The sequence below is a fragment of the Oxalobacteraceae bacterium OTU3CAMAD1 genome (genome assembly GCA_024123915.1).
GTDB lineage: Bacteria > Pseudomonadota > Gammaproteobacteria > Burkholderiales > Burkholderiaceae_D > Rugamonas.
Map to the genome: position 1 here is coordinate 2649619 of CP099650.1, position 230686 is coordinate 2880304.

Below are 230686 nucleotides of genomic sequence, written 5' to 3' on the forward strand. Positions count from 1 at the left end.
TGGAATCTGGCCGCGGCCAAGGGCTCGGTCAACGCCGCCGAGCAGCGCTCGGCCGTGGTCAAGCACATGACGCAGGAACAGCTCGAGGAAGGGCAAGCGTTGTCGGCCGCCTGGAAGCCGAACACGCCGCTGCCAACCAAATCGCGCACCGGGGGAGGGTAGGCCACGGCGGTCTGAAACCGCCGGAAACACGTAGGGCGGATTAGCGTAGCGTAATCCGCCAATGCTTGCGTCTCGACGGCGCATGCATTGGCGGATTACGGCGTTCCGCCGAATCCGCCCTACGTGGTTTAGATTTGGCTTAGTGTGGCGGGCATTGGCGTGACCGCTAGTTTCCCACGCTCTGCGCCGCCGGGGCGTCTCGCGTACAATCGCCGTTTTGTCCGGAGATGCCCATGCGCGCGATTGAAATTACCCAGCCCGGCCCGGCCGATGTGCTGAAACTGTGCGAACGCCCGATGCCTGTCGTGAAGGCGGGCGAGGTGCTGATCAAGGTCCATGCCGCCGGCGTCAACCGTCCGGACGTGTTCCAGCGTATGGGTAATTACGCGCCGCCACCGGGCGCTTCCGATCTGCCGGGCCTGGAAGTGGCCGGCGAGATCGTCGACGGCGACCTCGATTACACCACCCTCGATATCGGCGACCAGGTTTGCGCGCTGGTGCAGGGCGGCGGCTACGCCGAATACGTCGTGGCGCCCGTGGCGCAGTGCCTGCCCATCCCGAAGGGCTGGAGCATGCTGGAAGCGGCTTCGATTCCGGAGAACTATTTCACCGTGTGGAGCAACGTGTTCGACCGCGCCCACTTGAGCGCCGGCGAGACCTTGCTGGTGCAGGGCGGCACCTCCGGCATTGGCGTGGCGGCGATCCAGCTGGCGTCGGCCATGGGGCACCGCGTGTTCGCCACCGCCGGCAGCGATGATAAGACCGCCGCCTGCGTCAAGCTGGGCGCCGAACGCGGCATCAATTACAAGACCGGGGATTTCGTCGAGGTCGTAAAATCGCTGACCAACGACCGTGGCGTCGATGTGATCCTGGACATGGTCGGCGGCGATTACGTGCCGCGCGAGATCTCCTGCCTGGCCGACGACGGCCGCATCGCGCTGATCGCCACCCTGGGCGGCGGCAAGGCCACGGTCGACCTGGGCCAGGTGCTGCGCCGGCGCCTGACGATCACCGGCTCGACCCTGCGTCCGCGCTCGGTCGAGTTCAAGGGCGCGATCGCCAAGAACCTGCTGAAAAAGGTGTGGCCGATCATGGCGGCGGGAAAAATCAAGCCGGTGATCCATACGGTGTTTCCGCTGGAGCAGGCTGCCGCCGCGCATGCGCTAATGGAGAGCAGCAGCCATGTCGGCAAGATAATGTTGCAGGTAATTTAAGGGTTTGACGTGGTATTTCCGCCATTTTCGCCGGCGCCGCGCCGCCGGCTGGTTTGACCCGCCCCCGCCCTCGCGTTAAAATAGCGGGTTATTGAATTTTAGGCTACTATGCGTCGCAAACTCGTCATCGGCAATTGGAAAATGAACGGCAATCGCGCCGCCAACACGGCATTGTTGTCCGGCGTCGTCGCCGGCCTCAAGGACGATGGCGTTCTGCGCGCCGATTGCGCGGTCTGCGTGCCGGCCCCTTACCTGGCCCAGTGCCAGTCCGAGCTGCAAGGCACTCCGGTCGCCTGGGGTGGACAGGACCTGTCGGTTCACGCCAGCGGCGCCTATACTGGTGAAGTGGCGGCCGGCATGCTGGTCGATTTCGCATCCACCTACGTGCTGTGCGGCCATTCCGAGCGCCGCGCCTACCACAACGAAAGCAGTGAACTGGTGGCGCAGAAGGCCCTGGCCGCGCTGGCCGCAGGCCTGACGCCGGTTATCTGCTTCGGCGAGACGCTGGAACAGCGCGAAGCGGGCACCACCGAGTCGGTCATCTGCGGCCAGCTGCAGGCGGCGCTGGATGTGATTCCGGCGGCCGATCTGACCAAGGTCGTGCTGGCGTATGAGCCGGTCTGGGCGATCGGCACCGGCAAGACCGCCACGCCGCAAATCGCCCAAGACGCGCACCGTTTCCTGCGCGCGCGCCTGGAGCAAAGAAACGCCGAGGCGGCGGCCAAGGTACAGATCCTGTATGGCGGCAGCATGAAGCCCGAGAACGCGAAAGAATTGATGGCGCAGCCCGATATCGATGGCGGCCTGATTGGCGGCGCCGCATTGAAGGCGGTGGATTTCCTCGGAATCATCCACGCTGTATAAGTGTTGTGTAACTGCCGCATTGGAAATCAGGCGGTAATGACGCGATGGTAAAAAAACCTGTTGGCAGCATATAAACAGGTGTGAAACAAAACGATACAAAACTATTTAATCTTTGAATGGAATAACATGAGCAGCTTCTTCAACCTGGTAGTCATCGTGCAAGTCGTTTCGGCCATCGCCATTATCGGCCTGGTCTTGCTGCAGCACGGCAAAGGCGCCGACATGGGCGCGGCTTTCGGCTCGGGCGCTTCGGGCAGCCTGTTCGGCGCGACCGGTTCGTCGAACTTCATGTCGAAGTCGACCGGCGTCGCCGCCGCGATCTTCTTCAGCGCGACCCTGGCGCTGGCCTACATCTCGGCCCAAGGCCACAGCACGGTCAGCGGCGGCGTGATGGACAAAGCGCTGCCAGCGGCGCCAGCCCCGGCACCAGCCACCGGCGCGGCGGCGATCCCGACCGCTCCAGCGACCGCGCCGGCAGCTCCCGCCGCACCTGCTCCAGCCGCTCCGGCGCCGGCAGGTCCTGCAGGATCGATCCCAAAGTAATATAATTACAGCCTGAATGGCGCGGCGCACCATCGGCCGCGCGACATCTGCCACTTGTTTTGGCAGAAGTTACGGTAGTTTTAGAAGTGACCTCCGGTTGCCCCGTCCGGAAAATCAAACGGGTGATCAAAGAAGTAAAGATTTATCGTTTTTCTCCTTGTTTTACCGCAATACGCATTAACAACAGCGTGAAAACAAAGTAGAATAGCGGCCTTATGCCGACGTGGTGAAATTGGTAGACACGCTATCTTGAGGGGGTAGTGGCGAAAGCTGTACGAGTTCGAGTCTCGTCGTCGGCACCAGAAATATATAGAGGCCAGCAAGGGAGTAGTGTGTACCTGAGCTGGCTTTTTTACGAGGATGTGTCGTTCGATCCTGGTCTAAGTTGTACGATTGGGGCGAACGTTAAGAGAGCACCGCAGAACACCGCAAGTCCTCGCAGTCCCTAACCGATCGTTCAATTTAAGCTCATCAATCGTGAACCTCGAAAATTATCTCCCCGTTCTGTTGTTTATCCTCGTCGGTCTCGGCGTAGGGATCCTTCCCCAGGTCTTGGGCCACGTACTCGGTCCGAACAAGCCTGACGCGGCAAAACTCTCCCCGTATGAATGCGGCTTCGAAGCGTTCGAAGACGCGCGCATGAAATTCGACGTGCGTTACTACCTCGTCGCTATCCTCTTTATTTTGTTCGATCTGGAAACGGCATTCTTCTTCCCATGGGGCGTCTCCGTGCGCGAACTGGGCTGGAACGGGTTCCTCGTGATGATGAGCTTCATCGCTGAATTCGTCGTCGGTTTTTGGTATATCTGGAAGAAAGGTGCCCTTGATTGGGAATAAGCCATGGCTATTGAAGGCGTATTAAACGAAGGTTTCATCACCACCTCGGCCGACAAGCTGATCAACTGGGCGCGTACGGGTTCGATGTTCCCGATGACGTTCGGTCTGGCTTGCTGCGCGGTCGAAATGATGCACGTGGGCGCTGCCCGTTACGACATGGACCGCTTCGGCGTGGTGTTCCGTCCATCGCCACGTCAATCCGACGTGATGATCGTGGCCGGCACGCTGTGCAACAAGATGGCGCCGGCACTGCGCAAGGTCTACGACCAGATGCCGGAACCGCGCTGGGTCATCTCGATGGGCTCGTGCGCCAACGGCGGCGGCTACTACCACTACTCGTACTCCGTGGTGCGCGGTTGCGACCGCATCGTGCCGGTGGACGTCTACGTGCCGGGCTGTCCGCCAACGGCCGAGGCCCTGCTGTACGGCATCATGCAGCTGCAAAACAAGATCAAGCGCACCAACACGATCGCACGCTAAACGAGGCCGCTTCAGAAGATGACTACACAATTAGAACAACTGCAAACCGCCCTCGGCACCGCCCTGGGCGATCGCGTTAGTATCGCCGTCGCGCTGGGCGAGGTGACGATCACCGTTAAAGCGGCCGAGTATTACGGCGTGATGCAAACGCTGCGTGACGACAAGTCGCTCGGCTTCGAACAACTGATCGACCTGGCCGGCGTGGACTACCTGAACTACGGCGACGGCGCCTGGGACGGCCTGCGTTTCGCGGTCGTCGTGCACCTGCTGTCGATCCAGCACAACTGGCGCGTGCGCGTGCGCGCGTTCTGCGCCGACGACGAAATGCCGCTGCTGCCGTCGCTGGTGCCGCTGTGGCGCGCCGTCAACTGGTACGAGCGCGAAGCGTTCGACATGTTCGGCATCCTGTTCGAAGGCCACAACGACTTGCGCCGCATCCTCACCGACTACGGCTTCATCGGCCATCCGTTCCGCAAGGACTTCCCGGTGTCGGGCTATGTCGAAATGCGCTACGACCCCGAGCAGAAGCGCGTGATCTATCAGCCGGTCACCATCGAGCCGCGTGAAAACGTGCCGCGCGTGATCCGCGAAGAAAATTACGGGAAGTAAAAAATGGCTGAAATTAAGAACTACACCCTGAACTTCGGTCCGCAGCACCCGGCCGCGCACGGCGTTTTGCGCCTGGTGCTGGAGCTGGACGGCGAAGTGATCCAGCGCGCCGACCCGCACATCGGCCTGCTGCACCGTGGCACCGAGAAGCTGGCGGAGCAGAAGACCTACCTGCAGTCGGTGCCGTACATGGACCGTCTGGATTACGTCTCGATGATGTGCAACGAGCACGCCTACGTGATGGCGATCGAGAAGCTGCTGGGCCTTGAAGTTCCGCTGCGCGCGCAATACATCCGCGTGATGTTCGACGAGATCACCCGCATCCTGAACCACCTGATGTGGCTGGGCGCGCACGCGCTCGACGTCGGCGCGATGGGCCCGTTCCTGTACGCGTTCCGCGACCGCGAAGACCTGTTCGACTGCTACGAAGCGGTGTCGGGCGCGCGCATGCACGCGGCCTACTACCGTCCGGGCGGCGTGTACCGCGACCTGCCGGATTCGATGCCGCAGCACAAGCCGTCGATCATCCGTTCGGACAAGGCCATCGCCGACCTGAACGAGAACCGCCAGGGCTCGCTGCTGGACTTCATCGAAGACTTCACCCGCCGTTTCCCGACCTATGTCGACGAATACGAAACGCTGCTGACCGACAACCGTATCTGGAAACAGCGTACGGTCGGCATCGGCGTGGTCGCGCCGGAAGACGCGCTGGCGATGGGCTTCACCGGCGCCATGCTGCGCGGTTCGGGCATCCAGTGGGATCTGCGCAAGCACCAGCCGTACGAAGTGTACGACCTGATGGACTTCGACATTCCGATCGGCACCAACGGCGACTGCTACGACCGCTACCTGGTCCGCGTCGAGGAATTGCGCCAGTCGAACAAGATCATCAAACAGTGCGTAGAATGGCTGCGCAATAATCCAGGTCCGGTCATCACCAGCAATCATAAAGTCGCGCCTCCGGGCCGCGTCGACATGAAGACCAACATGGAATCGCTGATTCACCACTTCAAGCTGTTCACCGAGGGCTTCCACGTGCCGCCGGGCGAAGCGTACAGCGCGGTGGAGCATCCGAAGGGCGAGTTCGGCATCTATCTGCTGTCGGACGGCGCCAACAAGCCATACCGTATGAAGCTGCGCGCCCCCGATTACGCCCACCTGCAGGCGCTCGACGAAATGGCGCGTGGACACATGATTGCCGACGCCGTGACCATCATCGGTACGCAAGACATCGTGTTCGGCAGTATTGACCGCTAAAAGGTAAAAGTATGTTGTTATCAGAGCAGTGCTTAAAAAAAATCGATCGCGAGTTGGCCAAGTACCCGGCCGACCAGCGCCAGTCGGCCGTGATGGCCTCGCTGGCCCACGCCCAGGTTGAACTGGGCTGGATCTCGCCCGAAACCATGCAGGAACTGGCCGACTACATCCAGATGCCGGCGATCGCCGTGCAGGAAGTGGCCACTTTCTACAATATGTACAACCTGAAGCCGGTCGGCACGCACAAGATCACCGTGTGCACCAACCTGCCATGCGCGCTGTCGGGCGGGGAGCGCGCCGCGCACCACCTGAAGCAAAAGCTGGGCATCGACTACCGCGACACCACCGCCGACGGCAAGTTCACGTTGATGGAAGGCGAGTGCATGGGCGCCTGCGGCGACGCGCCGGTCATGCTGGTGAATAACCATCGCATGTGCAGCTTCATGTCGAACGACAAAATCGACGGTCTCGTCGAGGAACTAAGCGGGAACACTACGAAATGACGTCACTCCACAATCGTCACATCGACCCTGTCATTCTGGCCGGCCTGGACGGCAAAAACTGGCACCTGGAAGATTACGTCAAGCGCGGCGGCTACAGCGCCCTGCGCAAGATCCTCGAAGAGAAAATCACCCCGGAACAAATCATCGCCGACCTCAAAGCGTCGTCGTTGCGCGGCCGTGGCGGCGCGGGTTTCCCTACCGGCCTGAAGTGGAGCTTCATGCCGCGTCAGTTCCCGGGCCAAAAATACTTGGTGTGTAACTCGGACGAAGGCGAACCCGGCACTTTCAAGGACCGCGACATCATGCGTTACAACCCGCATGCATTGATCGAGGGCATGGCCATCGGCGCCTACGCCATGGGGATTACCGTGGGCTACAACTACATCCACGGCGAGATCTTCGAAGTCTATACGCAGTTCGAGGACGCGCTGGAAGAGGCGCGCGCCGCCGGCTTCCTGGGTGACAAGATCATGGGCAGCGAGTTCAGCTTCCAGCTGCACGCGCACCACGGCTATGGCGCCTACATCTGCGGCGAAGAAACCGCGCTGCTGGAGTCGCTCGAAGGCAAGAAGGGCCAGCCGCGCTTCAAGCCGCCTTTCCCGGCCTCGTTCGGCCTGTACGGCAAGCCGACCACCATCAACAACACCGAGACCTTCGCCGCGGTCCCGTTCATTCTGAACATGGGCCCGGAAAAGTACCTCGGCATGGGTCGTCCGAACAACGGCGGTTCGAAGATCTTCTCGATCTCGGGTGACGTTGAACTGCCGGGCAACTACGAAGTCCCGCTGGGCACGCCGTTCGCCAAACTGCTGGAACTGGCAGGCGGCATGCGCGGCGGCAAAAAGATCAAGGCCGTCATTCCTGGCGGCTCGTCGGCGCCGGTCGTGCGTGGCGAACTGATGATGAACACCGACCTGGACTACGACTCGATCGCCAAGGCCGGTTCGATGCTCGGTTCGGGCGCGGTCATCGTCATGGACGAGACCCGTTGCATGGTCAAGGCGATGGAACGCCTGGCGTACTTCTACTTTGAAGAGTCGTGCGGCCAGTGTACCCCTTGCCGCGAAGGCACCGGCTGGATGTACCGCATGATCCACCGCATCGAAAACGGCCAGGGCCGTCCGTCGGATCTGGACGTGCTGAACTCGATCTGCGACAACATCCAGGGCCGCACCATTTGCGCGCTGGGCGACGCGGCGGCCATGCCGATGCGCGCGTTCATCAAGCAATTCCGCGAAGAATTTGAATATCACGTCGAGCACAAGCATTGCTTAGTGCCCGCTTACATCTAAGCTGCGTCAGGTAACGATCACCATGGTTGAAATCGAAATAGACGGCAAAAAAGTCGAAGTCCCTGCTGGTAGCATGGTGATGGACGCCGCCAACAAATTGGGAACCTACATTCCGCACTTCTGCTATCACAAGAAATTGTCGATCGCCGCGAACTGCCGTATGTGTCTCGTCGAAGTGGAGAAGGCGCCTAAGCCTTTGCCAGCATGCGCTACGCCGGTCTCGGCCGGCATGATCGTGCGCTCCGCGTCGGACAAGGCCGTGCAGGCACAGAAGTCCGTGATGGAATTCCTGCTGATTAACCACCCACTCGACTGCCCGATCTGTGATCAGGGCGGCGAATGCCAGTTGCAGGATCTGGCTGTCGGCTACGGCAAGGGCGATTCGCGCTACGAAGAAGACAAGCGCGTCGTCGTGCCGAAGGACGCCGGTCCGCTGGTCTCGATGCAAGAGATGGCGCGCTGCATCCAGTGCACCCGCTGCGTGCGTTTCGGCCAGGAAGTGGCCGGCGTGATGGAGCTGGGCATGATCGGCCGTGGCGAGCACTCGGAAATCACCGCGTTCGTCGGCCAGACCGTCAACTCGGAAATGTCGGGCAACATGATCGACCTGTGCCCGGTCGGCGCGCTGACGTCGAAGCCGTTCCGCTACAGCGCCCGTTCGTGGGAACTGTCGCGCCGCAAATCGGTGTCGATGCACGACGGCCTGGGTTCGAACCTGATCGTTCAGGTCAAGAACGGCAAGGTCATGCGCGTGCTGCCGCTGGAGAACGATGCCGTCAACGAGTGCTGGATCTCGGACAAGGACCGCTTCGCCTACGAAGGCTTGAACACCAACGACCGTCTGACCCAGCCGATGCTGAAGCAGGGCGGCGAGTGGAAAGAGGTGAGCTGGCAGACCGCGCTGGAATACGTCGCGCACGGCCTCAAGAACATCAAGCACGAACACGGTGACAAGGCGCTGGCTTCGCTGGCGACGCCGCATTCGACGCTGGAAGAACTGCACCTGCTGCAAAAGCTGACCCGCGCCATGGGCTCGGACAGTGTCGACACGCGTCTGCGCCACAGCGATTTCTCGCTGGGCGACGTGACCCCTTGGCTGGGCATGAGCATCACCGAATTCGGCGCGTTGAACCGCGCCTTCGTGATCGGCTCCTTCCTGCGCAAGGATCACCCGCTGCTGGCGACCCGCCTGCGTTCTTCGGTGAAAAACGGCGCCAAGCTGTCGATCCTGAACGCGACCGACGACGACCTGCTGATGAAAGTGGCGAACAAGATGATCGCCGCGCCGTCGGAGTGGTTGTCCGCGCTGTCGCAAGTGGTGGTGGCTGTCGCCAAGGCCAAGGAAGTGTCGGCGCCGGCCGGCTTCGAAGGCATCGAGGCGTCGGACGCCGCGACCGCGATCGCCGCGTCGCTGGTCTCCGGTGAAAATAAGGGCGTCTTCCTGGGTAACGCGGCAACGCAGCACCCGCAAGCCGCCGCGCTGCACGCCGCCGCGCAATGGATCGCCGAACAGACCGGCGCCAAACTGGGCTACCTGACCGAAGCCGCCAACACCGTTGGCGCCTACCTGGTCAACGCCAACGGCGCCAAGGCTCCAGCCTTCACCGAACCTAAGCAAGCTTACATCCTGCTGAACGTCGAGCCGGAACTGGACGCCTACAATCCGCAAGCCGCCGTCGCCGCGCTGAAAAAAGCCGAGATGGTCGTCGTCATGTCCGCCTACAAGCATGGCATGGACTACGCCGACGTGCTGCTGCCGGTGTCGCCGTTCAGCGAAACCTCGGGCACCTTCGTCAACTGCGAAGGCCGTCCGCAAAGCTTCAACGGCACCGTCAAGCCGCTGCTGGAAACCCGCCCTGCGTGGAAAGTGCTGCGCGTGCTGGGTAACATCCTCGGCCTGGCCGGTTTCGACTACGACACCTCGGAAGCGATCCGCGACGAAGTCGTTGGCGCCGGCGACTTCTCGGCAAAGCTGAACAACATCAGCAAGCAGACCGTCGTGGCGTCCAACTTCGCCGGTTCGATCGAGACCACCGGTACCGAACGTATCGCCGACGTGCCGATCTACTTTGCCGACGCCGTTGTGCGCCGCGCCGAGTCGCTGCAGAAGATGGCCGATTCGGCTGCGCCTAAAGCGCACCTGTCGACCGCACTGGCGCAGCAGCTGGGCGTCGCCGCCGGCGACACCGTCAAGGTCACGCAAGGTTCGGGCAGCGCCATCCTGGTCGCCGCCGTCGATGCAAGCCTGCCAGCGAACGCCGTGCGCGTCGCAGCGGCCCATCCATCGACCGCCGCACTGGGTGGCATGTTCGGTCCTATCACCGTTGAAAAAGCAGGGGAGGGTAAATAATGGCTCTGCCTGAATTCGTCACTACATTGTATGACCTGGGCGCCACCAGCCCGATCGCGCCGGTATGGCCGATCGTCTGGACGATGATCAAGATCGTCCTGGTGCTGCTGCCGCTGATGGGCCTTGTCGCCTACCTGACCTTGTGGGAACGTAAGTTCATCGGCTGGATTCAAATCCGCGTCGGTCCGAACCGCGTTGGTCCGATGGGCCTGCTGCAGCCGATCGCCGATGCGCTCAAGCTGCTGTTCAAAGAGATCATCATGCCGGCCAAGGCCAACCCGGGCCTGTTCGTCATCGGTCCGATCATGACCATCATGCCGGCGCTGGCCGCATGGTCGGTGGTGCCATTCGGTCCGGAAGCGGTGCTGGCCAACGTCAACGCCGCCTTGCTGCTGCTGATGGCGATCACCTCGATGGAAGTCTACGGCATCATCATCGCCGGCTGGGCTTCGAACTCGAAGTACTCGTTCATGGGCGCGATGCGCGCCTCGGCGCAGATGATTTCCTACGAAATCCCGATGGGCTTCGTATTCGTCGTGATTCTGATGGTATCGGGCTCGCTGAACTTCGGCGACATCGTCGCCATGCAGCAGCGCGGCATGATGGCCGACCATGGCCTGAACATCCTGTCGTGGAACTGGCTGCCGTTGCTGCCGCTGTTCGTCGTCTACCTGACCTCCGGCCTGGCCGAAGCAAACCGCCATCCGTTCGACGTGGTCGAGGGCGAGTCCGAGATCGTCGCCGGTCACATGGTCGAGTACTCGGGCATGGCCTACGCCATGTTCATGCTGGCCGAATACGCCAACATGATCCTGATCGCGACCATCGGTTCGATCATGTTCCTGGGCGGCTGGTCCGCACCGTTCGCCTTCCTCGAATTCTGGGGCGGTTTCGGCGGCTTCTTCTGGCTGTTCGCCAAGGCGTTCTTCCTGGTGTCGGTCTTCATCTGGGTGCGCGGTACCTTCCCACGCTACCGTTATGACCAGATCATGCGTCTGGGCTGGAAAGTGTTCATTCCTCTGACGCTGGTGTACCTGGTGTTCGTGGCCGGCTGGATGCAGACATCCTGGAATATCTGGAAGTAAGGACAAGAGAAAATGGAACGATTAAAAGACTTCTTCGGCAGCTTCATGCTGGCCGAATTGATCAAAGGGATGGCGCTGACGGGCAAGTACATGTTCTCGCGCAAAATCACCGTGCAGTACCCGGAAGAGAAGACGCCGATGTCGCCGCGCTTCCGCGGCCTGCACGCGCTGCGCCGCTATCCAAACGGCGAAGAGCGCTGCATCGCCTGCAAACTGTGCGAAGCGGTGTGCCCGGCGATGGCCATCACCATCGAATCGGAACAGCGTGACGACGGTTCGCGCCGCACCACGCGTTACGACATCGATCTGACCAAGTGCATCTTCTGCGGTTTCTGCGAAGAGTCCTGCCCGGTCGATTCGATCGTCGAGACGCACGTGCTGGAGTACCACGGCGAGAAGCGCGGTGATTTGTACTACACCAAAGAGATGCTGCTGGCCGTTGGCGATCGTTATGAAAACCAGATCGCCGAAGCCCGCGCAGCGGACGCTCCTTACCGCTGACGACAGGCGGGCCATGGTGAAGTTTGCCGGTCCGCCGCACAGTGGTGCCGATAATAAAACTGTACGTCTCTTGGGTTAGTTATGGAATTTAAAACTGCTTTGTTCTACGCCTTCTCAGCCATCATGGTATTGGCTGCGACGCGCGTTATCACGGCCCGCAATCCGGTGCACGCAGCGCTGTTCCTGGTGTTGGCGTTCTTCTCGGCCGCCGGCATCTGGATGCTGCTCGAAGCCGAGTTCCTGGCCATCGTGCTGGTGCTGGTCTACGTCGGCGCCGTCATGGTGCTGTTCCTGTTCGTGGTCATGATGCTCGACATCGACACCGACAAGATGCGCGAAAACTTCTGGGGCTACCTGCCGATCGCGTCGTTCGTCGGCGTCATCATCGTGCTGGAAATGGCCGCCGTGCTGTGGCGCTCCTTCCTGTCGTTCGACCAGCAGGCCGTCAGCGCCGGCAACATCGGCGGCACCAAGGAACTCGGTATCCTGATCTTCACCAAATATGTCTACGGCTTTGAAATCGCAGCGGCGATCCTGCTGGTCGCGATTGTCGCGGCAGTGGCGCTGACCCTGCGCAAGCGTAAGGACACCAAACATTTCGACCCGGCAGACGCTGTCCGCGTCAAGCGCAACGACCGTCTGAAGATCGTCAAGATCGACCCGGTCCGTCCACGCGTGGACGTGGCGCCTGCCGCCGGTTCGGCCGAAGTAAAGGAGACCCCATGACTTTATCGCTAGCTCACTACCTCGTTCTTGGCGCGATTCTGTTCGCGATCTCGATCGTGGGTATTTTCTTGAATCGCAAGAACATCATTATTCTGCTGATGGCCATCGAATTGATGCTGCTGGCGGTGAACATGAACTTCATCGCGTTCTCCCACTATCTGGGCGACGCGGCCGGGCAGATCTTCGTTTTCTTCATCCTGACCGTGGCGGCTGCCGAATCGGCAATCGGCCTCGCGATTCTGGTGGTGATGTTCCGTAACCTGGACACCATCAATGTGGAAGACCTGGATAGCCTTAAGGGTTAATCCCGCGGCTTTAGTTCTAATCTCGAAAAATAACGATTAAGGTTCATCATGGCGGGTACTCTTCTTAACCCTAACCTCCTGCTAGCCGTACCTCTGGCGCCGCTGGCCGGCGCTGCGGTGGCGGGTTTGTTAGGAACCAAATTCTTTGGCAACGTTGTGGGTCGCAAGACTTCGCACACCGCGACCATCCTCGGCGTGCTGGTCGCGCTGATCCTGTCGGTGATGACGCTGAACGACGTGCTTAATGGCGCGACCTTCAACGGCACCATCTACCACTGGATGACGGTGGCGGGCGTGAAGTTCGAAGTCGGCTTCCAGATCGATTCGCTGTCGGCGATGATGATGTGCGTGGTGACCTTCGTGTCGCTGATGGTGCACATCTACACCATCGGCTACATGGCGGAAGACGAGGGCTATAACCGCTTCTTCGCCTACATCTCGCTGTTCACGTTCTCGATGCTGATGCTGGTCATGGCCAACAACTTCCTGCAGCTGTTCTTCGGCTGGGAAGCGGTGGGCCTGGTCTCGTACCTGCTGATCGGCTTCTGGTACACCCGCCCAACGGCGATCGTGGCCAACATGAAGGCGTTCCTGGTCAACCGCGTCGGCGACTTCGGCTTCATCCTCGGTATCGGCCTGCTGCTGGCCTACGCCGGCACCATGAACTACCAGGAAGTCTTCGCCAAGAAGGAAGCGCTGGCCGCCTTGACCCTGCCGGGCACCGACTGGATGCTGCTGACCGTCGCCTGTATCTGCCTGTTCATCGGCGCGATGGGTAAATCGGCGCAGTTCCCGCTGCACGTCTGGCTGCCTGACTCGATGGAAGGCCCAACCCCGATCTCGGCTCTGATCCACGCCGCGACGATGGTTACCGCCGGTATCTTCATGGTGTCGCGCATGTCGCCGCTGTTCGAACTGTCGGACACCGCGCTGTCGTTCATCCTGGTCATCGGCTCGATCACCGCGCTGTTCATGGGCTTCCTGGGCATCATCCAGAACGACATCAAGCGCGTGGTCGCTTACTCGACGCTGTCGCAGCTGGGCTACATGACCGTGGCACTGGGTTCGTCGGCGTACTCGGTGGCCGTGTTCCACCTGATGACGCACGCGTTCTTCAAGGCGCTGCTGTTCCTTGGCGCCGGTTCGGTCATCATCGGTATGCACCACGACCAGGACATCCGCAACATGGGTGGCCTGCGCAAGTACATGCCGATCACCTGGATCACGTCCTTGCTCGGTTCCCTGGCGCTGATCGGTACCCCGTTCTTCTCCGGCTTCTACTCGAAGGATTCGATCATCGAAGCGGTGCACGAGACCCACATCTGGGGTTCGGGCTTCGCCAACTTCGCCGTGCTGGCAGGTGTGTTCGTGACCGCGTTCTACTCGTTCCGCATGTACTTCCTGGTCTTCCACGGTAAGGAGCGTTTCGGCCAGGCCCACGCCCATGGTCACCACGATGCGCACCACGCCCACGATGCGCATGCTCCTAAAGCCGCTCATGGCGCCGATCCGGCCGCACATGGTCACGATTCGGACGCGCACCACGAAGAGGAAGAAGACGACCACGCGCACCACGGCCTGGAGCCAGGTCAGAAGCCGCATGAATCGCCATTCGTGGTCTGGTTCCCGCTGGTGATGCTGGCCATCCCTTCGGTGCTGATCGGCTACCTGACGATCCAGCCTATGCTGCACGGCGACTTCTTCAAGGGCGTCATCTTCACCGGTGAAAACCATGAAGCGATGAAGATCCTGGGCGAAGAGTTCCACGGTCCTATGGCCATGGCGATCCACTCGTTGACAACCCTGCCACTGTGGCTAGCGATTGCCGGCGTGGCGACGGCGTACTACTGCTACATGATCAATCCACGCGTACCTGCATGGTTCTTCGCCAAGTTCAAGGCGATCCACACGCTGTTGGACAACAAGTACTACATGGACAAGTTCAACGAGGTGGTGTTCGCCGGTGGCGCGCGCCTGCTGGGTAACGGCCTGTGGAACGTCGGCGACAAGACCCTGATCGACGGCCTGCTGGTCAACGGCAGCGCCAAGGTCGTGAACTGGATCTCGAAGCTGACGCGTTTGGGGCAGACGGGTTACATCTACCACTACGCTTTCGTCATGATCCTGGGCATTCTGGGGTTCCTGGTCTACTTCCTGCCGTTTTGGCACGCTTAATTAGCTGATACGCAAAGAGATAACGATAACCATGATGCAGTCAACTATATCTACCTTACCTCCGTACCTGAGCCTGGCGATCTGGCTTCCGATTGTCTTCGGCCTGATCGTCCTGGCCGTCGGCCGTGACACCAACGCGGCGCTGGTCCGCGTCGGTTCGCTGATCGGCGCGATCGTCAGCTTCGCCGCGACCATCCCGCTGATCACCAATTTCGACAACGCCGCCCACGGCATGCAGTTCGTCGAGAAGTCGCCCTGGATCGAGACGTTCAACATCTACTACTCGCTGGGCATCGACGGCCTGTCGCTGTGGTTCGTGCCGCTGACGGCATTCATCACCGTGATCGTCGTGATCTCGGCCTGGCAGGTGATCCAGAAGCGCGTCGCGCAATACATGGGCGCCTTCCTGATCCTGTCCGGCCTGATGATCGGCGTGTTCTGCGCGATGGACGGCCTGCTGTTCTACTTCTTCTTCGAAGCGACCCTGATCCCGATGTACATCATCATCGGCGTGTGGGGTGGTGAGAACCGCGTGTACGCGTCGTTCAAGTTCTTCCTCTACACCTTCTTCGGCTCCTTGCTGACCTTGGTCGCGATCATCTACCTGTACCGCGTCACGGGCACCTTCGACATCCTGACCTGGCACCTGACGCCGTTGACGATGAAAGAGCAGATCTTCATCTTCATCGCCTTCTTCATGGCCTTCGCCGTCAAGGTTCCGATGTTCCCGGTCCACACCTGGCTGCCTGACGTCCACGTCGAAGCGCCAACCGGCGGTTCCGCCGTGCTGGCCGCGATCATGCTGAAACTGGGCGCCTATGGCTTCCTCCGCTTTTCGCTGCCGATCACCCCGGACGCGTCGCACTACCTGTCGGGCTTCGTGATTACCCTGTCGCTGATCGCCGTGATCTACGTCGGCCTGGTCGCACTGGTACAGAAGGACATGAAAAAGCTGGTCGCCTACTCGTCGATCGCGCACATGGGCTTCGTCACCCTGGGCTTCTTCATCTTCAACGCCATCGGCGTGCAGGGCGCGATCGTACAAATGATCTCGCACGGCTTCATCTCCGGCGCGATGTTCCTGTGTATCGGCGTGCTGTATGACCAGGCGCACTCGCGTCAAATCGCCGACTACGGTGGTGTCGTCAACAAGATGCCGAAGTTCGCCGCGCTGTTCATCTTCTTCTCGATGGCTAACTGCGGTCTGCCTGCGACTTCCGGCTTCGTCGGCGAGTTCATGGTGATCCTGGGCGCCGTGCAGTACAACTTCTGGATCGGTTTGCTGGCCGCGACCGCGCTGATCTTCGGTGCAGCCTACTCGCTGTGGATGGCCAAGCGCGTCATCTTCGGTAAAGTGACCAACCACCATGTGGCCGCGCTGGTCGACGTCAATGGCCGCGAGTTCTTCATGCTGGGTGTCCTGGCGATCGCGGTGCTGGTCATGGGTCTGTACCCGGCGCCATTCACCGACACGATGCAAACCTCGGTCGCCGACCTGCTGACGCATGTCGCAAAAAGCAAGCTGCCTTAAGAAAAACGGAAACGCATAAATGACTACACCTATTCCACAAGAGGCGTTCAATCTCGCACCGGCGTATGCCGAGGTGACGTTGATCATTGGCGCCTCGCTACTCCTGCTGGTGGACATGTTCCTGTCCGAGTCCAAGCGGTCGATCACTTACGTGCTGTCGCTGGCGATCCTGGCCGTTTTGGCCGGCATCACCTTCGCCGACTTCAGCGCCGGCACCACCGCGTACACCTTCCACGGCATGTACGTCAACGATCCGATGGCGAACCTGCTCAAGCTGGCCACGTACGTGGCCGTGGCGCTGACCTTGGTGTATTCGCGCCAGTACGTCACGCAGCGCGGCATGATGAGCGGTAACCTGGGCGGCGAGTTCTACGTCCTGGCGCTGTTCGCGATGCTGGGCCAGATGGTGATGATCTCGGGTTCGAACTTCCTGACGATCTACCTGGGCGTCGAACTGATGTCGCTGTCGCTGTACGCGCTGGTCGCGCTGCGCCGCGATAACCACAAGGCCACCGAAGCGGCGATGAAGTACTTCATCCTCGGCGCGCTGGCATCGGGTTTCCTGTTGTACGGTATCTCGATGCTGTACGGCGCCACCGGCACCCTGGAAATCAGCAAAGTGGCCGCCGCCGTCGCAGCGGGCACCATCAAGCCGACCATCCTGGTGTTCGGTATCGTGTTCCTGGTGGCTGGTCTGGCGTTCAAACTGGGCGCCGTGCCGTTCCACATGTGGGTACCGGACGTCTACGAAGGTTCGCCGACCGCGGTGACCCTGCTGCTGGGCGGCGCGCCGAAGATCGCCACCTTCGCGATCTGCATCCGCCTGCTGGTGGAAGGCCTGCTGCCGATGGCGTTCGACTGGCAGCAGATGCTGATGGTCCTGGCCGTGCTGTCGCTGGCGATCGGTAACCTGACCGCTATCGCACAGACGAACCTGAAGCGTATGCTGGCTTATTCGACCATCGCGCAAATCGGCTTCGTGCTGCTTGGCCTGCTGGCTGGCGTGGTCGGCACCACCGACCGCACCGGCATCGCCGCCGCTTACAGCTCGTCGATGTACTACATCCTGACTTACGTGCTGACCACCGTCGGCAGCTTCGGCCTGTTGATGCTGTTGTCGCGTTCCGGTTTCGAAGCCGAAAACCTGAACGACTTCAAAGGCCTGAGCAAGCGCAGTGGCTGGTTCGCGGTCGTCATGACGATTTTGATGTTCTCGCTGGCCGGCGTGCCGCCGATGATGGGCTTTGCCGCCAAGTTCTCGGTGCTGAGCGCCGTACTGGGTACGGGCCAGATCTGGCTGACCGTGGTCGCGGTGATGTTCTCGCTGATCGGCGCGTTCTACTACCTGCGCATCGTTAAACTGATGTGGTTCGACGAGCCGACCGACACCGCGCCGATCGTCGCCCACGGCGACATGAAGTTTGTCCTGAGCCTGAACGGCCTGGCCATCGTGCTACTGGGCGTTCTGCCAGGCCCGCTGCTGGCGATGTGCCTGAAGGCGATGCAAGCGACCCTCGCCACTTGATGGATGTTTCCGTCGCAAGCTGGTTGGTGATCGCGATAGCCATCGCGGCCGCCAACCTGCCTTTTTTCAACGACAAAGTACTGGCCGTTGTTCCAGCCACGTGGGGGCGCAAGCCGCTGATCGTGCGCCTGGTCGAAATGGTCGCGCTGTACTTTGTCGTTGGCTTCCTCGGCTTCGCCCTGGAAGGCCGCATCGGCACCCGCTTCCCCCAGACCTGGGAGTTCTACGCGATCTCCGGCTGTCTGTTCCTCGTTTTCGGCTTCCCCGGATTCATCGCGCGCTACCTGCGCAAGCATCGCGACTGATACACTAGCGGCTTCAATCAAGGAGCCGACATGTCGAAACTGACAGAAACCCGCATCGACGGTGCATTGGTCTACGACGGCCATTTCCTCAAAGTCCAACGCGACACCATAGAACTCCCCGACGGCAAACGTACCGGCCGTGAATACATCCTGCATCCCGGCGCGGTGGTGATCCTGCCGCTGCTCGACGACGGCAAGGTGCTGCTCGAGCGTCAGTACCGCTACCCGCTGCACGACGTGTTCATCGAATTCCCGGCCGGGAAAATCGATCCGGGCGAAGACCCGCTGGCCAGCGCCAAACGCGAGCTGGAAGAAGAAACCGGCTACACCGCCACCGACTGGCAGTTCGTCAGCAAGATCCACAACGCCATCGCCTATTCGGACGAGCATCTGGACCTGTACCTGGCGCGCGGTTTGACCCTGGGCGAGCAAAAGCTGGACGACGGCGAGTTCCTCGAACTGTTCACCGCCACCATCGACGAACTGCTGCAATGGGTGCGCGAAGGTAAAGTCACCGACGTCAAAACCATCATCGGCGCGTTCTGGCTCGACAAGCTGCGCGCGGGCGACTGGAAGCTGGACTGACGTTATGAAGCCGGCGGCGCTGATCTTGTTGTTTGGCGTCGCCAGCGCCGGGGCTGACGTGACCCGGGCGGCTGAACGTACGCCGTTCCAGATCCGCTGCGAGGATACGATCAGCAAAACTATTTCGGTGCTGTCGACGAAGAGCAATGGCTTCACGATCAACAACCAGCTGCCTTACCGCGCGCTGACCTTGAAGACCGGCAGCATCGACGGCCGCAGCGAGACCCTGGGTCTGACCGTCACGCGGGCGCAGTATGCCGCCACGATGGGCGGGCCGATTTTGCAGGACAAGGTGAGCGGCTATGAATGCGTTGCGCCGCGTGTAGAGATCAAGTTGAACTACTCGCCTGTGTTGATTTACGTCGGCAACGAGTTCGTGCCGGGCAGTTGCGGCTACAAGACGATCCTGGAGCACGAGCAGCGCCACCTCAAAGCGTATATGGACAATCTGGCGCGGGTCGAAAAGGTGGTGCGCGATGCGCTGAACCGCCGCTTCGAAGGCAAGCCTTTGTACGCGCCGTCCGGCACCGCGCAATCGGCGCTGCAGCACGAGATCAACAGCCAGTGGATGCCGTTTATTCAGGCCGAATTCGACAAAGGCAAGGCGGAGCAGGCTAAAATCGACACCCCCGCCGAATATGCGCGTTTGGCCAACACCTGTAACGGCGAGATCCGGGAAATCGTCCAGCGCAGGCGCAGAAGATAAAGAAGATGACAGCACATACTGATACACCGCGCTACTTTGCGCTGCTGCCCGCCGCCGGCGTCGGCGCGCGCATGGCGGCCGACGGACCCAAACAATACCTGACGGTCGGCGGCAAGCCGATGCTGCGCCACGCCGTCGACGCTTTCCGCGCCAGCGATCTGGTGGCGCACACTTACGTCGTGGTCAGCGCGGCGGACGGCCAGATCGACGCCGTGCTGCCGCCGGACCTCGATGGCGTGACGGTGCTGCGCTGTGGCGGCGCCACCCGCATGGACTCGGTGCTCAACGCCTTGCGCGCGTTGGACGGCGTCGTCACCGACGCGGACCTGGTCATGGTGCACGACGCCGCGCGTCCCGGCCTGACGCCGGCCTTGATCGCCAAGCTGATTGAGGGCGTGGGCGACTACGCAGCCGGCGGGCTGCTGGCGCTGCCGGTGGTCGACACGGTCAAGCGCAAGGTGAACGCCGATGTCGCCACGGTGCCGCGCGACGGTCTGTGGCTGGCGCAGACGCCGCAGATGTTCAGCTACGCGCTGCTGCTGCGGGCGTTGGGCGGCGCGCCGGACGCCAACGCCATCACCGACGACGCCAGCGCCGTCGAGATGTTGGGCATGTCGCCACGGCTGATCGAAGGCCACCCACGAAATTTGAAAGTCACGCTGCCGGCCGATATCCGCATCGCCGAGATGTATCTGGCAGCCGACGAATAACCAAGGAATCTATATGAACAAACTCCCGTTCCGCATCGGCCAAGGCTACGACTGCCATGCTTTGGTGGAAGGCCGCAAGCTGATCATCGGCGGCGTCGACATCCCGCACCACGTCGGCCTGCTGGGCCATTCGGACGCCGACGTGCTGCTGCACGCGATCACCGATTCGATCCTGGGCGCGGCCGCGCTGGGCGACATCGGCAAGCATTTTCCGGATACGGACGTGCAGTTCAAGGGCGCCGATTCGCGCACCTTGCTGAAGGAAGCCGCGCGCCGCGTGGTGGCTACCGGCTACAGCATCGGCAACGTCGATTGCACCATCATCGCCCAGCGTCCGAAGATGGCGCCGCATATCCAGTCCATGCGCGCGAACATCGCCGAAGACCTTGGCCTGGACATCAGCCAGGTCAACGTCAAGGCCAAGACCAACGAGAAGCTGGGTTATCTGGGCCGGGAAGAGGGCATCGCGGCCGAAGCGATCGCGATGTTGATTGCCGCATAAGCATGCCGGGTTAGCGCGCCAGCAGCCCCGCAATGGCCTCGTCCAGTGTGACGACGCCCTTGCGCGGCGTTCCTTCAAAGGCGATCCAGCCTTCGTTGAACCCGTCCAGCATCCGCATGCGTGGAACGGGATTCTTCATACCTTGAGAAACGAATAGCTCTGCCCACGTATCGCGCGGCACTGCATGCGCTTTGACGTCGGTGCCAAGCAACCTGGCGAAGCTTGCCGCGATATCGGCTGGGCTGATGTGCCCCGGACCTTCCAGCTCCACCACGCGCAGCCCGCTCCAGGTTTGCCGCAGCAGCTCTTGCGCCACCCTCGAGATATCCGCGCAGGCGACCATCGGCACGGGGCGGTCGAGCGGTTGCAGGAAACTGGCAATGTATCCGCTCGCACGGGCGGACGCCACGTCCCACAGGCTGTTCTCGATAAACCATGCCGCCCGCAGGAAGGCGACGGGCAAATCCAGCGTGCCCAATTCCTGTTCCAGGATGCCCAATTGGTTGAGCAGGTTAGGACGTGTGGACTGCGCGCCGATGGTCGATAGCGCGACCACGCGGCCCGGACGCGCCGCCGCCAGCGCCGCGCGCAGTGCCGCGATACTGCGCCGCGCCTCAGGGTAGCCGTCGGACGGATCGAAGGTCGGCGGCAGCAGTACGAATACCGCTTCCGCGCCGGTGAAGGCTTGCGTCAGCGCAGCAGCGTCATTGACGTCGGCCAGCGCCACTTCAGCGCCGCGCGCAGCCCAGGCTTCGCCTTTGGCCGCGTCGCGCACCACGGCGCGCAATGGCAACCCCGCAGCCAACAGTCGATGGCCCAGCGCCGAGCCGACCTGTCCCGTGATACCGGTGATTGCATACATGGTGTTCTCCTTTGAAAATCGATAAGGAGAATTTTGATGCAAACCGGCCCATATTCCGATAGCATGGGATGCATATCATTAATGACCAAACAGCATATATGGCTTTTGACGAACGGGTGGTGAACGGCATGCGGGTGCTGGCCGCGATCGTGGACAGCGGCAGTTTTGTGCGCGCGGGCGAGGCGCTCGAGATGTCGCAATCGGGCGTGAGCCGTGCCATTGCGCGGCTGGAGTCGCGTCTCAATATCCGGCTGTTTGACCGCACCACGCGCAAGGTCTCGCTCACCGATGAGGGGCGCCGCTTCTACGCGCAGATCGGCCCATTGCTGGAGGGACTGGAGGAGGCGGTGGTGTCGGCGGGAGAAGGGGCGGTGGCCGTGCGCGGCAAGCTGCGGGTGAACGCCGATCCGCTGTTGGCGCGCCTGCTGCTTGGCCCGAGGCTGGGCGCTTTTTTAAAGCGGCACCCGGAGCTTGAACTGGACCTTTACGCCCGTGACCAGATCGGCGACATGGTCGGCGACGGCGTCGACCTGGCCATTCGACTCGGCCAGCCTCAGACCTCGTCACTGATCGCCCGCAAGCTGATGGACACGCGCGTGCTCACCGTCGCCACGCCTGCCTATCTGCGCAAGCATGGCGTGCCGAAGAAGCCGTCGGATTTGGAGAGCGCGGACCATACCTGTATCCACTTCCGCAATCCGGCCACGGGCAGGCCTTTTGATTGGGAGTTTCATCGTGGAGGTAAAGTCACCCGTGTGCAGCCGCATAGCCAGGTCACCCTCAACGACGCCGGCACCATGGAGAGTGTGCTGCTGTCAGGCTACGGCCTGGCGCAGGTCATCGATATCGCCGTGGAGCCGCTGCTGCGCTCCGGCGCGCTGACGCCAGTGCTCACGGCGTGGCCGGATGAACGTTTTCCGCTGTACGCGCTGTATCCATCGCGCCAGCATCCGCCGGCCAAGACGCGGGCGTTTCTGGAGTTCTTTCAGTCGCTGTTAGCGTGATGCAGGCAAGGGCAGCGGGGCCGCTTATTTTGACAACGACGCGAGGCGGGCTTCGGCGTCCATGGCCTTACTGATGTCTTCGTAAAACATCGTCGCCTCGGTTTCTAAAACTGACTTAGCGGCAGACTGCGATACCGTAGGGAAATCGGCAAGAAAGTCTTCCATTGTTTTACCGGCTAAAAGGTAGTCAAACATTCGCTTGATGGGCACCAGCGTTCCTCTGAAGACAGGCATGCCACCCATGATGTGCCGGTCTATTTGGACCTCCGGAACCTGAGTTCGCATGAAAGCTAGTACTTCGGGATCGACGGGGTCGAGCGGCGACGTGCGCAGAGGTAGCACCCGACCGTGTATCCGATGAACGCCGTTGGCATAAAATCCGGACTCTAGTGGTGGCGAGTCCTCGTCATATTCGATCTCGTCATCGCCAGGAATAGGCATGACATTGCCCCAACTGTCATTTCTGTCCCAATAGTCCACGTCGTTCGCGTCGGGTTGCTCGTCTAAAAGAGATGATTCGTACTTCATCGTCGTCCTCAGTGTAGGTGGTCATGTTCAGTGTAGTAGCTTGAGGATATCCTTCAAGCGGCACTGAATAAAAAAGCCGGGCTGCCAGGACGTCTCGCGACATCCTGCGCCCGGCTCTCTCATCGGTCCTTCGATCAGATCAATGGTGTGTGCTTATTGTCATACCTGTGGAAAACGATCTGCTACCATGGCGGTTTTTCAGCAAGGATGACCATGGCGCGCGATATTTATGCTTACCGGCAGGTGGCGGTGCACTCGGTGCAGCGCGGGGGCGTAGTCGAGATTCATCCGGTGCCGGGACAGGCGTTTTCACCCGAGCTGGCGGTGCAGTGTTCGCGGCGGATGAGCGATACGTCCTTGTATCCGCTGGGTACTTGTTTTCTGCTGGACGCCAAGTTGACCGACCGTCAGGGGGGCACGCCTTATCTTTTCGCTTGGCACGGTGATGACATCAAGGTGTTGTCGGCCAAGGAGACCAAGGCCTTTTTGGCTGAGTTCAGGCGCGGCAGGATTTAGGTGGGAATGCATGCGCCGCCGGCGGCGCATGCATGGCGGATTACGCGCTGCGCGCTAATCCGCCCTACGTGTTTCCTCATTTTCGCGGCGGTCTGTGGTCAGTGCACGGCGTGCAGTTTGCCTGACGGTTTGCCGTCGTCCTCGCCCCATTTGGCGATGACCGCCGCCATCGCGACGGCGAACACGCCGCCCACCACCATCGCGCTTGAGACGCCCAGATGATCGACCGCCACGCCGCCGACCAGAGCGCCGCTGGCCAGCGAGATCTGCGCGGTGGCGACGAACACCGCGCCGCCGCTTTCCATCGCATCGGGTGCGGCGCGGAACATCCAGGTTTGTACCGAGATCGGCATCATGCCGAAGGCCAGGCCCCAGATCACGATCAGCGCCGTTGCGCCCAGCAGCGAGGTGCCGATCAACGGCAACGCCGCCGCCGACAAACCCATGACCACGCCGGTGACGATCATCGACATGCGCACACTGCGCGCCACCGTCCAGCCGCCGATCAGGTTGCCGACGAAGCCGGCCGCGCCGTAGGTCAGCAAGAGCGCGCTGATGGTGGTCGCGTTCAGGTCGACCACTTGGCTCAGGAACGGCGTGACATAGGTATAGGCGGCGAATTGGCCGATGAAGATCAACAAGGTGGCCAGCATGCCGAGCCGCGCCTTTTTCACGCGCAGCAGCGCCGGCAGTTGCGCGAAGGTCAGGGACTGGGTCGTCGGCAGGCGTGGCAGCAGCCACATTTGCGTCAGCAGCACCAGCACGGCGACCGCGCCGGCAGCGTGGAAGGCCACGCGCCAGCCGACCAGTTCGCCGATCAGCGCGCCGGCCGGCACGCCGGCCACGGTGCCGAGCGAAATGCCGGCGAAGATGATCGAGGTCGCCCGCGTCGCATACTCGGGCGGGACCAGCCGGTTGCCCAGCGCGCCGCCGATGGCCCAGAAGCCGCCGACGCCGATACCCAGCAGCGCGCGGCCGATCAGGATCACGATGAACGAATCGGACAGCGCCACCATCAGATTGGAAATGATCAGGGTGGCCGTCAGCCCCCAGATCACATAGCGGCGGTCGGTCTTGCCGACGCCGATGGTGACCAGGATGGCGGCAAAGGCGGCCACAATGCCGGGGATGGTGACCATCATGCCGGCCATGCCTTCGGTCACTTTCAGTTCGGCGGCGATGGACGGCAGCAGGCCGACCGGCAGGAATTCGGTCGTGACGAGCGCAAACGAGCCGACGGCGACGGAAAGCACGGCCAGCCAGGCGGCGCGGGTTGGGGCGGTGGCGGGCGGCAACGACGCCGACGCCTCGCCAGCAGGCGGCAAAGCCTGTGCGGTGGAGGTAGATTGCATGGAATAGTCCTAGGTAGAAGTAAAAATGCTTGAGTTTTTTACTGATCGGTTCATAATGACGGCTGGAGATAACGTTGTCAACATAATTTTTAACCGATCGGTATGAAAGAATCTAATGCAGCAGCCCGCAAGACGGGCCGTCCGCGCACGTTCGATGCTGAAACGGCGCTGGACAAAGCGATGAAGGTGTTCTGGGAGAAGGGTTACGAGGGGAGCTCGCTGCCGGAACTGACCGAGGCCATGGGCATGAACCGGCCCAGTTTGTACGCCGTGTTCGGCAACAAGGAGAACCTGTTCCGCCTGGCGCTGGACCGGTATGGGGCCACGCACGATCCGCTGTTTAACGCGGCGTTGAAGGAGCCGACCGCGCGCGCCGTGGTCGAGCATTACTTGCGCGGTAACGCCGATGCGCAGACCGAGACCGACAAGCCGCATGGCTGTCTGGTGATTAACGGCGCGCTGGCGTGCAGCGACGATGCGCTGCCTATTCGTAATTCATTGATCGAGCGGAGGGCGGCGAGCGAGGAAAAGCTGCGCGAGCGTTTCGAGCGGGCCAAGGTGGATGGCGATTTGCCGGCCGACAGCTGCTCGGGGCAGATGGCGCGCTATGTGGTGACGGTGTCGAACGGCATGGCTGTGCAGGCCGCCGCCGGCGCCACGCGCGAGCAGTTGCAGGGCGTGGTCGATCAGGTGTTGCGCGGGTGGCCGTGATGCTGTTTTTTAACCCGCACGGCAGCACACAGGGGTCGTACCCCGTGGGGTACGACCCCGCCTTACCGGGTTACTGATTGGCTCATTCGGCGCCCGTGTCGTCGTCGTCATCATCCGTTTCGTCAACGCCGTCCTTGACGCCGCGCGCCCGCGCGGCATCGGTGTCGGCCTTGAGCTTGGCGGCGTTGCCCATGAATTGGTCGACGCTGCGGTCGCCGCTGCGCTTGACTTCCGGCGGCAACAATACGGACATATACAGCTCGTCCGACAAGCGGCCAGTGCCTTGCAGGTTGGCCATCAACATCAGTCCGGCGCCGACCAGCATCATGATCGTGGCGGTGGTGGCGAACTGCCGCGTCAGATGCGGCTTGATCGTCTTCAAGTGGAAGAACAGCATGCCGCAGACGATCGCCAGGCTGACCAGGTTGCCATAGCGCGTGAACCCTTCGGCCGACCATGCATAGGCGATGGTGCTGCTGGCCGCGCGCCAGATGCCCACCGCCGCCAAGCCACAACCCAATATAAACAGGTGCCGCCCCATGCGCGCATGGCTGCCGAACAGGCGGTTGGCCAGCGCCCATACGCCGCTCCACAGCAGCCCTGCCGCCAGGCTGGACGCCAACACCAGCAGGTAACGGATCAGCGCGAACGGCTCGACATCGGACAGCCACGTCTCCAGGCAACTGAAGACGGCGATCAGCACCAAGCCGATGGTGGCCGGCGTCGCGCCTTCCCAGCCGTGCATGGTGGTGTCGGCGATTTCGGCCGGCACCGGGAAGTCGGCCGCGCGGATGCGCAAGCGGGTGTGGCCGAGACGCACGACCGTGTCGCCGCCCAGCACGACTTCGGTCTGGCGCTTGCCGCGCGCGTAGGTGCCGTTCTTGCTGCCGAGGTCGCGCAGCACCAGCTTTTCCTGGGCGTCGTCCAGATTGACGATGGCGTGCGCGGCGGCGCTGTGGGCGTCGTCGAGGATGATGTCGTTGTCGTAGCTCCGGCCGAGGCGGATCGGCAAGGTGTCGGCCTTGTGTCGGTGCAGCACGTCCCCGTTGCGGGCGAGGATTTCGACGAAGTAGGGGGCCATCATTGCACGCCTCCCGTGGCCGGCTTGGCCGGTGGCTGGGCGGGGATCGGCGCCTTGTCGGCGGCTCCCCTTGCAGGCGTGGGCGTGGTCGATGGCTTGCCCGCCGATTTACCGGCCGGAGCGCGCACCGGGAGCGTCGCGCCAGCCGGCGCCAGCGACAGCGATTCGAGGAACACGCGCGACAGGCGCATGCCGTTGTCATACGAAACGCCGCGTGCATCGAGCCGGCTTTGCAGGCTCATCAACCCTTGATCGGTGGTTGCCGTCAGCAGCGCGAAGTCGTACAGGCCGGCGAACTTGCGGTAGGCGCGCACGCACAGCACGGCGCGCAGCGGCAGGTTTTTATTCTTGACGAAGTCTTCGGTGCAGTTGGGGCCGGTCAAACGGGTGTCCTTGTTGCTGCCGAAGTGCTCGTTCTTGAACGAGGCGCTGGCCAGTTGCGCGAAGCGCAGCTTGTCGAGGCCGGTGCCGCGAATGAACTGGTGGCGGATGCTGAGCTGTCCCGTTTGCAGCGAACCGCTGACGAAGATCGCCGACTCCATCGCGCAACTGGCGTCATCGACCGTGAACGGCTTGTCGGCCTTGACGTTGGAGCGGCCCCAGCAGCGCATCTGCTCGGACTCGCGCACCGGCACCTGATACGGTCCCATCGGCTTCAAACTAAGCGGACTCGACAGCAATTGGTCGACCATTGCGCGCTGGTGGCTCAGCAACTGCCCGGCCACCACGGACGTGAAATCGGCCGGCGCCTTGGCTTGTTGTTCGACCTTGCGCAGCAGGTCCTGGGCGAAGCGGGCCGGCACCAGGAAGCTGACCAGCTCGCCATCGAGGCGCTTGGAGACGTTGACGCCGGCCACCGAGCCGTCGACCGTCACGCTGGGACCGCCGCTCATGCCGGAATTGATCGGGCCGGTAAACATCAGCTGGTCGTAGAAGCTGCGCGCGATGACGCCGTTGTAGGCGCCCTCGGAAATGGCGAAGCCCAGGTCGAGCGGATTGCCCATCGAGTACAGATACTGGCCTTGCGTCAGGCGCGCCAGCTGGTCGGGCATCTTGAAGAAGCCGGTGCCGTTGCGGTTGACGCGCAGCACCGCCAGATCGTGCAGCACGTCGACCGCCAGCAGTTCCACATTGCCGCGCTGGCCGCTGGTGTCGACCCATTCGCCGACGTAGGTGTCCGGATCGAGCGCGAACTGCGACACCACGTGGTAATTGGTGACGACCAGGTTGCTCGTGCCGATCAAAAAGCCGGAACCCACCGACGACTGCGTACGGCCGCTTTTCAGCAGCGAACGCACCTGCAGGATGTCGTTCTTGGCCGACGCATATAAATGCTGGGCCGCGCTCGACGGCGGGGGCAGCGGCGCGGTATCGGCGGCTGCCGCGCCAGCGGCGGACGGGTCGGCCGGCTCGGGCGAGGCGGGTGAGGTGGGCGGGACCGGCTGCGCAGCCTGCGGCTGCGCAGCCTGCGGCTGCTTGCCCTTGGCAGGCGCGGTGACGGTCGTCGTGGTGGTTGCCGTCGTGGTCGCGGCGGTCGCGGTGGTGGTCGCCGCTGCGGTGGCCGCGTTGGCGGCGGCAGCCAGTGTCGGCGCGGCGGGGTTTGCGGTGGTGGAGGCGGCCAGCGCGCCAGCGCAGGCCCCGGTCAAGGCGATGGTTGTGGCAAGCGCGGTGAATTTCATGCAGTCCTTAGACTTATTCTATCGTCAACCTCAGAGCGCGCCATCTTCCACGGCGGCGGGCGTCAGAGGCGTCATCATATGGCCCAGCTTGGCAGCTTTGGTGTTCAGATAGTGCTGGTTGAACGCATTGCGGTTGACGAGCAGCGGCACGCGCTCGGCCACTTCGATGCCAAGTTTAGTCATGGCATCAATCTTACGCGGATTATTGGTCATCAGGCGCAGGCTTTTAACGTCGAACTGGGCCAGCATCGGCTTGACCAGCCCGTAGGTGCGCTGGTCCGGTTTAAAGCCCAGCTGCTCGTTGGCCTGGACCGTGTCGGCGCCGGCCTCTTGCAGGCGATAGGCGCGGATTTTGTTGATCAGGCCGATACCACGGCCTTCCTGGCGCAGGTACAGCAGCACGCCACGGCCTTCGGCGGCGATCTTCTTGAGCGCGCCTTCCAACTGGGCGCCGCAATCGCAACGTTGTGAGAACAGCACGTCGCCGGTCAGGCACTCGGAGTGCACGCGCGCCAGCACCGGCTCGCCGTCGCCGATATCGCCCAGCACCATGGCCAGATGTTCCTTGCCGGTGGCTTTTTCGACAAAGGCGTGCAAGGTGAACTGTGCCCAGGGCGTCGGCAGGGCGCACGAAGTCATGTAGTCCAATTCGTCTTTTGCCGGTGTTTCCGCGCTCTGCAACATAGCTATGCTCTTCAAATATTGATGATGTAATAAAGTAAAAAAGGCGCGCCGGGCTGTTCGAACAGACCCGGCGCGCCCTTCATCATACCAAAACTGGCGGAAAATTATTTTAGGCCAGCCTTTCCCATGGGAAGGGTTTGTTTGCTTGCTTAGTTTGGCAAATCAAACACCAGCACTTCGGCATCGGTCGCCTGTTCCAGGGTGACCAAGTTTTCCTCGGTGATCTTCGCCGCGTCGCCGCCTTTGAGCGCGGTACCGTTGACGGTCACGTCGCCCCGGATCACATGGACGTAGGCGATACGGCCATTGCCCAACTCATGCTTCAGGCTGTCGCCGGCAGCCATGATCGTCGCATAGATCGATGCGTCCTGATGCACCAGCACCGAGCCTTCGCGGCCGTCGTTCGAAGCGATCAGGCGCAGTTGGCCTTGTTTGCTCTCCGGCGTGAAGTGCTTTTCCTCGTAGCTTGGAGGAATGCCGACCTGGCCGGGCTGGATCCAGATCTGCAGGAAGTGCACCTGATCCTTTTGCGAACCGTTGAACTCGCTGTGACGCACGCCGGTGCCGGCGCTCATGCGTTGAACGTCGCCGTAGTGCAGCACCGAACCGGTACCCATGCTGTCTTTATGTTCCAGCGCGCCGCTCAACACGTAGGAGATGATCTCCATGTCGCGGTGGCCGTGGGTGCCGAAACCCTGGCCGGCTTCGACCTGGTCTTCGTTGATCACCAGCAGCGGGCCGAAACCGACGTGTTTTGGATCGTGATAGCTGCCGAACGAGAAGCTGTGGCGGGAATTCAACCAGCCGTGATTTGCCAGACCGCGTTCTTCACTTTTACGAATTTGCAACATGATGAGCTCCGTTTCTTCGATTGTTTTCAAGGTTGTGTTCAGCTGATGTGCGATAATTTTGAAAGCTTCTTTGTTATCGCCGCATCCATGAATCACAGTATAGACCCCGGATTCCGGATTAAAAAACGGAAAATTTACCCCTCTACTATCGAAAAAATCGAATGCTCAGATTAAGCCTCGAAGCGCTGCAAATTGTCGACGCCATCGACCGTCGCGGATCGTTCTCGGCCGCCGGCAAGGAATTGCACCGCGTACCGTCGACCATCTCCTATACCGTCGGCAAACTGGAGGACGACCTGGGCGTCCAGGTGTTCGAGCGCAACGGCCCGCGCGTGGTCCTGACCGCGGCCGGCGTTGAGCTGTTGAAGGAGGGGCGCTACCTGCTCAAGGCGGCGCAGGACCTGGAGCACCGGGTGCGGCGCGTGGCGTCCGGCTGGGAGACAGAACTGGCGGTGGGCATGGATTCGATGTTCTCGCCATGTATGTTCCTGGAAGATATCAACGCCTTCTACGAGGTCGCCCAGCAAACCCGGCTGCGGGTGGTGAAGGAGACGCTGTCCGGCGCCTGGGAGGCGCTACTGGACCGCCGCGCCGACCTGCTGGTGGGCGTGGCCGGGGACGGTCCGGCGGGGGGCGGCTATGTCTCCGAGCCGATCGGCAAGGTGGAGTTCGTCTTCGCGGTGGCGCCGTCGCACCCGCTGGCCGCCGTCGAAGGCCGGCTCGACCGCGTGCATTTACAGCAATACCGGGCCGTCAGCGTCGCCGATTCGGCGCGCCAGCTGGCGCCGCGTACCGTCGGCCTGCTGCTGGGGCAGGATACGTTGACCGTGCCGGACATGAAAACCAAGCTGCAGTTCCAGCTGGCCGGAACCGGCTTCGGCTTCCTGCCGGAGCCGTGCGCGCGCGCCGCCATCGACGCCGGCTTGCTGGTGGAAAAGCAGGTCGGGGAGCCGAAGCCGGCCGAAACCTTCTACCTGGCCTGGCGCAGCGGCGAGCATGGCGCCGCGCTGAACTGGTGGATCGCCCGCATGCGCCAGCCGGGTCTGTTCGAGCGCTTGTTGCGCCATTTGCCCCACCACACGCAGTCCGTTTGACGCAGAACAGGAAACCCACAGGCGAAAGCTTCACCCGGCTTGACAATGTTGACCGAGGCCAACTGTTTCGGAGTACCATAGCAGCATAACTGACTGTTTTTGCTGGATCATTTATGACCGCCCTGATTGCCATCCCGCCTGTTTTCCTGCACCCGCTGGTCGACCGCAACGGTCATCCCGGCGCGCTGCTGTTTGACGCCGGCGTTCTCGACCAGCCCGACCAGTCCGATCAGCCCCCCGCGCTGCCGGACGCCATCGTCGCGGTGCTGCGCGACGTGGCGGGCGGCAGCATGAGTTGCTACTACCGCGCCGGCCTGACCGACGCCCTCGGCCAATTGCTGGACCAGGCGGGCTGGAAAAAAATGCCCCCCGAGAAGCTGCACCGCGCCGATGCCGAGCTGGTGAGCACCCTGCCGTCCACCGTGGCGTGGGTCGAGGGCGAATGGTTCCTGGCGCCGCCGTCCAAGCCGGTGGGCAGCCAGGTCGCCTCGCGCGCGCTGGCGCTGCAACTGGTGCAACTGGTGTCGGCCGACGCCGACACCCACGAGATCGAAGCGCTGCTGCGCCAGGATCCGACCTTGTCGTATCACCTGCTGCGGCTGGTCAACTCGCTGGGCATGGGCGCCGGCCGCCGCGTCACCAGTTTTTCGCAGGCGATCCTGATCCTGGGCCGTTCGCAACTGCGGCGCTGGCTCAACCTGATGCTGTTTTCGTCGCGCGAGGGCGACCAGCGCTCGCCGATGCTGCTCGCGCGCGTGGCGGTGCGGGCGCGGGCGATGGAATTGCTGTCGCGGGACGCGGGCCTGGGCAAGGCGCAGCAGGAGCAAGCGTTCATGGTGGGCATGTTCTCGCTGCTGGGCGTGCTGTTCGGCTTGTCGCTGCCGGAGGTGCTCAAGCCGTTGACGATGAGCGAGGCCGTGCAACAGGCGCTGCTGGCGCACGAGGGCGAGCTCGGCGAGCTGCTCGGCGTGGTGGAGGCGGCCGAACGCGACGATCACGCAGCGCTGGCCGAGCGCCTGCAAGCGCTGCAGATCGACACGGACAATTTCAACCAGGTCGCCGCCGAAGCGTATCTGTGGATGCAGACGGTGGCGTCCGGCAAGGCGGGTAAAACCCATGCTTGACGCGATCGAGCGTTGTCTGGCGCTGAGTCAGCGGGCCCGCAGCGAGCAGGGCGAGGCGCTGGCGCTCACGCTGGCCAGCCTCGACGCCGCGCTGGCCGAGGCGCGCGCGGCGATGGCGCCGTCGGTCGACGCCGACGACCACGCGGTGCTGGAGCTGGACCTGACCGGTTACCTGACGGCCTGGAGTCCCGGCGCGGCGCAAATGTTCGGCTATGCCGCTGACGAGGCGCTGGGCCAGCACGTGTTGTTCCTGTACGCCGAGGACGATGACGACGGCAACATCGCCGAACTGGGTTTCGAGAGCGGCGGCGAACCCGGCGGCGAGGCCGGCGCCACCGCCGAAGTGCGGCGCCGCAAGAAAGACGGCGAGATCATCTGGGTCAAAATGCACATCTTCCTGCGCCATGACGATAGCGGCGAGCCGGTCGGCATGCTGGTCAGGCTGTCGCGGGTGGGCGAGGCGCTGTCGGCGGCCGACAAGATCAACCTGCACGCGCGCATCATCGAGGACAGCGACCAGGGCGTGCTGATCACCGACGGCCACGAACGCATCGTGTCGATCAATTCCTCGTTTACCCGCATCACCGGCTATACGCCGGAGGAATCGATCGGCAAGACGCCGGACCTGCTGCGCTCCGGCGTGCACGACGCCGAGTTCCGCGCCAAGGTGCGCGCGGCGATGCAGGGCGCGGGACCGTGGCGCGGCGAGATTATCGGCAAACGCAAGAACGGCGAGCTGTTCCCGCAATCGGTGACGATCAGCGTGGTGCGCGACGGGCGCGGCAAGATCAGCCATACGTTCTCGCTGTTCTCCGACATCAGCGAGCACAAGGACGCGCAGGCGCGCATGCAGCGCATGGCCAACTACGATCCGCTGACCGGCCTGCCCAATCTGTGCCTGCTGACGCAGCTGGTCGGCCAAGCGCTGACCGAGAACCGCCGCTCGCAAGAGCACGGCGCGATGCTGGTGGTCGAGATCACCCGCGTCGGCGCCATCAGCGACACGCTCGGCAGCGACATCGGCAATGAGCTGCTGTGCGAGATCGGCCGCATGTTCCGGTCCGTGCTGCGCGAGGCCGACGTGCTGGCGCGGCTCGACGGCCACAAGTTCGCCGTCGCGCTGCTGCACATCGAAAAACGCGAACACGCCGCCATCGTCGCGCAAAAGCTGCTGTCCGCGCTGACGGCGCCGATCCAGATCGCCGCCCACAGCCTGCAGGTGGGCGCGCACATCGGCATCACCGTCTACACCGAGGACGCCACCGATGTGCCGACCTTGATCCGTTACGCCGACGTCGCCATGAACAAGGCGGCGCAGAATATCGAGGCCGACTTCCTGTTCTACAGCGAGGAGATGAACCAGCGCGCCAAGGAGCATTTGCGGCTCGAGAGCGAGCTGCGCCAGGCGCTCATCAACGACGAGCTGCTGCTGTACTACCAGCCGAAGGTGAGCCTGCGCAGCGGCCGCATTGTCGGCGCCGAGGCGCTGCTGCGCTGGCGCCATCCGGTGCGCGGACTGGTCTCGCCGGGCGTGTTCATTCCCGTGGCCGAGGAGACCGGGCTGATACTCGACCTCGGCACCTGGGTGCTGGAGCAGGCCTGCCGCCAGATCAGCGAATGGCGCGAGGACAACCTGATCATGCCGCCGGTGGCGGTCAACCTGTCGGCGCGGCAGTTCGACAGCCAGCTGCCGCAGCGCATCGCGGCGGTGCTGGAGCGTTACGGCGTGCAGCCGGACCAGATCAATCTGGAAATCACCGAGAGCCTGCTGGTGCGCGGCACCGACAACGTCATCGCCATCATGAACGAGCTGGTGGCGATGGGCATGTCGCTGGCGCTGGACGACTTCGGCACCGGCTATTCCAGCCTGGCCTACTTGAAGAAATTCCCGATCAGCACCCTGAAGATCGACCGCTCGTTCGTGGTCGGTTTGCCGTATGAAGAAAACGATTGCGCCATCGCGCGCGCGATAGTGACGATGGCGCAGCAATTGCGCCAGGAGATCGTCGCCGAGGGCGTGGAAACCGTCGAGCAGATGAGTTTCCTGCGCGAGCTGGGTTGCGACCAGTTGCAGGGCTACCTGTTCAGCCAGCCGGTGCCGGCGGTGGAATTCGCCGCGATGTTGCGCGAAGGCAAGCGCTTGGCGTTCGGCACGCGGGTCTAGGCCACTGTCGCGCACCTGAGACAAGGCGAGTTGGCGCGTTTTCAATAAAGGTGCCAAAATCGGACTGCTATTTTGGCAAGCTGGCTCACTCGATATTTTTCAGGAGACTTCTATGCAAAAACGTACATTTCTGATGCGCGCCACCGCCGCCATCGCTTTCGCCGGCCTGGCCCTGGGCGGATGCACCACCACCACCACCGACGCCAAGTCCGATCCGGCCGCCGTCAAGACGGAGATCGAACGCGGCTCCTATGACACCCTGGAGCGGCTGTACAAGGAGGTCAAGGGCTCGCGCGAGCTGGTGCGCAAGGCGAACGGCGTGCTGGTCTTCCCGCGCGTGCTGGCGGCGGGGTTGGTGGTGGGTGGCGAATATGGGCGCGGCGTGCTGCGCACGGGTGGCCAGACGGCCGACTATTACAGCATGACGTCGGTGTCGGTGGGTTTCCAGGCCGGCGCGCAGTCGAAGGCGGTGGTGATGCTGTTCATGACCCGGGAAGCGCTGGATAAATTCCGCAATAGCAAAGGCTGGACGGCGGGTGTGGATGGCTCGGTGGCGCTGCTCAAGGTGGGCGCCAACGGCGAGATCGACACCACCACCGCGACCGGCCCGGTGCAGGCGCTGGTGCTGACCAACGCCGGGTTGATGGCCAACCTGAGTCTGGAAGGCACCAAGGTCACCAAGCTGGCGCTGTAGGGCGGATTAGGCGGAACGCCGTAATCGGCCATGTATGCGCCGTCGATGACGCATGCATGGCCGATTACGCTTCGCTAATCCGCCCTACGTGTTTTAGACGACATTTCAAATGACGCTAAAAGTGCTGGCCTGCCGAGCCCGTACCGGCTACGCTTGCGGTTTTCATGATCACGAGGAACACGATGAGCCGTAACATCCTGGACGAAGCCCACATCCATCCCGCCATCCGCGCACCCATCAGCGACTACCGCCGCGACCTCGTCGCCGAAGTCCAGGCCGCCATCGCCGCCAACAGCGTCGTCGTGGTCGGCATGGGACTCAATCCCTTCCCGCGCAAAGCCCGCCAGATCCTCGACGCCAACGGCACGCCCTATAAATACCTCAGCTACGGCAACTACTTCTCCGAATGGCGCCCGCGCACGGCGTTAAAGATGTGGACCGGCTGGCCGACCTTCCCGATGATCTTCGTCAAGGGCGTGCTGATCGGCGGCGCCACCGACCTGCAACGTCTCATCAAGAGCGGCGAGTTCGCGACCATGGTGGCTTGATGCTGAGCTTGCCGCTACGCCTGCAGCCCGGCGACGACGTGCGCGGCGCGGTGGTCGCCGCCTTGCTGGCCAGCGGCCACCAGGCCGGCTTCGTGCTGCAAGGCATCGGCAGCCTGAGCGTCGCGCAATTGCGCTATGCCGGACAGCCGCACGCGACGGCGCTGCACGGCGATCTGGAAATCCTGACCTTGTCCGGCTCGATCGCGCCGGACGGCGCCCATCTGCACATGTCGGTGTCCGACGCGCGCGGGCAGGTGCTTGGCGGCCATGTGGCGCCCGGCTGCGTGGTGCGTACCACCGCCGAACTGCTGTTGGCCTTGCTGCCGGAGCGGCGTTTCACGCGCGAATTCGACCCGCTCACCGGCTACCCGGAACTGAAGATCAGTCCGGATCGACCTCGTCGTTGATCTTCTCGGTCAACGCCCGCAGCTGCTCCGGCACCGCGTCCAGATGGTAGCGCACGGTGTGGGCGTGCTGGCCCTCGTCGACCTCCAGGTCGTACTGGAAGTCCCAGGACTTCGGCTGGCTCTTGACCAGCTTGTCCGGCAATGCGAAAAAGTCGCAAGACTGCACCAGCTGCTGCAGTTGCTCGGCCTGTTCATGCGGCAGCTGCGCCAGATCGATGGTGCGCGTCTGCGCGCCGGCCGGTCCGGCGAAGCCGCCTGTACATCGCAATGTCATACGCATCGTGCTTCCTTTCAAATCACGCCGACCAGCTTCCACGCGGCCTGCACCGCGTGCTGTTCCTTCGAATCGGCCCCGTACAACAGTTCGGCGGACTGCATCGTCGCCCTGGCCATGTCGGAGAAGGTGGCGTTGGACGTCAGCAGGGACAGCGACTTGTACCAGATCGGCCCGGCCTTGTCCCAGGAATTGCCCTTGAGCGCGATGCAGGTCGCGTAGAAGGCGTGGTTGGGAATGCCCGAGTTGGTATGGACGTCGCCGTCTTCGATATAGCCGGCCATCGTCTTGGGTTGGTCATCGCCGGACCACGTAAGTTCCTTGTTGCCCGGATCGGCCATCGAACGCAAGGCCTTGCCGACGGTCGGCCCCATGATGCCGGCGCCGATCAGCCAGTCGGCCTGGGCGCTGCTCTGCTTGAGCTTCCACTGCTTGACCATGCAGCCGAACACGTCGGAGATGGACTCGTTGAGCGCGCCGCTCTGGTCGTCGTAGACCAAGCCGCCGGGCACGGCGTTCTGCGTCAGGCCGTGGGTCAGTTCGTGGGCGATGACGTCGATGGCGGTGGTAAAACCCATGAACAGTTTGCCGTCGCCGTCGCCGTAGACCATTTGCTGGCCGTTCCAAAAAGCGTTGTTGAAATTCTTCTGATAGTGGACGGTCGAGTCGAGCCGCACACCCTTGTCGTCGATCGAATTACGCTTCAACACCTCGAACAAAAAATCGTAGGTGACGCCGGCGCCGTCGTAGGCCTGATTGGCGGTCGCGTCGTTGCCGGCCTTGGCGCCTTCGCCGCGCACCAGCTTGCCGGGCAGGGTGGTCTTGTTCTTGGCGTCGTAGACGGTGCGGCGTTTCTCGCCGGTGGCGGTGATGCCGAAGGCCGTCGTCGGCGGCGAGACCGACCGCTGGCCGCGCAAATGTGCCGACAGCTCGGCCTGGTCCAAGAGCACGCAACGTTCGTGTTCATCGCTCGTCTCGTCGGCCAGCAGGCGCAGCATTTTCGATGAGATGATGAAACAGGTGCAGCGATATTGGTTGGGCGCCATGGTGTTCTCCTCTGTTAGCGATAAGTGACTTTATACACGGAATCTAAATTGTCCGATGTCACCTATTGCAAACTGTGAGGCGATAATTTCATCGCCGCAGCGGATCGAGCAGGGCGCGCAAATCGTTGTGGTCGAGCTCGTACATCAATGCGATCAATGCCCCCAGTTCGCCGGACGGAAAACCCTCGCGCGCGAACCAGCCGAGGTAATGGCCGGGCAAGTCGGCGATCTTGCGCCCCTTATATTTACCGTAAGGCATTTCACGCGTCAGCAGCAGGGCGAGCTTTTCTGAATTCATGGAGGATAGTGTGGATAGTTCAGGCCCGCCATCATAAATCACGCATCTGCCTTACAATGTTTTTTTCGACTACAGGCGGCCCCGCCCACACTTCATGGCTCATCTTCATCCTACCGGCTGGCAAGAGATGGCCGTCACCGGCACCGCCGCCCGCGAGATCGAGACGCTGACCTATCTCGAATCCACCCTCGCCAGCGCTGCCTATCGCATCTATCACGGCGTCCATTGGACCAACGTCGAAAACGGCTTCTCGGCATATGGCGAGATCGATTTCATTATCGTTGCGCCGAATGGGAGAATGCTGTTGATCGAGCAGAAGTCCGGCTTTCTCAACGAAACGAAGGATGGGCTGGTACGCAACTACGAGGGCAAGCCGCGCAAGGTGGCCAACCATATCATGCGTTCGATCAAGGGCTTGACCGAACGCTTCGGCAGCGAGCTGTCCATCGATTACCTGCTGTACTGCCCCGACTACACCGTGCGCAACGCGAATCTGGCGGGCATCGATCCGCGCCACATCATCGACGCCACCAGCAAGGACCGCCTGGCGCAGGTGATCCGCGAAATCCTGCCCATCACCGATCCCAAGCCCGGCGAGCAATTCGACAAGGTCACGCGCTTCCTCGGCAACATGCTGAGCCTGCGCCCGGATCCCAGCTCGATGATCGGCAACGCCGCGCAGATGGTCGCGCGGCTATCCGGCGGCCTGGCGACCTGGGCGCGGCGGCTGGAATTTACACCGTTCCGCCTGCACGTGGTGGGCACGGCCGGCAGCGGCAAGACCCAGCTGGCGCTGGCCGAATATTCCGCCGCCATCGATGCCGGCCTGTCGCCGCTGTACGTTTGCTACAACCGGCCGCTGGCCGACCATATCGAACGCCTGGTGCCGCCCGGTGGCAAGGTCGCCAGTTTCCACATGCTCAGCGACGCCTTCATGCGCGCGCAGGACCAGGTGCCCGAGTACGGCGCGCCCGGCGTGTGGGAAGAGATCGAGGCGAAGATGACCGTCTCGCCGCTGCCAGAGGAGTGGCGTTACGACGTGGTGATCGTCGACGAGGGCCAGGATTTTTCGCCGGCCTGGCGCGACATCCTGCTGCGCATGCTCAAGGACGACGGCCGGGCGATCTGGCTCGAGGACCCGAACCAAAACCTGTATGGCCGCGCGATGGTGCCGCTGCCGGGCTGGGTCACGCTGCATTCGAACACCAACTACCGCAGCCCGCGCCAGATCGTCGACATGCTCGCCTCGATCGGCGCGACCGCCTCGCCGGTGGAGGCGGGCAGCCCGTTCAAGGGCGCCGATATCGAGGAGTTGATGTACCCGGAAGGCGATACCGAGGCGATGCTGACGCAAACCCGCAAGGCCGTCACCTTGTGCCTGGGCGCGGGCTTCGCGCGCCAGGACATCGCCATCGCCTCGTTTCGCGGAAGAGAGAAGTCGGCCATCCTCAACCTGGACAAGCTGAGCGACGCCCATACCTTGAAGTCGTTCACCGGCGTGTATGACCTGTTCGGCAACCCAGAGTACCGGGAAGGCGGCTTGCTGGCCGAGTCGGTGTACCGCTTCAAGGGCCAATCGGCGCCGGCGGTGATTTTTACCGAAATCGATTTCGCCGAGATCGATGACCGCGTGCTGCGCAAGCTGTTCGTGGGCATGACGCGCGCCAGGCTGAAGCTGGTGCTGGTCCTCAGCGAGCGCGCCGAACAGCAGTTGCTCGACCGGATGTGAGCACGACCCGCGCTCAAGCGGAGCGCGGCCGCGCCGGATTGCCCATCACCGTCACGCCCGGCGCCACGTCGCGCGTGACCACGCTGCCGGCGCCGATCAGCGCGTCGTCGCCGATGGTTACGCCCGGCATGATCAGCGCGCCCGCGCCTATCCACACATTGCGGCCGATGCGGATCGGACGCCCAAACTCCAGCCCTTGCGCCCGCAGCGCCGGATCGCGCGGGTGGTCGGCGGTGAGGATTTGCACGCCGGGACCGATCTGCGTCATGTCGCCGATCTCGACCTGCACCACGTCCAGGATCACGCAGTTAAAGTTCAAGAACACACCGTTGCCGACCTTGATGTTGTAACCGTAGTCGAAATGGAAGGGCGGGCGGATAACCACGCCTTCGCCGACGCCGCCGAGGCGCTCGACCAGCAGTTGACGGTGCTGGTCTGGGGTCAAGCCGACGCTGCGGTTGTAGCGTTCCATCCAGTCGCGCGCGGCCGCTTGATCGGCCTGAATCTCGGCGTCGGCGGCGTTGTAGAACTCCCCTGTCAGCATTTTCTGTTTTTGCGTTTGTTCCAATTTGATGTCCTTTATGCATAAACATGCATGAACGTGCACTAACGTGGATTGGAAAGATACGCCGATCCCATCGATAATGCAACGGGTTTACGCACGATCGGAGTTTTGCAAGGCGACGATTGTCGATTGTTTGTGCACGTTTGTGCGTGTTATCATGGCGCATGAATGCTATCCTTCCCCTTGAACGCCGCGCCGTCATCGCCCAGCGTCTTGCCGACGGCCAAACGGTCTCCGCCGCATTGCTGGCGGCCGAATTCGCCGTCTCCGAGGACGCCGTGCGGCGCGACCTGAGGGCGCTGGCGGCCGAAGGGCTGTGCCAGCGCATCTACGGCGGCGCCATGCCGACCTCGGCGGCGTCACAACCCATCGCCGTCAGAAAACAAACCGCGCAGCGTCAGAAAGCAGCATTGGCGCGCGCGGCTGCCGCCACGATCGAGCCAGGACAACTGATTTTTCTCGACTGCGGCAGCACCAACCTGCTCATCCCCGAGTTTCTAAAAGACGGCCTGGACTTGACCGTGGCCACCAATTCCATCGACATCGCCGCCGCCGTGCTCAAGCGCACAGATTTGCGGCTGATCCTGGTCGGCGGCGTGGTCGCGCCGGCGCTGGGCGGCAGCGTCGACGCCGCCGCCATCGCCACGGTGTCGGGCATGAATATCGACCGGTTGTTCCTCGGCGCGTGCGCGGTCGCCGCGCCGACCGGCGTCAGCGCCTTCGACCCGGCCGACGCGCAGTTCAAGCGGGCGCTGGTCGCCGCCAGCGCCCGTATCACGGTGCTGGCCACCAACGAAAAGCTGGGCACGAACGCGCCGTTCCGCGTGGCGCACATCAACGGCATCAGCAGTTTCATTCTCGAGCATGACGTGAGCGACGCCGCGCTCCAGCCGCTGCTGGAAGCGGACGCCGTTGTATCCAAGGCCGCGCCGTGGGAAGCGGCGTGAATCGCTCGCCTCAATGACTTCCGGCACGCGGGGCCGGGCTGGGGTGTATATTGGCGGCGATTTGAATTACTTGTCGCTGGATAACCCCTATGTCTGCTGTCACGCTGTTTTGCCTGGTTTTCGCCTATTTCGCCTTGCTGCTGGTGGTTGCCTGGCGCACCTCCCGCAACGCCACCAACGACAGCTTCTTCATCGGTAACAAAAGCAGCAACTGGATGCTGGTCGCGTTCGGCATGGTCGGCACCACCCTGAGCGGCGTCACCTTCGTCAGCGTGCCGGGCGCGGTCGGTCGCGACGGCTTCGGCTATCTGCAAGTGATCCTTGGCTACGTGCTCGGCTACATCGCCGTCGCCTACATCCTGCTGCCGCTGTACTACCGCCTCAAGCTGACCTCGATCTACCACTACCTCGATGTCCGGCTTGGCCAGCGCTCCTACCAGAGCGGCGCCGCGTTTTTCATCCTGTCGCGCACCTTGAGCGCGTCCGCGCGGCTCTACCTGGTCGTCAACATCCTGCAAATCACCATCCTCGACAACATGGGCGTACCGTTCTGGCTGACCACCTTGGTGATCCTGGGCATGATCTTGCTCTACACCTACGAGGGCGGCGTCAAGACCATCGTCTGGACCGATACCTTGCAAACCACCGGCATGGTGCTGGGACTGGTGATCTGCGTCGGCTGGCTGCTGCACGACATGAACCTGAGCTTGCCCGAAAGCCTGGCCCGCATGCAGGCGCAGGGCCTGACGAACGTGGTCACCACCTCGGTCGACAGTCCCGCCTATTTCTGGAAGCAGGTGCTGGCCGGCTTCTTCATCGTGCTGGCGATGACCGGCATGGACCAGGAGATCATGCAGAAGAATATCTCCGTCAAGACCTTGCGCGACTCGCAAAAGAACATGCTGATGCTGACGGTGATCCTGTCGGCAGTGCTGGTGCTGTTCATGTTCCTCGGCGGCCTGCTGTACCTGTATGCGCCGACGGTGGGCCTGACGGCCAGCGGCGACAAGATCTTCCCGGCGGTGGTGATGGGCCACATGCCGGCGGCGCTGCAGCTGATCTTCTTCATTGGCCTGGTCTCGGCGCTGTTCCCCAGCGCGGACGGCGCGATGACGGCGCTGACGTCGACCTTCTGCATCGACATTCTTGGCGTGCAGCGCCGCACCGATCTGACCGAGGCGTCCAAGGTACGATTGCGTCATCGCGTCCATCTCGGCTTCTGCGCGCTGTTCCTGCTGCTGGTGCTGATGTTCAAATGGATAGACAATGCCAGCATGGTGGGGCTTGTGCTCAAGCTGACCGGCTATACCTATGGCCCGTTGCTCGGCCTGTTCGCCTTTGGGATTTTGACGCGCCGCGCGGTGCGCGACCGCTGGGTGCCGCTGGTGGCGCTGGCCGGTCCCGCGCTCTGTTATGTCGTCGACGTCAATCAAAAATTACTATTTGGTAACTATCGTTTGGGCTTGGAATTGCTTATCATGAACGGTTTGCTGGTGTTTGGGGGCTTGCTCCTTATTTCGGTACCGGGACAGCGCAGGCCGCATGCAGTATGATCTTGTAAATTACGCAATCACTTGGAGTATCAATGGCCCGATCACCGTTTTCCTACATTCGTAGCGGCTTCGCTTTCTTCTGGCGGGCGCTCGACGCCGGCCGCCGAACGATCCTGAACCTGTTGTTCCTGGCGTTGCTGATCGCGCTGGGTTATGCCATCTTCGGCGGCGGCTTCAAACCGCTGCAGCCGAAGACCACCCTGGTGCTGGAACTGAAGGGCCAATTGGTCGAACAGTCCAGCGTCAGCGCGCGCGAGGCGCTGGTCACCAGCGCGCGCGGCGGCGAAACGCTGAAGATGATCCAGCTGCGCGACGTGCTGGCGGTGCTCGACACGGCCGCCAAGGACCCATCGATCGGCGCCGCCGTGCTGCTGACCGACGAAATGGAGGGCGGCGGCCAAGCCATGCTGCGCGAAGTGGCGGCGGCGCTGGACCGCTTCAAGGCGTCCGGCAAGCCGGTGGTGGCCTGGGGTTCCAGCTACGACCAGCGCCAGTATCTGCTGGCCTCCCACGCCAACGAGGTGTATATGCACCCGATGGGCATGGTGCTGATGGAGGGCTTCGGCCGCTATCGCAACTACTACCGCGACGCCCTCGATAAAGTCGGCGTGACGGTCAACCTGCTGCGCGTGGGCACCTACAAGAGCTTCGGCGAGCCGTATGTCGCCAACGGTCCGTCGCAGGCGGCCAGCGAAGCGGAATCGTATCTGAACAACGCGCTGTGGACGTCTTACACCAACGACGTCGAGAAGGCGCGCAAGCTGCCGCAGGGTCAGATCATGAAGACCATCAACGACCTGCCGGCCCAGGTGGTCGCGGTCAATGGCGACCTGGCCAAGCTGTCGCTGTCGGCCAAGCTGGTCGACGGCCTGAAAACCCGCGATGAAATCCGCCAGATGATGATCAAGCGCGGCGCGCTGGACCTGGAAGGCAAGAGCTTCCGCCAGGTCGGCTTCGACGAATACCTGGCGCGCGCGCCGCACAAGCTGACCGGCGACGCCGTCGGCGTGATCGTGGCACAGGGCGAGATCAGCGACGGCACCGCCGGTCCGGGTTCCATCGGCGGCGATTCGACCTCCAAACTGATACGCGCCGCGCGCGAGGACAACGGCATCAAGGCCATCGTGCTGCGTGTCGATTCGCCCGGCGGCAGCGCCTTCGCCTCGGAGTTGATCCGCCGCGAGCTGGAACTGACGCGCGCCGCCGGCAAGCCGGTGGTGGTCTCGATGGGTAACGTGGCCGCTTCCGGCGGTTACTGGATGTCGATGGCGTCCGACGAGGTGATCGCCGATCCGAACACGATCACCGGCTCGATCGGCGTGTTCGCGATCCTGCCGACCGCCGACAAGGTGATCGATAAACTGGGCATCCACACCGCCGGCCAGCCGACCACCTGGCTGGGCGACGCCGGCAATCCATTGCGTCCGCTCGATCCGCGCTTCGCGCAGGTCATCCAGGGCAGCATCAACCACATCTACGCCGAGTTCACGACCCGCGCGGCCAAGGCGCGCAAGACGACGCCGGAGAAAATCGACGCGGTGGCGCAGGGCCGTGTATGGACCGGCGCCCAGGCCAAGGAACGTGGGTTGGTCGATACGCTGGGCAGCTACAACGATGCGTTGAAGTCGGCCGCCAAGCGCGCCAGCCTTGGCGGGGATTTCCGCGTGGTGTATATCGAGCGCGAAACCAGCAAGTTCGATCGCATTGTCGATATGCTGGGCGGTTCGGCGGCGCAGGCGGTGGCCAAGGCCATCAGCCAGCAGGTGAACCTGGGCGTGGCCGCCAGCACCGGTTTGCCGCCAAGCGCGGCAAACGGCATCGCCAAGGATTTGGGTTGGTTGTCGGAGCTGACGGCGTCGCGCAAGCCGTTCACCGCGATCACGCATTGCCTGTGCGAGTCGCCGTAAGTATCGAGTCGAGCCGTTCGGAAGACACGTAGGGCGGATTAGGCGGAACGCCGTAATCGGCCATGCATGCGCCGCGTTGACGCATGCATGGCCGATTACGCTACGCTAATCCGCCCTACGTGTTTCCGGTGGTTCGTTGGTTTCCATGGTGTTTTACGCGGCGCCTGACATCAACGGCAACGTGATCTCAAAACTGCTGCGGCCATCGTCCATCAACACGCAACGCGCCTCGCCGCCATGGCGACGCGCGATCTGCCGCACCAACGCCAATCCCAATCCCGCGCCACTGTTGTCCCGCGTATTGCGACGGCGATAAAACGGCTCGAACACTCGCTCGAATTCCGCCTCCGGCACGCCCGGTCCGTCATCCCACACCGTCAGCCTGGCCGTGCCGCCGTCATTGGCGATGCTCACGTTCGCCGGCGGCTTGCCGTGCCGGTGCGCGTTCTCCAGCAAATTGCGCAACAAACGCCTTAGCAGGCGTGGATCGCCCTGCATCACGGCCGATTCACCATCGAGCACCGCTTCGTCGTAACGCGCACATTCCTCCGCCGCCAGCGCCAGCAGGTCGATTTCCTCCAAGGTGGTGTCGTCGACCACGGCCCCCAGCCGGCTGGCTAGCAGGATCTCGTCCAGCAGCTCATTGAGTTCGGCGATATCTTGTTCCAGGCCGGCGCGGCGCTTGGCGTCGACGCCGTCCTTGATCAACTCCAGCGCCAGGCGGATGCGCGCCAGCGGCGTGCGCAACTCGTGCGAGGCGTTGGCCAGCAGCGTCTTGTGCGCGCCGACCAGTTGCTCGATCTGGTCGGCGGCGCGGTTGAAGCTCAGCGCCAGCCGCGCCACCTCGTCTTTGCCCTCGACCTGCACGCGCGCCTTCAGGTCGCCCGCGCCCAGCAAGTCGACGCCGTGCTGCAGGCGCTCGAGCCGCTTGGTCAGCCCGCGCACCAGGGGAAAGGCGGCGATGCCCAGTCCCACCGCCAGCAGCATCAGCGCGTTGTTTAACATCGCCTTGGGCCGGGCGAAGCCCAGCGGCTCGCTCGACAGCAGCTTGCGTCCGTCGGGCAGCCGCACAAACGATTCGGGAGGCGGGCCGGTGATGCCGCGCTGGCGCCAGTGGCGCGACGGGATCTGGTCGCCGACCACCGCCAGCGTCTTCCAGTCGCGGGTATAGAGCGTCATGTGCGCGTTCAGGCCCCGGGCCACGTTCTCCAGCGCCGCCTGTTGTTCCTCGCGCGGCGCGTCCGGCGGCGCCAGCACGTTCTGCATCACGCGCGACAGCGTCACGTTGGAGCGTTCCAGCGGCCCGCCGCTGCGGCTCCACACCTGCATCACGGCCAGCGAAAACAGCAGCAGGATGACCAGTATCGCGGCATAGAAGCGGAAATACAGGCGTGGCAGGCCAATACGTATGCCGAAATTCGGGCGCTTCATCAATCCTGCACCTTGGCGAACAGGTAGCCGGCGCCGCGCACGGTGATGATGCGGCGCGGCTTTTTAGGGTCGTCCTCGACGGCGGCGCGGATGCGCGACATGTGGACGTCGATGGAGCGGTCGAACGCTTCGATCGGCTCGCCCTTGAGCAGTTCCATCAGGCTGTCGCGCGAGAGCACGCGGCCGGCGTGGCGCGCCAGCACCAGCAGCAGGTCGAACTGGTAGGCGGTCAGCTCGCAGGGCACGCCGTCGATCCTGGCGGAATGCGAATCGGGATCGATCTCCAGCCGGCCGAAGCGCAGGAATTCGCCGCGCGCGAGCTCTCCCGCGCCCCGGCGCGCGCTGTCGAGATGCCCCAGGTCGACGCGCCGGCGCAGGATGGCGCGCAGGCGCGCCAGCAGCTCGCGCGGCTCGAAAGGCTTGGGCAGGTAGTCGTCGGCGCCCATTTCCAGGCCGACGATGCGGTCGATGGCGTCGCCGCGCGCGGTCAGCATCAGCACCGGCACGTCCGAGACGGCGCGCGCCTGGCGGCAGACCTCCAGGCCGTCCATGTCGGGCAGCATCAGGTCGAGCACCACGGCGTCGACCTCCCCGGTGGCGATGTGGCCGACGGCCGTGCGGCCATTGGGCGCGTGCGTGACGCGGAAGCCGGATTGGCTCAGGTATTCGGTGAGCATCTCGGCCAGGCGGGGATCGTCCTCCACCAGTAGTATGCGGTCGTTTGTCGTATTCATGCGGTTCATTCTACGGACAGGCGCGCGGCTTCACAAGGACGTGCGGCGGCCGCCCGGTTGCGGGATTCAAAGGGGCAGTCTGACGTTAACGCGTGTCGCTGGAATGTCAAATCCGTAAAGAAATGTAAAGCAGGATTAACGCCCCGTGGGGAAACGCGGTGTTTTGTAGCGAGTTTGTAACCCGAGGTTGCGGGCCACTGACAGGGCAGGGTGCATATGCTAGAGTCCTCGCATCAAACGCCATGGTGTTTTTGCCATGGACACGCAAGCCTATAAAAGGATAACAATGGATTCGCAAGCCAAGCCCACTCAGAACGTCAACCCACCGAAGCGCAGCCGCCGCAGCAAGGTCGTCGGCGGCGTGATCGCTGTCGCCGCGATGGCGGGACTGGGTGGGCTGGCATGGTATCTGACGCACCAGCCGGCGGCGCCGGCGGGTGGGCCTGGCGGCGCCCCGGGTGCGGCCGGTCCCGGAGGCCCGGGCGGTCCCGGAGCCGGCGGCGGGCGGCGCGGCGCGCCGGCGACCACCGTTGGCGTGGCGACGGCGGAGAAGGCCGACATCCCGGTGACCCTGGAGGCGCTGGGCACCGTGACGGCCGCCGCCACCACCACGGTGCGCCCGCAGGTATCGGGCATTTTGCAGAAGGTGCTGTTCAAGGAAGGCCAGATGGTCAAGGCCGGCCAGGTGCTGGCGCAAATCGATCCGCGCCAGTTCGAAATGGCGTTGCTGCAGGCCAGCGGCCAGCGCCAGCGCGACGACGCCCAGCTGGAAAACGCCAAATTGACCTTGCAGCGCTATCAAACGCTGCTCAAGCAGGACTCGATCGCCCGCCAGGACGTCGACACGCAGGCGGCGCTGGTCAAGCAGCTCGAAGGCACGGTCATGACCGACCGCGCCGCCGAGGGCACGGCCAAGCTCAATCTGGGCTACACCAAGGTGATTGCGCCGATCACGGGCCGGGTGGGCCTGCGCGTGGTCGATATCGGTAACCTGGTCGGCTCCGGCGACGCCACCGGCATCGCCGTGATCACCCAGCTGTCGCCGATCGACGTGGAATTCTCGATCCCGCAGGACAGCGTGCCGGGCGTGATGCAGCGCGTGAACGACGGCGTGGCCTTGCCCGCGCTGGCGCTGGACCGCACCCGCACCAATATCCTCGACAGCGGCAAGTTTGCGGCGATGGACAACCAGGTCGATACGCAGACCGGCACCGTCAAGGCCAAGGCGCGCTTCGACAACGCCAAGTTCACGCTGTTCCCGAGCCAGTTCGTCAACGTGCGCCTGGAACTGCGCACCATCAAGGACGCGGTCATGGTGCCGGTGAACGCGGTGCGCCATGGCACCAAGGGCGATTTCGTCTGGGTGCTCAAGGCCGACAAGACCGTCACCATGCGCAGCATCACGCGCGGCGAGGCTACCGTCGAGAAGGTGCAGATCGCGACCGGCCTGCAGGCCGGCGAGCAGGTGATCACCGAGGGCGCGGACCGCCTCAAGGAAGGCGCCAAGGTGACCTTGCCGGGCGCCGGCCCTGGTGCGGGCGGACACCGGTCCCACGGCGCCGCCGGCGCGCCCGCCGCCGACGGTACTCCGGCCCCGGCCCACGAGCGTCGCCACCGCAAAGAACAGGGCGCGGCACAATAATGAGTCCATCCGCTCCATTTATCCAGCGGCCGGTAGCGACATCGCTGCTGATGCTGGCGATCGTGCTGGCCGGCCTGGTCGGCTTCAAGTTCCTGCCGCTGTCGGCGCTGCCTCAGGTCGATTTTCCGACCATCCAGGTGCAAACGCTGTATCCCGGCGGCAGTCCCGAGGTGATGGGACAGACCGTGACGGCGCCGCTGGAACGCCAATTCGGCCAGATGGCAGGCCTGCAGCGCATGAGTTCCACCAGCGCCGCCGGCGTCTCCATCATCACGCTGCAATTCGGCTTGTCGCAGACCCTCGAGGTGGCGGAGCAGGAAGTGCAGGCCGCGATCAACGCCGGCTCCTCGCTGCTGCCGACCGACTTGCCGGCACCGCCGATCTACGCCAAGGTCAATCCGGCCGACGCGCCGGTGCTGACCCTGGCGATCACCTCCGACACGATGCCGTTGACCGAGGTGCAGAACATCGTCAACACGCGCCTGGCGCTGAAGATCAGCCAGGTCTCCGGCGTCGGCCTGGTCACGCTGAGCGGCGGCCAGCGTCCGGCGGTGCGGATACAGGCCGACACCAACGCGCTGGCGTCCTACGGCCTTGGCCTGGACACGCTGCGCACGGCGATCACCGCCGCCAACGCCAACGGCGCCAAGGGCAGCTTCGACGGCCCGACCCGCGCCTACACCATCAACGCCAACGACCAACTGGTGGCGGCCAAGGACTACCAGAACCTGATCCTGGCCTACAAGAACGGCGCCCCGGTGCGCCTGTCCGACGTGGCGCAGGTGGTCGACAGCGCGGAAAACGTGGAGCTGGGCGCGTGGTCCGGCAACAAGCAGGCCATCATCCTCAACGTGCAGCGCCAGCCGGGCGCCAACGTCATCGCCACGGTCGACGCGATCAAGGCCCGCCTGCCGGAGCTGGAGGCGGGCCTGCCCGGCGCCATGAAACTGGAGGTGCTGAGCGACCGCACCACCGGCATCCGCGCCTCGGTCACACACGTGGGCATGGAGCTGGTGCTGGCGGTGCTGCTGGTGGTGCTGGTGATCTTCGCCTTCCTGCACAGCATACGCGCCACCGTGATCGCCAGCCTGTCGGTGCCGATCTCGCTGATCGGCACCTGCGGCATCATGTATCTGCTCGGGTTCAGCCTTAACAACCTGTCGCTGATGGCGCTGACCATCGCCACCGGCTTCGTGGTCGACGACGCCATCGTCATGATCGAAAACATCGCCCGCTACATCGAGGAGGGCGAGACGCCGATGGCCGCCTCGCTCAAAGGCGCTAAACAGATCGGCTTCACCATCATCTCGCTGACGGTGTCGCTGATCGCGGTGCTGATTCCGCTGCTGTTCATGGGCGACGTGGTGGGGCGCTTGTTCCGCGAGTTCGCGATGGCGCTGGCGATCACCATCCTGATCTCCGCCGTGGTGTCGCTCACCCTGGTGCCGATGATGTCGGCCCGCTGGCTCAAGAACCACGCCGAGGAGAAGCCGAGCCGCTTCGCCGTGCGCTTCCAGCAGTTCTTCGACTGGGTGGTCGGCCACTACGACCGCGCGCTGATCTGGGTGCTTAAACACAGCGGCCTGACCCTGCTGGTGGCGCTGGCCACCTTGCTGCTGACGGTGCTGCTGTATATCGTGATTCCGAAAGGCCTGTTCCCCACGCAGGACACCGGCCAGTTGCAGGCGCGCCTGGAGACCGGCAAGGCCGTCTCCTACGCCAAGATGGCGGACTTGCAGCAGCAGGCCGCGCGCCTGGTGCTGGAGGACCCGGATGTGGCCACGCTCAGTTCCGTGGTCGGCGTCGACGCGGCCAACAACACCATGCTCCATACCGGCAGCATGCTGATCAACCTCAAACGCGAGCGCACCGGCAGCCAGCAGGAGACCATGGACCGCCTGCGCAACCGCGTGGCGACGATCCCTGGCCTGACCTTGTATCTGCAGCCGACCCAGGATCTGACCATCGACGCCGAGACCGGGCCGACCCAGTTCCGCGTGTCGATCGAAGGCGCGGACAACGCCTCCGTCAACGAATGGGCCACCAAGCTCGCGGAACAGATGCGCACCAAGAAGGAGCTGCGCAACGTCGTCTCCGACGTTGGCGCCAGCGCCAACGCCGCCTACATCACGGTCGACCGGGACACCGCCTCGCGCCTGTCGGTCACCGCCGCCTCGATCGACGACGCGCTGTACAGCGCCTTCGGCCAGCGCATCGTCTCGACCATCTTCACCGAGACCAACCAGTACCGCGTGATCCTGGAGGCGAAAAGCGACGACATCACCACGCCGCAGGACTTGGGCAACCTGCAACTGCGCACCGGTTCCGGCAAGTCCACGCCGCTGTCGGCGATCGCCAGCATCAGCGAGCGCCCGGCGCCGCTGCAGGTGACACACGTGGCGCAGTATCCGGCCACCACCCTGGGCTTCGATACCGCCCCCGACGTCTCCCTCGGCACGGCGGTCGACAGCATCAAGCAGGCCGCCGCCGAGATCAAGTTCCCGCCGTCGGTGACCTTGACCTTCCTCGGCGCGTCCGGCGCCTACCAAGCCTCGTTGTCCAACCAACTGTGGCTGATCCTGGCGGCGGTGGTCTGCGTCTACATCGTGCTGGGCGTGCTGTATGAAAGCTATGTGCACCCGCTGACGATCCTGTCGACGTTGCCGTCGGCCGGCGTCGGCGCCTTGCTGGCGCTGTGGATCAGCGGCCAGGATCTGGGCGTGATCGGCATCATCGGCATCATTCTGCTGATCGGCATCGTCAAGAAGAACGCCATCATGATGATCGACTTCGCCATCGACGCCGAGCGCGAAGGCGGCATGCCGCCGCGCGAGGCGATCCACCAGGCCGCGCTGCTGCGCTTCCGTCCGATCCTGATGACGACCCTGGCGGCGCTGTTCGCCGCCGTGCCGTTGATGCTGGGCTGGGGCGAGGGCGCCGAACTGCGCCGCCCATTGGGCCTGGCGATCTTCGGTGGCCTGATCGTCAGCCAGCTTTTGACCTTGTTCACCACGCCGGTTATTTACCTGGGCTTCGACAGCCTGGCGCGCCGCTTCGGCGGCGGCAAGCCGAATGCGCCGGCATCGAAACCCTCGTCCACCGTGGCCGAAGGTGGTGCGCCGTGAACCTGTCGTCGCCATTCGTCAAGCGGCCGATCGCCACCGTCCTGCTGACGGTCGGCATCGCGCTGGCCGGCATCGGCGCGTTCTTCGTGCTGCCGGTGGCGCCTTTGCCGCAGGTCGATTTCCCCATCATCACGGTCAACGCCAACCTGCCGGGCGCCAGCCCGTCGACGATGGCCAGCAGCGTCTCGACGCCGCTCGAGCGCCACCTGGGTGTGATCGCCGGCGTCAACGAAATGACGTCCAGTTCCAGCACCAGCTCCGCCAATATCACCTTGCAGTTCGATTTGAACCGCAACGTCGACTCGGTGGCGCGCGAGGTGCAGGCGGCGATCAACGCAAGCCGCGTCGACCTGCCGGCCACCTTGCGCAGCAATCCCACCTACCGCAAGGCCAACACCTCCGGCTCGCCGGTGATGATCCTGGCGCTGACGTCCAGATCGCGCACGCCGGGGCAGATCTACGACGCCGTTTCCAACACCGTGCTACAGCGCCTGTCGCAGGTGACCGGCGTGGGCGACGTGGAACTGGGTGGCGGTTCGCTGCCGGCGGTGCGCGTCGAGCTCAATCCGTATGCGCTGAACCAGTACGGCCTGTCGATGGAGGATGTGCGCGCGGCGATCCAGGCCGCCAACGCCAACCGTCCGCGCGGCGCCGTGCAGGGGCACGGCCGCCGCCTTCAGATCTATACCGAGTCGGCCAACGCCAGCGGCGGGCGCAACGCCAGGGACTACCAGGACCTGGTGGTCGGTTGGCGCGACGCCACCGCGATCCGGCTGAAGGACGTGGCGGAGGTGGTCGACGGCGTCGAGGACGTGAACAATCTTGGCCTGTTCAACGGCCAGCCGGCGATTGTCGTCCTGATCCGGCCGCAAGCCGGCGCCAACGTGATCGAAACGGTCGACAGCGTGCGCGCGCAACTGCCCGCGCTGCAGGCGCAGATGCCGCCCGACGTCAACGTCGCCATCGCCAGCGACAGCACCAATTCGATCCGCTCGTCGCTGCACGAGATCGAGGTCACCCTGATCATTTCGATCTTGCTGGTGGTGCTGGTGGTGAGCGTCTTCCTGCGCAACCTGCGCGCGACCATCGTGCCGGCGGTGGCGACGGTGGTGTCGCTGCTGGGCACCTTCGGCGTGATGTACCTGCTCGGCTTCAGCCTGAACAACCTGTCGCTGATGGCGCTGACCGTGGCCACCGGCTTTGTCGTCGACGACGCCATCGTGGTGCTGGAAAACACCCAGCGCCACATCGAGGCCGGCATGGACCGCCTGTCGGCGGCGCTGCTTGGCGCGCGCGAGGTGGGCTTCACGGTGCTGTCGATCAGCCTCTCGCTAATCGCCGTGTTCATTCCATTGCTGTTCATGGGCGGCCAGTTCGGCGCGCTGTTCAAGGAGTTCGCCATCACCTTGTCGGCGGCGGTGATGATTTCGCTGGTGATCTCGCTGACCACGACGCCGATGATGTGCGCCTGGCTGCTCAAGCCGGACCAGCATGGCAAGCCTCCCGGCCGCGTCGCGCGCTTCTTCGAGGCCGGCTTCGACAAGATACTCAAGGGTTATGAGCATAGCCTGGACTGGGCGCTGTCGAGCGTCTGGCTGGTGATGCTGAGCCTCGTGTTCGTGATCGGCCTGAATGTCTATCTGTTCGCGGCCATTCCCAAGGGCGGTTTTCCGCAGCAGGACACGGGCCAGATCAGCGGCGGCATCCGCGCCGACCAGAGCATCTCGTTCCAGGCCATGCAAGGAAAACTGCGCCAGCTGGTCAACATCATCAAGGACGATCCCGATGTCGCCACGGTGGTGGGCTTCACCGGCGGGCGGCGCGCCGGCGGCGGCTTCATGTTCGTCAACCTGAAGCCGGCCAACGAGCGCTCCGTCGCGGGCAACGCCGTGATCGCGCGCCTGCGGCCCAAGCTGGCGAAGGTGACGGGCGTTAGCCTGTTCCTCAGTCCCGTGCAGGACTTGCGCTCGGGCGGGCGTTCGGCCAACGCCAACAACCAGTACACGCTCAAAAGCGACAACGAGGCCGATTTGAAGAAGTGGGCCACGCGTCTGGCGGACGCGATGAAGGCCAGGAAGTCGATGGTCGATGTCGATAGCGACCAGGCGGAAAACGGTGTCGAAACCTTCGTCACCATCGACAAGCAAAGCGCCTCGCGGCTCGGCGTGTCGGCCAAGGATATCGACAACGCCTTGTACAACAGCTTCGGCCAGCGCCAGGTGGCGACCATCTACGGTGAGGTGAACCAGTATCACGTGATCATGGAGGTGGCGCGCGAGTACAGCAGGAGTCCGGAGGCGTTGAAGGACGTCTATGTGCCGTCGAAAGGCCTGCCGGCGCCCACCGCCAGCAACCCTAGCGGCGCGCCGACGGCCACCACGACGGCCTCCACGACCGCCGCGACGGCAAGTACCGGCACCACCAGCACCGCCAGCACGGCCACCGCCGCCAACGTCGCCGCGCCTGCGGTCAGGGACGCGTCGTCCGGCTCCGCGCTGAGCACCTCGGCCACCACCATGGTGCCGTTGTCGGCGATGGCCAAGTTCGCGGAAAGCTCGACGGCGACGTCGATCAACCACCAGGACGGGGAGCTGGCGACAACCATCGCCTTCAACCTGGCCGACGGCTTCAGCCTGTCCGACGCTTCCGCCGACATCGCGGCGGCCGAGGCGGAGATCGGCCTGCCGAACAATGTACGTGGCAGCTTCGCCGGCGCCGCCAAGACGGCGCAGGACAGTAACAAGTCGCTGCCGCTGCTGATCCTGGCGGCCATCGTGGTGATCTACATCGTGCTGGGCATCCTGTACGAAAGCCTGGTCCATCCGGTGACGGTGCTCACCACCTTGCCGTCTGCTGGTGTGGGGGCGGTGCTGGCGCTGCTGATCTTCAAGATGGAGTTCTCGACGATCGCCTTGATCGGCATCTTCCTGTTGATCGGCATCGTCAAGAAGAACGCCATCCTGATCATCGACTTTGCGCTGGAGGCGGAACGCTCGCGCGGCCTGTCGCCGCTCGAAGCGGTGCGCGAAGCCTGCCTGCTGCGCTTCCGTCCCATCCTGATGACGACCCTTGCCGCGGCCCTGGGCGCGCTGCCGCTGGCGATCGGCTTCGGCGAGGGCTCGGAGCTGCGCCGGCCGCTGGGCGTGGCCATCATCGGTGGCCTGATCGCCAGCCAGTTGCTGACCCTTTTGACCACGCCGGTGGTCTACATCCTGATGGACAAGCTGCGCCGCCGCAGTCCGTCCGAACAACAATTGAGCAAAATTCACAGCGATCCGTCGCCGAGCACACCATGAGCACACACGCAACAACCATCCTTCGCCAGACGCCGCGCCATCTTGTGATCGCGCTTGCCGTGCTGGCGGCGCTGGCCACCGCCGGTTGCGCCGTCGGCCCGGCCTACAAGCTGCCGGAGACGCCGTCGCCGGCGGCCTTCAAGGAAACCGCCACCGATGCCGAGAAGGCCGCCGCCGGATGGACCGTCGCCGCGCCGTCCGACATGCTCGAACGCGGGCCGTGGTGGCAGCTGTTCGGCGACCCGCTGTTGAACCAGCTTGCCGACAGCATCGAGGTCTCGAACCAGAACGTGGCCCTGGCCGCCGCCAACTACGCGCAGGCGAGGGCGCTGGTCGGCGAGCAGCGCGCCGCGCTGTTCCCTGCGGTCGATTTGAACGGCAGCGCCAACCGCTCCGGTGGCGGCAACACGCAGACCGCCAGCCAGTACCGCGCCAACATCGGCGCCAGCTGGGAGCCGGATATCTGGGGCAGGCTGCGCGCCGGCACCAACAGCGCCCAGGCCAGCCTGCAGGCCAGCGCCGCCGACCTGGCGGCCGCCCGCCTGTCCGCGCAGGGCGAACTGGCCACCAACTACTTCCTGCTGCGCCAGGCCGACGCCGAAAAGGCGCTGCTCGACGCCACCACCGAAGGCTACGAGCGCGTGCTGCAGATCACGCAGAACCGCTTCGACGCCGGCGTCACCACCAGGTCGGACCTGCTGCAGGCGCAAACCCAGTTGGCCAACGCCCGCATCGACCAGGTCTCGCTGGTGCAGCAGCGCGCCACGCTGGAACACGCGATCGCGGTCCTGCTGGGCAAGGCCGCCAGCGACTTCGCGCTGGCGCCGGCGCCGTGGAACGTGACGGTGCCGGATGTGCCGGCCGGCGTGCCTTCGACCTTGCTGCAACGCCGTCCTGACATCGCCTCGGCCGAACGCTCGGTGGCCGCCGCCAACGAGCAAATTGGCATTGCGCGCGCCGCCTATTTCCCGAGCCTGAACCTGACCGGTTCCTACGGCTTCGGTTCGAACGCGGCCTCTGGCCTGTTCAACGCCTCCAACAGCCTGTGGTCGCTGGGACTGTCGGCGGCGCAGACGCTGTTCGACGCCGGCGCCACCAGGGCCCGCGTGGCTGGCGCCGAGGCCTCGCGCGACGCCGCCATCGCCCGCTACCGCCAGACGGTGCTGACCGCGTTCGCCGACGTCGAGAACCAGCTGTCGGCCACCAGGGCGCTGGCGCAGCAGCAGGACCTGCGCAGGATCGCCTCCGAGGCGGCCGACCAGGTCGAGGCGCAGATGCTGAACCGCTACCGCGCCGGCCAGGTTGGCTACACCGATGTAGTGACCGCCCAGACCACGGCGCTGAACGCGCGCCGCGCGCTGGTGCAATCGCAGGCCGACCGCCAGACCACGGCGATCGCGTTGATCCAGTCGCTGGGCGGCGGCTGGCATGCCGCAAGCGACTAGGGTGCGCACGCGCGGGGCGCCCGCTTGGTTTTTGGGCGCGACCTTTGTATAATCATCTGGCAAGATGTAGACAAAAACCACATTCCCTGCTTCCCTTGTTGCGCAGCAGGCGGCGTGGCCCGACGGTTGGTTTTAATGCCACGATGACGAAACGCCCGCTTTCCAACACTATTGCCCCACCTGCCGCCGCCGACGGCGCGCCGGCGCGTTCGTCCGCCGCGCCGATACCGGTGCCGGTGGTGGGCATCGGCGCCTCGGCCGGCGGCTTCGATCCGATTTGCGAATTCCTCGTGGCGGTGCCTTCCTCCAGCGGCCTGGCCTATGTCGTCGTGCAGCACCTCGACCCGGTCCACAAAGGCATGCTGCCGGAATTGCTGCAGCGGGTGACGCCGATGAAGGTGACGGAGGTGACCGACGGTATGCCGGTCGAAGCGGACCATGTCTACGTGATTCCGCCCGACCGCGACCTCGGTTTCGAAGGCGGCCGGTTCGCGGTGCTGCCGCCGGTGGGGCAACGCGGCTTTCGCTTGCCAATCGATAGCTTCTTCCGCGCGCTGGCCGAGCATGGCCGCGAGCGCGCGATCGGCATCGTACTTTCCGGTATGGGCGTGGACGGCACCCATGGCCTGGCGGCGATCCGCGACAACGGCGGCCTGACCATGGCGCAGCCGCCGGGGGCGGCGCGCTTCGATCCGATGCCGCTCAGCGCCATCGACGCCGAGGTGATCGACATCGTCGCGCCGCCGTCCGAGATGCCGGCGCATATCGCCGAGTGGCGCGGCGGCCATGAAGGCGGCTTGCCGGCGCAGGCGCTGGCGCAGCGCGAGGCGCTGCAGCAGTTGTTCCAGTTGCTGCTCAAGCAGACCGGCGCCAATTTCTCCGACTATAAACTGAGCACCGTCATGCGCCGCATCGAGCGTCGCATGAAGCTGCGCCAGTGCGCCGCGTTAAGCGACTACGTCGGCTACATGGCCGCCAACCCGGCCGAGATCGAGCTGCTGTTCAAGGAACTGCTGATCGGCGTGACCAATTTCTTCCGCGATCCCAAGGTGTGGGAATACCTGATGGCGAGCGCATTGCCGCAACTGCTGGCGGAGCATCCCGACGGTGCCGCCTTCAAGGCCTGGGTGCCCGCCTGTTCGACCGGGCAGGAGGCCTATTCGCTGGCGATTGCCTTCAACGAGGTGCTCGAGCAGTTGCGGCCCACGGCACGCTACACGCTGCAGATCTTCGCCACCGACCTTGACGAAGACGCCATCGACCGCGCGCGCCAGGGCGTCTTCAACGCCGCCATCGAGGCCGACGTCTCGAGTGAACTGCTACAACGCTATTTCATGCCGGCCGAGAAGGGCGGCTATCGTATCCGCAAGGACGTGCGCAACACGATCATCTTCGCGCGCCAGAACATCATTTCCGATCCGCCGTTCACCAAGCTCGATATCCTGTGCTGCCGCAACCTGCTGATTTACTTTACCGCCAAGCTGCAGGAGCAACTGATCCCGCTGTTCCACTACGCGCTCAAGACCGGCGGCCTGCTGATGCTGGGCAGCGCCGACACGCCCGGCCATTTCAATGAACTGTTCGCGCCGATGACCGGCGCCGGCCGCATTTACCGGCGGCTGGACGCGTCCATCCACCGCGTGGCCAATTACTTCCCCACGCGCGTTAGCAGCGTGTCGATTCCTTCCGTCAGCGAGCCCATCAATCCATCCATGAACGGTAATCTCCAAACCCAGGTCGAGCAGCTGCTGCTTAAAAAGCACGCGCCGGCCGCCGTGCTACTCAACGTCCATGGCGACATCCTGTACATCCATGGCCGCACCGGCGCCTACCTGGAACCGGCCGCCGGCAAGGCCAACTGGAACATCCACGCGATGGCGCGCGACAGCCTGCGCCACGAGCTGGCCGACCTGCTCAAGCGCGCCTCGCAGACCGACGGCATGATCGCCGTGCGCGGCCTGATACAGCGCGACGCGGCGGGCAAACCGTCGCAGGCGCTGGACCTGACCGCCGAAGCGATGCCGGAATCGGGACCGTTGTCGGGTACCTTGATGCTGACCTTCGCCACCTTGCCGCTGCCGCCGGAGCGGCGCCGTTCGCGCTCGGCCAACCCGCAGGTGCTGGAGCTGGAGCAGCAGCTGGCGCAGGCGCGCCTGGAGATCCAGGCGGTGCGCGACGAGATGCAGGCCTCGCGCGAGGAGTTGAAGTCGGCCAACGAGGAGCTGCAGTCGACCAATGAGGAACTGCAATCGACCAACGAGGAGCTGACCACCTCCAAGGAGGAGATGCAGTCGCTGAACGAGGAGCTGTACACCGTCAACGCCGAGCTGCAATCGAAGGTGGACGATCTGTCGCTGGTCAACGGCGACATGAAAAATCTGCTCAACAGCACCGACGTGGCGACCATTTTCCTCGACTCCAGGCTGCGCATCCGCCGCTTCACCGACCAGACCACGCAGATCTACAAGCTGATACCGAGCGACGCGCAACGGCCTTTGGGCGACATCGTCAACGATTTGCTGTATCCGGAGCTGGAGGCCGACGCGCAGGAGGTGCTGCGCACGCTGGTGTTCTGCGAAAAGCAGATCCCCACGCGCAGCGGCGGCTGGTACACGGTGCGCATCATGCCTTACCGGACCGTGGAGAACGTGATTGATGGCGTGGTGGTCACGTTCATCAACATCACCGAATCGAAACTGCTGGAGGCGCAGCTGCGGTCCATGCAAAAAGAAGGTCCGGGACCGGCATGAACAAGCGGCAGCGCCCCGAACTCGATCCCGACCGGCTACGCTATGTGGCCGAGCAGGCGGTCGCTGCGCTGGCCAAGACCGGCCGCCCGCCGCCCGCCGACGCCGACAGCGAGACGCTGAAGCGCTGGCACGAACTGCAGGTGAGCCAGATCGAGCTCGATATGCAGAATGTGGCGTTGGCCGAGGTGCAGACCGAGCGCGATCTGGCCGAGGCGGCGCGCGAGCACTACGCGGCGTTGTACGACCAGGCGCCGGCCGGTTATCTGTCGCTCGATCCCGAGGGCCGCATCACGCGCGCCAACCACGCCGCCGGCGATTTGCTGGGCTGCCGCCGCGAAGAACTGCGAGGCCGGTCGTTCGAGCAGTTCGTGGCGCCGCAGGCGCAGGCCGGCCTGCGCCGGTTCCTGGCCGAGCTGCTGGTGAGCGGGCAGCGCGCGGTGCTGGAGGTGCCGCTGTTCGCCGCGTTGCGCGGCGGCGCGCAGCGCCAGGTGCACATCGAGGCCAATCTCGATGCCGCCGCCCGCAAGTGCCGCATGATCCTCACCGACATCGGCAGCGCCGACGCGCGCGAGGCCGCGCGGCGGCGCGCCTTCCAGGTGATCGACGGCATGGGCGAGGGCGTGATGGTGTGCGACTTCGAAAAGCGCATCGTCTCCGTCAATCCCGCCTTCACCACCTTGACCGGCTATCCGGTGGAGGAGGCACTGGGCCGCGATCCGCGCTTTCTCGGTCGCCCCGGTGCCCATCCGGTGGGCTTCCACGCCGAGGCGATGCGCTGCCTGTGCAGCTACGGCAGATGGCAGGGCGAGGTGTTCAACCGCCGGCGCGACGGCGTGCCCTACGTCGCGGCGATGTCGCTGACGGTGATCCGCGACGAGGACGGTGGAATCACCCATTTCATCGGCGTGTTCTCCGACATCACGGCGCGCCAGCGGGCCGACGCCGACCTGCTGAAACTGTCGCGCCAGCTCGATGCGCGGGTGGCGGCGCGCACCGCCGAGCTGACCGAGGCGAACCGCCTGCTGATGCTGGAGGTGGCCGAGCGCAAACGCACCGAGGCCGCGCTGCACGAATCGCGCGACCAGCTGCGCAAACTGGCCGAGCACCTGGAGACGGTCAAGGAGGATGAGCGCAAGCGCATCGCCCGCGACATCCATGACGAACTGGGACAAAACCTGCTGGCGCTGCGCATCGACATCTCGATGCTCAGCGCCCGCACCGGCGAGCGGCACGCGCGCCTGCACCAGCGCGTCAACGGGGTGCTGGACAATATCGACACGACCATCCGCAGCGTGCGCGGCATCATGAACGAACTGCGCCCGGCGGTGCTGGACCTGGGCCTGCAGGCGGCGATGGAATGGCAGGCCGCCGAATTCCGCAAACGCAGCGGCATGACGTGCGCCCTGGCCCTGCCCGGGGAGGCGACCTTCGCGACGATCACGTCGGAGATGGCGATCGTGCTGTTCCGCGGCATGCAGGAGGCGCTGAGCAATGTGCGCCGCCACGCGCACGCCAGCCATGTCGACATCGTGCTGGCGGTGCGCGGCGGGCGCCTGGTCTTCCGCGTGGCCGACAACGGCATCGGCATCGCGCCCCACCAGCGCGGCAAGAGCGAGTCCTTCGGCTTGATCGGCATGGCGCAGCGCGTGGCGGCGCTGGGCGGCAGTTTCGAGGTCGGCCAATATGTGCCGGGCGGCGGCTGCACCTTGACTCTGGGCTTCGACCTGCCGGACGAAAACGGCGCCGACTAGCGGCGCAGCTTAGCTGCCGGATGCGCAAAAAGCATTTTCAGCCATCCGCATAAGGAATATACTGCCGCTGGAACTCAACCAGGGGCTTTATCTTGTTAAAATATCTAGTGCTGCCGGCCGCTATCCTCGGCGCGGCGGCGGCTCACGCCGACGAAGGGCAGTGGCAGCCATACCAATTGCCGCAGCTGAAATCCGAACTACAACGCATCGGCATCACCATCCCGGCCGAAAAGCTGGCCGACCTGTCCAAGCATCCGATGAGCGCCATTGTCGCGCTGCCCGGCTGCTCGGCGTCGTTCGTGTCCGACGCCGGCCTGGTGGTCACCAACCACCACTGCGCCTATGGCGCCATCCAGCGCAACGCGACGCCGGAGCACAACTACATCGTCGACGGCTTCCTGGCCAAGACCCGCGCGCAGGAGCTGCCGGGCGGCCCGAATGCGCTGGTGTATGTGACCGACAAGGTGGAAAACGTCACCGCCCGCGTGCTTAAGGACGTGACGTCGTCGATGAGCGGCAAGCAGCGCCACGACGCGGTGGAAAAAGCCGTCAAGGCGCTGATCGCCGAATGCGAAACCGACAAGAGCTACCGCTGCTCGGTGCCGGCCTTCCATCGGGGGCTGGAATACTACCGCATCCGCCAGATGATGATACGCGACGTGCGCCTGGTCTACGCGCCGCCGGACATGATCGGCAATTACGGCGGCGACGTCGATAACTACGAATGGCCGCGCCATACCGGCGACTTCGCCTTCCTGCGCGCCTACGTGGGCAAGGACGGCCGTCCGGCCGATCCGTCGCCGGACAACGTGCCGTATCGATCGAAGGACTTCCTGGTGCTGTCGGCCGAGGGGCTGAAGAGCGGCGATCCGGTGCTGCTGGCCGGTTATCCGGGCCGCACCAGCCGTTACAAGCTGCCGTCGGAAATCCGCGCCGCGCGCGACGTCGGCTATCCGGCCCGCGTGACCGAAATCCAGGCCGATCTGGACGTCATCGCCGCCGCCACCAAGGGCAGCCCGGCGGCGGAAGTGCGCTACGCCAGCGTCGCCAAGAGCCTGAACAACGTGATGAAGAAATCGCAGGGCCTGATGGACGGCTTCGCGCGCAAGGACATCGCCGCCGTCAAGGACGTGCAGGACGCGGAGTTCCGCGCCTGGTACGCCGCGCAGAAGGATGTATCGAAAACGCTGCTGTCCGAACTGGACGCGGTGATCGCCGCCGATATCGCGTTAAGCGACGAGGAATTCGGCTACGGCGTCGCCACCACCGGCGATCTGCTGAAAAGCGCCAATACGCTGCATCGCCTGGCGCTCGAAAGCGCGAAGCCGGACGCCGAGCGCGAAACCGGTTTCCAGCAGCGCGACGCCACCTTCATCAAGGCGCGTTTGAACCGCCTGGAGCAGTCGTATGTGGCCGGGGTGGACCAGGCGCGTTTCGTGGCGTCGCTGCGGCGCTACGCCAAGCTGCCCAAGTCCATGCACGTGGCGGGGCTTGATCCGCTGCTGCCAGCGCCCGAGGCGGTGCCGGCGATGTATGCGAAGACGCGGCTGGGCGACACCGCCACGCGGCTGGCGTGGATCGGCAAGGACGCCGCCGCCGTCAAGGCGTCGGATGACGCTTTCATGCAACTGGCGGCGAAGCTGGACGCCACGGCGCAGTCGCTCAAGGAGCGCCGCAAGGAACTGGACGGCAATCTGGAGCGCGTGATCCCGCGCTACATGGAGGCTGTCATCGCGTGGAAGAAATCGCAGGGCAAGCCGGTGTACCCGGACGCCAATGGCACCTTGCGCGTGACCTACGGCACCGTGGCGCCGTATTCGCCGCGCGACGGCATCAGCAAAGGCCCGTTCACCACCGTCGAGGGCATCGTTGAAAAGCATACCGGCAAGGACCCGTTCAACGCGCCGCAAAAGCAGCTCGACGCCATCAAGGCCAAGCGCTATGGGCGGTTCAAGGACGCCATCCTCGGCACCGTGCCGGTCGACTTCCTGAGCAGCGCCGATACCACCGGCGGCAACTCCGGCTCGGCGGTGATGAACCGCAGAGGCGAGTTGATCGGCCTGAACTTCGATTCGACCTACGAGTCGATCACGAAGGACTGGTACTTCGATCCCGCCATCACCCGCGCTATCCATCTGGACATCCGGTATATGCTGTGGGTGATGAGCGAGGTCGATCATGCCGACAATGTGCTCGAAGAGATGACCATTAAATATCCGGCGAAAAAATAATGCACGAATTATCAGTTCTATTGGGGTACCTGAATATGCCGCTGCATCTGGCGGTATTCGCCACGACCCCGTTGGAACTGGTGTCGTTCATTCTGGCGGTGTCCACGGTGTGGCTCAACATCCGCCAGAGCCATTGGGCATGGCTGTTCGCCATCATCTCGTCGGCCACCTACGGCCTGGTTTTCTATGGTTCGCGGCTATACGGCGACATGGGGCTGCAACTGGTGTTCATCACCGTTTCGTTCTATGGCTGGTACCAGTGGCTGCACGGGGACGATCGCCACGAACGGCTGGCGGTCACCGCGCTCGACGCGCGCGGCCGCTGGATCGCGGTGGCGGCGTGGCTGGCCGGCTTTGTGCTGCTGGCGTGGTTCCTCAAGACCTATACCGATACCGACGTGCCGCGCTCCGATGGTTTCCTGACCGCCGGCAGCTTGGTCGGACAGTTGCTGCTGTCGCGTAAAAAGATCGAGAACTGGCATGTCTGGATCGTTGTCGATGTGCTGTATGTCGGGCTTTATTTGCACAAGCATTTGATGCTGACGGCGATTTTGTACGCGGTCTTCGTCGGCATGGCGGTGGTCGGCCTGCGCACTTGGCAGCAGTCGGCCGGCATGGGGACGGGCGGCGGCGGGGGCGAAGGCGATGAAACCGGCGGCCGCAGGCTGGTGCTGGAATGACATCGGCCGCGTTGCCGCTTAGGGTGGCGATATTGGGGCCGGCTTCCTCCGGCAAGACAACGCTGGCCGCCGCGCTGGCGGAGCGCTATCGGACAGTGTGGGTGCCGGAGTATTTGCGTGAATTCGTCGATGTGGAGGGGCGGGTGCCGGTGGCGTTGGACCAGTTCAATATCGCCAGTACGCAGCGCCGGCGTGAGGACGCGGCGGCGCAGGGCGCCGGCGCCTATTTGTTCTGCGACACGGCGCCGTTGATGACGGCGATCTACAGCCGTCATTATTTCGGTGGTATTGATGATCGGTTGGCGCGGCTGGCCGACGGACATCAGCGCGACTATGCGCTGACCTTGGTGACCGCGCCGGATATTCCTTGGGTCGCCGATGGCTTGCAGCGCGAGTGCGAAGAAGTCAGCGTTGTCATCAACCGTCTGTTGATGGAGGAGTTGAGGACGCGCCGGATACCGTATGTGCTGGTATCGGGCGATCCGGAGCAGCGGTTGGCGCAGGTGGAGCGGTTGTTAGCCAAGGCCACGTGATCGAGCGCGCGCCGTTGGCGGCTCGTGGCGGATTACGCTGCGCTAATCCGCCCTACGTGTAACTGTGGCTATTCCCGACGAGCAGCCACGGTGACACGTAGGGCGGATTAGGCGGAACGCCGTAATCGGCCATCGCCGATCCGCCTGCGCATTTCGCGTTACAGGTCGAACTGCGCCGACACCCGGAACGTGCGCGACGCCCCCGGCATCAAATACCCGCCCAGATCCTGCGTCACATCGCGCCAGTAGAACTTGTCCAGCGCGTTGTTCACGCTGGCGCGCAAGGTCGTCGATACACCGCCGATGCGCGTGGCGTACGAAGCCCCCAAATTCAGCACATGGTAGCTCGGCACGAACACCTGGTTCTCCGGATCGAACGCCTTCTTGCCCGAGTACTGCCAGTTCGCGTTCAATTTCAAGCCTTCGACCTGCGGCACCGAGTAATTCGCATACACCGACGATTTGAACGCGGCGACGTTGGTCACGCGCTTGCCGTCCATGCTGGCCACGCCGGTATCGCTTTGCCTGGTATTGAGCGCGGTGGCCGAAACGCCCACCGTCAGCTCGCGCGTGGCGCGGCCGTTCAACGCCATTTCCAGGCCTCGGTGCTGGGCTTTGCCGTTGCGGACGAAGACATTCTGCGCGTCGGTGTATTCCAGGCCCTTGCGGATCTCGAACAGCGCGACGGTGGCGCTCAGGTCGGGGCGGATGTCGGCTTTGACGCCCACTTCCACCTGCTTGGACTTGGACGGCGCGAGCGCGCGGCCCTCGTTCACGGTCTGGATCGGCGCGATGCCGCCATGCTCCAGGCCTTGCGCGTACGAGGTGTAGAGCGACACGTTGGGCCGCAGGCTGTAGACCAGCGCCACATTCGGCAGCCAGAAACCGGCATCGGTATCGGCGTCCGGCAAATCGTCGTTCCGCTCGGTGCGTTTGAGCTGCACATAGCGCGCGCCGGCGTGCAGCTTGAGCTGCGCGTTCAGGCTGACGATGTCCTGCGCGAACAGGGCGCGTTCGTCGCTGTGGCGGCGCTCCGACACCGGGCCGCTGGTGCCTGGCACGGGCGCCACGACGACCGGATGGTAGATATTGCTGACGCCCGAATAGTCGTACAGGTAATCGCCCCATTTCTCGCTGTTTTTGTAGAACGACGCGCCGCCCGTGAATTCATGCGCCAGCGCGCCGGTGGCGAAGCGGCCCTGCACCAGCGCCTGCACCGTCAGCGGCGACTTCTTCTCGCCCAGGCTGATGTAGTTGTAGACGTCGTAGTCGCCGTTGCCGCAGTAGCCGGGATACAGGTTTTGCTCGCCGCAGCCGTAAGGGAAGGCGGTGTAGTCGTCGCGTTTGAAATGGTGCTGGTTGGCGCTGATCGTCGTGCTCCAGTCGGGCGAGAACTTGTATTCGAAGCGCGCGCCGATGTTGCTGGTGGTGGTTTCCACCGGACGGCTCCACGGCTGATCGTTGAGCATCGTGTCGGCGTCGACGACCGGCAAGGTCGTATTATTCAGCAGCTGGAAGCCCGGCGCGGTCAGTTGGGATTTACGCTGGTAGTCGGCGTCGATCTGCAGCAGGGCCTGCGGCGAGATGCGCCAGTCGAAGGCGGCGGAGACGAACTTGCGGTTGCCGTCCGCGCCCTTGATGTAGGAGCGCAGGCGCTCGCCGGCGACGTTGACGCGGTAACCGAAACGGTTGTCCTCGAAACGTCCGCCGACATCGACCGCGCCGTACAAGGTGCCGCGCTCGCGCGCTTCCAGCACGACCGAGCGTATGGGTGTGTCGGTCGGGCTCTTGGTGACGTAGTTGACGATGCCGCCCGGCGCGGAAACGCCGGCTTGCAGGCCGGACAGACCCTTGAGCACTTCCAGGCGCTCTTTGTTCTCCAGCGGGATCTGGGTGTCGCCCGGGATCGCCATGCCGTCCTTGCGGTAGCTCGAGGCGTTGTCGAGCTTGAAGCCGCGGATCGAGAACTGCTCGGCGTAGCCGACGGCGTTGTACGAGTCGCTCAGGCTGGCGTCGAATTTGGCCGCGTCGGTGGTCGAGCGGATTTGCAGGTCCAGCATCTGCTGCGATGTCAGCACGCTGACCGAGGCCGGCGTCGACAGCAGCGGCGAGTTGCTGAAGCCGGCGACCGAGGCGGTGTTGGCGCGGAACTTCGTGGCGCTGACGATGACTTCCGGCATGGCCTGCTCGACGGCGGCCTCGACTGCGGAGTCGGCGGCCACGGTGGTGTCGGCGGCGACGGCGGCGCCGGAAAATGCGTGGAACACCGCCAGGGCGATGACGGAAACTGCGAAATTAGGTGTGGACATGTCTGCTCTCTACTTGTTCTCGGCTGGAAGCGGCGAGGAGAGCTATCAAAGAAGGGGAGAACTACTTTGCGCTTTCCTTCGCTGGCATTATCCAGATCAGGTACGAAGGGTATCTCTCACCCGGAACAAAATGCCCAGGACCCCTAGCGAGCCGGCAGTGTATCACACCAGGCACAGTGGCCGGCGCGCGCGCGATGGCGTGCGACACAATTTACGCCGCGACGATACACTTCGGGTTTGCGCCGCACGGCGCCAACGAAGCAGTCACAGCATATGTGGAGGCGACGGTATGTCCTGTTCTTCAGTGCATTTCGGCGCCACTTTGCTGGTTCGTGCTAGCGAAAGGAGTGGAATGAGGCAGTCGTATCATGAAGGAAGCTGGTTTGCGGTGCCGTTGCTCGATGGTGGCTACGGCTGGGGCTTGGTCGCGCGTTTGTCGCCTGGCAGCAAGATCATGCTGGCCTATCTGTTCGGGCCCAAGCTCGACAGGTTGCCGTCGATCGACGAACTCAACACGCTGCAGCCGCAGGACGCCGTCAAGGTGCTGCGCGTGGGCGACATGGCGCTGGCCAGCGGTCACTGGCGCGTGCTGGGCGAGGCCGTCGACTGGAATCCCGCGCTGTGGCCGATGCCGCAGTTCCTGCGCCGCGCCGACGCGTTGAAGCGGGCCTGGCGCGTGACGTATTCCGACAACGATCCAAGCCGTTCCGAACGGGAAGAATCAGTGCCCTACGATACGCCGGGCCTGGAGGCCGATTCGCTGTACGGCTACGGTTCGACCGAGTTGCTGCTGACCAAGCTTCTGGAGTCGCGCGAGCACCCGATCAACCGCGGTTGACCGGGCGCAGCGCCATCACCGTGTGGCCGGCGTGGTGCGCATGACCGTGCGTTGCGACGTGCCATCGCCCATCACCACGACCAGCCTGCCGTTGACGACAACCATGCCGGGGACGTCGAACGGATTGCTCGCGCGCTCTACCTCCGGCTGCCACGTCTGCAAATCGGTGGTGGAATAAGTCACGCCGCCGTAGCCGTCGCTCGGATTGACAAACAAGCGATCGTTCATCACCGCGCATTGCGTCGAGCGGACCGGGAAGTTGCCCGGGTAGGTTTTGCGCGCGGTCCAGTTTTGCCCATCGGGAGAGGTCATGACCGTGTCGCCGATCACGAGGAGGCTGCCGCGCCAGTTCACCGCGCACGTTGGACGCCCCATGGCTGCAGGCAGGCGGGACAGTTGCCGCCAGTGGATGCCATCGTCGGACGATTTCCAGATGTCGGTCAAGGCGACGTCGTCCTTTTTACCCCCCATCACGTACAGGTCGGCGCCGAGCTTCAACATCACATGCTGCGCGCGCGGCGAAAATTCGGCAGCGGGCGTTTGTTGTTGCCAGCGGCTGCCGTTGAATTTCCACACCGCGTTGGTGTAAGGGAAGCCGGTGGTCGCGTTGTCTCGGCCGCCGCTCATGTAGAGCGTGGCGCCGTCCCCGCCCAGCGCGTGGCCGAACGTTGGTACGGTTCTGCCGTCAGCGGGCAATTTCTCCCAGGTGCTGCCATCCGAGGTGGATAGCCACGTGCTGGGTCCGTCGAAGTATTCGATCGAGGGGACCACCAACGTGTTGCCGAGATTTCCCAGGCCCAGGCCTCCGCTGAACGGCCCCTCGGTGGCCGCCTCCCAGTACCCATAGTGCAGGTCGCTCTGCGCGAGCACGGTGATCTTGTAAGGCAGTTGCCACGGCGAGCCTTCCACCGGACGTTGGCATACCGTTGGTGCGTCGTAGCACAGCTTGAGCTCGAAGGCGCCGGTGTGCAGTCCGGGTGTCAAGCCGGCCCTGGTTTGCAGCCGCGCCCAGTAATTGGCCGGTGGACTGGAGGACAAGGTCACGTTCGCATCGACCACGCCAGTCTTGTCGGTGATGACGCCGTTGATGACGTCGCTGAACGTCTTGCTGGAAAGGGCGTTGATCGTAAAGTTGGTGGTTTGTCCGGGAAACACCACAACCTCGCTCACCGCAGGCGAGAAGGTCAGCCAGGCACCGTTGCCGTTGGATCCGGCTCCGGCCTGGCCGTCTTTGCTACTGCTTCCGCCACCACCACCACCACCACCGCCGCAACCGGCCAGTGCAAGTGCAAGAATGCAGGCTAGCGGGGCGGCCGTGCGCGCGTTTTTCAAATCTGCCAAGTTACTGCTCCATCATTTTTTAAAGTCCACTATTATACTGTAGGGCAATAAGCGATGGTTTTCTGGTAATGCCGCGCCGGCAGCAACACGTGGAGGAAGGGGGGGGGGCGTCCGGCGATCAATTTTGGCAGCTGACGTTCCAGGCCGTGTATTCGCCACGGTGCTTGCGCACCGCGACCGTGGCGGTAGTGTCGCGGTCGCTTTCAAACACCAGCCCGAACATCACCGGCGCGCCGGCCGTCGCGGCCGCCGGTTTCAGCGCGGCCAGCCGGAAGGTGAGGGCGCGCTGCCGCGCGCAGCCGGAGTTGCCGGCGAACAGCAGACGCGCGCGTATCAGCAGCTCGCGGTGCTGCCTCAGCAAGGCCGCCGCATCGGCCGGCGGCACGGCCTGATCCATCAATACCGTATATCTGGCCGCCTGGCAGGGAATGCCCGGTTGCGCCAGCCACACATACCATTGCGGCGCCTCGGCGGCGTCGGTCCAGCGTTCGCCCGCAGGTTTGGCCGCATCGTAGATAAAGCTGGAGCGGATTTGCCTGCACAGATCCGGCGCCGAGCGGCGCGGCGCGGAGTCGACGCGGGCGATCACTTGCCATGGCTTGCCGCGCTGGCGTTCGATCTCGAACGAGGGCGCGAACAGCGGAGTGGCGCCCCACGGCCGCTGCGGCTGCGCCGCATTGCGGGCGCGGAAAAAGTCGTCGAAGGAGTCCCGTTCCTGCGCCGTCGGCGCGCGTTGTTCGATGCGCGGCTTGCCGGCTTTGTCGGGAGCGGCGCCGGCGCCCAGCGCGGTCAGCGACAGCGCGCACGAAATAACGAAGCGCCGCATCATACCGCCTTCATCGCGATCTGGATCACCAGGCCGCCGCCTACGCGGTTGCTCAAGGTCAGCTCGGCGCCGTGGCGCAGCAGCACGCGGTCGACGATGGCCAGCCCCAGTCCGGCGCCGTTGGCCTGGCCGCGCGCGGCGTCGAGCCGCGTGAAGGGCTTGAGCAGCTGTTCGATCTGGTCGTCCGGCACGCCGCAGCCATGGTCCCCCACCTCGATGACGACGCGCCTGGAGGCGCCCACGCCTTTCACGGCGCACTTGATGTCGATCTCGGTGACGTCGGTGTCCGGCGTTTTGCCGTAGCGGCGGGCGTTTTCGACCAGGTTGTTGAGCACCCGTTTCAGGTCGGTGCCGTTGCCCATCACCTGGGCGTCGGCGGCGATGTCGGCGGTCACGCGCACGTCCTGCAGCCGCTCCGCTTCGTGCGCGGTGTCGGCCAGCAGTTCGCTGACGTCGACGTTGGTGAAGCTCGACGCCTCGGTCGGTTTGGCGTAGTCGAGGAACTGGCCGATGATGGCGTCCATCTGGCCGATGTCGGACTGGATGCCTTCGCGCGCCTCGTTCGACAGATTGGCCATTTCCACTTCGAGCTGCATGCGCGCCAGCGGCGTGCGCAGGTCGTGCGAGATGCCGGCCAGGATCACGGCGCGGTCGGATTCGACTTGCCGAAGTTGGTCGACCATCTGGTTGAAGCTGCGGTTGGCCTCCATGATTTCGGCCGGGCCGCTTTCCGGCAGCGGGTCCGGCCGCTTGCCCTGGGCGAAGGCGCGGGTGGCCTTGGTCAGGCGGCGCAGCGGCAGGTTGATCAGGCTGGAGATGAAGGCCGCGCCGAGCAGCGAGACGACCGACACCACGCTGGCCCAGCCCAGCCACTGGATGCCCGTCAGGCCGCGTATGCGTTCGCGTTCGAGCATCAGCCAGTATCGGTCGTCGTCGATCTTGAAGCTGACCCAGAAGCCGGAGACGCCATTGACTTTGGCCGAGAAGCGCGTGTCCGCGCCCAGCTTGGCCTTGACCAGTTTTTGGATGTCCGGCATCAGCGCGTTCTTCGGCGGCGGCTCGACCTTGTCGTCTTCCTCCAGCGGGAACACGCGGATGCCCTCGTTCGACACCAGGTCGAACAGCAGCTCGCGCCGCAGTTCGGGCGCGGAGTGGGTGAGGGCGGCGTGGGTGATGGTGACGACAGAGATCACCTGCGCGGAGATCTGCTGCACCTGCGGCTCATGCTGCACCACGCTGATCATGCCGACCCACGCGGTCATGCTGGTCGTCGTCAAGGCGCCGAGCAGGAAGAAGGTGCGCCAGAAAAGGCCGCTTTTCATGCTGGCCAGCCGAAAAGCGAAACGGAACTTCGAAAGAGACTTCATGCGCATCTTCGCGGTTGTCGCGACTTAGCGCGGCTGCCCCTCCGGGATGAACACGTAGCCCAGGCCCCAGACGGTCTGGATGTACAGCGGGCTCGATGGATCGGGCTCGATCAGTTTGCGCAGGCGCGAGATCTGCACATCCAGGCTGCGGTCGAACACTTCGTATTCGCGGCCGCGCGCCAGTTCCATCAGCTTCTCGCGCGACAGCGGCTGGCGCGCGTGGCGGGCGAATACTTTTAGTACCGAAAATTCGCCGGTGGTCAGCGGCACCGTCTCGCCGTTTTTCTTCAGCGTGCGCGTGCCGAGGTCCAGCACGAACTGGCCGAATTCGAACGATTGCGGCGTCTCCGACGGCGCGCCCGGAATCTCGTCCGGCCCCCGGCGGCGCAGCACGGCGCCGATGCGGGCCACCAGCTCGCGCGGGTTGAACGGCTTGGGCAGGTAGTCGTCGGCGCCCATTTCGAGGCCGACGATGCGGTCCACATCCTCGCCTTTGGCGGTCAGCATGATGATCGGCGTCTGGTCGCCGGCGCCGCGCAGGCGGCGGCAGATCGACAGGCCGTCCTCGCCGGGCAGCATCAAGTCCAGCACCAACAGGTCGTAGCGCTCGCGCAGCCACAGCTTGTTCATGGCGGTCGCGCTTTCGGCGGTGAAGACGTTGAAGCCTTGTTCGGTCAAGTAGCGCCGCAGCAGATCGCGCAGACGAACGTCGTCGTCCACAACCATGATCTTGGCCTGGTGGCCGTGCTGGTTGGCGGAGTTGTTGCCGGATTCAGTCGTTGTACTGGTCATTTGCTCTGTCAGAATTGTCTTATTGATGTCGCTATGGTAACGTCATATCCGTTTTGCGAAAACGTCTATGACGACCCATTACAAAGTGTTACAAACTTTACCCAATTGGTCTTACCCCCTCGGTTAAAGCATCATACACTTCAAGCACGGATTCAGCTTTTTAGGAACATCATGTTCATCGATCACAAAAAAATACACGCGGCAGCAAGCGCATCTTTTTGCGTTCGATCCACCATGGGTGCGCTATTGCTGTGTTGCGGTTTGCTGGGGGGCGGGCATGCCTATGCCGAGCCCGGCGATGGGCCGCGCCGCGAGGATGGCCGGCCCCCGGCCGTGCAGCAGAACCAGCGCCAGGCCGATCCGCGCCAGGCCGACCAGCAGCGCCAGGTCGACCAGCGCAACAGCTACGAGGCCCGTGCTGAAGAGCAACGCCGCGCGATGCAGGAGGCCAGCCGCAACGCCGAGATGAACCGCCGCGTCGGCCGTTTGACGCCGGACGAACGTCGCGATCTGCGCCGCCAGATCAACGAAGTCGGTCAGGATATCTACGCCAATCCGCCACGCCGCTAAGCGCCGGCCGGGACTGTCCCGGCCACGCCTGTTCCACTTTCGCCTTCGCCTGATTGCTTCCCTTTTTTCGCGTTCCGGGCCCGATTCGGGCCCGTTTGACGCGCGAAATATCAAATCGTTATTGATCTGTGACAATAACATCACGGTTGTAGAGTTTTTACCACGAATATCGCTTTCTTTTTCTTTGTCTGTGTGTAATATTAATTAATTGCACGCAATGCCCTTCGGCCGCGTGACGCCTGGAGGAAAATCGTGGTTCAAGACGTTGCTCCCGCAGCGCCCCTTCCCGTTGGCGAGCCATCGGCTCCCGACGCCGGCCTGCCTATCGGTTTGGTCCGGAGAACCGACGGCATTTATATCGATGTCGGCCTGCCGCAGCCGGCGCTGATCGCCGCGATCAACCAGGTGTTCCGCGCCGGCTTCTATCTGGCGGGCCTCAATTATCCGTTGATGATCAAGGCGCTGTACGGCGTCGGCCCCGATCTGGGCGCGGTTCAGGCGGCGCGCCTGTGCGACGACGTGCGCCTGATCGACCCGCTGCGCGTTCCGCTGTACAAAAATCCCAAGATGGGACACGGCTACGCCGAATACTACTTCGAGCCGCTGTATCTGGACGAGGAGGTCCTCCCCGACGGCACCGTGATCCCGGAGCGCCAGACCCGCCTGGACGTGGACGAATTCGTCGCCGACATGTGGGGCAAGGGCATACAGTTCGGTATCGACGTAGCGGCGGTGGCGTCGGCGATGGCGGCCTCCAAGCCGGACCGCATCACCTTCGCCACCGATCTGGAGCCCGAGCCGGGACAGAACGCGACCGTGATGGAGGTGTCGTCCGACCTGCACCGCAGCGACGCGCCCAAGGCGCGCGCCGACGGCCGCATCGATCTGCAAAGTTTTCAGAACCGCTTCCCGCAGATCAAGGCGAATGCCAGGCTGCTGAAAAAAGTGCCGGCCGTGCCCGGGCAGCCAGGCTTCGACCTGTCCGGACGCATGACGGCGCCGGAGCCGCCGCAGGACCTGACCTTGCGCTTCTATGCCGGCGACGGCACCGAGGCGCAAACCCTGGAAGACGGCGAATACCTGGTGTCCACGCGCGAGGGTTTCCTGAGCGTGGACTCGAAGTCCAACCGCATTTCCATCACCGACAAAATCGTCAGCACGGAAGGCGTGAGCGGGCGCACCACGGGCAACCTGCAGTTGGCGGGCGCCTACGAGGAATACGGCGACGTGCAGGAACAGCGCGACGTCACCGGCGGCGACATCACGGTGCACGGCAATGTCTACGGAAATATCCATTCGCGCGGCGGCGTCGTGGTGCTGGACCAGAACCTGGTCAGCGGCAGCGTGCAAAACGCGCTGGGATCGATCAGCATCGCCGGCGTGGCGTCGAATTCGGTGATCCACACCAGCGGCGGCGCGATCACGATAGGGCGCGCCGAGAATTGCGTCATTTCCGGCAGCAGCGTCAAGATCGAGGAAGCCTCCAATTGCGAGATCATCGCCGACGAGGTGCTGATCTCGGTGGCCGAGGGCTGCGCGGTGGCCGGCCGCAACGTGGAAATCGAGAGTGCCGGCCCACGCCGCCGCACCGAGATGATCATCCACGTGCTGGTGCGCGACGTGAAGCGGTTCGACGAGGAGATCGCCGAACTCGATCTGCGCCTGGCCGATTTCGCGCAGACCATCCTCACCGCGGAGCAGGAAGGCGCACGCATCTCCGCGCTGCCCGATGTGCGCCGCTATCTGGCGCTGGCGGTCAAACTGCGCACCCAGGAATTGACCCTGACGCCCGAGCAGGGCCAATTCCTGCGCAAGATCGCCGGCGCCGTGGCGACCGAGATCCAGTCGATCGAGCAGTTGAAGAAGGAGATCCAGGCTGTCCAGACGCAGCAAACGCTGTTGCGGGACCGGCTGGCGCGGGTGATCGAGCAGAAGGTGGCTGCGGCCGGCGTGGCGCGTTGCGGCCTGCACATGGTCAGCGGCGAGACCACAGTGCGCACCATGCCTTTCCCGGCCGACGGTGCGTCGTTGACGCTGTTGCCGCCCAAGGAGATCAAGCAGCGCCTGCGCGGCACGCCGAACGGCGGCGAGATGCTGTTTTGCGACAGCGCCGGATCGCTCGATTGGCACCTCGACCCGCGCGCGTAGATATCGACCAACCAGGCCGACTAGCCGGCCGTTTTGCGCGCAGACGCTTTGCAGCCCGACAACGCGCGCGCACAATGCCATGCGTTCATGCTAATCTACAAATAACATTAAAAAAGTGAAGGAGCGCCGGCTCCGACGTACATCTTCGTGGGGACTACCGTGTCAGACGACGCAACGACGCTGGAACAAACTGCGGACGGGGATTTGCCCGCGGCGATCGTCAAGCGCGATGACGGCGTTTATTTCGATGCCGAGGCGACGGCGGTATCATGCGTCGCGGCGGTCAGCCAGGTTTTCCTCGGCGGCGCCTACTTCGCGGGCCTCGACTACGCCGTCTTCACCAGAATGCTGTATAACTGCGGTCCCGAGCTGCCCGCCAACCTGGCCGGCAAGCCGCTCTTGCGCTTCGCCGACAGCATCGAGCCGTTTCACTCCGTGCGCCGCGCCCTGTACAAGACCGTCAAGATCATCGGCGGCGAGGCCGAATACTATTTCGAGCCGGTGTTCTTCGAGGTCCCCGACCTGCCGCCGCAACCGGCGCGGTTGAAGTTCGACGAATTCGTCGCCGACATGTGGGGCAAGGGCATACGCTTCGGGATCGACGCGCCGGCCGTGCGCGACGTGATCGTCACCGGGCGTCTGGCGCGCATCATCGTCGCGCGCCGCCTCAACGTCGTGCCGGGGCGCGACGCTACCATCGTGGAAGTGTCGCGCGACATCCACCGCAGCAACGCGCCGCGCGAGACGCCGGACGGCAAGCTCGATCTGCAGACCTTCCAGAATCGCTTCCCGCAGGTTAAACCCAACGTCAAGCTGCTGCGCAAGGTGCCGCGCACGCCTGGGGTGCGCGGCTTCGAGTTGTCCGGCGTGGTGCTGGAGCCGCCGGTGCCGCGCGATATCGAGCTGACCTCCGTGGCCGGCGCCGGGACGGTGATCGAAAACCTGCGCGATGGCGAGTACCTGGTGTCGGCGGTCGAGGGCTTCCTGAGCGTGGAGCCGGGCAGCAAGCGCATCTCGATCGGCCCGAAGATCATCAGCCGGGAAGGGGTGAGCGCGCGCACCACCGGCAACCTGCAGCTGACCGGCGAGTACGAGGAATTCGGCGACGTGCAGGACCAGCGTTCGGTCGACGGCGGCAACATCACCATCCACGGCAACGTCTTCGGCAATATCAGCTCGCGCGGCGGCGACATCGTCCTGGGCCGCAACCTGATGGGCGGCACCGCCATCAACGCCGAAGGGGCGATCCGCGTGAAGGGCGTGGCCTCCGGCGCCGTGCTGCAGACCAAACGGGGCGAGGTGGCGCTGGCGCGGGCCGAGAGCTGCATCATCTCCGGCACGCGGGTGGTGATCGGCGAGGCAAGCAACTGCGAGATCATGGCCGACGAGGTGATCATCAAGGTGGCCGAGGGCTGCGCGATCGCCGCCCGCAAGATCGAGATCATCCACGCCGGCCCGCGCAAGCAAAGCGAGATGCTGCTTTACACGCTGGTGCCGGACATGACGAAGTTCGACAGGAAAATCGCCGAGCTGCTGCCCAAGGTGTCGCAGGCGCTGCGCGACGCGGAGCAGCGCAAGGCGGAAATGGACGCCATCACCGGCCAGCCGGAGGTGCGCAATTATCTGAACCTGGCGACCCGGGTGCGCAAGCGCGAGGTGATACTGACCACGGAGCAGGAACCCTTGTTCCACAAGATGGCGACGGCGGTGGGGCCGTCGCTGCGCGCGGTCGCCAAGATCTCGCTGGCGATCAAGGCGGCGCAAGTGCAGCAGGAGCAGGCGCAGGAAGAGGTCAACCAGGTGGAACGCGACAAGCACGCGTTGAAGAACGGTTCGCGCTGCACCGTCCACATGCTGACCGGCGACGTGCTGGCGCGGACGATGAGTTTCGTGCCGGACGGCCCGCCGCCCTACGACCGCCCGGCGAAGGAACTGAAAGCCAAAGTGCGCGGCGCCGACGCCGGCATGACAAAAATCTTCTCCGGCCACACAGGCCCGATCAACTGGTCGCTCGCTGGAGACTCCTAACCCCGCCGCAACACCGCGACCAGCTCCCGCACATGCAGGGGCAACGCCGCATGATCGCGCACGCAGATCAGCAGCTTGCGATCGGCCCAATCGTCATTCAACGCCACCACCCGCAGCGCCTCCAGGTCCGAGCTGCGCCGCGCCGCCGTCTCCGGCAATATCGCCACGCCGGCGCCGCTGGCGACCATCCGGCAAACCGCCTCGAAGCTGCGCAACCTGATCTTGCAATGCATCTGGCGTCCCAGCCGCGACGCCTGCTCGGCCGCGTACTGCTGCAAAGCGCTGTCGCCCGCCAAACCGATGAAATCCTGGTCCAGCGCATCGGCGAACAGCACGCCGCGCCGCTTGCCGATGCGCTGCGCCAGCGGATGTTTGCGCGCCATCACCAGCACCAATGGATCGTCACGGAACGGCAAGGTTTGCAGCGCCGCGCTGTCCACCGCATCGGTGACGATACCGACATCGGCGGCGCCGTCGGTGACGGCCCGCACGATGTCGCGGCTAAGCCGTTCCTCCAGATCGATGCTCAGTTGCGGGTGGCTGGCCAGGAAGCCGGCCAGCGCCTCCGGCAGGAATTCGGTCATCGCCGAGGTGTTACAGAGCAGGCGCACCTGCCTTTTCAGGCCGGAGCCGAATTGGGCCAGGTCCGCGCGCATGTCGTCCAGCTGGCGGGCGATGGCGCGGGCGTGATGGAGCAGCGCGCGTCCCGCCTCGGTGGGCTCGGCGCCGCGCCGTCCGCGCTCCAGCAGCGCCAGGTTCAAGCCTTCCTCCATCCCATGTATGCGGGCACTGGCCGAGGGCAGCGACAGGTGCGCCAGCTTGGCGCCGGCGGTGATGCTGCCGCTTTCGGCGATATGGACGAATAATTTGAGGTCGATCAGGTCGAAGCGCATGGTTCAGCCTACGGATAATGTGAAGTCAGGCTAAGTATATTCCACATTCCCAGGCAAGCTCCCGGAGTGCAGAATAGCCCCCATGAATACATCGACACTTTTTATCGCATTGGTTTTTGTGCTTGCTGGCCTGGTGAAAGGCGTCACAGGAATGGGCCTGCCGACGGTGGCGATGGCGTTGCTGACATTGACCTTGCCACCGTTGGAAGCGGCGGCGCTGCTGATCGTGCCTTCGGCTGTGACGAATGTATGGCAGCTGGCCAAGGGGCCGGCGCTGTACCCGCTCTGGCTGCGCCTGCGGACCTTGCTGGCGGCCGTCTGCGTGGGTACGGCGGCGGGAGGGTGGCTGCTGTCGCCGCCGCCCCAGGACGATTTCATCGTTTCCGGCGCAGCGGGCATGTCCAGCGGCGCCTGGGCGTCGGTGGTGCTCGGGCTGGCGTTGGCGGCCTACGGCGCGCTGGGTTTGAGCGGCTGGCGCGGACGCGTGGCGCCGCGCGCGGAGCCGTGGGCCGGGCCGTTGGCCGGCGCCGCCACCGGTGTGCTGGCTGGCATAACGGGAGTGTTCGTCATGCCGGTCGCTCCCTATCTGCAAGCGCTCAATCTGGAGAAGGATGATCTGGTGCAGGCGCTGGGACTGGCCTTCACCGTCTCGACCTTGGCGCTGGCCGTGGTGTTGACCTGCCGGGGAAACTGGCAGGCGTCGGCCGCCGGCGGATCGGTGTTGGCGCTGCTGCCCGCCGGCGCGGGCATGATGCTGGGGCAGTGGCTGCGCGGCCGCATGCCGGCGGCCATGTTTCGGCGTTGCTTTTTTATTAGCCTGCTGGCGCTGGGCGCGCATCAGTGCCTGCGCGTCGCCATTGGGTGACGCAATAGGGCGACGCTATAGGGTGACTTTGCCGCGCAGCTGTTTGCGCTCGCCGTCCTTGGTTTTCCCATCCAGCCTGCGGCGCTGCGAGCCGCGCGTCGGCTTGGTGGCGCGCCGCACGGTGGGCAGCACAGCGATGCTGTCGACCAGTTCCTGAAGGCGCCGCAGGGCGTCCTCCTTGTTGGCCTCCTGGCTGCGCGACTGCTGCGCCTTCAATACCACCACGCCCTCCTTGGTGATGCGGCTGTCGCGCATGGCCAGCAAACGCTCCTTGATATGCTCGGGCAGCGAGGACGCTACGATATTAAAACGCAGGTGCACCGCGCTGGAGACCTTGTTGACGTTTTGTCCCCCCGGTCCCTGCGCGCGGATCGCACTGAGCTCCACGTCATTCATATCTATTAAGTTCGTCATTGGGTTGGTCGCGCTCTTTGTCGCATTGTAGCAAACGGCTGTCGGCCGCCGGGCTAACGTTGATGCCAATCAATCCCGCACCAGAAGCGCGCGGTTAGGATGATTCATGCCTGTTACCGCACGTCAATAGACGAAAGGATGATCATGATTCTCTCGAAGATGCAAGCCCTGAATGCCAACGCCGCCGCGCGCCCGACCGACACTGGAGCGCAACAGTATCTCGTGTTCCGGCTCGGCGGCCTGGATTATGCGCTGGACTTCAGCAAGGTGCAGGAACTGCGTCCGCTGAAGGAGCTGGAACGCTTCGCCTCGGACGGCGAGATTATCAGCGGGGTGGCGGTGTCGCGCGGCGTGATCATGCCGATCGTCGACATGCGCATCGCCTTCGGTCCGCGTCCCCCGGCGCACGACCCGCTGACGGATGTGATCATCCTCAAGCTGTCGACCTGCGTGATGGGGATGGTGGTCGATGGCGTGACCGATATCGTTTCGCTGACGCTCGACGAGCTGCTGCCGATACCCGGCGCGGGCGCCGGGACCGCGCCGCCGGTGGATTACCTGCTGGGCCTCGGAGAGGTCGACGGGCGCCGGCTAATCGTGGTCGACATCGACAGGCTGATGTCGATCCGCAAAGTGCCGGTCGGCGCCCGCCAGGCCGCCTGAGCGCCCGGGCGGGCGGGCTTGATCAGGCCAGCGCTTCGAGCTGCTCCTGCAATTCCAGCCATTCCGCTTCCAGCTGGCCCAGATCTTTGGTGAAGAAGCTTTGATCGGCCAGCAGCTGTTTCAGCTTGGCCTTGTTCGCCGCTTCGTAGATCGAAGACTCGCCCAACTTGGCATCCACCTCGGCTTTTTGCGCGCTGCGCTTGGCGATTTGATCGTCCAGGCGCTTGATCTTTTGCTCCAGCGGCTTGCGCAGCGCAGCCAGGCGCTGACGGTCTTCGGCCTGCTGGCGCTTCTGGTCCTTGCTGGCCGCCGGCGCTGCTGCCGCCGTTGGCGCGGCGACCGGCGAGACCACCGGGAAGTCCGTCTTGTTGGCCTTGCCGGCGGCGGGCAGCACGTCGGTGCCTTTCCCCAGCTTGGTCTTGAACAGCCAATCCTTGTAGTCGTCCAAATCGCCGTCGAACGGTTGCAGCTTGCCGTCGGCGACGATGATGAATTCGTCGGTGGTGGCGCGCAGCAGGTGGCGATCGTGGGATACCACGACCAGGGTGCCTTCGAACTGCGCCAGCGCTTCGGTCAGCGCCTCGCGGGTTTCCAGATCCAGGTGATTGGTCGGTTCATCGAGCAGCAGCAGGTTGGGGCGCTGCCACACGATCAGCGCTAGCGCCAGGCGGGCCTTCTCGCCGCCGGAGAACGGCGCGATCGAGCTGGTGACCATGGTGCCCGGGAAGTTGAAGCCACCCAGGAAGTTGCGCAGTTCCTGTTCGCGCACGGTCGGGGCGATCTTCGCCAGGTGCCACAGCGGCGATTCGTCGTGGCGCAGCATCTCCACCTGGTGCTGGGCGAAGTAGCCGATGTTCAGACCCTTGCCGATGGTGGCGTCGCCGGTCAGCGGCGCCAGTTCTCCGGCGATGGTCTTGATCAAGGTCGATTTGCCGGCGCCGTTCACGCCCAGCAGGCCGATACGCTGGCCGATTTGCAGCGAGAACTTGATGTTGTTGACGATGGTCTTGTGCGTGATGTCGCCGGTCGCTTCGTCTTCGATCTTGTAGCCGGCGTTGACGTCTTCCATCACCAGCAGCGGATTCGGAGCGCTCAGCGGCTCGCGGAACTCGAACGAGAATTCGGCGGCGGCGCGCAGCGGCGCCAGTTCTTCCATCTTGGCCAGCGCCTTCATTCGGCTCTGCGCCTGGCGGGCCTTGGAGGCCTGCGCCTTGAAGCGGTTGACGAACGACTCCAGGTGGGCGCGCTTGCGCTGCTGCTTTTCCAGCGCGCCGGCGGCCAGGATCATCTGCGCCGCGCGCTGACGTTCGAATGACGAGTAGTTGCCCGAGTAGCGTTTCAGTTTGCGCTCGTCGATGTGCACCACCACGTTGACCACTTCGTCGAGGAAGTCGCGATCGTGGGAGATGATCAGCAGGGTGCCTGCATAGCGCTTTAGCCAGTCTTCCAGCCAGATGATCGCGTCCAGGTCCAAGTGGTTGGTCGGTTCATCGAGCAGCAGCAGGTCGGAAGGGCACATCAGCGCCTGCGCCAGATTCAGACGCATGCGCCAGCCGCCGGAGAAGCTGGCCACCGGCTGCTGCATCTGGTCGAGCGTGAAGCCCAGGCCGAGCAGCAGTTGTTCGCCGCGCGATTGCACGGTGTAGGCGTCGGCGTCTGCCAGCGCGCTGTAGATTTCGCCGATGGCGATACCGTTGTCCGACGATTCGGGCTCCGACTCCAGGCGTGCCAATTCCGCTTCCAGCTTGCGCAGGGTGACGTCGCCGTCGATGGCGTAATCGAGGGCCGCGCGGTCCAGCGGCGGCGTTTCCTGCGCCACGTAAGCGACGCGCCATTTGGCCGGGAAGTCGATTTCGCCCTGGTCCGGGTGCAGCTCGCCGCGCATCATCGCGAACAGGCTCGATTTGCCGGCGCCATTGGCGCCGATCAGGCCAATCTTGTCGCCCGGGTTCAGTGTGACATCGACTTGTTCCAACAGCGGCTTGGTGCCGCGCATCAGACTTACTTGTATAAAGCGGATCATCTTGTTCTTCTACGTTTGAACCCCGGCTAACCGGGGTCGTACCCCGTACGGGGTACGACCCCACGCGGGCGGGGTACGGGTTTGGTTTACAGTTTGAGCTGGTCGGCGGTCAGCAGGAAGACCATGTCGTCGCCGGCGCTGGTGGTGAGCCACGTCAGGCCCAGGTGGCCGAAGGCCGCTTCGGCGAATTCACGTTCGTTGCCGATTTCGACGATCAGGATGCCATCGTCGGTCAGGCGTTCGGCGGCGCCGGCCACGATCTTGCGCACCAGGTCCATGCCGTCGCTGCCGCCGTCGAGGGCGATTTGCGGTTCGGCCAGGTATTCCTTCGGCAGCTTGGACATCGAGCCCGAATTGACGTACGGCGGATTGGTGATAATCAGGTCGTACTTCTTATCCGGCACATTGGTGTACAGGTCCGACTGGATCAGCGTCAAACGGTCTTCCAGCTTGTAAGTGGCGACGTTTTTCTTCGCCACTTCCAGCGCGTCGGCCGAAATATCGACCGCGTCGACTTGGGCGTCGGGGAAGGCGTCGGCCAGCATGATGGCCAGGCAGCCGGAGCCCGTGCACAGTTCCAAGATGTTGGCGATGTTGTCCGGCTGGTTGACCCACGGCGCGAAGTAGTCGGGGATCAGTTCCGCGATGAAGGAGCGCGGCACGATGGTGCGCTCGTCGACGTAGAAGCTGTAAGTGCCCAGCCACGCCTCGTTGGTGATGTAGGCGGCCGGCACGCGGTCGACGGTGCGGCGGTCGATCACCGCCAGCACCGACGCGACTTCCTCTGGCAGCAGGCGCGCGTCCAGGAACGGTTCCAGCTTGTCCAGCGGGAGCTTGAGCGTATGCAGGATCAGGTAGGCCGCTTCGTCGAAGGCCTCGACGCTGCCGTGGCCGAAAAACAGCTGGGCGGCGTTGAAGCGGGTGACGGCGTAGCGCAACAGGTCGCGCGGCGTGGTGAAAGGAGTCGTGTTCATGGTTATCTCGGTATAACGGTAATCGGTTCGCGCACGCCGCGCGGGCAGCCGGCCGGTGAATCAGGCCAGCAGGTTTTCCAGTGTACGGCGATAGATATTCTTCAGCGGATCGACAAAACGCAGCTCGATATGCTCGTCGATCTTGTGGATACTTGCGTTGGGAGGCCCGAATTCTATCACTTGGGGGCAGATCTGAGCGATAAAGCGTCCATCCGAGGTGCCGCCGGTGGTCGACAGTTCGGTGTCCACGCCGGTTTCCGACTTGATCGCAGCCGACAACGCGTCGCTCAGGGTGCCGCGCGGGGTCAGGAACGGCAGGCCGCTCAGCGCCCATTTCAGGTCGTAGTGCAGATCGTGCTTGTCGAGGATCGCGTGCACGCGGCGCTTCAGTTCCTCGTGGGTGCTGGCGGTCGAGAAGCGGAAGTTGAAGTCGATGACCATTTCGCCGGGGATGACGTTGTTGGCGCCCGTGCCTCCGTTGATGTTGGACATTTGCCAGGACGTCGGCAGATAGTATTCGTTACCGTTGTCCCAGACCTCGGCCACCAGCTCGGCCAGCGCCGGCGCGGCCAGGTGGATTGGATTCTTGGCCAGCTGCGGGTAGGCGATGTGGCCTTGCACGCCTTTGATCGTCAATTTGCCCGACAGCGAACCACGGCGGCCGTTCTTGATCACGTCGCCCAGGGTTTCATCGGAGGTCGGCTCGCCGACGATGCAGTAGTCCAGCGTTTCGCCGCGTTCCTTGAGCATATTGCAGACGATGACCGTGCCGTCGGTGGCCGGGCCTTCCTCGTCGCTGGTGATCAGGAAGGCGATCGAGCCTTTGTGGTCGGCGTGGGCGGCGACGAACTCCTCGCAGGCGACGACGAAGGCGGCGATCGAGGTTTTCATGTCCGCCGCGCCGCGTCCATACAGCTTGCCGTCGCGGTGGGTCGGGGTGAAGGGCTGCGAGCGCCATTGCTCGACCGGGCCTGTCGGCACCACGTCGGTGTGGCCGGCGAATACCAGCAGCGGCGCGGTCGTGCCCTTGCGCGCCCACAGATTGGTCACGCCGTTCGATTCGATCACCTCGCAGACAAAACCCAGCGGCGACAGCAGGTCGATCAGGTGCTGCTGGCAGCCCTTGTCGTCAGGGGTGACAGAGGAGAGGGCGATCAGTTTTTCGGTCAGCGCCAGGGTCTTGGAAGGTGTCATGGTCAAGGTAAGGTGAAGATCAGAGATTGAAAATTTGTTTGTACTGGGCGTCGGAGAAGCTGACGGCGAAGGTGCCGTCCTTGTCGAGTACCGGGCGCTTGATCACGGAGGGGTTCTCCAGCATCAGCGCGATGGCCGATTCGTCATCGACGATGGACGCCTTGCGCTCGTCGGACAGGGCGCGCCAAGTGGTGCCTTTTTTATTCACCAGCACATCGCGCGACAGGTGTTTGAGCCAGCCGGCGACGATTTCGCGGGTCAGTCCCTGCTTCTTGAAGTCGTGGAAGGTGAACTCCTGCTGCTGGTCGGCCAGCCATACGCGGGCTTTTTTGACGGTGTCGCAGTTGGGGATGCCGTAAAGGGTGGTTTTCATGTGCGTGCGGTGTCGGGCGAAAGGCCGACAGAATACCATGGGGCGCAGGAGGAGGGTACGCGCTGGGGCCATGCGCACGGCACGCTGGTATAACAATTTGATATTGCTACTTATCGAATTGGCATTGGTAGTCCCCTAATCCGCTGCCTACTATGGATCGGTTGTCGTACAACTACCAGGAGCCGTGGGATGGAATTGCCGAACAAGCCGACCAAAGAACAGATCCGTCAGTATATGAGCGAGCGATTGACGCAACAGTGCTCGCCGCCGTCGACCGGGGATATCCGCCGGCAGCTTGGTTGGGGTTTGGTGCCGTCCACCGAGGAGGATCGTCCGCCATCGGACCCCAGGCCGCTCCGCTGACCGGAGCATCCCGGTCAGGTATTGAGCGTGAACTCGGTGAAGGACGCTTCGTCGGGAGGCGTCTTGGCCTCCGGTTCGGCCTTGGCGGCTTTGCTGTCGGGGCCATTATTCAATAGCCACAGCAGGTTGGTGGCGGAATCGGCGTTGGCCAGCGCCTCCTCCTGGCTGATCGAACCATCCTGCACCAGCTTTAGCAAGGCCAGTTCGAACGACTGCGAGCCAGGCGACAGGCTTTTCTCCATCGCTTCCTTGATCTGGCCGATGTCGCCTTTTTCGATCAGGTCCGAGATGTAGCGGGTATTGACCATCACTTCCACCGCCGCCGTGCGCGTGCCGCCGTTGATCGAGCGGACCAGCCGCTGCGAGACGATCGCCTTGACCGTCGAGGACAGGTCCTGCAGCAGCGCCGCGCGGTTCTCGATCGGGTAGAAACTGATAATACGGTTTAGCGCGTTATAGCTGTTGTTGGCGTGCAGGGTGGCCAGCACCAGGTGGCCCGACTGCGCGTAGGCCAGCGCCGCCGCCATGGTCTCCTTGTCGCGGATCTCGCCGATCAGGATGCAGTCAGGCGCCTGGCGCATCGAATTGCGCAGCGCCGTGGCGAAATCCTTGGCGTCGCTGCCGATCTCGCGCTGGTTGACGATCGACTTTTTATTCTTGAACAGGTACTCGATCGGGTCTTCCAGGGTCAGGATGTGGCCCGAGCGCAGCTCGTTGCGGTAGTCCAGCATCGAGGCGATGGTGGTCGACTTGCCGGAGCCGGTCGAGCCGACCAGCAGCAGCAGGCCGCGCTTTTCCATGATCAGGTCCGACAGCACCGGCGGCAGCCCCAGATCGGCCAATACGGGGATCGAGGCGGGGACGAAGCGGAACACGGCGGAGATGGTGCCGCGCTGCTTGAAGGCGGACAGGCGGAAGCGGCCCAGGTTCGCCACCGACACGCCCATATTGAGCTCATTGGTGGCGGCCAGTTCTTCCATCTGCGCCGGGGAGGCGATTTCGGCCAGCATGGACTCGATGTTGCCCGGTTCGAGCTTCTGCTGGTTGATGGGAATGAGGTTGCCGTTGATTTTGATGTGCACCGGCGAATTCACCGCGAAGAACATGTCCGACGCGTTTTTTTCCTTCATCAGCTGGAACAGGCGATCCATGGCCATGATGCGCTCCTTAAAAACGTAGGGCGGATTAGCGTAGCGTAATCGGCCATGAGCCGCCGACGGTACTTGACGGATTACGCTACGCTAATCCGCCCTACGTGGATCAACATTGGACTTGCTGTTACTGGTTAGATACCGCGCAGCAGTTCGTTGATGCCGGTCTTGGCGCGGGTTTTGGCGTCCACGCGCTTGACGATGACGGCGCAGTACAGCGAGTATTTGCCGTCTTCCGATGGCAGGTTGCCCGAGACGACCACCGAACCGGCCGGCACGCGGCCGTAGGTCACTTCGCCGGTGGCGCGGTCGTAGATCTTGGTCGACTGGCCGATGTACACGCCCATCGAGATCACCGAGTTCTCTTCGACGATCACGCCTTCGACGATTTCCGAACGGGCGCCGATGAAGCAGTTGTCTTCGATGATGGTCGGATTGGCTTGCATCGGTTCCAGCACGCCGCCGATGCCGACGCCGCCGGACAGGTGGACGTTCTTGCCGATTTGCGCGCACGAACCGACGGTGGCCCAGGTGTCGACCATCGCGCCTTCATCGACGTAGGCGCCGATGTTGACGTAGGAAGGCATCAGCACCACGTTCTTGGCGATGAAGGAGCCGCGGCGCGCGACGGCAGGCGGCACCACGCGGAAGCCGCCCTTGGCGAAATCTTCAGGCGTGTAGTTGGCGAACTTGGTCGGGACCTTGTCGTAGAACTGCATGGTGCCGTCGGACGGCAGGACCACGTTGTTCTCAAGGCGGAAGGACAGCAGCACGGCTTTCTTGACCCACTGGTTGACAACCCAGTCGCCGCTGGTTTTTTCGGCCACGCGGATGGTGCCGGCGTCGAGGCCCGCGATCACGTGCGAGACGGCGTCACGCAGTTCGGCGGCGCCGTTGGCCGGGTTGATATTGGCGCGGTCTTCCCATGCCTGGTCGATGATTTGCTGGAGTTGTTGGGTCATGATTTGCTCAATTATGTGGTGATTATTTGTTGATGGACTTGCAGAATTGGACGATGCGCTGGGCGGCTTCCAGACCTTCCTCCGTCTCGGCGACGAGCGCCATGCGGATGCGGTTGCGGCCCGGATTGGCGCCATGCGCGTCGCGCGCCAGATAGCTGCCCGGCAGTACCGTGACATTATATTCGGCGTACAGGCGCTGCGCGAATTCGGTGTCCGACAGGCCGGTGCGGCTGACGTCCGCCCACAGGTAGAAGCCGGCGTCCGGCAGTTCCACCGTCAGCACCTCTTGCAGCAGCGGCGTGATGGCGTTGAATTTCGCGCGGTATTTTTCGCGGTTCTGTTCGACGTGGGTTTCGTCGTTCCAGGCCGCGACCGAGGCAGCTTGCACGGAAGGGCTCATGGCTCCGCCGTGATAGGTGCGGTACAACAGGAATTTTTTGAGCACCTCGGCGTCGCCGGCCACAAAGCCCGAGCGCATGCCCGGCACGTTGGAGCGCTTCGACAGGCTGCTGAACACCACCAGGCGCGCATATGGCTTCTCGACCGTCGACAGGCCCAGCGTGTGGGCCGCTTCCAGCGCGCCCAAGGGCGCCTGGTCGCCGTGGAAGATCTCGGAGTAGCACTCGTCGGCGGCGATGATGAAGTTATAGCGCTCGGACAGGGCGAACAGGTTCTCCCAGTCGGTCAGCGTCAGCACGGCGCCGGTCGGATTACCCGGGGAGCACAGGAACAGCAGCGAGACGCGTTCCCAGACCGAGGTCGGGATGCTGTCGTAGTCGCAGCCGAAATTGCGGGCCGGGTCGGAGTTGACGAAGTAAGGCTCGGCGCCGGCCAGGTAGGCGGCGCCTTCGTAGATCTGGTAAAACGGGTTGGGACATACCACCAGCGACTTGGCCGCGGGATCGATCACCGTCTGGGCCAGCGCGAACAGCGCCTCGCGCGAGCCGTTCACCGGCAGCACCTGGGTGGCCGGATTGAGCGCCGGCAGGCCGTAGCGGCGCTCCAGCCAGCCGGCGATGGCGCCACGCAGCGCTTCCGAGCCGACGGTGGTCGGGTAGTTGGCCAGGCCGTCGATGTTGTCGATCAGCGCCTGCTGGATGAATGCCGGCGTAGGATGTTTGGGTTCGCCCATGCCAAGGCTGATCGCCTTGTGGCTTGGGCTGGCGCTTACCTGCGCAAACAACTGGCGCAGCTTTTCGAACGGATAGGGTTGCAGCTTTTCGAGATGTGGATTCACGTGGCGGACCGGATGCGGATCGTTGAAAAAGGAACGGCGTAGGTCAGGCATTATAGCGCCTATGGCGTATAGGGGGCATTCGCCGTCTGGACGCTTTGTCATGAATGCTAAACCGCTAACATGGCGGGATTGATAATCATGCGATACTCGGCGCATATTTGGCAAGTTAGAGGATGAATCATGGAGCTATCGGCGGTGGAGCGGGACGAGATGGCGCTCGGCACGGGCGTCAGCAGGCGCGTGATGGCCGCGAGGCTGATCACGGGATTGCTACAGGGCGTGCTGCTGTATTGGCTATACCGCGCCGGCAAGGATGGCGTGTGGCCGGCCACGGCGCCGTATTTGGCAGTGCCGTTGATGATGCTGGCGCTGTTCCTGCCGGTGCTGCTGGTGTCCAGCATCGGCCATATGCCCGCCCGTAAGACTGCAGCCTGGCTGGCGACGGCGTCGCTGGTCATTCTGGCGATGGCGCTGCATGACGCCTGGCGGGGGCACCACGGTTACCCGATCTTCGACAATTGGGCGGAGCGGCGCGTCTATTCACCGTCGCAGATCCTGGCGCTTTGCAGCGTTCCGTTCTTCTTCATCGCCCAGTCCCTGGTGCTGTCCGGCGTCCATGACCGGCGCCGGGTGGCCAGCTACGGCACCTATTTCGAAATCGCGTGGAAGCTCGGTGTGCAGCTGCTGTTTTCGGCGTTCTTCGTCGGCGCGCTGTTCATGGTGCTGTTCATGGGGAGTGCACTGTTCAAACTGATCAAGCTGAACTTCCTGGAAGAGCTGCTCAGGGAAGCATGGTTCAATGTGCCGGTGGTCTTCACCGCTTTTTCCTGCGCCATGCATATCACCGACGTGCGGCCGGCCATCGTGCGCGGCATCCGCACGCTGTTGCTGGTGCTGATGTCGTGGATCTTGCCGGTGGCGGCGATCATCGTGACCGGTTTCCTATGCAGCCTGCCGTTCACCGGCCTGCAGGCGCTGTGGGAGACGCGGCACGCCACGTCCGTGCTCCTGGCGGCGGTGGTGGTGCTGGTGGTGCTGATCAACGCCGCGTTCCAGAACGGCGAGGCGGTGGCCGGCGTCCAGACGATTGTGCGACTGAGCACCCGCGCCTCCTGCATCCTGATCTTTCCGCTGACCGCGATCGGCATCTACGCGCTCGGGCTGCGGGTGGCGCAGTACGGCTGGACCACCGACCGCATCATCGCGGCCGCCTGTCTGCTGGTGGCCAGCTGCTACGCGATCGGCTACGCGTGGGCGGCGTATCAATACGACACCTGGCTACGTCCCCTCGCTCCGGTCAACGTCACGGCCGCATTCTTGGTGATCGCGGTGATGCTGGCGCTGTTTACGCCGATCGCCGACCCCGCGCGCATCTCGGTCAATAGCCAGATGGCGCGGCTGGAAAGCGGCAAGACCGCGCCCGGCCAGTTCGATTTCCGCTATTTGCGGTTCGAGGGAGGGCGTTATGGCAGGGAAGCCCTGGAGCGACTCAAGCAGCGGTCGGGCGGATCCGATGCGGCAATGGTGCGCGCGGAGGCGGCGCGGGTGCTGGCATTTGCAGACCATGAGCGTTGGTCATCATTGAAGCCCCCGGGCGTGACAATCGACGTCGAGGGCCAGGTCACAGCATGGCCCGCAGGCGCCAAGCTGCCGGCGAGCTTTGTGTCACAAAAATGGCAGGACGTCGCCGACGAGCGCAAGCCGGATTGCCTGGGTAGCAAAAACAGCAAATGCGATGGCTTTGTGATCGACCTCACCGGCGACGGCCTCGATGACGTCCTGCTGATCAACAGCAGCAGCGGGAACAACGCGCTAATGGCTCAGGATGCCGAAGGAAAATGGGGATCGGTAGGTTCCATCAGCTACAAAATCTCGCGCTGCCAGCCGCTGATTGAAAAGCTCAAGAGCGGTGACTTCAGGGTGATCGCACCCAAAATGCGTGAACTCGAAATTGGTGGCCAGCGGGTGGGAGTGAACATGGAGCCGGTGCTGCCCGACGGTGGCTGCAGACCAGTTAAATAGTCTGCCAAGCGCCCTACGGTTGGTGCCACACCTGCTGCGCCACCCGCATCATATTGCGACCCATGACCAGCGCGGTCTCCTGGTCGCTCATGCCGATTTTGCGCAGGGCGGCGGCCAGTTCGCGCCAGACTTCCGGCGGCGTGAAGGCCGGCGGTTTGTCGGCGCGGTAGCCGGCCGACGCCGGCCACCAGTGGCCCGGGTCGAAATCGCCCGGCGGCGTGTCGTCCAGGCCCGGCTGCTGGAAGCAGATATCGAGGCCGATGCCGACGTGCTGCACGCCCACCAGGTCCGCGATATAGGCGACGTGCCGCGCGACGTCGTCCGCGCCCGGCTTGTCGACGCCGACGAACCACGACAAACCCGATACGCAGACCACGCCGTTGGTGTCGGCGCAGGCGCGGATTTGTTCGTCGGTGACGTTGCGTCCATGCGGGACCAGGGCGTATGCATTGGTATGGCTGAAAATCACAGGCTTGGACGACGCGGCCATGATATCCAGGCTGCACATGCGGCCCGTGTGGGAGCAGTCCATCAAAATGCCGGCGTCGTTGATGGCGGCCACCATGCTGTGTCCAAGCGGCGTCAGGCCGCGCGGCAGGTCGTGGCAGCCGTCTGCCACGCTGTTATTGCGGTTGTAGGCCAGGTGGATCTGGCGCACGCCAAGCTCCGCATAGAGGGCCACCATCTCCGGCTGGTCGAGCAGCGGCATGGCGCCTTCCAGGTCGAAGGTGATGGCCATGCGGCCGTCGGCGGCGGCCTTGATGATGTCGTCCACGCTGGAGACCAGCGTATAGCGTTCGGGTTCGGCGGCGATGGTGGCGCGGTAGCCGGCGATCACGGACATGACCTGCGACACCGGATTCATATCGGCGCCCACGTTCAGCGAGACGTAGTTCACGCCGGCCGCGTGCAGCTTGCGCACGGGCGTGAAGTCGGCGTGCGGGTGCTGCGGAAGGCAAACGTGGGCGTCCCAGTTGATCATGGCGGTTTCTTTGTCGAAAAGGCCACTCTACCCGACAATGGCGTGCCATGCCAAGGGATGGCGCTCCCGCATGCTTTATACTGTCGGCCAATTCACACGCTTACTTCATAGGCCAACATGTCATTTGCTTCGCTGGGCCTTGCTCCCTCCCTGATCAACGCTGTCACCGAAATCGGCTATCTGGAGCCGACGGCGATCCAGAGCGCCGCCATTCCCGCCATTTTGCGCGGCGAGGATGTACTGGGCGCGGCGCAGACGGGTTCCGGCAAGACCGCCGCCTTCGCGCTCCCGCTGCTGCAGGCGTTGCTGGACAATCGCAGCGGTCCGCGCCAGCTGCATGGCCTGATCCTGGTGCCGACCCGCGAGCTGGCGGCGCAGGTGGGCGAATCGGTGCGCAAGCTGGCGTCGCACCTGTCGATGCAGGTCAAGGTGTCGATCGTGTTCGGCGGCGTGTCAATCAATCCGCAGATGATGGCATTGCGTGGCGGCGCCGACATCGTCATCGCCACCCCGGGGCGTCTGCTGGACCTGATCGACCATAATGCGCTGAAGATATCGCGCACCGCGATGCTGGTGCTGGACGAGGCGGACCGCCTGCTGGACCTGGGCTTTAGCGAAGAACTGAGCCGGATACTGGAGCTGCTGCCCAAGCAGCGCCAGAACCTGTTCTTCTCGGCGACGTTCCCGCCGGCGGTGCAGGCGCTGGCCGACAGCATGCTGCAGCAGCCGACCCGGATCGAGGTGCTGTCCGAGCCGCTGAGCAAACCCGATATCGACCAGCGCGCGATCATGGTCGACGTGCCGCGCCGCACCATGCTGCTCAAGCATCTGATCCAGGAGCAAAAGTGGAGCAGGGTGCTGGTGTTTGTCGCCACCAAGTACGCCGCGGAGCATGTGGCCGACAAGTTGAATCGCAACGGCATCCGGGCCGGGGCCTTCCATGGAGAATTCAGCCAGGGCGCGCGCACCGAGGTGCTGGGCGATTTCAAGGCCAGCCGCCTGCAGGTGCTGGTGGCGACCGACGTCGCCGCGCGCGGCATCGACATCGCGCGCCTGCCGGCAGTGGTCAATTACGATTTGCCGCGTTCCGCCGTCGACTATACCCACCGCATCGGCCGCACCGGCCGCGCCGGCGAGAGCGGCGTGGCGATCAGCTTCGTCAGCGCCGAGACGGAACAGCATTTCCGGCTGATCGAGAAGCGCCAGGATATTTTGCTGCCGCGCGAGCGCATCGCCGGTTTCGAGCCGGTGGAGACGCTGCCGCCGCCAGCGGCCGATTCGGTCACCGATACCGTCAACGGCGGCATCAAGGGCAAGCGCAAGAGCAAGAAGGACAAGCTGCGCGAAGCGGCAGCCCGTGAAGGTGGCGAAACCGCCGAAGAATAATCCGTTCGAAAATCGCCTAACCGCCTGTGCGTTTGGGGTTGTGGCCCTGTTTTTTCAGCGCTTCCATCACCAGATCGCAGTGATCGCCCTGGATCTCGATCACGCCGTCCTTGACGGTGCCGCCGGAGCCGCAGGCGCCGCGCAGCTGTTTTCCTACCAATGCCAGCGCCATAGCGTCGAGCGCCAATCCCTTGACCAGGGTGACGGTCTTGCCGCCACGGCCCTTGGATTCACGCGATACCTTGACGTTGCCGTCGCCCGCAGGCTTGGCCTTGGCGGCCGTTTTGCAGACGCAATCGGCAAGCGGTTTGCCGCAATCCGGACAGATGCGGCCCGTCTCTGTCGAATAAACGAGGCGGGTGCTCATGGCTTGTCCTCCAGCAGTCGCGGCATCAGGATGTTGAAGAAGCGTTTTTGGTCGGACGCCAGGCAGACCGCCGCATTCGGCTTGCCCGCTTCCTCGCGGGTGTAGCCGTCGTCGCTGACGACGATGCGCAGCGGCGTGGTGGGGCAGGTGGCGGGATCGATCAGCCACGTCACGGGCACCACGTCGAACAACGACGGCATGTTGCTCGACCATGGCTGGTAGGCGTCGATCCACTGGTGGTACATCAGCGCCAGCGCGTCGGTGACGGGCGAGCCGTGGCCGAGCAGGGCGTTGCGCTCGACTTCATCGAGGCGTATCTGGGTCGAGTCGAGCGGCATCATCACGATCGGCACGCCGGACGTGAACAGCTTTTGCGCGCCGCCGATATCGGAGGCGATGTTGTACTCCTTGTCCGCAGGCCGCGATGGCACGTACTGCGATTTGCGGTAGCCGGCGCGCACCGAGCCGCCCATCATCGCCACCTGTTTCAGCTTGCCGAAGGTGGCGGGGTCGCGCTCGATCGCGGCGCCAACGTTGGTCAGCGGCCCCAGGGCCAGCAGCGTGATTTGGCCCGGTTGGCGTTTGATCTGGTCCAACAGGAAGTCCACCGCCGGCACCTTGGCCGGCAGCTTGCCGCGCCGGGCGTAGCGCGCCTGCGTGAACGGCTGCGGATTGCCTGTGCTGGCGATGCCCTGTGCGACGGGGATGCCGCTGTGGCCCGTCTCGCGCAGCATGCGCTCCAGCAGTTGCGCGCGCAGCGCGGTGTCGCCCCAGGCGGTGGTGATGCCGACGATTTCGATCTCCGCGCTTTGCAGCAGCAGCGCCAACGCGAAGGTATCGTCGATGTCGTCGCCGATGTCCATATCGACGACGACCTTGATTTTTTCGGCGGAATGGGCCGGTGGCGCCAGCATGGCGCAAGACAGCGCGAGTATTGAGAGCAGGCCGCGCAGCGGCCGGGATAGTGAGTAAGTCATTCGTCGTTAAATTTTATTGGTGACCAGGTCGATGCGGCGTTTGATGCGCTGCGCTTCGGCGGCGTCGCCGGCTTGTTCGGCGCGCATGGCTTGCACGCCGAGCCACGCCAGCAGCGGCCGGCGCCAGCCTTGCGCCGAGGCGGTTTCCACGGCGTCGGCCAGCAGCGTCGGCGTGGCCTTGTTCGCGCGCAGCAGCACGCCGGAGGCGACCAGTTTCGATAGCGGGTCCGCGATCGCCTGCGCGGCGCCTACGGCGGCCGTGTCGCTGGTCGCCGCGGCAGCCGGCTGGTGCTGCGCGGGCAGCAGCGCCGCATCGGCGGCGGTGGCGCGGCCGGACAGATAGGCCGCATAGGCGCGGTCGGCGGGGCTGGCGTCCGCCGCCAGCTTGTCGAAGCCGGCGCAGTCCTCGAACACCAGCGATGCCACGCGGGCCGCGCAGCGTATCAATTCGGCGCGGATGATCAGATCGACCTTGCCGGTGCTGCCCAGCGCGTCGCGGGCGCGTTTGTATTCGGCTTCCTCCACGCGGGCGTTGCCGGTCATGTAGGCGGCAGTGGAGCGCTCTATCGAGCTTTGGGCGTTCATCTGCCAATCCGGCACCGGCGGGTTGTTGCCGCAGGCGGTCAGCGCGATCAGCAGAGCGGCGGAGATCAGTGGGGTGCTTGTCTTCATGGCAGTTTGATCTCCGTATCGCGCTTGAACGGCCATTTTTTGTTGATCTCGTTAACCAGTTGTTCGACCCGACGCAGGCTGCTTTCCACCTCGGCGCGCAGCGTGCCCAGATCGGCGGTGGCCTCCTTGGCGTTGGCGCCGACGGCTTGCGCCTCCACCAGCACCGCGTCCATTTTTTTGAGGCTATTGCGGGCGTCGGCCAGCAGCCCATTCAACTGGACGATGGTGGCCTGCGCATCGGTCACCACGCCCTGTGGCCCGAAGACCTGGGTGTCGGCGTGGCCGATCAGGCTATCGGCCTTGGTCGCCAGCGCGTTGACGGTGACCAGCAGCTTGTTGGCGCGCTCGGTCAATTGCTGCGCGTTTTTGTCGTCGCCGGCGATCAGTCCCATCGCGCCCGATGGTCCGTTCAGTTTTCCGGTCACTCCCTGGATGTTGGCCAGGCTGGCCGCCAGCGCGGAATTTTCCGCCGTCAGCGTGTTGAGGTTTTCCAGCAGATCACGCGCCGTAGCCAGCAGGCGCGGGATCTCGGCGCCCGGATCGCCCACCAGCAGCGAGCGCGCTGCCCCTTCCTCCAGCGGCGGGTCGGTTGGAATGCCAGTGAAGGCGCGCAGCTTGGCGCCGCCCACCAGCCCGCGCTCCAGGGTGAAGATGCTGGACTTGCGCAGCCAGTGCGCGTCGTCGCGCGGCACGTCGACGACGATGCGGGCCTTGCCTTCCTTGCTCAATTCGATGCGGCGCACGCGCCCGATCGGGAAGCCGGCGAAGGTGACGTCCATACCGACGACCACGCCCTCGGAGTCGTCCGCCTCCAGGAACAGCGTCTGCGTCGACTCGAAGGCGCCGCGCGCGTAGAGCAGATATACCGCCGCGCCGGCGACCAGCAGCACCATGATCACCAGCAGCACGGCGGCTTTGAATTCGGCATTGCGCACCGGCGGGGCGGTGTGGGTCGTTTGGGTCGGTTGTTCAGTCATGGTTTTCGAGGCTATCGCCGCTAGTAGTAGTTGCCCATCAGTGAGGCCACTTCGATGAGGAGGATCATGGCGAACAGCCGCACCATGTCCGACAGGCCGTGCGTGACCTTGACGCGGTAATTGCCGCCGAAGTAGAACGAGGACGCCATCGGAATCAGGCCGACGGCAAAGCTGAAGAACACGACCTTCAGCACCAGTATCAGCGTGACGGCGGGGTTGAATACCTGGCCAACCACACGCGTGTAACCCGTCAGCGCCCATGGCGTGAAGCCGTACAAGGTCAGGTAGGCCAGGATCAGGGTCAGCACGCAGCTGACGGCTGCGAGCATCCAGACGGCGAAGACGCCGGCGGCCACGCGCGGGAAAAATTCGCTGTGCAGCTCCTGCACGGTGGCGACGGTGCCGGCGCCGCGTCCTTGCGAGAACTCCAGGCCGGCCGGCAAGGTGGTGCGCAGGGCGACGAAGGCGGCGGCGGTCAATGGAATCAGCTCCAGCACCAGCACGCGCACCACCATCTCCAGCGCGAAGCGCGACAGGCCGTAGCTTTGCGAGGTGACCACCACGATACGGATCAGCACCAGGCTGACCAGCGCGGACAGCACCCCGAACCAGGCCAGGTTGGGCACCGTGTCCGCGACCAGGTGGCGCGCCAGCACCGGACGGTTGGCGCGGCCGTATGTGGCCGGCGTGAACGCGACCGACAGCATCAGCACGGCGAACTGCGCCAGCCGCCACCAAGTCTGCAGCCAGTCGACCGCGCCATGGTGGAGCCGTTGCAATATGGATGGAGTCGATGCTTGAGCGTTCATGTTGGCATCTTAGCACCGGGATGGCGCGGGCAGGTGTTCGTCATCGCACCTGGCCTCCCGGGAAGCTGTCGATGATGGCGTCGGCGGCGGCGCGCACGCGCGCGCTGCGACTCAGATCGCTGTGCATCACCAGCCAGACGTCGTAGTGGTCGACCCGGTCCGGCCAGATGCGCGTGAGAAGAGGATCGCCGTCGGCCATGTGGCAGGGCAGTTCGGTCACGCCCATGCCTTTTCGCGCCGCCTCCAGCAGCATCAAGCCGCTATTGACTTCGATCGCCACCCGGGCGTTGGCGACCGGCTCCAGGCAGATTTTCTCCCGGTGGCGCGGCGCCACCGCGCTCTGATAGATCACGATGTCGTGTCCCGCCAGGCCATTGCCGGGTGTCGGCATGCCGCGCTCCTTCAGGTACTCCGGCGTGGCGTACAAGCCCATGGTGCGTTTGGTCAGGTGGCGCGAAATCAGGTCCGGGCTCGTTGGCTTGAGAGTACGCACGGCCAGGTCGGCCTCGCGGCGCGTCAGGCTGGTGATTTCGGTGCCGGTGCTTAGGACGATGCGGATTTCCGGGTGCGTCACGTGCAGGCTGCGCATGGCGTCGATGACGAAATGGCTCGCCATCGTGTCCGAGGTAGTGACGCGCACGACGCCGGAGAGGCGGTTGTCGATGCCCTGCATTTCGCGCTGAAAGCGCAGCGCCGCCTGTTCCATCGATTCGGCGGCGGTGACGGCCAGTTCGCCGGCCGGCGTGGCCATGTAGCCGGACGGCGTGCGCAGGAACAAGCGCGCGCCCAGCGAATCCTCCAGCGCGTTGAGGCGCCGGCCGACCGTGGCCTGGTCGATATTAAGCTCGCCGGCGGCAGCGCGCAGCGTTCCTTTGCGGTAGATGGCGAGGAAAATCCTGGCGTTGTCCCAGTCCATGGCTAGTCGGCTCGTAATTTGGAATGCATTTTTGCATCAAAGTGCTGATGTTATGCGTATTTACCGCATCACGCAAGCGGCCTAAGATGGAACGGATCTTTTTGAAGGACGCTCCATGACACTCCAATCCACCACCGGGACGGCCGTTTCGGCGCCCATCCGACAGGTTCCGCCGCTGCTGATGCTGATGACGCTCGCCATCGGCTTCGTGATGGCGATGATCGACGTCACCGCCGTCAACACCGCTTTATCCGACATCTCCGTGAGCCTGCAGGTACCGCTCACCGGGCTGGTATGGGTGGTGGACGGCTACACGCTGACCTTCGCCGCGCTGTTGCTGGCCGGCGGCGCGCTGGCCGACCGCTTCGGCCCCAAGAACGTCTATCAGGGCGGCTTGAGCGTGTTCATACTCGGATCGGTGGCGTGCGCGCTGGCGCCCAGCGGCAACGCGCTGATCGCCGCGCGGCTGCTGCAGGGCGCCGGCGCCGCGTTGTTCATGCCCAGCTCCTTAAGCCTGCTGACGCATGCCTACGAGGACCAGGGAACACGCGCGCGCATGCTGGGCACCTGGTCGGCCATCGTCGGATGCTCGGCGACCGCAGGTCCGCTGGTCGGCGGTCTGCTGGTGCACGAATTCGGATGGCGCAGCGTGTTCTGGGTGAACGTGCCGATCGGCCTGGCCGGCATCGTGCTGACGCAGATGCTGGCGCCGGCCACGCCGCCGCATCGGCGCGCGTTGTCGATGTTGAGCCACGCGCTGGGCGTGGCGGCGCTGGCGGCGTTGAGTTTTGTGCTGATCGAGGGGCCGGTGCTGGGCTGGATGTCGGCGGCGGTGCTGGCGGCAGCTTTCGCCGCCGTGGTCTGCGGCGTGCTGCTGGTGGGGCGCGAGCGCACCGGGGCGCATCCGCTGCTGCCGCGCGCCTTGTTCGAAACGCCGGCTTTTGCGGCGGCCAATGGTGTCGGGTTCCTGATTAATTTCGCGGTCTTCGGGCAGCTGTTCCTGCTTAGCCTTTATATCCAGCAGGGCGGCGCGGATGCGCTGGATACGGGATTGAAGCTGATACCCATGATGGGGGCTTTCGCCGTCGGTAATTTGACTTCGGGTGCGATTGTGGCAAGGGTGGGGACACGGCCGCCGATGTTGTATGGGCTGATGGTGGGGTTGGGGGCGGCGATCGTGATGTTGACCGGGCTGTCGCCGCAGACGCCTTACTGGTTGCTGGTGATGGGGACTATCGTGATGAACGTCGCCATCGGCATCGCGATTCCGGGGATGACGGCCACGGTGATGCTGGTGGCGGGCAAGGCGCATGCCAACAGCGCCGCAGCGGCGCTGAACGCCAATCGCCAGATCGGCGCGCTGGTCGGCGTGGCGATGATGGGTACCGTGTTGCATGTGACGGGGGATTGGGCGTGGCGCTTGCCGATGGCGTTCGGGCTGGTGTCGTGCGCGTACGCGGGTGCCCTGGCCTTGGTGTATTTTTATGTGAAGCCGTTGATTTCCCGTGGAGACACGTAGGGCGGATTAGGCGGAACGCCGTAATCCGCCAATGCGTGTGCCGTCGAGACGCATGCATGGCGGATTACGCTTCGCTAATCCGCCCTACGTGTTTTCATTGCGGATCAGAGACCGTTGTGGATCAGGCTTCGCGGGTCTTGCGCCACTCGATCATTTCGGCGATCGTCAAGATCGACATCGCGTGCAGTTCCGCGAAGCGTTCGATCTCGGCGCCGCGCATCATCGTGCCGTCGGGGTTCATCAACTCGCACAGCACCGCCGCCGGCTGCAGGCCCGCCATCGTGGCCAGGTCCACCGAGCCTTCTGTATGGCCTTTGCGCGCCAGTACACCACCCGGCGTCGCCCGCAACGGGAACACATGACCCGGATGCACCAGATCACCCGGCCGCGCGTCGGCGGCGATGGCGGTGCGGATCGTCGTCACGCGGTCGGCCGCCGAAACACCGGTGGTGACGCCTTCGCGCGCTTCGATCGATACCGTGAACGGCGTGCCGTAACGGCTGCCGTTGTCGGCGGCCATCGGCGGCAGCTCCAGCGCACGCACCTTGTCGGCGCTCAGGCACAGACAGACGATGCCGCTGCATTCGCGGATCATCAACGCCATCGATTGCACCGTGATTTTTTCAGCAGCGACGATCAGGTCCGCTTCGTTTTCGCGATCGAAATCATCGAGCAGGATCACCGGCACGCCGGCGCGCATGGCCTCGAGCGCGGCGGCGATGCGGCCCTCCAGATCGTCCGAAACCAGGGAGTAGGGGGATACATGGGATACTTGGTCAAACATGGTGGAACGCTCCTCGCAATAGCGAAAAACGCAACAGGGCAAGCGAATACGCGCGGCTCGCCACACCGATCGCTCGGGCGGAGGGCCGCGTCACCGCACATCTTCTTTCATCCGGACTATACCGTCGGCTCTGGAGTCGCACCAGATCTGCTGACCCGCCTCAAAACGACTGAAGCGGCGCTCGCGGGCTTGACCATCGCTGGCCTTACCGCCGGTGGGGAATCGCACCCCGCCCCGAAGACGTAAGTTAGCGCCTGCCGGTCGGCAGGCGAACAAGGATTCTAGCCCAAATTAAGATTTTCAGTGTAAGGTAGCTTTTTCCGATTTTTATACTGTCTGCCGAATGAAATTGATTAAATTGCGGGTGCTGTCCGGGGCGTTGCTGTTGTCGTTTTCCTTCCTGGCGCAAGGCCAGGGACAAGTTGAAGGCCAGGGCAAGGAGCCTTCGCTCAAACTAAGCGACGTGCTGCCGATCGGGCCCCAGGTCAAGGTTGGCAAACTGGCAAACGGCCTGACATATTATGTGCAGAAGAACGCGCGTCCCGAGAAGAAGCTGGAACTGCGGCTGGTGGTCAAAGCCGGTTCCATCCTGGAGGACGACGACCAGCAAGGGCTGGCCCACTTCACCGAACATATGGCCTTCAACGGCTCCACCAATTTCAAGCGCAACGAGCTGGTATCGTATCTGCAGTCGATCGGGGTGAAGTTCGGCGCCGACTTGAACGCCTACACCAGCTTCGACGAAACCGTCTATATCCTGCCGATACCGACCGATAAGAAGGAGATCGTCGAGCAGGGCTTCCAGGTGCTGGAGGATTGGGCCCACGGCCTGTCCTTCAACAACGCCGACATCGACAGCGAACGTGGCATCGTGCTCGAAGAACTACGCATGGGCAAGGGCGTGGACGACCGCATGAACAAGGTGGTGCTGCCGAAGGTGCTCAATGGCTCGCGCTACGCGCAGCGCATGCCGATCGGTAAAGAAGACATTATCAAGAACTTCAAGTACGACGCTATCAAGCGCTTCTACCGCGACTGGTATCGTCCGGACCTGATGGCGGTGGTGGTGGTCGGCGACATCGAGCCCGAGGCGGCGCAGAAGCTGATCGAAAAGCATTTCAGCAAGTTGAAGAACCCGGCGAACCCACGCCCGCGCGAGTACGCCAAGATCCCCGAGCGCCAGGAGTCGGAAGGCATTGTCTTCACCGACAAGGAAGTCAGCAACAACTCCGTCTACATCCGTTATCCGATCCAACCCTGGCCGGCCGGCGAAACGCTTGCCGACTACCGCCAGAAGCTGATCGAGAATTTGTACAGCTTTATCCTCAGCCAGCGTATGTACGAGTTGACGCAGCAGGCCAACCCGCCGTTCCTGCAAGGCGGCAGCGGCATGAACAAGATCGTGCGCGGCTACCGGTCGTTCGGCGCCGGCGCGGTGCTGGGCAAGGGCGGCGTGACGCCGGCCATCAATGCACTGGTGGAGGAGGACGAGCGCGCCCGCCAGTACGGCTTTACCGCCTCCGAAGTGGAACGGGCCAAGAAAGGCATCTTGCGCACCTACGAAAATCTGTACAACGAGCGTGACAAATCCGATTCCTCCGGCTACGCGGCCGAATATATCCGCCACTTCCTGGAGGATGAAACCATACCCGGTATCGCCGCCGAATACCGCTATGCGCGTGAGCTGATTCCGGAGATATCGCTGTCGGAAGTGAATGCGGCCGTCAAGGTCGCGATCCCGGACAACGAGAGCAAACTGGTGATCTATACGGGCGTCGACAAGCCTGGCGCCGCGACGCCTAAGGCTGCCGATCTGGTGGCCATCGCCAACGCGGCCGAGAAAATCAGCGTCAAGGCGCAGGAAGAGAAGGTCTACGCCAGCCAGCTGATGCCGGTCCTGCCGAAGCCGGGCACCATCGTCAAGCAGACCGCCAACGCCAAGATCGGCACCACGGAGCTTGTGTTGAGCAACGGCGTCAAGGTGGTGCTCAAGCCTACCGACTTCAATAACGACCAGGTGATGATGGCGGGCCTGCGCTACGGCGGCTGGTCGCTGTTCGACGACAAGGATGTCTTCGCGGCCCATTACGCCAGCAGCATCGTTGGTCAGATGGGCATATTGAATTACACGCCGAACGACGTGGTGAAGGTCCTGGCCGGGAAAAGCGTCAGCTCCCAGGCCAGCGTCAATTCGCTCAACGAGTCGGTGTCCGGCGGCTCCGGCAGCGACGATATCGAGTCCATGCTGCAGCTGGCCTATCTGCAGATGACGCAACCGCGCAAGGATGCCGCCATCTATAGCGCCTACGTCGATCGCCAGCGCGAACTGGCGCAGAACAATATGGCGCGGCCGGAGTCGGTGTTCTACGATACGATCACCGCGACGATCTACAACAACAGCCCGCGCGTGCTGCGCGCGGCAAAGCCGGCCGATTTCGACCAGTTGGCGCTGGACCGCGTGATGGAGATCTATAAGAGCCGTTTGTCCAGCGCGCGCGATTTCACCTTCTTCATCGTCGGCAGCTTCGACGTGGAGAAGATCAAGCCGCTGATCGCGACCTATCTGGCCAGCCTGCCGACCGGGGAGATTCCGGTGGCCTTCAAGGATGAAGGCGTGCGTCCGGTCCGGGGCGTGGTCAAGAAAGAGGTGCGCGCCGGCGCCGATCCGAAGAGCACCGTTTCCCTATCCTTCACCGGCGACGCGAAATACTCGCGCGAAGAGCGCATGCGCCTGCAGGCGCTGATCGAGGTGTTGAACATCAAACTGATCGAGGTGCTGCGCGAGAAAATGGGCGTTATCTACAGCGGCGGCATGAACGGCTCGCTGAACCGCATCCCTTACGGGAACTACTCGATCAGCGCCAATCTGCCATGCGCGCCGGAGAACGTGGACAAGGTGATCGCCGCGACGTTCGCCGAGATCGAGAAGATCAAGCAGGACGGCGCTGACGAGGCGGACCTGAACAAGGTCAAATCATCCTGGCTCAAAGGGTATCAAAAGGGCATGCGCGAGAACGGTTACTGGATAGCGTCCCTGCAGAATGCCTTCTTCAACAACAGCAATCCGGAGGATATCCTCAAGTACGAGGAGCGCGTGCAGGCGCTCAAGCCGTCGGACCTGAAGGAGGCGGCCAAGCGCTACTTCGACATGAATAATTACGTGCAGGTGGTGCTGTACCCGGAGAAGTAAGCCTGCCGCCTGTTACACTGGAGGCTCGTACCCACCCGATGTAGAGGTAAATCATGGCAAAGAAAAAGGAAGAGCTGGATCCGGAAACCCTGGAGTTGATCAACTGGTGTATCGAGGTTGAGGGTTTCCTTGTCAAAGGTGGCGCGACGGTGGCGGAGGCGCAGGATCACATCGAAGAGCAGGTGGAATGGTTCACCGACCAGTTCTACGACGGCCTGACACCGGAAGAAGCGGCCAAGGAGGCGTTGGCCTAAGCGTTTTAAAGACCCACGGCGTCGTGACAGACGACGCCCAGTTTATTCCCCTCCGGGTCGCGGAAGTAGGCGCCATAGTAGCTGTCGTGGTACTGCGGACGCAGTCCTGGAGCCCCCTCGCATTGGCCGCCATTGGCCAGTGCCGCCGCGTGGGCGCGGTCGACCGCCTCGCGCGATGGCGCCATCAGGGCGATCATCTGGCCGTTGCCGCATCCCGCCGGCTGGCCGTCGTACGGTTTGCCGATGATGAACAGCGGCCTTCCGCCTTCCGCTGGCATCCACGCCGCCCATGGCTTGACCGGATCGCTGAAGCGCAGGCGCGTGCCCAGCGTCTCCATCACCGCGCCGTAAAAGCCGAACGCGGTTTCAAAATCGTTGGTGCCGATGTAGACATGCGATAGCATTTGTTCCCCATGGATGAGTGTCGATTCGACAATTATATACGTGAAGAAACGGGCTTTCAGCGGCGCGCCAGAAGATCGCCCGGCCGTTTATGCTTTCATAGACTAAATGGCAAATAAACCGGCGTGGGGGTGTGCGATGACCAGAGAACCTCTTTTCAGGATGACCGCGACGGCCGCGTTCACCGCCGCGGTGGCGCTCGCCGTCGCGCCAATGATTGCCTGCGCCGCACCGGTGCGGCAAGACCATCCGTATATCGGCATCTGGAAAATCACGCTGCCCGACGGCTCCTGCAGCGAGACCTACCGCGTGCGCGCCGACGGCAGCACGCTGGTGTTCAGTAACGAGGAGGTGGCCGAGTCCACCTTTGTCATCGCGGACCAGCCGGACAAGCAGGGCTTCTACAAGTCGGTCGACACCCTGGTCAAGGATAACGGCAAACCCGATTGCGCCGGCCAGATCACCAAGCCGGGGCGCTCCGTCACCAACTATCTGCTGTTTCATCCCGGCGGCGACATGTTCCTGATGTGCGTGGAGCGCAGCATGGAGCGCTGCATCGGCCCCTTCGTGCGGGTCGAGGGCAGCGCCATCTAAGCCCCTACAAGCTACCCCTTAACTCCAGCGAGACGGTGCGCGGCGGCGTGACGATGGCGTACGGCAGGCCGAATGGCTTGGTCTGGCCGTCCAGTGTATGCACATACTGTTTGTCGAACAGATTATTCACCAGCAGGGCGATGCCGAATTTGCCGTTGGCGTTGTCCCAGCCCAGGCGGAAGTCGGCCTTGCTGCGCGCCTCGCCGGTGCGGAAGGCCGGCGCATTCAGGCATTGCAGCGCGCGCGTGTCGTCGTTGCAGCGGGCCTTGCTCTGATAGGTGCCCTGCAGGGTGGTGCTGATCCTGCCGCCCAGCGCCTCCCAGCTGGCGTTGACGCCGCCCATGCCGTTGAAGGTGGGCGTGCCGACCGTTTGGCCGGACAGGTCCAGCACCGCGCCGCTGTCGTCGGTGGTGCGGTAGCGCTTATAGGTCTGGTCGATCAGCTCCAGCCCCGCGAACAGCGTCAGGTTCGGCGATACGCGGATGCGGCCATCGAGATCGAGTCCCTTGGCTTGCTGGTCGCTGTTGACCACATTGTAGGTCGGTATGGGGCCGGTGCCGCCTAGCTTGATGTCCTGCAGGTTCTTGAAGCGGTAGGCGAACACGGAGCCGTTGAGCGTGGCCTTGATGGAGGGAGCATATAGTTTGAAGCCCAGTTCCAGATTGGTCATTTTCTCCGGATCGTAGCTCGGGTCGCGCTCTTTGGCGTTGGCCGACGCGGCATTCGGCGGCGTGAAGACATTGAAGCCGCCCGCCTGGTAGCCTTTCGACAGGGATGCGAACAGCAGCAGGTCGGGCGTCAGCTTATGGTCCAGCACCAGGCGCGGGCTCCAATCGGTCCAGCTTTTGGTCGAATGGACCGGCGTGGCCGCCAGCTGTCCGGCCGCGTAGAAGATCTGGTTCGACGGCAGCGCGGAGGCGTCCAGTCCCGCCAGCGGACCGCAGGTGTTCAGCAGGTTGTCCAGCGCTGCGGATTCACGCCCCGGCACGTGCCATTCCATGTTCTTGCGGTCGCGGCTCCAGCGCAGGCCCAAGGTCAGGTTGGTGGAGGGCGTGGCGTGCCAGATCACGTCCTGATAGACCGAGAGGGCGCGCGTCCGCAGGTAGTTGCGGGTGGTTTCGCCCCACGGGAAATTCGACGACGCGTCGACGCCGGGAATGCCGGCCTGTCCCAGTGCGCCGAACAAGCCGGCCAGGTCGGCGTTGCCGCCGCTGAGCAGGCTGACGTTGTCCAGGGTCGCGGTATTGAGCAGGGCGGTCGAGGATTGCCGCTCGCGGTTGTCGTAGAAGCTGGCGCCGACGATCCAGTCCAGGTGCTCGGTTTTACCGGACAGCTTGAATTCCTGCTGCCAGTTGTAGGCTTTTTTCTGATCGGTGTTCGCCAGCGAGAAGCCGCTGCGCGCGGTGCCGTCGTTGTCGGTCAGGTTGTAGGTGGAGAAGGTGCGGTAGGCGGTGATCGAGCGCAACGTGAGGCCGCCCAACGGCAGCTCCGCGCGCAGGCTGGCGCCGTCGAAGGTACGGCGCTCGCTGCCGCCGGTGTCGTTCTCCAGCGGCGCCTTGCGCGGATCGACGAAGTTGGCCACATAGGCGGCGTCGTAGACACCCGTGAAGCCGGCGAACGGCAGCGCCGGGTCCTTGACCACGCCGAAAGCCGGCCAGCCTTTCTGGCGCAGCTGCTCGTGTTCCAGCGTCAGGTTCAATGTCGCATCGCTGATTTTTTGCTTGAGCGAGAGCCGCGTGGCCCACGACTTGTCGCCGGCGGTCCGGTCGCCGGTGGTGGCGTTGCGCACCCAGCCATCGCTCTCCGCGCGCACGAACACCAGCCGCGCCGCCGTGTTGTCGGCCAGCGGCACGTTGATCATCGCATCCATATTGGCGCGGCCATATTCGCCGACCTTGAGGTGGCCGTTCATGTCGAACGTTTGATCCGGCTCGTTGGTGACGACGGAGATCGCGCCGGCGGCGCTGTTGCGGCCAAACAGCGTCCCTTGCGGCCCCTTGAGCACCTCCACGCGCTGGATGTCGATGAAGTTCATCAGCGCGCCGCCGGTCTTGCCGGTATAGACCCCGTCGACATAGATCCCGACCGGCATATCGGTGCCGATGCCGAAGTCCCCCGCCTGCACGCCGCGTATGCCGAAGATCGGCTGCGTGGGCTGGGTGGCCTCCACCTCCAGGCCGGGAAGATAACCATTCAGATCGCCCAGGTTCCTGGCGCCCAGGTTACGGATGTCCTTGGCCGTTACGACCTCCATCGAGATCGGCACCTCCTGCGCCGACTGCGATCGTGATTGCGCGGTGACGACCACCTTCTGTATGTCGTCCTGGGCCAGGGCGCCCAGGGGCACGGCGGCGGTGCCGGCGAATGCCACCGCGATGCTGCGCGCCAGTGTGCGCAAGGCCACCTTGCGGCCGGACGGCGCCTGTTTTTCGTTTGTCTTCACGATATCTCCCGTTGTTATGTTTGGTCTTACGGACTGGTCTTTTTTTTAAGCTTCTGTCATCGAATGTAGTCGCGCGCCGGACCGGCAAAGGGGCCGGATCGGACACCGGAGGACGCCGGTATGGCCAAACAGGCACCGGTGTTGCGTGGCCGCCCGGAAGGCGGCGTTGGCCGGAAATGCTCCCTGCCTGTCCCTTTGGCCCCCGTGCGGCGGCCACTTTGTTTGCACAATGAGTTCGCATAATGAGTTCGCACAATAAGTTCGCACAACGCAACGACATACATGGGAGACTGAGATGGCACAAGAGCACATGGACCAGATTACCGACTGCGGCAACGCCGTCTGCGTGATCGGCGCGGGGCCCGGCGGCCTGTCCGCCGCCCGCGCCCTGAAAGGAATGAAGCTGCCGTACGAGCAGTTCGAACGCCACTCCGACGTGGGCGGCATCTGGGACATGCACAATCCCGGCAGCCCGATTTACGAATCGGCACACTTCATCTCGTCGCGCGACCTGTCGGGCTTCATCGGTTTTCCGATGCCGAAGTCCTATCCGGACTATCCTACCAACCAGCAGATATTAAGCTATGTGCGCAGCTATGCCGACGCCTTCGGCCTGCGCGAGGCGATCCACTTCAACACCCCAGTGCGGGACGTGCGCAAGGAACAAGACGGAAAATGGGTGGTGACCCTGGACGACGGCGCACGCCGGCGCTACCTGGCCGTCATCTGCGCCACCGGCTGTAACTGGGACCCCAACATGCCCGAGATCAAAGGTCAATTCAACGGCGAGATCCGCCATTCGGTCACCTTCAAGAGCAGCGATGAATTCAAGGGCAAGCGGGTGATGATCGTCGGCGCCGGCAATTCCGGGGCGGACATCGCCTGCGACGCCGCTGTCCGCGCCGACAGGGCCTTCATCAGCATGCGGCGCGGCTACCATTTCATTCCCAAGCATCTGTTCGGGCTTCCCGCCGACCAGGTGGGCGAGAGCGGCCCCCCGCTGCCGATCTGGATCGCGCGCCCGGTCATGAGCGTGCTGCTGAAAATGTTCACCGGCGATCTGACGCGCTTCGGCCTGCCCAAGCCGGACCACCGCCTGTTCGAGAGCCATCCGCTGCTCAATTCCCAGCTGCTGCACAACCTCCAGCACGGGAACATCGCGGTCAAACCGGACGTCTCGCATTACGACGGCGATGACGTCGTCTTCAAGGACGGCAGCCGCGAGGCGCTCGACCTGGTGATCTACGCCACCGGCTACAAGTGGAGCTGCAAATACGCCGGCGAATACTTCGAGTGGCGCGGCGGCAGGCCGCAGCTGTATCTGTCGATGTTCAGCCGCGACCATCGCAATCTGTTCGGCATCGGCTATGTCGAAACCAACTCCAGCGCCTACAAGCTGTTCGACACCGAGGCTTTCATGATCGCCGCCTACCTGCGTGACCAGCTGGACAACCCCGGCAAGGCCAGCCCTTTCGACGCGCTCATCGCAAGCGACGATCCCGATCTGTCGGGCGGGCTCAAATTCGTCAAGTCGCAGCGCCACGAGGTGTATCTGGAGGCGCATGCGCTCAAGTCTTATCTGAAGCGCCTGCGCAAAAAAATGGGATGGCCGGAACTGAGCGAGTCCTATTACGACAACCTGCGCAACAGCGTGGCCGCCTCGCGGCCCGCCGCCGGCCTGCGCGCGGCCGCTTGAGGATGAACATGGATAAGACACTGCAGTACTACCAGGGACTGGCCGCCGGCCTGGATTTTGAAACCCGCGCCCTGATCGGCGGGCGCTTCGTCGACGCCATCTCCGGCAATCGGCTGGACACCCTCAACCCCGCCAACGGCGCCCGGCTGGCAAGCATCGCCAGTTGCGGCGAGGCCGATGTCGACCTCGCGGTGGGCGCGGCGCGGCGAGCCTTCGACAATGGCGACTGGTCGCGGGCCTCGCCCAAGCACCGCAAAAAGGTGCTGCTGCGGCTGGCCGACCTGGTCGAGGCGAATCTGGAAACGCTGGCGCTGATGGAGAGCCTGGACTCGGGCAAACCGATACGCGACGCGCTGTCCGCCGACCTGCCGGACATGATCGAGAGCCTGCGCTGGCACGCGGAGGCTGCCGACAAATTGTATGACCAGGTGGCACCGACCGCGCCGGACGTGGTGGCGATGATCGTGCGCGAGCCGATCGGCGTGGTGGGCGCGGTGCTGCCGTGGAATTTCCCGATCTATCTGGCCGGATGGAAGATCGGCCCCTCGCTTGCCAGCGGCAACTCGATCGTCATCAAGCCCGCCGAGCAAACCACCCTGACCGCGTTGATGCTGGGGCGGCTGGCGCTGGAAGCGGGCATTCCCGACGGCGTGCTCAATATCGTGCCGGGCCATGGCGAGACCGTGGGGCAGGCCATAGGCCGGCACCGCGACATCGACTGCATCAGCTTCACAGGTTCGGGCGAGGTGGGGCGGCTGTTCCTGAAGTACTCGGCCGAGTCGAATCTGAAACGGGTGGTGCTGGAATGCGGCGGCAAGAGTCCGGCCCTGGTGCTGGCCGACGCCTTCGATCTGCCGCGCGTGGCGCAACAGGTCGCAACCGGCGCGTTGTTCTGCCAGGGCGAGAATTGCAGCGCCGGTTCGCGCCTGATCGTCCATCGTTCGCGCAAGGACGAGCTGCTGGAGGAGGTCAAGCGCGCCTTCGATGAGTGGATCGTCGGCGATCCGCTCGATCCGTCCACCCGCGTCGGCGCGCTGATCGAGCCGGGGCATATGCGGCGTGTGCTGGGGTATATCGCCGGCGGCAGGGAGCAGGGCGCACAACTGGTGCACGGCGGCGCCCAGGTGCGCCAGGACAGCGGCGGCAGCTTTGTCGAGCCGACCATCTTCGACGGCGTGCTGCCGTCGATGACGATCGCGCGCGAGGAGATATTCGGGCCGGTGCTATCGGTGATGGAGTTCGACGACCTGGCGCAGGGCGTGGCCGTCGCCAACGACACCAGCTACGGCCTGGCGTCGTCGGTCTATACCAGCAACCTCGATTCCGCCCACGGGGTGGCCAAGTCCATCCGCGCCGGCACCGTGTCGATCAACTGCTTCTCCGAAGGCGATACCGGTGTGCCGTTCGGCGGTTACAAGGAATCGGGCTTCGGCGGGCGCGAAAAATCGCTGCTGGCGCACGACCAGTACACCGAGACCAAGACCATCTGGATGCAGCTGGGCGCGGCCGGCCATAAAAACAACTAAGACCACAAGAGGAATACACATGGCGATAACAACGAACGCCGGCCGGGAGGGGCGGGTGGCCCTGGTCACGGGCGGCGCGGGCGGCATCGGGCGGGCGATCTGCCGCGGTTTCATCGAGCGCGGCATCACCTGCGTGCTGGCCGACCGCGACCAGGCGGCGCTGGACCGGGCGACGGCGGAGTTGGGGGCGGGGGCGGTGGGCGTGCGGGTCGACCTGGACGACTTGAATAAACTGCCCTCCTTGCTGGCCTTTATCCAGGAACGTTTCGGTCGGCTCGACATCCTGGTCAACAACGCCGCCATGACGGGCACAGGGCATTTCGAGGAGCGTTCGGTCGATCACATCCTGGCGGAATTGAATATCAACCTGTTGTCGCCCATCGTGTTGACCCGGCTGGCCTTTGGCGCCTTGCAGCGCGCCGATGATGGTCGTGTGATCAACACCGTGTCGTTGGGCGGGATCTTCCCGTTGCCGGAAACGGGCATCTACTCGGCCACCAAGTTCGGTCTGCGCGGCGCCATGCTGTGCCTGGGCCTGGACCGCGAGCGCCACGGCGTGCATGTCGGCAGCGTGCTGCCGTCGGCGACCGAGACGCAGATGCTGATGCGCGAGGCGATAGAAGGCGGCAACACGCTGCAGTTCATGGACCCGCCGCAGCAGCCGGAGGACGTCGCGCGCCAGGTCATGCGGATGCTGGACAGCCCATGCCTGGAACGTTATCCGCGCGTCAGCGAATCGTGGACGGTCAGGCTGGCGATGCTGCTGCCGAACATGCTGCCCAAGCTGATACCGCTGTTCCGCAAAAAAGGGGTGCGCGGCCACGCGCGCTATCTGGAGTCGCTGCGCCGGCGCGGCCTGGTGGTGCTCCGCGCCGGAAAATGGGAAATTCCCTGACGGCGGTCAGTCCATCAGTTTTGGTCCGCCCGCTCCGGCATCAACAGCCGTGGGGCTGGCATGCCTTGCCGTATCTGGTTCGGCAGGATGCCGGACCAGCGCTTGAAGGCGCGGCGGAAGTTGCGGGCATCGGTAAATCCGGTCGCCATCGCGATATCGACCAGCGGCATCTCGCTGCGTCTCAGCAGATCGAGCGCGCACTCGTAGCGGACCTGGTCCACCAGCCGCTGGTAGGACGTGTCCAGCTCCGCCAGGCGGCGGCGTAGCGTACGTTCGCTCATGTTGAGGGCCGCTCCGGTCTGCGCCAGTCCGGGCATCTCGTCGACCGAGGCCCGCAGCACGTTCATGATCGACTCCACCAGGTCGTTGCGCGGCGTGTCGATCGACAGCAACTGGTCGATCTGCGCCTGCAGGCTGTCCTGCATGAAGCGGTCATGGGTCGGCAGCGGGCAGTGGTACCAGGTCATCTCGCAGATCAGGCGATTGAGCGGCGCGTTGAACACCACCGGACAGCGGAAATACTCGCTGTAGGCGCTGGCGTAGACTGGACGCGGATAGCGCAACTCGAGCCGCGCCGGCCGGAAATGCGAGCCGACCATCGCGCGCGCGACCTCCACGCCGCTGACGAAGATCTCCTCGATGAAAAACGGTTCCAATTCCGGGTCGTGGAAGCGGGTCGCCACTTCGATCGTGAAATGGCGCTCGTCGACCACGGCCAGCTCGTTGATGGTCAGCGCCCCCGCCGCGCGCTGGTATTTGATCAGGTAGAGCAGCGCCTCGCCCAGGGTGGGGCAGGTGAGCATGCCCAGGCCGGGCAGGCCGAAGCACACCACCGTCTGCCGCGCGCCGGTGGCGATGCCGATGGCCGGATCGCCCCAGCGCTGCATGGCGCGCCGCACCAGCATGCTGGTTTGCCGGTAGGAGACCCGAAAACTGGCGTCGCACAGATTCTCCGGCGTGAAGCCCAAGCCCTTGCACAGCCTTTCGCCCGAGTGGCCACGGCTGGCCAGCAGCTGCAGCACCTGCCGTATCACATGGGGCGGAACGTCGGCTTCGGCGTCGGGGAGGTGCGGTTTTACCGGCATGGGCCACTCCTTCAAGTTGATGGACGAGGCTAGCACAGGATGTAGGCGCCGGCGCGTCGAGGCACGCTAAATGGCCGCATGTGTGTCTTTTTTGGCCGCTTTGGACCCGTCCATCGTGGCTTCCGTCGTATGCTTTGGGCACGGCAAATCGTGCCGCCATCACCATGGACCAGCGATGACCACCACACCCGCAGCGCCCCTGCCAGACATCGGCGTCGACGCCGTGAAAACCACGGCCGGTTCAACCCTGATACTTTCTTCCGCGTGGGCGCTGGGCATAGGCGGCACCACCATGATGCCGCTGTTGGTGACCAACACCATGGCGCGGCTGCATTTCGACGAGGGGCAGGCCACCTTGATGACCGGCGTCGAGATGATCGGCATGCTGGCCGGCTGCATCCTGCTGCCTCCGATGGCGCGCCGCTGGCCGGCGCGATGCACCGCCGTTGCCCTGGTGCTGCTGGCGCTGTGCCAGATGCTCACCGCGTTGACGCTGTCCACACCGTTGTTCGGCGCGCTGCGACTGGTGGTCGGCGTCTGCGAAGCGCAGATGATCGTCATGGTCGGCATTTGCCTGGCATGCCACCGCGACGCCGAGCGTTTGTGGGGCGTGGTGCTGCTGTTGTCGGGGTTGGCCGTTGCCGGCGTGTTCACGCTGGTGTCGCTGCTGCCGGATGTGGCGGCGGGCGACGGGGTCTGGATCGGCCTTGCGCTGCTGGCGGCGGTGCTGGGCGTGGCGGCCGTGCGCACGCCGGCGCTGGTGCCCCTGCGAGCGCCGCCGCCCACGCCGATGGAGCCGATGGAGCCGGGTATCGGCCGGCGCCGCGTCGGCGCGGGAGTATGGCTGGCGTGGGGCGTGTTCGTCGGCGTCTACAGCGTGCAGGCCGGCGTGTGGGCGGTATCGGCCTTGCAGGGCGAGCGTATCGGCCTGTCGCTGCCGACCATTGGGACCCTGCTGGCGGTGTCCTCGCTGCTCGGTTTCTTCGGCGCGGTGGTGCCGGCGATACCGGCGCTGGCGGCGCGGCGCGGTTTGACCGTCATGGGCGCGCTGCTGGTGATGTTCGCGTCGGTCGCCCGCTTCTTCACCGCCGACGGCGTGGTGCTGTTCTTCGCCGGCCAATTAATGTTGAACATGGCCTTCTACGCCATCATGGCGGTGCTGAACAGCTTCATCTCGGCGCAGGACCGCGATGGCAGCTTGCTGTCGCAATCGGTGGTGGTGACCTTTGCCGCCGTGGCGGTGGGCACCGTCGGCGCGGGGGAGCTGTTCCAGAACGCCGGCGGCGTGGGCGTGATCGTGTTCTCGCTGCTGGCGCTGGCCGTCAGCGTGCCGCTCGGGTTGAAGGCGCTTCGGGGGCCGGGCCGGGTCAGCGCATCACCAGCGCTTTGACCGCCTCCAGCGCGGCGCCGCCGCTGCTGGTGGAGCGCACCTGATTGCGGCCACCCTCCTTGGCGACGTACATGGCGCGGTCGGCGGCCACAAACAGCGATTCGGTGTTGTCCAGCTGGTGCGGGTGGATGGTGGCCACGCCGATGCTGACGGTCAGCCAGTCGGACGTCGTCGAGCGCGGGTGGGGAATGCGCAGCGATTCGATGTGGGCGCGGATCGCCTCGGCCATCATGGTGGCCGTTTCGGCCCCGGTCTCGGCGAACAGCAGCACGAATTCCTCGCCGCCGTAGCGCGCCGCCAGGTCGGTGGGGCGCAGCGCGTGCGAGGCGATGGCCGCCGCCACCCGTTGCAGGCAGGCGTCGCCAGCAGGATGACCCAGCGTGTCGTTGTACAGTTTGAAGTGGTCGACGTCCAGCACCACCAGCGACAGCGGTTGGCCGCTGCGCATGGAGCGCTGCCACTCCTTTTCCAGGAAGGTGTCGAAGTGGCGCCGGTTGGCGATCTGCGTCAGCGGATCGACCATGGCGGCGCGCTGCAGCGCGTCTTCCGATTGCTTGTGGTGTGTGATGTCGTGCAGCAGGCCGATAAACAGCGGCTGGCGCAGGTACATCGGCGTGAGCGTCAGGTCCATGCACACCGAACTGCCGTTGCGGTGGCGGATGATCACCTCGCGCGTGCCGTGGCTGTGCGCCATCTCGGGCGAGGCGGCGTAGCGGGCGAAGTATTCCAGGTATTCCTGTGCCACCAGGGGGTTGAGCAGCTCCGAGATCGCGCGGCCGGCCAGCTCGTTCTCCTGGTAGCCCAGGTGCTTGTCGCAGGCCGGATTGGTGAACTGGATGCGGCCGTCCGCCTCGATGATCAACAGGCCCTCGGCCATGCTGTTGACGATGGTGCGCAGGCGCTCGGCCTGTTCTTCCTGGGTCTCGCTGTTGCTGCGGATTTGCAGCTGCGTGCGCACGCGGGCGGACACCTCGGCCATGCGCAGCGGCTTGCCGATGTAATCGACGGCGCCGATGTCGAAGCCGGCCACCACGTCGTCGGTGTCGGTCCTGGCGCTCATGAAAATGACGGGAATGCGTTGCGTGGCCGCGTGGCTTTTGAGCTGGCGGCAGGTCTCCAGGCCGTCCATCCCCGGCATCACCACGTCGAGCAGTATCAGGTCCGGATGGACGCGGCGCGCGATCTTGAGCGCCCGCTCGCCGGAAGTGGCGACAAACGTCTGATAGCCCTGTTCGACCATCAGCTTGCGCAGCACGGCGAGATTCTCCGGCGCGTCGTCGACGATCAGGATGGCGGCATCGCGCCGCGTGGCCGATCCGGAACTCACGGGGTTCATTGCGCCTCGCCTTTACCCTGGTGGGTCGTCTCGGCGTGGGGACGCGATCGCGCCGGTGCGTGGCGCAGAGGGCGAGTTGGGGAAGTTTGTACACGCATGAACAAAGTCTTGCCTTACCAAGTGACTATCGATCAAATGATACCGCGTTGCCCGCCTGATATGTAAACATTCAGCGCATGAATTTGGTGGAATGCTTCAAGCTTGAAAGTGACGGCGGCCCAATGCCTGGAAGGGACCGTGCTTTTCTTTGCAGGGATGACAAGAAGGGGAGTGTGGGCGGCGAACGCCGCCCACGGGATACTTCAGGGAACCGTCTTTAGATCTTGGCGGCGATCAGTTTGCCGAGGATCTCGATGCCGGCGCGGATGCGTTCCGGCGGCACGGTCACGAACGACAGGCGCAAAGTGTTGGTTTCCGGTTCGTTGGCGTAGAACGGCGAACCCGGTACGAAGGCCACCTTCTGGGCGATCGCCTCGTCCAGCAGTTTCATGGCGTCGATGTGCTTGGGCAGCGTGACCCAGATGAACATGCCGCCTTCGGGCTTGGTCCATTCGACGCCGGCCGGGAAGTACTGGGCCATCGCGTCCAGCATGACCTGGCACTGGTTGCCGTACAGGGTGCGGATTTTCGGGATGTGCTGCTCGAGGAAGCCATCCTTGATCACTTCATGCACCACCATCTGCGTCAGCTGCGAGGTGTGCAGGTCGGCGGCCTGCTTGGCCAGCTCCAGGCGGCGCACCAGCGGCAGCGGGGCCACCACGTAGCCCAGGCGGATGCCCGGCGTCAGCACCTTGGAGAAGGAGCCCATGTAGATCACGCCTTCCGGGTTCATCGCCACCATTTTCGGCAGCGGATCGCCCTTGTAGCTCAAGGCGCCGTACGGATCGTCCTCGATCAGCGGCAGGCCCAGACGGGCGCAGGTCTCGACCAGCTCCAGGCGGCGCTCGACGGACAGGGTGCGGCCGGTCGGGTTCTGGAAGTTCGGCAGCGCGTACAGCAGGCGCGCGCCGGCGGCGACGGGGTCCAGCGACGACGGCACCAGGCCATGTTCGTCGGTGTCGACCGATTTGAACTCCGGACGGTAGACCGAGAAGGCTTGCAGCGCGCCCAGGTAAGACGGGGTCTCGACCAGCACGCGGCTGCCTTCGTCGATCAGCACTTTGCCCAGCAGGTCCAGCGCCTGCTGCGAGCCGGACGTCATCAGCACCTGTTCAGGGATGATTTTGGCGCCGTTGGTCGACAGCGAGTCGGCGATCCACTGGCGCAGCGGCAGGTAGCCGTCGGTCGGGCCGTATTGCAGCGCCACTTTGCCGTTGTTTTGCAGGACCTTGTCGAAGGCGACCTTCATTTCGTCGACCGGGAAGGTCAGCGGCGACGGCAGGCCGCCGGCGAAGGAGATGATCTCTGGCTGCTGCGTGATCTTCAGGATCTCGCGGATGAAGGACGATTGCAGCTGGTCGGCGCGTTCGGAGAAGCGCCACTGGATCGGGTTCGGGTTTTCGATTTTCATACATGTCTCACTAGATGTGTGCCCCGGCCGAAGACGGCCCGGCGATTCAACAAGCGCGCTTGTGGCGGCTTTTATAAAAGGAACGGCGCCGGATAGGACGCCGCCCGCTTACGCGACTTCCGCGATCAGTTCGATTTCGACGCAGGCGCCAAGCGGGATTTGTGCGACACCAAAGGCCGAGCGGGCGTGTTTGCCGGCGTCGCCGAAGACTTCGCCCAGCAGCTCGGAAGCGCCGTTGGTGACCAGGTGCTGTTCGGTAAAATCAGGGGTGGAATTCACAAGGCTCATCAGCTTGACGATGCGGCGCACGCGGTTCAAATCGCCGCCGACTGCCGCCTGCAGGGTGCCGATCAAGTCGATGGCGATGGCGCGCGCGGCCTGCTTGCCTTCGGCCGTGTCGATATTCTTGCCCAGCTGGCCCACCCACACGCTGCCGTCGGCGCGTTTGGCGATGTGACCCGAGATGAACACCGTGTTGCCGGTTTGCGCGTACATGACGTAGGCGGCGGCTGGGGTGGCCGGTGCGGCCAGGGTGATATCGAGCGCTTTCAGTTTTTCGTAGACAGACATGTGCTTATCCATATTAGTAAGTAGGCAGTAATTCGGTGTGGGGCTGTAGACCGATATTGTACTCTTGAGACAGGCGATGCCTGCAATTGAGCCAAAATCAGAATAGTCCACGGTTTTAGCCGCGTTTCACCTGCATTTTGCGGCCGATGCCCACCGTCGCGATGACGGCGATTGCAAATATCACGGTCGGCCACTCCAGCGCCTCGCCCAGGATCACGGCCGCGCCGAGCAGCGACAGGAAGGGCTGCACCAGCTGCACCTGGCCGACCCGCGCCACGCCGCCCAGCGCCATGCCGCGATACCAGAAGAAGAAGCCGATGAACATCGAGAACACCGAGACGTAGGCGAAGCCGGTCCAGGCGGCCGCGCCGGCGGCGGCGATCTGGCCGGCCTCGCGCCAGCACAGCCAGCCCACCACCGGGAGCAGCACCGGCGCGGCCAGCACCAGCGCCCAGCAGATGGTTTGCTGGCCGCCCAGGGTCTGCGACAGGCGCCCGCCGGCGGCGTAGCCCATGGCCGCCAGCAGCACGGCGGCGAAGATCGCCAAATCGGCCGGATGCAGGCCGCCGCCGCTCTGGCGCAGCGCGAAGCCGGCCACCAGCGCCGAGCCGCACATGGCCATGATCCAGAAACCGGCCGACGGCTTTTCGCCTCCCAGCAGGGCCGCGAAGACGGCGGTGGCCAGCGGCAGGATGCCGATCAAGACCGCGCCGTGGGCGGCGGGCAGCGAGCGCATGGCGACGGAGGTCAGCCACGGGAAGCCGATCACGCAGCCGATGGCCACCATCGCCAGCGGCCCCAATGCGGCGCGGGGCGGCAGCGGCGCGCGCTTCCACAGCAGCCAGGCGCCGGCCAGGACTGCGGCGACCAGCGCGCGGGCCAGCGCGACGAACATCGGCGACAGGCCGTTGGCGTCTCCGGCGGCGCCCACGGCCAACCGTGTGAAGGGCAAGGTCAGGCTGAAAATGGCGACGCCGATAAGCCCCAGCAGCATGCCCGCCGTTTCGTCGCCGATGCCGCCCAAGCGGGAGCCATGGGTGGGAATTGGGGCTACGGTGGCGGGCGGGGCGCTGTGAGTGGCGATGCGGGTCATGCTGGCTCCAGTGGATTTGCTTGGATTTGCGCGTTCTATAGGTGTATCCTACGGTACAAAAGCCAGTACAGTACCAGTACACTTTAAACTTAATTTCTTACACTGTGACGGTAGCATGACCAATACACGCAAGCGCACGTCGCTTTTAGGGGCCGCCGCATCCGCAGCGGCCGAGGCTGTCAATGAGGCGTTGGCGGCCGCGCACGCCCGCACTCTGGCCGCCGCCGCACCCGGTCCGGCGGTGGCGTCGCTGCCGGCAGGCGCCAAAGTGGCGGCAGCGGCGCCTGTTCCGACGGCGCCGGCGCGCGCCGGCCGCGTGGCCAAATCCAAACCGGCCGCCGGGCCGCTCCTGGGATTGCTGTCGCGCGAATCGGGCGAAACGCTCATCGACCAGATCGTGCGCTCGGTGGCGGCGCGCATCGACGACCGGCTGCTGCGGGGCGGGGCGCGCATGCCGTCGATCCGCGCGTTCGCGGCCGCGCATGGCGTGTCCGCCTTCACCGTGGTGGCCAGCTACGACAAACTGGTGGCGACCGGCTACCTGGAGTCGCGCCGGGGCGCCGGCTTTTTCGTCCGCGAGCGGGCGCCGATGGCGCTCAACGCCACAGAAGGATCGGCGGCGGCCGGGACGCCGGTTTCGCGTTCCCGTCTCGACGCCAAGCCGGTTGACGTGGTTTGGCTGGTGCGCAACATGTTCCGCCAGATGCCGCACCACCAGATGCCCGGTTCCGGCGTGCTGCCGCCGGAATGGCTGGACGGCACCGCGATCGCCAACGCGCTGCGCGCGGTCAGCCGCCAGAATCCCAATCTATTGGTGAGCTACGGCCTGCCGCAGGGCTTCCTGCCACTGCGCCAGCAGCTGCAGCACAAGCTCGCCGAGCTGGAAATTGCCGCCGCGCCGGAGCAAATCGTCACCACTGCCGGCGTCACGCAGGCGCTGGACATGGTGGCGCGCGAGTTCACCCGCCCCGGCGACACCATTTTCGTCGACGATCCTGCCTGGTTCCTGATGTTCGGCTCCTTCGCCGCCTTGGGCGCGAACGTGATCGGTATCCCGCGCCTGGCCGACGGCCCGGATATCGCCCGGTTGGCCGAGCTGGCGGCGATCCACAAGCCCAAGCTCTATATTATTAACTCGGTGCTGCACAACCCCAGTTCGACGTCGCTGTCGGCGGCCAAGGCGTTCCAGGTGCTGCGGCTGTCGGAGGAGCACGACTTCATCATCGTCGAAGACGATATTTACTGCGACCTGCACCCCGGCAGCGCGGTGCAGCCGGCCACGCGGCTGTCGGCGCTGGACCAGCTGCAGCGGGTGATTTACCTGGGCGGCTTTTCGAAGACGATGGCGGCCAACCTGCGGGTCGGCTTCATCGCCACGTCGGCCGAGCGGGCCGAGAGGCTGGCCGACCGCAAGATGCTGTCGACCCTGACCACCAGCGACATCGGCGAGCGGGTGGTCTATAAAGTACTGTCCGAGGGCTCCTACCGCAAGCACGCGGACCGGGTACGCACGCGGCTCGACGGCATCCGCGCCAAGGCGGTGCGGCAGATGGAGCGCGTCGGCCTGAAGGTGGACGTGGCGTCGCCGGCCGGGATGTTCGTCTGGGCCGACGCCGGTTGCGACACGAGCGTGCTGACCGAGCGCGCCATGGCAGACAACCTGCTGCTCGCGCCGGGCAGCCTGTTCTCGCCGGCGCAGCTGCCGTCGACCCGCATGCGGCTCAATGTGGCGGCGATGCAGGAGCCGGGCGTGTGGAAGTTCCTGGAGCAGCAGTTGGGAAAATGAGTTGGGCAAATGACTTGCCAATAAGTCAACTCGCAAGTTGGGAAAATAGCAAGCTGCTCTTGAAAACCATTTTATAATCCCCACTTTCGCCACACCCGTGCGACTTCGCGCACGTACACTAAGACTATTAGAGGCTTTAAAAATGGCAGATAACGATAAGCAAACCCTTGGTTTCCAGGCTGAAGTGAAACAGCTGTTGCAGCTGATGATCCACTCCCTGTACTCGAATAAAGAGATTTTCCTGCGCGAGTTGATCTCGAACGCGTCCGACGCGTCCGACAAGCTGCGCTTCGAGGCGATCAACAACGACGCCCTGTACGGCAACGACCATGAACTGAAGATCAAGGTCTCGTTCGACAAGGCTGCCCGCACCATCACCATTTCGGACAACGGCATCGGCATGAGCCGCGACGAGGCGATCTCGCACCTGGGCACCATCGCCAAATCGGGCACCAAGGAATTCTTCGGCAAGCTGTCGGGCGACCAGCAGCAGGACGCGGCGCTGATCGGCCAGTTCGGCGTGGGCTTCTACTCCGGCTTCATCGTCGCCGACAAGATCACCGTCGAAACCCGCCGCGCGGGCGCCGAGGCGTCCGAGGGCGTGCGCTGGGAATCGGCCGGCGAGGGCGATTACTCGGTCGAGCAGATCGAAAAGACCGGCCGCGGCACCGACATCATCCTGCACCTGCGCGAAGGCGAGGACGAACTGCTGTCCTCCTGGAAGATCAAATCCATCATCCGCAAATACTCCGACCATATCTCGCTGCCGATCGTGATGCAGAAAGAGGAGTGGGACGACGAGAAGAAGGAAACCGTCGTCAAGGAGGAATTCGAGACCGTCAACCAGGCCAGCGCGCTGTGGGCGCGCAGCAAGTCGGAAATCACCCCGGAGCAGTACGAGGAATTCTACAAGCACGTCTCGCACGACTTCCAGGCGCCGCTGTCGTACACGCACAACCGCGTCGAAGGCCGCAGCGAGTACACGCAGCTGCTGTACATCCCGGCCAAGGCGCCGTTCGACCTGTGGGACCGCAACAAGCGCGGCGGCATCAAGCTATACGTCAAGCGCGTCTTCATCATGGACGATGCCGAGCAGCTGATGCCGGCCTACCTGCGCATGGTCAAGGGTGTGATCGACTCGGCCGACCTGCCGCTGAACGTCTCGCGCGAGATCCTGCAGGAGTCGCGCGACGTCAAGGTGATCCGCGACGGTTCGACCAAGCGCGTGATCGGCATGCTGGAGGAACTGGCCAACGCCGAAGAACAGGAGAAGAAGGACAAGTACGTCACCTTCTGGAAGGAATTCGGCCAGGTGCTGAAAGAGGGCATCGGCGAGGACGCCACCAACAAGGACCGTCTGGCCAAGCTGCTGCGCTTCGCCTCGACCGCCAACGAGAACGACGAGCAAAGCGTCTCGCTGGAGCAGTATGTCGCGCGCCTGAAGGAAGGCCAGGACAAGATCTACTACGTCACGGCCGATAACTACGTCGCCGCGAAAAACAGCCCGCACCTGGAAATCTTCCGCAAGAAGGGCGTCGAAGTGCTGCTGCTGACCGACCGTGTCGACGAGTGGATGCTGTCGTTCCTGACCGAGTTCGAAGGCAAGGAGCTGGTATCGGTGGCCAAGGGCGGCCTGGATCTGGGCGCGCTGGAAGACGAGGAAGAGAAGAAGGAGCACGAGGAGACCGAGAACTCGTACAAGGATTTGGTCGGCAAGATGAAGGAAGCCTTGTCGGACAAAGCCAAGGACGTGCGCGTGACGTTCCGCCTGACCGATTCGCCGGCCTGCCTGGTGGCGGATGAGCATGAGCTGTCGGGTAATCTGCTGCGCATGCTGAAGGCGGCGGGGCAGAGCGCGCCGGAGTCCAAGCCTATCCTCGAGATCAATCCGAACCACCCGCTGGTGACGCGTTTGAAGTACGAGGAATCGGGCACCTTGTTCGGCGATTGGGCCAACATCCTGTTCGATCAGGCGTTGCTGGCCGAAGGCGGTTCGCTGAGCGATCCGGCCTCGTTCGTCAAGCGTCTGAACGAGATGCTGCTGAGCGGCGCCAGCAAGTAGGCAAGCGCAAGAGTTACCACAGATACACGTAGGGCGGATTAGGCGGAACGCCGTAATCGGCCATCCATGAGCCGTCGACGGCTCACAGATGGCCGATTACGCTTCGCTAATCCGCCCTACGTGTTTTAGAAGTTATTTTGATTTGACCGAATTTTTCGAGCGTCGCCTCGCCAGCATCAGCATCACCGGCAGGCCAATGCCTAGCATCGCCATGCTTTCCGGTTCTGGAATCACCGCGGCCGGCGCCGGCTCGTAGAAGCCGCGTACCTCGCCGGCCGGGGCGTAGCTGGTGTGGATGTTGAAATAAGCGGTCCCAGCCCTGAGGCCGCTTTCAAACGCTGCTTCGGCGAACGCTGTACTTCCGCCCCAAGCGCTCAGGTAGGCGGGATTCCAGCTCGACGTCTGCGAGGTGTCGTAGGTTCGGCTGTAGACGCCGTTGCGGACCCCCAGGGGGAAGCCGCTTAAAGTGGGAAGTTCCGTCAACACGCCGGCTACGCCGGTGCGCGGCGCCGGGGTGCAGCAGTGGATGTGCGCGGCGTTGGTTTCCCCGATCAGACCGCTGAAGGTGACGTTGATTTCCAATAGATGGGCGGCCGGATCGAACCTGATCGTGCTGGCGCCTATACCGGGCGAGGTGTTGGGCGGCTCTTCCTGCGGCCCGGTGAGGATGGCGCTGTAGTTGGCGGCGCCGGCGCTCATGGCCGACAACATCAAGCCTGCCGCCGCCACATAAGTGCGGATACGCTGATTCATTCTTGTTTCCTCCCTTGTTATTGACGCGTTATTGGGTCTTCTTGCGTCAATGTTAGAGGGAGTGTCCGAGCGGTAGTTCCCTCAGCGCTGGACTTTTTTGCAGAGGTCCAGCAGCAGCTTTTCGCCTTCCGGCCAGGGGCCGTAGCCGGCGCCGCCGTTGATATGGCCGGCGTCGCCGATCTCGGTGTAGTCGCTTCCCCAGGCCTGTGCGAACTGCCGCGCGCGGGCCGTGCTAACGTAGGGATCGTTCGCGCTGGCGATGACGATGCTGGGGAAGGGCAGGCGCTCCAGCAGCATCGGCTGGAAGCCGGTGGTGCAGTCGGGATAGGAGGGGGCGTCGGTGTCGCTGGGCGCGACCAGGAAGGCGCCGGCGATGCGGTGCGCGGAGCCGGAGGCGGCCCAGCGCGTCACCAGGGAGCAGCTCAGGCTGTGCGCGGCCACCACCGGCGGACGTTGGCACAGGGCGATGGCGGCGTCCAGTTCGGCCACCCATTCGTCGCGGTCCGGGGTTTCCCAGTCGCGGTGGGGCACGCGGACCCAGGTCGGGTGGTTTTGCTCCCAGCGGGTTTGCCAGTGGGTTGGGCCGGAGTTCCACAGGCCGGCCAGGGTTAATACTTCGTAGTCCATTTGCTTCCTTGCTCGGTTGGCTGGCTGGCATCTTAACCCGGCCACGGTGCCGTGCCGCGTGGCCCCGCGTGATATGCGCAAGCGGAAACAAATCCAGTGATCCGTGGGAACTACTGCCCAGCCCGTGTCCGAATGTCAGACTTGACCCCGCGGGTTTTACAGCGCTGTTCTCAGGGCGAACAGTTCGGGGAACAGCACCACGTCGAGCATCTTGCGCAGGTAGCTGACGCCGGCCGTGCCGCCGGTGCCGGTCTTGAAGCCGATGATGCGCTCGACCGTGGTGACGTGCCGGAAGCGCCAGAAACGGAACGCCGTCTCCAGGTCGACCAGCTTTTCGGCCAGCTCGTACAGGGCCCAGTGCTTCGACGGGTCGCGGTACACCTCCAGCCACGCGTTCTGCACCGACTCGTCGGCGGCCGTCGGCAGGGTCCAGTCGGCGTCGAGCCGCTCGGCGGCGATCGGCAGGCCGTTGCGGGCCAGCAGCTTGATCGCCTCATCGTACACCGACGGCTCGCGCAGGGCTTTGTCCAGCACCGCGAAGGCGTCCGGCGCGGTGTTATGGACACTCAGCAGGGCGGCGTTCTTGTTGCCGAGGATGAACTCGATCTCGCGGTATTGATACGACTGGAAGCCGGACGAAGCGCCCAGATACGGGCGGATCGCGGTGTATTCGGGCGGCGTCATTGTCGCCAGCACGTCCCAGGCGTGCACCAGCTGGTCCATGATGCGCGCCACCCGCGCCAGCATCTTGAAGGCCGGCGCCAGGTCGTTCGATTGCAGGTGCGCGCGCACGGCGTGCATTTCGTGCAGCATCAGCTTCATCCACAGTTCGCTGGTCTGATGCTGGACGATGAACAGCATTTCGTTGTGGTTGGGCGACAGCGGGTGCTGGGCGTTGAGGATCTGGTTCAGGCCCAGATAGTCGCCGTAGCTCATCGAGTTGCTGAAGTCCATCTGCGCGCCGTGCCATTCGGCGTCGCCAACGCTATCCTGGTTGGCGTGCATCGGGCAGCCGCTGGCCGCCGGTTTTTGTTCGGTCATGATGATCTCGTCAGGTGACGGCGTCGCGCTTGGCGTCGACGTCGTAGTCTTTGCGGTCCAGGATGTCGCGCAGGATCTCGACCGCGTCCCATACTTCCGTATAGCTGGTGTACAGCGGCGTGAAACCGAAGCGCATGATGGCCGGCTCGCGGTAGTCGCCGATGACGCCGCGCGCGATCAGCGCCGACATCACCGCGTAGCCGTGCGGATGCGTAAAGCTGACCTGGCTGCCCCGGCGCGCGTGCTCCCGGGGCGTGACCAGTCCCAGAGGGTGGTCGGCGCAGCGCCGCTCCACCAGTTCGATGAACAGGTCGGTGAGCGCCAGCGATTTGTCGCGGATCGCCGCCATCGACGTTTGTTCGAACACCTCCAGCCCGCTCTCGACCATCGCCAGCGACACCACCGGTTGCGTGCCGCACAGCGCGCGGCCGATGCCGTCGGTCGGGGCGAAGTCCGGCGCCATGGCGAACGGCGCGGCGTGGCCCCACCAGCCCGACAGCGGCTGCGTGAAGCGGGGCTGGTGCCGGCGCGGCACCCAGATGAAGGCCGGGGCGCCGGGACCGCCGTTCAGATACTTATAGGTGCAGCCGACGGCCAGGTCGGCGCCGTCGCCGTTCAGGTCCAGCGGCACCGCGCCGGCCGAGTGGGCCAGGTCCCAGACGATCAGCGCGCCGGCCGCGTGGGCGAGGGCGCTGGCGGCGCGCATGTCGTGCTGGTAGCCGGTGCGGTAGTTCACGTGGGTCAGCATGACGACGGCGGTGTCGGCGCCGATGGCGGCCGGCAGTTCCTCGACCGAGTCGACCAGCTTGACGGAATAACCACGATCGAGCCAGCCGCTCAGGCCCTGGGCCATATAAATGTCGGTCGGGAAGTTGGAGCGCTCGGTGACGATCACGCGCCGGGTCGCGGAGACCGGGTCGCCGGCCTGCATGTGCAGCGCGGCGGCCAGCGCCTTGAACAGGTTGAGCGAGGTGGTGTCGGTGATGACCACCTCGTCCGGGGCGCCGCCGATCAGCGGCGCCAGCCGATTACCTAGTCGTTTTGGCAAATCAAACCAACCGGCGGTATTCCAACTGCGGATCAGGTCATGCCCCCATTCCTGCGCGATGACGTGCTGGGCGCGGGTCAGGGCGGCTTTTGGCCGCGCCCCCAAGGAGTTGCCATCGAGATATATCACGCCGGCCGGCAGATCGAAGCGGTCGCGCAGCGCGGCGAGCGGATCTTGTGCATCGCGTTGCAGGCAGTCATTGCGAGTTGTCATTGAGTCACCTTCTTTTGAGTCCATTGATACTTTAGGCTTAAACAAGTTGTCTGATCCGCCAGTGTAACAGGAAATACCGCTGGTTTCGCCGAGGAGCGGGGTGTCCGCGCCATGGCCCGACACCCCGCGAACCCGCATGGATACTAGCTTTGCGGGCAATGCGAAAATTATTTCCGATTTTTTTCAAATAAATTCAAAAAAACCCTAAAGTTCCCGGACACCCTGCCGTTACCAGATTCATGAAGCGCGTAAAAGGAAGTAAAACGCGGCTCAGCTTGCATGAATGTAGTCGAAAATAATTTAAAATTTTTCTGTGGAAACCCTAAAGTTCCCGAAAAAGCTGCCGTAACCGGGTTAGATGTAGCAAAAAAGAGTCGCCGTACGAACAATTTTTTCGTGTCATGACAGGACTTTTTTGAAGATTCTCAGCCACATAATTTCCACGCCGCAAGGGCGTAGGGCCTAGACCCACGAGTGTTTGTCAGACAAACACCGACGGGTCGCGTTCGCTATTTCCCGACGGAAAATACGGAAAGTCTCCTCTACTCGTATTTTTGTTGCTCCCGCAGAATGTATCTCACTGGAAACGCAATTGTGTTCCGCAGTGAAACAAATACTGGAGATGGAAATGACCGCAAACGATATGATGGCTGAAATTCGCGACGCTAACCTGAGCTACCTGATGCTCGCGCAGCAGATGATCCGTGCCGACAAAGTCACTGCGATCTTCCGTCTGGGCATCGGCGCCGACATCGCCGACCTGATCGAAGGCATGAGCAACGCTCAAATCCTCAAACTGGCAGGCGGCAACATGATGCTGGCCCGCTTCCGCTTCGACGACGGCGCCATCCTGTCGATGCTGACCAGCCATAATAAAGACCGTTCCCTGGCCCAGTCGCACGCCGCCATCCTGATGGCCGGCCAGGCTGTCGAAGAAATCGCTTAATCGCACCGCACGTCGTACCGAACGCCATCGCATCGCAAAGCGCATTACCATCATCTAGACAGCCGGGAGCAGGGATCATGACCAAGAAAAGCGTAGTGTCCGAAGCACAGGAAATTCAGCTTGCGATTGAACTGATCCAGCTGGGCGCGCGCCTGCAACTGCTGGAAACCGAAGTGTCGCTGTCGCGCGAGCGCCTGCTCAAGCTGTACAAAGAGCTGCGCGGCGTGTCGCCGCCGAAGGGCATGCTGCCGTTCTCGACCGACTGGTTCCTGACCTGGCAGCCGAACATCCATTCCTCGCTGTTCATCAACATCCATAAATTCCTGGTCGACCACGCCGGCGCCACCGGCATCGAAGCGGTCATGAAGGCCTACAAGCTGTACCTGGAACAAATGCCGCCGGAACCGGGCGAAGAGCCGCTGCTGTCGCTGACCCGCGCCTGGACGCTGGTGCGCTTTTTCGGCAGCAAGATGCTGGAACTGGCCCCTTGCGGCAAATGCCAGGGTAAATACGTGGTCAACTGCATGGACCTGAACGGCAGCTATGTCTGCGGCCTGTGCCACATGCCTTCGCGCGCCGGCAAGACCAAGAAATCCCGCGACGCCGACGCCGTGGCCGCGTGACCCGCCACATTCCCCAATCGTCCTATCTTCAACGCATCGTCCGCGCGCCCGCCGTGCGGGCCTTGCTGATCCAATGCGGCGCCGCGCCGCTCAGCCTCGGCCTGGTGTACCTGCTGGCCACCTTCCATTTTCCCGTCGATTACCTGACCGTCGCCGTCGTGCACGGCCTGGTCGCCGCCGCCATCACGTGGCTGGCGGGGCTGGCCGTGTGGTGGCGCGCGATCGAATTCTTTTTCCCGCTGGCGGTGCTGGCGGCCTTGTCGCTGCGGCTGCCGCCGTGGCTGTTCCTGGCGGTCTTCCTGGTGCTGCTGGGCCTGTATTGGTCGACCTTCCGCACGCAGGTTCCTTATTACCCGTCGCACCCGGCCGTGTGGGACGCGGTGCGCCAGCAGTTGCCGCCGCCCCGCAGGGTTGGAGACGTCAGCGGCCGGCCGCTGCGCGTGATCGACATCGGCAGCGGACTGGGCGGGTTGGTGATGTACCTGGCGCGCGCGCGGCCGGATATCGAATGCGTCGGCATCGAACTGGCGCCGCTGCCCTGGTTATACAGCAAGGTGCGCGCCGCGATGACCGGCAGCCGCGCGCGCTTCCTGTTCGGCGATTACGAGCGCCTCGATTTCGCCCAATTCGACCTGGTGTTCGCCTATCTTTCGCCGGCCGCGATGGGCGGTTTATGGCGCAAGGCGGAGGCGGAAATGTGTCCTGATGCCATACTTATAAGCTATGAATTTGCAATCGACGCCCGAGCGCCCGATCAGACCATTCTCGCCACAGACGACACCGCCTCGCTCTATAAATGGTACTTTTAAGCATCATTTGGCGTTAATCACTTGCTCGGCCACCCCCGGACACGTTATTGTAGTTCTACACGTAAATTTATTGAAATCCGGCCGGCGTTAGTTGACATTTTGGCCTTGTTTCACTATGGGGAGTCAGGTCACTTGTTAGTCATAATTGGATATGTGGTGGTGCTGGTCGGCGTCTTCGGCGGTTACGCGATGGCGGGCGGGCATCTGGCCGCGTTGTTCCAGCCGCTCGAGCTGGTGATGATCGGCGGCGGCGCCGTCGGTGCTTTCATCGTCGGCAACAACGGCAAGACCATCAAGGCCACCTTGGCCGCGCTGCCGACCCTGTTCAAGGGATCGCGCTACACCAAGGATTTATATATGGAGATGATGTCGCTGCTGTTCGACGTCCTCTCCAAGGTCCGCAAGGAAGGCTTGATGTCGATCGAAGGCGACATCGACAGCCCGGAGCAAAGCCCGCTGTTCAGCAAGTATCCGAGCGTGCTGGAGGACCATCACATCGTCGAATTCATGACCGATTACCTGCGCCTGATGGTGTCGGGGAATATGGATGCGTTCCAGATCGAGAACCTGATGGACAACGAGATCGAGACCCACCACCACGAAGGCGCGGCGCCGTCGCACGCCATCGCCAAGCTGGGCGACGGCTTGCCGGCGTTCGGTATCGTCGCGGCGGTGATGGGCGTGGTGCACACGATGGAAAACGTCGGCTTACCGCCGGCCGAGCTGGGGATTCTGATCGCGCACGCGCTGGTCGGCACCTTCCTGGGGATTTTGCTGGCCTACGGTTTCGTCGCTCCACTATCCAGTCTGCTTGAGCAGAAACTGGAGGAGTCGACCAAGATGTACCAGTGCGTCAAGGTCACCCTGCTGGCCAGCCTGAACGGCTACGCGCCGGCGCTGGCCGTCGAGTTCGGCCGCAAGGTGCTGTACTCGACCGAGCGTCCGACCTTCGGCGAGCTGGAAGACCATATCAAGAAATCGAAGGCGAAGTAAGCCGGGATGAAACGCGCTATTGGAATCGTGTTGGACTCATTGAGGAATCGTCATGGCTGAAGAAGGCTTACGGCCAATTATCGTCAAGCGCATCAAGAAGGGCGGCGGCGGCCACCATGGCGGCGCGTGGAAGATCGCGTATGCCGACTTCGTGACGGCGATGATGGCGTTCTTCCTGCTGATGTGGCTGCTCGGTTCGACCTCCAAGGGCGACTTGAAAGGGATCTCGGATTACTTCAAGACGCCGCTGAAGGTGGCCATGCAGGGCGGCTCGGGCAGCGGCGACAGTTCGTCGGTGATTCCCGGCGGCGGCAAGGACCTGACCCGCAAGGACGGCCAGGTCGCGGCCAGCAGCGACCCGAGCGCGCAGAAGAAGGTCAACATCAACGCCGCGCGCGCCGCCGTCGAGGCCGAGGATGCGCAGCGCCTGAAGTCGCTGAAGGACAAGATCGAGGCCGCGATTGAAACCAATCCGGTGCTGGTCAAGTACAAGAACCAGCTGCTGCTCGATATCACGACCGAGGGCTTGCGGATCCAGATCGTCGACGAGCAGAACCGTCCGATGTTCGCGCTGGCCAAGGCCGATTTGCAGTCGTACACCAAAGAGATTTTGCACGAAATCGGTTTTGTGCTGAACGATGTGCCGAACCGCATCGGCCTGTCGGGCCATACCGATTCGACGCCGTACATGAGCGAGAGCGGCTACAGCAACTGGGAATTGTCGGCCGACCGCGCCAACGCCTCGCGGCGCGAACTGATCGTCGGCGGCATGGCCGACGCCAAGGTGCTGCGGGTGGTGGGGCTGGCCTCGGCCGCCAATCTGGACAAGGCCGATCCGTTCAATCCGATCAACCGCCGCATCAGCATCCTGGTGATGAACAAGCGGACCGAGGAGAGCGTGATCCGCGACGGCGGCCGCCAGATCGAGGTCGGCGCCGAGGAGGACGCGGCGGCGGCCTTGGCGGCGCCACCGGCCGCGGCGGCAGCGCCGCCGGGGCCGCCGGTCCGCAAATAGACAGTGCAACAGGTGGTACCAGGCAACGTGTAAAGCGCGCAGCGAAGAGTAGAACAACGAGAATGTTATGACGAGAAAAAAAATCCTTGGGTCGCATGTAAAACGCCTGCTGTCGGGCGTGTCTGACCACGGGCGCAAGCATTTGACCGAGGTCGAGACCGATCTCATCCAGACCCGGCTGCTGCTGGAGGAGGCCATCGAGAAGCTGTCGTTCAACTTCATGGCCATCCACCAGACGGTGGAGGCCGAGCAGGCCACGATCCAACTGCTGCTCGACGGCGGCATCGCCTCGCCCGAGCAGCGCGCGCAGCTGCAGGCGCTGCAGGGGCAGGTGGGCGGCTATGTCAACGCCGCCATCACCAGCATGCAGTTCCAGGACATGACGAGCCAGCTGATCGACCGCACGCTCAAGCGCGTCACCGGCCTGCGCGAGTTCCTCGGCACCTTGGGCGCGCATGGCGCCGAGATGCTGCCCGAGAGCGACAACGAGGAGATCGTCGCCCTGCTGGGCAAGGTCAGCATGGCGCTGGCGATACAGAGTTTGGAACTGCGCAGCGTGTTGCGCAAGGCGGTAAGTCAGCAACACCTGGAGAGCGGCGACATCGAATTGTTTTAAGGGCCGAGCAGGCCACCGCTGAACACCGATTGTTTTAAAAAAAATGGACGCGAGCGTCCAGCATTGATAAGAGTGAGAACCAAGATGGCCAAGACAATACTTGCAGTTGATGATTCCAGTTCCCTGCGCCAGATGGTGGCCTTCAGCCTGAAGGCCGCCGGTTATCTGGTGGTGGAGGCGGTTGACGGCCAGGACGGCCTGGAAAAAGCCAAGCTGCAAAGCGTCGACCTGGTGCTGACCGACCAGAACATGCCGCGCATGGACGGCCTGCAGCTGATCGCGCTGCTGCGCGAACTGCCGACCTACGCCAAGACCCCGATCCTGATGCTGACCACCGAGTCGTCCGACGAGATGAAGGCCAAGGGCCGCGCGGCCGGCGCCAACGGCTGGCTGGTCAAACCGTTCGATCCGCAGCGCCTCATCGAGGTAGTGAAGAAGGTCATCGGCTGATAAGGCGCGAGCAATGAGCGAACTTTACGGAGTATCACCATGACCATCGACATAAGCCAGTTTTTCCAGGTCTTCTTCGATGAGGCCGAGGAACTGCTGGCTGAAATGGAGCGGCTGCTGCTGGCCGTGGACGTCGCCGCCCCCGATGCCGAGGATCTGAACGCGATCTTCCGCACCGCGCATTCCGTCAAGGGCGGCGCCTCCACGTTCGGCGTCACCGACATGACGGAGGTCACGCACATCCTTGAGACCCTGCTCGACCGCATCCGCAAGGGCGAGATGGCGCTGACGTCCGAGCACGTCGACGCCTTCCTGGCCGCCAAGGACATCCTCAAGATGCAGCTCGACGGCCATCGCCTCGGCAGCACCGTCGACCAGGACGCCGTCGGCGACGTGCGCATGATGCTGCAGTCGCTGACCCAGGACGTGCCGGTGGTGGCGCTGTCGCCGGTGGCCCCGGCGTTCAACGCGACCGAAGCGAAGGTGGTCGACCACAGCGGCGGACGCCGCTACCGGCTCGAGCTGCCCGTCATGGTGCACCGCGAAGTGACCGCGCTCGGCGCCGAGCTGGGATTGATGGGCCATGTGTCCATCACGCCGCTCGACAAGGACCGCAATGCGATGGTCGTGACCACGCACGAGAGCCTCGACGACATCATCGCCATCTGCTCCTTCGTGCTCAATCCGGACGACATGGTGGTGACCGAATTGCCGGCGCTGAGCGACAAGCAGGCCCGCATGGAAAACGCCGAGCGTTCCAAGGTCGAGAGCGACCTCGGTTACGGCTTTTTCGACGAAACCGAATTGCATCCGCCGATGGCGGGCGGCGGCCAGGGCTACGGCTTCTTCCAGCCGCTCGACGAGATCCGCGCCAACGCCAAGGAAGGCAACGACGACGCCAACGGCTACGGCTTCTTCCAGCCGGTCGAGCAGATCCGCGCCGCTGCCGGCATCGTGATCGAGGCGCCGCCTCCGCCGGCCGTGGTCGAGGAACAGGAAAAGAAAGCCGCCAAGGAGAAGGGCGCGTCGGCCGGCGCCGAATCGTCGTCGATCCGCGTGTCGATCGAGAAGGTCGACCAGTTGATCAACCTGGTGGGCGAGCTGGTGATCACGCAGGCGATGATCGAGCAGCGCGTCGACACGCTCGATCCGATGGCGCACGAGCGCCTGTTGAATAGCGTGAGCCAGCTGACGCGCAACACCCGCGACCTGCAGGAAGCAGTGATGTCGATCCGCATGATGCCGATGGACTTCGTGTTCTCGCGCTTCCCGCGCATGGTGCGCGACCTGGCGGCCAAGCTGGGCAAGAAGGTCGATTTCATCACCAACGGCGCGGCCACGGAACTGGACAAGGGCCTGATCGAGCGCATCGTCGATCCGTTGACGCACCTGGTGCGCAACTCGATCGACCACGGCATCGAGATGCCGGACGTTCGCCGCGCCGCAGGCAAAAGCGAGTCGGGACGGCTGTTTTTGTCGGCCTCCCACCAGGGCGGCAACATCATCATCGAGGTGTCGGACGACGGCGGCGGCTTGAACCGCGAGCGCATCCTGGCCAAGGCCGAGCAAAACGGCCTGCCGGTGAGCGAGACGATGAGCGACGCCGAGGTCTGGCAACTGATCTTCGCGCCCGGCTTCTCGACCGCCGAGACGGTGACCGACGTCTCCGGACGCGGCGTCGGCATGGATGTCGTCAAGCGCAACATCACCGCCATGGGCGGCGTGGTCGACATCCGCTCGGCCAAGGGCTTCGGCACGACGATCTCGATCTCGCTGCCGCTGACGTTGGCGATTTTGGACGGCATGTCGATCCGGGTCGGCGAGGAGGTCTACATCCTGCCGCTGGGCTTTGTCATCGAGTCGCTGCAGCCGGTGGCCGACGACGTCAAGGAAATCAGCGGCAAGGGCCGCGTCATCAAGGTGCGCGGCGAGTACCTGCCGCTGGTGCCCTTGTACCAGATGTTCGACATCACGCCGCGCTTCACCGATCCGACCCAGGGCATCGTGGTCATCATCGAGACGGACGGCCGCAAGGCGGGCCTGTTCATCGACGACCTGGTCGGGCAGCAGCAGGTGGTGGTCAAGAACCTGGAATCGAATTACCGCAAGGTGGCCGGCATTTCCGGGGCCACCATCCTGGGCGACGGCGGCGTGTCGCTGATCCTCGATGTCGCCGCGCTGATACGCTCGTCGCGCCAGCTGTCCGACGAACAAATTTTCTCCTGACCGAACCAACGCAACGTAAATAGGAAACCATCATGGCAGACGTACTAACCACAGGCGCAAACGAGATCGCCGGCCACGAATACCTGGCGTTCACGCTGGGCTCGGAGGAATACGGCATCGACATCCTCAAGGTGCAGGAGATCCGGGGCTACGAAGTAGTCACCCGCATCGCCAACGCGCCCGACTTCATCAAGGGCGTGATCAACCTGCGCGGCATCATCATCCCGGTGGTGGACATGCGCATCAAGTTCAACCTGGGCGAGCCGGTGTACGACCAGTTCACCGTCGTCATCATCCTTAACATCAACGGCCGCATCGTCGGCATGGTGGTCGATTCGGTGTCCGACGTGACCACCTTGACGCCGGAGCAGGTCAAGCCGGCGCCGGAGATGGGCACCGCCTTCAGCTCCGACTACATGATCGGCCTGGGCACCATCGACGAACGCATGCTGATCCTGGTGAACATCGACAAACTGATGTCGAGCGCCGAGATGGGCTTGATGGAACAACTGGCGGCCTAAATCCAGCCCCAAAGCGGTCGGCAGTCGCCCGCGGAAGCGCTCCACAGAGGGCGCGCCAAAAGACTATAACGATCATCGGCTTGGTAGTGCCGTTCCGGCGAGCACACGCACAGACAGCATAGGGGAGAAACAACATGAATTTACGCGATTTCACCATCGGTACACGGCTGCGCATCGGTTTCGGTGGCATTCTGCTGATCCTGGTGGCGATGGTCCTGATGACCAACTACCTCAACTTTAGCAACAAGAACAAGCTGACCACGGGCCTGGAGCTGAGCACCGCCAAGAATCTGCAGGCGGCGGCCATGAAAAGCGCGATGCTGGAGACCGGCATCGCCATGCGCAACATCGGCCTGCAATCGGACGTGAGCCTGATGCAGAAGGAAGAGCAGAAGGTCAAGGACCACCGCGCCCACTACGACAAGGCGGTCACCGACCTCAAGGCGCTGGGCCTGAACGACGACGAGAAAAAGGTGCTGGGCGATATCTCCAAGCTCGACGCCGACACCGAAAGCGCCTTCAAGGAGGCGATCGGGCAAGTGCTGGCGTTTAACAGCGAGGGCGCGGCCAAGGTCATTTCCGGCCGCATCGATCCGCTCAACCAGCAAACGCTGACGCAGATTAATAAACTGGTCGACATGCAGCAGGCCGACGCCAAGCATGTGATGGAGGGTTCCGTCACCGCCGACCGCTCGCTGATGTTCGTGCTGTTCGGCCTGGGCGCCGTGGCCGTGGCGCTGGGCGTGCTGTGCGCGGTGGTGATCACCCGTTCGATCGTGGTGCCGCTGTCGGGCGCGGTGGCCGTGGCCCAGCGCGTGGCCTCGGGCGAGCTGACCTCGGACGTGCGGGTCGAGGGCAAGGATGAAACGAGCGAATTGCTGCAGGCGCTGCGGGACATGAACGAGAGCCTGGCCAAGACGGTGGGCGATGTGCGCAGCGGTACCGAACTGATCACCACGGCCTCGCACGAAATCGCCGCCGGCAACGCCGACCTGTCGTCGCGCACCGAGTCGCAAGCGAGCTCGCTGGAGGAAACCGCGTCGTCGATGGAAGAACTGACGTCGACCGTCAAGCAGAACGCCGACAACGCCCGCCAGGCCAACCAACTCGCGGTGACCGCCTCGTCGGTGGCCGAGAAGGGCGGCAGCGTGGTGTCGCAGGTGGTCGAGACCATGGGCTCGATCAAGGCCAGCTCGAGCAAGATCGTCGACATCATCGGCGTGATCGACGGCATCGCCTTCCAGACCAACATCCTGGCGCTGAACGCGGCCGTGGAAGCGGCGCGCGCCGGCGAGCAGGGCCGCGGCTTCGCGGTGGTGGCGTCGGAAGTGCGCAACCTGGCGCAGCGCTCGGCCGGCGCGGCCAAGGAAATCAAGGAATTGATCGGCGACTCGGTCAACAAGGTCGACGCCGGCAGCCGCCTGGTCGACGAGGCCGGACAGACCATGGACCTGATCGTGACGTCGATCCGCCAGGTGGCCGACATCATGGGCGAGATCACCGCCGCCACGCAGGAACAGAGCAACGGCATCGAGGAAGTCAACCAGGCCATCACGCAGATGGACGAGATGACGCAGCAGAACGCCGCGCTGGTCGAGCAGTCGGCGGCCGCCGCCGAGAGCATGCAAGAGCAGGCCGAGTTGCTGGCGCAGGCGGTCAGCGTGTTCAAGCTGGCCGAGGATGCCGGCATGCGCCGGCCGGCGATCGCCGCGCCGAAGCCGGTCGCGCACGCCGCGCCCCGGCAGGTAAGCGCCCCGGCCGCGCCGCCACCGGCCTCCAAGCCCAAGGCGCCGGCGGCGCCGAAGAAGCTGACCACGTCGTCGCAGACCAGCGGCGACGAGTGGGAAGAATTTTAAACAATAGCATTAGCAACAGCAACAGCAACAGCAAAAGCAGCACCAGTGCAGTAAACCAAGGAATACCCAATGCCGCATACTAAAGACACCGTCAAAGAGTTCGATTTCAATGCCAAGGATTTCGAACGTGTTCGCGGCCTCATCTACAAACGCGCCGGCATCTCGCTGGCCGACAGCAAGCAGGAAATGGTCTACAGCCGCCTGGCGCGGCGGCTGCGCGCCACCGGCATCGCCTCGTTCGCCAAGTACCTCGACGACCTCGAGGCGGGCCGCCTGGGCGAGGAGTGGGAGTCGTTCACCAACGCGCTGACCACCAACCTGACGTCGTTCTTCCGCGAGGCGCACCACTTCCCGCTGCTGGCCGAGCATGTGAAGAACAAGCGCGAGCCGATCACCATCTGGTGCTCGGCCGCCTCCACCGGCGAGGAGCCGTATTCGATCGCGATGACGGTGTGCGAGGCGTTCAACACCTTGACGCCGAACTGCCACATCATCGCCACCGACATCGACACCAACGTGCTGGCCCACGCCGAAAACGGCGTCTATACGATGGACCGGCTCGACAAGATGTCGCCGGAGCGTTCGCGCCGCTTCTTCCTGAAGGGCAAGGGCGACCGCGAAGGCATGGCGCGCGTGCGCCCCGAACTGCGCAATATGATCACGTTCAAACCGCTCAACCTGCTGGCCGACGGCTGGCCCGTCAGCGGCCAGTTCGACGTCATCTTTTGCCGCAACGTGATGATCTATTTCGACAAGCCGACGCAGCGCAAGATCCTGTCGCGCTTTGTCCCATTGATGAAGCCGGACGCCTTGCTCTTCGCGGGCCATTCGGAGAATTTCCTCTACGTGTCGGAGTCGCTCAAACTACGCGGCAAGACGGTGTACGAGTTGGACGATCAACACCGTGGCGCCGCTACCAAAAGCGGCGCGACCAACACGAGATAAGCTATGGACCTCGAACAATTTGCCACGAACGTGTATTTCGATCGCACGTTCGACTGCGACGCCGCCAAGATATTGCCCGGCGAGTATTACTTCACCAACAAGGACATGCTGATCGTGACCGTGCTCGGCTCGTGCGTGTCGGCCTGCATCCGCGACCGCGTCACCGGCCTGGGCGGCATGAACCACTTCATGCTGCCCGACGGCGGCGGCGACGGCAGCCCGGTGTCGGCCTCGGCCCGCTACGGCACCTACGCGATGGAGATCCTGATCAACGACCTGCTCAAGGCCGGCGCCAAGCGCGAGAACATGGAGGCCAAGGTGTTCGGCGGCGGCGCCGTGCTCAAGGGCTTCACGGCGATCAACGTCGGCGAGCGCAACGCCGCCTTCGTGCTCAGCTTCCTCAAGACCGAGAAGATCCGCGTGGTGGCCGAGGACTTGAACGACATCCACCCGCGCAAGGTGTACTTCTTCCCGCGCACCGGCAAGGTGCTGGTCAAGAAGCTGATGCAAACCCATAACGACACCCTCGCCAAGCGCGAGAACGAATACGCCAGCCGCCTCAAAAAGGCGCCGGTCGGTGGCGAGATCGATCTGTTCTGACCGACCGTCCAAACAGATACAGTAGACAGAGTAGATACAGGGCCAGGCCCGGAAAGTAGCGTTTTATGAAGATCAAAGTCCTCATCGTCGATGACTCCGCGTTGATTCGCAGCGTCATGAGCGAGATCATCAACAGCCAGGCCGACATGGAAGTGGTGGGCGTGGCGCCCGATCCGCTGGTGGCGCGCGATTTGATCAAGCAGACCAATCCCGACGTGCTGACCCTGGACGTCGAGATGCCGAAGATGGACGGCCTCGATTTCCTGGAGAAATTGATGCGTTTGCGGCCGATGCCGGTGGTGATGGTATCCTCGCTGACCGAGCGGGGCTCGGAAATCACGATGCGCGCGCTGGAACTGGGCGCCGTCGATTTCGTCACCAAACCGAAAATCTCGATCCAGGCGGGCATGCGCGAGTACACCGACCTCATCACCGACAAGATCCGCGCCGCCGCCAAGGCCCGCGTGCGCGCGCGCGTGCTGCCCCAGCCGGGCGCCGAGGGGCAGGTGCCTTTGCCGCAGCTGCGCAACCCGCTGACGTCGTCGGAAAAACTGATCATCATCGGCGCCTCCACCGGCGGCACCGAGGCGATCCGCGAATTCCTGATGCAGATGCCGTCGGACTGCCCCGGCATCCTGATCGCGCAGCACATGCCCGAGGGCTTCACCCGCTCGTTCGCCAAGCGGCTCGACAGCCTGTGCAAGATCTCGGTGCAGGAGGCGGCCGGCAACGAGCGGGTGCTGCCGGGCCACGCCTACATCGCGCCGGGCCACTCGCACCTGTACCTGACCCGCAGCGGCGCCAACTACATGACCCGCATCGACCAGGCCGATCCGGTCAACCGCCACCGGCCTTCGGTCGACGTGCTGTTCCGCTCGGCGGCGCAGGCGGCCGGCAAGAACGCGGTCGGCGTGATCCTGACCGGCATGGGCAAGGACGGCGCCGCCGGCATGCTGGAGATGCGCACGGCCGGGGCGTATAATTTCGCCCAGGACGAGGCCAGTTGCGTGGTGTTCGGCATGCCGCGCGAGGCGATCGCGGTCGGCGCCGCGCACGAGATCGGCGCCCTGCAGGCGCTGCCGGGCATGGTGCTGGGCCACCTGGCCGCGCACGGCTCGCGCGCGCTGCGGGTATAGTCGCTATTCAATTGTTTGTGCGATTACCCGTGTAATTGCGAGGAACCCGGGCTAAATGTGTCCCGGGTGACGTTTTACTGCTACTTTGTTCGCCTTAGAGCAACGAAAATGCTATCCTACAACTTGATGGAAATTGTAGGCATTATTCACAACCGCGTAGAGAATCAACGGAGTAATTCATGGCTGATCCAAAGATGAAATTTTTAGTTGTTGACGATTTTTCGACGATGCGCCGCATCGTCCGGAATCTGTTGAAAGAACTGGGTTATGCCAATGTCGACGAGGCCGAAGACGGCGTGATGGCGCTGGCGAAGCTGCGCGCCGAATCGTTCGACTTCGTCGTGTCGGACTGGAACATGCCGAACATGGACGGCCTGACGATGCTGCAAAACATCCGTGCCGACCCGGCGCTGGCCAAGCTGCCGGTGCTGATGGTGACGGCCGAAGCGAAGAAGGAAAACATCATCGCCGCCGCCCAGGCCGGCGCCAACGGCTACGTGGTCAAACCATTCACCGCCGCCACGCTGGATGAAAAGCTGAACAAGATCTTCGAAAAACTCGGAGCTTGATGATGGTTGAGCAACAAAGCGGCGCCGTCGCGTTGTCAGCGACGGAGCCGAACGAGGAGTTTTTGTCGCGTATCGGTCACATGACCCGGGCCTTGCATGAAAGTTTGCGCGGTCTCGGCCTGGACAAGCTGATCGAAAAAGCGGCGTCGGACATTCCCGACGCCCGCGACCGCCTCGATTATGTGGCCCGTCTAAGCGAGGACGCGGCGCAGAAAGTATTAAACGCCACCGACGCCGCCAGTCCGCTGCAGGACCGCATCGCCGGCGACGCCAGGCAGTTGAGCGCGTCGTGGAGCGGCCTGCTGGCCGCCTCCGTCGACGGCGCCGGCGCCCCGGCCGACGAACAGTGGCGCGCGCTGGCGTGGCAGACCATCGCCGCGCTCGACGGCGCCGCGGCCGGCTCGTCCGAGACCAAGGCCCATCTGATGGACATCATGATGGCCCAGGACTTCCAGGACTTGACCGGGCAGGTGATCAAGAAGGTGACGTCGATCGCGCAAAACCTGGAAAAGCAGCTGGTGCAGATGCTGATCGATTTTGCGCCGGAACAGATGAAGAAGGAAATCGACAACGGCTTGCTCAACGGACCGCAGATCGATCCGAAAGGCGAGGGCGTGGTGGCCGACCAGGAGCAGGTGGACGACCTGCTCGACAGTCTGGGCTTCTGACCTTGGCGCTGTACCGCCCGTAGCCCGCGCCTGGCGCCCGGGCCGCTGGCTTCACCCTTCATAACCATGCACCAGACCAATTTCCTCGTTCGAGAGCCGTTGTTGGATCCCAAGCAGCGGGTGGTGGGCTATGAATTGTCCTGGCAACAGCAGAAGTCCGCGCCGGCCTCGACGCCGGCCGACCTGGAGTTGCTGGTCGACTTCGTCGCCGAGCAAATGGTCGACGAGGACAACGGCGGCAACTGGCTGCTGCGCGACAAAATCCTCTTTCTAGAAGCCGTGCCGGCCATGCTGTCGACCGATGCCTTGCATCGCCTGCCGCCGGAGCGCACGGTGCTCTCGCTCAAGACGTCCGCGCTGGCCAATCCGGACACCCTGGCGGCTGTGCAGGCGCTGCGCGCCGGCGGCGTCGGCATCCTGCTGCGCGAGGCCGACCTGGCGCGCAGCGGCGCCCGCCTGCCGACCCTGGCCTCGTACGTCGAGGTGCGCTTTTCCGGCGCCGACGTCGCCACGCAGGCGCGCACCTACGCCGCCTTCAAGCAATCGACGGTGGGCATGATCGCGCGTCCCGTCAGCAACTGGGCCGATTTCGACGCCTGCGCCGCGCTGGGGCTGAACGCCTTCGTCGGCAAGCTGCACCTGACGCCACGCACCAGCTTGATGTCGAGCGGCATGAATCCGGCGCAAACGATCATCATGCAGCTGATGCAGATGGTGCGGCAGAATGCCGACATCGGCAACATCGAAACCGTGCTCAAGCATGACGCCACCCTGTCGTACAAGCTGCTGCGCTTCATCAACTCGGCCGGCTTCGGCGCGGGGCGGGAGGTGCAGTCGATCCGGCAGGCGCTGGCCTTGCTGGGCTATACGCCGCTGTACCGCTGGCTGACCTTGCTGTTGGCGACGGCCAGCACCTCCGGCTATTCGCCGGTGCTGCTGGAGACGGCGGTGGTGCGCGGGCGCCTGGCCGAGCTGCTGGGGCAGGCCGCGCTGGGCAAGAGCGAGGCCGAGAACATCTTCGTTGCCGGCATGTTCTCGCTGCTGGACCGGCTGCTGGGCATCAGCATGAAAGAGGTGCTGGCCAACATCCAGTTGTCGGATGATGTGGTGACGGCGTTGCTGACGCGCGGCGGCAAGTACGGGCCGTATCTGGCGCTGGCCGAGGCCTGCGAGCTCAATTCCGATCTGGTTGCCTCGCTGGCGGCGACGCTCAAGCTGAGCCCGGAAGACGTCAACACGGCGCACCTGTCGGCGCTGGCGTGGGCGCAAAGCGTGGCCGCGTAGCGCTCTTTAAGCTGGCGCAAACGCCGCCTTGATATCTTCAGTGCGCGCGTTGACATGGCCGCGCCGCAGGTCGAAGATAAACGGATGAACGCGAACTCCGACAAAGATTACATCGACGCCAAGACCGACGCCATCCGTGCTGGCATGGATGGGGCGTTGAGCGCGTTCGAGGCAAATGTCAATGCGAAATTCGCCGAGATGAATGGGAAATTTGCCGAGGTGAATGGAAAATTCGCGGCCGTGGACGCGAGCTTTGCCCAAGTGAGGACCGAAATTAGAGAGTCGGCCGAACGCATGACTTCCCAGATGGTCAAATGGATGGTCGGCATATTCATCGCCACGCTGACTATTTTCTTCAGCTCGATGGTGTTTTTGCTGAATACCGCGATTCCAAAGTTGCAAGCCCAACCGATGCAGGTCCTGCCACCTATCGTCATCCAACTGCCGCCCATGCCGGCGGTGCCAGAAAAACCTTGATAAAAGGCTCGGACGATGAACGCCGACTGCGCTAAAGATCATATCTACGCCAGAACCGGTATACGAGAAACGGACCCGGGCAGGGAGATCGCCGAAGCTGGCACACGTGCAGTGAGGCTGATGGTCGGTGCTTTTCTCGCGTCGATGGCGATCTTCTTCACTGCCGTCACCGTCGTGCTGAACAACGCAGCCCCGCCACCTGAGCCACCCGCGCAGCCGGTGGCGTCGGTGATCATTCTGCTTTCACCGCAGGGCGTGACCATCTCACCGGTCGCCCCGACGGTCCTGCCCGGGCCTTAAATCTCCAGATTGTCGATCAGGCGGGTCGAGCCCAGTTTGGCGGCGGCCAGCACCACCAGCGGCGCGCCTTGCGCCAGATCGCCCGCGCTCGGCGGCTGCAAATCGCTGCGTTTGCGGATCGACACATAGTCCGGCTTCCAGCCGCGCTTGGCCAAATCCTCCATCGCCTTGTGCTCGACCTGGAAGATGTCCAGATGGCCGGCGCGCATTTCGTTGGCCACGTAGTTCAGGCTTTGGAACAGCGCCGGCGCCTCCGCGCGCTCCGCTTCCGACAAATACATATTGCGCGACGACAGCGCCAGGCCGTCGTCGGCGCGGTAGGTTTCGGCGCCGATGATCTCGGTCGGCAGCGCGAACTGGCGCGCCATGTTACGCACCATCATCAGCTGCTGGTAATCCTTCTTGCCGAACACAGCCACCTTCGGCTGCACGCACGAGAACAGCTTGAGCACGATGGTGGTCACGCCGGTGAAGAAGCCAGGCCGGAATTCGCCTTCCAGCGTGTTGCCCAGGTCGGCCGGCGGATTGACGCGGAACTCCTGCGGCTCCGGATACAGGTCCTTCTCGGTCGGTGCGAACAGCACGTAGACGCCTTCCTTCTCCAGCTTTTCGACGTCTGCCTGGAAGGTGCGCGGATACTTGTCGAAGTCCTCATTCGGGCCGAACTGCAGGCGGTTGACGAAGATCGATGCGACCACCGGATCGCCATGCTTGCGCGCCAGGCGCATCAGCGACAGGTGGCCCTCGTGCAGGTTGCCCATCGTCGGGACGAAGGCGGTGCGCAGTTGACCGCTCAGTTGGTCGCGCAGTTCTTCAATGGTGGTGATGATTTTCATGACATGTTCGCTATCAGCGTAAAAGGGAATTCGGTTAGCGCGGGCCGGGTTCAGGCGGGCGAATAGGCCAGGCGCACGTAGATGGGGGCGAACGGCTCGGCCTGGGTGATCTCGATCAGCGTTTCCTTGGCCAGCTCGAGCAGCGCGACAAAGTTCACCACCACCACCGGCACGCCGCCGGCGATGTCGAACAGGTCGGCGAACTCGACGAACCGGCTCGATTGCAGGCGCCGCAGGATGCCTGTCATATGCTCGCGCACGGACAGCTCCTCGCGGCTGATCTTGTGGTGCTGGGTCAGCTTGGCGCGTTTGATCACGTCCAGCCAGGCTTGCTGCAGGTCGATCGGCGCCACCTCCGGCCAGGTCGGCACCAGGCTTTGCTCGATGAAGATCTGGGTGCGCACGAAATCGCGGTCGACCTGCGGGATCGCGTTCAGGTCGTAGGCGGCCAGCTTGATCTGCTCGTACTCCAGCAGACGGCGTACCAGCTCGGCGCGCGGATCGTCGTGCTCGATCTCCAGGTCCGACTGCCGTTGCGGCAACAGCATGCGCGACTTAATCTCGATCAGCATCGCCGCCATCAGCAGGTACTCGGCGGCCAGCTCCAGGTTCGACAGGCGAATCTGGTCGACATACTTCAGGTATTGCAGCGTCAGCTGCGCCATCGGGATGTCGAGGATGTTGAAGTTTTGCTTGCGGATCAGGTAGAGCAGCAGGTCGAGCGGCCCTTCGAAGGCGTCGAGGAAGATTTCCAGCGCGTCCGGCGGAATGTACAGATCGTTGGGCAGCTTGAGCAGCGGCTCGCCGTACAGGCGGGCGAGGGCGGCAACTTCCGACGTCACGGCGGCCGCCGCGTCGGCGACTTCCGGCGACACGGGGGCTTCCGCAGCGGCGTCGCCGTCGGCGGTTACCGCCGGCGGCGGGGTTGGCACCTCGCCGGCCGGCTGTTCAGCCGTATCGTCTGGCAACATCCGTGCCGCCCCAAGTCCTTAGACTTTGTTCTGGTAGACGTAAGCTTGTTGCTTGACGGCCGACTCGAGCTGGCGTTCCTGCTCGTCGAGCGACAGTGGCGCCTTGTCCCACAGCAGCGCGCGGCCCAGACGTTGACCTTCTTCGATCGCCGGATTCTTTTCCTTCAGCGACTTGATGAACAAGGTATGGTCGGATTCGTACATCGAATGTTGTTTAGAGAATTTCATATAGTCCAAGTGAGTGGCTCAGCAATGAGTATTTTACCGCGCCGCAGCGCCGACGCGCTAATTCTATCGCCGCCGGCCACGCAAAGTGGCGGAATCGGGTATGCTCAAAGGCGTAATGTTGCAAAGATATAACTAAAATGACCGCACGCCTGACACCCAAAACCATCTTTCTGCTGACCCTGCCGCCGCTGCTGTGGGCCGGCAACGCCATCGTCGGCCGCCTCGTGCACGATATGTTGCCGCCGGTGCTGCTCAATTTCCTGCGCTGGGTGATCGCCTTGCTGATCCTGTTGCCGCTGGCCGGCCCGGTGTTCCGCCGGGACAGCGCGCTGTGGCGATACTGGAAGCAGTACGCCCTGTTGGGGCTGATGGGCATCGGCCTGTACAACACGTTCCAATATATGGCCCTGCAAAGCTCGACGCCGATCAACGTCACCCTGGTCGCCTCGGGATTGCCGGTGTGGATGATGCTGACGGGACGGTTGTTCTTCGGCGTGCCGGTCTCGGGCCGCCAGATGGCCGGCGCCGCGCTGTCGATCGCCGGCGTGCTGGTGGTGCTGGCGCGCGGGGAGTGGCGGCACGTGCTGGAGTTGCGGCTAGTGGCGGGGGATTTGTTCATGATCCTGGCCACCATCGCCTGGTCGTTTTATAGCTGGATGCTGATGCGGACCAGGGAACCGGCCGCGATCCGCGCCAACTGGGCCAGCTTCCTGGCGGCGCAGGTGGCGTTCGGCGCGCTCTGGTCGGGTGGTTTCGCGCTGGGTGAGCAGTGGCTGGGGGCGATTCCGGTGCAATGGAGCTGGTGGCTGGCCGCCGCCTTGCTGTATGTCGCGATATTCCCGGCGGTGATCGCCTTCCGTTGCTGGGGCGAAGGCGTGCAGCGCGCCGGGCCGGCCATCGGCGCCTTCTTCGTCAACCTGACGCCGCTATTTACCGCGCTGCTGTCGTCGGCCTTCCTGGGCGAGGCGCCGCACGCCTACCATGGGGTGGCCTTCGCGCTGATCGTCGCCGGCATCGTGGTGTCGGCGCGCAAGGGTTAATCCGACTGTAAAGTCGCCGCCTTCAGCGCATCGATAAACGCCCGCACTTTGTGCGGCACGTGGGGCGAGGCCGGGTACACGGCGTGGATGTCGCTTTCGGCCTGCGACCAGTCCGGCAGCAGCCGCACCAGCCGGCCGGCGGCCACGTCCTCCTGGGTCAGGAAAGTAGTGGCGCGCAGCACGCCCACGCCGGCCAGGGCGGCGGCGCGGCTGGCGTAGGCGGTGTTGGTGGAAAACACCGTATTGCGCATGCGTATCTCGCGTACCTGGCCGGCGCCGTCGTCCAAAGTGAACACCCTCGGCTGCGGCAGCACGGACAGCGCGATGAACGGCAAGGCTTCCAGCGCGTCCGGATTGTCGGGCATGCCGTGCCGGGCGATGAAGTCCGGCGTGGCCACCAGCCAACGCCGCAGCGGCCCCACGCGGCTTGCCATATGCCCGGAATCAGCCAGCTTGCCCAGCCGGACCGTGACGTCGATGCCTTCCGCGATCAGGTCAATCACATGGTCCGCGCAGACCAGCTCGATGTGCAGTGCCGGGTAGCGCGCGCGCAACTGCGCCAGCACCGGCGCCACCACCATCGCCCCGTAGTCGATCGGCGATGCCACGCGCAGCGTGCCTTGCGGGCTGTCCAGCCCGGTGCGCGCCTGCTCGATGGCCTGCTCGGCCGATTGCAGCAACTGGCGGCTGGACTCGTAGAAGGCCCGTCCGGCCTCTGTCAGGCTCAGCTTGCGAGTCGAGCGCACCAGCAGGCCGACGCCGATTTCCGCTTCCAGCAGCTGCATGTGTTTGCTGACCATGGACTTGGCCAGGCCCAGCCGCTCTGCGGCGGCCGTCAACGAGCCGGCCTCGACAACGGCGACGAAGGCAATCAGGCGGTTCAGATTGACGGTATTGAGATCGACCATGGCTCATTATGCCTTGATTGTCCACTTTGAGTGAACTGTGATTCCGCTATTGTCCGGCTTATCAGCACGGCTACGTCTCCCTATACTGGATTCATTCGCCCATCCACATAAGGACTCTTCATGAAACTCTACGGCTTCCCGCTTTCCGGCCACTCGCACCGCGCCGAGCTGTTCCTCAACCTGCTCCAGTTGCCGTACGAATTCGTGCCTATGCCCTTGGCCGGCGGTAAACATCGCACGCCGGAATTCCTGGCGCTGAACGGCTTCGGCGAAGTACCGGTGCTGGAGGACGGGGACGCGGTGCTGTCCGACTCGACCGCGATCCTGGTGTACCTGGCCGCCAAATACGACGGCAGCGGCCGCTGGCTGCCACGCGATCCGCTGGCCGCCGCCCAGGTGCAGCGCTGGCTGTCGGCCGCCTCGGGCAAGATCGCCTACGGTCCCGCCGCCGCGCGCATGGTGACGCTGTTCGGCGCCAAATTCGATCACGAGTTTGTCAAAGGCGTGGCCGTGCGCCTGTTCGACGTGATGGAGCGCGAGCTGGAAGGCCGCCGCTACCTGGTCGGCGGGCACGCCACCATCGCCGATGTCGCCGCCTTCAGCTATATCGAGCATGCGCCGGAGGGCGGTGTGTCGCTGAGTCCTTATCCCAACGTCCGCGCCTGGCTGGCCAACGTGCGCGCGCTGCCGGGGTTTGTCGCCATGCCGGCCACGCAAGCGGGCGTGGCGCCGGAACAGGTGTAGGCCATGGACGCCACGGCCTCCCCATTCCATGCCGGCGAACTGGCGATCCAGCAGCGCGTCGGCATGCGCGAGCGGATCGCCGCCGCCGGCAGCGCCGGCGTGCGCGATCACATGCCGGATCAGCACCGCCAATTCTTTGCGGAGCTGCCGTTCTTCTTCATCGGCGCGCTGGACGAGACGGGGCAGCCATGGGCCACGGTGCTGGCCGCCGATCCCGGTTTTATCGGCACGCTGGATGCGCGCACGCTGGACATCGCCGGCGGCATGCTCGCAGGCGATCCGCTGCAAGGCAGGTTGCGCGTGGGCGACCATGTCGGCGGCCTGGGACTGGCGCCGACGACGCGCCGCCGCAACCGCGTCAATGGCGTGATCACGGCGATCGATGGCGATGGCATGCGCATCGCGGTCGCGCAGAGCTTTGGCAACTGCCCCCAGTACATCCAGCATCGCCAGCATGGCGCGGCGCCTGATATCGGCACGGCCGGCGCCGAGCGCGTATCGCGCGCCACGGCGCTCGGCGACGAGGACCGGGCGTTGATCGCGCGGTCGGATACGTTTTTCATCGCCAGCGCCAACCTGGACGCCGATGCCGGCCGCGCGCGCGGTGTCGATGTCTCGCATCGGGGAGGGCGACCCGGCTTCGTGCGCGTCGATGACGCTAACACGCTGACATCGCCCGAGTTTCGCGGTAATTTTTTCTTCAACACGGCGGGGAATTTGCTGGAGCATCCACGTGCCGGCTTGCTGTTCATCGACTTCGAGCGCGGCGACCTGCTGCACCTGGCGGTGGAGGCGGAGATCATCTGGGACGGGCCTGAAGTGGAAGCCTTCACCGCGGCCGAGCGTTTGCTGCGGTTTCACCTACGCGAAGTGGTGCGCAACGCCGGTGCGCTGCCGTTCCGCTGGAGCGAGCCGCAGCCGGCGGTGCAGATCGCGCGCACCGGGAGTTGGACCCAAGCGAGCCATGGAGACACGTAGGGCGGATTAGGCGGAACGCCGTAATCGGCCATCGATGAGTCGTCGTCGGCGCATGCATGGCCGATTACGCTTCGCTAATCCGCCCTACGTGGTTTAGAAGGCGCCAGCGCGTGTGGCCGCTAGCCTAGCGACTTGATATAACGCGGGTCGATCTGCGCGCAATAGGTGGCGCAGGCGTGGCGGGCGGCGTTGGCCGCCGCGTGCACCAGCATCTCGGCGTTGGTGTGGAAGCACAGCGAGACAATGATCGACGGCGGCTCCGGCTGCACCGGCAGCTCGATGAACTCCCCGTTCTCCAGCGACGACACGACGAACAGGCTGGGAATCGCCGCTACGCCATAGCCGTCCTTGACCAACTGGACGATCGCCGCCACCGACGGCGAGCAGGTGATGCGCGTCTGCTCCAGCGGGATCATCGCCAGATTGGCCATCTTGCTGACGATTTCCTCCAGCGCGCGCTGCGGCGCGGTGCCGCGTCCGAAGGTCAGGATCGGCAGTTGCAGCAGCCGCTGGTTCAACCCCTCCTTGCGCGTGTCGAGCAAGCCACTGCGCGCGATCCAGTGCAGCGGATAGACCGCCAGCGCCTCCGAGACGATGTCGTTGCTCTCGACGCCCTCGACCTGGATCACCAGATCGAGCTCGCGCGCCCGCAGGCGGCGTTCGAGCACATTGCTCATATCGACCGCCAGATCGACTTCAAGCTCCGGATACAACACATTGAGCTGCCGGATGTACTGCGCCAGCCAGCTGTGGACCACCGATTCGATCACCCCGAGACGCAAGCGGCCGCGCACCGCACTATCTTTGTGCGCCGCTGCCTGCAGCCTGCGGGTGGCGTCAACCACCGCTTTCGCATGCCCCAACAAGTACTCGGCGTTGGCCGTCAGCCGGAAGTCCTTGCAGGTCCGATCGATCAGCTCCGTCTGCAATTCCTCCTCTAGCGACTTGATACGCAAGGAGATCGCGGCCGGCGTCGCGTGCAGCGCGCGGGCGGTGGCACGGAAGCTGCGCAACTGCGCCAGCGCGACGAAGGTTTCGAGGAATCGGGTATTCATGGAACAAGAATACCTTAACCTTATGCACCGGGATAGCGCACGGCGATAAGAAAAACTATACAACAACAGCAAAAATAACTAGATAGCATGATGTGATATTCACGTTTATTCTGAAGTCATGCAGTTTTCATATGACTAGTGAGCGAAACGACCATGACTCCTCTTGAACTCAGACACAAAGTGCGCAGCGGCGAATTCCGCTTGCCGACGGCCGGCTACTGCGGCGACTACGCGCAGGCCAACCTGGTGATCCTGCCGCAGGCGCACGCCGACGCCTTCCTGCTTTTCTGTCAGCGCAACCAGCGCGCCTGCCCGCTGCTGGCGGTTGGCGAACCCGGTCAATGGAATGTCTCCAGCCTCGGCGCCGACATGGACCTGCGCAGCGACACGCCCGGCTACAACGTCTATCGCGAAGGCGTGCTGTCGGCGCAAACGGCGGCGCTGCACGACATCTGGCGCGACGACCTGGTGGTGTTCGCGATCGGCTGTTCGTTCTCGTTCGAACAGATGCTGATGGACGCCGGCATCCGGATGCGCCACATCGAGCAGCGCCGCAACGTCGCCATGTACCGCACCAATATCCGCAACCAGGCCGCCGGCCCGTTCGGCGGCGAGATGGTGGTGTCGATGCGACCGATGAAGGCGGCCGACGCCATCCGCGCGATCCAGATCACCAGCCGCTTCCCGGCCGTCCATGGCGCCCCGATTCATCTGGGCGACCCTTCGCTGATCGGCATCGGCAACCTCGGGCTACCCGACTACGGCGACGCGGTCGAAGTCATGCCCGACGAAATTCCAGTCTTCTGGCCGTGCGGCGTCACGCCGCAGGAGGCCATACGCCACGCGCAGCTGCCGCTGGTGATCACCCACCAGCCGGGCTACATGCTGGTGACGGATATACGCAACGCCTCGCTAGCCGCATTCTAAGTTAAACAACATGGCAACGTCCTCGCTAACGGGTCCGCACAGGCACCCGGGGGACCGCCGCATTCTAAAAAAGGGAGAGCACGATGAACACAAAAGTAGCCAGCACCAGCCAGCCGGAAGGGTATTTCGCCTGGTTCCACGCCTTGACCAGCAAGGAGCGCCGCACCTTCTGGAGCTGCAAGATCGGTTACGCGCTCGACGCGATGGACACGCAGTTCCTCAGTTTCGTGATCCCGACCTTGATCGCCACCTGGGGCCTGTCCAAGGGCGACGCCGGCTTGATCGGCACCGTCACCTTGCTGACCTCCGCCGCCGGCGGCTGGATCGCCGGCATCATGTCGGACCGTATCGGCCGCGTCAAGACGCTGCAGATCACCATCCTGTGGTTCGCCTTCTTCACCGTGTTGTGCGGCTTCGCGCAGAACTTCGAACAGCTGTTGTGGGCACGCGGCCTGATGGGCTTTGGCATGGGCGGCGAGTGGACCGCCGGCGCCATCCTGATCGGCGAGGTGATACGCGCCAAGGACCGCGGCAAGGCGGTAGGCATGGTGCAGGCGGGATGGGCGCTGGGCTGGGGCATGTCGGCCTTGCTGTACGCGCTGATGTTCTCGCTGCTGCCGCCGGAATGGGCATGGCGTTCGCTGTTCCTGCTGGGGATTTTGCCGGCGCTGTTCGTGATCTTCATCCGCCGCTTCGTCGATGAGCCGGATGTCTTCATCGCCGAGCAAAACAAAGTGCGGGCGAGCAGCGAGGACCGCGTCAAGTTCACCGCCATCTTCGCGCCGAAGATGCTCAGCGTGACCGTGCGCGCCGTGCTGCTGACCACCGGCGCCCAGGGCGGCTACTACGCCATCACCACCTGGCTGCCGACCTTCCTCAAGACCGAGCGCCATCTGACGGTGCTGGGCACCGGCGGCTATCTGGCGATGGTCATCGTCGGCTCGTATGTCGGCTACATCGTCAGCGCTTTCCTGACCGATTACCTGGGACGCAAGAAGAACTTCATCCTGTTCGCCACCGGTTCGATGTGCATCGCCCTGGCCTATACCCGGCTGCCGGTCAACGACAGCGTGATGCTGTTCCTCGGCTTCCCGCTCGGCTTCTGCGTCTCCGGCGTCTTCAGCGGCATGGGCGCCTTCCTGACCGAGTTGTTCCCGACTTCGATGCGCGGTTCGGGCCAGGGCTTCAGCTACAACATGGGCCGCGCCATCGGCTCGCTGTTCCCGCTGATGATCGGCTTGAGCAGCAATTCCATGGCGCTGGGCGAGGCGATCGGCGTCTTCGCCGGCACCGCGTACGGCGTGATGATCCTCGCGGCGCTGACGCTGCCCGAAACAGCCGGCAAGAAGCTTGAATCCTGAGTTTTGAATCCTGACCTTACCGTACAAAGATCAAAGGCATCAACATGAAAAACGACATTCCTACCCAATCCATGCTGTGGCAATTCTGGGTCGACCGTGGCGGCACCTTCACCGACATCGTCGCCCGCCGTCCGGACGGCAAGCTGGTGACGCACAAGCTGTTGTCCGAGTACCCGGAGCGCTACGACGACGCGGTCACCCAGGGCATGCGTGACATGCTGGGATTGAAAACCGGCGATCCGCTGCCGTCGGACCAGATCGAAGTGATCAAGATGGGCACCACCGTCGCCACCAACGCGCTGTTGGAGCGCAAGGGCGCGCGCACCGCGCTGGCGATCACGCGCGGCTTCGCCGACCAGCTGCGCATCGGTTACCAGGACCGGCCCGACATCTTCGCCATGCACATTGAGTTGCCGGACCTGATCTACGAGGAAGTGATCGAGATCGATGAGCGCATCGGCGCCCACGGCGATGTGCTGCAGGCCCCGGACGAGGAACTGCTGCGCCGCCAGTTCGCCAGCCTGCGTGAGAAGGGCATCGCCGCCATCGCCATCGTCTTGATGCACGCCTACCGCTATCCGCAGCACGAGCTGCGCTTGCGCGCCCTGGCCGAGGAGGCGGGCTTCACGCAGATATCGGTCAGCCACCAGGTCAGCCCGCTGATGAAGATCGTCGGCCGTGGCGACACCACTGTGGTCGATGCTTATCTGTCGCCCGTGTTGCGCGACTACGTCTCCCGCGTGTCGGCCGACACCGGGGACACCCGCATCATGTTCATGCAGTCGAACGGCGGCCTGACGGACGCCGGCCGCTTCCAGGGCAAGGACGCGATCCTGTCCGGCCCCGCCGGCGGCATCGTCGGCGCCGTCAAGAGCTGCGAGGCGATCGGCCTGAAACAGGTGATCGGCTTCGACATGGGCGGCACCTCGACCGACGTCGCCCACTACGACGGCGCCTACGAACGCGTGTTCGAGACCGTGGTGGCCGGCGTGCGGGTGCGCGCGCCGATGATGCATATCCATACCGTGGCGGCGGGCGGCGGCTCGATCTGCAGTTTCGAGAACGGCCGCTTCAAGGTGGGGCCGGAATCGGCCGGCGCCAATCCGGGACCGGCCAGCTACCGCAAGGGCGGGCCGCTGACCGTCACCGACTGTAACGTCATGCTGGGGCGCATCCAGCCGGAGCACTTCCCGCACGTCTTCGGCCCCAACGGGGACCTGCCGCTGGACCGCGACGTGGTGGTGCGCGCCTTCGGCGAACTGGCCGCGAAGATCGAACGCGAAACCGGCACGCGCCTGTCGCCGTCGGCCGTCGCCGATGGCTTCCTGGCGGTCGCCGTCGACAACATGGCGCAGGCGATCAAGTCGATCTCGGTGGAGCGCGGCTATGACGTCAGCCGCTACGCCATGTGCTGCTTCGGCGGCGCCGGCGGCCAGCACGCGTGCCGCGTGGCGGACGTGCTGGGCATGACCAAGATCGTCATCCATCCCTTCGCGGGCGTGCTGTCGGCCTTCGGGATGGGGCTGGCCGACATCCGGGCGATGCGCGAGGGCGCGGTCGAACAGCCGCTGAACGCCGCCTCGCTGGAGGCGCTGCGGCCGCAGTTGGCCGAACTGGCGCGCCAGGCGCACGCCGACCTGCTGGTGCAGCAGGTGGCGGAAGACGATATCCGCGTCGAACTGTGTGCGCGCCTGAAATACCAGGACAGCGATTCGGCCTTTGTTATCGCGCTGGCCGGCGTCGAGGAGATGGCGGAAGCGTTCGCGGTGCTGTATCGCGGCCGGTTCGGCTTCGTTATGGAGGGCCAGCCGCTGGTGATCGAATCGGTGTCGGCGGAAGCCATCGGCGCCGGCGATGGCGCCGACTTCGTGATCGAGGTGCCGGCCAACGGCGGAGCCGACACTGGTTCCGGCCGCGTCTACAGCTACGTCGACGGCCAGACCGTGCCGATCGCGCTGCACGTGCGCGCCGACCTGGCGGTGGGCAGCCGCGTCGCCGGCCCGGCGCTGATCCGCGAGGAAATCGCCACCACTGTGGTCGATGCCGGCTGGAGCGCCAGCGTGCTGCCGGACCGCACCTTGCTGCTGGAGCGCAGCGGCACCGCCGGCAGCGCGCACAAGATGACCACCGCCGCGCATCCGATCCACCTGGAGATCTTCAACAACCTGTTCATGGCCATCGCGCGCCAGATGGGCACCACCCTGGAGAACACCGCCTACTCGGTCAACATGAAGGAGCGGCTGGACTTCTCCTGCGCGATCTTCGACCGCGACGGCAACCTGATCGCCAACGCGCCGCACATTCCGGTCCATCTGGGTTCGATGAGCGACAGCGTGTTGTGCGTGATCCGCCAGCACGCCAAAACCATGGCGCCGGGCGACGCCTATGTGCTCAATGTGCCCTACAACGGCGGCACCCACCTGCCCGATATCACCGTGGTGTGTCCAGTGTACGGCGAGACCGGCTGGGGCGCGCCGCTGTTCTACGTTGCCGCGCGCGGCCACCACGGCGACGTCGGCGGCATCACGCCCGGCTCGATGCCGCCCAACAGCACCACCATCGAGGAGGAGGGCGTTTTGCTGGATAACGTCAAGATCGTCGACAAGGGCGTGTTCCTGGAGCCGCTGGTGCGCGGCCTGTTCGCCGCCGGTCCTTGGCCGAGCCGTAATATCGACCAGAACATCTCCGACCTGATCGCCCAGCTGGGCGCCTGCGAGACCGGCGCCAACGAACTGCTGAAGGCCGTGTCGACCTATGGCGAGGACGTGGTGCTGGCCTACATGGGCCACGTGCAGGACAACGCCGAGGCGGCGGTACGCAAGGCCATCGTCGGCCTGCGCGACGCCAGCTTCGCCTACGAGATGGACGACGGCGCGGTGGTCAAGGTCAAGCTGACCATCGACCATTACAGCGGCGGCGCCATCGTCGACTTCACCGGCACCAGCGAGCAGCGGCCGACCAACTTCAACGCGCCGCTGTCGGTGTGCAAGGCGGCGGTGCTGTACGTGTTCCGCACCCTGATCGACAGCGACATTCCGATGAACGAGGGCGTGCTCAAGCCGCTCAAGCTGATCATCCCGGAAGGCTCGATGCTCAATCCGCGCTATCCGGCGGCCGTGGTGGCGGGTAACGTGGAGGTGTCGCAGACCGTCACCGACGCCTTGTACGGCGCCTTGGGGGTGATGTCGGCCTCGCAGGGAACGATGAACAACTTCACGTTCGGGAACGACGAGCACCAGTACTACGAGACCATTGCCGGCGGTTCCGGCGCCGGCCCCGGTTTCCATGGCACGGCGGCGGTGCAGACCCACATGACCAACTCGCGCATGACCGATCCGGAGGTGCTGGAGTGGCGCTTCCCGGTGCTGGTAGAGACGCACGCGATCCGTCGCGGCAGCGGCGGCGGCGGCACGCACCGTGGCGGCGACGGCGCGCTGCGCCGCATCCGCTTCCTGGAGGCGATGACGGCCAACATCCTGGCGGGCCACCGCCGCGTCGCGCCGTTCGGGCTTGAGGGGGCGCAGCCGGGCGCTTTGGGACGCAACTGGGTCGAACGCGGCGACGGCTCGGTGGAGGAATTCGGCGCCACCCATACCACGGACATGCAAGCGGGCGATGTCTTCGCCATTGAAACGCCGGGCGGCGGCGGCTTCGGTTCAAAACAATAACGATTCAATCATAGGGGAGTCCACAATGAAAAAAACCATGCTTGCGCTGATGCTCGCCGCATCGGCGGCGACGGCTGTCGCCCAATCGAATGTGACGGTGTACGGCATCGTCGACATGGCGCTGGTGCGCGAAAGCGGCGGCATCGCCACCACCACCAAACTGACCAGCGGTGTCGAAGCGGGATCGCGGCTCGGCTTCAAGGGCACTGAGGACCTGGGCGGCGGCATGTCGGCCGTCTTCCTGCTGGAGAACGGCTTTCAGTCCGATACCGGCGCGATGGGGCAGGGCGGCTTGCTGTTCGGACGCCAGGCCTATGTCGGCCTGCAGACCCGATCCGGCACGATCACCCTGGGCCGCCAGTACACGCCGCAGTACCTGGCCGTGGCGACGGTCGATCCGTTCGGTTCCGGCACGGCGGGCGACACCAAGAACCTGATGGCGTCGACCGGCAATAGCGCAAGCCGCATGGACAACGCGATCAAGTACGTGTCGCCGGTGCTGGGTGGTGTCACGGTGGAGCTGGTGTACGGCGCGGGCGAGGTCTCCGGCGACAGCGCGGCGGGCCGCCAGTTGGGCGGATCGCTGATCTACAATCGCGGCGCGCTGACCTTGCGCCTGGCGACGCACCATCGCGACAACGATACGGCCACGCTGAAGAACACCAGCGCCGCCAACAACACGGTGTTGACGGCGTTATACGACGCGGGCGTCATGAAGCTGCACGGCGCCTACGGTATCGACAAGGGGGTGAACAGCGCGCTGCCGCGCAACTTGGGGAACCCGTTCGGCTACGCGGTCGCGCCGACGCCAAGCACCGACAGCGACGTGATGCTGGTGGGGGTGACGGTCCCACGGGGGAGTGGGGTTTGGCTGGCGTCGTACATCCGTAAAAACGACAAGACGGGCTTTAATCAGGACGCGCAGCAGTTGGCGGGCGGGTATCGTTACTACCTGTCGAAACGCACGGATTTGTATGGCGTGTACGCTTACATCCGCAACAAGAACGGCGCCGGCTATACGGTGGGCAGCGCCATCGAGGGCGGGACGGGCAACCGGGGCGTCAACCTCGGCATCCGCCACGTCTTCTGAAACTACGATGGGGCTGCCGGACGGCCCGGCTAGCCCCACGTGCTGTCACGCATATCAGCGCTGGATGGTCTTGGTGTCGCAACCTTGGGCGGTCGAGGTGCCGCTATGGGTTGGCGCGGTCGCATGGCCGTCGGTATGGCCTTGAGCGCAATCGGCGTTCACTTTGGACTGCTGCATCGCCTTGTCGGTCTTGCGCTGGGCGTTGCGTGGCGTCGCGGTATTCTGGGTGTTGCTGTTGTTTTGCATGGCGGTGGCGTTTTGCTCGCCGCTATTGTTGGTGCTCTGGCCCACGGTTGGCGTGCCGGTGTTGCTGGTGCCCGCTGCGGTAGCGGACTGGCCGGTTGGCGTGGCGGACTGGCCGGTCGGCTGGGTCTGCGCGAACACGCTCGCGCTCATGCACATTGCGGCAATCATGACGGTCAATTTGGTGTTCATGGGTGACTCCTCGTTGTTCGATGAATGGAGACCCATTTTTTCACAGCAAGCTGAGCGCTTGCGTAGGACGATTTCTCGCGTCATGGTCGGAATCGACGCGCTAAAGATGCCGTCCCGCATGCTGCTGCGGGACGGCAAGTTAGTGCTTACGGGCAGCTACCGACGATGTAGTAGCCGGCGGACGTCTGCGCCAAAGTCCGCATGAAGAAGATGCTGTACAGCCCCAGCACCTGGTCGGACCCGTTGGCCAGCGCGTAGCCAGCGACGTGGTGGGCGCGGCCGGCCTTTACGTGCGCATAGTTGCTGGCGGTAACCGTCGTGCAGACGAAGCCCGACGTCGTGGTGACGCTCACCGGTGCCGAGATCGCGCTCTCGCCGTCCGGACCGACGGACGACACGGCAAAGCTGTACGTCGTGCCGGCGGTCAGTCCGGTCGCGGTGTAGGTCAGCGTGGTCACCGGGGTGGCCGTTACCTTGACGCCATTGCGGTAGACGTTGTAACCGGTGGCGCCGTTGACGGCGTTCCAGCTCAGCGGTACAGCGGTGGCGCTTGCGCTGCCGGCGCTCAGGCCGGACGGCGCCGGCAGGCTTGGCGCGCTACCGACGAGGAACTGCGGGACCGCGCAGGCGGCGGACGTCTGGCCGAGGTTGTCGGTGGCGGTGACGGTGCCGCTGTAGTAGCCGTTGCTCAGGTTATACGTCTTGCTGAAGCTCGGGCCGCTGCCGGCCGCGGTGTCGTTGACCGGGGTTGGCCCGTTCAATGCCACGGTGTAGTTCGCAACGCTGCCGGGGGTGGTGGCGGCGCCGCTGATGGTCGCGCTGGTGGCGCTGATGACGTTGGCCGTGCAAGACGTCACGGTGGGGCCGGCGACGCTCGATACACGCAGGTTGTTCTTGTACCAGAAGTCCATGACGAACGCCGGATAGTCGACCTTGGTGGCGTCAACGTAGTTCATGTTTTGACCGCCGCTACCTGCCGGCCACGAGTGGCCCATGCCGGTCACGGTGATTTCGTGCGTGCGCACCTTGCCGTTGCTGTCGCGGTACTGGATGTTGCTGCCGCCGCCAGGCACCGTCGTCGCCGCGTCCGCCGTGAAGGTGCCGCCATAGACCTGGCGCATCGCCGCCGCGCCGAGTGGGCCGTACGCCTGCCCCACGGTGTAGTCGAAGGTGCCCCAGATGGTGCCTGCAATTTGCGTGGCGAATTTGCTGGCGCTACTGCCGGCCATCGCCTTGCATTTGTTGGCGGCCGTGGTGGCGGAATAGCCCGACGGTACGGCGCCGATCTGCAAGGTCGTGGTACCCGGTGTGGGACCGGCGTTGATGCCGATACCGGCGAACACATCCGGTGCCAAACAGCCCAGCGCCATCGTCTCGCCGCCGCCCGAGGACAGGCCGGTCACATACACCTGGTTGGGATCGATCGCGTATTGCGGATCGGCGACGAAGCGGTTGACGACGTCGAGCAGGACTGCGTCGTGGCCGCTGGTGCGGTTGTGGTTGGTGCTGGCGTAGTCCCAGCAATGATTCGCATAGACGTTGCCGGTGGCGTTGGGGGCGATGATGACGGCGCCGTATTTCTCGGCCACCGTCTTCCAGTTGTAGCCGCCGTCGGTGCCGCTGTTGATGACGTCGTTGGTGGCTGTTTGCTGGCAGCCGTGCAGCACCAGGACCAGCGCCCGCTTGCCGGCCAAGGTCGGTTGCGACGCGGGCCAGTAGAAGTAGCCCGTGAGCTTGCCGCCATTGACGGTATCGGTCGCCCAGCTTTGCTGCGTGCTCCACGTACCGGGCCCAGCCGTAGCGGCGTGGGCCATGCAGGCGGACGCCAGCATGACGGTAGCGGCGAGCGCGCGCGACACCAAGCGTTTGATGTTAATTGCCATGATTTGTTGTCTCCGTTATGTAGATATATTTTCGACCGCTCAGCAAGCGGGTGAAGAAAATATTAGTGCAAAAAAATATGCTTACAAGCACCCCAGTATTTCTACTGTTGTGTGTGTGATTCGCTTCTGCGAGCGATGTGAGATAACGGGTCCGGACCTGCGCGCGCCAGCCCCCGCAGCCTTTACGGCCGCGTTCGCTAGCCTTTGCGTGGGAGTGGATGACTATCGAAATGATGGTGTGACAGCGTCACGTTGCACCCGCATCCCGATGAGTTGGCCGCCTTTTTTGCGCGCAAACGACAAACGATATCGTCGCCACGCAAGCCCGGCCTCGCTTCTCTCAACAGCTTTGACATAGATCAAAGGAATTTAGTTCCGCGAGAAAATGCTGTCTACGCTCATCTTTTTGTAACGTAATGTTGCGGATGCGCTCGGGAGCCGATGGGGGTAGCTGTGAGGGCTAGCCTGAGGGGGGAAGGGGATGTGGAGCGGGACGTGGCCAAGGCCCGCCGTCGATGGCGGGCCTTGAAGCACAAGGTGCGGCAGGACTTTGGCGACAAGCCTTAGCGGTTGCTAGTGGTGTCGTTTTTATCGGACTTGTTCTTGTTTTTCGACTGCTTGTTGCGGGTCGACGAGGTGGTGCCGTCCTGGGTGCGGCTGCCGCTGGTTCCGGTGGCGCTGCTGCCGCTGCTACCCGAACCGGTGGCGCTGCCGCTACCGTACTGGTCGGTACTGGTCGAGCCGCCGGTCGAGCCGGATTGCCCCGTGGTCGAGCCGCCCGACTGGCTGCCGGTCATGCCGCCACTGCCGGCCGCCTGGCTACCGGCCGAGCCGCTGCCGGTGCCGGATTGCGTTCCGCTGCCGCTGCCGGTGCCGCTGCCGCCACTGCCGGTCTGGCCGCTGGTGCCGGTTTGGCCACTGGTGCCGGACTGGCCGCTACCGCTGCCGGTGCCACCGGTGCCGCTCGTTTGGGCCACTGCGGCCGCGCTCATCAGGATTGCAATCGTCAACGCTGCGAATTTGTTTTTCATGTTGGCTCCTCAATTAGGTTGATAGGAGTCGCTATTTTTTCACAGGGACGAGCAGAGGAAAGTAGGATAGCCGCCCGCGTCGAGGTCGGATTGGGGGAAGCGCGAATGCAAGTCCGCGCCTCAAGCTCAGCGGTAAAGTCAGTGGCGCAACGAGCGGCGCATGACCAACGGCGGCGTTTCCATCGGATTGGCATGCGAGTATTCGAGTTCTTCCGCCAGTTCGAATTCGTAGGCGGCGTAGAAATCGATCAGCTTGGGCTGGTCGGCCCGCACGGCGAGGCGCACTTCTTCGACACCGCAGGCCAGGCCGTGGTGGATCACCGCCTCGAGCAGGTGCTGCGACAGGTTGCTGCCCCGGTAACGCGGCAGTACGCCCATGCGGCAGATCTCCCACACGTCCGATTCGGAATCGAGCGGCAGCCAGCGCACCGAGCCGACGGGCTCGTCGTCGATCAATAAAACAAAACCGCCGCCGTCGCGCAGATGGTCTGCAACGACGACGGCGGTTTCGCGGTGTCCGCTGGAGGTGACGCTGACCTTGCCGGCCCACGCGGCGCGCGTGAGCTCGGCAATCAGTTTGGCATCTTCTTCCGTCGCTTCGCGCACTACGATGTTCATGCCTGGGCTGTCCTTAACGGATGCGCATGCCCGGCTCGGCGCCCGGCCACGGATTCAAAATATAGATGCCGGGATTGGCCTTCTCGTCGGCCGCAGAGGCCGCCAGCACCATGCCTTCGGAGACGCCGAACTTCATCTTGCGCGGCGCCAGGTTGGCGACCAGCACGGTCAGCTTGCCGACCAGCTCTTCCGGCTTGTACATCGATTTGATGCCGGAGAAGACATTGCGGTGGCGGCCTTCGCCGACGTCCAGGGTCAGGCGCAGCAGCTTGTCGGAGCCGTCGACGTGTTCGCAGTTGACGATCTTGGCGATGCGCAAATCGATCTTGACGAAGTCGTCGATCTTGATCTCCGGCGCCAGTTCCTCGATACCGGTGGCGGCCGTCGGCGCGGCGGTGCCGCCCGCAGCGGCGGCGGCGGCAGCAGGGGCCGCGGCCGGGGCGGCTGCGGCCGGAGCGGGCGCGTCGAACAGCTCTTCGATCATCTTGGCATCCACGCGCGTCATCAGGTGGCTGTAGGCGCCGATGGTGCGGCCCAGCATGGCCTGCGAGACGGCGCCGCTGGCGACATCGGTGTCGGCCCATACCAGTTGCTCGTCGTTGAGGAACTTGGCGACGTTGGCGGCCACACCCGGCAGCACCGGCGACAGCAGGATGGTCAGCTGGCGGAACAGGATCAGCGCGGCGGTGCAGACGTCGTGCAATTCCGCGATCTTGGCTTCGTCCTTGGCCAAAATCCACGGCTTGTTCTCGTCGACATACTGGTTGGTGATGTCGGCGATTTCCATGATTTCGCGCAGCGCCTTGCCGAACTCGCGCGCCTCGAAATTGGCGCCGATGCTGGCCTGGCGTTCGACGCCCTCGGCCGTCACCAGCGCGCGCTTGATCCAGCCCTGCGCGCCCTCGGACAGCGAACTGGCCAGCTTGCCGTCGAATTTCTTGGCGATGAAGCCGGCGCAGCGGCTGGCGATGTTGACGTACTTACCGATCAGGTCGCTATTGACGCGCGCGACGAAGTCTTCGCCGGTGAAGTCCAGGTCTTCCACTTTCGAGTTCAGCTTGAAGGCGATGTAGTAGCGCAGCCATTCCGGGTTCATGCCCAGGTTCAGGTAGCGCAGCGGCGAGATGCCGGTGCCGCGCGACTTGGACATTTTTTCGTTGTTGACGGTCAGGTGGCCGTGCACGTTGACCTTGAGCTTGTCGATCACCGGATGGCCGGCGAACTTCAGCATCGCCGGCCAGAACAGCAGGTGGAAGGAAACGATGTCCTTGCCGATGAAGTGGATCTGTTCGGTGGCCGGGTCGTTCAACAGTTCGTTGAAGTCGATGCCTTGCTTCTCGCAATAGTTTTTCAGGCTGGCCAGGTAGCCGACCGGCGCGTCCAGCCAGACGTAGAAGAACTTGCCCGGCGCGTCGGGAATCGGGATGCCGAAGTAGGGCGCATCGCGCGAGATGTCCCAGTCGGCCAGCTTTTCGCCGGACTCGCCCAGCCATTCGCTGACCTTGTTGACCATTTCCGGCTGCAAACGGCCGGGTGTGTTCAGCCATTCCTTGAGGAATTCGTAGCAGCGCGGGTCGGACAGCTTGAAGAAGTACTGTTCCGAGTCCTTGAGCACCGGCGTGGCGTTGGTGAACACCGAGAACGGATTGATCAGTTCGGTCGGCTGGTAGGCCGCGCCGCACACTTCGCAATTGTCGCCGTACTGGTCCTTGGCGTGGCACACCGGGCATTCGCCCTTGATGTTGCGGTCGGCCAGGAACATGCCTTTGACCGGGTCGTAGAAGCGCGGCACGATCTTGGTCTGGATCAGGCCGGCGTCGCGCAGCTTGCGGTAGATGCCCTGCGACAACTCGACGTTTTCCGGCGAGTCGGTCGAGTACCAGTTATCGAAGGCGATGTGGAAGCCGTCGAGGTACTGGGCGCGGCCGGCGGCGATCTTGGCGACGAACTCCTGCGGCGTGATGCCTTCCTTTTCGGCGGCGATCATGATCGGCGTGCCGTGGGTGTCGTCGGCGCCGACGAAGTGCACCGTGCGCGGTGCATCACCGTCGCGCTGCATTCGCTGGAACCGGACCCAGATGTCGGCCTGGATGTACTCCATCATGTGGCCAATATGGAAAGCGGCGTTTGCGTAGGGCAGGGCAGTGGTGACGAACAGCTTGCGGGTCATGGTTGATGCACTTTGTGGGTGGAAAAGGAGCATTTTAACAGTGGAAGCGGCAAGCGGTCACTCCGGCAATGTGGCGCGGCCGGTAATTATGGCGCGATGCGCTAAAATGGGCGCACATTTCACGGAGAGTCACATGAGCATTACAGTAGAAGACGTCAAGGCGGCGCTGTCCAAAATCATTGATCCAAATACAACGAAAGATTACGTCAGCGGCAAGGCCGTCAAGAATTTGAAGGTCGACAACGGTGATATCTCCCTCGATATCGAGCTGGGCTATCCGGCCAAGAGCCAGGTCGACAGCATCCGCGCCAGCGTTATCGCGGGCCTCAAGGCGGTGCCGGGCGCGGGCAACATCAGCGTCGGCGTCTCGACCAAGGTCATCCCGCACACGGTGCAGCGCGGCCTCAAGCTCATGCCGAACGTGAAAAACATCATCGCCGTCGCCTCGGGCAAGGGCGGGGTCGGCAAATCGACCACCGCCGTCAACCTGGCGCTGGCGCTGGCCGCCGAGGGCGCCTCGGTCGGCCTGCTCGACGCCGACATCTACGGTCCGTCGCAGCCGATGATGCTGGGCGTGTCGGGCCGTCCGGAGACCAAGGACGGCAAATCGATGGAGCCGCTGGAAAACCACGGCGTGCAAGTGTCGTCGATCGGCTTCCTGATCGACCCGGACGAGCCGATGGTGTGGCGCGGCCCGATGGTCACGCAGGCGCTGCAGCAACTGCTGGAGCAGACCAACTGGCGCGACCTGGACTATCTGATCGTCGACATGCCGCCGGGCACCGGCGATATCCAGCTGACCTTGTCGCAGAAGGTGCCCGTCACCGGCGCCGTCATCGTCACCACGCCGCAGGACATCGCGCTGCTGGACGCGCGCAAGGGCCTGAAGATGTTCGAGAAGGTCGGCATTCCGATCCTGGGCATCGTCGAGAACATGAGCACGCATATTTGCTCGAACTGCGGCCACGCGGAGGAAATCTTCGGCGCCGGCGGCGGCGCCAAGATGTGCAAGGACTTCAACGTCGAGTTCCTCGGCGCGCTGCCGCTGACGATGGCGATCCGCGAGCAGGCCGATTCCGGCAAGCCGACGGTGGTGGCCGATCCGGACGGCCAGGTCGCCGCCATCTATAAAGACATCGCCCGCAAGATCGCGGTGCAGGTGTCCGAGAAGGCCAAGGACATGACCAGCAAGTTCCCGAGCATCGTTATCAAGAACGATTAAGGCGGCGACGAGGTAAAATAGCTGCTTTTACATCTCAGCTTTCTTACCTCGATGACCACACCAGCCACGCCAGTCCGTACCCGCTTTGCTCCCAGCCCGACCGGCTTCCTCCACCTCGGCGGCGCCCGCACGGCGCTGTACTCGTGGGCTTTCGCCCGTCACTTCGGCGGCACCTTCGTGCTGCGCATCGAGGACACCGACCTGGAGCGCTCCACGCCGGAAGCGGTGCAAGCCATCATCGAAGGCATGGAATGGCTGGGCCTGAACCACGACGAAGGCCCGTTCTACCAGATGCAGCGCATGGACCGCTACCGCGAGGTGGTGGGCCAGATGCTGACCGCCGGCACCGCCTACCACTGCTACTCGTCGCCGGAAGAAGTCGAAGCGATGCGCGAGCGCATGCGCGCGGCCGGCGAAAAGCCGCGCTACGACGGCACCTGGCGTCCCGAGCCGGGCAAGACCCTGCCGGCGATTCCGGAAGGCCGCAAGCCGGTGGTGCGTTTCAAAAACCCGCTCGACGGCGAAGTGACCTGGGACGATTTCGTCAAAGGCACCATCACCATCGGCAACAAGGAACTGGACGATCTGGTCATCGCCCGTCCCGACGGCACGCCGACCTATAACTTCTGCGTGGCCGTCGACGACTGGGACATGCAGATCAGCCACGTGCTGCGCGGCGACGACCACGTCAACAACACGCCACGTCAAATCAACATCCTGCGCGCGATCGGCGCGCCGCTGCCGTTGTACGGCCACCTGCCGATGATCCTCGGTTCCGACGGCCAGAAGATGTCCAAGCGTAAGGACGCGGTCAACGTCATGGAATATCCGGCGCAAGGTTATCTGCCGGAAGCGATCCTGAACTATCTGGCGCGCCTGGGCTGGAGCCACGGCGACGACGAAGTGTTTTCGATGGAGCAGGTTATTAGCTGGTTCGACGGCTCGCATCTGTCCAACTCGGCCGCGCAGTTCAACATCGAAAAACTGAACTGGCTCAACAACCACTATATCAAGCAGGCCGACAACGCACGCCTGGCCGAGCTGGCCAAGCCGCGCATGCTGGCCGCCGGCGCCGAGTTCGAAGGCGCCCCCGATCTGCCGGCCGTGCTGGCGCTGATGAAGGAGCGCACCAATACCGTCAACGAACTGGCCGACGCGGCGATGCTGTTCTACCGAGCGCCGCAGCCGGACGCGGCGCTGCTGGCTCAGCATCTGACCGACGCCGTCAAGCCGGCGCTGGCGCAGTTCGCCGACCGCTGCAAGACGGTGGAGTGGAGCAAGGAAGCGCTGGCCGCGATGATCAAGGAAGTGCTTGCCGCGAATAGCTTGAAGATGCCGCAGATCGCCATGCCGCTGCGCCTGATCGTCACCGGTCAACTGCAGACGCCGGCCATCGATGCGGTGTTGCAGATCTTCGGTCGCGACGCGATTGTTGCGCGTCTGGCGAAATTTCTCTGAGTTTGAATTAAAACCAGAGCAAAGTTGCAAAAGGGTATTTGCATAGTGCGGCTTCTTTGCTATACTCTTGTTTCTGCGCCAACGGGGGTATAGCTCAGCTGGGAGAGCGCTTGCATGGCATGCAAGAGGTCAGCGGTTCGATCCCGCTTACCTCCACCAAGAAACTTTGGTGACAGTTGAAAATGCGCAGAAACGTAGTGGCAGTTTGGTTGTTCGCGGTCCCCATCGTCTAGAGGCCTAGGACATCACCCTTTCACGGTGAGTACGGGGGTTCGAATCCCCCTGGGGACGCCAAGTTGTAAAGTAGTAGAGTTGTAGTTGACGTTGTTTGTACTGATTTGTTTGATGTTTGGCTTCATGCTGGATAGATACAAGTAGTGAAAACAAAAGTCGCGCAAGCGGCTTTTATTATTTCTGCGCCCGGGGGGTATAGCTCAGCTGGGAGAGCGCTTGCATGGCATGCAAGAGGTCAGCGGTTCGATCCCGCTTACCTCCACCACTGCGCGGAGATGATAGTGACGACGTAGTAACCGTAGTGCCAAGGTCCCCATCGTCTAGAGGCCTAGGACATCACCCTTTCACGGTGAGTACGGGGGTTCGAATCCCCCTGGGGACGCCAGCTTTGCCAGGCTGACGAGTAGTAGAAGAGGTAGTTGCAGCACCGTAGTACGACAGAAGACTTTCTGCGCCCGGGGGGTATAGCTCAGCTGGGAGAGCGCTTGCATGGCATGCAAGAGGTCAGCGGTTCGATCCCGCTTACCTCCACCATTAGCGCAGAGAGCACCGACATGTCCCCATCGTCTAGAGGCCTAGGACATCACCCTTTCACGGTGAGTACGGGGGTTCGAATCCCCCTGGGGACGCCAGTATTTGATTCGATGATGAAGCCGCCTTGTGCGGCTTTTTTGTATTTGCGCCGCCGCTTTCGCGCGCTTTTGTTTTCGTGGGTGCTCGTTGCCGGGCTGCCAATCTTGCGGGAATATCGTGCAAAAACAAGGGTTTGCTATTGCGTTCGGTGAATTTGACTGCTATGATTCGCGCCTTGGAAAAGTCCCCATCGTCTAGAGGCCTAGGACATCACCCTTTCACGGTGAGTACGGGGGTTCGAATCCCCCTGGGGACGCCAGATTTTTCCAGTCTTACCAGCAGTCTAGAGTTTTACCAGCAGTTCAGGTCAGCAACACGGACAGATTTCTGTCCCCATCGTCTAGAGGCCTAGGACATCACCCTTTCACGGTGAGTACGGGGGTTCGAATCCCCCTGGGGACGCCAAACAAGCAATATGCAAAAAGCCGCCTCGCGCGGCTTTTTGCATTGTCCGGCGCGTTTTTCACGCATTTTTTTAATACGTCACCATTGGAAGGTCGGATACCGCGGCGGCATCGTCGGCGAGATCTGATACCACGGCCCGGTACGTGGAATATTCCACGGCGCGCGCGCCAGCTCCAGCCCGAACGGTTCCATCCCGCCGGTCATAAACGGCGACAGCATCCCTTGCGGCGACAGCATGCCTTGCTGGGCCATCATGCCTTGCGGCGCCATCATGCCCGCGATGACCGGCTGCTGCAGCATGTGCGCTTGCGGCGCCACCGCCGGCTGCTGCACCGCTTGCCCGGTCGTCGTTTGCAGGCCCACCGCCACCAGCACATCCGGCATGCCGAAACCGGTGCGGCTCTGGTCGCCCAGGCTGACCCGGCGCGCGCTGGCGCGGATGATCTGGAACAGCCGCTCGACGCGCTCGGCGCCGCGCACCTTGTACTGCGGGGTCTGGAAATCCGGATGGTGCGCCAGGGTCAGCGCGGCCAGGCCGGTGATGTGCGGGGTCGCCATCGAGGTGCCGTCCCAGGCCGCGAAGTTATTCGGCGGCACGCATGACGTGATCGCCACACCAGGTCCGCATACGCCAACCTGCGGTCCGAAGCAGCTGAACTTGGCGGTGAAATAACCGTAGGCGTCGACGTTGGAATCGAGCGTCTGCGCGTGGTAGCTGTCGATCGGGAACTCGTCGAGCTTGCCGATGGCCGCCACCGCCAGCACGTTCGGCGACGAGGCAGGATATTGCACCGGACCGCCCGAGTTGCCGGCCGCGACGATGCAGGCGATGCCGGCCCGCTTGGCGCGCAGGATTTGCTGTTCCAGCGCCTCGGACACTTCGGCCCCGCCCAGGCTCAGGTTGACGACATCGATCTGTTTCTCGATGCAGTACTCGAGCGCGTCGATCAGCTGGCTGACCTGGCCGCCCGGGAACAGCTTGCACGCATGGACCTCGGTGTCGGGCGCGAAGCCGCGTATGCCGGAGGCGATGTCGGCCGCCGCGATGATGCCGGCACAATGACTGCCGTGGCCCATCGTGTCCTGGTCCCAGCCCTCGGGATCGGTCTTCTTATTCATCACGTCGAAGCCGGCCTTGATGCCGTGCAGATTGTCGTGCGAGGTGGCCGCGCCGGAATCGACGACGGCGATCTTGATGCCCTGGCCCCGGTAGGCGCCCGGCAACTGGTCGAGCCGCATCGCCTTCTGTCCCCAGCCGAGCGCGCGCTGGCGTGGAAAGCCCGCCAGCGCCGGCCAGTCCGACAGCGCGCGCAGCGCCACCACATTGGCTTCGTCGGTGCTGATGTCGGGATCGCGCTGGTAGAAGCTCCAGTAGTCCGCCTTGGGTTTCACGTACAGGCCGGTGATCGACTCCGGCGTCTCGCCGAACAGCGACAACGTGACCTGGCCGTTGGCGTCGGTCTTGCCGCTGGCCGGCATCATGCCGCCGAACAGCGACACCTCGGCGTCCGCCTGCGGCGCGCCGTCCTTGCCGATCACGCTGATGACGGCGTTGACGACCGGACCGCCGCCGCTGGGCATGACGCCGGTCACCATCTGCGGCTGGCGCAGCGCCGGCTCCATCAAGGTCAGGTGCTGGTCGTGCTCGACCAGCAATCGCCCCTGGCCCTGCTGGTGCAGCAGGGCCGCTTTCTGTTCCGTCATGCGCGCCACCAGCACGCCCTGGCTGCCGCCCATGCCGTCGGCCAGCGCGCCCAGCACCGATTTGGGACCGACCGTATCGACCACTTCGATGTCGGCGCTGTTGCGCAGCGCCTGTTCCAGCGCCGAGAACTGCAGCGGCTGGAAGCCCAGCGTTTGCAAGCCCTCCGGCACCTGGCGCGGCGCGACGACGTATTGTTTCTTGCGCGAGCCGACGGCGCGACCGACGCTGTCGGCCCGGCTGTCGGCCGCCCGCGCGGCATTGCCGTCGGCGGGACCGGCGGTGGGGGAGTCCCCGACAGGGGTGGCGGCGGGGCCGGCAGCGACGGCGCCGGCGGCATCATCGCCTGCGCCGCCGGAGCTGCCGGTCGCCGACGTGCCGCCACCGGTGGTGGTGCCGGTGGCACTGGCGGCGGCGGGGCCGCCGGATGCGGCGCCGGTCCCGCGGCCGCCGCCGCGCCCTTCAGTACTGGGCGCGGCGGCCGGTTCGCCGCCGCTTGATGTGGACTCCGGCGGCATCGGTGCGCCGCCGTTGGGATTCTTGGGCATGTGGATTCCTTTCAAATCGGACCGACCGCGCCGCTGTCGAACATCGACAGCGGGCGGTCCGGTTCTATCGTCAATTGGTGGGTGGGGGCGCTGGCGTCGCGGAACTGCTGCTGCAGCCGTTGCGCGGTGTCTTCGCTGATTTCCAAAACGGCTGTGTGCGGCTGTCCGCGCGGGCCGATCAGATCGATCACGGTGATCTCGGGATCCGTCTCGGCCAACGCCAGAAAGTCCGTCAGCGGCGTGCCGCTGGCGGCGTGGATCAGATACCTGGCCTTGCCTGGCGCGGTTTGCGCATGGCTCATGGGTTTCTCCTTAAAGCAGCGCCCTCCGAGGCCGAAGCCGTCGGAGGGCAAGGACGGCGTGCGGCGCCGTCGCCTCAGCGTCTCAGTGCGGCATCAGTGCAGCGTTTGCTGACCGCCATACATCGCGCCGTTGCCGACTTGCTGCTGAGCTAACTGGGCCAGTTGGGCTTGCTGGGCGGCTTGCTGGGCGTAAGCGGCAGTGATCGGATCGGTGCCGAACGGCAGCATGCCGCCCAGCTGGCCGGCGATGCCGCCGATGGCGTTGCCCATCCCCGCGTTGCCGAACGCGCCGCCAATCGCGCCGCCCAATGGCTGGGCGACGTTCTTGATCAGGTTGCCGAACCAGCCGCCTTGCGGCATCAGTCCCTGCGCGTCCTGCATCTGCTGCATCTGCTGCATCTGGGCTTCCTGCATGGCGTAGGCTTGGGCCATCGGATCGGCGCTGAACGGCAGGAAGTTATGGTTCTGTCCGGTTGGCAGGCTGCCGATGCGCGGCCCCATGATTCCCGTGTTGCCGATCGTGGGCGAGATGGCGCTGGTGAACGGGCGCTGTTGGCGCATCAGGTTGCTGAACCAGCTTTGCGATGGAATCATGCCCTGCAGTTGCAACTGCTGCAGTTGCGCCTCTTGTTGTGCTTGCGCGTAGGCTTGCATTGGATCGGCGCCGAACGGCAGCATGCCGCCCAGCTGGCCGGCGATGCCGCCGATGGTGTTGCCCATGCCGGCGTTACCGAAAGCGCCGCCGATCGCGCCGCCCAACGGCCGCGCCACTTGTTTCACCATATTGCCGAACCAGCCTTGCGCAGACAGATCGCCCGGCTGCTGCATCTGCTGCATCATCTGTTGCTGCTGTAATTGTTGTTGTAGCTGGAGCTGTTGCAGCTGTTGTTGCTGTGCGTAGGCGGCGCTGACAGGGTCGACGCCCAGCGGCAGGAAGGAGCCGCCGATGCCGCCGGCCATCTGGCCGATCTGGTTGCCCAGTTTGGCGTTGCCGAACAGGCCGCCGATGCCTCGTCCGATCAGGCCCCCGAGCGGGGCGCCGAACATGCCGCCGAGGAAGCCCATCGGCGCCATGCCGCCCATCTGGCCCATCTGGCCCATCGGCCCCATTTGTTGCGGCGCTAGTTGTTGTCCATAGTATTGTTGAAACTCATTCATGACATCTCCTTGTTATTGGTTCATGTTGTGGATCGCGTTTGATCCAGCGCCAGTGCGCCGCCACCCGCCTTGCCTTTTATTGTTCTCGTTCGTTGTGCAAGGTCGGGCGGCGGCCCTGGGCTGGAAGGAATTGGACCTGCGGCGGGAAGGGAAGTTTTGGTATTCTTGGTTCCCGTCGTACGTTAATCAGGTATCATCCAGCCTCATTTTTAAACCGCTCCCCATCATGACTTTGCGCAGCCTCGATCTCTTTTGCCGTGTCGTCGACAACTACGGCGACATCGGCATCTGCTGGCGCCTGGCCCGCCAGTTGCGTCGCGAACACGCGCTCGACGTGCGGCTGTGGGTGGACGATCTGGTCAGCTTCCGGCGCCTCTGCCCGCAAGTGGCGACCGACGCCGAGACCCAACTGATCGACGGCGTCACCGTGCGCCACTGGCGCGGCCAGGACGGCGTCTACGGCGCCGCCGACGTGGCCGACATCGTCATCGAGTTTTTCGCCTGCGACATCCCGCCCGGCTACATCACCGCGATGGCCGAGTGCGTGCCGCGTCCGGTCTGGTTCAATCTGGAGGGCTTGACGGCCGAGGAGTGGGTCGAGGGTTGCCACCGGTTGACATCGCCCCATCCGCGCCTGCCGCTGACCAAGCATTTCTTCTTCCCGGGCTTTACCGACAAGACCGGCGGCCTGCTGCGCGAGGCGGCGCTGGAGCCCGAGCGGCTGGCGTTCCAGTCGGACCCGGCCGCGATGGCGGCGTTCCTGGCCGGGCTGGGCGTGACGGCGCGCGAACTGGCCGCGACCAAGGTGTCGCTGTTCTGCTATCCGCACGCGCCGGTCGCGGCCTTGTTCGACGCCTGGCGGCGGGGCGGCGAGGCCATCGTTTGCCTGGTGCCAGAAGGCGTCGCCGCCGAGGCGCTGCAAGCGTTCCTCGGCGGACCGGCCACGGCGGGCGCGGCGGCCACCGACGGCGCGTTGACGGTGCGGGTGCTGCCGTTCGTGCCGCAGCCCGACTACGACAAATTGCTGTGGGCCTGCGACCTGAACTTCGTGCGCGGGGAGGATTCCTTCGTGCGCGCCCAGTGGGCCGGCAAGCCGTTCGTCTGGCATATCTATCCGCAGGATGAGAATCTGCACCACAAGAAGTTGCGCGCCTTCCTGCAACGCTACGCGGCCGCGCTGCCGGCGCTGGAACAATTTTCGCTGGACTGGAACGGCGCCCCGACGGCGGCCGGGCAGGGCGACAACGCGCGCTTGTGGCGCGCCTTCCACCAGGAGATGCCGCAAATGGCCGCGCGCGCCGAAGAGTGGCGGCAACAGATGTTGGCCAACGGCGATCTGGCCGCCAACCTGATGCGTTTCGCCGCCAGCTTGAGATAGGCGTCGCGGGAAAAGCCGGGTATAATGCCGGGTTAATCTCGCACATTTTTACTGGATCAACCGTGAGCTGACGGCTTTTGGCCCGGCGACAGATGATTTTTACGCAACCTACTTTTTACGTACACTCCCTATGAAACCTGCAAAAGAAATTCGTGTTGGCAATATCATCATGGTCGAAGGCAAACCATTCATCGTGCTGCGCTCCGATGTGAACGGTTCGAGCCGCACGGGCTTCACGTACAAATGGAAGATGAAGAATCTTCTGACCAACAGCCCGCTGGAAAACGTCTTCCGCGGCGACGACAAGTTCGACGTGGTCGTGCTGGACAAAAAGCCGGTGACCTACTCGTACTTCGCCGATCCGCTGTACGTCTTCATGGACGCGGACTACGAACAGTATGAAATCGAAGAAGAGAACCTGGGCGAAGCGCTGAACTACCTGAAAGACGGTATGGAATGCGAAGCCGTGTTCTACGACGGCAAGGCGATCTCGGTCGAACTGCCGACCACCATCGCGCGCCAGATCGTGTACTCGGAGCCTGCGGTCAAGGGCAACACTTCGGGCAACGTCCTGAAAGAAGCCAAGATCGAAAACGCCATCGAATCGAAGCAGCACACCGTTCAAGTGCCACTGTTCGTGAGCCAGGACGACGTCATCGAGATCGACACCCGCACCAACGAATACAAGCGCATCGTTCGTAACTAATACTTCGATATTAAGCACTATCAATGCAGCGATAATCGCCGAACATCGGCGATTTTGTAGCAAAAAAGCACGCCCGCAACCGTCGGCGTGCTTTTTTTACGCCTAAAAGTAGGCCAAATGCAATTAATTGCTGAAATAGAAGTAATTTTTGTGGTGTGGGTGTCAACACGCTGATATATTAATGCGACGCAACAAAGTTTGCGTATTGATGATCGCTGGATCATCCACCACTACCACACACGGGGACGGTATGGATCGCAGGCAGTTTGTTCGAATCGGCGTCGCGGCGGGCGCCGCCGGCGCCACCCGGGCCCAGGCCGCGCCTGCGGCGGCCGGAAAACCCGCCGGCGGCATTCTCGACGCCGGCGTTCGCGAGCAGCAGCAGATGATGGAGGCCGGCAAGCTGACCTCGCACGCGCTGACGTCCCAATACCTGGCGCGCATCCGCACCATCGACAAGGCCGGCCCGCGCATCAACGCCATCATAGAAATCAATCCGGAGGCGCTCAAGATCGCGCTCGAGATGGACCGCGAGCGGCATCTGAAGCGCGTGCGCGGACCGCTGCACGGCATCCCCGTCCTGTTAAAAGACAATATCGCCACCGGCGACCGCATGAGCACCACGGCCGGCTCGCTGGCGCTATCCAACGTGCGGGCGGCGCGCGACGCCCACGTTGCCGCGCAACTGCGCGCGGCCGGCGCCGTCATCATCGGCAAGACCAACTTGAGCGAGTGGGCCAATATGCGCTCGACGCACTCGGTCAGCGGCTGGAGCGCGCGCGGCGGACTGACATTGAATCCGTATTCGCTCGACCGCAACTGCAGCGGTTCGAGCTCCGGCTCGGGCGCGGCCATCGCCGCCGGCCTGGCCACCCTGGCGGTGGGCACGGAGACCGACGGCTCGATCGTCTCGCCGGCGTCGATCTGCGGCCTGGTGGGCATCAAGCCGACCTTGGGACTGGTCAGCCGCAGCGGCATCATCCCGATCGCCCATTCGCAGGACACGGCCGGCCCGATGGCGCGCAGCGTGGCCGACGCCGCGCTGATGCTGGCGGCGATGAGCGGCGTCGATCCTAAGGACCCGATCACCAAGGAAGGCGCGGGCAAGGGCGGCGACTACATGGAGGCGCTGCGGACGGGCGGGTTGAAAGGCGCGCGCATCGGCGTGGCGCGCAACTTCTTCGGCGAGAACGTCGACGTCGACGCGGTCATCGAAAAAGCGCTGGCCGAGCTGAGGGCGCAGGGCGCGGTGCTGATCGAGACCGAGGTGCCGAACGCGAACAAGTATGGCGAGACCGAGACCGAGGTGATGCTGTACGAGTTCAAGGCCGACCTGGCCGCGTACCTGAAAGAGTACGCGCCCAACGCGTCGGTGGCCAACATGGCCGACGTCATCGCCTTCAACCAGAAACACCGCCAGCAGGAGCTGCCGTACTTCGGCCAGGAGCAGATGGAGCGCGCGCAGCAGAAGGGTGGGTTGGACACGCCCGCCTACCGCGAGGCGCTGGCCAACAACCACCGTTACGCGCGGGCCGAGGGCATCGACCGCGTGATGCGCGAGCATCAGTTGGACGCGCTGGTGGCGCCGACCGGCGGCCCGGCATGGCTGACGGACTTCGTCAACGGCGATCATTTCACCGGCAGCTTCTCGTCGCCGGCGGCCGTGGCGGGCTATCCGCACATCACCGTGCCGGCGGGCTATGTGCATGGCTTGCCGGTCGGGCTGTCGTTCGTCGGCGCGGCCTACAGCGACGCGGCGCTGATCCGCATGGCCTACTCGTACGAGCAGGCCACCTTGCACCGGCGCGCGCCGCAGTTCCCGCCCAGCGTGTCGCTGGCGGTGCGCTAGGTTGCAACCCGCACGGCCAACCAGGGTCGTACCCAACGGGTACGACCCTTAAGCGGTATGGCATGCGTGGCGGGGAAGGCTGGCCGGGTTGGATCTGCTATTTGAGGAAGCGGAAGGTCGGCTCGATATTTCGTTCTTGCAGATGCCGCACGATGTCTTCGATGGTGGCGTCCTTGAGCAGCAGGCCGCCCAGCGTGGCGCTGGCCTTTACCGGCGCCGGTACCGCTGGCGATGTGGTTCCGGCGTCGGCGCCAAGCCGGTTTCCAAGCACTTCAAGCGCATGCTCGAACTCCTTTGCTGTGATGCCGCGCAAACCTTCCAGGAACGCCGTCTGTGCGGCCACGGGTGGCTGCATGTCCAGCCCCAGATCGTCGGCGAATGACGCTCCCATGCCCGGATTGATGAACGCCGCCCACAGGCCGCTGGATTGATGCAAGGATGGCGGCAGCTCGACCACCGATTTGTCGACATCGATGTCCTGCTGCGCGAAGTAGGCCTGGTGCAGCAAGGCTTTCAGTTGCCGCAGCCGCGCCGCCGGCACCGGCGTTTCCAGCGACAGCCACAGGCCGTAGCTGTCGCCGCCCGACACGCTCACCGCCGGCGCGGGCAATCCCAGCTCCGTTTGCAGCGCGTTCGCCGTCTCGCACAACTGGCGCCAATGGCCATCGTCGGGCAGCTTGCGGAATTCGATCACCAGCGCGCGCGCCAGGCCGTCGCCGCTGGTCAGATCGACGCCGATCGTCCGCTCGCCGCGTAGATGCGCCTCCAGCTCCGCATCGTCGTGACGGCGGTCGTCGGGTAAATAAAGCCTGCGCAGCTCCGCGATTAACTTTCGCATCGATCTTTCCTTTCAATCTCTAATCTTATTTGTGGCGCATTATCCATCTTTTAATGTCCTTACGCCGACTGCAGCGGGGCGCGCCATTCGGTGAGGTAGTGCTGCGGCGTTTTGCCGAGGATGCGGCGGAACATGGCGCTGAAGGCGCTGGGGCTGGCGTAGCCCAGCGCCGCCGCGATCTCGCCCACGCCTTGTCCCCGAGCCAGGCGGCCGAAGGCCTCGGCCAGGTGCACTTGCTGCACCCACTGGCGGTAGTGCAGGCCGGTCTCCTTCGGAAATAGCCGTATCAGCGTGCGCGCGCTGGCGCCCACATCGCCGGCCCAGTCCTCGATGGTGCGCGGGCTTCCCGGATCGTCCATGATGGCCGAGCATACCGCCAGCAGGCGGCGGTCGCGCGGCCACGGAATCGCCACCGGCACCGTCTCGGCCGCCGCCAGCTCCGACAGGATCAGCATCGCCAGATGCTCGCCGCGCCCGGGCTGCGGATATTCGACCGGCTCCGCCAGCAACGCCAGTATCAGCTCGCGCAGCAGCGGGCTCACTTCGATCACCCGGCAGCCCTCGCCGAACGCCGTCGCCGCGCCGGCCTCGATGTAGATGGTCCGCATCGTCACCTTGCCGATCGAGGTCCAGTGGTGCACCACGCCGGGCGGTATCATCAGCGCGCGGCGCGGCGGCAGTATCCACACGCCGGATTCGGTCTGCACGCGCATCAGGCCCTCGGTGGCGTACAGCAGTTGCGCGCGTTCGTGGCTGTGCGGCTTGGCCGATACGCCATGCCCGGCGTCGCGCGCCATCGCGGTGACCACGCGCGGCACGCGCTGGTAGTCGCGATGGTCGCTGCTGCGGGCAGGGGAGGGAAGTTTGTTTGTCACTTAGTCGACGAAAAATGGAATATATCGTGGTTGAGGCCATCATACACTGTAAGTCTCGACATTCAAGGCACTACGATGACTTCAACCGCTACCGCCGCAGCGCCAACGCCGGCATCCGCCATCCGCCCGCACGGCCCAACCGTCATGGGCATACTCGGCGCCGTCGCGCTGGTCCATTTGCTCAACGACCTGACGCAGGCCATGCTGCCGTCGATTTATCCGATGCTCAAGGCGCAGTTTGGCCTGAGCTTCACGCAGGTCGGGCTGATCACCCTGGTCTTCCAGTGCACCGCCTCGCTGCTGCAACCGTGGATCGGGCTGTACACCGACCGCAAGCCGATGCCGTTCCTGCTGCCGCTGGGGATGTGCGCGACGCTGGTTGGCGTGCTGCTGATGTCGGTCGCCGCCAGTTTTCCTGCGCTGCTGGTGGCGGCGGCGCTGATCGGCGTCGGCTCGTCGACCTTCCATCCCGAGGCTTCGCGCGTGGCGCGCCTCGCCTCCGGCGGCCGCTTCGGCTTCGCGCAGTCGCTGTTCCAGGTGGGCGGCAACATCGGCTCGGCGCTGGGGCCTTTGCTGGCGGCCGGCATCATCGTCGGCCGGGGACAGGGCAATATCGCCTGGTTCGCGGCGCTGGTCGTGGTGGCGATCGCGGTGCTGGTGCGCGTGAGCCGCTGGCACCGCGACCACCTGGCGAGCATGCCGCGCAAGGCCGCCGCGCCGGCGTTATCGCCGTTGTCCCAAGGCCGGGTGGTCGGCGCGCTGGCGGTGCTGGCGCTGCTGGTCTTTTCCAAGTACATCTACATGTCCAGCCTGACCAGCTACTACACGTTCTACCTGATCGATAAATTCGGCGTGTCGGTGGCGTCGGCGCAGATGTATCTGTTCCTGTTCCTGGCGGCGGTGGCGGCCGGCACTTTCATGGGCGGCCCGATCGGCGACCGTATCGGTCGCAAGCGGGTGATCTGGATGTCGATCCTGGGCGCCGCGCCGTTCACCTTGATGCTGCCGTATGTGGACCTGCCGTGGACCGCGATCCTGAGCGTGGTGATCGGCTTCGTCATCTCGTCGGCGTTCTCGGCCATCGTGGTGTTCGCGCAGGAACTCATGCCGGGCAAGGTCGGCATGATCGCCGGCATCTTCTTCGGCTTGATGTTCGGCGTCAGCGGCATCGGCGCCGCCGCCATGGGCCACCTCGCCGACGTCGCCGGCATCGCTTATGTCTACAAGCTGTGTTCCTATCTGCCGTTGCTGGGCATGCTGACCGTGTTCCTGCCGAATATGGAGCGCCGTTAGCAGCGGGGAACAACGTTGTTTTTATCGCGCTGTCCATGATCGGCATCATGCACACGACTGACGCCGCGCATGCCGGCGTCGATTCCTCGCTCCACACTCAATGTCCGCCTTCGCCGTCACGCATCAAGCCGACGGCTGAGTCGTTCTTCATTGTTTAAAGGAGCAGCACATGTCATCGATCAAAACAGCATTGCCAGCGGGCCGGGTAACCACACGGCTCCACGTCATCCTGCCACGCCTGTTGGCCGGCGTGGTGATAGCGGCGGCGGCCACCGCCACCGTCACCGGGCGGGCCCAGTCGCGGGCCGTCGCCGGCGACCATCCCGCCTCGACGCTCTACCGCGTCGTCAACCTCGGCGCGGGAGACATCAGCGAGCTGCCCGCCATTAACGCGCGCGACCAGGTGTCGTTCTCGCTGCACACGGAACAGGGCTCGCGCGGCTTTTTCTACGACGGCAAGGCCGTTCGGGATATCGGCACGCTGGGCGGCCCGACGGCCAATACCGCCGGCTTGAACGACGCCGGCCAGGTGGTCGGCCGCTCCGACACCTCGGGCGGCGCCAGCCGCGCGTTTGTCTGGAGCGCCGGCGCCGGCATGGCCGATCTCGGCGTGCTGCCGGGGGCGTCCGAATCGGCCGCGTTCGCGATCAACAAACACGGCGTGGTGGCCGGTTATTCCGACGGCGTGCCGCTCACGCCTCCGCTGGCGTTCCGCTGGAGCGCCGCCGAAGGCATGCGCGGCCTGGGCGCGTTCACGGGCGGTGGCGAAAGCTATTCGGTCGCCACGGCGTTGAACGATGCCGGCCTAATCGCGGGAAACTCCGACGCCACGTCGTCGGACAGGCACGCGTTCGCGTGGACGCAATCGACCGGCATGATCGATATCGACGGCTTCCGCAGCCGCTACTCGGCGCCCGCGGCCGTAGCCCGCGACGGACGGATCGCAGGCTACTATGCCGTTCCCGGCACCGACCTGAACCACGCCTTCCTGTGGAGCGCCGCCAACGGCATGCGTGATCTGGGGACGGCCGGCGGCGTCGAATCGTTTGTGCTGGCGATGAGTCCCAACGCCAACATCGCCGGCGTCGTCAATCTCGCCAGCGGTGACCAGCACGCGATGGCATGGACCGAGAGCGGCGGGATGATCGACCTGGGCACGCTCGACGGCGCGCCACTGGGTACCGGCTCGCGCGGCCTCGGCGTCAATAAACATGGAACGATCGTCGGCTGGGCGCGCAACGCCGGCGGCAAGTACGAGCCGTTCGCCTGGACCGCCGCCGGCGGCATGGTCGAGTTGAACGCCCGCCTGCGCAACGCGCCCGCCGGACTGGTGCTGGAAAGCGGCCTGGCGATCTCCGACGCCGGCGTCATCGTCGCCGAGTCCAACGCCGGCATGGTGCTGTTGCTGCCTGTCCGCAGCGGCAAGGGCGCGCACGCGCTGGGGCCTGTGGTGGCCGCCGACCTGGTCGCCGTCGGCGCGCCGCTCGACGCCTCCGTCCATTATGCCGATGAAGACTTGGTGGGCATGCGCGGCGCCAGCTGGTCCTGGGGCGATGGCAGTGGCGAGCAGCAGGGCGCGGTGCGCGAAGGGCGCGGCGCCGGTAGTGCCAGCGCCAGCCATCGCTATGCGGCGCCAGGGATCTATCCGGTGACTGCCACGCTGGTCAGCCGCGCCGGACGCGCGGTGTCGGTCAGCCGCCAGGTCGTCGTGTACGCGCCTGCGGACGGCGTCGCCGGCGGCAGCGGCGCGATCGCCTCGCCGCAGGGCGCGCGCAAGACGGCGCCTGTCCAGTCCGGCAAGGCAAGCTTCCGCTTCGTCGCGCCTGCGGTTGGCGCCGACGCCAGCGCAGGCAAGGGAGCGCTGCAATTTCATCTGCCGGGGTGGGGTTTTCGTAGCGATGAAATGAAGCCGGTGGCGGCGGGCGGCGCTGCCGGGCAATTCGAAGGGCGCGGCAAGGTCAACGGTCGTGGCGACTATCGATTCGCCTTGTCCACAACGGCCGGCTCGGCGGCGGAGAAGGGGCGTTTCAGTTTGAAAATCTGGCATACCGATGCCCGCAGCAAGGCCGAGGTGATCGACTACGACAGTTCCGCTGGACGGACGGGCGCGCCAGCCGGCGCCCTGGTGGCCGGCCGGATCAGGTGACGCGCGCGCCGATGTTGTGAAGAGTTTTCCTGACTAAACTTCATTGAAAGCAATCGGCGCGCCGCATTGATCTGTCTCACGCGCTCAACTGACGCAGTTCATGGTTGCGTCGAGCCCGCGCCCCACACTCAAGGCATGTCCGGTCGCGCCGGCCGCCAAAACGCCGCCCGCGACCGGTTTTCTCATCCTCATCAGGAGAAAAAGCATGTCATCCTTGAACGCAAGCCCGGCTGTACAGCCGGCACGACGCGCCGCGCGTTTTTTCTCGTGGCTGCTGGTGGCGCTGCTGTGCGCCAGCGTGGCGGCCACGGCGCGCGAAGATCCGCAGGTTGACGCGGAATCGGCCACTGCGGACGCCGCGCCGGCCTTGTACCGGGTAATCGTGCTGCACCCGGGGACGCTTCTGACCAGCCTTCCCGACATCAATTCCAAGGACCAGGTGGCCTTCGGACTGGAAACCGCCGAAGGCCACCGCGGCTTCTTCTACGACGGCATCCGGGTCCACGACATCGGCACGCTCGGCGGCCAGACCACGTGGGTGCAGGGGCTGAACGACGCCGGGCAGATCACCGGCCGGTCCTACCTGTCGCCCGAGAACCACCACGCCTTTGTCTGGAGTGTCGACGGCGGCATGATCGATCTGGGCGCGTTGCCGGGGTACAGCGAATCGGATGGCGCCGCCATCAACAACCACGGTGTGGTCACGGGGACTTCCTGGGCCAACGGCCCCGTGCCACCGCACGCGTTCCGCTGGAGCGCCGAGGGCGGCATGGAGGACCTCGGCGCGTTCAGCACCGGCATCGAAGGCGTTTCGTTCGGCTACGCGATCAACGACGCCGGGGTGATCGCCGGCGCGTCGGACCGGCCGGGGGCGTACCGCCACGCGTTCGTCTGGCGGCGTGAAACGGGGATGGTCGACATCCACACGCTGGGAGCCGGCGACTCATACCCGGGCGTGGTCGGCGCCGGCGGGGAAGTCGCCGGGAACTATGTTGATTTGGGCGGGGACACCGCGTTCATCCACGCCTTCCTGTGGACGGCGGCCACCGGCATGCAGGATTTGGGCACCGCCGGCGGCAGCGAATCGGTTGTGACGGCGATGAACGACTATGGCCGCATCGCCGGCCTGATCAACTTCCCCGACGAGCGCCAGCATGCGATGTCGTGGACGCGCTCCACCGGCATGGTCGATCTCGGCACGCTGGGCGGCACGCAGTCCATCGCGTTCGACGTCAACAACAAGGGGCAGGTGGTCGGCAGGTCGCGCGACGCGTCGGACCAGGATCGGGGATTCGTCTGGACCGCGCAAGAGGGCATGATCGATCTGAACACGCGGCTGCGCAACGCGCCGGCCGGATTGGTGGTCGGCGCGGCGTTATCGATTTCCGACAGCGGCGCGATCCTGGCCGAAGCGAGCGCCGGGATGGTGCTGCTCAAGCCGTGCTGCGCCGACCGGCCGCGCGGTCTGCCGGCGCCGGCGCGCTAACCGGCGGCTTACGCCTCGATGAAGCGCATCTTGAAGTTGCGGCCCTTGATGGCGCCGAAGTCGCCGCCCAGCGGGTTGTTCTTGCTCAGGCGGTCGAACGCTTCGTAGGCGACGCGGCGGTCGATCGCCACGTAGGTCTGGAACTCGAACACGTTGATCTTGCCGACTTGTTCCTTGCTCAGGCCGGCGTCGCCGGTCAGGGCGCCCAGCAGGTCGCCCGGACGCAGCTTGTCCTTCTTGCCGCCCGAGATCACCAGGGTCATCATCGGCGCCGGATCGACGCCGTAGTCGTCGCCGTCCAGGCTGTCGAGGTCGAACCACTCGGCCTTCGAGCCCTGGTATTCCTCGATCAGCTTGACCCATTTCTTTTCGTTGGGCGCGCACAGCGACAGCGCCAGGCCTTTTTCGCCGACGCGGCCGGTGCGGCCGACGCGGTGGATGTGCACCTCGGTGTCCTTGGAGACGTCGACGTTGATCACGGCCTCCAGATTCGGGATGTCGAGGCCGCGCGCGGCGACGTCGGTTGCCACCAGCACCGAGCAGCTGCGGTTGGAGAACAGCACCAGGATCTCGTCGCGTTCGCGCTGTTCCAGCTCGCCGAACAGGGCCAGCGCCGAGAAGCCCTTGGCGCGCAGGTCGTCGGCCAGTTCGCGGCACTGCACCTTGGTGTTGCAGAAGGCGATCGACGACGCCGGCTTGTAATGCCCCAGCAGCTTGCCGACGGCGGCGGTGCGCTGGTCGAAGCCGATCTCGAAGAACAGCTGTTCGATCTTGCTGTTGTCGTGCTGCGCCTCGACCGTCACTTCGACCGGATCGGCCAGGAAGGAATCGGTGGCGCGGCGGATGTCGTCCGGGTAGGTGGCCGAGAACAGCAGGGTCTGGCGGCGCTTCGGACAGGCGCTGACGATGCCGGCGATTTCGTCGTAGAAGCCCATGTCCGTCATGCGGTCGGCCTCGTCGAGCACCAGGGTCTCGACCTTGGTCAGGTCCAGCGTATTGCGGCCCAGGTGGTCGCGCACGCGGCCCGGGGTGCCGACGACGATGTGGGCGCCGTGTTCGAGCGAGGCGATTTGCGGGCGCATCGGCGAGCCGCCGGTCAGCACCAGCACCTTGACGTTGCCGGTGCTGCGCGCCAGGCGGCGCAACTCGTTGGCCACCTGGTCGGCCAGCTCGCGGGTCGGGCACAGCACCAGCGCCTGCACGGCGAACCAGGCCGGGTTCAGTTTGGCCAGGATGCCGATGCCGAAGGCGGCGGTCTTGCCGCTGCCGGTCTTGGCCTGGGCGATCAGGTCGCGTCCGGCCAGCACCGACGGCAGGCTTTGCGCCTGGATGGTCGTCATCGACTTGTAGCCGAGCGAGTCGAGGTTGGCAAGGAATTCGGCGGTCAGCGGCAGGCTGGCGAAGGCGGTGCTGTCGCCATCCGGCGTGGTGGTGTCGGGGGAGGTCATAATGTCAGGCCTGTTCAAAAAGGACGTAAGCACAGTCTAACAGGCTCCATTCCGGCCCTGATGCTGTGTGCGGTGGTGATTTGTTACTACTGTGACGATTAGTTTGGCGCCCATACCGGCAGTCCGGTCAGGTCCAGGGACTCGTCGCGGACCCAGACCGGCAAGCCGCTGGCGTCGGTCGGATCGAGCAGTTCGAGTTGTTCCTGCTTGAGCTGCGCGCGCCTGGCGCGTGGCGCCGGTGGACGCTTCGCTTCCGGTTCGAGCGGCGCGGCCGGGCTGAAACCGGGCAGGTCGAACGTGGCGTTATCTTTTTTATCTCTCATTTCAAAATCTCGTGCCCACGGCGCCATCGAAAATGCGCCGCTCAAAACAAAAGCCCGGCTGCAGGAGTCGGGCTCAGTGAGGTAATAACCGCGATTGTAGCATACCCACGCGGCCCCAAGGGGAATCTCAGCGGAAGCTCAAGGCCCCCGTCAGGTCGCCCGGCGGCGGCGCCTGGCGCGCCGCGAAGGCCTCGTTGCGCACCTTCAGCCCCTGCAGCAGCGGCAGGCCGTGCAGGCGGGTGATGAAGCGCAGGATCGACGTGGTGTCGTAGAAGCTGTGGTCGACCTGGCCCTTCTTGGCGAACGGCGAGACCACGATGGCCGGGATGCGCGAACCCGGGCCCCAGCGGTCGCCCTTGGGCGGCGCCACGTGGTCCCACCAGCCGCCGTTTTCGTCGAAGGTGATCACGATGACCATGTCTTTCCACTGCGGGGATTTTTTCAGGTGCTCGATCACGTTGGCGATGTGGGCGTCGCCGGATTCGATGTCGGAATAGCCGGCGTGCAGATTGAGGTTGCCCTGCGGTTTATAGAAGGTCACGGCCGGCAGCTTGCCGGCGATGGCGTCGGCGATGAATTTGTTCGAGATCGGGCTGTCGCCCATGCCGGCGTCGCGCAGGTGTTCGGCGCGCGCGGCGGTGCCGGGCGCGAACTGCTGGAAGTAGTTGAACGGCTGGTGGTGGTACTGGAAGTTGGGCTTCTCGCCGCCGCCGCGCGCGTCGAGCGCCGCCTGCCACGCGCCGCCGTACCACGCCCAGCTCACCTTCTTGGCCGACAGCAGGTCGCCGATGGTGTCGTAGGTTTGCGGCGGCAGGGTGCCGGCGTCGTCGGGATCGGCCAGCAGCTTGTCGCCGCCGGGGGCGGGGCGGATGTAGCTCGGCTGGTAGGGCGGCGCCATGGTATTGACCGCGTAGCCATCCGGCGTGATGGCGCCGTTGTTGACGTAGAGCGGCATGCCGTCCATCGCCGACGCCGGGCTGTCCTTGGTCACGCTCAGCCACATGCCGGTGGGGCCGTCGTCGAGCACCGCGATCTTCTTCTTGGCGGCGGTCTGCGGGGCGTTGAAATACTCCGGCGTGCGGCCCGTGATCAGGAACTGGTGGTTCAGGTAGGAGCCGCCGAAGGCCGCCATGAAGAAGTTATCGCACAGCGTGTACTGCTCGGCGATCTTCCACAGGCCGAGGTTTTTGTTCGTCTCGCCGTAGTAGCCCATGACCATGCCGCCGGTGTTGCCCCAGGCGGCGAAGCCGTCGTTCTTGCCGCCGTTGATCTGCATCTGGTTCTGGTAGAACAGGTGCCACAGGTCGCGCGTGATGACCGCCTCCGGCAGCGGCTTGCCTTCCACGTCGGCCAGCTTGAACGGCGCGTTGGGCAGGTCCTTGACGTCGTCCTCCTTCAGCACATATTTTTTACCGCCGATATCCTGCGGCGTGGGCACCATGCCGCCCCAGATCTTGGGCAGCGCCGGCAGCACGGCGCCGTTGCGGTCGCGCTGCTGGCAGGCGGCTGCCGGCGCCGCCGACAAGGGCGCCGCGGTGCCGGGGAAGTTGGCGAACAGGTTGTTGAAGCTGCGGTTTTCCAGATAGATCACCACCACGTTCTTGACGCTGGCCTTGAGCTTGGCGTCGAGCGAGCCCTTGGCCGGCTGCTTGACGGGCGCGGCCTCGCTCAGGACGGGCAGGGAAGTGACCAGGCCGGTCGCGGCGGCGGCCTGGAAGATGCGGCGGCGCGCCGGGTTGGCGGGTGCGTCCTGCTGCGCTTGGGTTTCGACCGGGTCCGTATCTTTCACTGTGTCTCCTGAGCTGCCAAAAAGCATGATTGTGGCATTTACAGCGGCAAAGGAATGTGTCGGAATGTAAAAAAAACCTCGGGGGTCAGGTCCGACATTCGGACACGGCCTCGGCGGGAAAAAAAAACCTCGGGGGTCAGGTCCGACATTCGGACACGGCCTCGGCGGGAATACGGTCCACGTGTCCGAATGTCAGACTTGCCCCCCGCCGTTTGGCATTAGCGGCCTGAGCTGCTGGTCGAGTTTCATGAAATCGAGCGGCTTGGTGAAGTGCAGATCGAAGCCGGCGTCCCTGGCGGCTTGCTTGTCCGCTTCCTGGCCCCAGCCCGTCGCGGCGACCAGTGCGATTTTGCTTCCCCATGGCTCGCTGCGGATTTTTCGCGCGAGATCATAGCCGTTCATGTCCGGCAGGCCGATGTCCAGAATGGCGGCGTGGGGAGGCGATTCGGCGATCGCGTGCAAGGCCTGCCGCCCATTGTTGGCGACCACCGTCCTGTAGCCCAGCATCTCCATCGCCGCCGCCAGCGTCTCGGCGGCGTCGACGTTGTCGTCGACGATGACGATGCTCGCGGCCTGGCTGCTGGCGGCGAGTGCCGCCGCCGGTGCGTCGGACACCGCGTCCACCGTCTCCGCCGGCGGCTCGATCAGGGGCAGCCAAACCGTGAAACAGCTGCCCTGGCCGACACCGGCGCTGTGCGCCGAGACCTCGCCACCGTGCAGCGCGACCAGCCCCTTCACCAGCGACAGGCCGATCCCCAAGCCGCCCTGGGCCCGGTCGAGCGCCGGCGTCAGCTGCGAGAACATGTCGAAAATGTTGTCGAGCTGGTTCGGCGGGATGCCCATGCCGTCGTCGATCACCTGGATCACTGCGCTGCCGTCGGATACTTTCGCGACCAGTTCGATATAGGCGCCCCGGTGGCTGTATTTGCTCGCATTGTTCAGGAGGTTGGCCACTATCTGTGTCACCCGAGCCCGGTCGACTTTGCACCACACAGGGTACGCCGGAAGGTCGATGCGCAGCGACTGCCCGGAAGCGTGGATCGACGGCATCGCTTCCTCGGCCGCGAACTTGAGCGTTTGCGCCAGGTTGGCCTGTTCCAGCCGCAGGTCGATCTTGCCCTGGCTGATGCGCGAGACATGCATCAGGTCGTCCACCAGCCGGGTCATTTGCGCGACTTGGCGCGCCAGCACCCCGAGCTCGCGCCCGGACGGGGGTGCATCGGCGCCGCGCAGCTCCATGGTGGCGATGACGTTGGCCATCGGCGCCAATGGATTGCGCAGCTCGTGCGCCAACGTCGCCAGGAATTCATCCTTGCGGCGGTCCTCGGCGGCCATCGCGTCGTTCGCCTGCCGCAAGCGGGTTTGCGCCATTTCCAGGTCGTTGGTGGCCGCCTCGGCCTTGGCGCGCGCCGCCAGCAGCTCGCGCTCGTAGAGCTTGCGGTCGGCCGCCATCAACAGCGCGATTTCATCCTGCACCGCGCCGTTGCGTTCGCGCCGGATGGCGCTGAGCATCATCGGGATGCGCCGGCCGTCCTTGTGCAGCAGGTCCAGCTGCACCTCGGACACCGAGCCCTGCATTTGCAGCAGCGGCGTCCAGTGGGTTTGCAGGAACACGCGGGCGCCCATCGGCATAAGGTCGGGGAAGCGCTTGTGGCCGATCAACTCGGCCACTGCATAGCCCAGCCAGCGCGACACGGTGGCGTTGGCGCGCAGCAGCGTGCCGTCGGGCGCGGCGATCAGCAGGCCGCATGGCGCGTCCTCCCACAGGTCCCAGCCCGAGCTGCGGCGCTCGCGCATGGGGTCAGCGCAACCCGGCGAGGTAGGCGCGCATGGCGTCGATGCTCGCGGCCGGCGCGCTCAGGTGCGGGCAGTGGCCGGTGTTCTCGATCATCGCCAGCTGGCTGCCGGGAATCGCGCGGTGGATGAAATCACCCACTTCCTTAGGCGCGATCAGGTCGTCGGTGCATTGCAGGATCAACGTCGGCGTGGTCGATTTGGCCAGGTCTGCGCGGTGGTCCGACAGGAACGTGACGCGCGCGAAGTGCTTGGCGATGTCGGGATCGGTGCGGCAAAAGCTGTTGGTCAATTCCACGCCCAGTTCCGGCGTCTCGGGCGCGCCCATGATGGCGGGAGCCATGTTGCTCGACCAGCCGAGGTAGTTGCTCTCCATCGTGTCGAGCAGGTCGTCGATGTCCGCGCGCGAGAAGCCGCCCCGGTAGTTGTCGTCGTCGATGTAGCATGCCGAAGGGCCGACCATGATTTGCGCGGCGAACTTGTGCGCCGCCGCGTTTGAGGCGAGCAGGCCGATCATGGCACTGACCGAGTGTCCGACGAAGACCGCCGGCCCGGTCGAATAGTGGTCGACGATCTCCAGCAGGTCGTCGGCGTAGCCGCGCAAGGTGGAATACTTGTTTTTGTCATAGGCCGACAGGTCCGAGCCGCCGCTGCCGACCAGATCGAATAGAACCAGGCGGTATTTGTCGCGGAAGGCGGGCACCAGATGGCGCCACATGCTCTGGTCGCAACCGAATCCGTGGACCAATATCATGGTCGCGTCGCCATCGCCGAGGACGTTGATATTGTTGCGTTTTTTCAGCTGCATAGATGTTTTGTCCAGGACGTTGATGTCGCTTTGGCAAGCTCAAGAGTGGGAAGGATATCACCAAACGTGGAGGCTAGCGCCGAGATAGTCGTGGCGTGCCGGGCGGGTGCGGAAAAGGAAAAAGCCGTTGATTCCTTTGCAAGAATCAACGGCTTTTTGTATCTGGTTGCGGGGACAGGATTTGAACCTGTGACCTTCGGGTTATGAGCCCGACGAGCTGCCAGACTGCTCCACCCCGCGTCTGAGGCCCGAATTATACACAGGCCTGCCTCGATCCGCAAGGGCTAATATTTCCTCCGGCTTAAGCGGCCGCCAGACGCCACAGCGACGTGACCTCGGCCGCTCGCGCCGCGTGCAGCGGGTCGGTCGTGTCGGCCGCGCGCGGATGCGTCGGGCGCACATCGTGGCGGTCGAGCACTTTGAGGCCGGCGGCGGCGATCCATGCCATCAGCTCGTCGCGTGGACGCAGGCCCAGGTGCTCGGCCAGGTCGGAGAGGATCAGCCAGCCTTCGCCGCCCTGTGTCAGGTGGTCGGCCAGGCCGGCCAGGAAGCCGCGCAGCATGCGGCTGTCCGGATCGTAGACGGCGTATTCGATCGGCGAGCTGGGTCGGGCGGGCACCCAAGGCGGGTTACACACGACCAGCGGCGCGCGGCCTTCGGGGAACAGGTCCGTTTGCAGCAGTTCGACCTGGCCGTCCAGATCGAGGCGCGCCAGGTTTTCGCGGGCGCAGCTGAGCGCGCGGGTGTCCTGGTCGGTGCCGATCACGCGGGCGACGCCGCGCTTGGCCAGTACCGCCGACAGCACGCCGGTGCCGGCGCCAATGTCATAGGCCAGCTTGACGCCGGCCGGCAGCGGCGTGTTGGCCACCAGTTCGACGTATTCGCCGCGCACCGGCGAGAACACGCCGTAATGCGGATGGATGCGCGCGTCCAGCGCCGGAATCTCGACGCCGGTGCGGCGCCATTCGTGGGCGCCGATCAGGCCAAGCAGCTCGCGCAGCGAGGCGATGAACGGTTCTTCGAATCGGCCGTAGGCTTCGTTGCAGGCCAGCTGCACGTCCGGGGCGCGGCGCAGCGGAATGGTGTAGCCGGCGTCGAAGGGGATCAGCAGCATGGCCAGGGTGCGGGCGCGCTGCGACTGCGCCTGGCGGTGCAGGTGGAACGCCTCGGTCGGCGTGGCCGGAGTCTTGGCCGGCTTGGCCTTTTTCGAAGGCTTGCCTTTGACGTCGGCGCGACGGGCCAGCGCTTGCAGCAACTGGCGGGCGTTCTGGAAGTCGCCGCGCCACAGCAGGGCGGTGCCTTCACAGGCCAGGCGGTAGGCGACATCGGCGTTGGTGCGGTCGTCGGCGATCATCACGCGCTTGGGCGGCGGCATGCCGGCCTCGGAGCGCCAGCGCGCGGAGCACTGCACGCCGTTTTCCTCCCAGTGGATCTGCTGCGGAATCGGGGAGGAGGGAGTTTGTACGGGCATGTCAGGCAATCGGTAGAAGGAAGCGGCTCAGCGGGCAATGATGAGAAAAAAACAAGCACAAAAAACGCCGGGGATGCGATGCATCCCTGCGGCGTTTCCGTGTGTCGAGGCGCTTATTATACTTGGCGGTCAGCTTGCGGCGGTGCTGGCGCCTTTGCCGTCGTCGGCGTCGACGGTGGCGGCAGGAGCGGAATCCGCATCGGCTACCGGCACGGCGGCCGGCTTGGCCGCCTCCACGGCTGGATCCACGGCGGCCGACGGGCCGCCGGTCACCTTGTCGGCGGCGCCGGCCTGGTCGCCGTAGGCCGCCGCCGATTTGGCCTGGTCGGCCTGGGTCGGCGCGGTGTAGGTGTTGGCTTCCCTGCTGTCGACCAGATTGAGCAGCCGCAGCGAGAGGCTGCGCAGCGCGTTGCGGTCGACGGTGTCGCCGTTCTGGTCACCGTCTTCACCGGCGGTGGACAGCGCCGTTTGCAGATCGCGGCCGATCAGCTCGAACAGGTCGGCCAGGGTGCCGGCGAAGTCGATGTTCGGCAGCTGGACGCTCGGCAGGTCGACGGTTTGGGGCTTGTTGCCGGCCCTGTCGTTGGCGCGGTCATTGGCCCGTTCGCTGGCGTTGTTGCCGAGCTTGTCGGCCTTCGGCGCGTTGCCGCCGGTGGTCTGGCTGGCGGCGGCGTCAAGCTGGTACTCGTATTTGACTTCGACTTCGAAGTCGAACTTGCGGCCGTCGGCGGTGGTGATCGTGCCCTTGCCGATGAAGTGCGCGCTGTCGTTCAGGCTGAAGGCGGCCAGCGAGCGGGTGCCGTTCGGGCCCGAGCTTTGCTGGACGCCCAGCGCGTAGCTGGACGAGGCTTCCAGGCTGGCCGAGTCGAAGTCGATGGTGGCGCCTTTGGCGGCGTCGCCGAACAGGGCCTGCGTGAAGCTGTTCATCAGGTCTTCGGCGAAATCGACGGTGGCGATGCCGACCGAGGCGACACGTTTTTGCATGTCCAGCGCGTTGCTGGACAAGGAAAGCGGCGAGGACGCTGCGCTGTTGCTCTTTTGCGTGGCGGGCGCGCCGGTGGTCTTGCCGTCGTTTTGCGCGGTGGCGGCAGTGTAGGGCGCCGGCAAAGCACGGGCGCCGAGTGCGGAGAGAGTAGACATGGCAGTTTCCGTTTGGTAATACTTATATAACGGTCGCGCCGCAGAAAACTTGAGGGGAGGACGGTAAATACGCCAACTTCCGGCGTTTGCCGGAATCCGGTTGGGACGCTGGCGGCGCTTGGCGGATTACGCTGCGCTAATCCGCCCTACGTGATTTAGAAGAATTCACGGGCCAGCTTATTTTTTTAGTGGTGGTGGGTCCAGCCTTCGGGGGCGGCCAGGTACGACGCGACCGCGTCTTTTTGGCCGATCGCGTGGTGTTTGACCTCGCCGCAGGCGCAAATGCCCAGGTACGGCTGGATGTGCGAGCAGGCCGAGACCTTTTGCAGGCGAACCTGTACGGCCTTGGCGCACTTGGCGCATTTGAAGGTGAGGGTGCGTGGTGCTTTTAACATGATTGATCCGGAAGCGAGAGGCAAAGGCGGGATTTTATCACCGGGCTCGCGCCCTCACGCATAGACATTCAGCGCGGCTTGCGGCACCGGTTCGGCGCCGTAGGCGCGGCGCACGCGTTCCGATGAGCCGGCCTGGCCCTGCTGCTCGGCGGAGCCGGTTGCGTCCTGCGACTGCTGCTGCGCCAGTTCCGCGCGGGCCTGGGTTTCCATTTGCTGCGCCTGGGCGGCCACGGCGCGGTCGGCGCCCGACGGGCCGGCCGGCGCCAGCGCCGCCGCCTGGATGGTCGCCGCGCGGGCGATGGTTTCCTCGGGCGTGCCGCCGGGGGAGGTGTCGATCTGGACTTCGCCGCCGATAGCGTAATTGACGCCGTTAGGGCCGCGTTGATAGGTGTAGGACGCACCGGAAACAGCCAGGCCGCCGGCCGCCGCCAAATGCGCTTGTTCGTGCTGGCGCACCTCGGCGTCGCGCGCTTTGAGCTCGTCGATCAGCTTCAGTGCTTCGGGCGTCAGGGTGGTGGTGGAGGCGCCGCCGGTGGCGGCGGTCTTGGCATCGACCGGCGCGGACGCGTCTTCCCGTGTCCGGGGCGCTGCGCGCTCGGGCGGCTGGATCGCGGAACTGGTTGATATGGCGCCAATGCTCATGATGGTCGCTTCCGAACTGATGCATTCATGATAGCAAATTTGTCGCAATTGGTTGCAAATTCGCCGTCAACATCCGAATGGGCCGTGGCGTTATGGTCTCACCGGGGATCATTCCACGAAGAGGCAAAGGCCATGGAAGACAAGAAGCAACCGAGCAAAGAGTCCGTGCGACAGTGGTTGCGGAATCAGATTGAGGAACGGCGCCCGCCGCCGGACCCTAAACAGATCCGGCGCGAGCTGGGTTGGGAGTTGTTGAAGCTTGAGCGGAAAGAGCCCGAGCCGCCCAAGCGATGAAGCTCACATTACCGTGATCGTGCTGCGGCCCCCGGCGGACGGCTGCACCAGGATCTTGGTGGCGATCCGCTCCGTCATTTCCTGCACGTGGGAGATGACGCCGACCTTGCGGCCCATGGCCTGCAAGCCGTCCAGCGCATCCATGGCCACGCGCAGCGTTTCCGCATCGAGGCTGCCGAAGCCCTCGTCGATGAACAGCGATTCGACCCGCACCCGGTTCGACGACAGCGAGGCCAGTCCCAACGCCAGCGCCAGCGACACCAGGAACGATTCGCCGCCCGACAGCGAGTGCACCGAGCGCATTTCGCCGCCCATGTCCTGATCGCGCACCAACAGCGCCAGCGACGGGCTGGCCGGATTGTTGATGCGTTCGAGCTGATAGCGCCGCGCGAGGTGGTTCAGGTGGGCGTTGGCGTAGCCGAGCAAGACGTCCAAGGTGAACTGCTGCGCGTAGTTGCGGAACTTTTTGCCGTCGGCGGAACCTATCAAGTCGCTCATGCGCGACCAGCGCTGTTCGATCGCTTCCTGTTTTTCGATTTCGGCCAGCATCGCCTGCGATTGCCGGCGCTTGGCGTCGTCCTGCGCCAACGCCAGTTGCAGCGCGGTGGCGGCGTCGTGGGCGGCTTTGCGTTCGGCCATCAATTCATTAAGGGCGGAGGCGAGGGCGGCGACCGGCGACTCGGGAAGCTCGGGTATTTCGTCTTCCTCCGTCGCCGCCGGCACGCGCGTTGGCGGCGCCGACAACTGGTGCTGTTCGCGCTGGCGTTGACGTTCTTTCAAGACGGTGACGGCGTTGTCGGCGGCGCGGTCGATGGCTTGCAACGCGTTGCGCCGGGCGTCGATGTCGTCGGCGCTGTGGGCGAGCAAGGCGTGCAGTTGATCGAGATCGCGCGGAGTGCGCTCGTCGTCCTCGGGCTGGCGCTGCTGGAATGCCGCCAGCCAGTCGTCCAGATTTTTAGCGGCTGCCGTTGCGGCTGCCCTCAACGTAGCCAGGCGGTGGCCCGCTTGCGCCAGCGCTTCGTCGAGCCGTGTCCTGGTTTGTGTCGCCTGCTCGACGGCCTGCTGGCGGCTGGACAGTTGCGACCTGGCCGCATCGATGGCGGCAACCAGCGTCTGTTCGACTTCGGCCACCTGTTTACCGCCCCACAGTTCCATGCGTTGTTCCTGCATGGCGCGCAGCGCGGCGTCTGCGGCGTTCCAGGCTTCGCGTGCGCTGAGCGCGTCGTGGCCGGTCTTGGCCAGGGCGTCGTTCAAACCTTTCAGCTCAACGTCGATGGTGGACATGGCGGCGCTGCGTTCGTCGTACGCGGTGCGTTGCGCCAGCCATTGCTTGCTTTCGGCCTGGCGCGCGGCGTGGAATCGGGCCGGGCCGGTTTTCCAGTCGTCCTTCCATTCGTCGCTCGGGATGTCGCCGCCGCTGAAGGCCGCGTCCAGGTCCGACAGCAGTGCGCTCAGCGTCAGCGCCACTTCGATGCGCTGGTCTTCAAGCGCCTTGTATTCGGTATTGGCCAGCGCCAGCGCGGTCTGCGCGCTTGACGCCACACCTTGCAGACGCGCGTGCTCCGCCGACGCCACATCCCAGGCGGATTGCGCCTGGTCGCGCGCGTTGCGGGCGGCGTGCAGCGCGCGTTCCTGCCGCTCCGCCGCTTGCAGGGCCGTGCGCGCGGCCTCCAGTTCGGACGTGAACCAGTCGGTGCGCTCGGGTTCCGGCGGCAGTTCCGACTGCGAGGCGTCGGCTGCTGTGACCAGCGCGTGCGCGCTCCACGCTGCGGTTATTTTTTCCAGCGCCTGCTGCACGCCACGGCCTTCGGTGGCCAGCACTTGCAACTGTTCCAGGCTGGCCTGCACGGTTGCGCGTTGGGCGGCCTGCTGATTGACGTTGGCCTCCATTTGACGGCGGCAACGCGTCACCTCGTCTTGCAGCCCGCCGAGCATCGCTTGCAGCGGTCCGTCATTGTGGCGATAAGGATGTTCGCGTGCGCCGCAAACCGGGCAGGGGGTGTCGTCCTCCAGCGAGGCGCGCAGCGATTCGACGTTCTCCGCGCATGCCGCCTCCGCCAGCTTCAGCGAGCGCTCGGCCTGCGAGAAGGCGGCCAGGATGGCGATGTTTTCCTGCTGCGCCGCCGCCAGTTGCTTCTCGGCCGACTCCATCGCCTGCCGCAGTTGCGCCGACTGTGCCGCGATCTGCGCGCCGCGCTGCTGGCGCGCCTCCAGCTCTATCCATATTTTCTCGGCGCCGGCCAGCAGGTCGCGGCGCTGCTCCCAGCCGCTGCGAGTTGCCTGCAACTGCTCGGCGGAGAACGCGGCCAGCGCCTGCGCGGCGTCCTGGCGCCGGGCTTCCAGCGTTTGAAGCACGGCGCTGGAGGTGGCCAGCTTGGCGCTGGCGTCGGCCTCCTCGTCGCGATGGGCCTTGGCGTTGCGTTGCACGCGGGCGACCGCGTTGCCGAGTTTTTCCGCCTGCGACGCGGCCTGGCCGGCCTGCACGAACAAGACGTCCCAGCGTTCCCACGATTGGGCGAGTGTTTTCCATTGTTTGTGCTGGCCCAGCCAGGTGACACCGGCGGCGTGCTGCGCGTCCAGGCGCAGGCGCTCGTCCTGTTTCGATTGCATTGCCGATTTGGCGGCGGCATCGGCTTGATCGGCCTTTTCGCACGCGGCGGAGGCCTGGCGGTAGGCCGGCAGCATGGCTTCGATGCGCGCATCCAGCGCCTTGGCTTGGTCGAGCAGCGGCGCGGCGGCGCGTTGCGTGTTCTCCGCCTCCAGCAGTTGCGCGGCCGCTTGCGTGTGCGCGGCGCCGGCGCGTTCCAGTTCCAGCGCGGCGTCGGCGGCCGCCTGGGTACTTGCGGCGATCGTTGCGTGGGTGGCGGCGATGTCGGCGTCGATGCGGCGGATGTCGTCGGCCAGCGGGCGCGCCGGCTGCACGGCAAGGATGCGGGCGAGTGCGCCGCGTTGGGGCGCGGACGCCAACACGTCGGCGGCGGCCAGCTCGCTGGCCTGTTGCGCGGCCAGTTCGTCCTCCTTCAGCTTTTCCGCCTGCTTGTGCCAGCGCAGCTCCTGTTCCAGCTCCGCCTTGCGCTGCTCCAAGCCATGCAGCGTTTCTGCGGCGGCCATGCCTTGCGCTTCGATCTCGCCGCGCTGTTCGGTGCTGAGCGGCTTCTGGTCGGCCAGGCGAGCGTTCAGCTTTTGCAGCGCCAGTTGTTCCAGCTTTGCGCGCTCGAAGGCGCGCATCGAGATCTCGGTGTAGATGGTGCTGCCGGTGAGGGTCTCCAGCAATTCTCCGCGCTCGTTGTCCTCGGATTTGAGGAAGGCCGAAAACTCGTTCTGCGCCAGCAGCACGGCGCGCGTGAACTGTTCGAACGACAGGCCGATGCGTTTTTCGATCTCCGCCTTCACTTCCGTCTTGGTGCTGCCGATCGGTTGCAGCGCCGGCAGCAGGAGCAGGGACATCATCGTCGGCTGCAAAGCGCCTTCGGCCTTGGTGCGCGAGCGCCGCACGCTCCAGCGCGCGCGGTACGAGGCGCCGTCGTTGCCGACGAAATCGACCTCCGCGTAGCCTTCGGCCGTACCCCGGCGCAGCAGGGTGCGCGTGTCCTGGGTGGAGACGGTTTCGGCGCCCACGTCGGTGAGATAGTTGCGGCCGGCGACCTTGAGCAGGCGCGGCGTGGCGTCGTACAAGGCCAGGCAAAGGGCGTCGAGCAGGGTGCTTTTGCCGGCGCCGGTCGGGCCGCTGATGGCGAACAGGCCGGTCGAGGCCAGCGGCTCGCTTTCGAAGTCCACGCCGAATTCGCCGGCCAGCGAGGCCAGGTTCTTGCCGCCGATTTTCAGGATTCTCATGGCAGCATCAACTCCGCGAACGCGCTCAGTTGTTCGGACGGGGCGTCGTTGCCGAAGCGCTGTTGATAGAGCTGGCGGAAAATGTCGTCCGGCTTGAGCTGCTCCAACTGGTCGAGCGTCATCACGTCGCTGTCGATGGACGACGCGCGCGCGGCGCTGGAGGTTTCGATCTTCGCCAGCCGTACCGGCTTGCCTTCCAGCGCGGCCTCGATGCGCGAGCGCAGGCCGGGCTCCGGCGCGTCGAGCCGTACGCGCACTTCCAGGAAGGGTTGCTGGTCGGGCGGGGCGTCCGGCACGTCGAGCGCTGCCAGTTCCTCCAGCACTTGCGCCAGCGGCGCCGGTTTTGCGGGGACGCGCAGCAGCTCCACCGCGCGCGGGACGTGGATAGGCGTGATCGAGCCGACGGCCGCGCCATCGATATCGATGCGGAGAATCTGGTGCTGGTAGCCTACCTCCGCGAAAGACAGCGGTATCGGGCTGCCGCAATAGCGGATGTGATCCTGTTTGCCGACCGCCTGCGCCAGATGCAGGTGGCCCAGCGCGGCGTAGACGATGGCGGGGTCGAAGATCCCGGCCGGCAGCATCTCGGTGCCGCCGATGACGATGCGGCGTTCCGATTCGTTCGACATCTGGCCGTCGACCATGTGGCAGTGCCCCATCGCCAGGATCGCCTGGCCGTCCTGGCGCTTGGCCAGCGCCAGTTCCAGCGCCTGTTTGTAGAGCAGGGCGATGCCGGCCAGGTAGGGATCGGCTCTTTCTTCATTGTCGTCGCCGGCGGGCATTCTGGGCACGTCGCCCGGACGCAGGAAGGGCACCGCCAGGCACCAGGCCTCGACCGCGCCGCCGCTGCCGGTTAGCGGCAGTACCAGGGACTCGATATCGATGGCGCCGTCGGCGTCGCGCTGCACGGCGCCGACCACGCGGGTGCCGTGCGCCTCCAGCAACGGGCCGGGGGCCTCCAGGCGGCCGGGCGAGTCGTGGTTGCCGGCGATGACGATCAGGTTCAGGTGCGGCACACGTTCCTTTGCCCGCTGCAGGAATCGGTACAACTGCTTTTGCGACGCCGACGACGGATTGGCGTTGTCGAAGATGTCGCCGGCGATCAGCAGGGCGTCGGCCCGCTCGCTGACGACGGTGTCGAGCAGCCAGTCCAGGAAGCGCTGGTGTTCGTAGTGACGTTCGAAATTATGCAGGGATTGGCCGAGATGCCAGTCGGAAGTGTGCAGCAGACGCATGGAGATGTGTAGTGGAAACAGCAAAAAACAGCAAAACAGCCGGGAAGCGCACAATATAGCGCAAGACGGCCGAGCACGAGTTGAGAAATGATGAGCGGGCGGCGTTTCTTTTGAACCCGCATACTTTTGCCGATACGCTCGCGCCGCCGCTTAAGGGTCGGACCCGATGGGTCCGACCCTGTGTGGCCGTGCGGGTTTATGCCAGCGCCGCACCGGTGCGGAAGGTGTTGCGGCCCGCCTGCTTGGCCTCGTACAACAGCATGTCGGCGCGGTTCAGCAACTCCGCCGGGGTGATGTCCTCTCCTTGGTAGTAGGCAAGTCCGATGCTGGCCGACACCGACACCACCGTCCCGCTCAAGTCGAACGGCGCCTGCATCACGCCGACGATCTTGGCGGCCAGCGCGGCGGCGTCCTCGATCCGGTGGATGCGCTCCATGATAACGGTGAACTCGTCGCCGCCCAGCCGCGCGATGGTGTCGCTGGCGCGCATGGCGTGGGTCAGGCGCGCCGAGAATATCTTCAGCAACGCGTCGCCCACGCTGTGGCCATACGTGTCGTTGACCGGCTTGAAGCGGTCGATATCCATGTACATCACGGCCATCATGCCGCCGCCTTCGCGGTTGGCGGCCATGCTCTCGGTGAGTTTTTGCAGGAAGCCGGCGCGGTTGGTCAGCCCCGTCAGCGCGTCCACCTGCGAGAGCTTGAGCAGCCGCTGTTTTTCGTGCTTTTGCGCCGTCACGTCCTGGCGCATGACGTGAAAGCCCATCACCGAGACATTGTCCTCGTCGCGCTGTGGAATGTAATCGACTTCGAAGGTGCGCTCGGCGGGCCCGCTGCTGTCGTCCTCCTCGAACGTCAACGTCTCGCCGGCCAGCACGCGCTGGATGTAGGGCGCCAACACCGCGTAGCGTTCCTCGCCCATCGTTTGCCGGATGGTCTTGCCCAGCACCGCCATGCCGCCCCGGTTGAATTCGCGCTCGTAGGCGATGTTATGGAAGCGGTATACCTCCTCGTAATCGATGTAGGCCACCATGGCCGGCAGCGTGTCGGTGATGGTGCGCAGCCGCGCCTCGCTCTCACGCAGCGCCATCACCGATTTGCGCACGTGGGTGATGTCGTCGACCGTGCCCACGTAGCCGTACACCTGCCCGTCGACGACCATCGCGGCGACCTTGAACGAGATCCAGATCATCATGCCGTCCGGGTGGATGCAGCGCAGCGTGTCCTGGTGCGGCAGGCGCGTTTTGACCATGCGCCGCAGGGCCGTCTTGAGCACCGGGCGGTCGCTCGGGTGGACCGCGCGCATCCAGGCGTCGCCCAGCGCCTCCTCGCGCCGCAAGCCGGTGATGAACTCGAAGGTGCGGTTGACGTAGGTGCATTTGCCGGCGGCGTCGGCGCGGATCAGGCCCAGTGGCGAGGCGTCGTTGACGGCCGCCAGTTCGGCCTGGTTCTTGCGCATCGCCAGCTCCGCTTCCTTGTGCGGCGTGATGTCGCGCGTGGTCACGGCCACGCCGTTGCTGATGGCGACGACCTGGCGGTGCAGCCAGCGCTCGCCGGACGGTCCGGCGCCGGGTTCATCGCGCTCGACTTCCTCCTCCAGCGGCCGGCCGGTGGCCATTACCTGCTTGAATTTCTCCACCAGGCCGCCGCTGTGCAGGTGCGGCGCCACCTCGCGCAGCGGCTTGCCCTTGATCTCGTGCGCGTGGTAGCCCAGCCTCGCGGCGGCGTGCTCGTTCAGGTCGGCGATGACGAAATCGGTAATGTCACCGGCGGGGCCGGGCGCGCGCCGGGCCTTGAGCAGGTACAGCGCATCGAGGCTGGCGTCGGCGGCCGCGCGCAGCAGCAGCTGGGCCTCGATGACCAATTGCGCGCTGTCGCGCACGCGCCGCGCCTGGCGGATCAGCAGGCCGGCCACGGCCAGCACCAGCAGCGACGCCACCGTCACCGCGCCGTAATACAGCGTGCGCCGTTTGGCGAAACCGGCCATGGCGCTGGGGACAGGGTTGCCCACCGCCGCCATCAACAGATAGCGCGGCATCTCCGCGTAGCCGTAGATGCGGTCGACGGCGTCGAACGGCCGCTTGAGCACCAACTCGTCGGCGGGGCGGGTGGCGCTGCGGGCCACCACGCGAAAGTCGATGGCGTCGCCGATCACCATCTGCTCGTCGACGCGGGCGGTGGCCAGGCCGTTCTCCCGGCTGATCAGGATCACCGCGCCGCCATTGTCGACGCTGACGCGGTCGTAGTCGTCGACCAGGTCGGCCGGGTCGAGCAGCGCCAGGACCACGCCGGCGAACTGGCCGCGTGGTCCGTCTAGGCGGCGCGAGATCTGGATCTGCCATTTGTTGGTACGCGGCTCGACCACCGGCGTGGCGACCACGGTGCGTTGCTCGGCGCTGGCGGCGTGGCTTTTGAAGAAGGCCTGGTCGCTCAGGTCCGGCGGGAAAAAGCCGTCGCTGCGGTCGACCACCTTGCCGGCGGCGTCCAGGCGCGCGAACGGCAGGTTGAATTTGGTCGGCATCAAGGTGTCGAGCGTGCCGTTATGGCCGGTGAAGTCGGCCAGCCGCAGCGCGCCGTTGGACTGCTCGAACTTGAGCTTGAACAGCTGGGTGGCGTGGTCGGTCTGGCGCAGCAGGTGGTTGGCGTGTTCGGCCAGCGTGTGCGCCAGCGATTGACTGTGCAGTACCGCCTCGAAGCGGGCGCTTTTCTTTTCCTGCCGTACTTGGTAGACCACCGCCGACCACATGAGCGCGAGCACCAGCAGCGCGAAGGCCGGCAGCAGCATCGAACGATACAGTGTACGTAGAGAATCGAGCGTCGGGCTATCGGTGTGTGCGGTCATCGAGTCAGCGGTAGCGGGAACAGGGCGCCATGAGTAGATATTCTGCACGGAAATACGCGCTTTGTATCCCGTTTCCTGTTGGCGCCGCCAAAAAAAATGCATGACGTTCACAGGTGGTATTGATTTCCTTATTAAAATAGCGGCTAACTTCAGTCCCACGCTTGTACGCCAAGGAACAAACTTGATCGAATTGACAACGCCGCCTATGTCTCCATGCGCCTACGGTGTTGTGGCATGAGTTTGCCCGCCGCCCCCGCCGATCTGGTCGGCCCCGACGGCCAGCCGCTGTTCGGCCGCTACGCCGGCCAGGCCGGTCCCATCGATTGGACCCGCCTGGCCGCGCCGTTCGCGCGCGGGCGGCTGTGGCGGCGGTTCCACCACAAGCGCTGGCACTACGTGGCGCTGTGCACCGAGCGGGTTTTCTGCGCGGTCGCCATCGTCGATCTAGGCTGGGCCTGCACCGCGTTCGCCTACGCCTTCGACCGCAACGACGGCGACATGCTGGCCAATTTTTCGCAGGACGGCCTGCCGGGGCGGTCGGCGCGCCTGGCCGACCACGCGGGCGGGGACAGCTGGTTCAAGCATGGGAGCAACCGCATCGCCATCGACAGCGACGGCGAGGGCCGCTACGAACTGTCGCTGCGCTGCGACTTCCTGGAGATCGACGCCGCCTTCGGCCCGGGCGCCTCGCCGCTGCTGCTGGCGACGGGGCCGGTGGCGCGCGGCTCGGTGCACGCGACGCAAAAATCGTCCGGCATGCCGCTGACCGGCGAGGTGCGCACCTGGCGCGAGGAGTACGACCTGGCCGGTGGCGTGGCCAGTTTCGACTATTCGAACGGCCTGCTGGCGCGCGAGACCGCGTGGCGCTGGGCCTCGGCGCACACCCTGGAGATGGGTTTCAACCTGCAGGCCGGCTATTTCCGCGGCCACGAAAACGCGCTGTGGCTCGATGGCGAGTTGCACGCGCTGGCGCCGGCGCACTTCCTGTACGATAGCAGCGATCCGCTGTCGCAATGGCATATCTTCACCGAGGACGATTTGCTGGAACTGTACTTCACGCCGGACGGCGCGCGCCGGGACAACAAGAAAAAGCTGTTCGCGGCCAGCCGCTACCTACAGCCGGTCGGCACCTTCAGCGGCTGGGTGCGCAGCGGGCCGGAACAGCCGAAGCGCATCGTCACGCAAATGATGGGCGTGACCGAGGACCACTCTTCGCGCTGGTAGCTTTCGCAACCTGCCTGCCCAACCCTGGGAACGCCCGCCATGAGCATCAGGAATCTCGACCGATTGTTTCAACCGCGCTCGGTGGCGGTGATCGGCGCGTCGGAAAAACCGGATCGCATCGGCACGCGCGCGCTGGACAATCTGGTGCAAGGGTCGTTCATCGCCGATGGCGGGGCGGTCTGGCCCGTCAATCCCAAGTATGCGCAACTGCGCGGCATGCCTTGCTACGCCAGGGTGTCGGCCTTGCCGGCGGCGCCGGACCTGGCCATCATCTGCACGCCGCCGACCGGCATCCCGGGGCTGATCGCCGAGCTGGGCGCGCGCGGCACCAAGGCCGCTATCGTCATGACATCCACCGATGGCCGTTCCGACACCTTGCGCCAGGCGATGCTGGACGCTTCCAAGCCACACCTGCTGCGCATCCTCGGGCCGGGCAGCATCGGCGTGCAATCGCCGGCGCTGGGCCTGAACGCCAGCTTCAACCACCTGCCGGCCGGCGCCGGGAAGCTGGCTTTCGTTTCGCAATCGGGGGCGCTGGCGGCGGCCGTGCTGGACTGGGCGGCGTTGCGCGGCATCGGCTTCTCGCGCTGCATCGCCATGGGCGAGAGCGCCGACGTCGACTTCGGCGACCTGCTCGACTATCTGGCCGCCGACAACGGCACCCACGCGATTTTGCTGTGCATCGAGCATTTGAGCTCGGCGCGCAAGTTCATGTCGGCGGGGCGCCTGGCCGCGCGCGGCAAGCCGGTCATCGTGCTCAAGGTCGGGCGCGATCCGGCGCCCGGCGCCGACCTGGTGTTCGACGCCGCGATCCGTCGCGCCGGCATGCTGCGCGTGCATTCGACCGAGGACTTGTTCGACGCCGTCGAAACCCTGGCGCGGCGCCGGCCGCAGCGTGGCGAGCGGCTGGCCGTGCTAACCAACAGCGGCGGGCTGGGACTGCTCGCGGCCGACGCGCTCGATACCGGAGGCGCGCGGCTGGCGCCGTTGTCGGCCGAGTCGCTCAAGCTGTTGACGCAGGCCGGCGCGCCGCCCACCAATCCGGTCGACCTGCTGGCCGACGCGCCGGTCGAACGCTACACGGCCGCCGTCGAGACCTTGTTGCGCGAATCGCAGGCAGACGCGCTGCTGTTCCTGCACGCGCCGACGGCGATGGTGTCGAGCCAGCTGATCGCCGAGGCGGTGGCGCCGTTGATGCGCTCGGTCGGCAAGAACGTGCTGTCGTGCTGGCTCGGCGGCAGTTCGGTGACGGCCGCGCGCCAGGTGTTCGCCGACGCCGGCCTGCCCACCTACGACACGCCCGAGAAGGCGGTGCACGGCTTCGTGCAGATCGCGCAGTACCGCCGCAACCAGGAACTGTTGATGGAGGTGCCGGCCGGGCTGCCGACCACTTCGGCGCCGGAACGGGCCGCCGCGCGGTCGCTGGTCACGGCGGCGCTGGCGGCCGGCCGCGCCGAGTTGCCGGACGAGGATGCGCGGGCGCTGCTGGCCGCTTACGGCATCGCGCTGGCCACGCCGCAGCAGGCGGCGTTATCCGGCCACACCCTGGCGGCGGCGCGCATCCAGATCGGCGCCGATCCGGTGTTCGGGCCGGTGGTGTTTTTCGGCCAGGGCGGCATCGCCGCCGATGTCGCGGCCGACCGCGCGGCCGGCCTGCCGCCGCTGAACATGGTGCTGGCGCGCGACATGGTCGGGCGCACGCGGGTGGCGCGCCTGTTGGCGCAAGGGCAGACGGCGGCCGACGCCGACGCCATCGTGCGCACGCTGGTGCAGGTGGCCGACATGGTGACCGAGCTGCCGGAACTGGCCGAGCTGGACCTCAATCCCTTGCTGGCCATCGGCGGCGCGGTGGTGGCGCTGGGCGCGCGGCTGCGACTGCAGTTGGAAATCGCGCCGCGCAGCAGGACAACGTTGGCGATCCGACCCTATCCGCAGGAACTGGAGCAGTACGTCGCGTGGGACGGCGGCCATATCCTGCTGCGGCCGATCCGGCCGGAGGACGGCCCGCAGCATCAGGCCTTCTTCCACGCGCTCGATCCGGACGACGTGCGGCTGCGCTTTTTCTCGGCCATGCGCGAGCTGCCGCCGGCGCAGCTGGCGCGCCTGACGCAGATCGACTACGACCGCGCGATGGCCTTCATCGCCACCCGCAACGGCGCCGACGGCCAGCCCGAAACCCTGGGCGTGGTGCGCGCCGTCACCGATCCCGATAATCAGCACGCTGAATTCGCCATCATCGTGCGCTCCGACCTGAAAGGGAAGGGACTGGGCTACATCCTGTTCGGCAAACTGGTCGATTACTTCCGCGCGCACGGTACGGCTGAGATCGTTGGCGATGCGTTGTCGGAGAACCTCGGCGTGCAAAAACTGGTGCGCCAGTTCGGCGGTGTGGTATCGGCGCATCCCGAACCCGGAATGGTGCGTCTCCAACTGCCTTTGCGATAGTGTTAGTTATCCGCTTGATATATATTTGCTGTTCCAAATGAAAGAAAACGCGGGGACCTGTTTGTTCTAGCTCAAGGCGTCCGTGTCGGGTTTATTTACACTTTCACTTCCGCTCTTGCCGCCCATCCGGGTGAGCGCAACTTTAGTCTTGGGAGTCAGAATGTTAACGGCCACATATACCCTGGTAGCGCTGTCGGTCGAACAGTCCAGCGTTCGCCTCAGTTTGTTATCGTTTCAAAAGTATGTGCGCTCGACGCTGATGCAGCAGAACAGCATAACCCTGTCCCAGCTGGAATACGCGTGCGAGAACCTCAATAGCCTGTATCAGGCCTGTCATTGGCGCAAGACCGAGATGTACCTGATCCCGGCGCTGCGCGAAACGACCGAGCGCGCCGACGCGCTGCTCGACGAGCTCAACCATTTGAACCAGGCCGCGCTGGCCGCCATCCGCAGCTTGCAGGAGCGCATGGGCATCTACGCCGACGTGCGCGACTTCCGCGTCGAGCAGGTGTGCGATAGCATCGAAACCTGCTGCACGTCGCTGCTCAAGCGGCTCGAAAAAGAAGAGCAGGAACTGTTTGCCATGGCGCGCGGTCTGATAGGAGGGGAGACCTGGTTCTCCATTGCCAACCAGCTGATGATGCATGACAAGCACCTGGAGGAGATGAAGCGTTCCGGCGTGGTGCTGGGCGACCAGGCGCCACCGGCCGTGGCGGCCAAAGCCAAGGCCAAGGCGGAGGCGCAGGCCAATGGCGGCCGGCGCGCCGCCAGCCCCCGCATCGACGACGCCCGGATCACCATTCCGGGCCTGCAAGTGTTACCGACGGTGGAGCTCGACGATGCCGACGCGGGATCGGCTCCGGCTCCTTTATATAGTGCCCGGCAGCAGTCGCTGGACGATGCCATAACGAAATAGCCGCCAAATAGCACTCGCCTCGGGCAAATTTCCCCTGCTTTGCTATGATGGTGGTTTTCTCCATCACATAGCGCACCATGTTCGATTTCATCTTCAAGCGCACTACCGACCAGCCGACCGCCGCCGCGCCCGCCACGGCGGCTCCGGAGCAGGCCGCCGCCGCCGCGTTATCGGCCAGCCGCCGCGACGAGCAGGCGCAGCGCGCCGCCGCGCTGGCCGGCGATGAAGCGGCCGCCGTCGAACTGATCCTCCAAAGCGAATTCGCCGGCGTGCGCCTGGCCGCCGCCGAGCATGTGCGGTCGCAGCCGTATCTGGAACAGGTGCAGCAGGCGATGCGCAACACCGACCGCCGCGTCGCCAAGCTGATGCAGGGACGGCTGGACGCGATCCGCTACCAGCAGGCCGAATTGCAAAAGGCGCAAGCCTGCCTCGACCACGCCAACCGCCTGTTGCAGGACGAGAAATTGACGCCGAACCAGGTCGCCGAGCTCGATCGCCAATGGAAGATCACCTCGGCCGTGCCGGAGCTGGCCGTGCCGTTCGACGCCGCCCGCGCCGCGCTGGCGGCCCGCCTGGAGGCGCAGGTCAACCTGCAACGCGCCATCATCGATGCGATGGCCGCCGTGCGCCAGCTGCCGGCCGCCGGCCTGGCGCCTGACGAGGCGACGCAGGCGCTGGAGCGTCACACGGCCGCGCTGGCCGAATACCAGCACGCTCCGGAGCACAACGCGCTGCCCAAGCACCTGCTGAGCGATTTCGCGCAGGCGATCGAGCAGGCGCGCGCCGCGCTGGCGGCTGCCGCGCAGCGCCCGGCGCCGCCGCAGCCACAGTCGGCACTGGCATCCACTGCCGAGCCGGAGACCGCGAACGCCATCGCTACAGATGCGGCCGCCGAGGCCGGCGTGCCGGGTGAAACCGCGCCGAAGTCCGACGCACAGGCTCTGGTCAAGCAGGCCAACGCGGCCAAAGGGCCCAAACCCGCCAAGACCGCGCAGCCGCCCAAGGAAACCGACAAGAAGTTCCTTGAAACGCTGGACGCGCTGGAAGCCGCGCTCGAACAAGGGTCGTTGCACGATGCCGCCGAGCACGATAAATGGTTGAAAGAGCACAAAACCCGCCTGACGCAGGCGCAGACCGATCGTCTGAACCACGTCCGCGCCGAACTCAAGCGCCTGGGCGACTGGGCCCGCTGGGGCGGCAACGTTTCGCGCGAGGAACTGGTTAAGGCGGTGGAGGAACTGCCGGCGCTGGGCCTGCCGATGAGCGAACTGGCCAAGAAGGTCGGCAGCATGCGCGAGCGCTGGAAGTCGCTCGACACCGTCTCCGGCCACGCGCCGAAAAGCCTGTGGGAGCGTTTTGACGCCGCCTGCACCACGGCCTACGCGCCGGCGGCGGCCCATTTCAAGCAGTTGGCCGACGAGCGTCACGCCAACGCCGCCAAGGCGCAGGTGCTGGTCGACGAGACCCATGCGATGGCCGCGGCCGCCGCCGGCGAAAACGCGGACTTGAAGAACGTCGCCGCCGCCGGCCAGCGTCTGCGCCAGGTGTGGGGCCGTCTGGGCACCATCGACCGCAAGGAAAAGCGCAAGCTCGACCAGGCCTTCGACAAGGCGCTGGCGCAAATGCTGGCGCCGCTGTCCGAGCAGCGCAAGATCGAAACGGCCAAGCGCGAACAACTGATTATCGAGGCCGAGCAGTTGCAGCCGTCGGACCGCCACACGCTCGACAAGCTGCGCGGTTTGCAGGAACGCTGGCAGGAGCAGGCCAAGGCGCTGCCGCTTGAGCGCAAGGTCGAGCAGGCGCTGTGGCAGCGTTTTCGCGCCGCTTGCGACGCGATCTTCGCCAAGCGCAAGGAAACCGCGCATGCCGCCGATCACGAGCGCAAGGAACACTTGCACGCGCGCGAGGCCATCTGTAAGGAGCTGGAAACGGCCACCTTCAGCGGCGACGACAAGGCACAACTGGCTGCCATCGCCAAGACGCTGCGCGACGCGGCCGCCGCGTGGAACGCGTCCGGCACCGTGCCGCGCGCGGCCGAAGCCAAGATATCGCAGCGCTACCAGGCGGCCGTGGCGGCGGTGCAGGGGCAGGCGGAGGCGATCAAACGCCGCGCCGGCGCCGCCCAGGCCAACGCGCTGCGCGACAAGCTGCGGCTGTGCCAGGCGTTGGAAGCGGCCATCAGCGGTATCGATGGCGCCGGCGCCGACGGTATCGACGCGGCCGACTGGCAAGCCCGTTGGGCCGCCTTGCCGCCGTTGGCGCCCGAGTACGAGCGCGCGCTGCACGGACGCTTCACGGCCGGGCTGGCGGCGTTGGACGGCAAGCGCGAGGCCTATGCGGCGCAGCTTGAGCGCAACCGCGCCAAATTGCTCGACGAGGTGCTGCGGTTGGAGATCGTCGCCGGTGTCGACAGCGGGGCCGAATTCGCCCGCGAGCGCCTGAAAATGCAGGTCGAGGTGCTGCAATCGTCGCTCAAGTCCGGCCAGAAGCCGCTGACGGCCGCCGCCGCCTACCTGCAATTGTGCGCGATGCCGGCCCTGGCCGACGCCCGCACCGCCAGCCGCATCGAACAGCTGTTCCGCCGCATCGGCGCCTCGGAGCGCGCATGAGCTTGAGCGAGGGTTTGAACCAGGTCCGCATCCAGACGGAGGATTTCGATCTGAGCGCCGAGGTGGCGGCGTTGCGCGCGGCCAATCCCAAGATCGGCGCGATTGTCACGTTTGTGGGCGTCGTGCGCGATCTGAACGAGGGCGCGGCGGTGGCGGAGATGGAGCTGGAGCATTATCCCGGCATGACCGAGCAGTCGATCGGCGCCGTTATCGAGCGCGCCAGGCAGCGGTGGCCGACGTTCGGCGCGCTGGTGATCCACCGGGTGGGCCCGCTCAAGCCGCTGGACCAGATCGTGCTGGTGGCGGCGACGGCCGCGCATCGCGGCGAAGCATTCGCGGCTTGTGAATTTATTATCGATTATTTGAAGACCGAAGCGCCGTTCTGGAAGAAGGAACAGACGCCCGAGGGCGCGCGGTGGGTGGATGCCCGCGTCAGCGACGATGCGGCGTTAGCCAAATGGCAATAATTGATCACGGAGATACGTAGGGCGGATTAGGCGGAACGCCGTAATCGGCTATCGACGCGCCGTCGGCGGCTCAACCATGGCCGATTACGCTGCGCTAATCCGCCCTACGTGTTTCCACGTGATTCGGCGTTTCTTGGCCCTGCCGGCCGCTAACGCCCCACCGGAACGCCGACCACCCGCCCTTGAAAACTGCCCATATAACACTATCTACCTGATAAGTTAAATATATCGGAGCAATTCCATGCGGCAAGATAAACTCACCACCAAACTCCAGGAAGCCCTGTCGGACTCGCAGAGTCTGGCCGTGGGCAACGACAACCAATACATCGAGCCCGTGCACCTGCTGACGGCCCTGCTGAACCAGGACGACGGCAGCGCGCGCTCGCTGTTGCAACGCGCCGGCGTCAACGTCGGCGGCCTGACCAAGGCGCTTAAAGCCTCGCTCGACCGCCTGCCGAAAGTCTCCGGCACCGGGGGCGACGTCCAGGCCAGCCGCGAGCTGGTCTCCGTGCTCAACCTGGCCGACAAGGAATCCCAGAAGCGCGTCGACCAGTTCATCTCCAGCGAGATGGTGCTGCTGGCGCTGGCCGACGACAAATCCGAGGCCGGCAAGCTGGCGCGCGAGAACGGCCTGTCACGCAAATCGCTGGAATCGGCCATCGACACCGTGCGCGGTGGCGCCAAGGTCGATTCGCAGGAGGCCGAAGGCCAGCGCGAAGCCCTGAAAAAATACACATTGGATCTGACCGAGCGCGCCCGCGCCGGCAAGCTCGATCCGGTGATCGGCCGCGACGACGAAATCCGCCGCGCCATCCAGGTGCTCCAGCGCCGCAGCAAGAACAACCCGGTGCTGATCGGTGAGCCCGGCGTCGGCAAGACCGCCATCGTCGAAGGCCTGGCGCAGCGCATCGTCAACAACGAGGTGCCCGAGTCCCTTAAAGGGAAGCGGGTGCTGGCGCTCGACATGGCGGCGCTGGTCGCCGGCGCCAAGTATCGCGGCGAGTTCGAGGAGCGCCTGAAGGCCGTGCTCAAGGAACTGGCGATGGACGAGGGCCAGACCATCGTCTTCATCGACGAGATGCACACGATGGTCGGCGCCGGCAAGGCCGAGGGCGCGATGGACGCCGGGAACATGCTCAAGCCCGCGCTGGCGCGCGGCGAGCTGCATTGCGTCGGCGCGACCACGCTCGACGAATACCGCAAATACATCGAGAAGGACGCCGCGCTGGAGCGCCGCTTCCAGAAGATCCTGGTCGACGAGCCGACCGTGGAGGCGACCATCGCCATCCTGCGCGGCTTGCAGGACAAGTATGAGCTGCACCACAAGGTCGCCATTTCCGACGCCGCCATCATCGCGGCGGCCGAGCTGTCGCACCGCTACATCACCGACCGCTTCCTGCCCGACAAGGCGATCGATTTGATCGACGAGGCGGCGGCCAAGATCAAGATCGAGATCGATTCCAAGCCGGAGGTGATGGACAAGCTGGAACGCCGCCTGATCCAGCTGAAGATCGAGAAGGAAGCCGTCAAGAAGGAGAAGGACGAAGGCTCGCGCCGCCGTCTGGACCTGATCGAGGAAGAGATCGTGCGCCTGCAGCGGGAGCTGAACGACTACGAGGAAATCCTCAAGGCCGAGAAGGCGGTCGTGCAGGGCAGCACCCATATCAAGGAAGAGATCGAGCACATCAAGCTGCAGATGGAGCAGGCCACCCGCGAGAGCAACTGGCAGAAGGTCTCGGAGCTGCAATACGGCCGCCTGCCGCAACTGGAGGCGGAGCTGAAGCAGGCCGAGACGGCGTCCGCCAACGGCGTGTCGCTGGAGAAGAACACGCCGGCCAAACAGAAGCTGCTGCGCACCGAGGTCGGCGCCGAGGAAATCGCCGAGGTGGTGTCGCGCGCGACCGGCATTCCGGTGTCGCGCATGATGCAGGGCGAGCGTGACAAGCTGCTGCACATCGAAGAGAAGCTGCACGAGCGCGTGGTCGGCCAGGACGAGGCGATTGAAGCGGTGTCGGACGCGATCCGCCGTTCGCGCGCGGGTCTGTCCGATCCGAACCGGCCGTATGGTTCGTTCATGTTCCTGGGGCCGACGGGCGTCGGCAAGACCGAGCTGTCCAAGGCGCTGGCCGGCTTCCTGTTCGATACCGAGGAATCGATGATCCGCATCGACATGAGTGAATTCATGGAGAAGCATTCGGTGGCCCGCCTGATCGGCGCGCCGCCGGGTTATGTGGGTTACGACGAAGGCGGTTACCTGACCGAGGCGGTGCGCCGCAAGCCGTACAGCGTGATCCTGCTCGACGAGGTGGAAAAGGCGCATCCGGACGTGTTCAACGTGCTGCTGCAGGCGCTCGACGACGGCCGCATGACGGACGGGCAGGGACGCACGGTGGACTTCAAGAACACCGTCATCATCATGACGTCCAACCTTGGCTCGCACAAGATCCAGGCGATGGAGGAGTCGGACCCCGGCGTCGTCAAGCTGGCGGTGATGGCGGAGGTGCGGTCGCACTTCCGGCCGGAGTTCATCAACCGTATCGATGAAATCGTCGTGTTCCATGGTCTCGACGAGAAGAACATCGGCGCCATCGCCAAGATCCAGCTGGCGATCCTCGAGCAGCGTCTGGCCAAGATGGAGATGACGTTGACGATGACCGACGCGGCGCTGCACAAGATCGCCGAGGCGGGCTACGATCCGGTGTATGGCGCGCGGCCGTTGAAGCGGGCGATCCAGCAGCAGATCGAAAATCCGCTGTCGAAGTTGATCCTGCAAGGGCGTTTCGGACCGAAGGACACGATCCATGTGGATGTCGACAACGGCGAGCTGGTGTTCCGTGCTTGATTGAGCGGCGCTTTAACCCGGGAAGGTCGGGGTCGTACCCGCAGGGTACGACCCCCGTTTGCCGCCCTGCGGGTTGAACGGTTCCCGGTTACGCGCGTTGGTCGAAAAACGCTGACGGGCTGTTGCCGAAGGTCTTCTTGAACATCGCGGAAAACGCCGACTGGCTGGCGTAGCCCAACTGCGCCGCCACCTGCGACAAGGGCACGCCGCGCGCGATCAACGGCGCGGCGTGCGCCAGCCTGACCTGCTGGCGCCACTGCACGAAACCCATCCCGAGTTCACGTTCGAACAAACGGCTCAACGTCCGGTCCGACGCGCCGACCTGGCCGGCCCACTGCTGCAACGTCAGTTCGGCGCCGGGATCGGCGATCAGCGCATCGCACAGCGCCCGGAGCCGTTTGTCGGCCGGCAGCGGCACGCGGATCGGTCGCACTGCGCAGCGCGGCAGCTCGTCCAATATCATCTCCCCCAATAATTTCTCGCGTTTCGATCGCTCATGCTGGTCGTGTTGTTCCAGCGCGGCGATCAATTCGCGCAGCAGGCTCGATACCTCCAGCACCTTGCAGTCATCGCCGGGAAAGGGCGAGCGGCTGGCGTGCACGCACAACGGCCGCATGCGCGAGGGTTCGAGCACGGTGACGGCGTGCACCACATCGGGCGCGATCCAGATCGCCCGCTGCGGCGGCACGATCCAGCTGCTGTTATTGGCCGTCACGCGCATGACGCCCTGCATCGCATAAGTGAACTGGCCCCACGGATGGTGGTGGGGCAGGAGGTTGGCGTCGGCCGGCAGGTCGCGCCCCGACATGGTCAACGGGCGCTCCGGCGTTGGATCGTCGCGATCCGAGTCGAAGTGTGTGTGGGTGACGATGGGAAGGCGCATGGAGTCGACCTGATGGCGTAATCGCGACAAATGTTGTCGCTCTATCTTAAACCAGACTCCCGACAATTGCTTACACTTTGGTCAATAATCGACAGAGGAGAGCTTAATGAGTGAAACGACACTGTTGCGCCAGGATGCCAAGGTCATCACCTTGGTAGGACTCGCGCACGGCACTTCCCACTTCTACCACGTGATCCTGGCCGCGCTGATCCCCTGGCTGAAACCCGAATTCCACCTCAGCTACGCCGAACTCGGCCTGCTGATGACGGTTTTCTTCGCCGTCTCCGGCGTCGGCCAGGCGATGGCTGGCTTCGTGGTCGACCGCTTCGGCGCGCGCGCCGTCTTGTTCACGGGCATCGCGCTGCTGGGCCTGTCGGCGGTGATGCTGGCCGGCGCCCACAGCTATGCCCAGTTGATGGCCGGCGCCTTCCTGGCCGGCTGCGGCAATTGCGTGTTCCACCCTGCCGACTACACCTTGCTCAACCAGCGCGTCTCCAGGGCCCGGCTGGCGCACGGCTTCTCGGTGCACGGCATCAGCGGTAATATCGGCTGGGCGCTCTCGCCGCTGTTCCTCACTTTTGTTGCGGCCCGCACCGACTGGCGCACCGCGTTGCTGAGCGCCGCGTTGCTGCCGCTTGCGGTGCTGGCGCTGCTGCTGTGGAATCGCCACGCGCTGCGGCCCGAACCGCTGGCCGTGCCGGCCGCCACGGCAGCCGGCGCGCCAGCCCCCGCCGGCGCCCTCGATTTCCTGCGCCTTAAAGTGGTGTGGATGTGCTTTGGCTTCTTCCTGATATCGGCTGTCGCGCTGGCCGGCATCCAGACCTTCGCCGCCACCAGCCTGGTGAGCCTGTACGGCATGTCGCTGCAATGGGCGACCTCGGCTTACACCTGCTTCATGTTCGCGTCGGCCGCCGGCACGCTGTACGGCGGCTTCCTCGGCGCCGGCAGCCGCCACCACGACCGCATCATTATGCTGGCCTTCGCCAGCGCGGCCTTGCTGGCGCTGGTGCTCGCCGCCGCCGTGGTGCCGGCGTGGATGGCGATCGTGCTGATGGGAATGATCGGCCTGGTCACCGGCATCGCCGGACCGTCGCGCGATCTGATGATACGCGGCGCGGCGCCGGCCAACGCCACCGGGCGCGTGTTCGGCGTTGTCTATTCGGGACTGGACAGCGGGCTGGCGCTCGGCCCGTTGCTGTTCGGCGCGCTGATGGATGCCAATCATCCCGCCGGCGTGTTCGTCTTCATCGGCGTGTTCCAGGCGCTGGTGATCGTCACCACGATAGGCGTCGGCAACAACAGCCGCGTGGCCGGCGTACCCAAAACAGCTTAGAATTGGCTTCATCCAATTCAGCCGCGAGGTAAGACGATGAGCTTTGCCACCACCGATTTGTGTGACGATCATCCCAATCTGCTGGAAGACGGGCGTCTCGCCGTGCTGCCGCCGGTGTTCCGGCACTTCGGCAAGCATGTGCGGTTTTCCGGGCGCGTCACCACGCTGAAGGTGCACGAGGATAACGCGCTGGTGCGCGCGATGCTCGAGACGCAAGGCGACGGCAACGTGCTGGTCATCGACGGCGGCGGCAGCCTGCGGCGTGCGCTGGTCGGCGGACAACTGGGTCTGCTGGCGCAGGATAACGGCTGGGCCGGCATCGTCGTCGATGGCTGCATCCGCGACACCGACGAAATCAACGCCTGCGAGATCGGCGTGCGCGCGCTTGGCGCCCATCCGCAAAAAAGCGGCAAGAAGGGCGCCGGCGAGCGCAACCTGCGTGTCCACATCGCCGGCGTTGCGGTCAATCCGGGTGACTGGATTTATGCCGACGCCGACGGCATTCTGGTGGCGCAGCAAAAACTGGCTTGAACCCGCGCGCTTTTAGCGATACGCCCGCCGTACCGCTTAAGGGTCGTACCCCGAGGGGTACGACCCTGTTCGGCCGTGCGGGTTGATCGCAGCGCAGACCCTGCGCTCACGGCGTGCCGTGGGCCTTTTGCATGTGCATGTCCAGATGCTTGCGCAGACGCTGCTGGAAGATGGTGGCGTCTTCGATGGTGCCCATGTCGTCGTCCACTTCCATCAGGTGTGTCTGATAGCCCTCCGCGAACGAGACGTTAGCCTCGACCTCGCCTTGTTTCTCCGACAGGGAGTGACCCTGCACGGCACCAAGAATGTTCCCTTGGTCGTCGGTGATGATGGTCATTTTCATACCATGCCTCCGCCTTGTAAGTTGTGAAAGGCGCCACCGATGCCGCGATTGTGAATCTGCACGAAATAGGTGGCGTTGCCGTTGTTTTCCTTGCGCTTGGCCTGCTCGTCGGCGACGTGGACCGCACCCTGGTTAGGTGCTTTGACATCGGCCGATGCGAACTGCGTACCGCGGTCGCCCGGATAGCTGTAGCTCCAGAACGCCGTTTGACCTGGCGCCAGGAAGGTCAGCGGGCCTACATTGTTGAATGCCATAATCTCCTCCAAAAAGTGCGTCGCACCGGCGAATGCCCGAGCGGCCATTCCATCTTAGTCACCGCTACCGAGCCCGCTTTGATGCAAACGATGTGGGGCCTTTTTTGTCCGCCGGGGCTTTCTAGTGGATAATGCGGGATTGTGATGCACCATTTATTTTAGGAAGTACCCAAGCTATGTTGAGTTACCGCCACGGCTTTCACGCTGGCAATCACGCCGATGTATTGAAGCATTTCGTGACCATCCAGCTGATGCAGTATCTGAACCAGAAAGATACCGCGTACAGCTACATCGACACGCACTCCGGCGCCGGCGTCTACGCGCTCGACAGCGCTTTCGCGTCCAAGAACGCCGAATACGACACCGGCATCGGCCCGCTGTGGGAGCGCACCGACCTGCCAGCGCCGATCAAGGAATACGTCGACCTGATCAAGGCCATGAACCCGAGCGGCAAGATGCGCTACTACCCGGGTTCGCCGTACATCGCCGACCAGGTCGCGCGCGAGCAAGACCGTCTGCGCCTGTTCGAGCTCCATCCGGCCGATTCGAAACTGCTGGCCGATAACTTCCGCAAGCTCGACGAGCACGCCGCGCAGCAGGGCATCCGTCCGACCACGCGCGGCAAGCGCGTGCTGGTCACCCGTGGCGACGGTTTCCAGGCGCTCAAGGCGCTGCTGCCGCCGCCGTCGCGCCGCGCGCTGGTGCTGATCGACCCGCCGTACGAAGACAAGATGGACTACAAAAAGGTCAAGGACACGCTGGCCGAGGCGCTGGGCCGCTTCCCGACCGGCACCTACGCGGTCTGGTATCCGCTGCTGCAGCGCATGGAATCGCGCCAGTTCGCCGACAAGCTCAAGCAGTTGCCGTGCAGCGACTGGCTCAACGTCGTGCTGACCACGCACACGCCGATGCCGGACGGTTTCGGCCTGCACAGCAGCGGCATGTTCATCCTGAATCCGCCGTACACGCTCGAGCCGATGCTCAAGGAAGTGATGCCTTGGCTGGTCAAGGCGCTGGCCAAGGACAGCGGCGCCAAATTCACGCTGGAGAGCGGCAAACCGACTTCTACGCGCAACACTCCCGCGCGCCGTCCTGTTACTCGATAGAAAAATGTTGTCAAGACGGTAGGTGCGGGTTAGTCTGGCGGTTAGCGGGTCGCTCGCTGAGATAGCGACCCGGATAATGCGATCGCAGATTGGGAAATGAATGATGACAGCCCCGGAGCTGCCGCCGTCCAAGCTTGCGGACAATTTCTTTCTGGCCCGCCAGCCCATCCTCAACCGGGGGCAGCGGCTGGTCGGCTATGAACTGCTGTTTCGTGACGCGCACACCAACAACGCGGCCAACATCACCGACCAGGCCGCGGCCACGGCTACCGTGATCGCCCACGCGTCCGAGCTGGGCATGGGCCATGTGGTCGGCGATCAGATGGCCTTCGTCAATGTCGACGGCGTCGGCCTGATGAGCGATTTCATCCGCTTTCTGCCCAACGACAAAGTCATCCTCGAAATCCTTGAGACCGTCAAAGCCACGCCGGACGTGCTGGACCGCATTCGCGAGCTCAAGCAGGCCGGCTTCCGCTTCGCGCTCGACGACGTCATCGGCGCGACCGAGGACGTGCAAAAGCTGCAGGCGCTGTGCGACGTCATCAAGGTCGACATCCAGGACATGCAGCCCGGCACCTTGCCGGCGCTGGCCCGCGTGCTCAAGAACCCCAAGCAAAAGCTGCTGGCCGAGAAGGTCGAGACGGTCGAGGAATTCCGCCAGTGCATGGATCTGGGATTCGAATATTTCCAGGGATATTATTTCGCCCGCCCGGTGATCTTGAGCGGCAAGAAGATCTCGCCGTCGCAGCGCAGCGTGCTGCATCTTCTGGAGCTGCTTGATGCCGACGCCAGCAGCCACGAGATCGAAAGCAGCGTCAAGCACGATGCCTTGATCACCTTGAATTTGCTGCGGCTGGTGAACACGCCGGCGGTCGGCACGCGTTACCGCATCAACTCGGTGGGGCACGCGCTGATGGTGCTGGGGCGTCGCCAGCTCAAGCGTTGGTTGCAGATTTTGCTGTATGTGAAGGGGGCGGGGGCGCAGGAGTTCACGTCGCCGCTGCTGCAGCTGGCGACCACGCGCGGCAAGACGATCGAGCTGATGGTCGAACATTTGCGGCCGGGGCAGCGGGTCAGCGCCGACATCGGGTTCACGGTCGGCGTGATGTCGTTGATGGACACCTTGTTCTCGATCCAGATGCGCGATGTGCTGGAGAGCGTGAACGTGCTCGACGAAGTGAGGGCGGCGCTGCTGCATCGCGGCGGCGACTACGGCAGCATGCTCAGTCTGATCGAGCACATCGAGCACGGGCGGGAAGGGCAGGTCTTGGCGAAGATGCTGAGCCAGATGTCGCTCAGGCCGGCGGATCTGTACGCGATACAGCTGGCCGCGATCGAGTGGGTGACCGAATACACGCGCGGGTTTTAACACGGCGGGGGTCAGGTCCGACATTCGGACACGGACTGATCACTAAGGAGGTGGCGTTGAGCAGGAAGGTCTTGCGCATCAAGATGACCGTGGTGGCGTGCGTGTCCGCCGCCGCGCTGACCTATTGTTCACTGCTCGTGCCTGGGCGCGTCAGTGCGGTCTGCTCCAACTTGGGCACGCCAGTCTATTGTCCCGTGATCGCGTATGGGTTTCCGCTACCGTTTGTCGCAGACAGTCAGTCGATTTCACCAGTCGGCTCGGTGGCAAGGGATCCCTTGTCGTTGTTGATCGGCGAGGATGAGGTCTTGTGGCCGCAGCTAATGCTGACGGCATTGTTTTGGCTGTTCGTGGTGGTTACCGGCAGGTTGACGTGGCTGCGCTGGGGATGGGGGCGATACCGCCGTTAGCCTCGTCCTTCGGATGGGTTCATGCCCCGGGGCGAAGTATGAGCCGCTGAGGTGCATGCATGGCGGATTACGCTTCGCTAATCCGCCCTACGTGTCTCCGTGGTTTGCCCTGGTTCCGTGCCGGCAATGCTTTTTACTGCGCTAGTAGCAGGAAGACTGTTGGCTTCTTGTGGAAATCCGGCGCCTTGGCGCTTTTCCATTGCGCGGCGGTCTTCGTGCGGATCGTTTCCGATGCCAGGCTTAGATCCGTCGCCACGCACACCAACGTCGATGGTGCGCACGCTGCCATCAGCGCTTCCAGCATCGCCGCGTTGCGGTACGGCGTCTCGATAAACAGCTGCGTCTGTTTTTCCTTGCGCGAGCGCGTCTCCAGCTCCTTGATCCGCGTGGCGCGCTGCGCCGCGTCGGTCGGCAGATAGCCGTTGAAGGCGAAGCTCTGGCCGTTCAGGCCGCTCGCCATCACCGCCAGCAGCAGCGACGACGGACCCACCAGCGGGCGCACCGGAATATTGTGCTGGTGCGCCAGCCGTACCAGGTCGGCGCCGGGGTCGGCCACGGCCGGCACGCCGGCCTCAGACACCAACCCGCCATCGCGGCCCGCCAGCAGCGGCGCCAGCAGGCCGGCCAGCGCGTTCGCCGGCGTGTTGACGTTCAGTTCTGAGATGGTGATCTCCTGCAGCGGCTTGGCCAGCGCGTGGTTGGCGTTGACCAGCTTGAGGAAGGCGCGGGCGGTCTTGGCGTTCTCCGCGACGAAGTAATCCAGCTGCGAGGTGATCTGCTGTACCTGTTCGGGCAGGACGGAGGAGAGCGCTTCAGTCTCGCCCAGGGTGTTCGGTATTAAAAAGAGGGTGCCGGGCATAAAAATCTGGGTTTTATTTGATTAAGTGTTGAAAAAGGAAACGCCGATCTTGCGCAGCATGCCTGTCAGCGCGATCAAAGGCAAGCCGGTGAGGGCGGTCGGGTCGCTGCTGTCGATGCGTTCGAGGATGGCGATGCCGAGTGCTTCGTTCTTGGCGCTGCCGGCGCAGTCGTACGGCTGTTCGATGCGCAGGTAGGCGTCGAGCTCGGCGTCGGGAAGGTCCCGGAACTTGACGATGGTGCGGATATCCTCGACCTGCGCGGCGGTGGCAGGATCGGCCGCGCGGCCGTCCCAGACGCACAGCGCGGTGTGGAACACGACTTCGCGGCCGCGCATCTTTTGCAGCTGGGCCAGCGCGTTGGCGTGGTTGCCCGGCTTGCCGATCTGCTCGTCGTCCAATGTGGCGACCTGGTCGGAGCCGATGACGATGCAGCCGGGCAGCTTGGCGGCCACGGCGGCGGCTTTTTCACGCGCCAGGCGCAACGCCGTGGCGCTCGGCGTTTCGCCGGGCAGGGGCGCTTCGTCGATGTCGGGTATGGCGACCTCGAACGGCAGTTGTAGCCGTGATAATAATTCCTTGCGATAGGCCGAACTGGAGGCCAAAACGAGCCGTTGTGCGGCGATTTGAGCGGTTGCGCTTGATGTCATAGGGGGAATGTTATATGCTCTGTCGCCGGCTTGGAGAGCGACGGAAAAAGACGAAAAACAGGAAAAAGCCGCGCAGGCTTTGACTTGATGCCGAAAACCCTGTTATTATCGCAGGTTTTCCGGGGAATTTTCTGTAATGAATGCTATTGTCATCGACGCTTTTGAGTTTTGTCGGAGCAACGGCAGCCAGCAAGGCGTGACGCCTGTTGCCGAAATGACCCGCCTGACCAAGGATTGTGCCGATACCTCGGGCGCCATCACCTGGAAGGTCGAAGGAGGCACCGGCAAGATGGGCTTCCCGCAGTTGAAGCTGTCGGTCGCCGGCACCGTGCAATTGGTCTGCCAGCGCTGCCTGACCCCATACGCCCACACCATCGATTCGTCGACGCTGTTGATGCTGGGTAAGGACGATCAGCAGGCGGATGAAATCGAAGAAATGATCGACGACGAAACGATCGACGTGATCGTCGGTAGCCGCACCATGGCGGTGGCGGATCTGGTGGAGGACGAAGCGCTGCTGGCCCTGCCGCATACGCCGAAACATGATGTCTGCCCCGACAACGCCCTGCTGGACAAGGCAAAAAGCGAGAAAATCTCGCCGTTCGACGCCCTCAAGGGCCTCAAATCCGAATAAAGCAAGACCGAACAAGTAGTACGTAAAGTACGTGCCACGCACGTGTTGTAGTCGAGTATGGCAAGTCAGTAGGGCAATGTAGTAAATCTCAGTTTAACTATGCCGGTTCCGTTTTGCCGGCAGGATACTCGATTCGCATGTATTTGCTGGTCGAATGTGTTAAAATTTTAGAACTTATGTATTAGGAGTCATTAACATGGCAGTTCAACAGAACAAGAAGTCCCCTTCGAAGCGCGGTATGCACCGTTCGCACGATTTCCTGGTTGCTCCACAACTGGGTATCGAGCCAACCACCGGCGAAACGCACCTGCGTCACCACATCAGCCCTAACGGCTTTTATCGTGGCCGTAAAGTCCTGAAAACCAAAAACGACGAGTAATCGACGCTTTTGCTGGACCCGGAAATAGGCGGTGCTGTCTTATGAAGCATCGCTTTTTCTTTTTTCATCGGCTGCAATCCTCTTTTGCACACCGTCATTTTGAAACGCGTAGACCTGGGTTTCAGTGGTCCGCCGCTTGCCGCAGCTTGCCCAGACAAGGGCTGGAGCGTGGTACTGAATCAAAACAATGACAATCAAAATTTCTATCGACTGCATGGGCGGAGATCACGGTCCATCGGTCACCATCCCCGCAGCTATATCCTTCGTCAAACGCGAACCAGAGGCTGAACTGATCCTCGTCGGTTTGGAAGACGTTATCCGCGCAGAACTGAAAAAACATCACGCCGACGCGCATCCGCGCCTGTCCGTCGTGCATGCATCCGAACAAGTCACCATGGACGATCCGCTTGAAGTGGCCTTGCGCCGCAAGAAGGATTCGTCGATGCGCGTGGCCATCGAGCAGGTCAAGGGCGGCAGCGCCCAGGCTTGCGTCTCGGCCGGCAACACCGGCGCGCTGATGGCCGTCGCCCGCTACGTGCTCAAGACCATGACCGGCGTCGACCGTCCGGCCATCTGCAGCATCATGCCGAACCAGAAGGGCGGTCCGACCTACATGCTCGACCTGGGCGCCAATGTCGATTGCGAACCGCATCACCTGCACCAGTTCGCCATCATGGGGTCGGTGCTGGTGTCGGCGATGGAAAACATCGAGCGCCCGACCCTGGGCTTGCTCAACGTCGGCACCGAGGACATCAAGGGCAACGACGTGGTCAAGGCCACCAGCAAGCTGCTGCAGGCCGACCACGAGCGCGGCGCGCTCAACTTCTACGGCAACGTGGAAGGCAACGACATCTTCAAGGGCACCACCGATATCGTCGTCTGCGATGGCTTCGTCGGCAACGTCACGCTGAAGGCGGTGGAGGGCGTGGCGCGCTTCTTCGCCGACACCGTCAAGACCGAATTCAAACGCACTCCGCTGACGATGCTGAGCGCCCTGATCGGCGGCGGCGCGTTAAAAGCCATCAAAAACCGGCTGTCGCCGTCGCGCTATAACGGCGCCAGCCTGCTCGGTTTGCGCGGCCTGGTGTTCAAGAGCCATGGCGGCGCCGACGCATATTCTTTTGAATGGGCGATCAAGCGGGCGTATGATGCTGCAAAAAATGATGTGTTGCCGCACATTTCGACGTTAATCGCCGAACTCATGCCACGCAACACGGAAACCCCGGAAGTACCAAGCTCAACTATTTAGTGGATGGTAGACGGCATGACTTTGTACAGCAAAATAATCGGCACCGGCAGCTATCTGCCTGAGCGGCGCGTCACCAACCAGGATCTGACCGATCAGCTCGCCGCCAAGGGCATCGAGACCTCGGACGAGTGGATCGTCAGCCGCAGCGGCATCTCGGCGCGCCACTTCGCCGAGCCGGGCGAGAAGTCGTCCGACCTGGCCGTCAAGGCCGCCAAGCGCGCGCTCGACATGGCCGGCTTGCAACCCAACGATATCGACCTGATCGTCCTGGCCAGCTCGACCCCCGATTTCTTCGGCAGCTTCCCGAGCACCGCCTGCATCGTCCAGCAAAAGCTGGGCATCACCAACAACGGCGCCGCCGTTGACGTGCAGGCCGTCTGCAGCGGCTTCGTCTACGCGATGTCGACCGCCGACGCCTTCATCCGCGCCGGCATGAACAAGAACGTGCTGGTGATCGGCTCGGAAGTGTTCTCGCGCATCCTCGATTTCAACGACCGCACCACCTGCGTGCTGTTCGGCGACGGCGCCGGCGCCGTGGTGCTGACCGCCTCGGAAGAGCCTGGCATCCTGGCGACCGCGTTGCACGCTGACGGCCGCCATTCCGGCATCCTGTGCATGCCCGATTCGTTCGGCGGCGCGGTGGCCGGCGAGGCCTACCTGTACATGGACGGCCCGGCGGTGTTCAAGCTGGCCGTGTCGGTGCTGGAGAAGGTCGCCCACGAGGCGCTGGAAAAATCCAATATGGCGCAGGACCAGATCGACTGGCTGATTCCGCACCAGGCCAATATCCGCATCATGAACAGTACCGCCAAGAAGCTGGGCCTGCCGCTGGAGAAGATGGTGGTGACCGTCGATCAGCATGGCAACACCTCGGCCGCGTCGATACCGCTGGCGCTGGATGTCGCCGTGCGCGACGGCCGTATCCAGAAGGGTCAGAACATCTTGATGGAAGGCGTCGGTGGTGGTTTCACCTGGGGCGCGGTGTTGGCGAAATTTTAATTGAATTAGAATTAGAGTTCTAACGGGCGTGGATGAGCCGCCTACAACCAGATGGATTTGTGATGACTAAATTTGCTTTTGTATTTCCAGGCCAGGGTTCGCAGGCGATCGCGATGATGGACGGCTTCGCCGGCAATCCGGTGGTGGCACAGACCATCGCCGAGGCATCGGACGCGCTGAACTTCGACCTGGGCAAGCTGATGGCCGAAGGCCCCAAGGAAGAGCTGGACCTGACCACCAACACCCAGCCGGTCATGCTGACCGCCGCCGTCGCCACCTACCGCGCGTGGATTGCCGCCGGCGGCCCGGTGCCGTCCATCGTCGCCGGCCATAGCCTGGGTGAATATTCGGCGCTGGTCGCCGCCGGCGTGATCGCGTTCAAGGACGCGGTGCCGCTGGTGCGCTTCCGCGCGCAAGCGATGCAGGAAGCCGTGCCGGTCGGGCAGGGCACGATGGCCGTGGTGCTGGGCCTGTCGGACGACGACGTCCGCGCCGCTTGCGCCGAGGCGGTCGCCGCCACGCCGGGTTCGGTGGTCGAGGCGGTCAACTTCAACGCGCCGGCCCAGGTGGTCATCGCGGGCGAAACCGCCGCCGTCGAGCGCGCCTGCGAGATCGCCAAGGCCAAGGGCGCCAAGCGCGCCATGAAACTGCCGGTGTCGGCGCCGTTCCACTCGTCGCTGCTCAAGCCCGCTTCGGACCGCCTGCGCGACTACATGGCCGACCTGGCTTTCTCGGCGCCGCAGATCGCGCTGATCAACAACGTCGACGTCGCCGTGCTCAACGATCCGGCCGCCATCAAGGACGCGCTGGTGCGCCAGGCCGCCGCGCCGGTGCGCTGGGTCGAGACGATGCAGAAGGTCGCCGCCGAAGACATCACCCAGGTGGTCGAATGCGGCCCGGGCAGGGTGCTGATGGGCCTGACCAAGCGCATCGACGCCACCCTGGTGGGCGACGCCATCACCGATCAGGCTAGCCTGGACCGCATCTTGACCTCGCTCAAGTAAGCGGCGAAGGTAAGTCAAAGAAACTCAGGCACACTCGTTATTTACGTAGAAGGACAACCATGAATTTAGCAAATCAAGTCGCTCTGGTCACGGGCGCATCGCGCGGTATCGGCAAGGCCATCGCGCAAGAGCTGGCCCGCCAGGGCGCGCGCGTGATCGGCACCGCCACCACCGAGGCGGGCGCCGAGGCGATCAGCGCCTACCTGGCCGAGTTCGGCGCCGAGGCGGGCAAGGGCATGGTCCTGAACGTGACCGACGCCGCGCGCTGCGCCGCCGTCATCGACGAGATCACCAAAACGGTCGGCGCCGTGGGCATCCTGGTCAACAACGCCGGCATCACGCAGGACCAGTTGGCCATGCGCATGAAGGACGAGGAATGGGACAGCGTCATCGCCACCAACCTCAGTTCCGTCGGCCGTTTGTCGCGCGCGGTACTGCGCGGCATGATGAAAGCGAAAACTGGGCGTATTATTAACATCACTTCGGTGGTGGCGTCGTCGGGCAATCCAGGCCAGATGAACTATGCCGCCGCCAAGGCCGGCGTCGAGGGCATGGGCCGCGCGCTGGCGCGCGAGATCGGCAGCCGCAACATCACCGTCAACAGTGTGGCGCCGGGCTTTATCGATACCGACATGACCAAGGCCCTGGGCGAAGAGCAACACGCGGCGCTGCTGACGCAGATTCCGCTGGCGCGCCTGGGCAAGCCGGAGGATATCGCTGCGGCGGTGGCCTTCCTGGCGTCGCCGCAAGCGGCATATATTACCGGCACCACCTTGCACGTGAATGGCGGTATGTACATGAATTGATGGGTTTGGGCATGAATTAATATGCCGATTCCCGTCTTTTACCAGTGATTTCGAAAGAGTTTGCAGTAAATTAGCGGCAGACATCGAAATTAGTTTTTCAGTGCGCAAACCTGATAAAATGCGCGCTTTCCGTAACAAACAAATGGAGCCATAACATGTCGGATATCGAACAACGCGTTAAGAAAATCGTCGCTGAGCAACTGGGCGTCGCAGAAGCAGACATCAAAATCGAATCCTCGTTCGTCGACGACCTGGGCGCTGACTCGCTGGACACCGTCGAGCTGGTGATGGCCCTGGAAGACGAATTCGAAATGGAAATCCCTGACGAACAGGCAGAAAAGATCACGACCGTACAGCAAGCGATCGACTACGCTACTGCACACGTCAAGGCCTGATTTACCGCCCGATCGACTTTAGGAGAATCGCTTGAGAGGTTCTAAAAACCGTCGTGTTGTCATTACCGGCCTGGGCGCCGTTTCCCCGATCGGCAACAATGTTGCCGACACGTGGGCGGCGGCGCTGGAAGGCAAATCCGGTATTGCCACCATCACCAAGTTTGACGCGCAAGCTTTCAGTACCCGTTTTGCCGGTGAAGTCAAAGGCTTCAATATCGAGGACTACATCTCGGCCAAGGAAGCCCGCCATATGGATACGTTTATCCATTACGGCATGGCGGCCGGTATCCAGGCCGTGCAGGATTCCGGCGTGGTCGTGACCGAAGACAACGCCGATCGCATCGGCGTCATCATCGGTTCCGGCATCGGCGGCCTGCCGATGATCGAAGAGCAGAAGGAAGATTACGACAAGCGCGGTCCGCGCCGTATCTCCCCGTTCTTCGTGCCGGCCTCGATCATTAACATGATCTCCGGTAACCTGTCGATCAAGTACGGCATGCGTGGCCCTAACCTGTCGATCGTGACGGCCTGCACCACCGGCCTGCACTGCATCGGCGCCGCCGCTCGTCTGATCGAGTACGGCGATGCCGACGTGATGGTGGCCGGCGGCGCGGAATCGACCATTTCACCGCTGGGCCTGGGCGGTTTCGCCTCGGCCAAGGCGCTGTCGTCGCGCAACGACGATCCGGCGACCGCCTCCCGTCCATGGGATGCGGACCGCGACGGCTTCGTGCTGGGCGAGGGCGCCGGCGTGATGGTGCTCGAAGAGTACGAACACGCCAAGGCGCGCGGCGCCACGATCTACGCGGAATTGCTCGGCTTTGGCATGAGCGCCGACGCGTATCACATGACCTCGCCGTTGGAAGACGGCGCCGGCGGCAGCAAGTCGGCGCAAGCCGCGTTGCGCAACGCCGGTGTCAACCCCGACCAGGTGCAGTACGTGAACGCGCACGGCACCTCGACGCCGCAGGGCGACGTGGCCGAGGTGCAGGGCATCAAGCGCACCTTCGGCGACCACGCCAAAAAGCTGGTGGTCAACTCGACCAAGTCGTTGACCGGCCACCTGCTGGGGGGCGCCGGCGGTCTGGAAGCGGTGTTTACGGTGCTGGCGGTCCACCATCAGGTGTCGCCACCGACCATCAACATCTTCAACCAGGACCCCGCCTGCGACCTGGACTTCTGCGCCAATGTCGCCCGCCCGATGAAGATCGAGTACGCGCTGAAGAACTCGTTCGGGTTCGGCGGCACCAACGGCAGTCTGCTGTTCGGTAAAATGTAAAAAAGTTTGACTTCGCGTTGAACTAAATCCGGGCTCACCTGGTCCAACCAAAGTGAGCGAGGATTCGGCGCTGGCATTCGCCAGCGCCAGAATTGCCCAGCCTTGCGCTGGCGCTTCCAAGCTGTGTTGTTTCCCCCAATTTTTTGTGTACGCGTTTTGTGGTGCTGCCGTCATGTCGATTGCGGTGTCCGTCATCGTTCGCCCTTCGTCCTGCTTGCGCTTCTTGCACGCAGGGCTGTGTAGTTGCGTGACGATGTCGGGTGCCGTGTGTCCGGGCGTGCTCGCGCCGCTGCTGTGTGTGTTGGCCGGCGTGCTCGGCTGGGTGATGGGGCGTCCCTGCGGTTTCGCGCTGCAGCTTGATATATCGGGTGTCGGCAGGGTCCGGCTGGCGGTATACCAAGAACCAGGGACGGCCTTGCGCCTGCTGGATGGGTCGACCTTGTGGCCGGGCATTTTGTTGTTGCGCCTGGGTGGCGACGACGGCAGGGTGCGTTGGGTGCTGGTGCTGCCCGATGGTGTGACGCGGCCTGAGCTGCGTGCGCTGTCGCTGGCGTGCCGTTCCGTTGCTGGACGCACTGAAATAAAAACGCCAACACTGTGAACTTCTTGCAGCGGGCTAACTCTATAGCATATATGACTACTAGATTTGGCGATGCTGCAGGCCACTGAGGAATGCAGGAGTGACGACAGAACGTGAGTGTGACCAGATGCTGGTCGACCGGGTCCGGGCCGGTGACAAGCAGGCGTTTGATATGCTGGTGGCGAAGTATCAACGCCGCCTGATGCGCCTGCTGTCGCGTATCGTGCACGACCCGGCCGAGGCTGAAGATGTGGTACAAGAGACGTTTATCAAGGCGTACCGGGCGTTGCGGCATTTTCGCGGCGACTCCGCCTTCTACACGTGGCTGTACCGCATCGGCATCAATACCGCCAAGAACTTCCTGGCGACGCAGGGCCGCCGTACGCCCACGTCGACCGAAGCGGATGCGGAACAAGCGGAAGGCTTTAACGATGGAGAGCATTTACGCGACATTAATACGCCGGAATCCATGCTGGCAAGCAAACAAATCGCGCAGACGGTCAATGCGGCGATGGATGCCTTGCCTGTGGATTTGCGCACCGCGATCGCCTTGCGCGAGATCGAGGGATTGAGCTATGAGGAGATTTCAGACATCATGGCCTGTCCCATCGGCACGGTCCGCAGCCGCATATTCCGTGCCCGCGAAGTCATCGCCGAAAAATTGAAGCCTTTACTGGACATGCCGATTGACAAGCGCTGGTAAGGCAGTAATGATGGCAATTGTTGTTGGCGTCCAGAAAGTGTCGACTAGGCGGCACCAGGGTGGATGTGTTTTAAGATGGCGGGATACGCGATGGATACCCAGAAAAGACTGCACGAAAACATCTCGGCGCTGGCCGATGGTGAACTGCCGCACAGCGAACGGGAGCTGGCATTCGCCGCCCTCGACACTGCGGACGGGCAGGCGGCCTGGCGCGCTTACCACCTGACCGGCGACGTGCTGCGCGACCAGGCCGACGGCACCCTCAGCGACGGCTTCAGCGCGGCGCTGGCCGAGCGCCTGGCCGCCGAACCGGCGCACGAGCTATCCCCGTTCACGCCCGGCGCCAGCGATCCGGCCGCGCCGCCGTTCGACGCGGAGCCGCCGTCCGAGGATCTGCCGGAGTCGCGCGCCGACGTGATTCTTCCCTGATCTTTCCACGGCCCTGCCACGATGCGGCCATGCCTTTGCCGTAATTCTGCCTTAAGCCAGCGGCCGTCACATACTCTTATAATAACTTTGGGCAAGCTGGCGGGCGACTTTTCGCTTACCATGTATGCTAACCACCCATGACGCCTGGCGATACTGGGTGGTTAAACGCATCCAAGAACTTTATAGAGACCGATACTTTCCATGAAAAACAATTTCACTGCTGGTAGTAAAACTCTTTCCGCGCTGCTGGTCGGCGCAAGCGTATGGATGTCTCCGGCCCTGCTGGGCGTGGCGCCCGCCACAGCGGCCGCGCCGGTCACCGGCGCCGTGCTGGGCTTGCCTGATTTCGCCGATCTCGTCGACAAGGTCGGCCCGGCGGTGGTCAATATTCGCACCACCGAAGTGATGAAGCAGGGCGGCCGCGGCGAAGAGCTCGGCGACGAGGAAATGCAGGAATTCCTGCGCCGCTTCTTCGGCGGCGCCATTCCCCAGCCCGGCCCCGGCGGCAAGGCCACGCCTCCGGGCCGTGGCAATCCGCGCGGACGCCGCCAGGCGCCGGACGAGCCCGTCCAGCGCGGCGTCGGCTCCGGCTTCATCCTGTCGGCCGACGGCTATGTGATGACCAACGCCCACGTGGTCGAGGGCGCCGACGAGGTGTTCGTCACCCTGACCGACAAGCGCGAATTCAAGGCCAAGGTGCTGGGCGCCGACGCCCGCACCGACGTCGCCGTGCTGAAAATCGAAGGCGACAAGCTGCCGTTCCTGATCATGGGCGACTCGGACAAGATCCGCGTCGGCGAATGGGTGATCGCCATCGGCTCCCCGTTCAACCTGGAAAACACCGTCACCGCCGGCATCATCTCGGCCAAGCAGCGCGACACCGGCGACTACCTGGCGCTGATCCAGAGCGACGTGGCCGTCAACCCCGGCAACTCGGGCGGCCCGCTGATCAATATGCGTGGCGAGGTCATCGGCATCAATTCGCAGATCGCCACCTTGTCCGGCGCCTACAACGGCATATCGTTCGCGGTGCCGATCGACGAGGCGATCCGCGTCTCCGAGCAACTGAAGAAGTCGGGCAAGGTCACGCGTGGCCGCATCGGCGTGCAGATCGGCGAAGTGAGCAAGGAAGTGGCCGAATCGCTGGGCTTGAAGAACGCGCAGGGCGCCGAAGTGTCGCTGGTCGAGCCGGGCGGTCCCGCCGACAAGGCCGGCATCAAGTCGGGCGACATCATCCTGAAATTCAACGGCGCGCCGGTGACCCGATCGTCGGACCTGCCGCGTCTGGTGGGCGGCACGGCCATCAACAGCAAGGCGACCGTGACGGTATGGCGCAAGGGCCAGCAGATCGACCTGCCGGTGGTGGTGGCTGAGCTGGAGCCGGAGAAGGGCGCCAAGGCATCCAAGGGCAAGGGTAAAGGCAAAGGTGAGCAGGCCGAGCCGGAAGCGCAAGGCAAGCCGAACGCGCTGGGTCTGGTCGTCAGTGATTTGACGGCCGACCAGAAGAAGGCACTGGGCGTGAGCGGCGGTGCGGCGGTCGAGTCGGCCGAGGGCGTGGCTTCGCGCCTGCAAGAGGGCGATGTGATTCTGCAGCTGAATAACAGCGAGATCAAGGACGCCAAGCAGTTCAACGCGCTGGTGGCCAAGCTCGATCCGAAGAAGCCGTCGGTGCTGCTGGTGCGCCGTGGCGAAGCGACACAGTTTATTTCGTTGCGGCCGAGCGCGGCAGCGAAAGAGAAGTAAACGGCGGAATCACCCGGCAACCCCCGGCCAACCCGGGGTCGGACCCAGCGGGTCCGACCCCACGCCAACGGGGTGCGGGTTGAACGGCTCCGATTTCCATGCACTTCACCCTTTATTCCCGTGGCTACTGCCACCTGTGCCAGGACATGCTGGACGCTTTGCTGCGTCTGCAAACGCCGTCGCGCCCGTTTACCGTCGACGTGATCGACATCGACACCTCGGACGATCCGACCTTGCTGGCCCGTTTCGACGAGCTGGTGCCCGTGCTCTACGCCGATCTGTCCCAACCCGAGCTGTGCCACTACTTCCTCGACGAGCCGCGCGTGCTCGCCGTGCTTCATGCCCGCTCCATTGCTCAATAAATAAGCAAAATAAATGTCGCAGTGCAGAAGTCGGCCTTTCCCCTCTGAAATCCGGTAAAATGCGGGGTTAGCTACATCAGGCGCTCGCCAGGGCATTACTGCCCCGCTCGGAGCGCTTTTTTTGTATTGCGCACAAGGATGTCACTTCCACGCGCGCCCGTCGTCTCACCCCCGTTTTTGAATATTTGTTAATGAACAACATACGCAATTTTTCCATCATCGCCCACATCGACCACGGTAAATCGACCCTGGCAGACCGCATCATTCAACTGTGCGGCGGCCTGTCCGACCGCGAGATGGAGGCGCAGGTGCTCGATTCGATGGATCTGGAGCGCGAACGCGGCATCACGATCAAGGCGCAAACCGCCGCGCTGCAATACAAGGCGCGCGACGGCGTGGTCTACAACCTGAACCTGATCGACACCCCCGGCCACGTCGACTTCTCGTATGAAGTCTCGCGTTCGCTGTCGGCCTGCGAAGGCGCGCTGCTGGTGGTCGACGCCTCGCAAGGCGTGGAAGCGCAGACCGTGGCCAACTGCTACACCGCGCTCGACCTGGGTGTCGAAGTGGTGCCGGTGCTGAACAAGATCGACTTGCCGAACGCCGATCCACCGACCGCGATCGCCGAGATCGAAGACGTCATCGGCATCGAAGCCGGCGACGCCGTCCATTGCTCGGCCAAGACCGGCCTGGGCGTCGAAGACGTGCTCGAGTCGATCATCGCCAAGGTTCCGCCGCCGAAAGGCGACCCGGAAGCGCCGTTGCAAGCGCTGATCGTCGACTCCTGGTACGACCCGTACGTCGGCGTCGTCATGCTGGTGCGCGTGATCAACGGAACCTTGAAACCAAAGGACAAGATCAAACTGATGGCGACCGACTCGCTGCAGCTGGTCGAGGACGTCGGCATCTTCGCGCCGCGCTCGGTCTCCCTGCCGCAGCTGTCGGCCGGCCAGGTGGGCTTCATCATCGCCGGCATCAAGGAATTGAAGGCCGCGAAGGTGGGCGACACCGTCACCCTGGCCAACCGTCCGGCCGCCGCGCCGCTGCCGGGCTTCAAGGAAGTCCAGCCGCAGGTGTTCGCCGGCCTGTTCCCGGTCGAGGCCAACCAGTACGACGCGCTGCGCGACTCGCTGGAAAAACTGAAACTGAACGACGCCGCGCTGATGTACGAGCCGGAAGTGTCGCAGGCGCTGGGCTTCGGCTTCCGCTGCGGCTTCCTCGGCCTGCTGCACATGGAGATCGTCCAGGAGCGCCTGGAGCGCGAATTCGACATGGACCTGATCACCACGGCGCCGACCGTGGTGTATGAGGTCGTGATGCGCGACAACAGCATCCTGAAGGTGGACAATCCATCGAAGATGCCGGAGCCGACCAAGATCAACGAAATCCGCGAGCCTATCGTCACGGTCAACCTGTACATGCCGCAAGAATACGTCGGCTCGGTGATCACCTTGTGCATCGGCAAGCGTGGCGTGCAGATGGACATGGCCTACCACGGCCGCCAGGTCAAGCTGGTCTACGAGATGCCGATGGGCGAGATCGTGCTCGACTTCTTCGACAAGCTGAAGTCGACCTCGCGCGGCTACGCCTCGATGGACTACGAGTTCAAGGAATACCGCGCCTCCGACGTCGTCAAGGTCGACATGCTGATCAACGGCGAGAAGGTCGACGCGCTGGCCATCATCGTGCACCGCTCCAACTCGGCCTATCGCGGCCGCCAGGTGGCCGCCAAGATGCGCGAGCTGATTCCGCGCCAGATGTTCGACGTGGCGATCCAGGCCGCCATCGGTGTCAACGTGATCTCGCGTGAAAACGTCAAGGCCTTGCGCAAGAACGTGCTGGCCAAGTGCTACGGCGGCGACATCAGCCGGAAGAAGAAACTGCTCGAGAAGCAAAAAGCCGGTAAAAAACGCATGAAACAAGTGGGCTCGGTCGAGATTCCACAAGAGGCATTCCTGGCAATCTTACAAGTGGACGATAAATGAGCCTGCAAGTAATCTTAGGTAACTTCGCATTAATCCTGTTCGTGCTGATGGTGATCACGGGCGTGATCTGGTTCCTGGACGTGTTCTACCTGGCCAAGCAGCGCCGCGCCGCCGCCAACCGCGCGCTGGCCGAGTACGACGCGCGCAACGCCAAGCTGACCGCCGACGGCATCAAGGTCGACAACACCGGCAACCGCGCCGCGATCGAGGCGGGCATCCTGCGCCAGCCGGTGTGGATCGAGTATTCGGGCAGCTTCTTCCCGGTCATCGCGCTGGTATTCTTCCTGCGCTCGTTCCTGTACGAGCCGTTCAAGATCCCGTCGTCGTCGATGGTGCCGACCTTGCTGGTGGGCGATCTGATCCTGGTGAACAAGTTCACCTACGGCATCCGCCTGCCGGTGCTCAACAAGAAGATCATCCAGATCAACGACCCGCAGCGCGGCGACGTGATGGTGTTCAAATATCCGCGCGACATGAGCCAGGACTACATCAAGCGCGTCGTCGGCGTGCCGGGTGATAAGATCACGTATGCAAACAAGCGCTTGACGGTCAACGGCGTGGAAGTGAAATACACCGCGCTGGACGATTACCTGGACGACGAGCGCCTGGTCTACAACAAGCAGTACCAGGAAGGCCTGACCGGCGTCACGCACCGCATTCTGAACAGCGACCGCGCGCCGACGTTGAATCCGGCCGAAGTGCAGCAGTTCCCGTTGAAGGACGAATCGTGCACCTACACCTATGACAGTTTCACGTGCGTGGTTCCTAAAGGTAACTATTTCATGATGGGTGATAATCGCGATAACAGCCTCGACAGCCGCTACTGGGGCTTCGTTCCTGATAAGAACATTGTTGGAAAAGCATTCTTTGTCTGGATGAACCTGGGTAACCTGCGCCGCATCGGCAGCATCCAGTAATTCGTAAATAAGCTGGTGGACGCGGGGCGGACCGAAAGGGACTAACATGCAATCAGTTCGTCGATACAGGAAACAGGGCAGGCAACAGGGCATTTCACTGGTGGGACTGATCGTGGTCCTGGCCGTGCTGGGCTTTATCGGCGTGCTGGGGCTGAAGATCGTGCCCACCTACACCGAATACCGGGCGATCCAGAACGCCATCGTCACGGCCAAGGCCGCCGGCGGCAATTCGGTGGTCGAGATCCAGAAGGCGTTCGACGCCAGCGCCACGACCGGGTACATCAGCTCGATCAACAGCCGCGATCTGGTGATCGGCAAGGAAAACGGCGAGATGGAAGTGAGTTTCGCGTACGAAAAGAAAATCCCGCTGGTCGGACCGGCCAGCCTGCTGCTCGAATACCAGGGCACGACCGCCAAGTCCGGCATGCCGGCGGCGACGGCGAAAATCGATGAATAAAGCCAGCCGATTAATTTAAAAGCGTCGAATCGACGCCACACAGAACCGATCAAACAATGAATCTTCAGTTATTGCAAACCCGTTTAGGCTATACGTTCCAGGATGCCGGCCTGCTGCAGCAGGCCTTGACGCATCGTAGCCACAGCAGTTTGCATAACGAACGGCTGGAGTTCCTGGGCGATTCGATCCTCAACTGCGTGGTGGCGTCCATCCTGTACGAGCGTTACGTGGCGATCGACGAGGGCGACCTGTCGCGCCTGCGCGCCAACCTGGTCAAGCAGCAGTCGCTGTACGAGATCGCGCAAAAGCTGGAGCTGTCGCAGTTCCTGCGCCTGGGCGAGGGGGAGTTGAAATCGGGCGGCTTCCGGCGTCCATCGATCCTGGCCGACACGCTTGAGGCGCTGTTAGGCGCCATTTTTTTGGATGGCGGCTTCAACCCGGCGCGCGACGTGATCCGCGCCTTCTACATCCCCATCCTCGACACCGTCGATCCGCAAACCCTAGGCAAGGACGCCAAGACGCTGCTGCAGGAATTCCTGCAAAGTAAGAAGATTTCGCTTCCGCTGTACAATGTGGTGGCCACCCATGGCGCCGCCCACAGTCAGGAATTCGAAATCGAATGCCTGGTGCCCAAGCTGGGCATCCAGGTCTACGGACGCGGCGGCAGCCGCCGCGCCGGCGAACAGGCCGCCGCCAAGCTGGCGCTGGAAGTGGCCGAACAGGCGTTGCTGAAGACCCCGGCCGCCAGCCGCAAGGCCAAGCCGCGCGCCGCCCAGCTCAAGCTGGCCGGCATCGCCACCGTGCAGGGCGAGGCCGGCGACGAAGCCAAGCCGGCGGCCGATGCCGCGCCGGCCAAGGCGGCCACCAAGTAATTGCTGGAAGTAATTACGAATGTATTACATAAAGCGCAACACCATACTCTGAAGCGATATAGCATGACTACCGAAACGACCCCCGCCAACTTCCGTTGTGGCTATATCGCCATTGTCGGCCGCCCCAACGTGGGCAAATCGACGTTGATGAACACGCTCATCGGCGCCAAGGTCAGCATCACCTCGCGCAAGGCGCAGACCACGCGCCACCGCATCACCGGCATCCAGACGCATGACGACGCGCAGTTCATCTATGTCGACACGCCGGGCTTCCAGACCCGCCACGCGAACGCGCTCAACAAAACGCTCAACAAGACCGTCACCAACACCCTGATCTCGTCGGACCTGATCCTGTACGTGATCGAGGCGGGCACCTTCGGCCCGGCCGACCAGCAGGTGATGGATCTGCTGCCGTCCGAAGTGCCGGTGATCCTGGTTATCAACAAGGCCGACAGGGTCAAGGACAAGGCCGTGTTGCTGCCGTTCGCCCAGCAGGTCGCTGGCAAGTTCAACTTCGCCGCCATCGTGCCGGTGTCGGCCAAGCTGCGCTTCCAGCTCGACGGCCTGGAAAAAGAGATCAAGAAATTCCTGCCGGAGAACCAGCCGATCTTCGGACCGGACGACATCACCGACCGCAGCGAGAAATTCCTGGCGTCCGAGATCGTGCGCGAAAAACTGTTCCGCTTCGTCGGCGACGAGCTGCCGTACACCAGCACCGTGCTGATCGAGCAGTTCGAGCAGGAGGGCGACCTGCGGCGCGTGTTCGCCGCCATCCTGGTCGAGCGCGACACGCACAAGTCCATGATCATCGGTAACAAGGGCGCGCGCCTGAAGGAAGTGTCCACGCAGGCGCGTCTGGACATGGAAAAGCTGTTCGGCGGCCCGGTCTACCTGGAGATCTGGGTCAAGGTCAAATCCGGCTGGGCCGACAACGAAGCGGGTCTGCGCGCCTACGGCTACGAATAAAAGAGGACCGATGTCCAACACCACGCACGACGCCGAGGCTGATGCCGATACCACGGCCGAACCGCGACAGGCAGCGCCTGGCGCGGAGCGTGGGATAGTGCCTGCCACAACGTCGGCGCCCGTGGTGGTTGCCACCCCGGCCGCCCCAGCAACTCCCGCCAAACGCCCGCGCGCGCCGTCGCGCGAACGCACCTTCGGCACCAAGGT

Annotated in this window: 203 protein-coding genes, 10 tRNA genes, 1 pseudogene and 2 riboswitches (2 of these 216 running past the window's edge); of the genes and pseudogenes, 135 read left to right on the forward strand and 79 right to left on the reverse strand. The window is 64.1% G+C overall.

Annotation, left to right across the window (positions count from 1 at the left end; genetic code table 11):
- The 24 genes from NHH88_11365 to ispF form a co-directional block, all read left to right on the forward strand.
- Nucleotides 1–162, forward strand: partial view of a sel1 repeat family protein gene (locus NHH88_11365; protein ID USX16342.1) — the 3' portion only. 447 nt of this gene lie to the left of the window's left edge; the window shows 162 of its 609 coding nt (coding positions 448–609); its start codon lies off the left edge, out of view; it ends in the stop codon at nucleotides 160–162.
- 233 nt (nucleotides 163–395) lie between these two features.
- Entirely contained in the window at nucleotides 396–1376 is a 981-nt protein-coding gene (locus NHH88_11370) for an NAD(P)H-quinone oxidoreductase (protein USX16343.1), read from the forward strand.
- Nucleotides 1377–1484: 108 nt separating this feature from the next.
- A complete protein-coding gene (gene tpiA, locus NHH88_11375) occupies nucleotides 1485–2240 on the forward strand; it encodes a triose-phosphate isomerase (GenBank protein ID USX16344.1) in 756 nt (251 codons plus the stop codon).
- Between the two features lie 126 nt (nucleotides 2241–2366).
- Nucleotides 2367–2783: a preprotein translocase subunit SecG gene (secG, locus tag NHH88_11380; protein USX16345.1), complete on the forward strand. Its 417-nt coding sequence runs from the start codon at nucleotides 2367–2369 to the stop codon at nucleotides 2781–2783.
- Nucleotides 2784–3000: 217 nt separating this feature from the next.
- Nucleotides 3001–3085: transfer RNA gene (locus NHH88_11385), tRNA-Leu, on the forward strand.
- Nucleotides 3086–3260: 175 nt separating this feature from the next.
- The gene (locus NHH88_11390; protein USX16346.1) at nucleotides 3261–3620 is read left to right on the forward strand and encodes an NADH-quinone oxidoreductase subunit A; all 360 of its coding nucleotides are present in this window, start codon (nucleotides 3261–3263) and stop codon (nucleotides 3618–3620) included.
- 3 nt (nucleotides 3621–3623) lie between these two features.
- Nucleotides 3624–4100, forward strand: coding sequence for an NADH-quinone oxidoreductase subunit B (locus tag NHH88_11395; protein ID USX16347.1), 477 nt, complete (start codon nucleotides 3624–3626; stop codon nucleotides 4098–4100).
- Between the two features lie 18 nt (nucleotides 4101–4118).
- Nucleotides 4119–4709, forward strand: coding sequence for an NADH-quinone oxidoreductase subunit C (locus NHH88_11400; GenBank protein USX16348.1), 591 nt, complete (start codon nucleotides 4119–4121; stop codon nucleotides 4707–4709).
- Nucleotides 4710–4712: 3 nt separating this feature from the next.
- On the forward strand, nucleotides 4713–5966 hold the full coding sequence (locus tag NHH88_11405; protein USX16349.1) for an NADH-quinone oxidoreductase subunit D: 1254 nt from the start codon (nucleotides 4713–4715) through the stop codon (nucleotides 5964–5966).
- 11 nt (nucleotides 5967–5977) lie between these two features.
- Nucleotides 5978–6469, forward strand: a complete 492-nt coding sequence (nuoE, locus tag NHH88_11410; GenBank protein ID USX16350.1) for an NADH-quinone oxidoreductase subunit NuoE — start codon at nucleotides 5978–5980, stop codon at nucleotides 6467–6469.
- Entirely contained in the window at nucleotides 6466–7761 is a 1296-nt protein-coding gene (nuoF, locus tag NHH88_11415) for an NADH-quinone oxidoreductase subunit NuoF (GenBank protein ID USX16351.1), read from the forward strand. Before nuoE ends, nuoF begins: the two co-directional genes overlap by 4 nt.
- 22 nt (nucleotides 7762–7783) lie before the next feature.
- Nucleotides 7784–10111 (forward strand): NADH-quinone oxidoreductase subunit NuoG, encoded by a 2328-nt coding sequence (gene nuoG, locus NHH88_11420; protein ID USX16352.1) that lies wholly within the window; start codon nucleotides 7784–7786, stop codon nucleotides 10109–10111.
- Nucleotides 10111–11196, forward strand: coding sequence for an NADH-quinone oxidoreductase subunit NuoH (gene nuoH, locus NHH88_11425; GenBank protein ID USX16353.1), 1086 nt, complete (start codon nucleotides 10111–10113; stop codon nucleotides 11194–11196). Before nuoG ends, nuoH begins: the two co-directional genes overlap by 1 nt.
- Nucleotides 11197–11208: 12 nt before the next feature.
- Entirely contained in the window at nucleotides 11209–11697 is a 489-nt protein-coding gene (gene nuoI, locus NHH88_11430) for an NADH-quinone oxidoreductase subunit NuoI (GenBank protein USX16354.1), read from the forward strand.
- An 81-nt stretch (nucleotides 11698–11778) separates the two neighbouring features.
- Nucleotides 11779–12423 carry an NADH-quinone oxidoreductase subunit J gene (locus NHH88_11435; protein ID USX16355.1) on the forward strand — a complete coding sequence of 215 codons (645 nt, stop codon included), beginning with the start codon at nucleotides 11779–11781 and terminating at the stop codon, nucleotides 12421–12423.
- Complete coding sequence (nuoK, locus tag NHH88_11440) at nucleotides 12420–12728, forward strand: NADH-quinone oxidoreductase subunit NuoK (protein ID USX16356.1); 309 nt, start codon at nucleotides 12420–12422, stop codon at nucleotides 12726–12728. Before NHH88_11435 ends, nuoK begins: the two co-directional genes overlap by 4 nt.
- Nucleotides 12729–12776: 48 nt before the next feature.
- Nucleotides 12777–14903 (forward strand): NADH-quinone oxidoreductase subunit L, encoded by a 2127-nt coding sequence (gene nuoL / locus NHH88_11445; GenBank protein USX16357.1) that lies wholly within the window; start codon nucleotides 12777–12779, stop codon nucleotides 14901–14903.
- 31 nt (nucleotides 14904–14934) lie between these two features.
- The gene (locus NHH88_11450) at nucleotides 14935–16434 is read left to right on the forward strand and encodes an NADH-quinone oxidoreductase subunit M (protein USX16358.1); all 1500 of its coding nucleotides are present in this window, start codon (nucleotides 14935–14937) and stop codon (nucleotides 16432–16434) included.
- A 19-nt stretch (nucleotides 16435–16453) separates the two neighbouring features.
- Entirely contained in the window at nucleotides 16454–17959 is a 1506-nt protein-coding gene (gene nuoN / locus NHH88_11455) for an NADH-quinone oxidoreductase subunit NuoN (GenBank protein ID USX16359.1), read from the forward strand.
- A complete protein-coding gene (locus tag NHH88_11460; protein USX16360.1) occupies nucleotides 17959–18264 on the forward strand; it encodes a DUF2818 family protein in 306 nt (101 codons plus the stop codon). Before nuoN ends, NHH88_11460 begins: the two co-directional genes overlap by 1 nt.
- 30 nt (nucleotides 18265–18294) lie before the next feature.
- Nucleotides 18295–18849 (forward strand): NUDIX hydrolase, encoded by a 555-nt coding sequence (locus tag NHH88_11465; GenBank protein ID USX16361.1) that lies wholly within the window; start codon nucleotides 18295–18297, stop codon nucleotides 18847–18849.
- Nucleotides 18850–18853: 4 nt separating this feature from the next.
- On the forward strand, nucleotides 18854–19555 hold the full coding sequence (locus NHH88_11470) for a hypothetical protein (GenBank protein USX16362.1): 702 nt from the start codon (nucleotides 18854–18856) through the stop codon (nucleotides 19553–19555).
- Nucleotides 19556–19560: 5 nt separating this feature from the next.
- Nucleotides 19561–20265, forward strand: coding sequence for a 2-C-methyl-D-erythritol 4-phosphate cytidylyltransferase (gene ispD / locus NHH88_11475; protein ID USX16363.1), 705 nt, complete (start codon nucleotides 19561–19563; stop codon nucleotides 20263–20265).
- 13 nt (nucleotides 20266–20278) lie between these two features.
- On the forward strand, nucleotides 20279–20767 hold the full coding sequence (gene ispF / locus NHH88_11480; GenBank protein USX16364.1) for a 2-C-methyl-D-erythritol 2,4-cyclodiphosphate synthase: 489 nt from the start codon (nucleotides 20279–20281) through the stop codon (nucleotides 20765–20767).
- Nucleotides 20768–20777: 10 nt separating this feature from the next.
- Here ispF and NHH88_11485 read toward each other — a convergent pair whose 3' ends face one another.
- A complete protein-coding gene (locus NHH88_11485) occupies nucleotides 20778–21629 on the reverse strand; it encodes an NAD(P)H-binding protein (GenBank protein ID USX16365.1) in 852 nt (283 codons plus the stop codon).
- A gap of 98 nt (nucleotides 21630–21727) precedes the next feature.
- Here NHH88_11485 and NHH88_11490 point away from each other — a divergent pair, with 98 nt between their 5' ends.
- Nucleotides 21728–22633 carry a LysR family transcriptional regulator gene (locus NHH88_11490; GenBank protein ID USX16366.1) on the forward strand — a complete coding sequence of 302 codons (906 nt, stop codon included), beginning with the start codon at nucleotides 21728–21730 and terminating at the stop codon, nucleotides 22631–22633.
- Nucleotides 22634–22657: 24 nt separating this feature from the next.
- Here NHH88_11490 and NHH88_11495 read toward each other — a convergent pair whose 3' ends face one another.
- A complete protein-coding gene (locus tag NHH88_11495) occupies nucleotides 22658–23161 on the reverse strand; it encodes a DUF433 domain-containing protein (protein ID USX16367.1) in 504 nt (167 codons plus the stop codon).
- Nucleotides 23162–23374: 213 nt separating this feature from the next.
- Between NHH88_11495 and NHH88_11500 the strand changes: the two genes are divergently transcribed.
- Nucleotides 23375–23677, forward strand: coding sequence for a hypothetical protein (locus NHH88_11500; protein USX16368.1), 303 nt, complete (start codon nucleotides 23375–23377; stop codon nucleotides 23675–23677).
- 98 nt (nucleotides 23678–23775) lie between these two features.
- Here NHH88_11500 and NHH88_11505 read toward each other — a convergent pair whose 3' ends face one another.
- Nucleotides 23776–25029 (reverse strand): MFS transporter, encoded by a 1254-nt coding sequence (locus tag NHH88_11505; protein ID USX16369.1) that lies wholly within the window; start codon nucleotides 25027–25029, stop codon nucleotides 23776–23778.
- A 102-nt stretch (nucleotides 25030–25131) separates the two neighbouring features.
- On the opposite strand from NHH88_11505, the gene NHH88_11510 reads away from it, so the two are divergent.
- On the forward strand, nucleotides 25132–25740 hold the full coding sequence (locus tag NHH88_11510) for a TetR/AcrR family transcriptional regulator (GenBank protein ID USX16370.1): 609 nt from the start codon (nucleotides 25132–25134) through the stop codon (nucleotides 25738–25740).
- An 82-nt stretch (nucleotides 25741–25822) separates the two neighbouring features.
- Here the strand turns inward: NHH88_11510 and NHH88_11515 are convergent, their stop codons facing one another.
- From NHH88_11515 to NHH88_11530, 4 genes are all read right to left on the reverse strand, one after another.
- Nucleotides 25823–26824: an FHA domain-containing protein gene (locus NHH88_11515; protein ID USX16371.1), complete on the reverse strand. Its 1002-nt coding sequence runs from the start codon at nucleotides 26822–26824 to the stop codon at nucleotides 25823–25825.
- Complete coding sequence (locus tag NHH88_11520; GenBank protein USX16372.1) at nucleotides 26821–28500, reverse strand: serine protease; 1680 nt, start codon at nucleotides 28498–28500, stop codon at nucleotides 26821–26823. The genes NHH88_11515 and NHH88_11520 overlap by 4 nt, the downstream gene beginning before the upstream one ends.
- Before the next feature lie 30 nt (nucleotides 28501–28530).
- Nucleotides 28531–29184 carry a GTP cyclohydrolase II gene (ribA, locus tag NHH88_11525; GenBank protein USX16373.1) on the reverse strand — a complete coding sequence of 218 codons (654 nt, stop codon included), beginning with the start codon at nucleotides 29182–29184 and terminating at the stop codon, nucleotides 28531–28533.
- A 149-nt stretch (nucleotides 29185–29333) separates the two neighbouring features.
- Nucleotides 29334–30035, reverse strand: a complete 702-nt coding sequence (locus tag NHH88_11530) for a pirin family protein (protein USX16374.1) — start codon at nucleotides 30033–30035, stop codon at nucleotides 29334–29336.
- A 161-nt stretch (nucleotides 30036–30196) separates the two neighbouring features.
- Here NHH88_11530 and NHH88_11535 point away from each other — a divergent pair, with 161 nt between their 5' ends.
- From NHH88_11535 to NHH88_11560, 6 genes are all read left to right on the forward strand, one after another.
- Nucleotides 30197–31129, forward strand: coding sequence for a LysR family transcriptional regulator (locus NHH88_11535; GenBank protein USX16375.1), 933 nt, complete (start codon nucleotides 30197–30199; stop codon nucleotides 31127–31129).
- Nucleotides 31130–31242: 113 nt separating this feature from the next.
- Nucleotides 31243–32253, forward strand: a complete 1011-nt coding sequence (locus tag NHH88_11540; GenBank protein ID USX16376.1) for an HDOD domain-containing protein — start codon at nucleotides 31243–31245, stop codon at nucleotides 32251–32253.
- Complete coding sequence (locus tag NHH88_11545) at nucleotides 32246–34417, forward strand: EAL domain-containing protein (GenBank protein USX16377.1); 2172 nt, start codon at nucleotides 32246–32248, stop codon at nucleotides 34415–34417. The genes NHH88_11540 and NHH88_11545 overlap by 8 nt, the downstream gene beginning before the upstream one ends.
- A gap of 112 nt (nucleotides 34418–34529) precedes the next feature.
- On the forward strand, nucleotides 34530–35111 hold the full coding sequence (locus NHH88_11550; GenBank protein ID USX16378.1) for a YSC84-related protein: 582 nt from the start codon (nucleotides 34530–34532) through the stop codon (nucleotides 35109–35111).
- Nucleotides 35112–35293: 182 nt separating this feature from the next.
- A complete protein-coding gene (locus NHH88_11555) occupies nucleotides 35294–35659 on the forward strand; it encodes a glutaredoxin (protein ID USX16379.1) in 366 nt (121 codons plus the stop codon).
- Nucleotides 35659–36066 carry a DNA-binding protein gene (locus NHH88_11560; GenBank protein USX16380.1) on the forward strand — a complete coding sequence of 136 codons (408 nt, stop codon included), beginning with the start codon at nucleotides 35659–35661 and terminating at the stop codon, nucleotides 36064–36066. Before NHH88_11555 ends, NHH88_11560 begins: the two co-directional genes overlap by 1 nt.
- On the opposite strand, the gene NHH88_11565 is transcribed toward NHH88_11560, so the two are convergent.
- The 3 genes from NHH88_11565 to NHH88_11575 all read right to left on the reverse strand — a co-directional run bounded on the left by NHH88_11565 (nucleotide 36041) and on the right by NHH88_11575 (nucleotide 37684).
- Complete coding sequence (locus tag NHH88_11565) at nucleotides 36041–36346, reverse strand: hypothetical protein (protein USX16381.1); 306 nt, start codon at nucleotides 36344–36346, stop codon at nucleotides 36041–36043. The two genes, NHH88_11560 and NHH88_11565, sit on opposite strands and share 26 nt — an antisense overlap.
- 11 nt (nucleotides 36347–36357) lie before the next feature.
- Nucleotides 36358–37386, reverse strand: a complete 1029-nt coding sequence (locus NHH88_11570) for a M4 family metallopeptidase (protein ID USX16382.1) — start codon at nucleotides 37384–37386, stop codon at nucleotides 36358–36360.
- A gap of 88 nt (nucleotides 37387–37474) precedes the next feature.
- Nucleotides 37475–37684, reverse strand: coding sequence for a DUF3820 family protein (locus NHH88_11575; protein ID USX16383.1), 210 nt, complete (start codon nucleotides 37682–37684; stop codon nucleotides 37475–37477).
- A gap of 94 nt (nucleotides 37685–37778) precedes the next feature.
- Here NHH88_11575 and NHH88_11580 point away from each other — a divergent pair, with 94 nt between their 5' ends.
- Nucleotides 37779–39413, forward strand: coding sequence for an ATP-binding domain-containing protein (locus NHH88_11580; protein ID USX16384.1), 1635 nt, complete (start codon nucleotides 37779–37781; stop codon nucleotides 39411–39413).
- A gap of 13 nt (nucleotides 39414–39426) precedes the next feature.
- On the opposite strand, the gene NHH88_11585 is transcribed toward NHH88_11580, so the two are convergent.
- Entirely contained in the window at nucleotides 39427–39981 is a 555-nt protein-coding gene (locus NHH88_11585; protein ID USX16385.1) for a sugar O-acetyltransferase, read from the reverse strand.
- A 161-nt stretch (nucleotides 39982–40142) separates the two neighbouring features.
- Between NHH88_11585 and NHH88_11590 the strand changes: the two genes are divergently transcribed.
- From NHH88_11590 to sppA, 3 genes are all read left to right on the forward strand, one after another.
- Nucleotides 40143–40925, forward strand: a complete 783-nt coding sequence (locus NHH88_11590) for a DeoR/GlpR family DNA-binding transcription regulator (GenBank protein ID USX16386.1) — start codon at nucleotides 40143–40145, stop codon at nucleotides 40923–40925.
- 89 nt (nucleotides 40926–41014) lie between these two features.
- Nucleotides 41015–42478: a sodium:solute symporter gene (locus tag NHH88_11595; protein USX16387.1), complete on the forward strand. Its 1464-nt coding sequence runs from the start codon at nucleotides 41015–41017 to the stop codon at nucleotides 42476–42478.
- A 32-nt stretch (nucleotides 42479–42510) separates the two neighbouring features.
- Nucleotides 42511–44385, forward strand: coding sequence for a signal peptide peptidase SppA (gene sppA / locus NHH88_11600; protein USX16388.1), 1875 nt, complete (start codon nucleotides 42511–42513; stop codon nucleotides 44383–44385).
- Between the two features lie 153 nt (nucleotides 44386–44538).
- On the opposite strand, the gene NHH88_11605 is transcribed toward sppA, so the two are convergent.
- Nucleotides 44539–45816 (reverse strand): ATP-binding protein, encoded by a 1278-nt coding sequence (locus tag NHH88_11605; GenBank protein ID USX16389.1) that lies wholly within the window; start codon nucleotides 45814–45816, stop codon nucleotides 44539–44541.
- On the reverse strand, nucleotides 45816–46550 hold the full coding sequence (locus tag NHH88_11610) for a response regulator transcription factor (GenBank protein ID USX16390.1): 735 nt from the start codon (nucleotides 46548–46550) through the stop codon (nucleotides 45816–45818). The genes NHH88_11605 and NHH88_11610 overlap by 1 nt, the downstream gene beginning before the upstream one ends.
- Before the next feature lie 286 nt (nucleotides 46551–46836).
- Here NHH88_11610 and NHH88_11615 point away from each other — a divergent pair, with 286 nt between their 5' ends.
- From NHH88_11615 to NHH88_11655, 9 genes are all read left to right on the forward strand, one after another.
- Nucleotides 46837–48192 carry an MdtA/MuxA family multidrug efflux RND transporter periplasmic adaptor subunit gene (locus NHH88_11615; protein USX16391.1) on the forward strand — a complete coding sequence of 452 codons (1356 nt, stop codon included), beginning with the start codon at nucleotides 46837–46839 and terminating at the stop codon, nucleotides 48190–48192.
- Nucleotides 48192–51317 (forward strand): efflux RND transporter permease subunit, encoded by a 3126-nt coding sequence (locus tag NHH88_11620; protein USX16392.1) that lies wholly within the window; start codon nucleotides 48192–48194, stop codon nucleotides 51315–51317. The genes NHH88_11615 and NHH88_11620 overlap by 1 nt, the downstream gene beginning before the upstream one ends.
- Nucleotides 51314–54613, forward strand: coding sequence for an efflux RND transporter permease subunit (locus NHH88_11625; GenBank protein ID USX16393.1), 3300 nt, complete (start codon nucleotides 51314–51316; stop codon nucleotides 54611–54613). The genes NHH88_11620 and NHH88_11625 overlap by 4 nt, the downstream gene beginning before the upstream one ends.
- Nucleotides 54610–56058: an efflux transporter outer membrane subunit gene (locus tag NHH88_11630; protein USX16394.1), complete on the forward strand. Its 1449-nt coding sequence runs from the start codon at nucleotides 54610–54612 to the stop codon at nucleotides 56056–56058. The genes NHH88_11625 and NHH88_11630 overlap by 4 nt, the downstream gene beginning before the upstream one ends.
- Nucleotides 56059–56201: 143 nt before the next feature.
- Nucleotides 56202–58808: a PAS domain-containing protein gene (locus NHH88_11635; GenBank protein ID USX16395.1), complete on the forward strand. Its 2607-nt coding sequence runs from the start codon at nucleotides 56202–56204 to the stop codon at nucleotides 58806–58808.
- Entirely contained in the window at nucleotides 58805–60559 is a 1755-nt protein-coding gene (locus NHH88_11640) for a PAS domain S-box protein (GenBank protein ID USX16396.1), read from the forward strand. Before NHH88_11635 ends, NHH88_11640 begins: the two co-directional genes overlap by 4 nt.
- A gap of 92 nt (nucleotides 60560–60651) precedes the next feature.
- A complete protein-coding gene (locus tag NHH88_11645; protein USX16397.1) occupies nucleotides 60652–62790 on the forward strand; it encodes a S46 family peptidase in 2139 nt (712 codons plus the stop codon).
- A gap of 35 nt (nucleotides 62791–62825) precedes the next feature.
- The gene (pnuC, locus tag NHH88_11650; GenBank protein ID USX17322.1) at nucleotides 62826–63470 is read left to right on the forward strand and encodes a nicotinamide riboside transporter PnuC; all 645 of its coding nucleotides are present in this window, start codon (nucleotides 62826–62828) and stop codon (nucleotides 63468–63470) included.
- Nucleotides 63467–64003 (forward strand): ATP-binding protein, encoded by a 537-nt coding sequence (locus NHH88_11655; protein USX16398.1) that lies wholly within the window; start codon nucleotides 63467–63469, stop codon nucleotides 64001–64003. Before pnuC ends, NHH88_11655 begins: the two co-directional genes overlap by 4 nt.
- Before the next feature lie 158 nt (nucleotides 64004–64161).
- On the opposite strand, the gene NHH88_11660 is transcribed toward NHH88_11655, so the two are convergent.
- On the reverse strand, nucleotides 64162–66312 hold the full coding sequence (locus NHH88_11660) for a TonB-dependent siderophore receptor (GenBank protein USX16399.1): 2151 nt from the start codon (nucleotides 66310–66312) through the stop codon (nucleotides 64162–64164).
- Nucleotides 66313–66368: 56 nt separating this feature from the next.
- Nucleotides 66369–66467, reverse strand: a riboswitch (TPP riboswitch).
- 197 nt (nucleotides 66468–66664) lie between these two features.
- Between NHH88_11660 and NHH88_11665 the strand changes: the two genes are divergently transcribed.
- A complete protein-coding gene (locus tag NHH88_11665) occupies nucleotides 66665–67150 on the forward strand; it encodes an immunity 26/phosphotriesterase HocA family protein (protein ID USX16400.1) in 486 nt (161 codons plus the stop codon).
- 15 nt (nucleotides 67151–67165) lie between these two features.
- On the opposite strand, the gene NHH88_11670 is transcribed toward NHH88_11665, so the two are convergent.
- The 4 genes from NHH88_11670 to ompR all read right to left on the reverse strand — a co-directional run bounded on the left by NHH88_11670 (nucleotide 67166) and on the right by ompR (nucleotide 71476).
- The gene (locus NHH88_11670) at nucleotides 67166–68305 is read right to left on the reverse strand and encodes a hypothetical protein (protein USX16401.1); all 1140 of its coding nucleotides are present in this window, start codon (nucleotides 68303–68305) and stop codon (nucleotides 67166–67168) included.
- A 304-nt stretch (nucleotides 68306–68609) separates the two neighbouring features.
- Entirely contained in the window at nucleotides 68610–69320 is a 711-nt protein-coding gene (locus NHH88_11675) for a hypothetical protein (protein ID USX16402.1), read from the reverse strand.
- Nucleotides 69317–70684: an ATP-binding protein gene (locus NHH88_11680; GenBank protein USX16403.1), complete on the reverse strand. Its 1368-nt coding sequence runs from the start codon at nucleotides 70682–70684 to the stop codon at nucleotides 69317–69319. The genes NHH88_11675 and NHH88_11680 overlap by 4 nt, the downstream gene beginning before the upstream one ends.
- A 24-nt stretch (nucleotides 70685–70708) precedes the next feature.
- Nucleotides 70709–71476, reverse strand: coding sequence for a two-component system response regulator OmpR (gene ompR, locus NHH88_11685; GenBank protein ID USX16404.1), 768 nt, complete (start codon nucleotides 71474–71476; stop codon nucleotides 70709–70711).
- Between the two features lie 234 nt (nucleotides 71477–71710).
- Between ompR and NHH88_11690 the strand changes: the two genes are divergently transcribed.
- The 3 genes from NHH88_11690 (at nucleotide 71711) to NHH88_11700 (ending at nucleotide 76222) form a co-directional block, all read left to right on the forward strand.
- Complete coding sequence (locus tag NHH88_11690) at nucleotides 71711–72046, forward strand: hypothetical protein (GenBank protein USX16405.1); 336 nt, start codon at nucleotides 71711–71713, stop codon at nucleotides 72044–72046.
- A gap of 252 nt (nucleotides 72047–72298) precedes the next feature.
- Complete coding sequence (locus tag NHH88_11695) at nucleotides 72299–74194, forward strand: FapA family protein (protein USX16406.1); 1896 nt, start codon at nucleotides 72299–72301, stop codon at nucleotides 74192–74194.
- Between the two features lie 159 nt (nucleotides 74195–74353).
- The gene (locus tag NHH88_11700) at nucleotides 74354–76222 is read left to right on the forward strand and encodes a FapA family protein (GenBank protein USX16407.1); all 1869 of its coding nucleotides are present in this window, start codon (nucleotides 74354–74356) and stop codon (nucleotides 76220–76222) included.
- Here NHH88_11700 and NHH88_11705 read toward each other — a convergent pair.
- Nucleotides 76219–77115 (reverse strand): LysR substrate-binding domain-containing protein, encoded by an 897-nt coding sequence (locus NHH88_11705; protein USX16408.1) that lies wholly within the window; start codon nucleotides 77113–77115, stop codon nucleotides 76219–76221. The genes NHH88_11700 and NHH88_11705 overlap by 4 nt on opposite strands.
- An 82-nt stretch (nucleotides 77116–77197) precedes the next feature.
- Between NHH88_11705 and NHH88_11710 the strand changes: the two genes are divergently transcribed.
- Nucleotides 77198–77980: a sulfite exporter TauE/SafE family protein gene (locus NHH88_11710; GenBank protein USX16409.1), complete on the forward strand. Its 783-nt coding sequence runs from the start codon at nucleotides 77198–77200 to the stop codon at nucleotides 77978–77980.
- Between the two features lie 15 nt (nucleotides 77981–77995).
- Here the strand turns inward: NHH88_11710 and arfB are convergent, their stop codons facing one another.
- The gene (gene arfB, locus NHH88_11715) at nucleotides 77996–78394 is read right to left on the reverse strand and encodes an aminoacyl-tRNA hydrolase (GenBank protein USX16410.1); all 399 of its coding nucleotides are present in this window, start codon (nucleotides 78392–78394) and stop codon (nucleotides 77996–77998) included.
- A 159-nt stretch (nucleotides 78395–78553) separates the two neighbouring features.
- Between arfB and NHH88_11720 the strand changes: the two genes are divergently transcribed.
- Nucleotides 78554–79057: a chemotaxis protein CheW gene (locus tag NHH88_11720; GenBank protein ID USX17323.1), complete on the forward strand. Its 504-nt coding sequence runs from the start codon at nucleotides 78554–78556 to the stop codon at nucleotides 79055–79057.
- A 22-nt stretch (nucleotides 79058–79079) separates the two neighbouring features.
- Here the strand turns inward: NHH88_11720 and NHH88_11725 are convergent, their stop codons facing one another.
- From NHH88_11725 to dapC, 7 genes are all read right to left on the reverse strand, one after another.
- Nucleotides 79080–81080: an ATP-binding cassette domain-containing protein gene (locus tag NHH88_11725; GenBank protein USX16411.1), complete on the reverse strand. Its 2001-nt coding sequence runs from the start codon at nucleotides 81078–81080 to the stop codon at nucleotides 79080–79082.
- Nucleotides 81081–81166: 86 nt separating this feature from the next.
- A complete protein-coding gene (gene prmB / locus NHH88_11730) occupies nucleotides 81167–82054 on the reverse strand; it encodes a 50S ribosomal protein L3 N(5)-glutamine methyltransferase (GenBank protein ID USX16412.1) in 888 nt (295 codons plus the stop codon).
- A 60-nt stretch (nucleotides 82055–82114) separates the two neighbouring features.
- Nucleotides 82115–83248: a succinyl-diaminopimelate desuccinylase gene (gene dapE, locus NHH88_11735; GenBank protein ID USX16413.1), complete on the reverse strand. Its 1134-nt coding sequence runs from the start codon at nucleotides 83246–83248 to the stop codon at nucleotides 82115–82117.
- Nucleotides 83249–83267: 19 nt separating this feature from the next.
- Nucleotides 83268–83621: an ArsC family reductase gene (locus tag NHH88_11740; protein ID USX16414.1), complete on the reverse strand. Its 354-nt coding sequence runs from the start codon at nucleotides 83619–83621 to the stop codon at nucleotides 83268–83270.
- Nucleotides 83622–83998: 377 nt separating this feature from the next.
- Entirely contained in the window at nucleotides 83999–85141 is a 1143-nt protein-coding gene (locus NHH88_11745) for a PilT/PilU family type 4a pilus ATPase (protein USX16415.1), read from the reverse strand.
- Nucleotides 85142–85269: 128 nt separating this feature from the next.
- Complete coding sequence (gene dapD / locus NHH88_11750) at nucleotides 85270–86097, reverse strand: 2,3,4,5-tetrahydropyridine-2,6-dicarboxylate N-succinyltransferase (GenBank protein USX16416.1); 828 nt, start codon at nucleotides 86095–86097, stop codon at nucleotides 85270–85272.
- Nucleotides 86098–86119: 22 nt separating this feature from the next.
- On the reverse strand, nucleotides 86120–87334 hold the full coding sequence (gene dapC, locus NHH88_11755) for a succinyldiaminopimelate transaminase (GenBank protein USX17324.1): 1215 nt from the start codon (nucleotides 87332–87334) through the stop codon (nucleotides 86120–86122).
- A gap of 180 nt (nucleotides 87335–87514) precedes the next feature.
- Between dapC and NHH88_11760 the strand changes: the two genes are divergently transcribed.
- Nucleotides 87515–89356: a DUF4153 domain-containing protein gene (locus NHH88_11760; GenBank protein ID USX16417.1), complete on the forward strand. Its 1842-nt coding sequence runs from the start codon at nucleotides 87515–87517 to the stop codon at nucleotides 89354–89356.
- 13 nt (nucleotides 89357–89369) lie between these two features.
- Here the strand turns inward: NHH88_11760 and NHH88_11765 are convergent, their stop codons facing one another.
- Nucleotides 89370–90338: a dipeptidase gene (locus NHH88_11765; protein USX16418.1), complete on the reverse strand. Its 969-nt coding sequence runs from the start codon at nucleotides 90336–90338 to the stop codon at nucleotides 89370–89372.
- Nucleotides 90339–90455: 117 nt separating this feature from the next.
- On the opposite strand from NHH88_11765, the gene NHH88_11770 reads away from it, so the two are divergent.
- Nucleotides 90456–91724, forward strand: a complete 1269-nt coding sequence (locus NHH88_11770; protein USX16419.1) for a DEAD/DEAH box helicase — start codon at nucleotides 90456–90458, stop codon at nucleotides 91722–91724.
- Between the two features lie 16 nt (nucleotides 91725–91740).
- On the opposite strand, the gene NHH88_11775 is transcribed toward NHH88_11770, so the two are convergent.
- The 6 genes from NHH88_11775 to NHH88_11800 are packed head-to-tail and all read right to left on the reverse strand — an operon-like array spanning nucleotide 91741 to nucleotide 96442.
- Nucleotides 91741–92091, reverse strand: coding sequence for a translation initiation factor Sui1 (locus tag NHH88_11775; protein USX16420.1), 351 nt, complete (start codon nucleotides 92089–92091; stop codon nucleotides 91741–91743).
- A complete protein-coding gene (locus NHH88_11780) occupies nucleotides 92088–93068 on the reverse strand; it encodes a nucleoside hydrolase (GenBank protein ID USX16421.1) in 981 nt (326 codons plus the stop codon). Before NHH88_11780 ends, NHH88_11775 begins: the two co-directional genes overlap by 4 nt.
- A 6-nt stretch (nucleotides 93069–93074) precedes the next feature.
- Nucleotides 93075–93740: a hypothetical protein gene (locus tag NHH88_11785; protein USX16422.1), complete on the reverse strand. Its 666-nt coding sequence runs from the start codon at nucleotides 93738–93740 to the stop codon at nucleotides 93075–93077.
- Nucleotides 93737–94717, reverse strand: a complete 981-nt coding sequence (locus NHH88_11790) for an MlaD family protein (protein ID USX16423.1) — start codon at nucleotides 94715–94717, stop codon at nucleotides 93737–93739. The genes NHH88_11785 and NHH88_11790 overlap by 4 nt, the downstream gene beginning before the upstream one ends.
- A 20-nt stretch (nucleotides 94718–94737) precedes the next feature.
- The gene (locus NHH88_11795) at nucleotides 94738–95526 is read right to left on the reverse strand and encodes an ABC transporter permease (protein USX16424.1); all 789 of its coding nucleotides are present in this window, start codon (nucleotides 95524–95526) and stop codon (nucleotides 94738–94740) included.
- 40 nt (nucleotides 95527–95566) lie between these two features.
- On the reverse strand, nucleotides 95567–96442 hold the full coding sequence (locus tag NHH88_11800; protein ID USX16425.1) for a LysR family transcriptional regulator: 876 nt from the start codon (nucleotides 96440–96442) through the stop codon (nucleotides 95567–95569).
- A 115-nt stretch (nucleotides 96443–96557) separates the two neighbouring features.
- Between NHH88_11800 and NHH88_11805 the strand changes: the two genes are divergently transcribed.
- Nucleotides 96558–97961, forward strand: coding sequence for an MFS transporter (locus NHH88_11805; GenBank protein USX16426.1), 1404 nt, complete (start codon nucleotides 96558–96560; stop codon nucleotides 97959–97961).
- Between the two features lie 121 nt (nucleotides 97962–98082).
- Here NHH88_11805 and ribB read toward each other — a convergent pair whose 3' ends face one another.
- Entirely contained in the window at nucleotides 98083–98745 is a 663-nt protein-coding gene (gene ribB, locus NHH88_11810; protein ID USX16427.1) for a 3,4-dihydroxy-2-butanone-4-phosphate synthase, read from the reverse strand.
- A gap of 95 nt (nucleotides 98746–98840) precedes the next feature.
- A riboswitch (FMN riboswitch) is annotated at nucleotides 98841–98991 on the reverse strand.
- Nucleotides 98992–99088: 97 nt separating this feature from the next.
- On the opposite strand from ribB, the gene NHH88_11815 reads away from it, so the two are divergent.
- Nucleotides 99089–101935, forward strand: coding sequence for an insulinase family protein (locus tag NHH88_11815; protein USX16428.1), 2847 nt, complete (start codon nucleotides 99089–99091; stop codon nucleotides 101933–101935).
- A gap of 53 nt (nucleotides 101936–101988) precedes the next feature.
- Nucleotides 101989–102189: a hypothetical protein gene (locus NHH88_11820; GenBank protein ID USX16429.1), complete on the forward strand. Its 201-nt coding sequence runs from the start codon at nucleotides 101989–101991 to the stop codon at nucleotides 102187–102189.
- 5 nt (nucleotides 102190–102194) lie between these two features.
- On the opposite strand, the gene NHH88_11825 is transcribed toward NHH88_11820, so the two are convergent.
- On the reverse strand, nucleotides 102195–102593 hold the full coding sequence (locus tag NHH88_11825) for a VOC family protein (GenBank protein USX16430.1): 399 nt from the start codon (nucleotides 102591–102593) through the stop codon (nucleotides 102195–102197).
- Nucleotides 102594–102729: 136 nt separating this feature from the next.
- On the opposite strand from NHH88_11825, the gene NHH88_11830 reads away from it, so the two are divergent.
- Entirely contained in the window at nucleotides 102730–103185 is a 456-nt protein-coding gene (locus NHH88_11830; GenBank protein USX16431.1) for a hypothetical protein, read from the forward strand.
- A gap of 4 nt (nucleotides 103186–103189) precedes the next feature.
- Here NHH88_11830 and NHH88_11835 read toward each other — a convergent pair whose 3' ends face one another.
- The gene (locus tag NHH88_11835; protein ID USX16432.1) at nucleotides 103190–105628 is read right to left on the reverse strand and encodes a TonB-dependent receptor; all 2439 of its coding nucleotides are present in this window, start codon (nucleotides 105626–105628) and stop codon (nucleotides 103190–103192) included.
- Between the two features lie 295 nt (nucleotides 105629–105923).
- Between NHH88_11835 and NHH88_11840 the strand changes: the two genes are divergently transcribed.
- From NHH88_11840 to NHH88_11850, 3 genes are read left to right on the forward strand one after another with little or no spacing between them, the layout of a single operon-like run.
- On the forward strand, nucleotides 105924–107324 hold the full coding sequence (locus NHH88_11840) for an NAD(P)-binding domain-containing protein (protein USX16433.1): 1401 nt from the start codon (nucleotides 105924–105926) through the stop codon (nucleotides 107322–107324).
- Nucleotides 107325–107332: 8 nt separating this feature from the next.
- Nucleotides 107333–108850, forward strand: a complete 1518-nt coding sequence (locus NHH88_11845) for an aldehyde dehydrogenase (GenBank protein ID USX16434.1) — start codon at nucleotides 107333–107335, stop codon at nucleotides 108848–108850.
- A gap of 19 nt (nucleotides 108851–108869) precedes the next feature.
- The gene (locus NHH88_11850) at nucleotides 108870–109745 is read left to right on the forward strand and encodes an SDR family oxidoreductase (protein USX16435.1); all 876 of its coding nucleotides are present in this window, start codon (nucleotides 108870–108872) and stop codon (nucleotides 109743–109745) included.
- A gap of 14 nt (nucleotides 109746–109759) precedes the next feature.
- Here NHH88_11850 and NHH88_11855 read toward each other — a convergent pair whose 3' ends face one another.
- On the reverse strand, nucleotides 109760–110830 hold the full coding sequence (locus NHH88_11855; GenBank protein ID USX16436.1) for an AraC family transcriptional regulator: 1071 nt from the start codon (nucleotides 110828–110830) through the stop codon (nucleotides 109760–109762).
- Nucleotides 110831–111005: 175 nt separating this feature from the next.
- Between NHH88_11855 and NHH88_11860 the strand changes: the two genes are divergently transcribed.
- Entirely contained in the window at nucleotides 111006–112220 is a 1215-nt protein-coding gene (locus NHH88_11860; protein ID USX16437.1) for a hypothetical protein, read from the forward strand.
- Here NHH88_11860 and NHH88_11865 read toward each other — a convergent pair.
- From NHH88_11865 to NHH88_11880, 4 genes are all read right to left on the reverse strand, one after another.
- Nucleotides 112198–113556 (reverse strand): diguanylate cyclase, encoded by a 1359-nt coding sequence (locus NHH88_11865; GenBank protein USX16438.1) that lies wholly within the window; start codon nucleotides 113554–113556, stop codon nucleotides 112198–112200. The genes NHH88_11860 and NHH88_11865 overlap by 23 nt on opposite strands.
- Before the next feature lie 316 nt (nucleotides 113557–113872).
- Nucleotides 113873–115066 carry a PLP-dependent aminotransferase family protein gene (locus NHH88_11870; GenBank protein USX16439.1) on the reverse strand — a complete coding sequence of 398 codons (1194 nt, stop codon included), beginning with the start codon at nucleotides 115064–115066 and terminating at the stop codon, nucleotides 113873–113875.
- 108 nt (nucleotides 115067–115174) lie between these two features.
- Complete coding sequence (locus tag NHH88_11875) at nucleotides 115175–115636, reverse strand: RidA family protein (GenBank protein USX16440.1); 462 nt, start codon at nucleotides 115634–115636, stop codon at nucleotides 115175–115177.
- 115 nt (nucleotides 115637–115751) lie between these two features.
- Nucleotides 115752–116630: a DMT family transporter gene (locus NHH88_11880; GenBank protein ID USX17325.1), complete on the reverse strand. Its 879-nt coding sequence runs from the start codon at nucleotides 116628–116630 to the stop codon at nucleotides 115752–115754.
- A 214-nt stretch (nucleotides 116631–116844) separates the two neighbouring features.
- Here NHH88_11880 and NHH88_11885 point away from each other — a divergent pair, with 214 nt between their 5' ends.
- Together NHH88_11885 and htpG are read left to right on the forward strand one after the other, a co-directional pair.
- Nucleotides 116845–118515 (forward strand): PLP-dependent aminotransferase family protein, encoded by a 1671-nt coding sequence (locus tag NHH88_11885; protein ID USX16441.1) that lies wholly within the window; start codon nucleotides 116845–116847, stop codon nucleotides 118513–118515.
- Nucleotides 118516–118657: 142 nt separating this feature from the next.
- Complete coding sequence (gene htpG / locus NHH88_11890; protein ID USX16442.1) at nucleotides 118658–120577, forward strand: molecular chaperone HtpG; 1920 nt, start codon at nucleotides 118658–118660, stop codon at nucleotides 120575–120577.
- 132 nt (nucleotides 120578–120709) lie between these two features.
- Here the strand turns inward: htpG and NHH88_11895 are convergent, their stop codons facing one another.
- From NHH88_11895 to kynU, 4 genes are all read right to left on the reverse strand, one after another.
- The gene (locus NHH88_11895; protein ID USX16443.1) at nucleotides 120710–121330 is read right to left on the reverse strand and encodes a CHRD domain-containing protein; all 621 of its coding nucleotides are present in this window, start codon (nucleotides 121328–121330) and stop codon (nucleotides 120710–120712) included.
- 81 nt (nucleotides 121331–121411) lie between these two features.
- A complete protein-coding gene (locus NHH88_11900) occupies nucleotides 121412–121957 on the reverse strand; it encodes an alpha/beta hydrolase (protein ID USX16444.1) in 546 nt (181 codons plus the stop codon).
- Nucleotides 121958–122113: 156 nt separating this feature from the next.
- Nucleotides 122114–122962, reverse strand: coding sequence for a tryptophan 2,3-dioxygenase (gene kynA, locus NHH88_11905; GenBank protein ID USX17326.1), 849 nt, complete (start codon nucleotides 122960–122962; stop codon nucleotides 122114–122116).
- A 46-nt stretch (nucleotides 122963–123008) separates the two neighbouring features.
- A complete protein-coding gene (kynU, locus tag NHH88_11910; protein USX16445.1) occupies nucleotides 123009–124259 on the reverse strand; it encodes a kynureninase in 1251 nt (416 codons plus the stop codon).
- 628 nt (nucleotides 124260–124887) lie between these two features.
- Here kynU and flhD point away from each other — a divergent pair.
- The 18 genes from flhD to NHH88_12000 all read left to right on the forward strand — a co-directional run bounded on the left by flhD (nucleotide 124888) and on the right by NHH88_12000 (nucleotide 140293).
- A complete protein-coding gene (gene flhD, locus NHH88_11915) occupies nucleotides 124888–125205 on the forward strand; it encodes a flagellar transcriptional regulator FlhD (GenBank protein USX16446.1) in 318 nt (105 codons plus the stop codon).
- A 77-nt stretch (nucleotides 125206–125282) separates the two neighbouring features.
- Nucleotides 125283–125828 carry a flagellar transcriptional regulator FlhC gene (gene flhC, locus NHH88_11920; GenBank protein ID USX16447.1) on the forward strand — a complete coding sequence of 182 codons (546 nt, stop codon included), beginning with the start codon at nucleotides 125283–125285 and terminating at the stop codon, nucleotides 125826–125828.
- Nucleotides 125829–125890: 62 nt separating this feature from the next.
- Nucleotides 125891–126637 carry a class I SAM-dependent methyltransferase gene (locus NHH88_11925; GenBank protein USX17327.1) on the forward strand — a complete coding sequence of 249 codons (747 nt, stop codon included), beginning with the start codon at nucleotides 125891–125893 and terminating at the stop codon, nucleotides 126635–126637.
- 132 nt (nucleotides 126638–126769) lie between these two features.
- Complete coding sequence (motA, locus tag NHH88_11930; protein ID USX16448.1) at nucleotides 126770–127630, forward strand: flagellar motor stator protein MotA; 861 nt, start codon at nucleotides 126770–126772, stop codon at nucleotides 127628–127630.
- 52 nt (nucleotides 127631–127682) lie between these two features.
- The gene (gene motB, locus NHH88_11935) at nucleotides 127683–128645 is read left to right on the forward strand and encodes a flagellar motor protein MotB (GenBank protein USX16449.1); all 963 of its coding nucleotides are present in this window, start codon (nucleotides 127683–127685) and stop codon (nucleotides 128643–128645) included.
- A 67-nt stretch (nucleotides 128646–128712) separates the two neighbouring features.
- Entirely contained in the window at nucleotides 128713–129261 is a 549-nt protein-coding gene (locus tag NHH88_11940) for a chemotaxis protein (GenBank protein USX16450.1), read from the forward strand.
- An 84-nt stretch (nucleotides 129262–129345) separates the two neighbouring features.
- The gene (locus tag NHH88_11945) at nucleotides 129346–129711 is read left to right on the forward strand and encodes a response regulator (GenBank protein USX16451.1); all 366 of its coding nucleotides are present in this window, start codon (nucleotides 129346–129348) and stop codon (nucleotides 129709–129711) included.
- Nucleotides 129712–129750: 39 nt separating this feature from the next.
- Complete coding sequence (cheA, locus tag NHH88_11950) at nucleotides 129751–131937, forward strand: chemotaxis protein CheA (protein ID USX16452.1); 2187 nt, start codon at nucleotides 129751–129753, stop codon at nucleotides 131935–131937.
- A 32-nt stretch (nucleotides 131938–131969) separates the two neighbouring features.
- Nucleotides 131970–132458, forward strand: coding sequence for a chemotaxis protein CheW (locus NHH88_11955; GenBank protein USX16453.1), 489 nt, complete (start codon nucleotides 131970–131972; stop codon nucleotides 132456–132458).
- Between the two features lie 134 nt (nucleotides 132459–132592).
- Entirely contained in the window at nucleotides 132593–134314 is a 1722-nt protein-coding gene (locus NHH88_11960; protein USX16454.1) for a methyl-accepting chemotaxis protein, read from the forward strand.
- Between the two features lie 69 nt (nucleotides 134315–134383).
- Complete coding sequence (locus NHH88_11965; GenBank protein USX16455.1) at nucleotides 134384–135259, forward strand: chemotaxis protein CheR; 876 nt, start codon at nucleotides 134384–134386, stop codon at nucleotides 135257–135259.
- A gap of 3 nt (nucleotides 135260–135262) precedes the next feature.
- Nucleotides 135263–135859, forward strand: a complete 597-nt coding sequence (gene cheD, locus NHH88_11970) for a chemoreceptor glutamine deamidase CheD (GenBank protein ID USX16456.1) — start codon at nucleotides 135263–135265, stop codon at nucleotides 135857–135859.
- A gap of 65 nt (nucleotides 135860–135924) precedes the next feature.
- Complete coding sequence (locus tag NHH88_11975) at nucleotides 135925–136995, forward strand: chemotaxis response regulator protein-glutamate methylesterase (protein USX16457.1); 1071 nt, start codon at nucleotides 135925–135927, stop codon at nucleotides 136993–136995.
- Between the two features lie 179 nt (nucleotides 136996–137174).
- Nucleotides 137175–137564: a chemotaxis response regulator CheY gene (gene cheY, locus NHH88_11980; GenBank protein USX16458.1), complete on the forward strand. Its 390-nt coding sequence runs from the start codon at nucleotides 137175–137177 to the stop codon at nucleotides 137562–137564.
- Nucleotides 137564–138232: a protein phosphatase CheZ gene (gene cheZ, locus NHH88_11985; GenBank protein USX16459.1), complete on the forward strand. Its 669-nt coding sequence runs from the start codon at nucleotides 137564–137566 to the stop codon at nucleotides 138230–138232. Before cheY ends, cheZ begins: the two co-directional genes overlap by 1 nt.
- Before the next feature lie 66 nt (nucleotides 138233–138298).
- Nucleotides 138299–139516, forward strand: coding sequence for an HDOD domain-containing protein (locus tag NHH88_11990; protein ID USX16460.1), 1218 nt, complete (start codon nucleotides 138299–138301; stop codon nucleotides 139514–139516).
- 84 nt (nucleotides 139517–139600) lie between these two features.
- A complete protein-coding gene (locus tag NHH88_11995; GenBank protein ID USX16461.1) occupies nucleotides 139601–139993 on the forward strand; it encodes a hypothetical protein in 393 nt (130 codons plus the stop codon).
- Between the two features lie 15 nt (nucleotides 139994–140008).
- On the forward strand, nucleotides 140009–140293 hold the full coding sequence (locus NHH88_12000; protein ID USX16462.1) for a hypothetical protein: 285 nt from the start codon (nucleotides 140009–140011) through the stop codon (nucleotides 140291–140293).
- Here NHH88_12000 and panC read toward each other — a convergent pair.
- The 3 genes from panC to NHH88_12015 are packed head-to-tail and all read right to left on the reverse strand — an operon-like array spanning nucleotide 140290 to nucleotide 142328.
- Nucleotides 140290–141129 (reverse strand): pantoate--beta-alanine ligase, encoded by an 840-nt coding sequence (gene panC / locus NHH88_12005; GenBank protein USX16463.1) that lies wholly within the window; start codon nucleotides 141127–141129, stop codon nucleotides 140290–140292. The two genes, NHH88_12000 and panC, sit on opposite strands and share 4 nt — an antisense overlap.
- A gap of 50 nt (nucleotides 141130–141179) precedes the next feature.
- A complete protein-coding gene (locus NHH88_12010) occupies nucleotides 141180–142100 on the reverse strand; it encodes a segregation/condensation protein A (protein USX16464.1) in 921 nt (306 codons plus the stop codon).
- A gap of 18 nt (nucleotides 142101–142118) precedes the next feature.
- On the reverse strand, nucleotides 142119–142328 hold the full coding sequence (locus NHH88_12015) for a DUF3460 family protein (GenBank protein ID USX16465.1): 210 nt from the start codon (nucleotides 142326–142328) through the stop codon (nucleotides 142119–142121).
- A 137-nt stretch (nucleotides 142329–142465) separates the two neighbouring features.
- On the opposite strand from NHH88_12015, the gene NHH88_12020 reads away from it, so the two are divergent.
- Nucleotides 142466–143368: a DMT family transporter gene (locus NHH88_12020; protein ID USX16466.1), complete on the forward strand. Its 903-nt coding sequence runs from the start codon at nucleotides 142466–142468 to the stop codon at nucleotides 143366–143368.
- Here NHH88_12020 and NHH88_12025 read toward each other — a convergent pair.
- Complete coding sequence (locus NHH88_12025) at nucleotides 143365–144276, reverse strand: LysR family transcriptional regulator (GenBank protein USX16467.1); 912 nt, start codon at nucleotides 144274–144276, stop codon at nucleotides 143365–143367. The genes NHH88_12020 and NHH88_12025 overlap by 4 nt on opposite strands.
- A gap of 120 nt (nucleotides 144277–144396) precedes the next feature.
- On the opposite strand from NHH88_12025, the gene NHH88_12030 reads away from it, so the two are divergent.
- Together NHH88_12030 and NHH88_12035 are read left to right on the forward strand one after the other, a co-directional pair.
- Nucleotides 144397–145020, forward strand: coding sequence for a glutathione S-transferase (locus NHH88_12030; protein ID USX16468.1), 624 nt, complete (start codon nucleotides 144397–144399; stop codon nucleotides 145018–145020).
- Nucleotides 145021–145023: 3 nt separating this feature from the next.
- Nucleotides 145024–145956, forward strand: a pseudogene (locus NHH88_12035) (pyridoxamine 5'-phosphate oxidase family protein).
- A 161-nt stretch (nucleotides 145957–146117) separates the two neighbouring features.
- On the opposite strand, the gene NHH88_12040 reads toward NHH88_12035, so the two are convergent.
- Nucleotides 146118–147053, reverse strand: a complete 936-nt coding sequence (locus NHH88_12040) for a LysR family transcriptional regulator (protein USX16469.1) — start codon at nucleotides 147051–147053, stop codon at nucleotides 146118–146120.
- 153 nt (nucleotides 147054–147206) lie between these two features.
- Between NHH88_12040 and NHH88_12045 the strand changes: the two genes are divergently transcribed.
- The 4 genes from NHH88_12045 to NHH88_12060 all read left to right on the forward strand — a co-directional run bounded on the left by NHH88_12045 (nucleotide 147207) and on the right by NHH88_12060 (nucleotide 154099).
- Nucleotides 147207–147980 (forward strand): putative hydro-lyase, encoded by a 774-nt coding sequence (locus NHH88_12045; GenBank protein USX16470.1) that lies wholly within the window; start codon nucleotides 147207–147209, stop codon nucleotides 147978–147980.
- Nucleotides 147981–148063: 83 nt separating this feature from the next.
- Nucleotides 148064–149341, forward strand: a complete 1278-nt coding sequence (locus tag NHH88_12050) for an MFS transporter (GenBank protein USX16471.1) — start codon at nucleotides 148064–148066, stop codon at nucleotides 149339–149341.
- Between the two features lie 44 nt (nucleotides 149342–149385).
- Nucleotides 149386–153009, forward strand: coding sequence for a hydantoinase B/oxoprolinase family protein (locus NHH88_12055; GenBank protein ID USX16472.1), 3624 nt, complete (start codon nucleotides 149386–149388; stop codon nucleotides 153007–153009).
- A gap of 25 nt (nucleotides 153010–153034) precedes the next feature.
- Entirely contained in the window at nucleotides 153035–154099 is a 1065-nt protein-coding gene (locus NHH88_12060) for a porin (GenBank protein USX16473.1), read from the forward strand.
- A gap of 54 nt (nucleotides 154100–154153) precedes the next feature.
- Here NHH88_12060 and NHH88_12065 read toward each other — a convergent pair whose 3' ends face one another.
- The 5 genes from NHH88_12065 to metG all read right to left on the reverse strand — a co-directional run bounded on the left by NHH88_12065 (nucleotide 154154) and on the right by metG (nucleotide 160236).
- Nucleotides 154154–154534, reverse strand: a complete 381-nt coding sequence (locus NHH88_12065) for a hypothetical protein (GenBank protein USX16474.1) — start codon at nucleotides 154532–154534, stop codon at nucleotides 154154–154156.
- A gap of 146 nt (nucleotides 154535–154680) precedes the next feature.
- Nucleotides 154681–156366, reverse strand: coding sequence for a PHB depolymerase family esterase (locus NHH88_12070; GenBank protein ID USX17328.1), 1686 nt, complete (start codon nucleotides 156364–156366; stop codon nucleotides 154681–154683).
- A 614-nt stretch (nucleotides 156367–156980) separates the two neighbouring features.
- The gene (locus NHH88_12075) at nucleotides 156981–157448 is read right to left on the reverse strand and encodes a hypothetical protein (protein ID USX16475.1); all 468 of its coding nucleotides are present in this window, start codon (nucleotides 157446–157448) and stop codon (nucleotides 156981–156983) included.
- A gap of 138 nt (nucleotides 157449–157586) precedes the next feature.
- Nucleotides 157587–158066 carry a GNAT family N-acetyltransferase gene (locus tag NHH88_12080; GenBank protein USX16476.1) on the reverse strand — a complete coding sequence of 160 codons (480 nt, stop codon included), beginning with the start codon at nucleotides 158064–158066 and terminating at the stop codon, nucleotides 157587–157589.
- Nucleotides 158067–158079: 13 nt separating this feature from the next.
- The gene (metG, locus tag NHH88_12085; GenBank protein USX16477.1) at nucleotides 158080–160236 is read right to left on the reverse strand and encodes a methionine--tRNA ligase; all 2157 of its coding nucleotides are present in this window, start codon (nucleotides 160234–160236) and stop codon (nucleotides 158080–158082) included.
- 133 nt (nucleotides 160237–160369) lie between these two features.
- On the opposite strand from metG, the gene apbC reads away from it, so the two are divergent.
- The 10 genes from apbC to NHH88_12135 all read left to right on the forward strand — a co-directional run bounded on the left by apbC (nucleotide 160370) and on the right by NHH88_12135 (nucleotide 164188).
- Nucleotides 160370–161458 (forward strand): iron-sulfur cluster carrier protein ApbC, encoded by a 1089-nt coding sequence (gene apbC, locus NHH88_12090; GenBank protein USX16478.1) that lies wholly within the window; start codon nucleotides 160370–160372, stop codon nucleotides 161456–161458.
- A gap of 51 nt (nucleotides 161459–161509) precedes the next feature.
- Nucleotides 161510–162916: a glutamate--tRNA ligase gene (gltX, locus tag NHH88_12095; GenBank protein ID USX16479.1), complete on the forward strand. Its 1407-nt coding sequence runs from the start codon at nucleotides 161510–161512 to the stop codon at nucleotides 162914–162916.
- Nucleotides 162917–162999: 83 nt separating this feature from the next.
- Nucleotides 163000–163075 (forward strand) — tRNA-Ala (locus tag NHH88_12100).
- 59 nt (nucleotides 163076–163134) lie between these two features.
- Nucleotides 163135–163210, forward strand: a tRNA-Glu gene (locus NHH88_12105).
- Nucleotides 163211–163339: 129 nt separating this feature from the next.
- A tRNA-Ala gene (locus NHH88_12110) sits at nucleotides 163340–163415 on the forward strand.
- Between the two features lie 44 nt (nucleotides 163416–163459).
- Nucleotides 163460–163535: transfer RNA gene (locus NHH88_12115), tRNA-Glu, on the forward strand.
- Nucleotides 163536–163608: 73 nt separating this feature from the next.
- Nucleotides 163609–163684: transfer RNA gene (locus NHH88_12120), tRNA-Ala, on the forward strand.
- A gap of 22 nt (nucleotides 163685–163706) precedes the next feature.
- Nucleotides 163707–163782, forward strand: a tRNA-Glu gene (locus NHH88_12125).
- A 184-nt stretch (nucleotides 163783–163966) separates the two neighbouring features.
- Nucleotides 163967–164042, forward strand: a tRNA-Glu gene (locus tag NHH88_12130).
- Between the two features lie 70 nt (nucleotides 164043–164112).
- Nucleotides 164113–164188, forward strand: a tRNA-Glu gene (locus tag NHH88_12135).
- A 78-nt stretch (nucleotides 164189–164266) separates the two neighbouring features.
- On the opposite strand, the gene NHH88_12140 is transcribed toward NHH88_12135, so the two are convergent.
- From NHH88_12140 to NHH88_12150, 3 genes are all read right to left on the reverse strand, one after another.
- Nucleotides 164267–166438 carry a S8 family serine peptidase gene (locus NHH88_12140; GenBank protein ID USX16480.1) on the reverse strand — a complete coding sequence of 724 codons (2172 nt, stop codon included), beginning with the start codon at nucleotides 166436–166438 and terminating at the stop codon, nucleotides 164267–164269.
- Between the two features lie 11 nt (nucleotides 166439–166449).
- Nucleotides 166450–166740 carry a hypothetical protein gene (locus NHH88_12145; GenBank protein USX16481.1) on the reverse strand — a complete coding sequence of 97 codons (291 nt, stop codon included), beginning with the start codon at nucleotides 166738–166740 and terminating at the stop codon, nucleotides 166450–166452.
- 93 nt (nucleotides 166741–166833) lie between these two features.
- Nucleotides 166834–167898 carry a hypothetical protein gene (locus tag NHH88_12150; protein USX16482.1) on the reverse strand — a complete coding sequence of 355 codons (1065 nt, stop codon included), beginning with the start codon at nucleotides 167896–167898 and terminating at the stop codon, nucleotides 166834–166836.
- A 226-nt stretch (nucleotides 167899–168124) separates the two neighbouring features.
- Here NHH88_12150 and earP point away from each other — a divergent pair, with 226 nt between their 5' ends.
- The 3 genes from earP (at nucleotide 168125) to NHH88_12165 (ending at nucleotide 171831) form a co-directional block, all read left to right on the forward strand.
- On the forward strand, nucleotides 168125–169276 hold the full coding sequence (gene earP / locus NHH88_12155) for an elongation factor P maturation arginine rhamnosyltransferase EarP (GenBank protein USX16483.1): 1152 nt from the start codon (nucleotides 168125–168127) through the stop codon (nucleotides 169274–169276).
- 130 nt (nucleotides 169277–169406) lie between these two features.
- On the forward strand, nucleotides 169407–169982 hold the full coding sequence (locus NHH88_12160) for an elongation factor P (GenBank protein ID USX16484.1): 576 nt from the start codon (nucleotides 169407–169409) through the stop codon (nucleotides 169980–169982).
- 250 nt (nucleotides 169983–170232) lie between these two features.
- Nucleotides 170233–171831 carry an amidase gene (locus NHH88_12165; GenBank protein ID USX16485.1) on the forward strand — a complete coding sequence of 533 codons (1599 nt, stop codon included), beginning with the start codon at nucleotides 170233–170235 and terminating at the stop codon, nucleotides 171829–171831.
- Between the two features lie 97 nt (nucleotides 171832–171928).
- Here the strand turns inward: NHH88_12165 and NHH88_12170 are convergent, their stop codons facing one another.
- Both NHH88_12170 and NHH88_12175 read right to left on the reverse strand, forming a co-directional pair.
- The gene (locus tag NHH88_12170) at nucleotides 171929–172669 is read right to left on the reverse strand and encodes a hypothetical protein (GenBank protein USX16486.1); all 741 of its coding nucleotides are present in this window, start codon (nucleotides 172667–172669) and stop codon (nucleotides 171929–171931) included.
- A 59-nt stretch (nucleotides 172670–172728) separates the two neighbouring features.
- Nucleotides 172729–173544, reverse strand: a complete 816-nt coding sequence (locus NHH88_12175; GenBank protein ID USX16487.1) for a helix-turn-helix transcriptional regulator — start codon at nucleotides 173542–173544, stop codon at nucleotides 172729–172731.
- Nucleotides 173545–173619: 75 nt separating this feature from the next.
- On the opposite strand from NHH88_12175, the gene NHH88_12180 reads away from it, so the two are divergent.
- The 3 genes from NHH88_12180 to NHH88_12190 all read left to right on the forward strand — a co-directional run bounded on the left by NHH88_12180 (nucleotide 173620) and on the right by NHH88_12190 (nucleotide 178469).
- Nucleotides 173620–174837: an MFS transporter gene (locus tag NHH88_12180; protein ID USX16488.1), complete on the forward strand. Its 1218-nt coding sequence runs from the start codon at nucleotides 173620–173622 to the stop codon at nucleotides 174835–174837.
- Nucleotides 174838–175006: 169 nt separating this feature from the next.
- Nucleotides 175007–176983, forward strand: a complete 1977-nt coding sequence (locus tag NHH88_12185) for a hypothetical protein (GenBank protein USX16489.1) — start codon at nucleotides 175007–175009, stop codon at nucleotides 176981–176983.
- Nucleotides 176984–177188: 205 nt separating this feature from the next.
- Nucleotides 177189–178469, forward strand: coding sequence for a hypothetical protein (locus tag NHH88_12190; GenBank protein ID USX16490.1), 1281 nt, complete (start codon nucleotides 177189–177191; stop codon nucleotides 178467–178469).
- An 8-nt stretch (nucleotides 178470–178477) separates the two neighbouring features.
- On the opposite strand, the gene dbpA is transcribed toward NHH88_12190, so the two are convergent.
- The 13 genes from dbpA to NHH88_12255 all read right to left on the reverse strand — a co-directional run bounded on the left by dbpA (nucleotide 178478) and on the right by NHH88_12255 (nucleotide 196484).
- A complete protein-coding gene (gene dbpA / locus NHH88_12195; protein USX16491.1) occupies nucleotides 178478–179917 on the reverse strand; it encodes an ATP-dependent RNA helicase DbpA in 1440 nt (479 codons plus the stop codon).
- 98 nt (nucleotides 179918–180015) lie between these two features.
- Entirely contained in the window at nucleotides 180016–180240 is a 225-nt protein-coding gene (locus NHH88_12200) for a hypothetical protein (GenBank protein ID USX16492.1), read from the reverse strand.
- 127 nt (nucleotides 180241–180367) lie between these two features.
- The gene (locus tag NHH88_12205) at nucleotides 180368–182029 is read right to left on the reverse strand and encodes an acid phosphatase (GenBank protein USX16493.1); all 1662 of its coding nucleotides are present in this window, start codon (nucleotides 182027–182029) and stop codon (nucleotides 180368–180370) included.
- Between the two features lie 192 nt (nucleotides 182030–182221).
- Entirely contained in the window at nucleotides 182222–183826 is a 1605-nt protein-coding gene (locus NHH88_12210) for an ATP-binding protein (protein USX16494.1), read from the reverse strand.
- A 4-nt stretch (nucleotides 183827–183830) separates the two neighbouring features.
- Nucleotides 183831–184631, reverse strand: a complete 801-nt coding sequence (locus NHH88_12215) for an alpha/beta hydrolase (protein USX16495.1) — start codon at nucleotides 184629–184631, stop codon at nucleotides 183831–183833.
- Nucleotides 184632–184794: 163 nt separating this feature from the next.
- Nucleotides 184795–184871 (reverse strand) — tRNA-Met (locus NHH88_12220).
- A gap of 61 nt (nucleotides 184872–184932) precedes the next feature.
- On the reverse strand, nucleotides 184933–186102 hold the full coding sequence (locus NHH88_12225; protein ID USX16496.1) for a class I SAM-dependent methyltransferase: 1170 nt from the start codon (nucleotides 186100–186102) through the stop codon (nucleotides 184933–184935).
- A gap of 129 nt (nucleotides 186103–186231) precedes the next feature.
- Nucleotides 186232–187242 (reverse strand): hypothetical protein, encoded by a 1011-nt coding sequence (locus tag NHH88_12230; protein ID USX16497.1) that lies wholly within the window; start codon nucleotides 187240–187242, stop codon nucleotides 186232–186234.
- A 185-nt stretch (nucleotides 187243–187427) separates the two neighbouring features.
- A complete protein-coding gene (locus NHH88_12235; protein USX16498.1) occupies nucleotides 187428–187637 on the reverse strand; it encodes a hypothetical protein in 210 nt (69 codons plus the stop codon).
- Between the two features lie 54 nt (nucleotides 187638–187691).
- Nucleotides 187692–188279, reverse strand: a complete 588-nt coding sequence (locus NHH88_12240) for a catalase (protein ID USX16499.1) — start codon at nucleotides 188277–188279, stop codon at nucleotides 187692–187694.
- Nucleotides 188280–188576: 297 nt separating this feature from the next.
- A complete protein-coding gene (locus tag NHH88_12245) occupies nucleotides 188577–192407 on the reverse strand; it encodes an AAA family ATPase (protein ID USX16500.1) in 3831 nt (1276 codons plus the stop codon).
- Complete coding sequence (locus NHH88_12250) at nucleotides 192404–193642, reverse strand: exonuclease SbcCD subunit D C-terminal domain-containing protein (GenBank protein USX16501.1); 1239 nt, start codon at nucleotides 193640–193642, stop codon at nucleotides 192404–192406. Before NHH88_12250 ends, NHH88_12245 begins: the two co-directional genes overlap by 4 nt.
- A 196-nt stretch (nucleotides 193643–193838) precedes the next feature.
- A complete protein-coding gene (locus NHH88_12255) occupies nucleotides 193839–196484 on the reverse strand; it encodes a diguanylate cyclase (GenBank protein USX16502.1) in 2646 nt (881 codons plus the stop codon).
- 234 nt (nucleotides 196485–196718) lie between these two features.
- Here NHH88_12255 and NHH88_12260 point away from each other — a divergent pair, with 234 nt between their 5' ends.
- The 6 genes from NHH88_12260 (at nucleotide 196719) to clpB (ending at nucleotide 206987) form a co-directional block, all read left to right on the forward strand.
- The gene (locus NHH88_12260; protein USX16503.1) at nucleotides 196719–197708 is read left to right on the forward strand and encodes a DUF2804 domain-containing protein; all 990 of its coding nucleotides are present in this window, start codon (nucleotides 196719–196721) and stop codon (nucleotides 197706–197708) included.
- Nucleotides 197709–197747: 39 nt separating this feature from the next.
- Nucleotides 197748–200153: a bifunctional acetate--CoA ligase family protein/GNAT family N-acetyltransferase gene (locus tag NHH88_12265; GenBank protein ID USX16504.1), complete on the forward strand. Its 2406-nt coding sequence runs from the start codon at nucleotides 197748–197750 to the stop codon at nucleotides 200151–200153.
- A 160-nt stretch (nucleotides 200154–200313) separates the two neighbouring features.
- Nucleotides 200314–201069 carry a hemerythrin domain-containing protein gene (locus NHH88_12270; protein ID USX16505.1) on the forward strand — a complete coding sequence of 252 codons (756 nt, stop codon included), beginning with the start codon at nucleotides 200314–200316 and terminating at the stop codon, nucleotides 201067–201069.
- A gap of 77 nt (nucleotides 201070–201146) precedes the next feature.
- The gene (locus tag NHH88_12275) at nucleotides 201147–203678 is read left to right on the forward strand and encodes a DUF349 domain-containing protein (GenBank protein ID USX16506.1); all 2532 of its coding nucleotides are present in this window, start codon (nucleotides 201147–201149) and stop codon (nucleotides 203676–203678) included.
- Nucleotides 203675–204145, forward strand: a complete 471-nt coding sequence (locus NHH88_12280) for a molybdenum cofactor biosynthesis protein MoaE (GenBank protein ID USX16507.1) — start codon at nucleotides 203675–203677, stop codon at nucleotides 204143–204145. The genes NHH88_12275 and NHH88_12280 overlap by 4 nt, the downstream gene beginning before the upstream one ends.
- Before the next feature lie 241 nt (nucleotides 204146–204386).
- Nucleotides 204387–206987 carry an ATP-dependent chaperone ClpB gene (gene clpB / locus NHH88_12285; GenBank protein ID USX16508.1) on the forward strand — a complete coding sequence of 867 codons (2601 nt, stop codon included), beginning with the start codon at nucleotides 204387–204389 and terminating at the stop codon, nucleotides 206985–206987.
- A gap of 88 nt (nucleotides 206988–207075) precedes the next feature.
- Here the strand turns inward: clpB and NHH88_12290 are convergent, their stop codons facing one another.
- A complete protein-coding gene (locus NHH88_12290; GenBank protein USX16509.1) occupies nucleotides 207076–207870 on the reverse strand; it encodes a helix-turn-helix transcriptional regulator in 795 nt (264 codons plus the stop codon).
- Between the two features lie 106 nt (nucleotides 207871–207976).
- Between NHH88_12290 and NHH88_12295 the strand changes: the two genes are divergently transcribed.
- Nucleotides 207977–209203 (forward strand): MFS transporter, encoded by a 1227-nt coding sequence (locus NHH88_12295; GenBank protein ID USX16510.1) that lies wholly within the window; start codon nucleotides 207977–207979, stop codon nucleotides 209201–209203.
- 36 nt (nucleotides 209204–209239) lie between these two features.
- Complete coding sequence (rraA, locus tag NHH88_12300; GenBank protein ID USX16511.1) at nucleotides 209240–209734, forward strand: ribonuclease E activity regulator RraA; 495 nt, start codon at nucleotides 209240–209242, stop codon at nucleotides 209732–209734.
- A 106-nt stretch (nucleotides 209735–209840) separates the two neighbouring features.
- On the opposite strand, the gene NHH88_12305 is transcribed toward rraA, so the two are convergent.
- Together NHH88_12305 and NHH88_12310 are read right to left on the reverse strand one after the other, a co-directional pair.
- Complete coding sequence (locus NHH88_12305) at nucleotides 209841–210077, reverse strand: hypothetical protein (GenBank protein USX16512.1); 237 nt, start codon at nucleotides 210075–210077, stop codon at nucleotides 209841–209843.
- Nucleotides 210074–210331: a hypothetical protein gene (locus NHH88_12310; GenBank protein USX16513.1), complete on the reverse strand. Its 258-nt coding sequence runs from the start codon at nucleotides 210329–210331 to the stop codon at nucleotides 210074–210076. Before NHH88_12310 ends, NHH88_12305 begins: the two co-directional genes overlap by 4 nt.
- A gap of 176 nt (nucleotides 210332–210507) precedes the next feature.
- Between NHH88_12310 and rlmJ the strand changes: the two genes are divergently transcribed.
- From rlmJ to NHH88_12325, 3 genes are all read left to right on the forward strand, one after another.
- Entirely contained in the window at nucleotides 210508–211437 is a 930-nt protein-coding gene (gene rlmJ / locus NHH88_12315; protein ID USX16514.1) for a 23S rRNA (adenine(2030)-N(6))-methyltransferase RlmJ, read from the forward strand.
- Between the two features lie 100 nt (nucleotides 211438–211537).
- Nucleotides 211538–212806, forward strand: a complete 1269-nt coding sequence (locus tag NHH88_12320; GenBank protein ID USX16515.1) for an EAL domain-containing protein — start codon at nucleotides 211538–211540, stop codon at nucleotides 212804–212806.
- A gap of 71 nt (nucleotides 212807–212877) precedes the next feature.
- Nucleotides 212878–213213: a hypothetical protein gene (locus tag NHH88_12325; GenBank protein USX16516.1), complete on the forward strand. Its 336-nt coding sequence runs from the start codon at nucleotides 212878–212880 to the stop codon at nucleotides 213211–213213.
- Nucleotides 213214–213346: 133 nt separating this feature from the next.
- On the opposite strand, the gene NHH88_12330 is transcribed toward NHH88_12325, so the two are convergent.
- Both NHH88_12330 and NHH88_12335 read right to left on the reverse strand, forming a co-directional pair.
- Nucleotides 213347–214072, reverse strand: coding sequence for an SAM-dependent methyltransferase (locus NHH88_12330; protein ID USX16517.1), 726 nt, complete (start codon nucleotides 214070–214072; stop codon nucleotides 213347–213349).
- Between the two features lie 21 nt (nucleotides 214073–214093).
- Nucleotides 214094–214720: a Maf-like protein gene (locus tag NHH88_12335; GenBank protein USX16518.1), complete on the reverse strand. Its 627-nt coding sequence runs from the start codon at nucleotides 214718–214720 to the stop codon at nucleotides 214094–214096.
- Nucleotides 214721–214856: 136 nt separating this feature from the next.
- Between NHH88_12335 and NHH88_12340 the strand changes: the two genes are divergently transcribed.
- From NHH88_12340 to recO, 19 genes are all read left to right on the forward strand, one after another.
- Nucleotides 214857–215354, forward strand: a complete 498-nt coding sequence (locus NHH88_12340) for a YceD family protein (GenBank protein USX16519.1) — start codon at nucleotides 214857–214859, stop codon at nucleotides 215352–215354.
- Nucleotides 215355–215550: 196 nt separating this feature from the next.
- A complete protein-coding gene (gene rpmF, locus NHH88_12345; GenBank protein USX16520.1) occupies nucleotides 215551–215733 on the forward strand; it encodes a 50S ribosomal protein L32 in 183 nt (60 codons plus the stop codon).
- A gap of 187 nt (nucleotides 215734–215920) precedes the next feature.
- Entirely contained in the window at nucleotides 215921–216982 is a 1062-nt protein-coding gene (plsX, locus tag NHH88_12350; GenBank protein ID USX16521.1) for a phosphate acyltransferase PlsX, read from the forward strand.
- A 21-nt stretch (nucleotides 216983–217003) separates the two neighbouring features.
- Complete coding sequence (locus NHH88_12355) at nucleotides 217004–217981, forward strand: ketoacyl-ACP synthase III (GenBank protein ID USX17329.1); 978 nt, start codon at nucleotides 217004–217006, stop codon at nucleotides 217979–217981.
- A gap of 62 nt (nucleotides 217982–218043) precedes the next feature.
- Nucleotides 218044–218985 carry an ACP S-malonyltransferase gene (gene fabD, locus NHH88_12360; GenBank protein ID USX16522.1) on the forward strand — a complete coding sequence of 314 codons (942 nt, stop codon included), beginning with the start codon at nucleotides 218044–218046 and terminating at the stop codon, nucleotides 218983–218985.
- A 59-nt stretch (nucleotides 218986–219044) separates the two neighbouring features.
- Nucleotides 219045–219791 carry a 3-oxoacyl-ACP reductase FabG gene (gene fabG, locus NHH88_12365; protein ID USX16523.1) on the forward strand — a complete coding sequence of 249 codons (747 nt, stop codon included), beginning with the start codon at nucleotides 219045–219047 and terminating at the stop codon, nucleotides 219789–219791.
- A gap of 155 nt (nucleotides 219792–219946) precedes the next feature.
- Nucleotides 219947–220186 carry an acyl carrier protein gene (acpP, locus tag NHH88_12370; protein ID USX16524.1) on the forward strand — a complete coding sequence of 80 codons (240 nt, stop codon included), beginning with the start codon at nucleotides 219947–219949 and terminating at the stop codon, nucleotides 220184–220186.
- Between the two features lie 31 nt (nucleotides 220187–220217).
- Entirely contained in the window at nucleotides 220218–221465 is a 1248-nt protein-coding gene (gene fabF, locus NHH88_12375) for a beta-ketoacyl-ACP synthase II (GenBank protein USX16525.1), read from the forward strand.
- 52 nt (nucleotides 221466–221517) lie between these two features.
- The gene (locus NHH88_12380; protein USX16526.1) at nucleotides 221518–222066 is read left to right on the forward strand and encodes a hypothetical protein; all 549 of its coding nucleotides are present in this window, start codon (nucleotides 221518–221520) and stop codon (nucleotides 222064–222066) included.
- A gap of 106 nt (nucleotides 222067–222172) precedes the next feature.
- Nucleotides 222173–222748, forward strand: coding sequence for an RNA polymerase sigma factor RpoE (rpoE, locus tag NHH88_12385; protein ID USX17330.1), 576 nt, complete (start codon nucleotides 222173–222175; stop codon nucleotides 222746–222748).
- 90 nt (nucleotides 222749–222838) lie between these two features.
- Entirely contained in the window at nucleotides 222839–223177 is a 339-nt protein-coding gene (locus NHH88_12390) for a sigma-E factor negative regulatory protein (protein USX16527.1), read from the forward strand.
- A 267-nt stretch (nucleotides 223178–223444) separates the two neighbouring features.
- Nucleotides 223445–224920, forward strand: a complete 1476-nt coding sequence (locus NHH88_12395; GenBank protein USX17331.1) for a Do family serine endopeptidase — start codon at nucleotides 223445–223447, stop codon at nucleotides 224918–224920.
- Nucleotides 224921–225018: 98 nt separating this feature from the next.
- Nucleotides 225019–225282: a glutaredoxin family protein gene (locus NHH88_12400; protein ID USX16528.1), complete on the forward strand. Its 264-nt coding sequence runs from the start codon at nucleotides 225019–225021 to the stop codon at nucleotides 225280–225282.
- Nucleotides 225283–225473: 191 nt separating this feature from the next.
- Nucleotides 225474–227267, forward strand: coding sequence for a translation elongation factor 4 (gene lepA, locus NHH88_12405; GenBank protein ID USX16529.1), 1794 nt, complete (start codon nucleotides 225474–225476; stop codon nucleotides 227265–227267).
- The gene (gene lepB / locus NHH88_12410; GenBank protein USX16530.1) at nucleotides 227264–228184 is read left to right on the forward strand and encodes a signal peptidase I; all 921 of its coding nucleotides are present in this window, start codon (nucleotides 227264–227266) and stop codon (nucleotides 228182–228184) included. Before lepA ends, lepB begins: the two co-directional genes overlap by 4 nt.
- 46 nt (nucleotides 228185–228230) lie before the next feature.
- Nucleotides 228231–228641, forward strand: coding sequence for a DUF4845 domain-containing protein (locus tag NHH88_12415; protein ID USX16531.1), 411 nt, complete (start codon nucleotides 228231–228233; stop codon nucleotides 228639–228641).
- A gap of 56 nt (nucleotides 228642–228697) precedes the next feature.
- A complete protein-coding gene (gene rnc, locus NHH88_12420) occupies nucleotides 228698–229513 on the forward strand; it encodes a ribonuclease III (protein USX16532.1) in 816 nt (271 codons plus the stop codon).
- Between the two features lie 63 nt (nucleotides 229514–229576).
- Nucleotides 229577–230479, forward strand: coding sequence for a GTPase Era (gene era, locus NHH88_12425; protein ID USX16533.1), 903 nt, complete (start codon nucleotides 229577–229579; stop codon nucleotides 230477–230479).
- 10 nt (nucleotides 230480–230489) lie between these two features.
- A protein-coding gene (recO, locus tag NHH88_12430) for a DNA repair protein RecO (GenBank protein USX16534.1) crosses the window boundary here: on the forward strand, nucleotides 230490–230686 show its start. 700 nt of this gene lie beyond the right edge of the window; the window shows 197 of its 897 coding nt (coding positions 1–197); its start codon is at nucleotides 230490–230492; the stop codon falls past the right edge of the window.

Bases quoted from the DNA above. Each gene is read 5' to 3' on its own strand.
- NHH88_11370 (USX16343.1), top strand. From the start codon at position 396: ATGCGCGCGATTGAAATTACCCAGCCCGGCCCGGCCGATGTGCTGAAA.
- tpiA (USX16344.1), top strand. From the start codon at position 1,485: ATGCGTCGCAAACTCGTCATCGGCAATTGGAAAATGAACGGCAATCGC.
- secG (USX16345.1), top strand. From the start codon at position 2,367: ATGAGCAGCTTCTTCAACCTGGTAGTCATCGTGCAAGTCGTTTCGGCC.
- NHH88_11395 (USX16347.1), top strand. From the start codon at position 3,624: ATGGCTATTGAAGGCGTATTAAACGAAGGTTTCATCACCACCTCGGCC.
- NHH88_11400 (USX16348.1), top strand. From the start codon at position 4,119: ATGACTACACAATTAGAACAACTGCAAACCGCCCTCGGCACCGCCCTG.
- NHH88_11405 (USX16349.1), top strand. From the start codon at position 4,713: ATGGCTGAAATTAAGAACTACACCCTGAACTTCGGTCCGCAGCACCCG.
- nuoE (USX16350.1), top strand. From the start codon at position 5,978: ATGTTGTTATCAGAGCAGTGCTTAAAAAAAATCGATCGCGAGTTGGCC.
- nuoF (USX16351.1), top strand. From the start codon at position 6,466: ATGACGTCACTCCACAATCGTCACATCGACCCTGTCATTCTGGCCGGC.
- nuoG (USX16352.1), top strand. From the start codon at position 7,784: ATGGTTGAAATCGAAATAGACGGCAAAAAAGTCGAAGTCCCTGCTGGT.
- nuoH (USX16353.1), top strand. From the start codon at position 10,111: ATGGCTCTGCCTGAATTCGTCACTACATTGTATGACCTGGGCGCCACC.
- nuoI (USX16354.1), top strand. From the start codon at position 11,209: ATGGAACGATTAAAAGACTTCTTCGGCAGCTTCATGCTGGCCGAATTG.
- NHH88_11435 (USX16355.1), top strand. From the start codon at position 11,779: ATGGAATTTAAAACTGCTTTGTTCTACGCCTTCTCAGCCATCATGGTA.
- nuoK (USX16356.1), top strand. From the start codon at position 12,420: ATGACTTTATCGCTAGCTCACTACCTCGTTCTTGGCGCGATTCTGTTC.
- nuoL (USX16357.1), top strand. From the start codon at position 12,777: ATGGCGGGTACTCTTCTTAACCCTAACCTCCTGCTAGCCGTACCTCTG.
- NHH88_11450 (USX16358.1), top strand. From the start codon at position 14,935: ATGATGCAGTCAACTATATCTACCTTACCTCCGTACCTGAGCCTGGCG.
- nuoN (USX16359.1), top strand. From the start codon at position 16,454: ATGACTACACCTATTCCACAAGAGGCGTTCAATCTCGCACCGGCGTAT.
- NHH88_11460 (USX16360.1), top strand. From the start codon at position 17,959: ATGGATGTTTCCGTCGCAAGCTGGTTGGTGATCGCGATAGCCATCGCG.
- NHH88_11465 (USX16361.1), top strand. From the start codon at position 18,295: ATGTCGAAACTGACAGAAACCCGCATCGACGGTGCATTGGTCTACGAC.
- NHH88_11470 (USX16362.1), top strand. From the start codon at position 18,854: ATGAAGCCGGCGGCGCTGATCTTGTTGTTTGGCGTCGCCAGCGCCGGG.
- ispD (USX16363.1), top strand. From the start codon at position 19,561: ATGACAGCACATACTGATACACCGCGCTACTTTGCGCTGCTGCCCGCC.
- ispF (USX16364.1), top strand. From the start codon at position 20,279: ATGAACAAACTCCCGTTCCGCATCGGCCAAGGCTACGACTGCCATGCT.
- NHH88_11485 (USX16365.1), bottom strand. From the start codon at position 21,629: ATGTATGCAATCACCGGTATCACGGGACAGGTCGGCTCGGCGCTGGGC.
- NHH88_11490 (USX16366.1), top strand. From the start codon at position 21,728: ATGGCTTTTGACGAACGGGTGGTGAACGGCATGCGGGTGCTGGCCGCG.
- NHH88_11495 (USX16367.1), bottom strand. From the start codon at position 23,161: ATGAAGTACGAATCATCTCTTTTAGACGAGCAACCCGACGCGAACGAC.
- NHH88_11500 (USX16368.1), top strand. From the start codon at position 23,375: ATGGCGCGCGATATTTATGCTTACCGGCAGGTGGCGGTGCACTCGGTG.
- NHH88_11505 (USX16369.1), bottom strand. From the start codon at position 25,029: ATGCAATCTACCTCCACCGCACAGGCTTTGCCGCCTGCTGGCGAGGCG.
- NHH88_11510 (USX16370.1), top strand. From the start codon at position 25,132: ATGAAAGAATCTAATGCAGCAGCCCGCAAGACGGGCCGTCCGCGCACG.
- NHH88_11515 (USX16371.1), bottom strand. From the start codon at position 26,824: ATGATGGCCCCCTACTTCGTCGAAATCCTCGCCCGCAACGGGGACGTG.
- NHH88_11520 (USX16372.1), bottom strand. From the start codon at position 28,500: ATGAAATTCACCGCGCTTGCCACAACCATCGCCTTGACCGGGGCCTGC.
- ribA (USX16373.1), bottom strand. From the start codon at position 29,184: ATGTTGCAGAGCGCGGAAACACCGGCAAAAGACGAATTGGACTACATG.
- NHH88_11530 (USX16374.1), bottom strand. From the start codon at position 30,035: ATGTTGCAAATTCGTAAAAGTGAAGAACGCGGTCTGGCAAATCACGGC.
- NHH88_11535 (USX16375.1), top strand. From the start codon at position 30,197: ATGCTCAGATTAAGCCTCGAAGCGCTGCAAATTGTCGACGCCATCGAC.
- NHH88_11540 (USX16376.1), top strand. From the start codon at position 31,243: ATGACCGCCCTGATTGCCATCCCGCCTGTTTTCCTGCACCCGCTGGTC.
- NHH88_11545 (USX16377.1), top strand. From the start codon at position 32,246: ATGCTTGACGCGATCGAGCGTTGTCTGGCGCTGAGTCAGCGGGCCCGC.
- NHH88_11550 (USX16378.1), top strand. From the start codon at position 34,530: ATGCAAAAACGTACATTTCTGATGCGCGCCACCGCCGCCATCGCTTTC.
- NHH88_11555 (USX16379.1), top strand. From the start codon at position 35,294: ATGAGCCGTAACATCCTGGACGAAGCCCACATCCATCCCGCCATCCGC.
- NHH88_11560 (USX16380.1), top strand. From the start codon at position 35,659: ATGCTGAGCTTGCCGCTACGCCTGCAGCCCGGCGACGACGTGCGCGGC.
- NHH88_11565 (USX16381.1), bottom strand. From the start codon at position 36,346: ATGCGTATGACATTGCGATGTACAGGCGGCTTCGCCGGACCGGCCGGC.
- NHH88_11570 (USX16382.1), bottom strand. From the start codon at position 37,386: ATGGCGCCCAACCAATATCGCTGCACCTGTTTCATCATCTCATCGAAA.
- NHH88_11575 (USX16383.1), bottom strand. From the start codon at position 37,684: ATGAATTCAGAAAAGCTCGCCCTGCTGCTGACGCGTGAAATGCCTTAC.
- NHH88_11580 (USX16384.1), top strand. From the start codon at position 37,779: ATGGCTCATCTTCATCCTACCGGCTGGCAAGAGATGGCCGTCACCGGC.
- NHH88_11590 (USX16386.1), top strand. From the start codon at position 40,143: ATGAATGCTATCCTTCCCCTTGAACGCCGCGCCGTCATCGCCCAGCGT.
- NHH88_11595 (USX16387.1), top strand. From the start codon at position 41,015: ATGTCTGCTGTCACGCTGTTTTGCCTGGTTTTCGCCTATTTCGCCTTG.
- sppA (USX16388.1), top strand. From the start codon at position 42,511: ATGGCCCGATCACCGTTTTCCTACATTCGTAGCGGCTTCGCTTTCTTC.
- NHH88_11605 (USX16389.1), bottom strand. From the start codon at position 45,816: ATGAAGCGCCCGAATTTCGGCATACGTATTGGCCTGCCACGCCTGTAT.
- NHH88_11610 (USX16390.1), bottom strand. From the start codon at position 46,550: ATGAATACGACAAACGACCGCATACTACTGGTGGAGGACGATCCCCGC.
- NHH88_11615 (USX16391.1), top strand. From the start codon at position 46,837: ATGGATTCGCAAGCCAAGCCCACTCAGAACGTCAACCCACCGAAGCGC.
- NHH88_11620 (USX16392.1), top strand. From the start codon at position 48,192: ATGAGTCCATCCGCTCCATTTATCCAGCGGCCGGTAGCGACATCGCTG.
- NHH88_11630 (USX16394.1), top strand. From the start codon at position 54,610: ATGAGCACACACGCAACAACCATCCTTCGCCAGACGCCGCGCCATCTT.
- NHH88_11635 (USX16395.1), top strand. From the start codon at position 56,202: ATGACGAAACGCCCGCTTTCCAACACTATTGCCCCACCTGCCGCCGCC.
- NHH88_11640 (USX16396.1), top strand. From the start codon at position 58,805: ATGAACAAGCGGCAGCGCCCCGAACTCGATCCCGACCGGCTACGCTAT.
- pnuC (USX17322.1), top strand. From the start codon at position 62,826: ATGCCGCTGCATCTGGCGGTATTCGCCACGACCCCGTTGGAACTGGTG.
- NHH88_11655 (USX16398.1), top strand. From the start codon at position 63,467: ATGACATCGGCCGCGTTGCCGCTTAGGGTGGCGATATTGGGGCCGGCT.
- NHH88_11660 (USX16399.1), bottom strand. From the start codon at position 66,312: ATGTCCACACCTAATTTCGCAGTTTCCGTCATCGCCCTGGCGGTGTTC.
- NHH88_11665 (USX16400.1), top strand. From the start codon at position 66,665: ATGAGGCAGTCGTATCATGAAGGAAGCTGGTTTGCGGTGCCGTTGCTC.
- NHH88_11675 (USX16402.1), bottom strand. From the start codon at position 69,320: ATGATGCGGCGCTTCGTTATTTCGTGCGCGCTGTCGCTGACCGCGCTG.
- NHH88_11680 (USX16403.1), bottom strand. From the start codon at position 70,684: ATGAAGTCTCTTTCGAAGTTCCGTTTCGCTTTTCGGCTGGCCAGCATG.
- ompR (USX16404.1), bottom strand. From the start codon at position 71,476: ATGACCAGTACAACGACTGAATCCGGCAACAACTCCGCCAACCAGCAC.
- NHH88_11690 (USX16405.1), top strand. From the start codon at position 71,711: ATGGGTGCGCTATTGCTGTGTTGCGGTTTGCTGGGGGGCGGGCATGCC.
- NHH88_11705 (USX16408.1), bottom strand. From the start codon at position 77,115: ATGCGCTTCGACCTGATCGACCTCAAATTATTCGTCCATATCGCCGAA.
- NHH88_11710 (USX16409.1), top strand. From the start codon at position 77,198: ATGAATACATCGACACTTTTTATCGCATTGGTTTTTGTGCTTGCTGGC.
- arfB (USX16410.1), bottom strand. From the start codon at position 78,394: ATGACGAACTTAATAGATATGAATGACGTGGAGCTCAGTGCGATCCGC.
- NHH88_11720 (USX17323.1), top strand. From the start codon at position 78,554: ATGCAAGCCCTGAATGCCAACGCCGCCGCGCGCCCGACCGACACTGGA.
- NHH88_11725 (USX16411.1), bottom strand. From the start codon at position 81,080: ATGATCCGCTTTATACAAGTAAGTCTGATGCGCGGCACCAAGCCGCTG.
- prmB (USX16412.1), bottom strand. From the start codon at position 82,054: ATGAACACGACTCCTTTCACCACGCCGCGCGACCTGTTGCGCTACGCC.
- dapE (USX16413.1), bottom strand. From the start codon at position 83,248: ATGACACCTTCCAAGACCCTGGCGCTGACCGAAAAACTGATCGCCCTC.
- NHH88_11740 (USX16414.1), bottom strand. From the start codon at position 83,621: ATGAAAACCACCCTTTACGGCATCCCCAACTGCGACACCGTCAAAAAA.
- NHH88_11745 (USX16415.1), bottom strand. From the start codon at position 85,141: ATGGCCATGGATCGCCTGTTCCAGCTGATGAAGGAAAAAAACGCGTCG.
- dapD (USX16416.1), bottom strand. From the start codon at position 86,097: ATGACCCAACAACTCCAGCAAATCATCGACCAGGCATGGGAAGACCGC.
- NHH88_11760 (USX16417.1), top strand. From the start codon at position 87,515: ATGGAGCTATCGGCGGTGGAGCGGGACGAGATGGCGCTCGGCACGGGC.
- NHH88_11765 (USX16418.1), bottom strand. From the start codon at position 90,338: ATGATCAACTGGGACGCCCACGTTTGCCTTCCGCAGCACCCGCACGCC.
- NHH88_11770 (USX16419.1), top strand. From the start codon at position 90,456: ATGTCATTTGCTTCGCTGGGCCTTGCTCCCTCCCTGATCAACGCTGTC.
- NHH88_11775 (USX16420.1), bottom strand. From the start codon at position 92,091: ATGAGCACCCGCCTCGTTTATTCGACAGAGACGGGCCGCATCTGTCCG.
- NHH88_11780 (USX16421.1), bottom strand. From the start codon at position 93,068: ATGACTTACTCACTATCCCGGCCGCTGCGCGGCCTGCTCTCAATACTC.
- NHH88_11785 (USX16422.1), bottom strand. From the start codon at position 93,740: ATGAAGACAAGCACCCCACTGATCTCCGCCGCTCTGCTGATCGCGCTG.
- NHH88_11790 (USX16423.1), bottom strand. From the start codon at position 94,717: ATGACTGAACAACCGACCCAAACGACCCACACCGCCCCGCCGGTGCGC.
- NHH88_11795 (USX16424.1), bottom strand. From the start codon at position 95,526: ATGAACGCTCAAGCATCGACTCCATCCATATTGCAACGGCTCCACCAT.
- NHH88_11800 (USX16425.1), bottom strand. From the start codon at position 96,442: ATGGACTGGGACAACGCCAGGATTTTCCTCGCCATCTACCGCAAAGGA.
- NHH88_11805 (USX16426.1), top strand. From the start codon at position 96,558: ATGACACTCCAATCCACCACCGGGACGGCCGTTTCGGCGCCCATCCGA.
- ribB (USX16427.1), bottom strand. From the start codon at position 98,745: ATGTTTGACCAAGTATCCCATGTATCCCCCTACTCCCTGGTTTCGGAC.
- NHH88_11815 (USX16428.1), top strand. From the start codon at position 99,089: ATGAAATTGATTAAATTGCGGGTGCTGTCCGGGGCGTTGCTGTTGTCG.
- NHH88_11820 (USX16429.1), top strand. From the start codon at position 101,989: ATGGCAAAGAAAAAGGAAGAGCTGGATCCGGAAACCCTGGAGTTGATC.
- NHH88_11825 (USX16430.1), bottom strand. From the start codon at position 102,593: ATGCTATCGCATGTCTACATCGGCACCAACGATTTTGAAACCGCGTTC.
- NHH88_11830 (USX16431.1), top strand. From the start codon at position 102,730: ATGACCAGAGAACCTCTTTTCAGGATGACCGCGACGGCCGCGTTCACC.
- NHH88_11840 (USX16433.1), top strand. From the start codon at position 105,924: ATGGCACAAGAGCACATGGACCAGATTACCGACTGCGGCAACGCCGTC.
- NHH88_11845 (USX16434.1), top strand. From the start codon at position 107,333: ATGGATAAGACACTGCAGTACTACCAGGGACTGGCCGCCGGCCTGGAT.
- NHH88_11850 (USX16435.1), top strand. From the start codon at position 108,870: ATGGCGATAACAACGAACGCCGGCCGGGAGGGGCGGGTGGCCCTGGTC.
- NHH88_11855 (USX16436.1), bottom strand. From the start codon at position 110,830: ATGCCGGTAAAACCGCACCTCCCCGACGCCGAAGCCGACGTTCCGCCC.
- NHH88_11860 (USX16437.1), top strand. From the start codon at position 111,006: ATGACCACCACACCCGCAGCGCCCCTGCCAGACATCGGCGTCGACGCC.
- NHH88_11865 (USX16438.1), bottom strand. From the start codon at position 113,556: ATGAACCCCGTGAGTTCCGGATCGGCCACGCGGCGCGATGCCGCCATC.
- NHH88_11870 (USX16439.1), bottom strand. From the start codon at position 115,066: ATGAAAATCGAAAACCCGAACCCGATCCAGTGGCGCTTCTCCGAACGC.
- NHH88_11875 (USX16440.1), bottom strand. From the start codon at position 115,636: ATGTCTGTCTACGAAAAACTGAAAGCGCTCGATATCACCCTGGCCGCA.
- NHH88_11880 (USX17325.1), bottom strand. From the start codon at position 116,630: ATGCTGCTGGGGCTTATCGGCGTCGCCATTTTCAGCCTGACCTTGCCC.
- NHH88_11885 (USX16441.1), top strand. From the start codon at position 116,845: ATGACCAATACACGCAAGCGCACGTCGCTTTTAGGGGCCGCCGCATCC.
- htpG (USX16442.1), top strand. From the start codon at position 118,658: ATGGCAGATAACGATAAGCAAACCCTTGGTTTCCAGGCTGAAGTGAAA.
- NHH88_11895 (USX16443.1), bottom strand. From the start codon at position 121,330: ATGAATCAGCGTATCCGCACTTATGTGGCGGCGGCAGGCTTGATGTTG.
- NHH88_11900 (USX16444.1), bottom strand. From the start codon at position 121,957: ATGGACTACGAAGTATTAACCCTGGCCGGCCTGTGGAACTCCGGCCCA.
- kynA (USX17326.1), bottom strand. From the start codon at position 122,962: ATGCACGCCAACCAGGATAGCGTTGGCGACGCCGAATGGCACGGCGCG.
- kynU (USX16445.1), bottom strand. From the start codon at position 124,259: ATGACAACTCGCAATGACTGCCTGCAACGCGATGCACAAGATCCGCTC.
- flhD (USX16446.1), top strand. From the start codon at position 124,888: ATGACCGCAAACGATATGATGGCTGAAATTCGCGACGCTAACCTGAGC.
- flhC (USX16447.1), top strand. From the start codon at position 125,283: ATGACCAAGAAAAGCGTAGTGTCCGAAGCACAGGAAATTCAGCTTGCG.
- motB (USX16449.1), top strand. From the start codon at position 127,683: ATGGCTGAAGAAGGCTTACGGCCAATTATCGTCAAGCGCATCAAGAAG.
- NHH88_11940 (USX16450.1), top strand. From the start codon at position 128,713: ATGACGAGAAAAAAAATCCTTGGGTCGCATGTAAAACGCCTGCTGTCG.
- NHH88_11945 (USX16451.1), top strand. From the start codon at position 129,346: ATGGCCAAGACAATACTTGCAGTTGATGATTCCAGTTCCCTGCGCCAG.
- cheA (USX16452.1), top strand. From the start codon at position 129,751: ATGACCATCGACATAAGCCAGTTTTTCCAGGTCTTCTTCGATGAGGCC.
- NHH88_11955 (USX16453.1), top strand. From the start codon at position 131,970: ATGGCAGACGTACTAACCACAGGCGCAAACGAGATCGCCGGCCACGAA.
- NHH88_11960 (USX16454.1), top strand. From the start codon at position 132,593: ATGAATTTACGCGATTTCACCATCGGTACACGGCTGCGCATCGGTTTC.
- NHH88_11965 (USX16455.1), top strand. From the start codon at position 134,384: ATGCCGCATACTAAAGACACCGTCAAAGAGTTCGATTTCAATGCCAAG.
- cheD (USX16456.1), top strand. From the start codon at position 135,263: ATGGACCTCGAACAATTTGCCACGAACGTGTATTTCGATCGCACGTTC.
- NHH88_11975 (USX16457.1), top strand. From the start codon at position 135,925: ATGAAGATCAAAGTCCTCATCGTCGATGACTCCGCGTTGATTCGCAGC.
- cheY (USX16458.1), top strand. From the start codon at position 137,175: ATGGCTGATCCAAAGATGAAATTTTTAGTTGTTGACGATTTTTCGACG.
- cheZ (USX16459.1), top strand. From the start codon at position 137,564: ATGATGGTTGAGCAACAAAGCGGCGCCGTCGCGTTGTCAGCGACGGAG.
- NHH88_11990 (USX16460.1), top strand. From the start codon at position 138,299: ATGCACCAGACCAATTTCCTCGTTCGAGAGCCGTTGTTGGATCCCAAG.
- NHH88_11995 (USX16461.1), top strand. From the start codon at position 139,601: ATGAACGCGAACTCCGACAAAGATTACATCGACGCCAAGACCGACGCC.
- NHH88_12000 (USX16462.1), top strand. From the start codon at position 140,009: ATGAACGCCGACTGCGCTAAAGATCATATCTACGCCAGAACCGGTATA.
- panC (USX16463.1), bottom strand. From the start codon at position 141,129: ATGAAAATCATCACCACCATTGAAGAACTGCGCGACCAACTGAGCGGT.
- NHH88_12010 (USX16464.1), bottom strand. From the start codon at position 142,100: ATGTTGCCAGACGATACGGCTGAACAGCCGGCCGGCGAGGTGCCAACC.
- NHH88_12015 (USX16465.1), bottom strand. From the start codon at position 142,328: ATGAAATTCTCTAAACAACATTCGATGTACGAATCCGACCATACCTTG.
- NHH88_12020 (USX16466.1), top strand. From the start codon at position 142,466: ATGACCGCACGCCTGACACCCAAAACCATCTTTCTGCTGACCCTGCCG.
- NHH88_12025 (USX16467.1), bottom strand. From the start codon at position 144,276: ATGGTCGATCTCAATACCGTCAATCTGAACCGCCTGATTGCCTTCGTC.
- NHH88_12030 (USX16468.1), top strand. From the start codon at position 144,397: ATGAAACTCTACGGCTTCCCGCTTTCCGGCCACTCGCACCGCGCCGAG.
- NHH88_12040 (USX16469.1), bottom strand. From the start codon at position 147,053: ATGAATACCCGATTCCTCGAAACCTTCGTCGCGCTGGCGCAGTTGCGC.
- NHH88_12045 (USX16470.1), top strand. From the start codon at position 147,207: ATGACTCCTCTTGAACTCAGACACAAAGTGCGCAGCGGCGAATTCCGC.
- NHH88_12050 (USX16471.1), top strand. From the start codon at position 148,064: ATGAACACAAAAGTAGCCAGCACCAGCCAGCCGGAAGGGTATTTCGCC.
- NHH88_12055 (USX16472.1), top strand. From the start codon at position 149,386: ATGAAAAACGACATTCCTACCCAATCCATGCTGTGGCAATTCTGGGTC.
- NHH88_12060 (USX16473.1), top strand. From the start codon at position 153,035: ATGAAAAAAACCATGCTTGCGCTGATGCTCGCCGCATCGGCGGCGACG.
- NHH88_12065 (USX16474.1), bottom strand. From the start codon at position 154,534: ATGAACACCAAATTGACCGTCATGATTGCCGCAATGTGCATGAGCGCG.
- NHH88_12070 (USX17328.1), bottom strand. From the start codon at position 156,366: ATGCTGGCGTCCGCCTGCATGGCCCACGCCGCTACGGCTGGGCCCGGT.
- NHH88_12075 (USX16475.1), bottom strand. From the start codon at position 157,448: ATGAAAAACAAATTCGCAGCGTTGACGATTGCAATCCTGATGAGCGCG.
- NHH88_12080 (USX16476.1), bottom strand. From the start codon at position 158,066: ATGAACATCGTAGTGCGCGAAGCGACGGAAGAAGATGCCAAACTGATT.
- metG (USX16477.1), bottom strand. From the start codon at position 160,236: ATGACCCGCAAGCTGTTCGTCACCACTGCCCTGCCCTACGCAAACGCC.
- apbC (USX16478.1), top strand. From the start codon at position 160,370: ATGAGCATTACAGTAGAAGACGTCAAGGCGGCGCTGTCCAAAATCATT.
- gltX (USX16479.1), top strand. From the start codon at position 161,510: ATGACCACACCAGCCACGCCAGTCCGTACCCGCTTTGCTCCCAGCCCG.
- NHH88_12140 (USX16480.1), bottom strand. From the start codon at position 166,438: ATGCCCAAGAATCCCAACGGCGGCGCACCGATGCCGCCGGAGTCCACA.
- NHH88_12145 (USX16481.1), bottom strand. From the start codon at position 166,740: ATGAGCCATGCGCAAACCGCGCCAGGCAAGGCCAGGTATCTGATCCAC.
- NHH88_12150 (USX16482.1), bottom strand. From the start codon at position 167,898: ATGAATGAGTTTCAACAATACTATGGACAACAACTAGCGCCGCAACAA.
- earP (USX16483.1), top strand. From the start codon at position 168,125: ATGACTTTGCGCAGCCTCGATCTCTTTTGCCGTGTCGTCGACAACTAC.
- NHH88_12160 (USX16484.1), top strand. From the start codon at position 169,407: ATGAAACCTGCAAAAGAAATTCGTGTTGGCAATATCATCATGGTCGAA.
- NHH88_12165 (USX16485.1), top strand. From the start codon at position 170,233: ATGGATCGCAGGCAGTTTGTTCGAATCGGCGTCGCGGCGGGCGCCGCC.
- NHH88_12170 (USX16486.1), bottom strand. From the start codon at position 172,669: ATGCGAAAGTTAATCGCGGAGCTGCGCAGGCTTTATTTACCCGACGAC.
- NHH88_12180 (USX16488.1), top strand. From the start codon at position 173,620: ATGACTTCAACCGCTACCGCCGCAGCGCCAACGCCGGCATCCGCCATC.
- NHH88_12185 (USX16489.1), top strand. From the start codon at position 175,007: ATGTCATCGATCAAAACAGCATTGCCAGCGGGCCGGGTAACCACACGG.
- NHH88_12190 (USX16490.1), top strand. From the start codon at position 177,189: ATGTCATCCTTGAACGCAAGCCCGGCTGTACAGCCGGCACGACGCGCC.
- dbpA (USX16491.1), bottom strand. From the start codon at position 179,917: ATGACCTCCCCCGACACCACCACGCCGGATGGCGACAGCACCGCCTTC.
- NHH88_12200 (USX16492.1), bottom strand. From the start codon at position 180,240: ATGAGAGATAAAAAAGATAACGCCACGTTCGACCTGCCCGGTTTCAGC.
- NHH88_12210 (USX16494.1), bottom strand. From the start codon at position 183,826: ATGCGCGAGCGCCGCAGCTCGGGCTGGGACCTGTGGGAGGACGCGCCA.
- NHH88_12215 (USX16495.1), bottom strand. From the start codon at position 184,631: ATGCAGCTGAAAAAACGCAACAATATCAACGTCCTCGGCGATGGCGAC.
- NHH88_12225 (USX16496.1), bottom strand. From the start codon at position 186,102: ATGCCCGTACAAACTCCCTCCTCCCCGATTCCGCAGCAGATCCACTGG.
- NHH88_12230 (USX16497.1), bottom strand. From the start codon at position 187,242: ATGTCTACTCTCTCCGCACTCGGCGCCCGTGCTTTGCCGGCGCCCTAC.
- NHH88_12235 (USX16498.1), bottom strand. From the start codon at position 187,637: ATGTTAAAAGCACCACGCACCCTCACCTTCAAATGCGCCAAGTGCGCC.
- NHH88_12240 (USX16499.1), bottom strand. From the start codon at position 188,279: ATGAGCATTGGCGCCATATCAACCAGTTCCGCGATCCAGCCGCCCGAG.
- NHH88_12245 (USX16500.1), bottom strand. From the start codon at position 192,407: ATGAGAATCCTGAAAATCGGCGGCAAGAACCTGGCCTCGCTGGCCGGC.
- NHH88_12250 (USX16501.1), bottom strand. From the start codon at position 193,642: ATGCGTCTGCTGCACACTTCCGACTGGCATCTCGGCCAATCCCTGCAT.
- NHH88_12255 (USX16502.1), bottom strand. From the start codon at position 196,484: ATGACCGCACACACCGATAGCCCGACGCTCGATTCTCTACGTACACTG.
- NHH88_12260 (USX16503.1), top strand. From the start codon at position 196,719: ATGAGTTTGCCCGCCGCCCCCGCCGATCTGGTCGGCCCCGACGGCCAG.
- NHH88_12265 (USX16504.1), top strand. From the start codon at position 197,748: ATGAGCATCAGGAATCTCGACCGATTGTTTCAACCGCGCTCGGTGGCG.
- NHH88_12270 (USX16505.1), top strand. From the start codon at position 200,314: ATGTTAACGGCCACATATACCCTGGTAGCGCTGTCGGTCGAACAGTCC.
- NHH88_12275 (USX16506.1), top strand. From the start codon at position 201,147: ATGTTCGATTTCATCTTCAAGCGCACTACCGACCAGCCGACCGCCGCC.
- NHH88_12280 (USX16507.1), top strand. From the start codon at position 203,675: ATGAGCTTGAGCGAGGGTTTGAACCAGGTCCGCATCCAGACGGAGGAT.
- clpB (USX16508.1), top strand. From the start codon at position 204,387: ATGCGGCAAGATAAACTCACCACCAAACTCCAGGAAGCCCTGTCGGAC.
- NHH88_12290 (USX16509.1), bottom strand. From the start codon at position 207,870: ATGCGCCTTCCCATCGTCACCCACACACACTTCGACTCGGATCGCGAC.
- NHH88_12295 (USX16510.1), top strand. From the start codon at position 207,977: ATGAGTGAAACGACACTGTTGCGCCAGGATGCCAAGGTCATCACCTTG.
- rraA (USX16511.1), top strand. From the start codon at position 209,240: ATGAGCTTTGCCACCACCGATTTGTGTGACGATCATCCCAATCTGCTG.
- NHH88_12305 (USX16512.1), bottom strand. From the start codon at position 210,077: ATGAAAATGACCATCATCACCGACGACCAAGGGAACATTCTTGGTGCC.
- NHH88_12310 (USX16513.1), bottom strand. From the start codon at position 210,331: ATGGCATTCAACAATGTAGGCCCGCTGACCTTCCTGGCGCCAGGTCAA.
- rlmJ (USX16514.1), top strand. From the start codon at position 210,508: ATGTTGAGTTACCGCCACGGCTTTCACGCTGGCAATCACGCCGATGTA.
- NHH88_12320 (USX16515.1), top strand. From the start codon at position 211,538: ATGATGACAGCCCCGGAGCTGCCGCCGTCCAAGCTTGCGGACAATTTC.
- NHH88_12330 (USX16517.1), bottom strand. From the start codon at position 214,072: ATGCCCGGCACCCTCTTTTTAATACCGAACACCCTGGGCGAGACTGAA.
- NHH88_12335 (USX16518.1), bottom strand. From the start codon at position 214,720: ATGACATCAAGCGCAACCGCTCAAATCGCCGCACAACGGCTCGTTTTG.
- NHH88_12340 (USX16519.1), top strand. From the start codon at position 214,857: ATGAATGCTATTGTCATCGACGCTTTTGAGTTTTGTCGGAGCAACGGC.
- rpmF (USX16520.1), top strand. From the start codon at position 215,551: ATGGCAGTTCAACAGAACAAGAAGTCCCCTTCGAAGCGCGGTATGCAC.
- plsX (USX16521.1), top strand. From the start codon at position 215,921: ATGACAATCAAAATTTCTATCGACTGCATGGGCGGAGATCACGGTCCA.
- fabD (USX16522.1), top strand. From the start codon at position 218,044: ATGACTAAATTTGCTTTTGTATTTCCAGGCCAGGGTTCGCAGGCGATC.
- fabG (USX16523.1), top strand. From the start codon at position 219,045: ATGAATTTAGCAAATCAAGTCGCTCTGGTCACGGGCGCATCGCGCGGT.
- acpP (USX16524.1), top strand. From the start codon at position 219,947: ATGTCGGATATCGAACAACGCGTTAAGAAAATCGTCGCTGAGCAACTG.
- rpoE (USX17330.1), top strand. From the start codon at position 222,173: ATGCTGGTCGACCGGGTCCGGGCCGGTGACAAGCAGGCGTTTGATATG.
- NHH88_12390 (USX16527.1), top strand. From the start codon at position 222,839: ATGGATACCCAGAAAAGACTGCACGAAAACATCTCGGCGCTGGCCGAT.
- NHH88_12395 (USX17331.1), top strand. From the start codon at position 223,445: ATGTCTCCGGCCCTGCTGGGCGTGGCGCCCGCCACAGCGGCCGCGCCG.
- NHH88_12400 (USX16528.1), top strand. From the start codon at position 225,019: ATGCACTTCACCCTTTATTCCCGTGGCTACTGCCACCTGTGCCAGGAC.
- lepA (USX16529.1), top strand. From the start codon at position 225,474: ATGAACAACATACGCAATTTTTCCATCATCGCCCACATCGACCACGGT.
- lepB (USX16530.1), top strand. From the start codon at position 227,264: ATGAGCCTGCAAGTAATCTTAGGTAACTTCGCATTAATCCTGTTCGTG.
- NHH88_12415 (USX16531.1), top strand. From the start codon at position 228,231: ATGCAATCAGTTCGTCGATACAGGAAACAGGGCAGGCAACAGGGCATT.
- rnc (USX16532.1), top strand. From the start codon at position 228,698: ATGAATCTTCAGTTATTGCAAACCCGTTTAGGCTATACGTTCCAGGAT.
- era (USX16533.1), top strand. From the start codon at position 229,577: ATGACTACCGAAACGACCCCCGCCAACTTCCGTTGTGGCTATATCGCC.